213 protein-coding genes and 1 pseudogene (2 of these 214 cut by a window edge) are annotated in these 228,328 nt (G+C 61.0%); 106 read left to right on the forward strand and 108 right to left on the reverse strand.

The features are described from left to right. Both HX818_RS14440 and HX818_RS14445 read left to right on the forward strand, forming a co-directional pair. Positions 1 to 1,578 carry the 3' end of an RHS repeat-associated core domain-containing protein gene (locus HX818_RS14440; RefSeq protein ID WP_177020306.1) on the forward strand. It extends 2,730 nt beyond the left edge of the window, so only the last 1,578 of its 4,308 coding nucleotides appear in the window; its start codon lies off the left edge, out of view; it ends in the stop codon at positions 1,576 to 1,578. A 15-nt stretch (positions 1,579 to 1,593) separates the two neighbouring features. After that, positions 1,594 to 2,001 carry a hypothetical protein gene (locus HX818_RS14445; protein ID WP_003213360.1) on the forward strand — a complete coding sequence of 136 codons (408 nt, stop codon included), beginning with the start codon at positions 1,594 to 1,596 and terminating at the stop codon, positions 1,999 to 2,001. A gap of 117 nt (positions 2,002 to 2,118) precedes the next feature. Here HX818_RS14445 and HX818_RS14450 read toward each other — a convergent pair whose 3' ends face one another. The 3 genes from HX818_RS14450 to HX818_RS14460 form a co-directional block, all read right to left on the reverse strand. Further along, positions 2,119 to 2,394 (reverse strand): HU family DNA-binding protein, encoded by a 276-nt coding sequence (locus tag HX818_RS14450; protein ID WP_003213368.1) that lies wholly within the window; start codon positions 2,392 to 2,394, stop codon positions 2,119 to 2,121. Positions 2,395 to 2,585: 191 nt separating this feature from the next. Beyond that, positions 2,586 to 3,734, reverse strand: a complete 1,149-nt coding sequence (locus HX818_RS14455; protein ID WP_177020307.1) for an NAD(P)/FAD-dependent oxidoreductase — start codon at positions 3,732 to 3,734, stop codon at positions 2,586 to 2,588. Positions 3,735 to 3,786: 52 nt separating this feature from the next. Continuing rightward, complete coding sequence (locus HX818_RS14460) at positions 3,787 to 3,954, reverse strand: rubredoxin (protein ID WP_003213373.1); 168 nt, start codon at positions 3,952 to 3,954, stop codon at positions 3,787 to 3,789. Between the two features lie 195 nt (positions 3,955 to 4,149). On the opposite strand from HX818_RS14460, the gene HX818_RS14465 reads away from it, so the two are divergent. Both HX818_RS14465 and ubiA read left to right on the forward strand, forming a co-directional pair. Then, positions 4,150 to 4,713 (forward strand): chorismate lyase, encoded by a 564-nt coding sequence (locus tag HX818_RS14465; protein WP_177009046.1) that lies wholly within the window; start codon positions 4,150 to 4,152, stop codon positions 4,711 to 4,713. Beyond that, positions 4,713 to 5,603, forward strand: a complete 891-nt coding sequence (ubiA, locus tag HX818_RS14470) for a 4-hydroxybenzoate octaprenyltransferase (RefSeq protein ID WP_177009045.1) — start codon at positions 4,713 to 4,715, stop codon at positions 5,601 to 5,603. The genes HX818_RS14465 and ubiA overlap by 1 nt, the downstream gene beginning before the upstream one ends. A gap of 33 nt (positions 5,604 to 5,636) precedes the next feature. On the opposite strand, the gene HX818_RS14475 is transcribed toward ubiA, so the two are convergent. Continuing rightward, positions 5,637 to 6,017, reverse strand: coding sequence for a hypothetical protein (locus tag HX818_RS14475; RefSeq protein WP_003213380.1), 381 nt, complete (start codon positions 6,015 to 6,017; stop codon positions 5,637 to 5,639). A gap of 152 nt (positions 6,018 to 6,169) precedes the next feature. Between HX818_RS14475 and phoB the strand changes: the two genes are divergently transcribed. From phoB to HX818_RS31250, 4 genes and pseudogenes are all read left to right on the forward strand, one after another. Next, positions 6,170 to 6,859: a phosphate regulon transcriptional regulator PhoB gene (gene phoB / locus HX818_RS14480; protein ID WP_003195617.1), complete on the forward strand. Its 690-nt coding sequence runs from the start codon at positions 6,170 to 6,172 to the stop codon at positions 6,857 to 6,859. A 43-nt stretch (positions 6,860 to 6,902) separates the two neighbouring features. Next, on the forward strand, positions 6,903 to 8,225 hold the full coding sequence (phoR, locus tag HX818_RS14485) for a phosphate regulon sensor histidine kinase PhoR (protein ID WP_008439473.1): 1,323 nt from the start codon (positions 6,903 to 6,905) through the stop codon (positions 8,223 to 8,225). Positions 8,226 to 8,349: 124 nt separating this feature from the next. Next, entirely contained in the window at positions 8,350 to 9,690 is a 1,341-nt protein-coding gene (locus HX818_RS14490; RefSeq protein WP_003213385.1) for a hemolysin family protein, read from the forward strand. 24 nt (positions 9,691 to 9,714) lie between these two features. Beyond that, a pseudogene (locus tag HX818_RS31250) lies at positions 9,715 to 9,801 on the forward strand (outer membrane lipoprotein carrier protein LolA); the annotation flags it as partial. A gap of 6 nt (positions 9,802 to 9,807) precedes the next feature. Here HX818_RS31250 and HX818_RS14495 read toward each other — a convergent pair. From HX818_RS14495 to HX818_RS14530, 8 genes are all read right to left on the reverse strand, one after another. Then, complete coding sequence (locus HX818_RS14495; protein WP_008439474.1) at positions 9,808 to 10,458, reverse strand: M23 family metallopeptidase; 651 nt, start codon at positions 10,456 to 10,458, stop codon at positions 9,808 to 9,810. A gap of 236 nt (positions 10,459 to 10,694) precedes the next feature. Continuing rightward, positions 10,695 to 11,594 carry a response regulator gene (locus tag HX818_RS14500; RefSeq protein ID WP_003213389.1) on the reverse strand — a complete coding sequence of 300 codons (900 nt, stop codon included), beginning with the start codon at positions 11,592 to 11,594 and terminating at the stop codon, positions 10,695 to 10,697. A gap of 124 nt (positions 11,595 to 11,718) precedes the next feature. Continuing rightward, positions 11,719 to 12,480, reverse strand: coding sequence for a phosphate signaling complex protein PhoU (phoU, locus tag HX818_RS14505; protein WP_003213392.1), 762 nt, complete (start codon positions 12,478 to 12,480; stop codon positions 11,719 to 11,721). A 72-nt stretch (positions 12,481 to 12,552) separates the two neighbouring features. Further along, positions 12,553 to 13,386 carry a phosphate ABC transporter ATP-binding protein PstB gene (gene pstB, locus HX818_RS14510; protein WP_003213395.1) on the reverse strand — a complete coding sequence of 278 codons (834 nt, stop codon included), beginning with the start codon at positions 13,384 to 13,386 and terminating at the stop codon, positions 12,553 to 12,555. 139 nt (positions 13,387 to 13,525) lie between these two features. After that, complete coding sequence (gene pstA / locus HX818_RS14515; RefSeq protein WP_008439475.1) at positions 13,526 to 15,196, reverse strand: phosphate ABC transporter permease PstA; 1,671 nt, start codon at positions 15,194 to 15,196, stop codon at positions 13,526 to 13,528. Positions 15,197 to 15,211: 15 nt separating this feature from the next. Beyond that, positions 15,212 to 17,245 (reverse strand): ABC transporter permease subunit, encoded by a 2,034-nt coding sequence (locus HX818_RS14520; protein WP_174717804.1) that lies wholly within the window; start codon positions 17,243 to 17,245, stop codon positions 15,212 to 15,214. Between the two features lie 430 nt (positions 17,246 to 17,675). After that, positions 17,676 to 18,665, reverse strand: coding sequence for a phosphate ABC transporter substrate-binding protein PstS (locus HX818_RS14525; RefSeq protein WP_003213401.1), 990 nt, complete (start codon positions 18,663 to 18,665; stop codon positions 17,676 to 17,678). Positions 18,666 to 18,994: 329 nt separating this feature from the next. Next, positions 18,995 to 20,284 (reverse strand): MFS transporter, encoded by a 1,290-nt coding sequence (locus HX818_RS14530; protein WP_003213403.1) that lies wholly within the window; start codon positions 20,282 to 20,284, stop codon positions 18,995 to 18,997. A gap of 457 nt (positions 20,285 to 20,741) precedes the next feature. Here HX818_RS14530 and HX818_RS14535 point away from each other — a divergent pair, with 457 nt between their 5' ends. Together HX818_RS14535 and HX818_RS14540 are read left to right on the forward strand one after the other, a co-directional pair. Further along, positions 20,742 to 21,146 carry an acyl-CoA thioesterase gene (locus HX818_RS14535; RefSeq protein WP_003176975.1) on the forward strand — a complete coding sequence of 135 codons (405 nt, stop codon included), beginning with the start codon at positions 20,742 to 20,744 and terminating at the stop codon, positions 21,144 to 21,146. 58 nt (positions 21,147 to 21,204) lie between these two features. Next, positions 21,205 to 22,104 carry a D-hexose-6-phosphate mutarotase gene (locus tag HX818_RS14540; RefSeq protein WP_177009044.1) on the forward strand — a complete coding sequence of 300 codons (900 nt, stop codon included), beginning with the start codon at positions 21,205 to 21,207 and terminating at the stop codon, positions 22,102 to 22,104. 120 nt (positions 22,105 to 22,224) lie between these two features. On the opposite strand, the gene HX818_RS14545 is transcribed toward HX818_RS14540, so the two are convergent. From HX818_RS14545 to HX818_RS14565, 5 genes are all read right to left on the reverse strand, one after another. Beyond that, a complete protein-coding gene (locus tag HX818_RS14545) occupies positions 22,225 to 22,758 on the reverse strand; it encodes a DUF3299 domain-containing protein (protein ID WP_023659290.1) in 534 nt (177 codons plus the stop codon). A 78-nt stretch (positions 22,759 to 22,836) separates the two neighbouring features. Then, on the reverse strand, positions 22,837 to 23,082 hold the full coding sequence (locus HX818_RS14550) for a GlsB/YeaQ/YmgE family stress response membrane protein (RefSeq protein WP_003213408.1): 246 nt from the start codon (positions 23,080 to 23,082) through the stop codon (positions 22,837 to 22,839). Positions 23,083 to 23,185: 103 nt separating this feature from the next. Continuing rightward, entirely contained in the window at positions 23,186 to 24,271 is a 1,086-nt protein-coding gene (locus tag HX818_RS14555) for a 5-(carboxyamino)imidazole ribonucleotide synthase (RefSeq protein ID WP_017476761.1), read from the reverse strand. Between the two features lie 12 nt (positions 24,272 to 24,283). After that, positions 24,284 to 24,775, reverse strand: a complete 492-nt coding sequence (purE, locus tag HX818_RS14560; RefSeq protein ID WP_003213411.1) for a 5-(carboxyamino)imidazole ribonucleotide mutase — start codon at positions 24,773 to 24,775, stop codon at positions 24,284 to 24,286. Between the two features lie 332 nt (positions 24,776 to 25,107). After that, positions 25,108 to 26,016, reverse strand: a complete 909-nt coding sequence (locus HX818_RS14565; protein WP_003213413.1) for a LysR substrate-binding domain-containing protein — start codon at positions 26,014 to 26,016, stop codon at positions 25,108 to 25,110. Positions 26,017 to 26,197: 181 nt separating this feature from the next. Here HX818_RS14565 and aspA point away from each other — a divergent pair, with 181 nt between their 5' ends. The 6 genes from aspA to HX818_RS14595 all read left to right on the forward strand — a co-directional run bounded on the left by aspA (position 26,198) and on the right by HX818_RS14595 (position 33,841). After that, positions 26,198 to 27,622 (forward strand): aspartate ammonia-lyase, encoded by a 1,425-nt coding sequence (gene aspA / locus HX818_RS14570; protein ID WP_003213415.1) that lies wholly within the window; start codon positions 26,198 to 26,200, stop codon positions 27,620 to 27,622. 392 nt (positions 27,623 to 28,014) lie between these two features. Then, positions 28,015 to 29,466 (forward strand): sodium:alanine symporter family protein, encoded by a 1,452-nt coding sequence (locus HX818_RS14575; RefSeq protein ID WP_003213417.1) that lies wholly within the window; start codon positions 28,015 to 28,017, stop codon positions 29,464 to 29,466. Between the two features lie 77 nt (positions 29,467 to 29,543). Further along, the gene (locus HX818_RS14580; RefSeq protein WP_177020308.1) at positions 29,544 to 30,521 is read left to right on the forward strand and encodes an asparaginase; all 978 of its coding nucleotides are present in this window, start codon (positions 29,544 to 29,546) and stop codon (positions 30,519 to 30,521) included. A 50-nt stretch (positions 30,522 to 30,571) separates the two neighbouring features. After that, complete coding sequence (locus HX818_RS14585) at positions 30,572 to 31,564, forward strand: AraC family transcriptional regulator (RefSeq protein WP_102604046.1); 993 nt, start codon at positions 30,572 to 30,574, stop codon at positions 31,562 to 31,564. A gap of 154 nt (positions 31,565 to 31,718) precedes the next feature. Next, a complete protein-coding gene (locus HX818_RS14590) occupies positions 31,719 to 32,753 on the forward strand; it encodes a histone deacetylase family protein (protein WP_008439485.1) in 1,035 nt (344 codons plus the stop codon). Next, positions 32,750 to 33,841 (forward strand): polyamine ABC transporter substrate-binding protein, encoded by a 1,092-nt coding sequence (locus HX818_RS14595; protein WP_093203570.1) that lies wholly within the window; start codon positions 32,750 to 32,752, stop codon positions 33,839 to 33,841. The genes HX818_RS14590 and HX818_RS14595 overlap by 4 nt, the downstream gene beginning before the upstream one ends. Before the next feature lie 21 nt (positions 33,842 to 33,862). Here HX818_RS14595 and HX818_RS14600 read toward each other — a convergent pair whose 3' ends face one another. Further along, positions 33,863 to 35,425, reverse strand: coding sequence for a PLP-dependent aminotransferase family protein (locus tag HX818_RS14600; protein WP_177020309.1), 1,563 nt, complete (start codon positions 35,423 to 35,425; stop codon positions 33,863 to 33,865). A gap of 90 nt (positions 35,426 to 35,515) precedes the next feature. On the opposite strand from HX818_RS14600, the gene HX818_RS14605 reads away from it, so the two are divergent. Genes HX818_RS14605 through HX818_RS14615 form a run of 3 tightly spaced genes read left to right on the forward strand, consistent with a single transcriptional unit; the run spans position 35,516 to position 37,279 of the window. Further along, entirely contained in the window at positions 35,516 to 36,151 is a 636-nt protein-coding gene (locus HX818_RS14605) for an FMN-binding negative transcriptional regulator (RefSeq protein ID WP_177020310.1), read from the forward strand. After that, positions 36,148 to 36,594: a GNAT family N-acetyltransferase gene (locus HX818_RS14610; RefSeq protein WP_003213433.1), complete on the forward strand. Its 447-nt coding sequence runs from the start codon at positions 36,148 to 36,150 to the stop codon at positions 36,592 to 36,594. The genes HX818_RS14605 and HX818_RS14610 overlap by 4 nt, the downstream gene beginning before the upstream one ends. Before the next feature lie 13 nt (positions 36,595 to 36,607). Continuing rightward, positions 36,608 to 37,279: a GNAT family N-acetyltransferase gene (locus tag HX818_RS14615; protein WP_177020311.1), complete on the forward strand. Its 672-nt coding sequence runs from the start codon at positions 36,608 to 36,610 to the stop codon at positions 37,277 to 37,279. Positions 37,280 to 37,478: 199 nt separating this feature from the next. On the opposite strand, the gene HX818_RS14620 is transcribed toward HX818_RS14615, so the two are convergent. Next, positions 37,479 to 37,754 (reverse strand): transcriptional regulator, encoded by a 276-nt coding sequence (locus tag HX818_RS14620; RefSeq protein WP_177020312.1) that lies wholly within the window; start codon positions 37,752 to 37,754, stop codon positions 37,479 to 37,481. An 87-nt stretch (positions 37,755 to 37,841) separates the two neighbouring features. Here HX818_RS14620 and HX818_RS14625 point away from each other — a divergent pair, with 87 nt between their 5' ends. Both HX818_RS14625 and HX818_RS14630 read left to right on the forward strand, forming a co-directional pair. Further along, the gene (locus HX818_RS14625; protein WP_177020313.1) at positions 37,842 to 40,814 is read left to right on the forward strand and encodes an autotransporter domain-containing protein; all 2,973 of its coding nucleotides are present in this window, start codon (positions 37,842 to 37,844) and stop codon (positions 40,812 to 40,814) included. Positions 40,815 to 40,925: 111 nt separating this feature from the next. Next, complete coding sequence (locus HX818_RS14630; protein WP_177020314.1) at positions 40,926 to 42,254, forward strand: autotransporter domain-containing protein; 1,329 nt, start codon at positions 40,926 to 40,928, stop codon at positions 42,252 to 42,254. A 69-nt stretch (positions 42,255 to 42,323) separates the two neighbouring features. On the opposite strand, the gene oadA is transcribed toward HX818_RS14630, so the two are convergent. Both oadA and HX818_RS14640 read right to left on the reverse strand, forming a co-directional pair. Continuing rightward, a complete protein-coding gene (gene oadA / locus HX818_RS14635) occupies positions 42,324 to 44,132 on the reverse strand; it encodes a sodium-extruding oxaloacetate decarboxylase subunit alpha (protein WP_102370189.1) in 1,809 nt (602 codons plus the stop codon). Positions 44,133 to 44,143: 11 nt separating this feature from the next. Beyond that, positions 44,144 to 45,559: an acetyl-CoA carboxylase biotin carboxylase subunit gene (locus tag HX818_RS14640; RefSeq protein WP_003213442.1), complete on the reverse strand. Its 1,416-nt coding sequence runs from the start codon at positions 45,557 to 45,559 to the stop codon at positions 44,144 to 44,146. 194 nt (positions 45,560 to 45,753) lie between these two features. On the opposite strand from HX818_RS14640, the gene HX818_RS14645 reads away from it, so the two are divergent. Further along, on the forward strand, positions 45,754 to 46,728 hold the full coding sequence (locus tag HX818_RS14645; protein WP_003213443.1) for a LysR family transcriptional regulator: 975 nt from the start codon (positions 45,754 to 45,756) through the stop codon (positions 46,726 to 46,728). Here the strand turns inward: HX818_RS14645 and HX818_RS31255 are convergent. The 3 genes from HX818_RS31255 to HX818_RS14655 form a co-directional block, all read right to left on the reverse strand. Further along, on the reverse strand, positions 46,658 to 46,855 hold the full coding sequence (locus tag HX818_RS31255) for a PA3496 family putative envelope integrity protein (protein ID WP_003213445.1): 198 nt from the start codon (positions 46,853 to 46,855) through the stop codon (positions 46,658 to 46,660). The two genes, HX818_RS14645 and HX818_RS31255, sit on opposite strands and share 71 nt — an antisense overlap. A gap of 222 nt (positions 46,856 to 47,077) precedes the next feature. Then, positions 47,078 to 47,944, reverse strand: coding sequence for a transcriptional regulator HexR (gene hexR, locus HX818_RS14650; RefSeq protein WP_003213447.1), 867 nt, complete (start codon positions 47,942 to 47,944; stop codon positions 47,078 to 47,080). 162 nt (positions 47,945 to 48,106) lie between these two features. Next, the gene (locus HX818_RS14655) at positions 48,107 to 50,980 is read right to left on the reverse strand and encodes a GGDEF domain-containing phosphodiesterase (RefSeq protein ID WP_177020315.1); all 2,874 of its coding nucleotides are present in this window, start codon (positions 50,978 to 50,980) and stop codon (positions 48,107 to 48,109) included. A gap of 279 nt (positions 50,981 to 51,259) precedes the next feature. On the opposite strand from HX818_RS14655, the gene uvrD reads away from it, so the two are divergent. The 3 genes from uvrD (at position 51,260) to HX818_RS14670 (ending at position 55,054) form a co-directional block, all read left to right on the forward strand. Beyond that, positions 51,260 to 53,443 carry a DNA helicase II gene (gene uvrD / locus HX818_RS14660; protein WP_003213452.1) on the forward strand — a complete coding sequence of 728 codons (2,184 nt, stop codon included), beginning with the start codon at positions 51,260 to 51,262 and terminating at the stop codon, positions 53,441 to 53,443. A 191-nt stretch (positions 53,444 to 53,634) separates the two neighbouring features. Then, complete coding sequence (locus HX818_RS14665) at positions 53,635 to 54,510, forward strand: Tim44 domain-containing protein (RefSeq protein WP_003213454.1); 876 nt, start codon at positions 53,635 to 53,637, stop codon at positions 54,508 to 54,510. Between the two features lie 136 nt (positions 54,511 to 54,646). Further along, on the forward strand, positions 54,647 to 55,054 hold the full coding sequence (locus HX818_RS14670) for an SMI1/KNR4 family protein (protein WP_003213456.1): 408 nt from the start codon (positions 54,647 to 54,649) through the stop codon (positions 55,052 to 55,054). Positions 55,055 to 55,134: 80 nt separating this feature from the next. Here the strand turns inward: HX818_RS14670 and HX818_RS14675 are convergent, their stop codons facing one another. After that, positions 55,135 to 56,898, reverse strand: a complete 1,764-nt coding sequence (locus HX818_RS14675; RefSeq protein ID WP_003213459.1) for a cation:proton antiporter — start codon at positions 56,896 to 56,898, stop codon at positions 55,135 to 55,137. A gap of 295 nt (positions 56,899 to 57,193) precedes the next feature. On the opposite strand from HX818_RS14675, the gene HX818_RS14680 reads away from it, so the two are divergent. Beyond that, positions 57,194 to 57,679: an acyl-CoA thioesterase gene (locus HX818_RS14680; protein WP_003213461.1), complete on the forward strand. Its 486-nt coding sequence runs from the start codon at positions 57,194 to 57,196 to the stop codon at positions 57,677 to 57,679. On the opposite strand, the gene pdxY is transcribed toward HX818_RS14680, so the two are convergent. Beyond that, positions 57,676 to 58,548, reverse strand: coding sequence for a pyridoxal kinase PdxY (gene pdxY, locus HX818_RS14685; RefSeq protein ID WP_003213465.1), 873 nt, complete (start codon positions 58,546 to 58,548; stop codon positions 57,676 to 57,678). The genes HX818_RS14680 and pdxY overlap by 4 nt on opposite strands. Before the next feature lie 117 nt (positions 58,549 to 58,665). Between pdxY and HX818_RS14690 the strand changes: the two genes are divergently transcribed. Then, a complete protein-coding gene (locus HX818_RS14690; RefSeq protein WP_003213466.1) occupies positions 58,666 to 59,064 on the forward strand; it encodes a DUF3301 domain-containing protein in 399 nt (132 codons plus the stop codon). On the opposite strand, the gene HX818_RS14695 is transcribed toward HX818_RS14690, so the two are convergent. Genes HX818_RS14695 through dksA form a run of 4 tightly spaced genes read right to left on the reverse strand, consistent with a single transcriptional unit; the run spans position 59,058 to position 62,347 of the window. Next, the gene (locus HX818_RS14695; RefSeq protein WP_177020316.1) at positions 59,058 to 60,020 is read right to left on the reverse strand and encodes a GTP-binding protein; all 963 of its coding nucleotides are present in this window, start codon (positions 60,018 to 60,020) and stop codon (positions 59,058 to 59,060) included. The two genes, HX818_RS14690 and HX818_RS14695, sit on opposite strands and share 7 nt — an antisense overlap. Positions 60,021 to 60,065: 45 nt before the next feature. Further along, on the reverse strand, positions 60,066 to 60,710 hold the full coding sequence (locus HX818_RS14700; RefSeq protein WP_177020317.1) for a DUF1826 domain-containing protein: 645 nt from the start codon (positions 60,708 to 60,710) through the stop codon (positions 60,066 to 60,068). Beyond that, positions 60,710 to 61,915 (reverse strand): zinc metallochaperone GTPase ZigA, encoded by a 1,206-nt coding sequence (gene zigA, locus HX818_RS14705; protein WP_177020318.1) that lies wholly within the window; start codon positions 61,913 to 61,915, stop codon positions 60,710 to 60,712. The genes HX818_RS14700 and zigA overlap by 1 nt, the downstream gene beginning before the upstream one ends. Positions 61,916 to 61,942: 27 nt before the next feature. After that, positions 61,943 to 62,347, reverse strand: a complete 405-nt coding sequence (gene dksA, locus HX818_RS14710) for an RNA polymerase-binding protein DksA (protein ID WP_003213474.1) — start codon at positions 62,345 to 62,347, stop codon at positions 61,943 to 61,945. Between the two features lie 127 nt (positions 62,348 to 62,474). Here dksA and HX818_RS14715 point away from each other — a divergent pair, with 127 nt between their 5' ends. Then, entirely contained in the window at positions 62,475 to 62,843 is a 369-nt protein-coding gene (locus HX818_RS14715) for a hypothetical protein (RefSeq protein ID WP_003213476.1), read from the forward strand. On the opposite strand, the gene HX818_RS14720 is transcribed toward HX818_RS14715, so the two are convergent. Continuing rightward, complete coding sequence (locus HX818_RS14720) at positions 62,840 to 64,063, reverse strand: N-acetylmuramoyl-L-alanine amidase (protein WP_177020319.1); 1,224 nt, start codon at positions 64,061 to 64,063, stop codon at positions 62,840 to 62,842. The genes HX818_RS14715 and HX818_RS14720 overlap by 4 nt on opposite strands. Positions 64,064 to 64,191: 128 nt before the next feature. Here HX818_RS14720 and folE2 point away from each other — a divergent pair, with 128 nt between their 5' ends. The 7 genes from folE2 to HX818_RS14755 are packed head-to-tail and all read left to right on the forward strand — an operon-like array spanning position 64,192 to position 69,834. Beyond that, the gene (gene folE2 / locus HX818_RS14725) at positions 64,192 to 65,088 is read left to right on the forward strand and encodes a GTP cyclohydrolase FolE2 (protein ID WP_177020320.1); all 897 of its coding nucleotides are present in this window, start codon (positions 64,192 to 64,194) and stop codon (positions 65,086 to 65,088) included. Further along, complete coding sequence (locus tag HX818_RS14730) at positions 65,085 to 65,753, forward strand: metal ABC transporter ATP-binding protein (protein ID WP_008439505.1); 669 nt, start codon at positions 65,085 to 65,087, stop codon at positions 65,751 to 65,753. Before folE2 ends, HX818_RS14730 begins: the two co-directional genes overlap by 4 nt. Continuing rightward, on the forward strand, positions 65,753 to 66,619 hold the full coding sequence (locus HX818_RS14735; RefSeq protein WP_003213483.1) for a metal ABC transporter permease: 867 nt from the start codon (positions 65,753 to 65,755) through the stop codon (positions 66,617 to 66,619). Before HX818_RS14730 ends, HX818_RS14735 begins: the two co-directional genes overlap by 1 nt. An 11-nt stretch (positions 66,620 to 66,630) precedes the next feature. After that, positions 66,631 to 67,515, forward strand: a complete 885-nt coding sequence (locus HX818_RS14740; protein ID WP_003213485.1) for a metal ABC transporter substrate-binding protein — start codon at positions 66,631 to 66,633, stop codon at positions 67,513 to 67,515. Further along, positions 67,512 to 67,937, forward strand: coding sequence for a phosphoribosyl-AMP cyclohydrolase (gene hisI / locus HX818_RS14745; RefSeq protein WP_177020321.1), 426 nt, complete (start codon positions 67,512 to 67,514; stop codon positions 67,935 to 67,937). The genes HX818_RS14740 and hisI overlap by 4 nt, the downstream gene beginning before the upstream one ends. Beyond that, positions 67,934 to 68,494 (forward strand): DapH/DapD/GlmU-related protein, encoded by a 561-nt coding sequence (locus HX818_RS14750; RefSeq protein ID WP_003213490.1) that lies wholly within the window; start codon positions 67,934 to 67,936, stop codon positions 68,492 to 68,494. Before hisI ends, HX818_RS14750 begins: the two co-directional genes overlap by 4 nt. 2 nt (positions 68,495 to 68,496) lie before the next feature. Further along, positions 68,497 to 69,834, forward strand: a complete 1,338-nt coding sequence (locus tag HX818_RS14755) for a dihydroorotase (RefSeq protein ID WP_177020322.1) — start codon at positions 68,497 to 68,499, stop codon at positions 69,832 to 69,834. A 142-nt stretch (positions 69,835 to 69,976) separates the two neighbouring features. On the opposite strand, the gene HX818_RS14760 is transcribed toward HX818_RS14755, so the two are convergent. Next, on the reverse strand, positions 69,977 to 70,498 hold the full coding sequence (locus tag HX818_RS14760) for a DUF3617 domain-containing protein (protein WP_003213494.1): 522 nt from the start codon (positions 70,496 to 70,498) through the stop codon (positions 69,977 to 69,979). 130 nt (positions 70,499 to 70,628) lie between these two features. On the opposite strand from HX818_RS14760, the gene cls reads away from it, so the two are divergent. Beyond that, positions 70,629 to 72,068 carry a cardiolipin synthase gene (gene cls, locus HX818_RS14765; RefSeq protein WP_003213496.1) on the forward strand — a complete coding sequence of 480 codons (1,440 nt, stop codon included), beginning with the start codon at positions 70,629 to 70,631 and terminating at the stop codon, positions 72,066 to 72,068. A gap of 145 nt (positions 72,069 to 72,213) precedes the next feature. On the opposite strand, the gene cfaB is transcribed toward cls, so the two are convergent. The 8 genes from cfaB to hflK (HX818_RS14805) form a co-directional block, all read right to left on the reverse strand. Then, the gene (gene cfaB / locus HX818_RS14770) at positions 72,214 to 73,398 is read right to left on the reverse strand and encodes a C17 cyclopropane fatty acid synthase CfaB (RefSeq protein WP_177020323.1); all 1,185 of its coding nucleotides are present in this window, start codon (positions 73,396 to 73,398) and stop codon (positions 72,214 to 72,216) included. Between the two features lie 87 nt (positions 73,399 to 73,485). Then, on the reverse strand, positions 73,486 to 74,271 hold the full coding sequence (locus tag HX818_RS14775) for a DNA-binding domain-containing protein (protein WP_177020324.1): 786 nt from the start codon (positions 74,269 to 74,271) through the stop codon (positions 73,486 to 73,488). Then, positions 74,262 to 75,107 (reverse strand): DUF692 domain-containing protein, encoded by an 846-nt coding sequence (locus tag HX818_RS14780; protein WP_003213501.1) that lies wholly within the window; start codon positions 75,105 to 75,107, stop codon positions 74,262 to 74,264. The genes HX818_RS14775 and HX818_RS14780 overlap by 10 nt, the downstream gene beginning before the upstream one ends. Positions 75,108 to 75,173: 66 nt before the next feature. Then, entirely contained in the window at positions 75,174 to 75,425 is a 252-nt protein-coding gene (locus tag HX818_RS14785) for a hypothetical protein (RefSeq protein ID WP_003213503.1), read from the reverse strand. A 106-nt stretch (positions 75,426 to 75,531) separates the two neighbouring features. Further along, positions 75,532 to 77,427: a heavy metal translocating P-type ATPase gene (locus HX818_RS14790; RefSeq protein WP_177020325.1), complete on the reverse strand. Its 1,896-nt coding sequence runs from the start codon at positions 77,425 to 77,427 to the stop codon at positions 75,532 to 75,534. After that, positions 77,424 to 78,458 carry a protease modulator HflK gene (hflK, locus tag HX818_RS14795; RefSeq protein WP_177020326.1) on the reverse strand — a complete coding sequence of 345 codons (1,035 nt, stop codon included), beginning with the start codon at positions 78,456 to 78,458 and terminating at the stop codon, positions 77,424 to 77,426. Before hflK (HX818_RS14795) ends, HX818_RS14790 begins: the two co-directional genes overlap by 4 nt. After that, positions 78,455 to 79,453 carry a protease modulator HflC gene (gene hflC, locus HX818_RS14800; protein WP_161635746.1) on the reverse strand — a complete coding sequence of 333 codons (999 nt, stop codon included), beginning with the start codon at positions 79,451 to 79,453 and terminating at the stop codon, positions 78,455 to 78,457. Before hflC ends, hflK (HX818_RS14795) begins: the two co-directional genes overlap by 4 nt. Before the next feature lie 9 nt (positions 79,454 to 79,462). Further along, positions 79,463 to 81,394 (reverse strand): protease modulator HflK, encoded by a 1,932-nt coding sequence (gene hflK / locus HX818_RS14805; RefSeq protein WP_134327564.1) that lies wholly within the window; start codon positions 81,392 to 81,394, stop codon positions 79,463 to 79,465. 184 nt (positions 81,395 to 81,578) lie between these two features. Between hflK (HX818_RS14805) and HX818_RS14810 the strand changes: the two genes are divergently transcribed. Genes HX818_RS14810 through HX818_RS14835 form a run of 6 tightly spaced genes read left to right on the forward strand, consistent with a single transcriptional unit; the run spans position 81,579 to position 87,266 of the window. Further along, positions 81,579 to 82,202 (forward strand): CDP-alcohol phosphatidyltransferase family protein, encoded by a 624-nt coding sequence (locus tag HX818_RS14810; protein ID WP_003213515.1) that lies wholly within the window; start codon positions 81,579 to 81,581, stop codon positions 82,200 to 82,202. A gap of 10 nt (positions 82,203 to 82,212) precedes the next feature. Further along, positions 82,213 to 83,967 (forward strand): bifunctional alpha/beta hydrolase/class I SAM-dependent methyltransferase, encoded by a 1,755-nt coding sequence (locus HX818_RS14815; protein WP_177020327.1) that lies wholly within the window; start codon positions 82,213 to 82,215, stop codon positions 83,965 to 83,967. Positions 83,968 to 83,970: 3 nt separating this feature from the next. Continuing rightward, positions 83,971 to 85,269, forward strand: coding sequence for a phosphatase PAP2/dual specificity phosphatase family protein (locus HX818_RS14820; RefSeq protein WP_102604023.1), 1,299 nt, complete (start codon positions 83,971 to 83,973; stop codon positions 85,267 to 85,269). Further along, complete coding sequence (locus HX818_RS14825) at positions 85,259 to 85,702, forward strand: hypothetical protein (RefSeq protein WP_177020328.1); 444 nt, start codon at positions 85,259 to 85,261, stop codon at positions 85,700 to 85,702. Before HX818_RS14820 ends, HX818_RS14825 begins: the two co-directional genes overlap by 11 nt. A gap of 9 nt (positions 85,703 to 85,711) precedes the next feature. Then, positions 85,712 to 86,332 (forward strand): 1-acyl-sn-glycerol-3-phosphate acyltransferase, encoded by a 621-nt coding sequence (locus HX818_RS14830; RefSeq protein WP_177020329.1) that lies wholly within the window; start codon positions 85,712 to 85,714, stop codon positions 86,330 to 86,332. 1 nt (position 86,333) lies between these two features. Then, the gene (locus tag HX818_RS14835; protein ID WP_177020330.1) at positions 86,334 to 87,266 is read left to right on the forward strand and encodes a phosphatidate cytidylyltransferase; all 933 of its coding nucleotides are present in this window, start codon (positions 86,334 to 86,336) and stop codon (positions 87,264 to 87,266) included. 301 nt (positions 87,267 to 87,567) lie between these two features. Here the strand turns inward: HX818_RS14835 and HX818_RS14840 are convergent, their stop codons facing one another. After that, positions 87,568 to 88,041 (reverse strand): Lrp/AsnC family transcriptional regulator, encoded by a 474-nt coding sequence (locus HX818_RS14840; protein ID WP_032899927.1) that lies wholly within the window; start codon positions 88,039 to 88,041, stop codon positions 87,568 to 87,570. Positions 88,042 to 88,186: 145 nt separating this feature from the next. Between HX818_RS14840 and HX818_RS14845 the strand changes: the two genes are divergently transcribed. The 3 genes from HX818_RS14845 (at position 88,187) to pbpC (ending at position 97,017) form a co-directional block, all read left to right on the forward strand. Continuing rightward, positions 88,187 to 88,816 (forward strand): LysE family translocator, encoded by a 630-nt coding sequence (locus tag HX818_RS14845; protein WP_102370199.1) that lies wholly within the window; start codon positions 88,187 to 88,189, stop codon positions 88,814 to 88,816. Positions 88,817 to 88,895: 79 nt separating this feature from the next. Further along, the gene (locus tag HX818_RS14850) at positions 88,896 to 94,739 is read left to right on the forward strand and encodes an alpha-2-macroglobulin (RefSeq protein WP_177020331.1); all 5,844 of its coding nucleotides are present in this window, start codon (positions 88,896 to 88,898) and stop codon (positions 94,737 to 94,739) included. Next, entirely contained in the window at positions 94,720 to 97,017 is a 2,298-nt protein-coding gene (pbpC, locus tag HX818_RS14855; RefSeq protein ID WP_177020332.1) for a penicillin-binding protein 1C, read from the forward strand. The genes HX818_RS14850 and pbpC overlap by 20 nt, the downstream gene beginning before the upstream one ends. Here pbpC and HX818_RS14860 read toward each other — a convergent pair whose 3' ends face one another. The 18 genes from HX818_RS14860 to mnmG all read right to left on the reverse strand — a co-directional run bounded on the left by HX818_RS14860 (position 97,018) and on the right by mnmG (position 114,740). After that, positions 97,018 to 98,184, reverse strand: coding sequence for a hypothetical protein (locus HX818_RS14860; protein WP_177020333.1), 1,167 nt, complete (start codon positions 98,182 to 98,184; stop codon positions 97,018 to 97,020). After that, the gene (locus tag HX818_RS14865) at positions 98,181 to 98,762 is read right to left on the reverse strand and encodes a LemA family protein (RefSeq protein WP_003213535.1); all 582 of its coding nucleotides are present in this window, start codon (positions 98,760 to 98,762) and stop codon (positions 98,181 to 98,183) included. The genes HX818_RS14860 and HX818_RS14865 overlap by 4 nt, the downstream gene beginning before the upstream one ends. Positions 98,763 to 98,923: 161 nt before the next feature. Then, positions 98,924 to 100,756 (reverse strand): glutamine--fructose-6-phosphate transaminase (isomerizing), encoded by a 1,833-nt coding sequence (gene glmS, locus HX818_RS14870; RefSeq protein WP_008439539.1) that lies wholly within the window; start codon positions 100,754 to 100,756, stop codon positions 98,924 to 98,926. A gap of 10 nt (positions 100,757 to 100,766) precedes the next feature. Beyond that, entirely contained in the window at positions 100,767 to 101,534 is a 768-nt protein-coding gene (locus tag HX818_RS14875; protein ID WP_003213539.1) for a DeoR/GlpR family DNA-binding transcription regulator, read from the reverse strand. 228 nt (positions 101,535 to 101,762) lie between these two features. Further along, entirely contained in the window at positions 101,763 to 103,130 is a 1,368-nt protein-coding gene (glmU, locus tag HX818_RS14880) for a bifunctional UDP-N-acetylglucosamine diphosphorylase/glucosamine-1-phosphate N-acetyltransferase GlmU (protein WP_003213541.1), read from the reverse strand. 115 nt (positions 103,131 to 103,245) lie between these two features. Continuing rightward, positions 103,246 to 103,671: a F0F1 ATP synthase subunit epsilon gene (locus HX818_RS14885; protein ID WP_008439541.1), complete on the reverse strand. Its 426-nt coding sequence runs from the start codon at positions 103,669 to 103,671 to the stop codon at positions 103,246 to 103,248. 44 nt (positions 103,672 to 103,715) lie between these two features. Next, entirely contained in the window at positions 103,716 to 105,095 is a 1,380-nt protein-coding gene (gene atpD, locus HX818_RS14890; protein ID WP_003213545.1) for a F0F1 ATP synthase subunit beta, read from the reverse strand. A gap of 27 nt (positions 105,096 to 105,122) precedes the next feature. Continuing rightward, the gene (gene atpG / locus HX818_RS14895; protein WP_003213547.1) at positions 105,123 to 105,983 is read right to left on the reverse strand and encodes a F0F1 ATP synthase subunit gamma; all 861 of its coding nucleotides are present in this window, start codon (positions 105,981 to 105,983) and stop codon (positions 105,123 to 105,125) included. 50 nt (positions 105,984 to 106,033) lie between these two features. After that, positions 106,034 to 107,578, reverse strand: a complete 1,545-nt coding sequence (gene atpA / locus HX818_RS14900; protein WP_003213549.1) for a F0F1 ATP synthase subunit alpha — start codon at positions 107,576 to 107,578, stop codon at positions 106,034 to 106,036. Positions 107,579 to 107,599: 21 nt separating this feature from the next. Continuing rightward, the gene (locus HX818_RS14905) at positions 107,600 to 108,136 is read right to left on the reverse strand and encodes a F0F1 ATP synthase subunit delta (RefSeq protein ID WP_003213551.1); all 537 of its coding nucleotides are present in this window, start codon (positions 108,134 to 108,136) and stop codon (positions 107,600 to 107,602) included. A gap of 12 nt (positions 108,137 to 108,148) precedes the next feature. Further along, complete coding sequence (locus HX818_RS14910; RefSeq protein WP_008439543.1) at positions 108,149 to 108,619, reverse strand: F0F1 ATP synthase subunit B; 471 nt, start codon at positions 108,617 to 108,619, stop codon at positions 108,149 to 108,151. Positions 108,620 to 108,675: 56 nt separating this feature from the next. Continuing rightward, the gene (gene atpE / locus HX818_RS14915; protein ID WP_002555987.1) at positions 108,676 to 108,933 is read right to left on the reverse strand and encodes a F0F1 ATP synthase subunit C; all 258 of its coding nucleotides are present in this window, start codon (positions 108,931 to 108,933) and stop codon (positions 108,676 to 108,678) included. A 133-nt stretch (positions 108,934 to 109,066) separates the two neighbouring features. Continuing rightward, on the reverse strand, positions 109,067 to 109,936 hold the full coding sequence (gene atpB, locus HX818_RS14920; RefSeq protein WP_003213554.1) for a F0F1 ATP synthase subunit A: 870 nt from the start codon (positions 109,934 to 109,936) through the stop codon (positions 109,067 to 109,069). A 16-nt stretch (positions 109,937 to 109,952) separates the two neighbouring features. Beyond that, positions 109,953 to 110,360: a F0F1 ATP synthase subunit I gene (locus HX818_RS14925; RefSeq protein WP_003213556.1), complete on the reverse strand. Its 408-nt coding sequence runs from the start codon at positions 110,358 to 110,360 to the stop codon at positions 109,953 to 109,955. Positions 110,361 to 110,508: 148 nt separating this feature from the next. Beyond that, positions 110,509 to 111,381, reverse strand: coding sequence for a ParB/RepB/Spo0J family partition protein (locus HX818_RS14930; RefSeq protein WP_177020334.1), 873 nt, complete (start codon positions 111,379 to 111,381; stop codon positions 110,509 to 110,511). A 9-nt stretch (positions 111,382 to 111,390) separates the two neighbouring features. Beyond that, positions 111,391 to 112,188 (reverse strand): ParA family protein, encoded by a 798-nt coding sequence (locus HX818_RS14935; RefSeq protein WP_003213559.1) that lies wholly within the window; start codon positions 112,186 to 112,188, stop codon positions 111,391 to 111,393. A gap of 18 nt (positions 112,189 to 112,206) precedes the next feature. After that, on the reverse strand, positions 112,207 to 112,851 hold the full coding sequence (rsmG, locus tag HX818_RS14940) for a 16S rRNA (guanine(527)-N(7))-methyltransferase RsmG (protein WP_003213561.1): 645 nt from the start codon (positions 112,849 to 112,851) through the stop codon (positions 112,207 to 112,209). Further along, the gene (mnmG, locus tag HX818_RS14945) at positions 112,848 to 114,740 is read right to left on the reverse strand and encodes a tRNA uridine-5-carboxymethylaminomethyl(34) synthesis enzyme MnmG (protein ID WP_003213563.1); all 1,893 of its coding nucleotides are present in this window, start codon (positions 114,738 to 114,740) and stop codon (positions 112,848 to 112,850) included. The genes rsmG and mnmG overlap by 4 nt, the downstream gene beginning before the upstream one ends. A gap of 586 nt (positions 114,741 to 115,326) precedes the next feature. Between mnmG and HX818_RS14950 the strand changes: the two genes are divergently transcribed. The 3 genes from HX818_RS14950 (at position 115,327) to HX818_RS14960 (ending at position 119,312) form a co-directional block, all read left to right on the forward strand. Continuing rightward, positions 115,327 to 115,833: a sigma-70 family RNA polymerase sigma factor gene (locus tag HX818_RS14950; RefSeq protein ID WP_008439546.1), complete on the forward strand. Its 507-nt coding sequence runs from the start codon at positions 115,327 to 115,329 to the stop codon at positions 115,831 to 115,833. Continuing rightward, the gene (locus HX818_RS14955; protein WP_177020335.1) at positions 115,833 to 116,777 is read left to right on the forward strand and encodes a FecR domain-containing protein; all 945 of its coding nucleotides are present in this window, start codon (positions 115,833 to 115,835) and stop codon (positions 116,775 to 116,777) included. Before HX818_RS14950 ends, HX818_RS14955 begins: the two co-directional genes overlap by 1 nt. Positions 116,778 to 116,870: 93 nt before the next feature. After that, positions 116,871 to 119,312 carry a TonB-dependent siderophore receptor gene (locus tag HX818_RS14960; protein WP_177020336.1) on the forward strand — a complete coding sequence of 814 codons (2,442 nt, stop codon included), beginning with the start codon at positions 116,871 to 116,873 and terminating at the stop codon, positions 119,310 to 119,312. A gap of 22 nt (positions 119,313 to 119,334) precedes the next feature. Here the strand turns inward: HX818_RS14960 and mnmE are convergent, their stop codons facing one another. From mnmE to rpmH, 5 genes are all read right to left on the reverse strand, one after another. Further along, positions 119,335 to 120,705, reverse strand: a complete 1,371-nt coding sequence (gene mnmE / locus HX818_RS14965; protein ID WP_008439550.1) for a tRNA uridine-5-carboxymethylaminomethyl(34) synthesis GTPase MnmE — start codon at positions 120,703 to 120,705, stop codon at positions 119,335 to 119,337. 80 nt (positions 120,706 to 120,785) lie between these two features. Next, positions 120,786 to 122,468 carry a membrane protein insertase YidC gene (gene yidC, locus HX818_RS14970; protein ID WP_003213572.1) on the reverse strand — a complete coding sequence of 561 codons (1,683 nt, stop codon included), beginning with the start codon at positions 122,466 to 122,468 and terminating at the stop codon, positions 120,786 to 120,788. A gap of 2 nt (positions 122,469 to 122,470) precedes the next feature. Further along, positions 122,471 to 122,716: a membrane protein insertion efficiency factor YidD gene (gene yidD / locus HX818_RS14975; protein WP_003213574.1), complete on the reverse strand. Its 246-nt coding sequence runs from the start codon at positions 122,714 to 122,716 to the stop codon at positions 122,471 to 122,473. Next, the gene (gene rnpA / locus HX818_RS14980) at positions 122,709 to 123,113 is read right to left on the reverse strand and encodes a ribonuclease P protein component (protein ID WP_010168490.1); all 405 of its coding nucleotides are present in this window, start codon (positions 123,111 to 123,113) and stop codon (positions 122,709 to 122,711) included. Before rnpA ends, yidD begins: the two co-directional genes overlap by 8 nt. 16 nt (positions 123,114 to 123,129) lie before the next feature. After that, complete coding sequence (gene rpmH / locus HX818_RS14985) at positions 123,130 to 123,264, reverse strand: 50S ribosomal protein L34 (RefSeq protein WP_003213577.1); 135 nt, start codon at positions 123,262 to 123,264, stop codon at positions 123,130 to 123,132. 585 nt (positions 123,265 to 123,849) lie between these two features. Between rpmH and dnaA the strand changes: the two genes are divergently transcribed. Genes dnaA through gyrB form a run of 4 tightly spaced genes read left to right on the forward strand, consistent with a single transcriptional unit; the run spans position 123,850 to position 130,065 of the window. Then, entirely contained in the window at positions 123,850 to 125,370 is a 1,521-nt protein-coding gene (gene dnaA, locus HX818_RS14990; protein ID WP_032868695.1) for a chromosomal replication initiator protein DnaA, read from the forward strand. 39 nt (positions 125,371 to 125,409) lie between these two features. Continuing rightward, positions 125,410 to 126,513, forward strand: a complete 1,104-nt coding sequence (gene dnaN, locus HX818_RS14995) for a DNA polymerase III subunit beta (protein ID WP_003213582.1) — start codon at positions 125,410 to 125,412, stop codon at positions 126,511 to 126,513. A gap of 20 nt (positions 126,514 to 126,533) precedes the next feature. After that, positions 126,534 to 127,637, forward strand: coding sequence for a DNA replication/repair protein RecF (gene recF / locus HX818_RS15000; protein ID WP_003213585.1), 1,104 nt, complete (start codon positions 126,534 to 126,536; stop codon positions 127,635 to 127,637). Positions 127,638 to 127,641: 4 nt separating this feature from the next. Next, on the forward strand, positions 127,642 to 130,065 hold the full coding sequence (gyrB, locus tag HX818_RS15005; protein WP_003213587.1) for a DNA topoisomerase (ATP-hydrolyzing) subunit B: 2,424 nt from the start codon (positions 127,642 to 127,644) through the stop codon (positions 130,063 to 130,065). Positions 130,066 to 130,163: 98 nt separating this feature from the next. On the opposite strand, the gene HX818_RS15010 is transcribed toward gyrB, so the two are convergent. Beyond that, complete coding sequence (locus HX818_RS15010; RefSeq protein ID WP_003213588.1) at positions 130,164 to 130,886, reverse strand: response regulator transcription factor; 723 nt, start codon at positions 130,884 to 130,886, stop codon at positions 130,164 to 130,166. Between the two features lie 173 nt (positions 130,887 to 131,059). Here HX818_RS15010 and HX818_RS15015 point away from each other — a divergent pair, with 173 nt between their 5' ends. The 3 genes from HX818_RS15015 to HX818_RS15025 all read left to right on the forward strand — a co-directional run bounded on the left by HX818_RS15015 (position 131,060) and on the right by HX818_RS15025 (position 134,886). Continuing rightward, positions 131,060 to 131,311, forward strand: a complete 252-nt coding sequence (locus HX818_RS15015) for a hypothetical protein (protein WP_003213590.1) — start codon at positions 131,060 to 131,062, stop codon at positions 131,309 to 131,311. Positions 131,312 to 131,580: 269 nt separating this feature from the next. After that, complete coding sequence (locus HX818_RS15020; RefSeq protein WP_250884777.1) at positions 131,581 to 132,576, forward strand: FecR domain-containing protein; 996 nt, start codon at positions 131,581 to 131,583, stop codon at positions 132,574 to 132,576. 18 nt (positions 132,577 to 132,594) lie between these two features. Then, positions 132,595 to 134,886, forward strand: coding sequence for a CHASE2 domain-containing protein (locus HX818_RS15025; protein ID WP_177020337.1), 2,292 nt, complete (start codon positions 132,595 to 132,597; stop codon positions 134,884 to 134,886). A 180-nt stretch (positions 134,887 to 135,066) separates the two neighbouring features. Here HX818_RS15025 and HX818_RS15030 read toward each other — a convergent pair whose 3' ends face one another. From HX818_RS15030 to glyQ, 4 genes are all read right to left on the reverse strand, one after another. Then, positions 135,067 to 135,837, reverse strand: coding sequence for a 1-acyl-sn-glycerol-3-phosphate acyltransferase (locus HX818_RS15030; RefSeq protein ID WP_177020338.1), 771 nt, complete (start codon positions 135,835 to 135,837; stop codon positions 135,067 to 135,069). A gap of 84 nt (positions 135,838 to 135,921) precedes the next feature. Continuing rightward, the gene (gene gmhB / locus HX818_RS15035; RefSeq protein WP_166742131.1) at positions 135,922 to 136,458 is read right to left on the reverse strand and encodes a D-glycero-beta-D-manno-heptose 1,7-bisphosphate 7-phosphatase; all 537 of its coding nucleotides are present in this window, start codon (positions 136,456 to 136,458) and stop codon (positions 135,922 to 135,924) included. Positions 136,459 to 136,460: 2 nt separating this feature from the next. Then, positions 136,461 to 138,515, reverse strand: a complete 2,055-nt coding sequence (glyS, locus tag HX818_RS15040) for a glycine--tRNA ligase subunit beta (RefSeq protein ID WP_003213599.1) — start codon at positions 138,513 to 138,515, stop codon at positions 136,461 to 136,463. Then, positions 138,512 to 139,465 carry a glycine--tRNA ligase subunit alpha gene (glyQ, locus tag HX818_RS15045; protein WP_003213601.1) on the reverse strand — a complete coding sequence of 318 codons (954 nt, stop codon included), beginning with the start codon at positions 139,463 to 139,465 and terminating at the stop codon, positions 138,512 to 138,514. The genes glyS and glyQ overlap by 4 nt, the downstream gene beginning before the upstream one ends. Positions 139,466 to 139,546: 81 nt before the next feature. Between glyQ and HX818_RS15050 the strand changes: the two genes are divergently transcribed. Continuing rightward, positions 139,547 to 140,104: a DNA-3-methyladenine glycosylase I gene (locus HX818_RS15050; RefSeq protein WP_003213603.1), complete on the forward strand. Its 558-nt coding sequence runs from the start codon at positions 139,547 to 139,549 to the stop codon at positions 140,102 to 140,104. A 40-nt stretch (positions 140,105 to 140,144) separates the two neighbouring features. Next, a complete protein-coding gene (locus HX818_RS15055; RefSeq protein ID WP_177020339.1) occupies positions 140,145 to 141,032 on the forward strand; it encodes a lysophospholipid acyltransferase in 888 nt (295 codons plus the stop codon). Between the two features lie 134 nt (positions 141,033 to 141,166). On the opposite strand, the gene HX818_RS15060 is transcribed toward HX818_RS15055, so the two are convergent. From HX818_RS15060 to def, 5 genes are read right to left on the reverse strand one after another with little or no spacing between them, the layout of a single operon-like run. Further along, complete coding sequence (locus HX818_RS15060; RefSeq protein ID WP_003213608.1) at positions 141,167 to 141,478, reverse strand: lipopolysaccharide assembly protein LapB; 312 nt, start codon at positions 141,476 to 141,478, stop codon at positions 141,167 to 141,169. A gap of 18 nt (positions 141,479 to 141,496) precedes the next feature. Then, positions 141,497 to 142,870, reverse strand: a complete 1,374-nt coding sequence (trkA, locus tag HX818_RS15065; RefSeq protein ID WP_003213611.1) for a Trk system potassium transporter TrkA — start codon at positions 142,868 to 142,870, stop codon at positions 141,497 to 141,499. 22 nt (positions 142,871 to 142,892) lie between these two features. Further along, positions 142,893 to 144,203, reverse strand: coding sequence for a 16S rRNA (cytosine(967)-C(5))-methyltransferase RsmB (rsmB, locus tag HX818_RS15070; protein ID WP_177020340.1), 1,311 nt, complete (start codon positions 144,201 to 144,203; stop codon positions 142,893 to 142,895). Beyond that, complete coding sequence (fmt, locus tag HX818_RS15075) at positions 144,200 to 145,159, reverse strand: methionyl-tRNA formyltransferase (protein WP_003213615.1); 960 nt, start codon at positions 145,157 to 145,159, stop codon at positions 144,200 to 144,202. Before fmt ends, rsmB begins: the two co-directional genes overlap by 4 nt. A 57-nt stretch (positions 145,160 to 145,216) precedes the next feature. After that, positions 145,217 to 145,723: a peptide deformylase gene (gene def / locus HX818_RS15080; protein ID WP_003213617.1), complete on the reverse strand. Its 507-nt coding sequence runs from the start codon at positions 145,721 to 145,723 to the stop codon at positions 145,217 to 145,219. A gap of 150 nt (positions 145,724 to 145,873) precedes the next feature. Here def and HX818_RS15085 point away from each other — a divergent pair, with 150 nt between their 5' ends. From HX818_RS15085 to HX818_RS15095, 3 genes are all read left to right on the forward strand, one after another. Next, a complete protein-coding gene (locus HX818_RS15085) occupies positions 145,874 to 146,662 on the forward strand; it encodes a peptidoglycan-binding protein (protein ID WP_177020341.1) in 789 nt (262 codons plus the stop codon). 63 nt (positions 146,663 to 146,725) lie between these two features. Further along, complete coding sequence (gene dprA / locus HX818_RS15090) at positions 146,726 to 147,820, forward strand: DNA-processing protein DprA (RefSeq protein ID WP_177020342.1); 1,095 nt, start codon at positions 146,726 to 146,728, stop codon at positions 147,818 to 147,820. Positions 147,821 to 147,874: 54 nt separating this feature from the next. Continuing rightward, on the forward strand, positions 147,875 to 148,432 hold the full coding sequence (locus tag HX818_RS15095) for an L-threonylcarbamoyladenylate synthase (RefSeq protein WP_003213622.1): 558 nt from the start codon (positions 147,875 to 147,877) through the stop codon (positions 148,430 to 148,432). 139 nt (positions 148,433 to 148,571) lie between these two features. Here the strand turns inward: HX818_RS15095 and HX818_RS15100 are convergent, their stop codons facing one another. Next, positions 148,572 to 149,549 (reverse strand): NADPH:quinone reductase, encoded by a 978-nt coding sequence (locus tag HX818_RS15100; RefSeq protein ID WP_076013283.1) that lies wholly within the window; start codon positions 149,547 to 149,549, stop codon positions 148,572 to 148,574. A 158-nt stretch (positions 149,550 to 149,707) separates the two neighbouring features. On the opposite strand from HX818_RS15100, the gene hemF reads away from it, so the two are divergent. Then, complete coding sequence (gene hemF / locus HX818_RS15105) at positions 149,708 to 150,637, forward strand: oxygen-dependent coproporphyrinogen oxidase (RefSeq protein WP_003213625.1); 930 nt, start codon at positions 149,708 to 149,710, stop codon at positions 150,635 to 150,637. After that, on the forward strand, positions 150,637 to 151,455 hold the full coding sequence (aroE, locus tag HX818_RS15110; protein ID WP_102367811.1) for a shikimate dehydrogenase: 819 nt from the start codon (positions 150,637 to 150,639) through the stop codon (positions 151,453 to 151,455). Before hemF ends, aroE begins: the two co-directional genes overlap by 1 nt. A 114-nt stretch (positions 151,456 to 151,569) precedes the next feature. On the opposite strand, the gene HX818_RS15115 is transcribed toward aroE, so the two are convergent. The 3 genes from HX818_RS15115 to betC form a co-directional block, all read right to left on the reverse strand. After that, complete coding sequence (locus tag HX818_RS15115) at positions 151,570 to 153,138, reverse strand: SulP family inorganic anion transporter (RefSeq protein WP_177009011.1); 1,569 nt, start codon at positions 153,136 to 153,138, stop codon at positions 151,570 to 151,572. 165 nt (positions 153,139 to 153,303) lie between these two features. Beyond that, positions 153,304 to 154,224, reverse strand: coding sequence for a choline ABC transporter substrate-binding protein (gene choX / locus HX818_RS15120; protein WP_102604433.1), 921 nt, complete (start codon positions 154,222 to 154,224; stop codon positions 153,304 to 153,306). A gap of 16 nt (positions 154,225 to 154,240) precedes the next feature. Then, a complete protein-coding gene (gene betC, locus HX818_RS15125) occupies positions 154,241 to 155,755 on the reverse strand; it encodes a choline-sulfatase (RefSeq protein ID WP_177020343.1) in 1,515 nt (504 codons plus the stop codon). Positions 155,756 to 155,858: 103 nt separating this feature from the next. Here betC and HX818_RS15130 point away from each other — a divergent pair, with 103 nt between their 5' ends. The 6 genes from HX818_RS15130 (at position 155,859) to HX818_RS15155 (ending at position 161,539) form a co-directional block, all read left to right on the forward strand. After that, entirely contained in the window at positions 155,859 to 156,809 is a 951-nt protein-coding gene (locus HX818_RS15130; protein WP_177020344.1) for a LysR family transcriptional regulator, read from the forward strand. 31 nt (positions 156,810 to 156,840) lie between these two features. Continuing rightward, on the forward strand, positions 156,841 to 157,167 hold the full coding sequence (locus tag HX818_RS15135; protein WP_003213639.1) for a DOPA 4,5-dioxygenase family protein: 327 nt from the start codon (positions 156,841 to 156,843) through the stop codon (positions 157,165 to 157,167). 102 nt (positions 157,168 to 157,269) lie between these two features. Beyond that, a complete protein-coding gene (locus tag HX818_RS15140; RefSeq protein ID WP_177020345.1) occupies positions 157,270 to 158,238 on the forward strand; it encodes a 2-dehydro-3-deoxygalactonokinase in 969 nt (322 codons plus the stop codon). A gap of 13 nt (positions 158,239 to 158,251) precedes the next feature. After that, positions 158,252 to 158,872, forward strand: a complete 621-nt coding sequence (locus tag HX818_RS15145) for a 2-dehydro-3-deoxy-6-phosphogalactonate aldolase (protein WP_003213643.1) — start codon at positions 158,252 to 158,254, stop codon at positions 158,870 to 158,872. A 33-nt stretch (positions 158,873 to 158,905) separates the two neighbouring features. Then, entirely contained in the window at positions 158,906 to 160,054 is a 1,149-nt protein-coding gene (gene dgoD / locus HX818_RS15150; RefSeq protein ID WP_003213645.1) for a galactonate dehydratase, read from the forward strand. A gap of 180 nt (positions 160,055 to 160,234) precedes the next feature. After that, positions 160,235 to 161,539: an MFS transporter gene (locus HX818_RS15155; protein WP_177020346.1), complete on the forward strand. Its 1,305-nt coding sequence runs from the start codon at positions 160,235 to 160,237 to the stop codon at positions 161,537 to 161,539. A gap of 203 nt (positions 161,540 to 161,742) precedes the next feature. On the opposite strand, the gene HX818_RS15160 is transcribed toward HX818_RS15155, so the two are convergent. The 3 genes from HX818_RS15160 to trpB all read right to left on the reverse strand — a co-directional run bounded on the left by HX818_RS15160 (position 161,743) and on the right by trpB (position 164,363). Beyond that, positions 161,743 to 162,186 carry an anti-virulence regulator CigR family protein gene (locus tag HX818_RS15160; RefSeq protein WP_003214903.1) on the reverse strand — a complete coding sequence of 148 codons (444 nt, stop codon included), beginning with the start codon at positions 162,184 to 162,186 and terminating at the stop codon, positions 161,743 to 161,745. Between the two features lie 140 nt (positions 162,187 to 162,326). Continuing rightward, positions 162,327 to 163,136 carry a tryptophan synthase subunit alpha gene (gene trpA / locus HX818_RS15165; protein WP_008439583.1) on the reverse strand — a complete coding sequence of 270 codons (810 nt, stop codon included), beginning with the start codon at positions 163,134 to 163,136 and terminating at the stop codon, positions 162,327 to 162,329. Next, positions 163,137 to 164,363, reverse strand: coding sequence for a tryptophan synthase subunit beta (trpB, locus tag HX818_RS15170; protein ID WP_003214899.1), 1,227 nt, complete (start codon positions 164,361 to 164,363; stop codon positions 163,137 to 163,139). Positions 164,364 to 164,472: 109 nt separating this feature from the next. Between trpB and HX818_RS15175 the strand changes: the two genes are divergently transcribed. Further along, positions 164,473 to 165,369 (forward strand): LysR family transcriptional regulator, encoded by an 897-nt coding sequence (locus HX818_RS15175; RefSeq protein WP_177020347.1) that lies wholly within the window; start codon positions 164,473 to 164,475, stop codon positions 165,367 to 165,369. Here the strand turns inward: HX818_RS15175 and HX818_RS15180 are convergent. Then, positions 165,366 to 165,692 (reverse strand): YqjD family protein, encoded by a 327-nt coding sequence (locus HX818_RS15180; RefSeq protein WP_003170746.1) that lies wholly within the window; start codon positions 165,690 to 165,692, stop codon positions 165,366 to 165,368. The genes HX818_RS15175 and HX818_RS15180 overlap by 4 nt on opposite strands. A gap of 155 nt (positions 165,693 to 165,847) precedes the next feature. Between HX818_RS15180 and HX818_RS15185 the strand changes: the two genes are divergently transcribed. Together HX818_RS15185 and HX818_RS15190 are read left to right on the forward strand one after the other, a co-directional pair. Beyond that, the gene (locus HX818_RS15185; protein WP_008439585.1) at positions 165,848 to 166,063 is read left to right on the forward strand and encodes a dodecin; all 216 of its coding nucleotides are present in this window, start codon (positions 165,848 to 165,850) and stop codon (positions 166,061 to 166,063) included. A 117-nt stretch (positions 166,064 to 166,180) separates the two neighbouring features. Further along, positions 166,181 to 166,408 (forward strand): DUF1161 domain-containing protein, encoded by a 228-nt coding sequence (locus HX818_RS15190; protein WP_003214893.1) that lies wholly within the window; start codon positions 166,181 to 166,183, stop codon positions 166,406 to 166,408. 118 nt (positions 166,409 to 166,526) lie between these two features. Here HX818_RS15190 and HX818_RS15195 read toward each other — a convergent pair whose 3' ends face one another. Beyond that, positions 166,527 to 167,528 (reverse strand): LLM class flavin-dependent oxidoreductase, encoded by a 1,002-nt coding sequence (locus HX818_RS15195; protein ID WP_087694564.1) that lies wholly within the window; start codon positions 167,526 to 167,528, stop codon positions 166,527 to 166,529. 217 nt (positions 167,529 to 167,745) lie between these two features. On the opposite strand from HX818_RS15195, the gene HX818_RS15200 reads away from it, so the two are divergent. Continuing rightward, positions 167,746 to 168,177 carry an OsmC family protein gene (locus HX818_RS15200; RefSeq protein ID WP_008439587.1) on the forward strand — a complete coding sequence of 144 codons (432 nt, stop codon included), beginning with the start codon at positions 167,746 to 167,748 and terminating at the stop codon, positions 168,175 to 168,177. Positions 168,178 to 168,290: 113 nt separating this feature from the next. Further along, positions 168,291 to 168,530: a DUF1161 domain-containing protein gene (locus HX818_RS15205; RefSeq protein ID WP_003214887.1), complete on the forward strand. Its 240-nt coding sequence runs from the start codon at positions 168,291 to 168,293 to the stop codon at positions 168,528 to 168,530. Here the strand turns inward: HX818_RS15205 and HX818_RS15210 are convergent, their stop codons facing one another. Further along, positions 168,531 to 168,953, reverse strand: coding sequence for a hypothetical protein (locus tag HX818_RS15210; RefSeq protein ID WP_177020348.1), 423 nt, complete (start codon positions 168,951 to 168,953; stop codon positions 168,531 to 168,533). Between the two features lie 142 nt (positions 168,954 to 169,095). On the opposite strand from HX818_RS15210, the gene HX818_RS15215 reads away from it, so the two are divergent. After that, a complete protein-coding gene (locus HX818_RS15215) occupies positions 169,096 to 170,151 on the forward strand; it encodes an aminopeptidase (protein WP_177020349.1) in 1,056 nt (351 codons plus the stop codon). A gap of 96 nt (positions 170,152 to 170,247) precedes the next feature. Here the strand turns inward: HX818_RS15215 and HX818_RS15220 are convergent, their stop codons facing one another. Together HX818_RS15220 and HX818_RS15225 are read right to left on the reverse strand one after the other, a co-directional pair. Continuing rightward, a complete protein-coding gene (locus HX818_RS15220; protein WP_177020350.1) occupies positions 170,248 to 170,901 on the reverse strand; it encodes an HAD family hydrolase in 654 nt (217 codons plus the stop codon). An 11-nt stretch (positions 170,902 to 170,912) separates the two neighbouring features. Further along, positions 170,913 to 171,455, reverse strand: coding sequence for a gamma carbonic anhydrase family protein (locus HX818_RS15225; protein WP_087694561.1), 543 nt, complete (start codon positions 171,453 to 171,455; stop codon positions 170,913 to 170,915). Between the two features lie 54 nt (positions 171,456 to 171,509). Here HX818_RS15225 and prlC point away from each other — a divergent pair, with 54 nt between their 5' ends. Together prlC and HX818_RS15235 are read left to right on the forward strand one after the other, a co-directional pair. Continuing rightward, the gene (prlC, locus tag HX818_RS15230) at positions 171,510 to 173,609 is read left to right on the forward strand and encodes an oligopeptidase A (RefSeq protein ID WP_173406107.1); all 2,100 of its coding nucleotides are present in this window, start codon (positions 171,510 to 171,512) and stop codon (positions 173,607 to 173,609) included. After that, entirely contained in the window at positions 173,606 to 173,878 is a 273-nt protein-coding gene (locus HX818_RS15235) for a YheV family putative zinc ribbon protein (protein ID WP_003214872.1), read from the forward strand. The genes prlC and HX818_RS15235 overlap by 4 nt, the downstream gene beginning before the upstream one ends. 27 nt (positions 173,879 to 173,905) lie before the next feature. Here the strand turns inward: HX818_RS15235 and HX818_RS15240 are convergent, their stop codons facing one another. Continuing rightward, complete coding sequence (locus HX818_RS15240; protein ID WP_177020351.1) at positions 173,906 to 174,592, reverse strand: dual specificity protein phosphatase family protein; 687 nt, start codon at positions 174,590 to 174,592, stop codon at positions 173,906 to 173,908. Positions 174,593 to 174,875: 283 nt separating this feature from the next. Here HX818_RS15240 and HX818_RS15245 point away from each other — a divergent pair, with 283 nt between their 5' ends. The 6 genes from HX818_RS15245 to HX818_RS15270 all read left to right on the forward strand — a co-directional run bounded on the left by HX818_RS15245 (position 174,876) and on the right by HX818_RS15270 (position 182,414). Further along, positions 174,876 to 175,616 carry a gluconate 2-dehydrogenase subunit 3 family protein gene (locus HX818_RS15245; protein WP_102367824.1) on the forward strand — a complete coding sequence of 247 codons (741 nt, stop codon included), beginning with the start codon at positions 174,876 to 174,878 and terminating at the stop codon, positions 175,614 to 175,616. A 2-nt stretch (positions 175,617 to 175,618) separates the two neighbouring features. After that, complete coding sequence (locus tag HX818_RS15250; RefSeq protein ID WP_087694558.1) at positions 175,619 to 177,403, forward strand: GMC family oxidoreductase; 1,785 nt, start codon at positions 175,619 to 175,621, stop codon at positions 177,401 to 177,403. 12 nt (positions 177,404 to 177,415) lie between these two features. Then, complete coding sequence (locus HX818_RS15255; protein WP_177020352.1) at positions 177,416 to 178,714, forward strand: cytochrome c; 1,299 nt, start codon at positions 177,416 to 177,418, stop codon at positions 178,712 to 178,714. A gap of 81 nt (positions 178,715 to 178,795) precedes the next feature. Continuing rightward, the gene (locus HX818_RS15260; RefSeq protein WP_177020353.1) at positions 178,796 to 179,854 is read left to right on the forward strand and encodes a PA0069 family radical SAM protein; all 1,059 of its coding nucleotides are present in this window, start codon (positions 178,796 to 178,798) and stop codon (positions 179,852 to 179,854) included. 196 nt (positions 179,855 to 180,050) lie between these two features. Continuing rightward, positions 180,051 to 180,782, forward strand: coding sequence for a carbonic anhydrase (locus HX818_RS15265; protein WP_177020354.1), 732 nt, complete (start codon positions 180,051 to 180,053; stop codon positions 180,780 to 180,782). An 84-nt stretch (positions 180,783 to 180,866) separates the two neighbouring features. Continuing rightward, positions 180,867 to 182,414: a SulP family inorganic anion transporter gene (locus tag HX818_RS15270; RefSeq protein ID WP_008439613.1), complete on the forward strand. Its 1,548-nt coding sequence runs from the start codon at positions 180,867 to 180,869 to the stop codon at positions 182,412 to 182,414. 129 nt (positions 182,415 to 182,543) lie between these two features. Here HX818_RS15270 and HX818_RS15275 read toward each other — a convergent pair whose 3' ends face one another. Next, positions 182,544 to 183,191 (reverse strand): hypothetical protein, encoded by a 648-nt coding sequence (locus HX818_RS15275; RefSeq protein WP_003214855.1) that lies wholly within the window; start codon positions 183,189 to 183,191, stop codon positions 182,544 to 182,546. A gap of 368 nt (positions 183,192 to 183,559) precedes the next feature. Here HX818_RS15275 and coxB point away from each other — a divergent pair, with 368 nt between their 5' ends. From coxB to HX818_RS15295, 4 genes are all read left to right on the forward strand, one after another. Next, complete coding sequence (gene coxB / locus HX818_RS15280; RefSeq protein WP_003214854.1) at positions 183,560 to 184,687, forward strand: cytochrome c oxidase subunit II; 1,128 nt, start codon at positions 183,560 to 183,562, stop codon at positions 184,685 to 184,687. Positions 184,688 to 184,745: 58 nt separating this feature from the next. Further along, positions 184,746 to 186,335, forward strand: coding sequence for a cytochrome c oxidase subunit I (ctaD, locus tag HX818_RS15285; protein WP_008439614.1), 1,590 nt, complete (start codon positions 184,746 to 184,748; stop codon positions 186,333 to 186,335). 141 nt (positions 186,336 to 186,476) lie between these two features. Further along, positions 186,477 to 187,028 (forward strand): cytochrome c oxidase assembly protein, encoded by a 552-nt coding sequence (locus HX818_RS15290; protein ID WP_008439615.1) that lies wholly within the window; start codon positions 186,477 to 186,479, stop codon positions 187,026 to 187,028. A gap of 35 nt (positions 187,029 to 187,063) precedes the next feature. After that, on the forward strand, positions 187,064 to 187,951 hold the full coding sequence (locus tag HX818_RS15295; protein ID WP_102367830.1) for a cytochrome c oxidase subunit 3: 888 nt from the start codon (positions 187,064 to 187,066) through the stop codon (positions 187,949 to 187,951). A 6-nt stretch (positions 187,952 to 187,957) separates the two neighbouring features. Here the strand turns inward: HX818_RS15295 and HX818_RS15300 are convergent, their stop codons facing one another. Next, on the reverse strand, positions 187,958 to 188,161 hold the full coding sequence (locus HX818_RS15300; protein ID WP_010168612.1) for a twin transmembrane helix small protein: 204 nt from the start codon (positions 188,159 to 188,161) through the stop codon (positions 187,958 to 187,960). Between the two features lie 84 nt (positions 188,162 to 188,245). On the opposite strand from HX818_RS15300, the gene HX818_RS15305 reads away from it, so the two are divergent. The 6 genes from HX818_RS15305 to HX818_RS15330 all read left to right on the forward strand — a co-directional run bounded on the left by HX818_RS15305 (position 188,246) and on the right by HX818_RS15330 (position 193,086). Continuing rightward, positions 188,246 to 188,989 (forward strand): SURF1 family protein, encoded by a 744-nt coding sequence (locus HX818_RS15305; protein WP_177020355.1) that lies wholly within the window; start codon positions 188,246 to 188,248, stop codon positions 188,987 to 188,989. Continuing rightward, positions 188,955 to 189,554, forward strand: a complete 600-nt coding sequence (locus HX818_RS15310) for a hypothetical protein (protein ID WP_023659276.1) — start codon at positions 188,955 to 188,957, stop codon at positions 189,552 to 189,554. The genes HX818_RS15305 and HX818_RS15310 overlap by 35 nt, the downstream gene beginning before the upstream one ends. Positions 189,555 to 189,564: 10 nt before the next feature. After that, positions 189,565 to 190,644, forward strand: coding sequence for a heme A synthase (locus HX818_RS15315; RefSeq protein ID WP_087694554.1), 1,080 nt, complete (start codon positions 189,565 to 189,567; stop codon positions 190,642 to 190,644). Further along, on the forward strand, positions 190,632 to 191,531 hold the full coding sequence (gene cyoE / locus HX818_RS15320) for a heme o synthase (protein WP_003214839.1): 900 nt from the start codon (positions 190,632 to 190,634) through the stop codon (positions 191,529 to 191,531). Before HX818_RS15315 ends, cyoE begins: the two co-directional genes overlap by 13 nt. Next, a complete protein-coding gene (locus tag HX818_RS15325) occupies positions 191,528 to 192,163 on the forward strand; it encodes an SCO family protein (protein WP_008439627.1) in 636 nt (211 codons plus the stop codon). The genes cyoE and HX818_RS15325 overlap by 4 nt, the downstream gene beginning before the upstream one ends. A 461-nt stretch (positions 192,164 to 192,624) precedes the next feature. After that, positions 192,625 to 193,086 (forward strand): Bro-N domain-containing protein, encoded by a 462-nt coding sequence (locus HX818_RS15330; RefSeq protein ID WP_177020356.1) that lies wholly within the window; start codon positions 192,625 to 192,627, stop codon positions 193,084 to 193,086. Positions 193,087 to 193,224: 138 nt separating this feature from the next. Here the strand turns inward: HX818_RS15330 and HX818_RS15335 are convergent, their stop codons facing one another. The 3 genes from HX818_RS15335 to HX818_RS15345 are packed head-to-tail and all read right to left on the reverse strand — an operon-like array spanning position 193,225 to position 195,731. Continuing rightward, entirely contained in the window at positions 193,225 to 193,998 is a 774-nt protein-coding gene (locus HX818_RS15335) for a MetQ/NlpA family ABC transporter substrate-binding protein (protein ID WP_177020357.1), read from the reverse strand. A gap of 51 nt (positions 193,999 to 194,049) precedes the next feature. Next, positions 194,050 to 194,724: a methionine ABC transporter permease gene (locus HX818_RS15340; protein WP_003214831.1), complete on the reverse strand. Its 675-nt coding sequence runs from the start codon at positions 194,722 to 194,724 to the stop codon at positions 194,050 to 194,052. Beyond that, positions 194,724 to 195,731, reverse strand: a complete 1,008-nt coding sequence (locus HX818_RS15345) for a methionine ABC transporter ATP-binding protein (RefSeq protein WP_003214829.1) — start codon at positions 195,729 to 195,731, stop codon at positions 194,724 to 194,726. The genes HX818_RS15340 and HX818_RS15345 overlap by 1 nt, the downstream gene beginning before the upstream one ends. Positions 195,732 to 195,999: 268 nt before the next feature. Between HX818_RS15345 and katE the strand changes: the two genes are divergently transcribed. Further along, positions 196,000 to 198,141 (forward strand): catalase HPII, encoded by a 2,142-nt coding sequence (gene katE, locus HX818_RS15350; protein ID WP_003214827.1) that lies wholly within the window; start codon positions 196,000 to 196,002, stop codon positions 198,139 to 198,141. 112 nt (positions 198,142 to 198,253) lie between these two features. Here katE and HX818_RS15355 read toward each other — a convergent pair whose 3' ends face one another. The 4 genes from HX818_RS15355 to HX818_RS15370 are packed head-to-tail and all read right to left on the reverse strand — an operon-like array spanning position 198,254 to position 201,059. Continuing rightward, on the reverse strand, positions 198,254 to 198,973 hold the full coding sequence (locus tag HX818_RS15355; protein ID WP_003214825.1) for a PA5502 family lipoprotein: 720 nt from the start codon (positions 198,971 to 198,973) through the stop codon (positions 198,254 to 198,256). 37 nt (positions 198,974 to 199,010) lie between these two features. Then, complete coding sequence (gene znuB / locus HX818_RS15360) at positions 199,011 to 199,799, reverse strand: zinc ABC transporter permease subunit ZnuB (RefSeq protein WP_003214823.1); 789 nt, start codon at positions 199,797 to 199,799, stop codon at positions 199,011 to 199,013. Then, on the reverse strand, positions 199,792 to 200,577 hold the full coding sequence (gene znuC / locus HX818_RS15365; RefSeq protein WP_008439630.1) for a zinc ABC transporter ATP-binding protein ZnuC: 786 nt from the start codon (positions 200,575 to 200,577) through the stop codon (positions 199,792 to 199,794). Before znuC ends, znuB begins: the two co-directional genes overlap by 8 nt. After that, a complete protein-coding gene (locus HX818_RS15370; protein WP_003214819.1) occupies positions 200,577 to 201,059 on the reverse strand; it encodes a Fur family transcriptional regulator in 483 nt (160 codons plus the stop codon). The genes znuC and HX818_RS15370 overlap by 1 nt, the downstream gene beginning before the upstream one ends. 58 nt (positions 201,060 to 201,117) lie before the next feature. On the opposite strand from HX818_RS15370, the gene HX818_RS15375 reads away from it, so the two are divergent. Continuing rightward, positions 201,118 to 202,047, forward strand: a complete 930-nt coding sequence (locus tag HX818_RS15375; RefSeq protein WP_008439631.1) for a zinc ABC transporter substrate-binding protein — start codon at positions 201,118 to 201,120, stop codon at positions 202,045 to 202,047. Between the two features lie 127 nt (positions 202,048 to 202,174). Here the strand turns inward: HX818_RS15375 and HX818_RS15380 are convergent, their stop codons facing one another. Continuing rightward, complete coding sequence (locus HX818_RS15380; protein ID WP_102367835.1) at positions 202,175 to 203,128, reverse strand: homoserine kinase; 954 nt, start codon at positions 203,126 to 203,128, stop codon at positions 202,175 to 202,177. 56 nt (positions 203,129 to 203,184) lie between these two features. Next, on the reverse strand, positions 203,185 to 203,475 hold the full coding sequence (locus HX818_RS15385; RefSeq protein WP_003214814.1) for a DUF2782 domain-containing protein: 291 nt from the start codon (positions 203,473 to 203,475) through the stop codon (positions 203,185 to 203,187). Between the two features lie 74 nt (positions 203,476 to 203,549). Here HX818_RS15385 and polA point away from each other — a divergent pair, with 74 nt between their 5' ends. Continuing rightward, positions 203,550 to 206,342 carry a DNA polymerase I gene (gene polA / locus HX818_RS15390; protein ID WP_177020358.1) on the forward strand — a complete coding sequence of 931 codons (2,793 nt, stop codon included), beginning with the start codon at positions 203,550 to 203,552 and terminating at the stop codon, positions 206,340 to 206,342. Between the two features lie 266 nt (positions 206,343 to 206,608). Here polA and yihA read toward each other — a convergent pair whose 3' ends face one another. Continuing rightward, positions 206,609 to 207,250 (reverse strand): ribosome biogenesis GTP-binding protein YihA/YsxC, encoded by a 642-nt coding sequence (gene yihA / locus HX818_RS15395; RefSeq protein ID WP_003214811.1) that lies wholly within the window; start codon positions 207,248 to 207,250, stop codon positions 206,609 to 206,611. 192 nt (positions 207,251 to 207,442) lie between these two features. On the opposite strand from yihA, the gene HX818_RS15400 reads away from it, so the two are divergent. The 6 genes from HX818_RS15400 (at position 207,443) to HX818_RS15425 (ending at position 213,062) form a co-directional block, all read left to right on the forward strand. Further along, a complete protein-coding gene (locus HX818_RS15400) occupies positions 207,443 to 207,745 on the forward strand; it encodes a cytochrome c5 family protein (protein ID WP_003214809.1) in 303 nt (100 codons plus the stop codon). Positions 207,746 to 207,778: 33 nt separating this feature from the next. Then, complete coding sequence (locus HX818_RS15405) at positions 207,779 to 208,384, forward strand: cytochrome c4 (RefSeq protein ID WP_102604423.1); 606 nt, start codon at positions 207,779 to 207,781, stop codon at positions 208,382 to 208,384. Between the two features lie 169 nt (positions 208,385 to 208,553). Continuing rightward, positions 208,554 to 209,192, forward strand: coding sequence for a thiol:disulfide interchange protein DsbA/DsbL (locus tag HX818_RS15410; RefSeq protein WP_177020359.1), 639 nt, complete (start codon positions 208,554 to 208,556; stop codon positions 209,190 to 209,192). Between the two features lie 10 nt (positions 209,193 to 209,202). Further along, positions 209,203 to 210,081, forward strand: a complete 879-nt coding sequence (locus HX818_RS15415) for an endonuclease/exonuclease/phosphatase family protein (protein ID WP_177020360.1) — start codon at positions 209,203 to 209,205, stop codon at positions 210,079 to 210,081. Then, positions 210,078 to 212,183, forward strand: a complete 2,106-nt coding sequence (locus HX818_RS15420) for a GGDEF domain-containing protein (RefSeq protein WP_177020361.1) — start codon at positions 210,078 to 210,080, stop codon at positions 212,181 to 212,183. The genes HX818_RS15415 and HX818_RS15420 overlap by 4 nt, the downstream gene beginning before the upstream one ends. Positions 212,184 to 212,285: 102 nt before the next feature. Further along, complete coding sequence (locus HX818_RS15425; RefSeq protein ID WP_177020362.1) at positions 212,286 to 213,062, forward strand: N-acetylmuramoyl-L-alanine amidase; 777 nt, start codon at positions 212,286 to 212,288, stop codon at positions 213,060 to 213,062. 17 nt (positions 213,063 to 213,079) lie between these two features. On the opposite strand, the gene HX818_RS15430 is transcribed toward HX818_RS15425, so the two are convergent. Both HX818_RS15430 and algB read right to left on the reverse strand, forming a co-directional pair. Beyond that, positions 213,080 to 214,867, reverse strand: a complete 1,788-nt coding sequence (locus HX818_RS15430; protein WP_008439641.1) for a KinB sensor domain-containing domain — start codon at positions 214,865 to 214,867, stop codon at positions 213,080 to 213,082. A 10-nt stretch (positions 214,868 to 214,877) separates the two neighbouring features. Then, positions 214,878 to 216,224 carry a sigma-54-dependent response regulator transcription factor AlgB gene (algB, locus tag HX818_RS15435; protein WP_003214793.1) on the reverse strand — a complete coding sequence of 449 codons (1,347 nt, stop codon included), beginning with the start codon at positions 216,222 to 216,224 and terminating at the stop codon, positions 214,878 to 214,880. A 392-nt stretch (positions 216,225 to 216,616) separates the two neighbouring features. Here algB and HX818_RS15440 point away from each other — a divergent pair, with 392 nt between their 5' ends. The 5 genes from HX818_RS15440 to HX818_RS15460 all read left to right on the forward strand — a co-directional run bounded on the left by HX818_RS15440 (position 216,617) and on the right by HX818_RS15460 (position 221,003). Beyond that, on the forward strand, positions 216,617 to 216,901 hold the full coding sequence (locus HX818_RS15440) for a hypothetical protein (protein WP_177020363.1): 285 nt from the start codon (positions 216,617 to 216,619) through the stop codon (positions 216,899 to 216,901). 77 nt (positions 216,902 to 216,978) lie between these two features. After that, a complete protein-coding gene (locus HX818_RS15445; protein WP_003170804.1) occupies positions 216,979 to 217,143 on the forward strand; it encodes a DUF1328 domain-containing protein in 165 nt (54 codons plus the stop codon). A gap of 2 nt (positions 217,144 to 217,145) precedes the next feature. Beyond that, positions 217,146 to 217,613, forward strand: a complete 468-nt coding sequence (locus tag HX818_RS15450; RefSeq protein WP_008439644.1) for an inhibitor of vertebrate lysozyme family protein — start codon at positions 217,146 to 217,148, stop codon at positions 217,611 to 217,613. A 729-nt stretch (positions 217,614 to 218,342) separates the two neighbouring features. Next, on the forward strand, positions 218,343 to 219,674 hold the full coding sequence (gene gltP / locus HX818_RS15455; protein WP_017477988.1) for a glutamate/aspartate:proton symporter GltP: 1,332 nt from the start codon (positions 218,343 to 218,345) through the stop codon (positions 219,672 to 219,674). Positions 219,675 to 219,773: 99 nt separating this feature from the next. After that, complete coding sequence (locus HX818_RS15460; RefSeq protein ID WP_003214785.1) at positions 219,774 to 221,003, forward strand: nucleoside recognition domain-containing protein; 1,230 nt, start codon at positions 219,774 to 219,776, stop codon at positions 221,001 to 221,003. Positions 221,004 to 221,089: 86 nt separating this feature from the next. Here the strand turns inward: HX818_RS15460 and HX818_RS15465 are convergent, their stop codons facing one another. From HX818_RS15465 to HX818_RS15495, 7 genes are all read right to left on the reverse strand, one after another. Next, the gene (locus HX818_RS15465) at positions 221,090 to 221,749 is read right to left on the reverse strand and encodes an ABC-type transport auxiliary lipoprotein family protein (protein ID WP_177020364.1); all 660 of its coding nucleotides are present in this window, start codon (positions 221,747 to 221,749) and stop codon (positions 221,090 to 221,092) included. Beyond that, positions 221,746 to 222,684, reverse strand: coding sequence for an MlaD family protein (locus HX818_RS15470; RefSeq protein WP_003214780.1), 939 nt, complete (start codon positions 222,682 to 222,684; stop codon positions 221,746 to 221,748). Before HX818_RS15470 ends, HX818_RS15465 begins: the two co-directional genes overlap by 4 nt. Position 222,685: 1 nt before the next feature. Beyond that, positions 222,686 to 223,489, reverse strand: coding sequence for an ABC transporter ATP-binding protein (locus tag HX818_RS15475; RefSeq protein WP_003214778.1), 804 nt, complete (start codon positions 223,487 to 223,489; stop codon positions 222,686 to 222,688). After that, complete coding sequence (locus HX818_RS15480) at positions 223,486 to 224,634, reverse strand: ABC transporter permease (protein WP_032899919.1); 1,149 nt, start codon at positions 224,632 to 224,634, stop codon at positions 223,486 to 223,488. The genes HX818_RS15475 and HX818_RS15480 overlap by 4 nt, the downstream gene beginning before the upstream one ends. 55 nt (positions 224,635 to 224,689) lie before the next feature. Beyond that, positions 224,690 to 225,733: a DUF5924 family protein gene (locus HX818_RS15485; RefSeq protein WP_003214774.1), complete on the reverse strand. Its 1,044-nt coding sequence runs from the start codon at positions 225,731 to 225,733 to the stop codon at positions 224,690 to 224,692. 71 nt (positions 225,734 to 225,804) lie between these two features. Then, on the reverse strand, positions 225,805 to 227,187 hold the full coding sequence (locus tag HX818_RS15490) for a pitrilysin family protein (protein WP_003214772.1): 1,383 nt from the start codon (positions 227,185 to 227,187) through the stop codon (positions 225,805 to 225,807). 58 nt (positions 227,188 to 227,245) lie between these two features. Further along, positions 227,246 to 228,328: the 3' portion of a Na/Pi cotransporter family protein gene (locus tag HX818_RS15495; RefSeq protein WP_087694542.1), read on the reverse strand. 576 nt of this gene lie beyond the right edge of the window; 1,083 of the gene's 1,659 nt are visible here — the last part of the coding sequence; the start codon falls outside the window, past its right edge — the gene reads right to left on this strand; the stop codon is at positions 227,246 to 227,248.

A 228,328-nucleotide genomic window follows, 5' to 3' on the forward strand; every position in this document is an offset into this window, starting at 1 on the left:
CTGGACCAGCTCACCGCCGTCACCTTCACCGACCTGCTGGGCAATACCCAAGCCCTTGGTTTCGCTTACGACGCCCTCGGCCAAATGCTTGCCGAACAGAGTTCTATGGGCACCCTGCAGCACCACTACGACGAACTCGGTAATCTTATCCAGACCCAGATACCCGACGGACGCTGGCTCAATCGCCTGTACTACGGCAGCGGTCACTTGCATCAGGTCAATCTCGACGGCCAGGTCATCAGCGACTTTGAACGCGACCGCCTGCACCGCGAAGTACTGCGCACCCAAGGCCGACTCAGCACCCGCAGTGAGTATGACCGCAGCGGCCGTCTACGCTCACGCCAACACCGCCTTACAGGCCTGCCATCGTTGATGCCAGCGACAGCGCAAAAGCAGTTCGAGTATGACCCTGCCGACAACTTGGTCGGCAAGTTCGACCAGCAATCTGCCATACAACATCGCCAACTGCTGCACTACGATGCCACTGGCCGCATCATCGCCAGCCAGGACAGCCTGCACGGCCAGCGCGAAACGTTTGCCTACGATGCCGCCGCCAACCTGCTGGATGGCCCGCAGTCAGGCGCTGGGCTGGTCGTGCATAACAAACTGCTGACCTATCAGGACAAGCGTTATCGCTATGACGCGTTCGGTCGGATGATCGAAAAACGCAGCGCAGCGCGTGGCTTGCAACGCTTCGCCTACGATGCAGAAAGCCGGCTGATTGAAGTGCGCAATGAAAACGGCAGCGTAGTCAGGATGATCTACGACCCGTTGGGCCGACGCATTGAGAAAACCGAACATGGCAACGACGGCTATCCCCTGGGGGAAACCCGGTTTACCTGGGATGGGCTGCGGTTATTGCAGGAGCATAAACACAGCCAGACCAGTCTTTACATCTATGAAGATGAAGGCAGCGAACCCTTGGCTCGCGTTGACGGCACCGGGCCGCTGCAGAAAATCCGCTACTACCACAACGACCTCAACGGACTGCCGGAGCAACTGACTGAAGCTGACGGGCATAATGTCTGGCGCGCGACATATCGTGTGTGGGGCAATACGGTTGAGGAAGTGCGCGAGCCGTACTACATCGAAGAACAGAACCTGCGCTTTCAGGGGCAGTATCTGGACCGGGAGACGGGGCTGCATTTCAATACTTTCAGGTTTTATGATCCGGACGTGGGACGGTTTACGACACCGGATCCGATTGAGTTTGACGGCGGGCTCAATTTTTATCAGTACGCCCCCAATCCAATATCCTGGATTGATCCATGGGGACTGGCCCCCGAGCTTTATTACCTGATTGCGAAAAAGGACGGCTTTTATGACGAGATGGCATGGGGCCATAAAAAGCCAATAGGCCAAGTCTATTTGAAAAAAGGTGAAGTTTGGAAAGTCGGTGAAACCGTCAATCCGAATCGGCGATATACCCAAAAGTGGCTGAAATCCAAAAATCTTGCCTACAAAAGGGTTATGGCAGCACCGACGAAGGGCAATATGCAGGTATGGGAAAGATTAAAAATCGGAAAATATTTTAAACGCCGAGGAAAACTACCCCCGGGCAACAAATGCAGGCACTGACATAAGGAATACTTTATGCGAGTCGATACGACATCGGACTCACCGAGTTGGACAAAGGTCTTTGAAATCACCGACGAGCTAAATGGCCTGAGTGAGATTCTTGAAAAAAAGTATCCCACCCTCGACTGGGAACTGGCGGTCTGCATGCGATGCCTGCCGAAGAACCTGGAACGAAAAACATTTTGCCGTTATTACGCAAAAGACAAAATGTTCGGTCTGGATATCGCCATGGACGAGGAAGATTTTGTTCCACTGAAAAAAGACATAGCTGCTCAGCGCAAATTAATAGGTGCGGCATTCATTACATTTTTTGTTGAAAGTATTAAGAAATACGAGAAAAAACTCCCCAATCTGCAACCGGTATCGGCGCAACTAATTGCGGATGTACAGCAATGGTGTATTGAGAACGAGTGGACAGCTTGAAGCTCAACGATTGAGCAAGGATTGCCCACCCACAAAAAATGGGCACCCGACCCAGTCGGCGTGCCCATTTTTTATCCCGCGCTCACACTCGCATGTGCGTAGCGCAGGCTTCTTTACTTACGGATTGACGCTGTCTTTAAGCGACTTGCCTGGCTTGAACGCAACGGTGTTGCTCGCCTTGATTTTCACCGGCTCGCCGGTTTGCGGGTTTTTGCCGGTGCGGGCGCCGCGGTGGCGCTGCAGGAAGGTGCCGAAGCCCACCAGGGTGACGCTGTCCTTGCGATGCAGCGCGCCGGTGATTTCTTCGAGTACGGCGTTGAGTACGCGGTTGGCCTGTTCTTTGGTCAGGTCTGCTTTTTCTGCAATAGCGGCTGCGAGTTCTGGTTTACGCATAAGTGAAGCCTCTTTGACGGTTTTTTGTTGTTATGTCCGTGCTGCTCTCTATCGGAGCAGCGCCCAAGGCGCCGCAGGCTCTACTCTGCGGCAGACGGGAGTGAGGATGGCATGCCATCGGGGCCTGCGCCAGTCTCACGGCGACCTTTCTACGGTCAAAATGATGCTTATTCCGACAGAACGACCAGCATTTACGCCAGCAGCGGCGGAAGTTCTTTGTTGAGGGCCAGTTTTTCCATCACGGCCGTGCCGGTCAGGGCGTAGCCCAGCAGTCGGCCGCTGGCGTCGCGGCACAGGGCCTTGATGTCGCCGCCCTGCCCTTCGACGCTCCACACACCTTCGCTGCCCCGTGGCGGTGGCGAGACGACCAGCGGGCAGATCGGGGTTTTTACCGTGACGGGCATCGGACCGTAGCTGACGGCCGTCGCGTTACCCGCCAGGGTCTGGGCCAGGGCGCGGGCGCAGCTCATCAGGGGCATTACGTACAGCAGGTTCAGGCCATCGACCTCGGCGCAGTCGCCCAGGGCGTAGATGTTGGCGTGGGAGGTCTTGAGGTGGCGATCGACCATGATCCCGCGGTTGATCTGCAACCCGGCGGCGGCGGCCAGGTCGACACGCGGGCGCAGGCCGATGGCAGATACCACCAGGTCGCACTGGATCACTTCGCCATCAGACAAGTGGGCTTCCAGGCCGTCAGCGGTGCGCTGCAGGCGATTGAGCACCGGGCCCAGGTGAAAACGCGCCCCCAGGCCTTCCAGACCGGCCTGCACCGCTGCGGCGGCGGCCGGGTGCAGCAGGGTCGGCATGACTTGCTCGCACGGCGCCACCAGGTCGATCTCGTAGCCGCCGAGGATCAGGTCGTTGGCGAACTCGCAGCCGATCAGCCCGGCACCCAGCAACAGCACCCGGCGTTTTCCGGCCGCAGCGGCACGAAAGCGTGCGTAGTCTTCGAGGTCGTTGATCGGGAAAATCAGCTCGGCGGCGTCGCCCTGTACCGGCACCCGCACGGTTTCTGCGCCCCAGGCCAGGATCAGGTCGCGATAGGCCACCGCTTCCTCACCGATCCACAAGCGCTTGTGGCCCGGGTCGATGCCACTGATGCGGGTGTGGGTACGCACTTCGGCCTTCAGTTGCTCGGCCATGGCGCCCGGTTCCGCCATGCTCAGGCCGTCGGCTTCCTTGTTCTTGCCAAAGCCGGTGGAAAGCATGGGCTTGGAGTAGGAGCGCCCGTCATCTGCGGTGATCAGCAACAGCGGGGTTTCGCTATCGAGCTTGCGAAACTCCCGAGCCAGGTTGTAACCGGCCAAACCCGTGCCGACGATCACGACAGGTGCGTTCATTCCTTTCTCCTTGTAGTTAGTACGGTTCTTGAATTGCGATTTAAATCAGCAATCAGCCGATTTCGATCATTTCGAAATCCATTTTGCCCACGCCGCAGTCCGGGCACAGCCAGTCTTCGGGGACGTCCTGCCACAGGGTGCCCGGCGCGATACCGTCATCCGGCCATCCGTCTTTCTCGTCGTAGATCAGGCCACAGACGACACATTGCCACTTCTTCATTACTTGTTTCCTCAGGTCCAGGCGCGTTGGCCGACGGTCGATAGATGCAACCTTGCCGTGCGGCTCAGGGCGTTTTGTACTGATCAGCAGGCGCAGATGCAAGCATGATCGACGCATGGGCCTGGCGCACTCCGGCAAAAGTCCAGGGCACCATGGTAAGCTCGCCGCCTCATTAACTGCCAATAATGACCCTCCGTGCCGCATTCAAACGCCCTTCCCGATGCTTGCCGATGGCTGACCCAGAGCCTTCTGAGCCCACTGCCCACGCCGCTGACACTCAACTGGCTGTTCGATGAAGGCTCGCTGACCCGGCGCCTGACGCGCCTGTCCGACGATGGCTTCAGCGTGACGCCGTTGTTCGAAGGCTGGCAGCCACTGCGAGACGACGAATGCGCCACCCTGGACTTGCCCGCCGCCAGCATCGGCTGGGTGCGCGAGGTGTATTTGCGTGGCCATGGCCAGCCGTGGGTGTTTGCCCGCAGCGTGGCGGCCCGCAGCGCCTTGCAGGGCGACGGCTTGCACATGGATGAGTTGGGCAGCCGGTCTCTCGGGGAATTGCTGTTTTGTGACCACGCCTTCACGCGCCAGGCCATCGAGGTGTGCCGCTACCCACGGGAATGGCTGCCCCCGGCGGACCAGGCCGATCACCTGTGGGCACGCCGCTCGCGCTTCGACCGCGGGCCGCTGAGCGTGCTGGTGGCCGAGATCTTCCTGCCCACCCTGTGGCAAGCCGTGCACGACCATCCGGAGCGTTTCTGATGTACCAGCGCCTGCTCAAATCCCTGAATCACCTGAACCCAAGGGCCTGGGACTTCATCCAGTTGACCCGCATGGACAAGCCCATCGGCATTTACCTGCTGCTGTGGCCCACGCTGTGGGCGCTGTGGATTGCCGGCAAGGGTTCGCCATCGCTGCTCAATATCCTGATCTTCGTGCTCGGCGTGATACTCACTCGGGCCGGCGGTTGCGTCATCAATGACTGGGCCGATCGCAAGGTCGACGGCCATGTGAAACGCACCGAACAGCGCCCGCTGGTCAGCGGCAGGATCAGCTCGAAAGAGGCCCTGGTGTTCTTCGCGGTGCTGATGGTCATCAGTTTCCTGCTGGTGTTGCTGACCAACTCCATGACGATCTGGCTGTCCCTGGGCGGCCTCGCGCTGGCGGCCAGCTACCCGTTCATGAAGCGCTACACCTATTACCCGCAGGTGGTATTGGGCGCGGCGTTCTCGTGGGGCATGCCGATGGCGTTCACCGCCGAGACGGGCAGCCTGCCCGCCGCGGCATGGCTGTTGTACATCGCCAACCTGTTGTGGACGGTGGGATACGACACGTACTACGCCATGACCGATCGCGACGATGACCTGAAAATCGGGGTCAAATCCACCGCGATTCTGTTCGGCGATGCCGACCGGGTGATCATCCTGACCCTGCAGGGCCTGGCACTGGTGTGCCTGTGGCTGGCGGGGATGCGTTTTGAGCTGGGCGGCTGGTTCCACCTGGGCTTGCTGGCGGCGGCCGGGTGTTTTGCCTGGGAGTTCTGGTACACCCGGGACAAGGACCGGCTCAAATGCTTCAAGGCGTTTTTGCACAACCACTGGGCCGGGTTGGCGATTTTTGTCGGGATTGTCGCGGACTACGGATTTCGGTGAGAGGCCAGGCCCCTCACCCTTATCCGGCTCACATCAAGGCTTGGCGACCTTCCACGCCCCGTCCATTTTGCCTTCGCCGGTCATGTCACCGGCCTTCTTGTCCATGATGAAGGTGTAGAGCGGCTTGCCGCTGTAGGCCCACTGGCTTTTCTGGTCGTCACGGGTGATCACGGTCCACTTGCCCATGGGCTTGTCGGTGGATTCGGCCATCAACGGCGGCCAGTTGGTGGCGCACTTGTCGTTGCACATGGATTTGCCATCAGCGTCCTTGGCAAAGGTGTAGAGGGTCATGCCGTTGTGGTCCACCAGCATCCCGTCCTTGGTCATCGCCGGGTCTGCCGCAAACGCCAGTGTCGGCAGCGTTAACGCGGCCGTTACCAGCAGGGCTTTCCAGGAAAAAGTACTGTGAGTCATGGGAACCTTCCTTTTGTGGTTGTCAGGATTCGGACCCAAAGCGTAGTCCAGAGAGGCAAGGATTGCCCAAGCGACTAAATTACTGTCACACGACTGCAATAATTCCGTTATCTAATGCGGCGCAAGACAGTTAAATGACAAGAGGATTTAGCATGGTTGGCAGGAGCATTCTGATCGTTGACGACGAAGCGCCCATTCGCGAGATGATCGCCGTTGCGTTGGAAATGGCCGGCTATGACTGCCTGGAGGCGGAGAACTCCCAGCAGGCCCATGCCATTATCGTCGACCGCAAGCCGGACCTGATCCTGCTGGACTGGATGCTGCCCGGCACCTCCGGCATCGAACTGGCCCGCCGCCTCAAGCGTGACGAGCTGACCGGGGATATCCCGATCATCATGCTCACCGCCAAGGGCGAAGAGGACAACAAGATCCAGGGCCTGGAAGTCGGCGCCGATGACTACATCACCAAGCCCTTTTCCCCACGGGAACTGGTCGCCCGTCTGAAAGCCGTTCTGCGCCGTGCCGGCCCCACCGATGGTGAAGCGCCTATCGAAGTCGACGGCCTGATCCTTGACCCGATCAGCCACCGCGTGACCATCGACGGCAAACCCGCCGAGATGGGCCCTACCGAATACCGCCTGCTGCAATTCTTCATGACCCACCAGGAGCGCGCCTACACCCGCGGCCAACTGCTGGACCAGGTCTGGGGCGGCAATGTGTATGTGGAAGAGCGCACCGTCGACGTGCATATCCGCCGCTTGCGCAAAGCCTTGGGCGACGCTTACGAGAATCTGGTACAAACCGTGCGCGGCACCGGCTACCGGTTTTCCACCAAAGGCTGAGCCAGCCCGAACTGCCCAGACAGCTGAAAGGACGCGTGTTTAAGTGAACCAAAACTGGCATGGCACCCTGATCCGCCACATGCTCCTGTTGATCACCGGCTGCCTGCTGGTGGGCCTGGTCAGCGGCTATTACGGCTGGAGCCTGGCCGTCGGCCTGGGCCTTTACCTGGGCTGGACCCTCAAGCAACTGCTGCGCCTGCACGAATGGCTGCGCCAGCACAAACCCGACGAAGCACCACCCGACGGCTACGGCCTGTGGGGCGAGGTGTTCGACAGCATCTACCACCTGCAACGCCGCGACCAGCGTGTACGCGGGCGGCTTCAGGCGGTAATCGATCGGGTCCAGGAGTCCACCGCTGCGCTGAAAGACGCCGTCATCATGCTCGACAGCGACGGCAACCTGGAATGGTGGAACCGCGCCGCAGAGACCTTGCTGGGCCTCAAGACGCCCCAGGACAGCGGCCAGCCGGTGACCAACCTGGTGCGCCACCCGCGTTTCAAGGAGTATTTCGAGCAGGACAACTACGAAGAAGCCCTGGAAATCCCGTCACCGACCAACGACCGCGTGCGTATCCAGCTGTACCTGACGCGCTACGGCAATAACGAACACTTGATGCTGGTGCGTGATGTCACACGCATCCATCAGCTGGAACAGATGCGCAAGGACTTCGTCGCCAACGTCTCCCACGAACTGCGCACACCGCTGACAGTGATCTGCGGTTATCTGGAGACGCTGCTCGATAACGTCGAAGACGTGAACCCGCGCTGGACCCGTGCCCTGCAACAGATGCAGCAGCAAGGCTCGCGCATGCAAACCCTGCTCAACGACCTGCTGTTGCTGGCCAAGCTGGAAGCCACCGATTACCCCTCGGACAACCATCCGGTGCCGGTGCAAAGCCTGTTGCAGACGATCAAGAGCGACGCCCAGGCATTGTCCGGGCAGCGTGAACAGCAGATCACCCTTGAAGCCGACCCGTCGATCCTGCTCAAGGGCAGCGAGGGCGAGCTGCGCAGCGCGTTTTCCAACCTGGTGTTCAACGCCGTCAAATACACCCAGGACAAAGGCAACATCCGCATCCGCTGGTGGGCCGACGACCAGGGCGCACACCTCAGCGTGCAGGACTCCGGGATGGGCATCGACGCCAAGCATTTGCCGCGCCTCACCGAGCGTTTCTACCGCGTCGACTCCAGCCGCAACTCCAACACCGGCGGCACCGGGCTCGGCCTGGCCATCGTCAAACATGTGCTGCTGCGCCATCGCGCGCGGCTGGAAATCAGTAGCGTGCTCGGCCACGGCAGTACCTTTACCTGCCATTTCCCGCCGGCCCAGGTGACACGTTCCCGGGTCCTTCATCAGGACGAGTGACCCTCCGCCCGGCAGCCGCCACTAGGCAAGCGCCCCGTCAGCCGCTACATTGGCGGACTTGCGCCTGCCTTTCAGGCCCACCTGCTCACCCTTTTCGATTAGACGGAACCCGCAAAACCCCATCATGGACCCTTCCCCTGGCATCACCCTCGCGACACTCTTCGCCGACTTCGGCATGATTCTTTTTGCACTGATCCTGGTACTGCTCAACGGCTTTTTCGTTGCGGCGGAATTTGCCATGGTCAAACTGCGCTCGACCCGGGTCGAGGCCATCGCCCACAAGAACGGCTGGCGCGGGCAGATCCTGCGCACCGTACACAGCCAGCTCGACGCCTATCTGTCGGCCTGCCAGTTGGGTATCACCCTCGCCTCCCTGGGCCTGGGCTGGGTCGGTGAGCCGGCCTTCGCGCACATCCTCGAGCCGTTGCTGGGGGCGATCGGTGTGCAGTCGCCGGAAGTGATCAAGGGCGTGTCGTTCTTTGCCGCCTTCTTCGTGATCTCGTACCTGCACATCGTGGTCGGTGAACTGGCGCCCAAGTCCTGGGCCATTCGCAAGCCCGAGTTGCTGTCGCTGTGGACCGCCGTGCCGCTGTACCTGTTCTACTGGGCCATGTACCCGGCGATCTACCTGCTCAACGCCAGTGCCAACGCCATCCTGCGCATCGCCGGCCAAGGCGAGCCTGGCCCGCATCACGAGCACCATTACAGCCGTGAAGAACTGAAACTGATCCTGCACTCCAGCCGTGGCCAGGACCCGAGCGACCAAGGCATGCGCGTGCTGGCCTCCGCCGTGGAAATGGGCGAGCTGGAAGTGGTGGACTGGGCCAACTCCCGGGAAGACCTGGTGACCCTGGACTTCAACGCACCGCTCAAGGAAATCCTGGCGCTGTTCCGTCGCCACAAGTTCAGCCGTTACCCGGTGTACGACGCCGTGCGCAACGAGTTCGTCGGCCTGCTGCACATCAAGGACCTGCTGCTGGAACTGGCGGCCCTGGACCACATTCCCGAGTCGTTCAACCTGGCCGAGCTGACCCGCCCGCTGGAACGCGTATCGCGCCATATGCCGCTGTCGCAACTGCTCGAGCAGTTCCGTAAAGGCGGCGCGCACTTCGCCCTGGTGGAAGAGGCCGACGGCAAGGTCATCGGCTACCTGACCATGGAAGACGTTCTGGAAGTACTGGTAGGCGACATCCAGGACGAACACCGCAAGGCCGAGCGCGGCATCCTCGCTTACCAGCCGGGCAAATTGCTGGTGCGTGGCGACACGCCGCTGTTCAAGGTGGAGCGCCTGCTGGGCGTCGACCTGGACCACATCGAAGCCGAAACCCTGGCCGGGCTGATCTACGACACCCTGAAACGGGTGCCGGAAGAGGAAGAAGTGCTGGAAGTCGAAGGCCTGCGCATCATCATCAAGAAGATGAAAGGGCCGAAGATCGTGTTGGCCAAGGTGCTGTTGCTCGACTAGGGCACACCCCCTGTAGGAGCGAGCTTGCTCGCGAAGGACGTTAACGATAACGCTGGGATCCTGACACCCGGCAGCGCCCTCAGGTTTTTCGCGAGCAAGCTCGCTCCTACAAAAGCCTTACCGCGTGCCCAACGCAAAGTTGGGCAACGCCTGCACCGGCTGGTTGAACTCATAGGGAATCGACACCAGCCCCGACGCCGTCGTGCGCTGCACCACAAAATGCAGATGCGGCCCGCTGCTGTTGCCGGTATTGCCCGACAGCGCCAGCGGGCTGCCCACCGCCACGCGCTGCCCTTCCCTGACGCTGACCGACCCTTGCTTGAGGTGCAGGTACACGCCTTGCGTGCCGTCATCGTGCTGCACCCGCACGAAATTGCCCGATGGATCGCTGCCGCGCCCGCTCTGCTCGTTCTCGGTTTTCAGTACGACACCGCCACGTGCCGCGATGATTGGCGTGCCTTCAGGCATGGCAATGTCCATCGCATAACGGCTTTTGAGCTCGGAGTGGCTGAAGGTACCGTTGGGGCCTTGGGTGAGACGGAACGGCCCGCCACGCCAGGGCAAGGGATAACGATAGGAAGCGGGTTGCGACGGATATACAGGCTTGGGAATCACCCGCTCCTGATACACAAACGCCTGTGCCCCGGGCGTGTACCGGTCGCTGAAGACCACAGCGCCGTCGGCGTCGATGGATTTGTAGAGGGTCATGGACATCGCCGGCATGACAACGGCGAACAGTCCACACAACAGCAGTGAGCGCACGAGCATCGGGTTGGCCTGCCAGGGACGACTGGATGGCAGGCTAACAAGGGATCATGACAGTGCTATGTGAACCAAGCACTAACCCTGTGGCGAGGGGGCTTGTCCCCCGTTGGGCTGCGCAGCGGCCCCAGTAGAGTTATCGCGCAGGGTCAGGCAGAACTCAATTACAGGGTTTGGGGCCGCTACGCAGCCCAACGGGGGACAAGCCCCCTCGCCACAGGTTTTTTGGAGACCCCATCAAGTCACGCACCCGGCACAAAATGCTTCTGTGCGGTCCCGCGGGCGATCAGCCGCGAAATGTAGTCAAGCTTCTGCGCATCCTGGTCGATAAACCGGAAGGTCAGTTGCAGCCAGTCACTGTCGGGCTTGGGCTCGTAGGCCACCACGGCATGCAGGTAGCCATTCAGACGCGCCACTTCAGCGTTCTCACCCTGCTCCAGGTCGAGCACGGCGCTTTCCAGTACCTGAGGCAGGATTTCACCACGACGTACCACCAGCAGCGCCTCCTTGATACTCAGGGCCTTGATCACACACTGCTGGGTGCCACTGGACAGGCGCAACTGGCCCTGGCCACGACCGCTGGCAGGCGACGCTGCCGCAGCCACCTGCACCGGCGGGCTGTTGAGCAGGCCTTTGCTGGGCGCGGCCACCGGGGCCGGCTTGACTGCGTCAGGCTTGCCACCAGTGAGGGCGCTGAGGGAATCGTTACCGAACGCCGAGTTCATCTTGGTCGGTGCGCTGGCGATCAGCGCGTCGAGGCGGCCAATCTTGTTCAGTGCCTGCTTGACCTTGTTCAGCAACTGCTCGTTGGTGAATGGCTTGCTGACGTAGCCGGAAACCCCGGCCTGGATCGCCTGCACCACGTTTTCCTTGTCGCCACGGCTGGTCACCATGACGAAAGGCATGGCTTTGAGATGAGGCTGTTCACGGCACCAGGTCAACAGTTCCAGGCCGGACATTTCCGGCATTTCCCAGTCGCACAGCACCATGTCGAAGGTTTCGCGCATCAGGATGGCCTGGGCCTTTTTGCCGTTCACCGCATCTTCGATCTTGATCCCCGGGAAGTAGTTACGCAGGCACTTCTTCACCAGGTCGCGAATAAACGAGGCGTCATCCACCACCAATACACTGACTTTGCTCATCGACCCTTCATCCTATAAAAACCCCGGCAAGCATAACGCTTCGCTGATGGCGTTTTGCCAAAAATTCCAACACCACAAACGAAAACGCCCGACCAAAGGCCGGGCGTTTATTTCTCGGGCAATCTTACTTATCGTCAGGAACGCCCGGAACATTAGGGATTTGATCGGTCGTACCTTCAACTTCTGCTTTCATCCGCTTGAGGCCCATGTGCCGCACGTCGGTACCCCGCACCAGGTAAATCACCAGTTCCGAGATGTTGCGTGCGTGGTCGCCGATGCGTTCCAGCGAACGCAGTACCCAGATGATGCTCAGTACCCGTGAGATAGAGCGCGGGTCTTCCATCATGTAGGTCGCCAGTTCGCGCAGCGCCGTCTTGTATTCGCGGTCGATGGTCTTGTCGTATTGGGCCACCGACAACGCCAGCTCGGCGTCGAAACGGGCAAACGCGTCGAGGGCGTCGCGAACCATGTTGCGCACCTGGTCACCGATGTGGCGCACTTCGACATAACCACGCGGCGCTTCGCCTTCCTCACACAACTGGATGGCGCGGCGGGCGATCTTGGTGGCTTCGTCACCGATGCGCTCCAGGTCGATCACCGACTTGGAGATGCTGATGATCAAACGCAGGTCGGACGCCGCCGGCTGACGACGGGCCAGGATGCGCAGGCATTCTTCGTCGATGTTGCGTTCCATCTGGTTGATCTGGTCATCGATCTCGCGCACTTGCTGGGCCAGGCCCGAGTCGGCCTCGATCAGCGCGGTGACGGCGTCGTTGACTTGCTTCTCCACCAGCCCGCCCATGGCCAGGAGGTGGCTGCGCACCTCCTCAAGCTCGGCGTTGAACTGCGCGGAGATGTGATGGGTAAGGCCTTCTTTGCTAATCATGTTGGCGTCCTTGGAACGTCCAGTAAGGTGCGGTCGACCGCAGCATCAGTTCAGTGAGCAACCAGCCACCTGCTAGCCGTAGCGACCGGTGATGTAGTCTTCGGTCTGCTTCTTCGCCGGGTTGGTGAACAGGGTATCGGTGTCGCCAAATTCCACCAGCTTGCCCATGTACATGAACGCGGTGTAGTCGGAAACACGCGCCGCCTGTTGCATGTTGTGGGTCACGATGACGATGGTGAACTTGGATTTGAGTTCGTAGATCAGCTCTTCGACTTTCAACGTGGAGATGGGGTCGAGTGCCGAGCACGGTTCGTCGAGCAGCAGCACTTCCGGCTCCACGGCGATGGTGCGGGCGATCACCAGACGTTGCTGCTGGCCGCCGGACAAACCGAGGGCCGACTCGTGCAGGCGATCCTTGACCTCGTCCCACAGCGCCGCGCCTTTCAGTGCCCACTCAACGGCTTCGTCGAGGACGCGCTTTTTGTTGATGCCCTGGATACGCAGGCCGTAGACCACGTTTTCGTAGATGGTCTTGGGAAACGGGTTGGGCTTCTGGAACACCATGCCCACCCGGCGCCGCAGCTCGGCCACGTCTTCGCCCTTGCGGTAGATGTTGGTGCCGTACAGGTTGATCGCGCCCTCGACGCGGCAGCCGTCCACCAGATCGTTCATCCGGTTGAAGGTGCGCAGCAGGGTCGACTTGCCGCAACCGGACGGGCCGATGAAGGCGGTCACGCGCTGCTTCGGGATGTTCATGCTGACGTCGTACAGCGCCTGCTTGTCGCCGTAGTACAGGCTCAGGCCCGGGACTTCGATGGCCACGGTTTCCTGGGCCAGGCTCAGGCTCTGCTTGTCGCGACCCAGGGCTGACATGTTGATGCCGTGGGAATGGGTTTCATGTTGCATGGGATGCTCCCTGTGCTACCAATTCGTTTTGTGGGAGCGGGCTTGCTCGCGAAGGCGTCAGGTCAGTTGACCCATGTATGACTGATACACCGCATTCGCGAGCAAGCCCGCTCCCACATTTAGTCCGCGTTCACTTCAATTAACTGTCCAGCGCTTTGTATTTTTCGCGCAGGTGGTTACGAATCCACACCGCCGACAAGTTGAGCGTGGCGATCACCAGCACCAGCAGCAAGGCGGTGGCGTACACCAGCGGCCGCGCGGCTTCGACGTTGGGGCTCTGGAAGCCGACGTCATAAATATGGAAGCCCAGGTGCATGATCTTCTGGTCCAGATGCAGGTACGGGTAGTTGCCGTCCACCGGCAGCGACGGCGCCAGTTTCACCACACCCACCAGCATCAGCGGCGCCACTTCACCCGCGGCGCGGGCCACGGCGAGGATCATGCCGGTCATCATCGCCGGGCTGGCCATCGGCAGCACGATCTTCCACAGCGTTTCCGCCTTGGTCGCGCCCAGTGCCAAAGAACCTTCACGTACGGTGCGAGGAATCCGCGCCAGGCCTTCTTCAGTGGCCACGATCACCACCGGCACTGCCAGCAGCGCCAGGGTCAGGGATGCCCAGAGCAGGCCAGGCGTACCGAAGGTCGGTGCCGGCAAGGCCTCGGCGAAGAACAGCCGGTCAACCGAGCCGCCCAGTACGTACACAAAGAAGCCAAGGCCGAACACGCCGTAAACGATGGCGGGTACACCGGCCAGGTTGTTCACCGCGATGCGGATGATCCGCGTCAGGGTGTTCTGCTTGGCGTATTCACGCAGGTACACCGCCGCCAGCACGCCGAACGGGGTCACGATCATCGCCATGATCAGGGTCATCATCACGGTGCCGAAGATCGCCGGGAAAATCCCGCCTTCGGTGTTGGCTTCCCGTGGATCGTCGCTGAGGAATTCCCAGACCTTGCTGAAGTAGAAACCAACCTTGGTCATGTAGCCCATGGCGTTCGGCTGGTAAGCGTGCACCACCTTGCCAATGCCGATTTCGATTTCTTTGCCGTTGGCATCGCGGGCGGTCAGGCTGTCGCGGTTGAACTGGGTATGCAGGTCGGCCAGGCGGGCTTCGATATCCTTGTAGCGGTTGTTCAGTTCGGCGCGGCCGCTGTCCATGTCGGCCTGGGCGGTGGCGTCCAGCTTGCCTTCCAGCTCCAGTTTGCGACCGTGCAGACGGATGCGTTCGAGGCCGGCGTTGATGGCGCCGATGTCAGACTTCTCGAGGGTCTTGAGCTGGGCCGCGAGCTTGTTGACGCGGTCCACGCGGGCTTGCAGTTCCGGCCAGGCCGCCTCGCCTTCGGCGATCACCTTGCCGTCCTGCTTGACGTTGACCAGGGTGCCGTAGAAGTTGCCCCACTCACGACGCTCGATGGCCATCAACTCGACCGGCTTGGTCTGGTTGGTCAGCCACTCGCCGACGATCCAGGTGAAGTCATTGCCGTTCAAGTCACGGTTGCCGACCTTGATCAGCTCGCGGGTCATGAACTCCGGGCCTTGGTCCGGCACCGGCAAGCCAGCGCTTTTCAGGCGCTCGCGGGGCACTTCTTCTTTCTGCACCACTTCGCCGACGACGATGTGATTTTCCTGGCCCGGCACGTTGTAGTTGGCCTGGATCAGGTCGGCCGGCCAGAAGTGGCCCAGGCCACGCACGGCAATCACGGCCAGCAAACCAATGGTCATGATGACCGCGATGGACACCGCGCCACCGCTGATCCAGACGCCCGGGGCGCCGCTCTTGAACCATCCATTCAGGGAGTTCTGTTTCACAGACTTCTACCTTTCTTAAAGCGACGAGTATTTCTTGCGCAGACGCTGACGAATCAGCTCGGCGAGGGTGTTCATGATGAAGGTGAACAGCAGCAGCACCAGCGCCGAGAGGAACAGCACGCGGTAGTGGCTGCCGCCGACTTCCGATTCGGGCATTTCTACCGCGACGTTGGCTGCCAGGGTGCGCAGGCCTTCAAACAGGTTCATCTCCATCACCGGCGTGTTGCCGGTGGCCATCAGCACGATCATGGTTTCACCGACCGCGCGGCCCATGCCGATCATCAGCGCCGAGAAGATGCCCGGGCTGGCGGTCAGGATCACGACGCGGGTCATGGTCTGCCATGGCGTGGCGCCCAGGGCCAGGGAGCCCAGGGTCAGGCCGCGCGGCACGCTGAACACGGCGTCTTCGGCGATGGAGTAGATGTTCGGGATCACCGCGAAACCCATGGCCAGGCCGACTACCAGGGCGTTGCGCTGGTCGTAGGTGATGCCCAGGTCGTGGGAGATCCACATGCGCATGTCGCCGCCGAAGAACCAGGTTTCCAGGTACGGGCTCATGTACAACGAGAGCCAGCCCACAAACAGGATGACCGGGATCAGGATCGCGCTTTCCCAGCCATCCGGGACCCGCAGGCGGATCGACTCAGGCAGGCGGCTGAAGACGAAGCCGGCCACCAGGATGCCGATCGGCAGCAGCATCAGCAGGCTGAAAATCCCCGGCAAATGCCCTTCGACATACGGCGCCAGGAACAGGCCGGCGAAGAAGCCGAGGATCACCGTCGGCATCGCTTCCATCAATTCGATCACCGGCTTGACCTTGCGGCGCAGGCTCGGGGCCATGAAGTAAGCGGTGTAGATCGCAGCGGCAACGGCCAGTGGTGCGGCCAGCAGCATGGCGTAGAACGCGGCCTTCAGGGTACCGAAGGTCAGGGGCGCCAGGCTCATCTTGGGTTCGAAATCGGTGTTGGCGGCGGTCGATTGCCAGACGTATTTAGGTTCGTCGTAGTTTTCGTACCAGACCTTGCTCCACAGCGCGCTCCAGGAAACTTCAGGGTGCGGGTTGTCCAGCAGCAGCGGTTGCAGCTTGCCGCCGGCCTCGACGATCACCCGGTTGGCCCGTGGCGACATGCCGAAGATACCGTTGCCGTCGACCACCTGGTCCACCAGCAACGTACGGTGGGCAGTGCTGTGGAACACACCGAACTTGCCGGAAGCGTCGAGGGCGGTGAAGCCTTTGCGACGTTCTTCAGCAGTGATTTCAACGATAGGCGCGGTGCCCATCTGGAAGGTACGGATCTGCTTCAGGCGTTGTTCGCCGTCCGGGTCGCGGGCCATGAACCACTGCGCCAGGCCACCGCTGGAGTTACCGATGATCAGCGAGATGCCGCCCACCAGCTGGGTGCTGGCCGTGACTTGCGCCACGCCGTCTTCCAATAATTTATAGCGACCGTTGAGGCTGTTGTCCCGCAGGCTGAAAACGTCGGCCTGGGCGCGACCGTTGATCACGTACAGCCACTGCTGGCGCGGATCAACGAAGATGGCTTTGACCGGCTCGGTCATTTGCGGCAGTTCGATGCGCTTCTGCTCGGTGGTGACTTCCTCGGTCATCATGTTTTCTTCACGGCTGATGGACAGCACGTTCAGATGGGCACCACTGGAACCGGCCACCACCAGCGTCGAGTCGGTCGCGTTCAAGGCGACATGCTCAAGGGAGCGGCCCTGTTCGTCGAGGACGATCGGTGTTTCGCCGTAAGGGTATTCGACGGCGGGCGAGATGGTCTTCTTGCCGTCCGGGTACGACACTTTATAGGTGTGACGGAAAACCAGGGACTGGCCGTTGGACAGGCCGAGGATCACCAGCGGGCTGCCGGGCTGGTCTTCACCAATGGAGGCGACTGTCACGCCCGCAGGCAACGGCAGGTCAACGCGCTTGAGTTCGGCACCCGTGTCAACGTTGAAGAACAGCGCCTGGCCCTTGTCGGAAACCCGCATGGCGACCTGGTTCTGTTCTTCCATGGAGATCATCAGCGGCTTGCCGGCGTCCTGCAGCCAGGCAGGCGCGAGGGCCTCTTCCTTGGTCAGGTTGGCGCCGTGGAACAGCGGCGCGACCACGTAGGCGAGGAAGAAGAAGATCAAGGTGATCGCGCCCAGGACGGCGAGGCCGCCAATCAGCACGTACCAGCGGGTCAGGCGATCCTTGAGCGCGCGGATGCGGCGCTTGCGTTGCAGCTCAGGCGTATTGAAATCAATGCGCTTGGGGGGAGAAGTCGTCGTCATGGTGGAATTGGCCAGATCATTCATGCGCACACCCTAGCGATCCTGTATGACAGAAAGATGACAATGCAGTGACGCAAGAAATCCGCCGCGTAGCAGGGCTGGCAGCGGATTAAAAAATGGGAGGCGAGGTCCAGGTCTTACAAACCCCGCCCGGGCCTTGAACCGTGGGTAAACCGCGGTTCAAGGCAGGTTTACCGGCGGCTTATTTGCCACCTTCTTTCAGGCCCAGGTCAGCCAGTGCCTTGGCGGCAACTTTGGCTGGCAGCGGGATGTAGCCGTCTTTCACTACCACTTCCTGGCCCTGTTTGGACAGAACCAGCTTCACGAACTCGGCTTCCAGCGGGGCCAGAGGCTTGTTCGGGGCTTTGTTGACGTAGACGTAGAGGAAGCGCGACAGCGGGTATTTGCCGTTCAGGGCATTTTCTTCGCTGTCTTCGATGAAGTCAGTGCTGCCTTTCTTGGCCAGGGCCACGGTTTTCACGCTGGCGGTTTTGTAACCGATGCCCGAGTAACCGATGCCGTTCAGCGAGGAGCTGATGGACTGCACAACCGACGCCGAACCAGGTTGTTCGTTCACGTTAGGCTTGTAGTCGCCTTTGCACAGGGCTTCTTCCTTGAAGTAGCCGTAGGTGCCGGATACCGAGTTGCGACCGAACAGTTGCACTGGCTTGTTGGCCAGGTCGCCGGTCACGCCCAGGTCGCCCCAGGTCTTGACGTCAGCCTTGGCGCCGCACAGACGAGTCGAGGAGAAGATCGCGTCGACTTGCTCCATGGTCAGGTGCTGGATCGGGTTGTCCTTGTGCACGAACACGGCCAGGGCATCCACGGCAACCGGGATCGCGGTTGGCTTGTAGCCGTACTTCTGCTCGAAGGCAGCCAGTTCGGTGTCCTTCATCTTGCGGCTCATCGGGCCCAGGTTGGAGGTGCCTTCAGTCAGTGCAGGAGGTGCAGTGGCGGAGCCGGCGGCCTGAATCTGGATGTTGACGTTCGGGTATTCCTTTTTGTAACCCTCAGCCCACAGGGTCATCAGGTTTGCCAGGGTATCGGAACCAACGCTGGACAGGTTGCCCGACACACCAGTGGTCTTCACGTAAGCCGGAATCGCCGGGTCAACACCAGCGGCTACCGCGTTAGCGGTCGCAACGCCAGCAGCGACAAAAGTCATTGCCGCCATCAAACGTTTCAGTTTCATGCCTTGCTCCTAGCAGATAGGGATAGTTGGATCGGGGCCAAGTATCGGTAGGCCGTGTGAACACTCTATGTCTGGAATATGACAATTAGATGAAAGGCCAGCATTTATGAAAAAACTGACAGGAAGGAGAAACGCCAATAAATCCGGGGCTTGCGAGGAGGTTGGAGCGATTTCGTGGAAACAATCTGTAATCGTTGTAAGGCAAAATCTGTGGCGAGGGAGCTTGCTCCCGTTGGGTCGCGTAGCGGCCCCCAGAATGGAACTGCTGCGCAGTTCAACGGGAGCAAGCTCCCTCGCCACAAGGTTGTCCGGCAGTTTTCAAAAACGTGTCAGCGCCCGCGCTTCCACAGGTACCCACCCACCGCCATCCCCATCACGCACAGGGCAGCCACGTAGTAAGCAGGGCCCATCGGGCTCTCCTTCATCAGCAGCGACACCGCTAACGGCGTCAGGCCACCGAATACGGCGTAGGCGACGTTGTAGGAGAACGACAAACCGCTGAAACGCACCACCGGCGGGAACGCTTTCACCATGACATAGGGCACCACGCCAATGGTGCCTACAAACAGGCCGGTCAAGGCGTACAGCGGGAACAGCCAGTCCGGGTGAGCCATCAGGCTGTGATAGAGCGTCCAGGACGTTGCCAGCAACAAGGCACAACCGATGATCAGCACGCGCCCGGCACCAAAACGGTCGGCCAGGGCGCCGGAAGCGATACACCCCAGGCTCAGGGTGACGATGGCCAGGCTATTGGCCTGCAGCGCCACCGTTGGGCTGAAGTGGTAGATCGTTTGCAGCACGGTCGGCGTCATCAGGATAACCACGACCACACCGGCCGACAGCAGCCAGGTCAACAGCATCGACAGTACGATGGCGCCACGATGGTCACGCAACACCGCGCGCAACGGCAGCTCGGCCGCCAGGGTCTTGCGCTGCTGCATCTCGGCGAAGATCGGGGTTTCGTGCAGCCAGCGACGCAGGTACACCGACAACAGGCCGAATACACCCCCCAGCAGGAACGGAATGCGCCAGGCGTAATCCGACACCTGTTCCGGGCTGTAGAGCGTGTTGATGGCGGTGGCCACCAGCGAACCCAACAGAATGCCGGCCGTCAGGCCGCTGGTCAGGGTGCCGCAGGCATAACCGATGTGACGGGGCGGCACGTGCTCGGACACGAACACCCACGCGCCCGGCACTTCACCGCCAATCGCCGCGCCCTGGATCACGCGCATCAGCAGCAACAGGATCGGCGCCCACAGGCCGATCTGCGCGTAGGTCGGCAGCAGGCCCATGATCAGGGTCGGCACGGCCATCATGAAGATGCTCAGGGTGAACATCTTCTTGCGCCCCAGCAGGTCGCCGAAGTGCGCCATGATGATCCCGCCCAGCGGCCGCGCCAGGTAGCCGGCGGCGAAGATGCCGAAGGTCTGCATCATGCGCAGCCATTCGGGCATGTCCGCCGGGAAGAACAGCTTCCCGACTACCGTCGCAAAAAATACGAAGATGATGAAGTCGTAGAACTCCAGCGCCCCGCCCAAGGCAGACAGCGACAGGGTTTTGTAGTCGTTGCGGGTCAGCGGGCGCGAAGGTTGCGCACTGCTTGCGGGCACGGAGGACATGGCAAGGCTTCTCTTATAGTAGTCAGGACGGCAAGCCCGGGACTTGCGGCAGGCTTGGCAAGATAGCAAATCGCTTGAAAAAGCACAGCGTTGAGCCGTTAACAGTTCAGATCCGCGAAATATTTCCGTAGCAGACGTGCAATTAATATGAGCAGGAGCACAGTTGCCGGAAAAAGCCGCGATACAGCGCCTATTTACCGACCAAATGAGCGTCGGGAGGTCGTCGTGGCGCCGACGGCTCGATATACTCGGCCCTTGCAAGCGCCAGACCCGCATCCTTGAGGGGCTGCTGTGCCAAAACGCCGTTGGTTATACACCAGCCGATTTGGCAGAGTTTCCCTTTAGTACGCCTTACGAGAAACGCATCGAGCGGTGTATGTTGGTGCTGAAACGTTTTTCCAGAAGACGGCTATCCACTTGAAATACCCATAAAGCGTCACGGGTCAGAGGCACCGGCATGATCGAACTCGAACAAGAAGATCCTATCCCGCAAGGCGATCTCGCCCTGCAAATCACCGCACTCCCGCGTGAAACCAACGGTTTCGGCGACATCTTCGGCGGCTGGCTGGTCGCGCAGATGGACCTGGCCGGCACCGCCATGGCGAGCAAGGTTGCCGGTGGCCGCGTAGCCACCGTGGCGATTGATCGCATGGCATTCCTGGTGCCCGTGGCCGTCGGCGCACAGTTGTCCTTCTACACCCAAGCCCTGGAAATCGGCCGCAGCTCGATCCAGATGATGGTCGAAGTGTGGAGCGACGACCCGCTGTCCAGCGAATGGCGCAAAGTCACCGAGGCGGTGTTTGTGTTCGTTGCCATCGATGGCAGCGGCCGCACCCGCTCGGTTCCGTCGCGGGCGCGTTAAACATCGCGACGTTTTGACGGTCCATTGCCCCATTGTCTGCCATTGAGAGCGCGCGCCTATGTCTACGCCCAACGTTGAAACCGTAAAACTGGATGAGCTGAACGCTTGGCGCATCCGCCACAACGGCGCCGAATTGGTGGTGGCCCAGCAAGGCGCGCACATCGTGAGTTACCAGCGCACCGGCGAGAAGCCGCTGATCTGGCCCAACGATCAGGTGCTGTTCAAGAAAGGCAAAGGCATTCGTACCGGCGTGCCGGTGTGCTGGCCGTGGTTTGGCGTATTCGACCGCAACCCGCAGAGCGTCAAGGCCATGTACCAGGGCGCCGAGCCGGCCGGTGCCCATGGTTTCGTGCGGACCGCTGACTGGACGTTGGCTGGCGTTGAGGCAGAAGGCACAGCGCTGAGGGTTGAGCTGGAACTGCCAGTGCCTGAAGGTGGCTTCCCGGGTTGGCCGCATCAGGTTGACCTGAAGATGAGCATCCTGCTGGATGATCAACTGCACATCCGCCTGACCAGCCACAACCACGGCGCCGAGACCGTCAGCCTCAGCCAGGCGCTGCACAGCTATTTTGCGGTCAGCGATGTACGCAACGTGCAGGTCGACGGCCTGGACGGGCGGGACTATATCGATACCGCCGACGGCTGGACCCCAAAGCAGCAATCCGGGCTGCTGCACTTCACCGCCGAGACCGACCGCATCTACCTCGACACCCCGGCTCAGCTGAACATTGTCGATAAAGACTGGCAGCGCCGCGTTCAGCTCACCAGCACAGGCTCGCGCTCGACGGTGATCTGGAACCCGTGGACTGAACGTGCCAAGGCTTTCAGCGACATGGCCGACGACGGCTGGCAGGGCATGTTGTGCATCGAGACCGCGAATGTGCTGGACGATGTGGTGACGCTGGCGCCAGGTGAAAGCCATACCCTGGGCGTGAGCATCAGCGGTATCGCCCTGTAACCCCAATCAAAAATGTGGGAGCGGGCTTGCTCGCGAATGCGGTGTTCCAGTTAGTGCATGTGCTGACTGACACACCGCATTCGCGAGCAAGCCCGCTCCCACATTAGGTTCTGCATCAGATCAGAGATCCGATTCCTTGACCGCCCGCACCTTCCCCGCATCCAACGCATACGCCGCATCGGCCAGATCATTGTTGACCTTCTCCACCTTCAGCGTGCCCGTCACCCACAGCGGCGTGTAGATGTCATCCAGCTTCAAGCCCTTGGGATAACGCACCAGCACCAACTGGTTGGGCGGCGGTGGCGGCACGTGGATGCAGGCGCCCGGATAAGGCACCAGGAAGAACAGCGTGCTGCGGCCCTTGGCGTCGGTTTCCAGCGGCACGGGATAGCCGCCAATGCGAATATTCTTGCCGTTCATGGCAGCCACCGTCTTGGTGGAATACATAACCGCCGGCAAACCCTTGCTCTGCTTCAGGCCACCCTTTGCGGTGAACGTGCCTTGGGCTTCCGGGGAGTTGTGGTCGATTTCCGGCATTTCTTCGAGGGCTTTCTGGTCCGACTTGGGCATCAGTTCCAGCCAGTCGGTTTCCGGCAGTTCGCCAGCGTGGGCCAACCCGGTGCATAGAAGAAGGGATAACAGGAGACGGCGCATGGAGAGGCTCGGCAAGGATTACAGTGCCGGCATTCTAGCCCTCTGCGCCTGCGCAGCGCAGAGGGCCTGGTCGCTAAATTACTTCTTTTTCAGCAGACCGTAGATCACCAGCAGCACCACGGCACCCACCAGCGCACCAATGAAGCCTGCGCCCTGGCCCGCCTGATAGATGCCCAGTGCCTGACCACCATAAGTCGCAACCAGCGAACCGGCGATACCCAGCAGGATGGTCATGATCCAGCCCATGCTGTCGTCGCCTGGCTTCAGGAAACGCGCCAGCAGGCCGACGATCAAACCGATAAAGATGGTCCCAATGATACCCATGGCATTTCCCTCTGATTGAAGTGAATTCAGTCAAAGCCTAGTCAGACTTTGGCTTCCTGCAATCAGAGGGTGGCGGGTACCAATGGTTCCGCCCGGCCTTGGGTTATTGCTCGGCGATCAGCGCTTCGACCTTGAGGATCTGCGCTTGCAGCGTCGCGCGATCCTTGCAGCGCAGGTTGGCGTGGCCGACCTTGCGCCCGGCCTTGAACGCCTTGCCGTAGTGATGCAGATGGCAGTCATCAATCGCGATCACGCGATCAACCGGCGGCACCACGCCGATGAAGTTGAGCATGGCGCTCTCGCCGACTTTTGCCGTGGAGCCCAATGGCAAGCCCGCTACCGCCCGCAGGTGGTTTTCGAACTGGCTGCACTCGGCACCTTCGGTGGTCCAGTGCCCGGAGTTGTGCACGCGCGGGGCGATTTCGTTGGCCTTGAGGCCACCGTCGACTTCAAAGAACTCGAACGCCATCACGCCGACGTAATCCAGTTGCTTCAGCACACGGCTCGAATAATCTTCGGCCAGGGCTTGCAGCGGGTGATCGGTGCTGGCCACGGACAGCTTAAGGATGCCGCTGTCGTGGGTGTTGTGCACCAGCGGGTAGAAACGCGTTTCGCCATCGCGGGCACGCACGGCAATCAGCGAGACTTCACCGGTGAACGGCACGAAGCCTTCCAGCAGGCAGGCGACGCTGCCCAGTTCAGCGAAGGTACCGACCACGTCGGCGGCGGTGCGCAGGACTTTCTGGCCCTTGCCGTCGTAACCCAGGGTGCGGGTCTTCAACACGGCCGGCAGGCCGATGGAGGCGACTGCGGCGTCCAGGTCAGCCTGGGACTGGATGTCGGCGAAAGCCGGTGTCGGGATGCCCAGGTCCTTGAACATGCTCTTCTCGAACCAGCGGTCACGCGCGATGCGCAAGGCTTCGGCGCTCGGGTATACCGGCACGAACTGCGACAGGAAGGCCACGGTTTCAGCCGGGACGCTTTCAAACTCGAAGGTCACCAGGTCGACTTCATCGGCCAGTTGGCGCAGGTGATCCGGGTCGCTGTAGTCCGCACGCAGGTGTTCACCCAGGGCAGCTGCACAGGCATCTGGTGCCGGATCCAGGAAAGCGAAGTTCATCCCCAGCGGCGTACCCGCCAGGGCCAGCATGCGGCCCAGTTGGCCGCCACCGATTACACCGATTTTCATCAATCAACCACCTCAGGCAATGCGTGGGTCTGGATTGTCCAGGACGCTGTCTGTCTGCTCAGCACGGAATTTTTTCAGCGCCGCGTGGAACTGCGGGTGCTTGGCGCCGAGGATGCTGGCGGACAACAAGGCAGCGTTGATCGCGCCGGCCTTGCCGATCGCCAGGGTGGCCACCGGAATACCGGCGGGCATCTGCACGATGGACAACAGCGAATCCACGCCCGAGAGCATCGACGACTGCACCGGTACGCCCAGCACTGGCAGGTGAGTCTTGGCTGCACACATGCCTGGCAGGTGAGCTGCGCCGCCGGCACCGGCGATGATTACCTCGATGCCACGGGATTCTGCTTCATCGGCATACTGGAACAGCAAATCCGGAGTGCGGTGGGCGGAAACCACCTTCACTTCGTAGGGAATGCCGAGTTTTTCCAGCATATCGGCGGTGTGGCTAAGGGTGGACCAATCGGACTTGGAGCCCATGATCACGCCAACCAATGCACTCATCGTCGTGCCTCTTCTCTCTGGGCGCCCGCAGGCGCGTCAAAAAACAACAAGCCACGCGGGAAATCCAGCGTGGCTTGTTGTACGAATTAAGGCCGGTTGGACCGGCCGAAGGCCGCGCAGTATACCGTAATAACGCAGATAAACAGCCCCTGGAATGACCATCTGTCTTACACCTCAAACAGGCGGTTTTATTGACTTCCAGGTCAGCGAACACACCAGAAAACTAATGTGGGAGCGGGCTTGCTCGCGAATGCGGTGGATCAGCCACAGATGGGTTGACTGACACTACGCTTTCGCGAGCAAGCCCGCTCCCACATTTGATCTGTGTGGGCTCAGGTATTCTGCGCCGCGCCGCCTTCCAGCTTGCGCCACAACAACCGCACGTTCGCCTTGCGCACCAACGCACAGCGATACAACCGGATCTCCAGCGGCACATGCCATTGCGGGCCGCCGCATACCACCAGCTCACCCCGGGCCAGCTCGGCGCGCACGCTCAACTGCGGCACCCAGGCAATGCCCAAGCCCTCAAGGGCCATGCTTTTCAGGCTGTCGGCCATGGCGGTTTCGTAAATCGTGGTAAAGCGCAGCGCCCGCTGGCGCAGCAGCAGGTTTACCGAGCGCCCCAAGAAAGCTCCGGCGCTGTAGGCCAGCAGCGGCACGCTGCCCTCGCCTTCCAGGTCGAACAGCGGCTTGCCGTCGGCATCGGCGGCGCACACCGGCAGCATCTCGGTGTTGCCCAGGTGCAGCGACGGGAAGATCTCCGGGTCCATCTGCATCGCCGCATCCGGGTCGTAGAACGCCAGCATCAAATCGCAGCCGCCTTCGCGCAGCGCATGCACGGCGTCGCCCACGTTGGTGGCGACCAACCGCGTGGCAATGTTCAGCCCTTCGTTGCGCAACTGCGCGATCCAGCGCGGGAAGAAACCCAGGGCCAGGGAGTGCGCCGCCGCCACTTGCATGACTTCGCCCTGCCCACCTTCCAGGTGATGCAGGTGGCGCAGCACCTCGCCGAGTTGCTCGACCACGGTCCGCGCGGTGACCAGGAACAACTGCCCCGCCGCCGTCAGTTCGACCGGCGTGCGCGAGCGATTGACCAGGGTCAGCCCCAGCGCCGCCTCCAGGCTGCGGATGCGCCGACTGAACGCCGGCTGGGTGACGAAGCGCCGCTCAGCCGCCTGGGAGAAGCTGCGGGTGGCAGCCAGGGCGCTAAAGTCTTCCAGCCATTTGCTTTCAAGGTTCATCACATCCTCCCGGGGCGCGCACCATTTTGGCACACACGTCCGTCATGGTAACGGGGTCACACCGACATTATGCCGTTTATGCATAGGCCAGTGTTTAACAGCATTGGCCCAAAATCTCCTGCAAGCCTAGCATTCACAGCGTTCCGGCCTAGCCCGGGTCCATATCGAGATGATTTCCGTCATGTCCTCCGCTGCATCTTTCCGCACAGAAAAAGACCTGCTTGGCGTACTCGAAGTACCCGCTCAAGCGTATTACGGCATCCAGACCCTGCGAGCGGTGAACAACTTCCGTCTCTCGGGCGTTCCGATTTCGCATTACCCGAAATTGGTGGTCGGCCTGGCAATGGTCAAGCAGGCAGCTGCTGACGCCAACCGCGAGCTGGGCCAACTCAGCGAAGCCAAGCACGCTGCCATCAGCGAAGCCTGTGCCCGTCTGATCCGCGGCGATTTCCACGAAGAGTTCGTGGTGGACATGATTCAAGGCGGCGCTGGCACTTCAACCAACATGAATGCCAACGAAGTCATCGCCAACATCGCGCTGGAGGCCATGGGCCACAGCAAGGGCGAATACCAATACCTGCACCCCAACAACGACGTGAACATGGCGCAGTCGACCAACGACGCGTACCCGACCGCGATCCGCCTGGGTCTGCTGCTGGGCCACGACGCGCTGTTGGCCAGCCTCGACAGCCTGATCCAGGCGTTCGCTGCCAAGGGTGAAGAATTCAGCCACGTCCTGAAAATGGGCCGTACCCAGCTGCAAGACGCCGTGCCGATGACCCTCGGCCAGGAATTCCGTGCCTTCGCCACCACCCTCGGTGAAGACCTGGCCCGCCTGAAGACCCTGGCGCCTGAGCTGCTGACCGAAGTGAACCTGGGCGGCACCGCCATCGGTACCGGCATCAACGCCGACCCGCGTTACCAGGCCCTGGCCGTCCAGCGCCTGGCGACCATCAGCGGCCAGCCGCTGGTACCGGCTGCCGACCTGATCGAAGCCACCTCCGACATGGGCGCTTTCGTGCTGTTCTCCGGCATGCTCAAGCGTACCGCGGTGAAGCTGTCGAAGATCTGCAACGACCTGCGCCTGCTGTCCAGCGGCCCGCGCACCGGCATCAACGAAATCAACCTGCCGGCGCGTCAGCCAGGCAGCTCGATCATGCCCGGCAAGGTCAACCCGGTGATCCCGGAAGCCGTGAACCAGGTGGCGTTCCAAATCATCGGTAACGATTTGGCGCTGACCATCGCGGCCGAAGGCGGCCAGCTGCAACTGAACGTGATGGAGCCGCTGATCGCCTACAAGATCTTCGACTCGATCCGCCTGCTGCAACGCGCCATGGACATGCTGCGCGAGCACTGCATCGTCGGCATCACTGCCAACGAAGCCCGCTGCCGCGAGCTGGTGGAACACTCCATCGGCCTGGTCACCGCGCTGAACCCGTACATCGGCTATGAAAACGCCACCCGCATCGCCCGTATCGCCCTTGAAAGCGGCCGCGGCGTGCTGGAACTGGTGCGCGAAGAAGGCTTGCTCGACGACGCCATGCTCGACGACATCCTGCGCCCCGAAAACATGATTGCCCCACGCTTGGTACCTCTGAAGGCCTAAGCGTTTGTTGCACCGCTCACCAGGTTGAGGGACTAGACACCTCTCACCTTTTGAGGGCCTGAAGGCTCGTTCTTCAGGCCCTTTTTTTTGCCTCAAGGTTGTGAAATGACGCCAATAAAAACTCCAAGATCGCCCAACAAACCCGCCTTGCCCGTAACGCCTTGGCTGAAACCTTTAATCGCCTCGTGCAGACGGATCACCCACTCCTAGGTATAGTGCCGCCCCTCTTCGCGTCAGCGGTCGTCGGTAACGAGACCCTGGGAAGCGCGAAACCGCATGAATAACAACACCCGCAAAAGGATTGGGGTCGAAGCGTCGTGCACTGCCTGGTGCCGAGCGATGCGTCGGACCGTCCTGCGTTTGCCATTAGAAAAATCAGCGAGGAACACTCCATGCTAGAAGTCATCAACGACTTCCTCTCAGGGAAAGTATTGATCGTGCTCATTGTCGGGCTCGGTGGTTACTTCACGATCCGCTCGCGTTTCGTTCAGTTGCGTCACTTTTTCCACATGTTTTCGGTGTTTCGCGACAGCCTGAAAAGCAGCGCCGGCCAGCTCAGTTCGTTCCAGGCGCTGATGCTCAGCCTCGCCGGGCGCGTGGGTGCCGGCAACATCGCAGGCGTCGGCATTGCCGTGACCCTGGGTGGTCCGGGCGCCGTATTCTGGATGTGGGTCACCGCACTGGTGGGCATGTCTTCGAGCTTTATCGAGTGCTCCCTCGGCCAACTGTACAAACGCACCGACGCTGAAGGCACCTACCGTGGTGGCCCGGCGTATTACATCCAGCACGGCCTGCACAAACGCTGGCTGGGCATGGTGATGGCGTTCCTGCTGCTGGTGACTTTCGGCTTCGCCTTCAATGGCCTGCAAGCCCACGCCGTCACCCACTCGCTGAACAACGCATTTGGCCTCGACACCACCTACACCGGCCTGGCCCTGGCGGTGCTGCTGGGCCTGGTGTTCATCGGCGGGATCAAGCGTATCGCCTCGATCGCCGACCTGCTGGTGCCGGTCAAGACCCTGGTCTACATCGCGGTGACCCTGTACGTGATCGTGCTGCAATTCGACCACGTGCCGGCCATGCTCGCGACCATCGTCAAGAGCGCTTTCGGCCTCGACCAGGCCTTCGGTGGCCTGGTGGGCAGCGCGATCATCATGGGTGTGAAACGCGGCGTGTTCGCCAACGAAGCCGGCCTGGGCAGTGCGCCTAACGTGGCGGCAGTCGCCTCGGTTGAACACCCGATCGCCCAAGGCGTGGTTCAGGCGTTCAGCGTGTTCCTCGACACCTTCGTCATCTGCACCTGCACCGCGCTGCTGATCCTGCTCTCGGGCTTCTACACCCCGGGCTTTGAAGGCGACGGCATTGCCCTGACCCAGAACTCCCTGGCGGCGGTGGTGGGTGACTGGGGCCGGATGTTCATCTCGGTGGCCCTGGCGTTGTTCGTGTTCACCTCGATCATGTACAACTACTACCTCGGCGAGAGCAACCTGCGCTTCATCGTGGGCGACAACCGCAAGGTGCTGATGGGCTACCGTGCGCTGGTGCTGGTGCTGATTTTCTGGGGTTCCATCGAGAACCTGAGCACCGTGTTTGCCTTCGCCGACATCACCATGACCATGCTGGCGTTCGTCAACCTGTTCGCCCTGGCGTTCCTGTTCAAGATCGCCATGCGCATCCTGAATGACTACGACGGCCAGCGTGCTGCGGGCATCAAGACCCCGGTGTTTGATTCCAGCAAGTTCCCGGACCTGGACCTGGACCGCAAGGCCTGGCCGGCGAATCCGGTGAAGCCTGAGCCAGCCGCTCAAGCGACCGCAGAACTGAACGCTCAAGCGCAACGCTAAACCTAGATAGATGACACGCCGCCCGGCCTTGGGCATGCTCTGGGCCCGGCGGCGTTTTTCGTTCAGGAGATTCTTCAATGCAACCAGCCAACAACGTCATGGTGCTCTACACCGGCGGCACCATCGGCATGCAGGCCAGCGCCAACGGCCTGGCCCCCGCTTCGGGGTTTGAAGCGCGCATGAGCGAAGCCCTCGCCCAACTGAATATGCCAGCCTGGCGCTTTCGGGAAATGTCCCCGCTGATCGACAGTGCGAACATGACCCCCGCCTATTGGCAGCGCCTGCGCGCCGCCGTGATTGAGGCGGTGGACGAGGGTTGCGACGCCGTACTGGTGCTGCACGGCACCGACACCCTGGCCTACAGCGCCGCGGCCATGAGTTTCCAACTGCTGGGCCTGCCCGCGCCGGTGCTGTTTACCGGCTCGATGCTGCCGGCCGGTGTGCCCGACAGCGATGCCTGGGAAAACGTCAGCGGCGCGCTGGCAGCCCTGGGCGCTGGCCTGGCGCCGGGCGTGCAACTGTACTTCCACGGCGCACTGATGGCCCCGACCCGTTGCGCGAAGATCCGCAGTTTTGGTCGCCATCCGTTTGCCGCATTGCAGCGTAACGGCGGCGTCGCCAAGGCGGACATGATTCCGGCGGCGCTGCATTACCGCCAGCCCAAGGCGCTGGCCAATGTGGGTGTGCTGCCACTGGTGCCGGGCATCGCCGCCGCGCAATTGGACGCGTTGATCGACAGCGGCATCCAGGCGCTGGTGCTGGAATGCTTCGGCAGCGGCACCGGGCCGAGCGACAACCCACAGTTCCTCGCCAGCCTGCAGCGCGCGCAGGATAACGGCGTGGTCGTGGTGGCAATCACCCAATGCCATGAAGGCGGTGTGGAGCTGGACGTGTACGAGGCCGGCAGCCGCTTGCGGGGCGTCGGGGTGTTGTCAGGTGGCGGGATGACCCGTGAAGCCGCGTTCGGCAAGCTCAATGCGTTGATCGGCGCCGGGCTGGACACCGCCGAAGTCCGCCGCCTGGTCGAACTCGACCTGTGCGGCGAACTGAGCTGACCGGCATATAACTTGCTCCTCTTCCAGCCATCCCCTGGCTGGAAGCACCCATGTTGCACTCCCACCTCACCACCCTCAATGCCGTCTCGTTGGTGCTCAATACCTTCAAGGCCGAAGGCCAACCCGCCGAGGCCTTGCTGGCCGGCAGCGGTATTTGCGCGGCGGACTTGAGCCGCGCCGACACCCGCATCACCACCAACCAGGAGATGCGCGTGTGCGCCAACGCCGTGGCCCTGCGCCGGGATATCGGCCTGGAGCTGGGCCGGCAAATGCACGTTTCTTCCTATGGCATGCTCGGTTACGCACTGCTCACCAGTGCCACCTTCGGTGACGCTTTGCGCCTGGCGCTGCGGTATCCGGCGCTGCTGGGAACACTTTTCGAGCTGGACCTTGAGGAAGACGGCACGCGCATCTGGTTCAGCGCCGCGGATTACCGGGAAAATCCGGCGCTGGAAATGTTCAACGTCGAACTCTGCCTGGCCTCGTTGAAGGTGATCTGCGACGACCTGCTGGGGCATGCCCTGCCGCTGCTGGGGGCGCGCTTTGAACACGACGCCCCGGATTACCGCGCACGGTACGCCGAAATCTTTGCCTGCCCGCTGCAATTCGGCGCCATCGCCAACGCGTTTGCCTTCGACCGAAGCTGGCTGGACCAGCCCCTGCCATTAGCCGACGCCGTCACCCACCAGGCCATGGCTGAGCGCTGCCGCAAGCAAAACACCGAGTTCACCGGGCGCCAGGCCTGGCTGGGCAAGATTCGCCACCTGCTCGCCAGCCAACTCAGCGCCGCGCCGGGCCTCGACGGCCTGGCCGAGCAGATGAACTGCTCCCCGCGCACGCTACGCCGGCACCTGCATGACTTGGGCTGCAGCTATCAGGAGTTGCTGGACGAGCTACGCTTCGAGCGGGCCAAGCGATTGCTGGGCGAGGATGAGCTGCCCATTTACCGAATTGCCGAGGCGCTGGGCTTCAGCGAAACCGCGAGTTTCCGTCACGCCTTTGTCCGCTGGAGCGGCGTCGCACCCAGCCAGTTCCGCCCCTGAAGCCACTTGCTGGGGCACGGCCGCGCCATTTTGGGGCGAATTGCGGTCACACACTTTGGCCATATTTATCCCCTTTTGGCCGCTCCTGCCATTCTCATTAATCCCACCCGCCGCAAGACTGGACTCACCGATTCAGCCTGCGGAGAACAACAATATGCTGACGATCTACTCGGACGATCACCACCTGCACCATGGCCGGTGCGAGTTGATGGACGGGCAACTGATGCCCTGTTTTGAAATGCCCTCGCGCGCCGACCATGTGTTGCAACGGGTCAAGGACCGCGAACTGGGCCCGGTGCAAGCGCCTGAGGATTTTGGCCTGGCGCCGCTGCAACGTATTCACAGCCCCGCGTACCTGGACTTCTTCAAAGGCGCCTGGCAACGCTGGACGGCATTTGGCCAGGACGGAGACTTGCTGCCCTACACCTGGCCCGCACGCACCTTGCGCCGGGTCATCCCCACCAGCCTGCACGGCCAGCTCGGCTATTACAGTTTCGATGGCGGCGCGCCGATCACCGCCGGTACCTGGCAAGCGGCCTACAGCGCGGCGCAAGTTGCACTCACCGCGCAACAGGCGATCCAGCAAGGCGCCCGCAGTGCCTTCGCCCTGTGCCGTCCGCCCGGGCACCACGCCGCCAGCGACTTGATGGGCGGATATTGCTACCTCAACAACGCGGCGATCGCAGCCCAGGCGTTTCTCGACCAAGGCCACACAAAGGTGGCCATCCTCGACGTGGACTACCACCACGGCAACGGTACCCAGTCGATTTTCTACGAGCGCGACGATGTGCTGTTCACCTCGATCCACGGCCATCCGGAGGCGGAATTTCCGTTCTTCCTGGGCTACGCCGACGAGTTGGGCGAAGGCGCCGGTGAGGGTTTCAACTTCAACTATCCGTTGCCCGCAGGTTCTGGCTGGGACCGCTGGAGCGCCGCGCTGGAGCAGGCCTGCGGGGATATCGAGCGCTACGGCGCCGACATCATCGTGGTCTCGCTGGGCGTCGACACCTTCAAGGACGACCCGATCTCCCAGTTCAAGCTCGACAGCCCCGACTACCTGGCGATGGGTGCGCGAATCGCCCGCCTCGGCAAACCGACGCTGTTTGTGATGGAAGGCGGCTACGCCGTGGAAGAAATCGGCATCAATGCCGTCAACGTTCTCGAAGGTTTTGAGGGATTCGCCCAATGAACATGCTCAAGCATCTCGTCCTCTGCGCCGCCGTGCTGAGCGGGGCCGCGCACGCCGAAGAAAGAACCCTGCGGGTCTACAACTGGTTCGACTACATCACGCCCAAGGCCCTGGAAGATTTCAAGGCGCAGAACCCCAGCGTCAAGCTGGTCTACGACATCTTCGACACCAACGAAGCCCTGGAGGCCAAGCTGCTGACCGGCAACTCCGGCTATGACGTGGTGGTGCCGTCCAACGTGTTCCTGGCCAAGCAGATCGAAGCCTCGGTGTTCCAGCCGCTGGACCGCAGCAAACTGCCCAACTGGAACCACCTCGATCCCAAGTTGATGAAGCTGATCGAGGCCAACGACCCCGGCAATAAATTCGCCGTGCCCTACATGTACGGCACCATCCTGATCGGCTTCAACCCGGACAAGGTCAAGGCCGCGCTGGGGGCCAACGCCCCCGTGGACAGCTGGGACCTGATCTTCAACGTCGAGAACATCAGCAAGCTCAAGCAATGCGGCGTGGCGCTGCTGGATTCGCCGTCGGAAATCCTGCCCCTGGCCTTGCAACACCTGGGCCTGGACCCCAACAGCAGCAACCCGGCGGACTATGTCAAAGCCGAAGCATTGCTGATGAAGATCCGCCCGTACATCACCTATTTCCACTCGTCCAAGTACATGGCTGACATTGCCAACGGCGACATCTGCGTGGCGGTCGGCTATTCCGGCAGCTTCTCCCAGGCCGCCAACCGCGCCAAGGAAGCCAAGAACGGTGTGACCGTGGACATGCGGCTACCCAAAGAAGGCGCGCCGATCTGGTTCGACATGCTCGCGATCCCCAAAGGCGCCAAGGACCCGGAAGACGCCTACGCCTTTATCAACTACCTGCTGCAACCGGGCGTGATCGCGCCGATCAGCGATTTTGTCGGTTACCCCAACCCCAACAAGGACGCCACCGGGTTGGTGGATCCGGCGATTCGCAACAATCCCAACCTGTACCCGACCGAGGCGGCCATGGCCACGCTGTATACCCTCAAGCCCCTGGGACGTGACGCCGAACGTGCCAGGACCCGCGCCTGGACCAAGATCAAGTCCGGCACCTGATCGGTTGCCGCCGGTTGCGCCTCAGTGCGCAACCGGCGCGCGCCAAACCTGGCCCAAGCGCTTCAACGCCTGGCTGATCTGCGCCTCGGGCACGGCAGCAAACCCCAATACCAATCCGGCACGCTGATCCTGCGGCGTGAGTGACTCCGGCAGCCAATAGCTGCTCAAGCCATTGACCTCCACACCCACTGCCGCCGCCTGTTGGATCAGCGCCTGTTCCCGCGCCAGGCTGTCGACCCGCACGGTCAGGTGCAGCCCGGCCGCCACCGACGGCAGGCGGCCAACACCTTCAACGCCGGCGGGCCATTCGGCCAATAGCGCATTGAGCCGGCTCTGCGCGGCGCGGCGCATGCGGCGTACATGACGCTGGAAATGCCCGGTCGCCATGAACTCCGCCATCACCGCCTGGTTGCTGACTTCCGAGTGGCGCACATCCACCGCGCGGCGCCGGGCAAAGGCCTGGACCAGGCCGGCCGGCAACACCAGGTAGCCCAGGCGCAGCGCCGGAAAGGCCACCTTGCCGAAAGTCCCGACATACAGCACCCGCCCCGTGCGATCGAGGGCCGCCAGTGGCGCCAGGGGCGCGCCGCTGTAGCGGTACTCACCGTCGTAGTCATCCTCGACGATCCAGCCGCCCGTACGCTCGGCCCAGGCCAGCAGTTCCAGGCGCCGGGCCAGGCTCATCACCACGCCGGTGGGGTATTGATGGGACGGGGTGACGTAGGCCAGGCGGCAACCGCCGAGGCGGTTCAAGGCAGCGCAGTCGATGCCCTCGCTGTCCACCGTCACGCCATGCAATTGGCCACCCGCCACCGCGAACGCATGGCCTGCTGCCCGATACCCCGGATTCTCGATGGCAACCTCATCGCCGGGCTCCACCAGCAGCTGTGCACAAAGGCTGATTGCCTGCTGCGCGCCACTGGTGATCACTATTTGCTCAGCCGTGCACTGCATGCCGCGAGAACTGCGTAGATAGGCCGCAATCAATCCACGCAGGCGCGCGTCGCCCGCCGGGTCGCCGTAACACAACTGCTGCAAGTCCGGCTTGCGCCAGAAAGCCGCATTCAGCTTGGCCCACACGTCAAACGGGAACAGATCGAAAGCCGGTACGCCCACCCTGAAAGCCCTCGGCGGACCACTGGGCGGAAGCGCCAAATGGTTGTTTTCCACCCGCGCCAGCGCACCGCTGTGGATAACTTGACTGGACGAAAACACAGGTAAATCCGGGCGCTTTGTGGATAAACCTGGGGATAAGCCTGTTGATAACCCTGTGGACACTTTTGTGGATAGTTTTTTTGCGGGCGTCGACGTCTGCGGCAATTGCGCCACATAGGTGCCATCACCCACGCGGCCTTCGATAAATCCTTCGGCATACAGTTGGTCGTAAGCGCGAACCACACTGTTGCGCGAGATCGATAGTGCCGCCGCCAGGTCACGGCTGGCGGGGAGCCGGGTGCCACTGACTAACCGGCCATCCAATACTCGCTGGCGCAGCGCCTGATAGAGCTGGCGGGTGAGTCCCTGGCGTCGGTCCAACTCGATACCCGCCGGGTTGAACGAGAGCGGTGGTTCTAACGCAGGCATGGAATTGGACCTATAAAATTGACTATAGATGGCTCTTACAACGAACCAATAGCCTGCCTAGGATGCAGGCATTCGCCAAGGAAAATCTTCATGTACACACCACGCGCCTTTGCCCTCGATGACTTGCCCGAAATCCAGCAACTGATCCAGCACACGCGCCTGGCGCAACTGGTGACCTTGGGCGAACAAGGCCTGCAAGCCAGCCATTTGCCGCTGCTGCTCAACCCGGATGAAGGGCCCAACGGCACCCTTTACGGGCACATGGCCAAAGCCAATCGCCAATGGCAGGACCTGCAAAATGGCGGCGAGGCCCTGGTGATTTTTGCCGGCGCCGAGGCCTACGTCAGTCCGTCGTTCTACCCGGCCAAGGCCGAACACGGCAAAGTGGTGCCGACCTGGAATTACATCGCGGTACACGCCTACGGCACCGGCGAAGTGTTCACCGACGCCGAGCGCCTGCTCGAACTGGTCAGCGCCCTCACCGACCGCCATGAAGGCAATCGCGCCCAACCCTGGAAAGTCAGCGACGCCCCGGCCGACTACATCGACGGCATGCTCAAGGCCATTGTCGGCTTTGCCCTGCCGATCCAGCGCCTGGAAGGCAAACGCAAACTCAGCCAGAACCGCAGCCCGGCGGACATCGCCGGTGTTCGCGACGGCCTGGCCGCCAGCACCGACGTACGCGACCAGACCCTCGCCCGCTTTATTCCCAAGGAGCCATCATGAGCCAGATCGAAATCCGCCAGGTCAGCGCCGCCGACCACGCCGCTTGGTTGCCCCTGTGGCAAGCCTACCTGCGCTTCTACAACACCGAGCTGCCCGACGCCGTCAGCCAGAACACCTGGCAACGCTTGATCGACGCCAATGAGCCGACCCACTCGGCCCTGGCCTGGCAGGACGGCAAGGCCGTAGGCATGGTCAATTTCATCTACCACCGTTCCAACTGGAGCATCGAGAACTCTTGCTACCTGCAGGATTTGCTGGTAGATCCGGCCCAGCGCGGCACCGGCGTCGGCCGCAAGCTGATCGAATTCGTCTACGCCACCGCCAAGGCCGACGGTTGCTGCAAGGTCCACTGGCTGACCCACGAGACCAACGCCACCGCCATCCAGCTGTACGAACGCATCGCCGAACGCCCCGGCTTTATCCAGTTTCGCAAAGGTCTTTAAGGAGAAGCACAGCATGACGACATCATTGGCCGACTGGAAAGGTGTCCCGGCGCCCACCGTCACCCTTATCGAAGGGCGCTTCGTGCGCCTGGAAAAACTCGACCCCGCCCGCCACGGCGATGACCTGTTCAACGCCCTGCAAGGCCCCGGCGCGGATCCGAAGCTGTGGGACTATTTGCCTTACGGCCCATTCCCCGAGCGCGCCGCCTTCGATGCCTGGCTGAACAACCACGCGTCCCACAGCGACCCGTACTTCTTCAGTGTGATCGACAAGGCCAGCGGCGAGGTGCAAGGCATCCTCAGCCTGATGTCCATCGTGCCCGAGCAAGGCCGTATTGAAATCGGCCACGTGACCTTCGGCGCCCCGATGCAACGTTCACCGAAAAGCACCGAGGCGGTGTACCTGCTGGCCAGGCACTCGTTTGAGCTGGGCAATCGTCGCCTGGAGTGGAAGTGCAACAACGCCAACGCCCGCTCCAAAAACGCCGCCGAGCGTTTGGGTTTCAGTTTTGAAGGGGTGTTTCGCCAGCACACGGTAGTGAAGGGAAAGAACCGGGATACGGCGTGGTATTCGATCCTGGATGGGGAATGGCCGGCGATTGGGGCCGGGTTTGAAGCGTGGCTGTCGGATGCAAACCAGACCGGTTCGGGACAGTTGAAAACACTGGTGGAGTGCCGTACCTAAGCCACCCTGCCACCCCCTGACAAATGTGGGAGCGGGCTTGCTCGCGAAAGCGGCGTATCAGTCACAAATGTATCAACTGACCCACCGTCATCGCGGGCAAGCCCGGCTCCCACATTGTATCTTCAGCGTATCCGGGCCTTGTGCTCAGCCGAGGCGAATAGGCGAGCATCTATATCAAACACCACGCCATCGCCTTTTCCTACAAGCTTCTGCGAACCTTCACCACTCCCATCTTCAACCCAAACGGCCTGAACACTGCGTTCAACGACTTCAGCGTCTGATTGCCCTCGCCATGTTCGATATGCACCAGCGTGCGTACGGAGATTTTGCACATCTTGGCAAACTGGCTCTGATGCAGCCTAGTGACTTCCGTTCGCAGCCGGCGTACCGCCTCGGCTATTTCCAGCGTTCCCTCGGCCAATGCATCCTGAATGCTTTCGATCAACCGGGTTCGTTCTTCAACCGTCAGGCTCATTTCAATCCCCGTCACCTCCTCGCCATCATTCTGTAAAAAACCTCCGCTATACAGGTCGACTCTTTTCCAAAAACAAGGTCGCCCGCCATGCCCCCTTCGCCCCAGCGCCTTGCGCTCACTCTCGGCCTGCTGGTCAGCAGCGGTTTTGTCGATGCGGCGCCCACGCCAACCAAGACGCTGCAGATCGACACGCCCACCACCACCGGGCAAACCCTGGGTGGCAGTGACTCGTTGACGATTTCGGCACCGGGCAGCATTACGACTTCCAAAGTCGCGGTGACCTTGAAAGACGGCACCAGCGGCAACGGCGTGCGGATCGATAACTCGGGCACTATCGCCTCCACTGGCGGCCGCGGGATCGACAGCAGCGGCGACCTCACCGCCGCTCGCAACTACAGCATCTACAACCGCGCAGGCGGTGTGATCCAGGGCGCCAACGACGCGCTGCGCATCGACAGCAACTTCGCCAGCGGCAGCCTGTTGATCGACAACAACGGCACCATTCGCTCCGCCACCGGCCAAGGGCTGGACCTGGATGCGATCCGCAGCTCCAACGTCACCACCACTATCATCAACCGCCAAGGCGGGCTGATTCGCGGCGACGCCAGCGACGGCATGAAGACCGGCGGCAACGCTACGATCACCAACTACGGCGAGATTTCCACCGGCGACACCCACTCGCGCGATGACAAATTCGACGGCGTCGACATCGACTCCGCTACTGGCGTGACCGTCACCAACTACGGCCTCATCTCCGGCGGCCGCCACGGCATCACCACCGACCTGGGCGCCACGCTGACCAACTACGGCACGGTAATCGGCCGCAACGGCTCGGGCTTTGGTTCCGACGGCGATGGCACGGTGATCAACCACGGCACTATTACCGGCGCATTTTCCGGACTGCAGCCGGACGGCGATGGTGACGGCGTGGACATCGACAAGATCGCCCACATTGAAAACTACGGCATCATCCAGGGCGTGGGCGCCGGCGGTGTCGACAAGAACGGCTTTGCCAACGGCAGCGAAGGCATCGCCCTCGGCGGTGGCTACGTGTTCAACGGCGTGGGTGCATTGGTAAGCGGTGCCAACAACGCGGTGCTGGTGGACGACGGCAGCGACGGCCCGGGACTTGCTGCAACCACCCTGATCAACCATGGCACCATTCAGGGCCTGAACGGCTTCGGCGTGAAGTTCGTCGGCGAGTTTGCCGACACGGTGGTCAACGCCGGCTTGATCAGCGGCAGCAACGGCCTGGCCCTGGATTTGGGCGGCGGCGATGACACGCTGACCCTGCTCGGCGGCAGCCGCTTTGTCGGCGTGGTGGATGGCGGCACCGGATATGACCGCGTGATCATGGACGACGCCGCCGGCGGCAGTTTTGGCGACAGCCGCAACTTCGAATGGCTGGACGTGAAGCAAGGCACCTGGACCCTCACCGGCAGCGGCGACTTCAGCGACGGCGGCGAGATTTTCAGCGGCGCCAAGCTGATCAACCAGGGCGGGATCGCTGGCAACCTGACCGTCGATGAAGGCGGTATTTATGCCGGTGGCGGCAGTGTCGGCAGCCTGTTGGTCAAAGGCACCTTGCAGACCAACACCGCCCTCGGCACCGCCAGCATCACCCGCGACCTGACGATGACCAGCGGCTCGACCCTGGCCTATGGCGTGAATGCCGACGGCAGCAGCGCACCGGTCCAGGTCGGCGGCACCGCGTACCTGAATGGCGCGACCCTGGCGGTCAATCCCGGCACCGGCACCTACCCGTGGCAGAGCCACTACACGGTACTGCAGGCCGGCAGCATCAACGGCACGTTCGGCAAGGTCACCAGCGACTATGCCTTCCTCACCCCCACCCTGGATTACAGCCCTACCCAGGTCGGCCTGACCTATTCCCGCAATGACGTGGCGTTCAATCAGTTCGCCAACACCGGCAACGGCACCCGCGCCGCCAACGCCCTGGCGAGCCTGGGCAAGAACAACGCGTTGTACAACGCCTTGCTCAACACCACCAACAGCAGCGCCGGTGCCGCCATCGAGCAATTGGCCGGCAGCAGCACCGCCAACCTGACCAGTGCCACCCTCGGCGCCAGCGCCCAGGTCGGCAACAGCATGTTGAACGCCATGCACCAACTGGGCGGCGGTGCCGGACTGCTGGTGGGCCTTGATCAAAAAGACACACCCGTACTGGCCGCCACCGGCGTACCCGCCGAAGCCCGTAACCTCAACGACCCCAATGCCCGGGGCCGCCTGTGGCTGCAAGGTATCGGCAGCTACGGCAAGCTCGACGGCGACCGCGGCAGCAATGGCCTGACCCAGCGCACCAAAGGCAGCGTGATGGGGGCCGACTGGGCGCTCGATTCGGACTGGCGCGTGGGCGTGCTGGGCGGATATTCGAAGACCGACCTGGACACCACCGGCGTCGACGGCAGCGTCGACAGCTGGCACGCCGGCGTCTACGCCATGCGCCAGAGCGGACCGCTGGCCTTGCGCCTGGGTGCTGCGTACAGCGGGCACCAGGGAGACAGTAAACGTACGGTGGCCTTTGACGGTTTCAACGATCGGCCCAAAGGTGACTACGACGCCAACAGCCAACAAGCCTTCGCCGAACTGGGTTATGCCATGGGCAGCGGGCGCCTGAGCGCCGAGCCGTTCGCCAACCTCGGCTACCAGCGCTACCACCGCGACAGCTACAACGAAAAAGGCGGCGCCGCCGCCCTGCATGTCGAAGGGCAAACCCAGGACAATTTCAGCAGCACCTTCGGCCTGCGTCTGGCGCACTTGAGCCAGCTGGACAACGGCATCAGTCTCACACCGCGGGTCAGCGCCGGCTGGAAGCACACCTACGGCGACGTGGACAGCAGCACCCGCCAGGCCTTCCTGATGGGCGGCACCGCGTTCAACGTCGAAGGCAGCGCCCTGGACCGCGACAGCCTGTTGCTGGAAGCCGGGCTGGATATAGGCCTGTCGGCACGCCATACCCTCGGCGTGGGCTACAGCGGCGAAATAGGCAGTAACAGCCGCAATCACGGGCTGATCGGGCAATGGCAGATGAGTTTTTAATCGCGGCCCACTAGAGACATCTCTGGCAGGCAAAGGGTGGATGGCCTGACATTTATCCGCCCTTTACCCCGCTAGATTTCCCGACCTCATACATCAAGAGGTCGGACCTGCATGCCACTCCTTCAGAAACAACTCGCACTCGCCATCACCTTCGCGCTGGGTGCCACCAACGCTCAATTCGTCCAGGCGCGAGGGGACATCGATCCAGACAGCGAGTGGTTCATCCCGGCGCCAGAGGCCGGCCAGCAAGGCCTCCAGCGCCCCAAGCCACCCAAGCCCACTCCCGACTTTAACTTTACCGACCACGCCACCACCCGTAACGGCCAGCAGGTTGCCCGCGTACTGGACTCTGCCGTGGACACCCTCATCAAGTCGGGCGAACTCAATGAGTGGGAGGAGTACGAACTGGACAATATCGCCCGGGAACTTGGCAGGCTGGCACCGGGCCGTGTGGGTGCAGTTCTGGAGCAACTGGCAGGCAGCCAGAACGCCAACCTTGGCGCCGCCACTCAAGACAGCATGAAACAGCTCAACAGCAGCCTGCTTTCAGTCATGCGCCGGACAGGCGACGAACGCAACCTTACGGATGCCGAAGGCAATGGCCACGTATGGTTCCAGGCCCTGGGCAACGCTGGCAAGCTTGAAGGACAGCACGGTAGCGTGGGCCTGCAGCAACACACCCGAGGCCTGATGCTGGGCGGCGACTGGGCAGTGGACGATGCCTGGCGGGTGGGTGTGATGGGCGCCAAGTCCGCCAGCGACCTGAACGCCAAACGCTTCAAGGGCGAACTGGACAGCTGGCACCTCGGCGGTTACGCCGTGCGTCAGGACGGCCCCCTTGCACTGCGCCTGGGGGCGATCTACAGCAGCCATGCCGGCCAAACCCAACGCAGCGTAGACTTTGATTTCGTCGAGCGCCGCGAGCAGTCGAAAGGCAAATACAACGCCCAAAGCCAGAACGCTTTCGCCGAGCTGGGCTATCAACTGGACAAGGGCAGTTTCAGCGTCGAACCCTATGCGGGGATCGGCTACCAGCGCTATCACCGCGACCGCTACAAGGAAAAAGGCGGCTTTACAGCGCTGAATGTCGGCGCCCAGACCCAGGAAAACCTCAGCAGCACCTTCGGCTTGCGCCTGGCCAGTGCCTTTACGCTGGACAACCAGATGGCCCTCAAGCCGCACCTGAGCACAGGCTGGAAGCACCTCTACGGTGACGTGAGCAGCACCGTGCGCCAGTCCTCCGCGTGGGTAAAACGGCCGGGCTTCAACAGTGACTTCACCATCGAAGGCACCTCCCTGGACCGCGACAGCCTGGCGCTGCACACCGGGGTGGACCTGGCGCTGTCGACCCGGCACACCGTGGGCCTGGCCTATACCGCCGAGGTCGGCACCCACAGCCGTAACCAGGGTTTGCTGGGCCAGTGGACCCTGGCGTTCTGATTATTGCGGGCAAAAAAAAGGGGGCACATGCCCCCCCGAGGTTTAAGCGGTAGTTTCGAAGGCTGTTGATCAGCCTTCGATTTCAATCAGGATTTCACCCGGGTTGACCCGGTCGCCCTTGGCCACGTGTACGGCGGTGACCTTGCCGGCGATCGACGCCTGTACTTCGGTCTCCATCTTCATCGCTTCAGTGATCAACACAGCCTGGCCGGCCTTCACCACGTCGCCTTCCTTGACCAGTACGTCGACGATGTTGCCCGGCATCGCCGTGCTGACATGGCCTGGCGCGGTGGCGTGCTTGCGCTTGCTGCCGCCACTGCTGACAAACTCGTTGAGCGGCTCGAACACCACTTCTTCCGGCATGCCGTCGATGGACAGGTAGAAGTGGCGCTTGCCTTCGGCCTTGACGCCCACCCCGGTGATGTCCACGCGATAGCTTTCGCCGTGCACGTCGATCACGAACTCGGTCGGCACACCTTCACCACCGGCACGGGCCACGCCGCCGGCTTCAGGAATCGGCAACAGCACTTCAGGGCTCAAGGTGCCAGCGTCGCGCTCTTCAAGGAATTTGCGCCCGATGTCCGGGAACATCGCGTAGGTCAGTACGTCTTCTTCGGACTTGGCCAACGCGCCGATTTCGCCGCGCAACTTGGTCATTTCCGGCTTCAGCAGGTCTGCCGGGCGATGGTCGATCACCTCTTCGCTGCCGATGGCCTGGCGCCGCAGTTTTTCATTCACGGTGCCCGGCGCCTTGCCGTAGCCGCCTTGCAGGTACAGCTTCACTTCGTTGGTGATGGTCTTGTAGCGCTCGCCGGCCAGCACGTTGAAGAACGCCTGGGTACCGACGATCTGCGAAGTCGGGGTGACCAGCGGCGGGAAGCCAAGGTCTTCACGAACTCGCGGGATTTCGGCCAGCACTTCGCTCATGCGGTTCAGCGCGCCCTGCTCTTTCAGCTGGTTGGCCAGGTTGGAAATCATCCCGCCCGGTACCTGGTTGACTTGCACGCGGGTGTCGACAGCGGTGAATTCGCTTTCGAACTGGTGGTACTTCTTGCGCACAGCGTAGAAGTACAAACCGATTTCCTGCAGCAGTTCCAGGCTGAGGCCGGTGTCGAATTCGCTGCCTTTGAGGGCCGCGACCATCGACTCGGTACCCGGGTGGCTGGTGCCCCAGGCGAAGCTGGAGATAGCGGTGTCGATATGGTCGGCACCGTTTTCGATGGCCTTGAGCTGGCACATCGAAGCCAGGCCCGCAGTGTCGTGGGAGTGGATGAAGATCGGCAGGCTCTGCTCGGCCTTCAGCGCCTTGACCAGCTCGCCGGTGGCGTATGGCGTCAGCAGGCCGGCCATGTCCTTGATCGCCACCGAGTCGCAACCCATGGCTTCCATTTGCTTGGCCTGGGCCACGAACGCCTCGATGGTGTGCACCGGGCTGGTGGTGTAGGCGATGGTGCCCTGGGCATGTTTGCCGGCGGCTTTTACCGCTTCGATGGCCACTCGCAGGTTACGCACGTCGTTCATCGCGTCGAAGATGCGGAACACGTCGATGCCGTTGACAGCGGCCTTGGCGACGAAGGCTTTGACCACATCGTCGCTGTAGTGGCGGTAGCCCAACAGGTTCTGGCCACGCAGCAGCATTTGCAGGCGCGTGTTGGGCAACGCCGCGCGCAGTTTGCGCAGGCGCTCCCACGGGTCTTCTTTCAGGAAGCGTACGCAGGCGTCGAAGGTCGCGCCGCCCCAGACTTCCAGGGACCAGTAGCCGACTTTGTCGAGCTTGTCGCAGATCGGCAGCATGTCGTCGGTGCGCATGCGGGTTGCCAGCAACGATTGGTGGGCGTCGCGCAGGATGGTGTCGGTTACGAAGATCTTCTTGCTCATTCTTATATTCCTCACAGGCCTGCGTGGGCGGCGATGGCGGCGGCGATGGCCAGGGCCAGCTCTTCGGGTTTGCGCTTGATCGAGTAGTTGGTCAGCTCAGGGTGGCTTTCCACAAAACTGGTGTTGAACTGGCCGCTGCGGAATTCCGGGTTGCGCAGGATTTCCTGGTAATAGGCGGCGGTGGTCTTCACGCCTTGCAGGCGCATGTCGTCCAGGGCGCGCAGGCCGCGGTCCATGGCTTCTTCCCAGGTCAACGCCCACACCACCAGCTTCAGGCACATCGAGTCGTAGAACGGCGGGATGGTGTAGCCGGTGTAGATCGCCGTGTCGGTACGCACGCCGGGACCACCGGGTGCGTAGTAACGGGTGATCTTGCCGAAGCTGGGCAGGAAGTTGTTCTTCGGGTCTTCGGCGTTGATGCGGAACTGCAACGCAAAACCCCGGTGCTGAATGTCTTCCTGCTTGACCGACAGCGGCAGGCCCGACGCAATGCGGATCTGCTCACGCACAATGTCGATGCCGGTGATTTCTTCGGTAATGGTGTGTTCCACCTGCACCCGGGTGTTCATCTCCATGAAGTACACCTCGCCCTCGGCGAGCAGGAACTCCACGGTGCCGGCGTTCTCGTAGCCCACGGCCTTGGCCGCGCGCACCGACAGGTCGCCGATGTAGGCACGCTGTTCAGGGGTCAGCTGGGGGCTAGGGGCGATCTCGATCAGCTTCTGGTTACGGCGCTGGATCGAGCAATCGCGCTCGAACAGATGCACCACATTGCCGAAGCTGTCACCGAGGATCTGCGCCTCGATGTGCTTGGGATTGACGATGCATTTTTCCAGGAACACTTCTGCCGAACCGAAGGCCTTGGTGGCTTCGGAAATTACCCGGGGGAAGGCTTGTTCGAGTTCTTCACGGCTGTTGCAGCGACGGATACCGCGACCGCCACCACCGGAGGTGGCCTTGAGCATCACCGGGTAACCAATGCGGTCGCCTTCGGTGAGGGCTTCAGCGATGTCGGCAACGTTGCCTTCGGTGCCCGGGGTCACCGGTACGCCGGCCTTGATCATGCTGCGGCGGGCTTCAGTCTTGTCGCCCATGCGGCGAATCACTTCTGCGGACGGGCCGATGAACTTGATCCCACGTTCGGCGCAAATGTCTGCCAGCTCGGCGTTTTCCGAGAGGAAGCCGTAGCCGGGGTGCAGCGCGTCGCAACCGGTTTCCACCGCGAGGTTCACCAGCTTGCGCGGGTTCAGGTAACCGGCCAATGGCTCGGCACCGATGCTGTGGGCTTCATCTGCACGCTTTACATGCAGGGCATGGCGATCGGCATCGGAATAGACCGCGACCGAACGAATGCCCATCTCGGCGCAGGCACGCACGATACGTACGGCAATCTCACCACGGTTGGCGATCAGGATCTTTTTTATCACTTGGAAATTCCCTTGAGCCGATTGCTACCTACTTCGACCCTGGAAGCGGGTCGGCGCGTGACCAAATGTTTCATGGCAGTCGCGTGACACACACTATGCCCCTGCAGGGATTAACAAAAATCAATAATTATTGGGTTGTGTATAAGCAAAGACTTATAGTCGTCGCATCAAGGGTCGGCGGGAGTGGTTGAACTATGCGTAAGTCATTGATGCGTATGACATTGCGTCAATTGCAGATTTTCAATGAAGTCTGTGATTTGCGTTCCTACAGCCGCGCAGCCGAGGAAATGTCCCTCACGCAACCGGCAGTTAGCCTACAAATCAAGCAGCTGGAGGAGCTGCTGGGCCAGCCATTGTTCGATTACGTCGGCAAAAAGCTCTATATGACTGAAGCTGCTGAAGCCTTGCAACGGGCCAGCCGGGACATTTTCGGACGCCTGGAAAACCTCGATATGCAGCTCTCCGACATGCAGGGCTCGTTGCAGGGCCAGCTGAAACTGGCGGTGGAATCCAGCGCCAAGTACTTCGTGCCGCACCTGTTTGCCGCCTTCAAGCGCCAGCATCCGGAGGTCAACCTGCACCTGACGGTGGTCAACCGCGCCCAGGTGATTCGCCGGCTTTCAGACAACCGCGACGACCTGGTGATCATGTCGATGGTGCCCCAGGACATGGGCCTGGAATTCCTGCCGTTCCTGAACAACCCGATTGTCGCGGTGGCGCCCCACGATCATCCGCTGAGCCATCAAGGGCCGTTGCGCCTGCAGGACCTTGAGCCTTACACGCTGCTGTTGCGCGAGCCGGGGTCCGGGACGCGGATGGCGTGCGAAGAGTATTTCAAGGAGAAGCGCGTGCACTTCACCCAGACGGTGGAAGTGTCTTCGGCCGAGGCGCAGCGCGAGTGCGTGACCGCTGGGTTGGGCGTGGCGCTGCTGACGCGCCACGCGGTCAACCTGGAACTGGCCACCGGCGGGCTCAGGGAGCTGCCGGTGGAAGAACTGCCGCTTTACCGCAGCTGGTGCCTGGTGCAGGCCAAGGCCAAGCGCCTGTCACCGGTGGCCCATGCATTCCTGGGCTTTATCCGCAGCGAGCGACTGCAGATCAGCGCGCTGGCTGAACGCTTCGCTGGGCAGCCGCGGGTGCCTGCCAGTGGAGTTCCGGATAGTCACTGATGCTCTGTTGCAATTGACGCTGATCGCAGCGGTCTTCAATTGCGCGACGGAAGGCCATGCGGCGCTGGTCTTCCTGCTGGCGGCGGGTCTTGACGGTGCTGTTGCTTTCTTCGTATTGCCGAGCCATTTCGAGTCTCCCAATGCGAGTAAGGGGAGTTCAGGATGGGCTCGGGCAATGACGGTTTAGCGGCATGGGGATGACAGGACGATGAATCTTGCGGGGCAGGACCCAATCAAAATGTGGGAGCGGGCTTGCTCGCGAATGCGGTGGGCCAGCCAGCATATTCAGTGACTGACACTCCGCATTCGCGAGCAAGCCCGCTCCCACAATTGATCCGCGTACAAACTATCAGTCGTCGAGGGCTTTTACGGACTTGGGTGACAACCGAAGGCTGCGCAAGCTGCGCTTCACGCTCTTGAGGTGGTTGACCAGGCTCGGGCCGCGCGCCATGGCCACGCCCATCGCCAGCACGTCGATCACCACCAGGTGGGCGATACGCGAGGTCAGCGGCGTGTAGATCTCGGTGTCCTCGTGTACATCGATCGCCAGGTTGACGGTCGACAGCTCTGCCAATGGCGTCTGGCTCGGGCACAGGGTAATCAGGGTCGCGCCGCTTTCACGCACCAGGTTGGCGGTGATCAGCAAATCCTTGGAGCGGCCGGACTGGGAAATGCAGATCGCCACGTCGCTGGGCTTCAACGTCACCGCCGACATCGCCTGCATGTGCGGGTCGCTGTAGGCCGCCGCCGTCAGCAGCAAACGGAAGAACTTGTGCTGGGCATCCGCCGCCACCGCGCCGGACGCGCCGAAACCGTAGAACTCCACGCGCTGGGCCTGGGACATGGCGGTCACGGCTTTTTGCAGCTCCACCGGGTCGAGCTTTTCGCGCACTTCCATCAGGGTGTGCAGGGTGGTGTCGAAGATTTTCAGGCTGTAGTCGGCGACGGAATCGTCTTCGTGGATCGCAAACTGGCCAAAGCTCGCACCGGCCGCCAGGCTCTGGGCCAGCTTGAGCTTCAAGTCCTGGAAACCGGAGCAACCGATGGCGCGGCAGAAGCGCACGATGGTCGGCTCGCTGATGCCCACGCTGTGGGCCAGGTCGGCCATGGAACTGTGCATCACGGCCGCAGGGTCAAGCAGCACGTGATCGGCAACCTTGAGTTCCGATTTGCGTAACAGGTGGCGCGACTGGGCGATATGTTGCAACAGGTTCAAAGGGCTGGACTCTTGTTATTGGCAGACGCCAGGGATGTAGCAAGCTTGTAGTTATACTACAAGAATTACCGATTTGCCCGTTCGATGCATCACTTAATCACGCTGCTGCCCGCTGATTCAGCGGGCAGGCTCGATGTAGCCCCGCGTGCGGCTTGGGCTCAACTATGGAAAATCGGCATTTTTTCGTAACAAATCCGCCAAGCCATCCGCTTCCACCGGCCGACTGATCAAATAGCCCTGCACCTCGTCGCACTGCTCATCCCGCAAAAAGTCCAGCTGCTGCTGATCTTCCACACCCTCGGCCACCACCTTGAGCGACAGCCCGTGGGCCATGGCAATGATGGCGCGGGTGATCGAGGCATCTTCGCGTCCCTGGCCCAGGCCGCGAATGAACGTCTGGTCGATCTTCACGTAGTCCACGGGGATGCGCTTGAGGTAACTGAGGGATGAGTAACCGGTGCCAAAATCATCAATCGCCAGCTTCACCCCCAGGTCGCGCAGTTGCTGGAAGGTCGAGATGATGTGCTCGACGCTGTCGAGCAGCTGGCTTTCGGTCAGTTCCAGCTCCAGGTATTGCGGATCAAGCCCGGTTTCTTCCAGCACCTGGCGCACCAGGCTGATCAGCTTGCCCTGGCGCAGTTGGTGCACCGACAGGTTGACCGACACCCGAATCGGCGCCAGCCCCTGGCGTTGCCATTCACAAGCCTGCCAGCACGCCTGGCGCAACACGAACTCCCCCAGCGGCACGATCAGGCCGGTTTCTTCGGCCAGCCCGATAAAGTCGCCGGGCGGCACCATGCCCCACTGCGGATGTTCCCAGCGAATCAATGCTTCGGCCGCATTCAGCTTGCCACTGGCCAGGCACAGTTTGGGTTGGTAGAACACCGTGAGCTGGCGCTCATCAATCGCCTTGCGCAGCTGGTTTTCCAGCTGCAACCGTTCCAGGGTGCTGGCCTGCAGGCTGTCGGTGTAGAACTGGAAGTTATTACCGCCCAGGTGCTTGGCGTGCTGCATGGCCATGTTCGACTGGCTGACCAGCGCGGATATTTCCCGCGCATTGTCGGGCAACAGGCTGACGCCCATTGAGGCACTGACCACCAGCTCGTGCCCTTCCACCGTCACCGGCACCCGCAACTTGGCCAGCAACCGCGTGGCCACCCGCGCCAGGCTCGACAGGTTGCCGTAGGCGTCGAACAGCACGGCGAATTCATCGCCAGAGAGCCGCGCTATGGTGTCGGCTTCGGGCAAGGCGTTGATCAAGCGGCGGGCCATTTTCTGCAACAACTGGTCGGCCACTTCATGCCCGAGGCTGTCGTTGAGCAGCTTGAAACGGTCCAGGTTGATATGCAGCAAGGCCAGGCTGCGGCCACCCTGGCGCACCCGCTGATGGGCTTCGCGCAACCGCTCGCGGAACAGCGAGCGGTTGGCCAGCCCGGTCAATTCGTCGTAGTGCGTGAGGTAGCGCATGCGCTCCTCGGATTCGCGCCGCGCAGACAGATCGGCGAAGAAGCCCACGATATGGCTGACGTTTCCCCGAATATCCCGGACTACATTCAGTTGTAGCCATTGCGGGTAGAGTTCGCCGTTCTTGCGGGTCTCCACGAGCTCGCCCTGCCAGGTGCCGTAGCTGAGCAACGCCTGGCGGATCACCGGGAAGTGGCGCCGTGCGTCGCGGCTGCTGGGCAGCTCCACGACATTGCGCCCGATCATGTCGTCAATGTCGAAGCCGGTGACGCGGCTGAATGCCTGGTTGACGGCTATCAGCACGTAGTCCGGGTCGAGGATCACAATGCCTTCGCTGGCCGCCTCAAACACCGTCGATGCCAGGCGCTGCTGTTCTTCCAGGACCTTGCCGGCGCTGATGTCGCGGCGGGTACCGAGCATCCGCGTGACGCGCCCGCCTGCCGAGCGCTCCACGGCGCGGCCACGGTCCTGGATCCATACCCAATGGCCATCGCCATGGCGTACCCGGTATTCCACCAGGTAGTCCTCGCTGCGGCCTTTAAGGTGCTCCACCAGCGCGCGCTTGAGCAGCGGCAAGTCGTCCGGGTGCAGGCGTGGCTTGAGGTGGCTGAGCATCGCCGTGACGTATTCCGGCTCCAGGCCGAACAACTCCTTGAGCTGGGTGTGGTGGACCTCATCGGTTTGCAGGTTCCAGTCCCACAGCCCCAGTTCGCTGGCCTGCAGCGCCATGGCCAGACGCGCCTCGCTTTTGCTCAGGGCCAGGCTGGCCGCGTCCAGTTCCTGGCTGCGCTGATCGACGCGTTGCTGCAGGCCAATCTGTGCTTCGCGCAACTCTTGTTCGACCTGGCGCCGCTGCTCCACCTCACGCACCAGTTCCTGGTTCAGTTGCTCGCTGCGTTGCTGCGCTTGCTGCAGGTGCTCGATCAACGCCTGGTTCTGGAAGCGCCTGAGCAGCCCGCGCTGGATCAGGCGATTGACCTGCCATGCCACCAGGCTCAGGGATGCCAGCAGAATCAGGCCCAGGCAACCCCAGCCTTGCTGTTGCGGGTCGCCGCTCCAGAATAAATAGAGGATGGCCGGTACCAGGCAGGGCACGGCAAACGACAGGAAAGCCGGCAGGCTGACGGCATAGGCCACACTGGCGGACAAGGTCGCCGCGCCGAGCAGGCCGAACACCCAGGCCTGTTGCGCAAAACTGTCCACAGGGACCAGGGCGATGGCAGCACTGGCCAGCGTCAAGCCGCTGACGGCCGAGCCCAGCATGAACATGCGTCGCCAGATCGGCTGCGCCTGGCGGCTGGGCATGGCGGAATCGAACGCCGCCACCTGAATTACCCGCAAGGCCACCAGCGCCAGCAGCCATACCAGCCAAATGCTGTCCAGCAGATAGCGCTGCGGGCTCCAGAGCAACCAGGCGCAGACCAGTCCATTCACCAGCATTAATAAAGTAGGCAGCAGGGAGCCTTGGTAAAGCAGGCGCGTGCGCTCCACCGCCATCTCCATGGCGTAGTGCTTGCGGATAACCTGCGCCGGCGCCACGGAGGGTCCCGCCAGGTCAATGCTAAGGGTCATAGGCAGTGTTCTTATAATGGTGAGCCCGAAACGTCGACGGAGCATACACAAGCAAACGCTCGGGCCAAACTGCCCCAAGTCATAAAAACAGCGCGACAATCAGGCGCAAACCTTGGAGCCAGACAGCTTGAGTGAGACAGGGCGCGGGCTGTGGGCGATGACCGACCGGTCATCACCGTGAATAGATTGTTGCCTTATCCTGTGTCGACGCAGAAGTTTTCCCGTGACCACCCGGCATTGGGATTTGCCCGACTCCCCCGGGCACCCTAGAATGCGCCGATGCGCGATGATCTCTCTCTTTTGCTGAACTCCCTCAACGATGCCCAACGCCAGGCCGTAGCGGCCCCCGTTGGCCGTCAGTTGGTCCTGGCCGGTGCTGGCTCCGGTAAAACCCGAGTGCTGGTGCACCGTATCGCCTGGTTGATCCAGGTCGAGAACGCCTCACCGCATTCCATCCTGTCGGTGACCTTCACCAACAAGGCCGCTGCCGAGATGCGTCATCGCATCGAGCAGTTGATGGGCATCAGCCCGGCCGGCATGTGGGTGGGCACCTTCCACGGCCTGGCGCACCGCCTGTTGCGGGCGCATTGGCAGGAAGCCGGCCTGAGCCAGACCTTCCAGATTCTCGACAGCGACGACCAGCAACGCCTGGTCAAGCGGGTAATCCGCGAGCTGGGCCTGGATGAACAACGCTGGCCGGTCCGTCAGGCCCAGTGGTTCATCAATGGCCAGAAAGATGAAGGCCTGCGCCCGCAACATATCCAGGCCAGCGGCGACCTGTTCCTGGCCACCATGCGCAGCATTTATGAAGCCTATGAAGTGGCCTGCCAGCGCGCCGGCGTCATCGACTTCTCCGAGCTGCTGCTGCGCGCCCTCGACTTGTGGCGCGACAACCCGGGCCTGCTGGCGCACTACCAGAAACGCTTCCGCCACATCCTGGTGGACGAGTTCCAGGATACCAACGCCGTGCAGTACGCCTGGTTGCGCCTGCTGGCCAAGGGCGGCGACAGCCTGATGGTGGTGGGCGACGACGACCAGTCGATCTACGGCTGGCGCGGCGCGAAAATCGAGAACATCTACCAGTACAGCGACGACTTCCCGGACGCCGAAACCATCCGCCTGGAACAGAACTACCGCTCCACCGCCGGGATCCTCAAGGCCGCCAACGCCTTGATCGCCAACAACACCGGGCGCCTGGGCAAAGAACTGTGGACCGACGGCGGCGAAGGCGAAGCGATCAACCTGTACGCCGCCTTCAACGAACACGATGAAGCGCGCTACGTGGTGGAAACCATCGAAAGCGCCCTGAAAACCGGCCTGGCCCGCAGCGATATCGCGATTCTCTACCGCTCCAACGCCCAATCACGGGTATTGGAAGAGGCCCTGCTGCGCGAGCGCATTCCGTATCGCATCTATGGTGGCCAGCGCTTCTTCGAACGTGCCGAAATCAAGAACGCCATGGCCTACCTGCGCTTGCTGGAAGGTCGCGGCAACGATGCGGCGCTGGAACGGGTGATCAACATTCCGGCCCGTGGCATCGGCGAGAAGACCGTCGAGGCGATTCGCGACCACGCACGCCACAGCGATGTGTCGATGTGGGAAGCGATGCGCCTGCTGATCGCCAACAAGGGCCTGACCGGCCGTGCGGCCGGTGCCTTGAGCGTGTTTGTCGAGCTGATCGAGAACCTGGCCGCCAAGTGCATGGAAATGCCCCTGCACCTGATGACCCAGACCGTGATCGAGCAGTCCGGCCTGATCGCCTACCACGAAGCGGAAAAAGGCGAGAAAGGCCAGGCCCGGGTAGAAAACCTTGAGGAACTGGTCAGCGCCGCCCGCGCGTTCGAAAACACCGAAGAAGACGAAGACCTGACGCCACTGGCGGCATTCCTCGGCCACGCTTCCCTGGAAGCCGGCGACACCCAGGCTGATGAGCATGAAGACAGCATTCAGCTGATGACCTTGCACAGTGCCAAGGGCCTGGAATTCCCCTACGTGTTCCTGGTGGGCATGGAAGAAGGCCTGTTCCCCCACAAGATGAGCCTGGAAGAACCCGGCCGCCTTGAGGAGGAACGCCGCCTGGCCTACGTGGGCATCACCCGGGCGATGCAGAACCTGGTGATGACCTACGCCGAAACCCGGCGCCTGTACGGCAGCGAGACCTACAACAAGGTGTCGCGCTTCGTACGTGAAGTGCCGAAAGGGCTGATTCAGGAAGTGCGCCTGTCCAACAGCGTCAGCCGACCGTTCGGCGGCGGCCAGCAGCAGAACTCCAGCAGCATGTTCGCTGGTTCGGAAATCCCCGAGACGCCGTTCAGCCTTGGCCAGCAGGTCAAGCACGCGATCTTCGGCGAAGGCGTGATCCTCAACTTCGAAGGTGCCGGTGCCCAGGCCAGGGTGCAGGTGAACTTCGCCGAAGGCAGCAAGTGGCTGATGATGGGCTACGCCAAGCTCGAAGCAATCTGAAACAACTGTAGAACATGAAGGATGTTGCCCCACCCTTGTATTTGGCAGCGGTGGGGCCAATATCTGTAATAAGTCCTACAGACGATTCGGTATTGGCCCTACGCAAAAGCCCGAAACACTATGCCGCTAGCCACTGACATCACACCTGTGCAACATGGCGCGCGTGCAATCCACAAATGGGAATTCCCTTTATGAAACGTTTTCTTAGCATCGCCATGGCGTTGTGCATCGGCCTGACGATGAGCCTCGACGCCAACGCCAAGCGCTTCGGTGGCGGCAAATCCATGGGCTCGGCGCCGAGCCACCAGACCAGCCAAATGGCCCCATCCGGCGGCGGCATGGGCGGCGCAGCTGCGACCGCTGGCGCTGCCGGTGCCGCAGGCGCTGCTGCCAAGGCTGGCGGTGCTTCGCGCTGGTTGGGCCCTCTGGCCGGTATCGCGGCCGGCGGCCTGCTCGCCTCCATGTTCATGGGCGGCGGCTTCCAGGGCATGCAGATCTTCGACATCCTGATCATGGCGGTCATCGCCTTCCTGATCTTCCGCTTTATCGCCGCCCGTCGCCGCAAGCAACAGGAGCACATGGCTCCAGCCGGCGCGCCGATGCAGCGTGAAGTGTTCGAGCAAAAGCCTGCTGCCATGGGTTCGATCTTCGGCGGTTCGGCTGCTCCTGCTGCCGCTCGTCCGGTGATCAACGCACCCGCCTGGTTCAACGAAGAGCGCTTCGTCGAAGCGGCCCGCAGCCACTTCCAGTCCCTGCAGCAACACTGGGACGCCAACGAAATGGACAAGATCGCCGAGTTCGTGACCCCGCAACTGCTGGAGTTCCTCAAGCGCGAACGTGCCGACCTGGGCGACGGCTTCCAGTCGACCTACATCGACGACCTGAAAGTGCAGCTTGAAGGTGTGGATGACCGCGCCGACAAGACCATCGCCACCCTGACCTTCAGCGGTGTGTCGAAGACCTCGCGTTTCGACCAGGGCGAAGTGTTCAGCGAAAGCTGGAACATGGAGCGCCCACAAGGCGAAAACCAGCCTTGGCTGGTCGCCGGTATCCGCCAGAACGGCTGATCCCTGCCCGCTTTGAGTACGCAGTAACAAAAACCCCGGACTTGTCCGGGGTTTTCTATTTCACGGTTGCACTTATAGCGAGCTACTGTATAAAACGCCCCTATAAACCGCGCCATCTAGCAAGAGGATCCCGGCCGTGGAAGAAGTTATCGAACAATTGCGTGAAGCCAACGAACCGGTACCGGTTCCTCTGGAGCTGCCTGACGAAGATCAACTGGTGGAAATCGAGGAACAACTGTTCATCGATATTCCGTTCGTCTTCCGTGAATTTCTGCTGACCGTCAGCGATGTGGTCTACGGCAGCCTGGAGCCGGTGACCGTCACCGACCCACAGTCCCACACCTACCTGCCGGACGTTGCCGCCAACGCCTGGGATGCCGGTGTTGACCGCAGCATGATCCCGATCTGCCAGGACGGCGACGACTACTACTGCGTCGAAGAAGACGGCACCGTGGTGCTGTGGTCCGGCGAAGAAGAACTCGTCACCGAAGAAACCTGGGAATCGGTGTGGCACTGGGCGCGGGACGTCTGGCTGGAAAGCTGAGACCCCTGTGTGCCGAGGGCGCTTGTTGTGGCGAGCGAGCTTGCTCGCGCTGGGCTGCGAAGCAGCCCTCTGCGACCCACTCAGTGCTCCGGCGTATCCTTATGGTTATCCAGGGTCTCCAGCAAGGCGACCTGCATCCGCGTATGCACGCGGATGAACCAGCGCCACAGCACGGCGGCCACCGCGGCCGTCACCACGGCGATCAGCACCAGCAACTTGTTGGTCGGCAGGATACTGGCCGACAAGGCTGCCAATAGCAGGAAAATCACCAGCAGCGAAAGAATCGGGATCACTTCGGCGATCACCCGGCGCACGCGCTGAGTGTGGCGCCCGGCCATTTCCGGCTTCACGCTCATCTCCGCCAGCAGCATCGACAGCGCCTTGAGCTTGCGGTACGCCGCAATCAAAAACGGCAGCGACAGCAGCAACGCCCCACCCCAGATCAATGCCTTCTGCCAGCTCGGATCGCTGACCCAGCCTTCCAGGTAGCTGCCAATACGCGCCGCGAAAAAGCTGCCGGCAAAGAAGATCGCCACCACCAGCGCCAGGTTCACCCCCACCTGCAGAATGATCTTGCGGATCATCGACGCCAGCATCGCACCCTCGCCCTGGGGCTGAATGCTGCGCAGCCACTCGCCATACATCCCGAACACCCGGCTCATGCGCTTGGGCATCACTGCGGCAATCTTCAGCGACAGCGGGTCTGCGCCACGGATCAGATAGGGTGTGAGCAGTGTGGTAATCGCAGAAACAGCCACCGCCACCGGATACAGAAAGTCGCTGGTGACCTGCAATGTCATGCCCAGCGCGGCGATGATGAATGAAAATTCGCCGATCTGTGACAGCCCCATCCCCACTCGCAATGAAGTGCGGCCATCGTTACCCGCAATAAACGCCCCCAACCCACAGGACAACATCTTGCCCAGCACCACGGCCACGGTAATCACCGCAATCGGCCAGGCGTATTGCAGGAGGATCTGCGGGTCGATCATCAAGCCAATGGCGACAAAGAAGATCGCGCTGAACATGTCGCGAACCGGTTCGATCAGGCGTTCAATCTTCAGCAATTGCCGGGATTCAGCCATGATCGCGCCGATCAGGAATGCCCCCAGCACCATGCTGTATTCCAGCTTGACCACCAGCAGACAGAAACCGAAACACAGACCCAACACGGTGATCAGCAGCATCTCGTTGCTTTCGAATTTGGCCACGTACTCCAGCAGGCGTGGCACCAGCAAAATCCCGATCACCAGTGCGACAATCATGAACAGCGAGAGCTTGCCGACGGTGGAGAACACCTCGCCGGAGCTGACCGTGCCGCTGACGGCAATGCTCGACAGCAAGGCGATGATGCCGATGCCGAGGATGTCTTCGACGATCAGCACCCCGAAAATCAGCTGGGCAAAGCGCTGGTTTTTCATCTTCAGGTCATTGAGCGCCTTGACGATGATGGTGGTCGAGGAAATCGCCAGGATCGCGCCCAGGAACAGCGAGTCCATGGTGTTCCAGTCGAACCAGCGGCCGATTTCGTAGCCGATCCAGATCATCAGGATGATTTCGAGGAACGCCGCGATAAATGCGGTGGCGCCAACCTTGAACAGCTTGCGCAGGCTGAACTCAAGGCCCAGGCAGAACATCAGGAAGATCACCCCAAGCTCGGCCAGGGTCTTGATCGTGTCTTCGTCGTGGATCAGGCCAAACGGTGGGGTGTGCGGGCCGATGATGAAGCCGGCGACGATATACCCCAACACCACCGGCTGCTTGAGCCGATGGAACAGGATCGTCACCACCCCGGCCACCAGCATGATCACGGCCAGGTCCTGGATAAAGCTGATGGCGTGCATGGCGAGGGGCTCCTTGAGGGGTACTGGCGCTTTTCCCATTTCCACGCATGCACCCCGAAAGGTCGCAATGAACGGAAAGAAAAGTCTGCCTTGATCGTAAGAATTGCCTTTGAGACGGGCTTTTGAAGGGTAACACCGCGACTTGCGGCAGAAAGCCGGTGCAATATATGGAAACAGATCGCCCCGGGCGTGACGGCAAGCCGGGGCCCAGCGTCCCGTTATGAATGGCTCTGCAAAGATTCCAGCACCCGCAGAGGTGCCTCCCCACCCAATGCCTACAACCCGTGAGTGTGCTATGGAACCCGGAAACGCCCAGCTGTCGATGACAGTATTGATGACCCCTGACATGGCCAACTTCTCTGGCAATGTGCACGGCGGCACGCTGCTCAAGTACCTCGACGAAGTGGCCTACGCCTGCGCCAGCCGTTATGCCGGGCGCTATGTGGTGACGTTGTCGGTGGACCAGGTGATTTTTCGCGAGCCGATCCATGTCGGCGAGCTGGTGACCTTCCTGGCCTCGGTCAACTACACCGGCAACACGTCGATGGAAGTGGGGATCAAGGTGGTCACCGAGAACATCCGTGAGCGTTCGGTACGCCACACCAATAGCTGCTTCTTCACCATGGTCGCGGTGGATGACCAGCGCAAACCGGCCGCCGTGCCGCCGCTGCAACCGCAGAACAGCGAAGACAAGCGCCGGTTTGTGCAGGCTCAACAGCGCCGGCAGATTCGCCAGGAGCTGGAAAAGCGCTATCAGGAAATCAAGGCAGACGGGCCTTAAAGCCCTATCGGGGTTGCCTCGAAGCGAACTCGCGGATGGGCAATCCGGTCCTGGGCGCGCACCAGTTCCAGCTCATAGCTGGCGCACGCCTGGGTTTCCAGCAGTACTTCATGCACCGCTGCAGCAGTGAACTCAAAGGCCGCCACCAGGCTATCGCCCAACAACACCCGCGCCAGGAACAGGCCCGACGTCAGGTCGCCCACGCCCACCGGCTGACGCGGGAATGCCAGCAGTGGCCGACGCAGGTGCCAGCTGCCTTCAGCCGTCACCAACAGCATTTCGAAGCCGTCCGGCAGCTTGCCGGGATAATCCAGGTGCTTGACCAACACCGCTTTCGGCCCGCGGGCCAGTAACGCACGGGCCATCCCCAGGCAATCGAACAGCGACTGCGGCTTGCGCCCGGCAAAGCTGTCCAGCTCCAGTTGGTTGGGGCACAGGAAGTCGGCCATCGCCGCCGCTTCCTCCAGCAGGAAGTCGCTGACCTCCTGGGGCACGATGCAGCCTTTTTCCGGATGCCCCATCACCGGGTCACACAGGTAAAGAGCCTTGGGGTTGATCGCCTTGATCCGCGCCACGCCGGTGAGGATCGCCCGGCCCTGGGCCGCACTGCCCAGGTAGCCCGACAGCACTGCATCACAGTTGCCCAGCTCGCCAATCGCCGCGATGCCTTCCACCAGCGCAGGAATTTGCTGCGGCGCCAACACTTCTCCCGCCCACTGACCATACTGAGTGTGGTTGGAGAACTGCACCGTATTGAGCGGCCACACGTTCACCCCGACCCGTTGCATGGGGAACACGGCGGCGCTGTTTCCGGCGTGGCCGAAGACCACATGAGACTGGATCGCAAGCAGATGGGGCGTACGTTTCATGCAGGGGATTTCCGTAAAGCCGTTGATATTCTGGCTGCGCAGTATGCGACTAAACGCGGCCTGTACGACAGACCGGAGACGCAGTTAAGCTGGCCCTACTTTGTTGGAGTTCATCGAATGCTGACCCTCGGAAATATCTTCGTGCTGATGCTGCTGGCGACCGGTGCCGCCTGGCTGTGGCACAACCACGGCCTGCGCGAGCGGGCGCTGGAACGGGTCAAGCAGCACTGCGCCAAGCTCGACATCGAGCTACTCGATGGCGCCGTGGCGTTGAAGCGCATCGGTTTTGTGAAAGATGCCAGCGGGCGGCGGCGCCTGGCACGGATCTACAACTTCGAATTCACCGTGACCGGCGAAACGCGGCACCCGGGGACCATCACCCAATTCGGCGCCCACAGTGCACAAATCGAGCTGGCGCCCTACCCGTTCGAGATCAAGACGCCATTGCCCAGCGCCGAGATCATTGAGCTAAGCCAGTGGCGCCAGGAGCATGGCAACAGCAAGACCCGTCACTGACGGCAAGCGGTTAACCCACCCTGTAACTGCGCAACGTCCTGCACTTCGCTGAAGATCAATTCGATACGCGAATCCCGCCGCCATTCGCTGGGCTGCCAGGCCAATGCTGCGTTATCCACAGCGTTGGCCGATGCCCAGCCATCCAGGCTGTGGATAACCAGTTTTGCCCGTCGCCAGTCCAACGATTGCAGCCATTGCTGAATGCGCCGCGCGTCGAATCGCTGGCTCGGATGCCAGCGCCAGCCAATGCTCCAGCCATCCTCCTGGCCCTGGCTGAGGCAGATCGGCGATGCCGGATCCGTCCAGATGGCCGGCATTTGCCCCAGGCCTTTGGGCAACTCGAAATTATCCACAGCCGCTGCCGCTTGAGCATTCACACCCGGTAACCGGGCCAAGGGCAGTTGCGCCTGCTGCGTCCAATAGATCGGCCGGTCGGGCAGTTGTCCTTGAATCAACAGGCGCTGCGCATCACTTAAGGCTTCATTCTTGTTCAATACCAACAGCCCGGCGCTGGCTAATGCCTCCCGTTGGGCATTGGGTAAAGGTTTACCCGCCGCCAACGCCTGGGCGTCCAGTACGAGTACGCACGGCTGCACCGCCAGTACCTGCTGCCAGGGTGCTTCCCGCAGCTGCTTGAGCAATTGAGCCGGATGCCCAAGCCCGGACGGCTCGATAAACAGCCGATCGGGCTTTGCCTTACGCAACAAACGCCCCAGCCCTACCTGGAACGGCGCACCATTGACGCAACACAGGCAGCCACCCGCCACTTCACCGAGGGCAATCCCGTCGTCGTCACGGGTGAGCAACGCGGCATCCAGGCCAATCTGCCCGAACTCATTGATCAACACCGCCCAACGCTCGTTGGCCGGGCGCTGGGCCAGCAGGTGCTTGATCAGGCTGGTCTTGCCGGCGCCCAGGGGCCCGGCAATCACATGGGTGGGAATGTTCTGCAGCATGGTGGGCATCATTCAGACCGTGTAGAGAGGTTCGATCCTACCCGGTTACGCCAACCAATCCAGCGTCAGAATCAACCGTCGTTGATCCGCTTGCAGCGGCGGCGAGCGGTGGATCAGGCCAAAGCCCTCGTTGCCGTGCCATTTTTCGCCCTTGAGCAACGCCACTTCACCGCAGTGGATTTGCTCAATGCGTTCTTCCGGCTCAGCACTCGCCTGGCTCAGGTGTCGCCGCTCCATAACCCCCTCGCGCAACCACTGGCTGCCGATGCCGGCGTAGGTGGTGATCAGCCGCACCGGCACATGATCCACATGAAAACGCGGGCACATGGCCTTGTCCAATAGCCGCAAACGCACGCCGATACGCTTGGCTCCGAGCAAACAGGCAAAGGCGCTGACCAACCACGACACATCGGCGATAAAGCCTTCGTAGCCTTCAAGGTCACGGCAACCTGATGCCAAGTCCTGCAGGTTTGGCTCGGCGTCTTCGCTGTTCAGTTCAACCACCAGCGACTCGGCCAATGGCTCATTGAGTGCCACCAGTAACGCGCCGAACTCGGCGATGTGCAGAGGCAACTGACGCTGCCACACCGCCAGGTTCACGCCGTCCTCAAGGATATCAGTGAGCACGGCCGGGGTTTCGCCGTGGGTCTGGCGTACCACCGAGCGCAGTTTCAGGGTCGGTGCCAGCATCAGGCAGCCTCTTCGAACCAAGGGCCAAAGGGATCGGCCAACAAGCGCCAGCCTTCGACACCCGTGGCCATTTCATCGTCGGTCAGCAAACAAGCGTCCAGCTCGGCGGTCATCTGGGCGAAGTCGATGTTCTGGCCGATAAACACCAGCTCCTGCCGGCAATCGCCGGTGCTCAGTTGCCAGTTTTTCATGATTGCGGCGATGCCTTCCTCGTCCTGGGGCCACTGGGTTTTCGGCACGAAACGCCACCAGCGCCCGGCAAACCCATGGCGCATCAGGCCGCCAGCCTGGGACCAGCTACCGGCGTCCTGGTGTTTGCTGGCCAGCCAGAAAAAGCCCTTGGAACGCAGCAGTTTTCCATTCACCCAAGGCCGGTCGATAAAGTCGAAAAACCGCTGCGGGTGGAACGGGCGGCGGGCGCGATAGGCGGTGGAGGCGATGCCGTACTCTTCGGTTTCCGGCAGGTGTTCGCCACGCAGTTCCTGCAACCAGCCCGGCGCCTGGGAAGCACGCTCGAAGTCGAAACGGCCGGTGTTGAGGATCTTCGCCAACGGCACTTCGCCCATGACCATCGGGATGATTTCAGCCTGGGAGTTCAAGCGCTCCAGGATCGCCATCAACTCCTCGCGCTCACTGCTGCTGATCAGGTCGATCTTGCTGATGAGGATCACATCCGCAAATTCAATCTGCTCGATCAGCAGGTCGGTGATCGAGCGTTCGTCCTCTTCACCGAGGGTTTCGCCCCGGGACGCCAGGCTTTCGGCAGCCTGGTAGTCGAGCAGGAAGTTCATGCCGTCGACCACGGTGACCATGGTGTCGAGCCGGGCAATGTCCGCCAGGCTCTGGCCGTCTTCGTCGCGAAAGGTGAAGGTTTCCGCCACCGGCAGCGGCTCGGAGATCCCAGTGGACTCGATCAACAGGTAATCGAACCGACCTTCCTTGGCGAGCTTTCCGACTTCTTCCAGCAAGTCTTCGCGCAAGGTGCAGCAGATGCAGCCGTTGCTCATCTCCACCAGTTTTTCTTCGGAGCGATTGAGGGTGACGTCGCGCTGGACCTCACTGCCATCGATGTTGATTTCGCTCATGTCGTTGACGATCACCGCCACCCGCAGGTTTTCGCGGTTGCGCAGGACGTAGTTGAGCAGCGTGCTTTTGCCGGCGCCGAGGAATCCGGACAGCACAGTAACGGGGAGACGATTGGGCATCAGGTATTCCTCATCAGGGTTGGCCGGTCAAATCGCCCGTTGATGGCGTTCGCGCAGCTCTTCACGTTCTTTGGCTTCGATACACAGGGTGGCCGTGGGGCGCAGCAGCAGGCGCTTGAGGCCGATGGGTTCGCAGGTTTCACGGCACCAGCCGTATTCACCGCGGGCCAGGCGTTCCAGGGCTTCGTCGATCTTGTCCAACAGCTTTTTTTCGCGTTCCAGCAGGCGCAGTTGCCATTGGCGCTGTTCTTCGGCGCTGCCGACATCGGCGGGATCGCTGTTGGGCTCCTGTTCGCGCAGCACCATGAATTCAGCGTCGATACGCGCTTGCAGCTCGTTGCGCTGGGCCAGCAGCAGCTCGCGGAAGAAACCTTGCTGGGCTTCATTCATGTAGTCGGCGCAGGGTTGGGCGAGAAGGTCTTGTTCGGTCATCGGAGGTGGTTCACGGGTCAGGCTGTTTTTTAATGTTATAGTATAACAATGCAAATAAGCCAATCCCCCTTGCTCGTGACGACGAAGGGCGCAATGCTGGCAGCCGAATAACGCCCCGAGAGCCTCTATGAAATACCTGCTGTGTGCTGTGTTGCTGATGCTGGCGAGCCTGGCCAACGCCCAGGTGCCCAGCCTGCTGGCCAACTGCACCCGCAGCGCCAACCTGCTGGCGTGCGTCGACGCCCAGGGCAATGCCTACAGCGTCGCGACGGCAGGCAGCACTACGTATTTGCGGGGCTTTGAAGTGATCGGAAAACGCTATTGGGCACAGACCAGCAGCCGCTACGGGCAACTGACGTTCTTTACCGGGTTGGCTTCCGATGGTGAGGCGTGGGTGGGCTACACGCGGCGAGTGGGCTGGACCACCCTCAACCGGTTTTCCAGTTCCGGTGGTGCCAGCGCCAAGTTCACCTGTAGTCGAATCACCGGCTGTTAGACCTGGCCGGTTTTCTGTTCCTGAACCCAGGCCATGTAGCTGTTCATCGGCGGGTTCTTCTGGAAGTAGTTCTTCAACCCTTCAAATAAACCGTCTGCCACCGCCTGTTGATGGCGTGCGGTGACCAGTCGCTGGGCGTCCTGGGTGTTGGAGATAAACCCGGTTTCCACCAGGATCGACGGCACGTCCGGCGACTTGAGCACCGCAAAGCCGGCCTGTTCCACGCGTTTTTGATGCAGCGTGGTGATGCTTTGCAGGCTGCCCAGTACCGAGCTGCCCAGTTGCAGGCTGGAGGCGATGGTGGCGTTCATCGACATGTCGAGAATCACCCCGGCCAGCATCGGGTCCTTGTCCTTGAGATTGAGCAAGGTGGTGGCGCCCAACAGGTCGGCGCCGTTTTCCCGCTGCGCCATGAACCGTGCAGTGGCGGAGGTGGCGCCGCCTTCAGACAGCGCATAGACAGAGGCGCCGGACGCCGTAAGCCGTGGCGCGGCATCGGCGTGTACCGAGATAAACATGTCGGCTTTGTGCTGACGGGCGATGTCCACACGTTTACGCAGCGGCACGAAGAAGTCGTCGTTGCGCACCAGCTTCACATCGAAGCCCTTCTCGCGCTTCAGACGCTTGGCCAGCAACTGGGCGATGGACAGCACCACGTCTTTTTCGCGCTGGCCCTTTGAGCCAATCGCGCCGGGATCCTTGCCGCCGTGCCCAGGGTCGACCACCACGATGATGTCGCGTTTCGGATGAGCCCTGTCCACCGGCGCCGGCACGGGTGCAGCCAACGCGGCCGGTGCCGCAGCGATTTGCATAGGCGCATGAGTGGCGCTTGTCAGGTCCAGCACGAGGCGGTGGCCCTGGCCATCCTGCGGCGGCAGGAGAAAGCTGTTGAGCTGCATCGGCGCCTTCAAATCCAGCACGATCCGCGTATCGCCCTGCCCGAAATGCCCCGAGCGAATCGAGGTAATGCCGCTGTTGGTCAGGGCCAGTTGGCTGAAATCACCGGTCAGCTTCGCGCCGCTCAAATCGATGATCAACCGCTCCGGCGCGGTCAGGGTGAAGGTCTTGTATTGCACCGGGCCGCTGAGGTCCAGCACCAGCCGCAGCGTGTTATCCGACCGCCACAGCCGTGCATTGCGGATCTGCGCGGCAGACACGCCCAAGGGCAAGGTGAACACCGCACTGGCCAGCAGCAGGTTGAGGAGTTGACGTCTGTGCATGACTTACACCGCAAATAAAGGAGCTTCCGTACTCGACATGACTGAATAAAAGACAGAACAGAAAAACTTTCGTCGTTTCAATTGTAATAATATAACATGTCTTTTTATTTCCAACGATGGACCTGCTCATGAACGCGCTGACTCTGCCCGATATCGCCGCGCAGGCTTCACGCCAAGCCTTGCCGCTCGATTGGGTGGGCATGTGCGGCATTGCCCTGCCCATTCTGATCGACGGCCAAAGCCTTAGCGCCACGGCTGATGCCGGCGTCAGCCTGGACGACGGCGAGGCCCGTGGCATTCATATGTCACGGCTTTACCTGGCGCTGGAAATGCTTGAACAGCAGCCGCTTACGCCAGCACTGCTGCGCAGTGTATTGCAACGTTTTCTCGACAGTCATGAAGGTTTATCCACAAATGCCTACCTGCGAATTCATGCAGGTCTGCTGCTGAAACGTCCGGCGCTGGTCAGCCCGTTGGCCGGCTGGAAAAGCTACCCGGTAAGCATCGAGGCGCGCCTGGAAAACCAGATGTTCCACGTGGAACTAAAAATTGACGTTACTTACTCTTCAACCTGCCCTTGCTCCGCTGCCCTCGCCAGGCAATTGATTCAGCAGCAATTTATCGAGGACTTTGCCGGCACACCGCTGCAGCACGAAGACGTACTGACCTGGCTCGGCAGCGCAAACGGCATCGTCGCCACGCCCCACAGCCAGCGCAGCAGCGCGCTGTTGCAGGTCCGGCTTCAGGGCGATCAGCCAACACTGCCGCTGACCCAGTTGATCGACGAAACCGAAGCCGCCCTCGGCACTGCAGTGCAAACCGCCGTAAAGCGTGCAGACGAACAAGCCTTCGCCCTGGCCAACGGGCAGAACCTGATGTTCTGCGAAGACGCCGCCCGCCGCCTGAACCTCGCCTTGAAACGCTCGGATGCGGTCAATGCCTTCCACTTGAAAGTGATCCACGCCGAAAGCCTTCACGCGCACGATGCCGTGGCCGAAAGCCGCTGGACGAGACCTTCCGAATGATCACCTGCACCGCTTTGCGCTGGGGCGCCCCCGGCCAACCACTGACCCCCGCCGTGGATTTCACCCTGGAAAAAGGCAGCCTTACCGGCATCATCGGCGCCAACGGCACCGGCAAAAGCAGCCTGCTGAAAGTTATCGCCGGATTGCAGAAGCCACTGGCGGGGAAAGTGACGATCGATGTTCCACGCCGAGGTGGCCTGTCGTTTTTGCCCCAGCAACAGAACCTCGATCGCCAGTTTCCTATCAGCCTTGAAGAATTGGTGGCCGCCGGTTTTTGGGGCAGCAGGCAAACCCCGCAACAACGTACCGAACGCCTGAGCGCCGTGCTCGAAGACTGGTGCCTCAGCGGCCTGGAGCATCGGCCGTTGATGGCCTTGTCGGGCGGCGAACTGCAACGCGCCCTGCTCGCCCGCATGAGCCTGGCCGAGTCGCCGATACTGCTCCTGGACGAACCCCACGCCGCCCTCGACGAAGACGGCCAGGCGCTGTGCTGGAAACACATCCACGCCTGGCACGACGCAGGCCGCACGGTGGTCGTGGTGTGCCATGACCTCGGCTCCGTACGCCAACACACCCAGCAAGTGGTGCAGATCAAAAGCAGTGGCTGCGTGTTCGGCTCCAGCAAAGAACTGATCCGCCCGCAGCCGCAAATGCAGGTGGCCTGATGCACTTCGCCGCCCACCTGTGGATGCCGTTTCTCGATTTCGTTTTCATGCGCCGCGCGCTCGTCGGCGGTCTGGTATTGGCATGCAGCACGGCGCCGCTCGGGGTGTTCCTGATCCTGCGCCGCATGAGCCTGATCGGTGACGCGGTGTCCCACGGCATCCTGCCCGGCGCCGCACTGGGCTTCTGGTTTGCCGGACTGAGTTTGCCCGCGCTGACCATCGGCGGCCTGGGCGCCGGCCTGAGCATGGCCGGCCTCGCCGCCTGGATTACCCGTCGCACCGGGCTGAAGGAAGACGCCAGCCTCGCCGCCATCTACCCGATCTCCCTGGCCAGCGGCGTGCTGATCCTCGGCCTCGCCGGAAAACGCCTGGACCTGCTGCACCTGCTGTTCGGCTCGGCCCTGGCGGTAGACGGCCCGACCCTCACCGGCATGCTCTGGGTCTCGGGCTTCAGCCTGATCGCCATGGTGGTGATCTACAAACCGCTGCTGCTGGACACCCTCGACCCGCTGTTCCTGCAAACCGTCAGCCGCCTCGGCCCGCTGGCCCACGGCCTGTTCCTGACCCTGGTGGTGCTGAACCTGGTGATCGGTTTCCAGGCCATCGGCGCGTTGATGGTGGTCGGCCTGATGATGTTGCCGGCGATTGCTTCACGTTTCTGGAGCCGGCGCCTGCCGGTGTTGATCGCCATATCAGCGGTGCTGGGATGCCTGTCGGTCTGGCTTGGCTTGTTGCTGTCGTTCTACTACTCGCTGCCCAGCGGCCCGGCAATTGTGCTGGTGGCTGGCGGCTGGTACCTGCTGTCCGTGGTCTTCGGTCCGGTGCACGGCTTGCTGCGCCGCCCGCCTTTGCTTACATCCCAATGAGGTGTTTCCCGATGCGCGCTCTACTCGTGCTGTTCAGTGTGTTGCTGCCGCTGTCGTTCGCGACGGCCCAGGCTGCCGACAAGCTTCAGGTGGTTACCAGCTTCAGTATTCTTGACGACATGACCCACCAGGTCGGTGGCGATCATATCCAGATCAGCAACATGGTCGGCCCCGACGCCGACGCCCACACCTACGAACCAACACCGGACGATGCCAAGGCCCTGCTCAAGGCCAAGGTGATCATCAAGAACGGCCTGGGCTTCGAGCCGTGGCTGGATCGCCTGGTCACCAGCACCGAGACCAAGGCCACTGTGGTCACTGCGAGTAAAGGCGTGCTCTCCCACACCATGGAAGAGGACGGCGAAACCATCCCCGACCCGCACGCCTGGCACAACCTGGCCAACACCGTTATCTACGTGAACAACATCACCAAGGCGCTGATCGCTGCCGACCCGGCCAACAAGGCCGACTACGAGCACAACAGCCAGGTGTACCTGAAAGAAATCTACCGCCTGCTGGCTGAAGCCAAGGCCAAGTTTGGCGCGCTGCCACCGGGTAACCGTCGCATCGTCACCTCTCATGACGCCTTCGGCTACCTGGGCCAGGCCTACGGTATCGAGTTCCTGTCGCCTCAAGGCCTGTCCACCGAACGTGAACCGTCGGCCGCCGAAGTCGCCACGCTGATCACCCAGATCCGCAAGGACAAGGTCAAGGCCGTGTTCATGGAAAACATCAAGGACTCGCGTCTGCTCCAGCAGATCGCTGACGAAAGCGGCGCGCAGATCGGCGGCACGCTGTATTCGGACGCCCTGGCTGCAGAAGGTCCGGCCAGCACCTTTACCGGCCTGTTCGAATACAACCTCAACACCCTGTGCGCGGCCCTGAGCAAGCCATGAGCCTGAGCATGCTTGACCTGGAAGAGGCTGCCATCGGCAGCCGCTTTCCACTCGATAGCGTGCTCGACGCCCTGCCGTGGAACAGCGATGGACTGATCGCCGCCATCGCCCAGCAACACGGCAGCGGCGAAGTGTTGATGCTGGCCTGGATGAACCGCCAGGCCCTCGACGAAACCCTGGCCACCGGGCACGTCTGCTACTGGTCCCGCTCGCGCCAGCAACTGTGGCGCAAGGGCGAAACCTCCGGCCACCGGCAACTGCTGGTGGAGGCCCGCCTGGATTGCGACGGCGACGCGGTATTGCTGATCGTCGACCAGCAAGGCCCGGCCTGCCACACCGGCCGGCCCACCTGCTTCTACAACGCCATCGACGGCCATCACGTAAACATCATCACCGCGCCTCTCAAGGAACCTGACCCATGATCCGCAAGAACCCTTCCGGCGATCTGCCCGTGATTGCCGAATCGGCCTACGTCGACAAAACCGCAATCATCTGCGGCAAGGTGGTCATCGGCGAAAACGTATTTGTCGGCCCTTACGCGGTGATCCGCGCCGACGAAGTCGACGCCAACGGTGACATGGACCCGATCACCATTGGGGCCAATTCGAATATCCAGGACGGCGTGGTGATCCACTCCAAATCCGGCGCCGCCGTAACCATCGGCGAGTTCACCTCCATCGCCCACCGCTCCATCGTCCACGGGCCCTGCACCGTTGGTGACCGGGTGTTCATCGGCTTCAACAGCGTGCTGTTCAACTGCGTCGTCGGCGATGGCTGCGTGGTGCGGCACAACTCTGTAGTCGACGGCCGCGATTTGCCCGACGCGTTCTACGTGCCCTCCACCACCCGCATCGGCCCCAACACCGACCTGTCCCAGTTCCCGCCGGTGAGTGTCAGCGCTTCGGAGTTTTCCGAAGACGTGGCACGCACCAACGTCGACCTGGTGCTGGGTTACAAAGCCCTGCAAAACGAGTTCTGACCATGAGCCGCCTGCTGATCCGCAACGCCCGCCTGGTGAACGAAGGCGAGGAATTCGAGGCTGACCTGCTGGTCGCCAATGGCCGTATCGAGAAGATCGCCGGCAGCATCGACAACGCCAACGCCACCGTGGAAATCGACGCCCAAGGCCAGTGGCTGCTGCCGGGAATGATCGACGACCAGGTGCACTTCCGAGAGCCCGGCGCACCGGACAAAGGCAGCTTCTACAGCGAGTCCCGTGCGGCGGTGGCCGGTGGCATCACCAGTTTCATGGACATGCCCAACACCAACCCGGCGACCCTGAACCTGGAAGCCCTGGCCGACAAGAAGCGCCGCGCGGCGCTGCATTCGGTGGCCAACTATGGCTTTCACTTCGGAGTGAGCAACGACAACCTCGACACCGTCGCCGCGCTGGACCCGCGGGAAGTCGCCGGGGTCAAAGTGTTCATGGGTGCGTCTACCGGCAATATGCTGGTGGATGATCCGAAGATCCTCGAGCGTCTGTTCGCCGAGGTGCCAACCATTCTCCTGGCCCACTGCGAGCACACTCCCAGCATCCACACCAGCGAGCAAAGGATGCGCGAGCGTTTCGGTGAGCACATTCCTGCCGTAGCACACCCGCTGATCCGCGATGCCGAGGCCTGCTATCGCTCCTCGTCCCTGGCGGTGGAACTGGCCAAGCGGCACGGCACGCGCCTGCATGTGCTGCACATCACCAGCGCCCGGGAATTGGTGCTGTTCGAAGATAAACCCCTGGCGCAAAAACGCATCACGGCGGAGGTCTGCCTGCATCACCTCTTGTTCGATGACCGCGACTACGCCCGCCTCGGCCACCAGATCAAATGCAACCCGGCGATCAAGACACGCGCCGACCGCAACGCCTTGCGCCTGGCATTGTTGAGTGATCGTCTGGATGTAATTGGCAGTGACCATGCGCCGCACACCTGGGCGCAAAAACAACTACCGTATCGCGAGGCGCCGTCAGGCTTGCCGCTGGTGCAACACGCCCTGCCGGCGCTGCTGGAGTTGGTCGCCGACGGCCTGCTGCCGCTGACCACGCTGGTGGCGAAAACCAGCCATCGGGTCGCGGACCTGTTTGCGATCCCCGACCGTGGCTACCTGCGCGAAGGCTATTGGGCCGACCTGGTGCTGATCCAACCCGAGCCTCACGGCAAGCCCGTCAGCAGCCAGCCGGTCCTGGCCCGCTGCGGCTGGACGCCCTTTGCGGGGCGCAGCTTCCGGCACAGCGTCAGCACCACGCTTGTGTCCGGCCACCTGGCCTGGCACGACGGGCGCGTGCACGACAGTTGCCAGGGGTTGCCGCTGCATTTTCAGCGCTGAAGAGACTCTGTACCTGGCAATCCAATCAAATGTGGGAGCGGGCTTGCTCGCGAATGCGGTGGGTCAGCCAATACACCTGTAACTGATTCACCGCATTCGCGAGCAAGCCCGCTCCCACATTTTGATCGGGGTATGTCTTAGGTTAAGCGCGGGGTTTGACCGTACCGCAGTTGCTGCCCAACCACTGCGCGTGGGTGTCCAGGCTGCCCTTCTGCTGTACGCCGGTGGCGTTGAAGGTACCGTTAACCGTAGTGGTGAATTCCTGCTGGCTCTGGAACGTCGCCACGCCAGTGCCCTGGGCTTTCGGGCAGCTGAAACGGAATTTCCATTGGTTGCCGGTCTTGTCCGTCACTTCCTGCTTGCAACCCGATTGCGGGTCGGTCAGCGGGATGGAATCGGACGCCACCTGGGCCGGGGTCAGGCACACCTGTACGCCTTTGCCGGCCATGGTGATGCCTTGCTTCTCAAGCATCGCGCGTTGTTCCGGGGTCATCTGTTGCTTGAGCTGACCGAGGATCAGCGACAAGTCCGGCAGGTCCTGGTTATCGACCTTCATGTTGCTGGTGGTCAACTCCCACAAGCCCGGCGCCAACATCTGCGCTTGCGCCGCCACAGGCAGCGTCAAACCAACAACCATGGCCAAACCAAGCAGACGAGCATTCATCGGGTAACTCCTGGGCAATTGTCGGCGTTAGACGCCGCAAAAGCGCCAGTGTTGCACAGCAAATAAAATAGCGACATTCGTGGCCGAACATGGTCTGTTAGGCACTTGTTCGTCAGGAGTACCGTTGTCCATGGATTTCTTTGGCCCGCACCTGCTCGCCTATTTCATTGCCACCCTGCATTTTCTGGGCACCCTCGCCGCCATCCATGCGGTGCTGACCGTCAGGACCGCCCAAGGCTCGATTGCCTGGGCATTGTCGCTGATGTTCATCCCCTACCTGACGCTGATTCCCTACCTGATCTTTGGCCGGAGCACTTTCGACGCCTACATTCAGGCGCGGCGCCAGGCCAACCAGGAAATGCACAAGGCGATCACCGAGCTGAACTGGCGCCCATGGGTTGAAGAGGCGCTGGCCGCGCGCAACTCCCAGGCCTACGCTTCGCTGCGGGCCATGCCCAAGCTGGGACGCATGCCGTGCCTGGCGAATAATCAGGTGCGTTTGCTGATCAATGGCGAGGCTACGTTCAGCGCGATTTTCGAGGCGATTCGCTCGGCAAAGACCGCTGTGCTGTTCCAGTTCTTCATCATTCATGACGACGAACTCGGCCGCCAACTGCACACCTTGCTCAAGGAAAAAGCCGCCGAAGGCGTAGCCATTTTCGTGCTGTACGACCGTATCGGCAGCCATGCCCTGCCCCATCGTTATGTGCAGTCACTGCGGGACGCCGGAGTGCAGGTCAAGGCATTCGCCACCCGCAGTGGCTGGCTCAACCGCTTCCAGGTCAACTTCCGCAACCACCGCAAAATCGTGGTGGTGGATGGCATTACCGGGTTCGTCGGTGGGCATAACGTCGGCGATGAGTACCTGGGCAAGAAACCGCCGCTGGCGCCATGGCGTGACACCCATGTGCAAGTCAGCGGCCCGGTGGTGGCGTGCTTGCAGGAGTCGTTTGCCGAAGACTGGTTCTGGGCCTCGCGTGAGCTGCCGCCGTTGCTGCTGCCGGATACCTACCCGGACGACGGCGTACTCTGCCAGTTGCTGGCCAGCGGCCCGGCGGATCCCTACGAAACCTGCTCGCTGTTTTTCGTCGAGGCCATTCATGCGGCGACCGAGCGGGTGTGGATCACCAGCCCGTATTTCATTCCCGATGAGGCGGTGTTTGCGGCTTTGAGGTTGGCGGTATTGCGCGGTGTCGACGTGCGCCTGCTGCTGCCGTCACGGCCGGATCACCGCATCGTCTACGCCGCTTCCAGCCTGTATGCGATCGAAGCCGTGCGCGCCGGGGTGCGGGTATTTCGCTATACGCCAGGATTCCTGCATCAGAAAGTGGTGTTGGTCGACCGTGAAATCAGCGCCATCGGCAGTGCGAACTTGGATAACCGCTCGTTCCGGCTGAATTTCGAAGTGATGTTGCTGACGGTAGATGACACCTTCGCCAGCCAGGTGGAGCACATGCTGCTGGAAGACTTCGCCCTGGCCCATGAAATCAGCCAGGAAGAAAACCGCCAGACCCACCGCCTGCAACAATTGGGCATGCGGATCGCGCGGCTGATTTCTCCAATTTTGTAAGGCTTGCACCGAACCCAATGTGGGAGCGGGCTTGCTCGCGAAAGCGGAGTGTCAGTCACTGAATGTGTTTCTGATACAACGCCTTCGCGAGCAAGCCCGCTCCCACACAAGCCCGCTCCCACATTCAGATCACCGGTAACATTGCTTACTGGTACAGGTCATCCCGCGTCCACGGCAGCTCATGGCTACCATCGGCATGGGGTTTCACCGCCAGAATCTGATGCAGGTTGATCCAGCCCCGGGCAAACGCATACGCACAGCCGGCCAGGTACAGGCGCCAAATGCGCAAGGCTTGTTCCGGCACCATCTTGCCTGCCGCTTCCAGGTTGTCTTCGAGGCGCTCGCTCCAGTGATCCAGCGTGCGCGCGTAATGCAGGCGCAGGCTTTCGACGTCGACGACTTCCAGGCCCACGTCGCTGATCTCGGCGGTCATCATCGACAGATGCGGCAACTCGCCGTTGGGGAACACATAACGCTCGATAAAATCCCCGGCGCCACGGCCTACGGGCCGGCCATCAATGTGCTTGGCGGTAATCCCGTGGTTCATCACCAGGCCGCCCTCACGCACCGCGCCGTAGAGAATCTTGCAGTACTCAGCCAGGTTGGCGTGGCCAACGTGTTCAAACATCCCCACGCTCACCACCTTGTCGAACCGGTCATCCTGGGGCAAGTCGCGGTAGTCGAGCAGCGTCAGCTCTACCTGGTCTTCCAGGCCTTCGGCCTTCACCCGCTCCCGGGCCAGCGCCAGCTGTTCCTTGCTCAGGGTGATACCAAACACCTTGACCCCGAATTCCCGCGCGGCATACCGCGCCAGCCCACCCCAACCGCAGCCCACGTCGAGCAAATACTCCCCCGGCTGCAGCCGCAATTTGCGGCACAGGTGGCGGAATTTGTCTTGTTGGGCTTGATCAAGGGATTCGCTGCCGGTTTCGAAATACCCGCAGGAATAGGCCATGTCGCGGTCCAGCCACAGCTGGTAGAACTCGTTGGACAGGTCGTAATGGTAGGAAATAGCCGCTGCGTCGGTGGCCTTGTCGTGGATCGAGCGCACCGGACGACTCCCCTCGTCGTCATCAACCAGGGCATGACTCAACTCGTCAACGACCCTGATCACTTCGGAAATGGAGCCTTCCAGCTCCAGTTTGCCCTCGACGAAAGCTTCGCCCAGTGAGTCGAGCGTCGGATGGCTGAGCTTGGAAACCATCATGGGGTCCTTGACCACAATGGTGACGCTGGGATCCGGGCCCAGGTTGAATTCATGGCCGTCCCAGAGTCGAAGACGCAGCGGTAGCTTGAGATTCTGTAAGGCCGGTGGAAGTTGCGCGAGCATGAGTAGTCCCCCCTTGTTTCAGACGTCTGAAATGAGGGTAGACCATCCACGGAAAAATTAGCAGGCTATCGAAACAATAGCGCCTTTCTATGGTGCCCGCCGCTGGAGCAAACCCTCCTGGACCCACTGTTTCAGCCAGGTAACCGCTTGCAATGGCGCGCCCTCCTGGTAAGTGACTGCCAACTCGGCACACAGTTCGGAAAAACTCCAACCGTTGGCGACCATGCCTGTCAGCGCGCAGGCTTGCGCCGGTTCCAGGCTGCGGTATTGGCAGACATTCTGATGGCGCCATACCAGACACACCTGCGCCAATGGCAGGGCCTCGCTGCCGGGAAAGTCCCACTCGCCCTTGCTCGCACGCCAGATGCCCAGGCTGTTGAAATCACACAGCACCTGCTGCACCGAGGGCACGAACTGCACCAGCAGCCCGGGCCAGTCCTCGGGCGGCAGCGTTGCCATGTCTTGCAGGGTCAACGGCTCGCCCTGCGGTGCATCAAAGGCCAGGGTGAATGCCCATTCGAGCCGCGCCAGCTCGGCAGGCGCCAAACCTTGCTCGCCATAATGCTCAACGATAAACCCGGGGAACCGCTCGCCAAACCAGCGCAGGCTGTAATGGGCCGAGGGATAACGGCGGGTATAGGCCGAACCCAACGCTGCAAACTCCTCGTCCCCCAGCCAATACCAGACGGCGCTGAAGTCATCGCGCAGCACCTCCTGCAATCGGGCGTGATAAGCGTTGTGGTAAATCGCCAGGCCCGTCTCGACATCCAGGGTCGGACCGCCGATCAAGGTGGCGCTGAAGCTGTTGCTGGCAGTGGAAGACTCGGCCAGCAAATGCCGCTCAAAGGCCAATTGCCAATCGATCAGGCGCATAACGCTCTCCTGTCCAGCGCGCTCGCGCCCAGTTCGCGGGCCTTGTTCAACTCGTCGAGCAGCTCCTGGAAAGGCGGGAAATGGTCATCGCGTTCGAGCAAGGTCGAGACTGGCCCGAGGTGCTCCAGGGTCCGCTGATACAGCGCCCACACCGGATCGCATACCGGATGGTCATGGGTGTCGATCACGTAGTCGCCGTAATCCATATGCCCGGCCAGGTGCAGTTGGCGGATGCTTTCGGGCGGCAGGTTGCGGATAAATTCCCAGGCGTCGAACCCGTGATTGCGCGAGCTGACGTAGACGTTATTCACGTCCAGCAGCAACTGGCAGCCGGTGAGATGGGTCAGGGCGTTGAGAAATTCCCACTCGGTAAACTCATCCGCCTTGGAGCGCACGTAGCTGGAGACGTTTTCCAGCACGAACGGACGCTGCAACACATCCTGCACCTGCCGTACGCGAGCGGCGACGTGGTACAGGCTTTCTTCGGTGTAGGGCAGCGGCAGCAAGTCATGCAACTGGTGCGCGTTGCCACGGCTCCAGCACAGGTGATCGGAAATCCACGCCGGCCGGATGCGCTCGGAGAGCTGCTTGAGTTGTTTCAGGTAATCGGTATCGAGGGCATGGGGCCCGCCGATAGACAGGGACACGCCATGCATCACCAGGGGATAACGCTCGGCTATCGCATCCAGGTAGTACAAGGCCTTGCCGCCCTGCACCAGATAATTCTCGGAGATCACTTCGAACCAATCCACAGCCGGCGATTGTTCAAGGATCTGCTGGTAGTACTCGCTGCGTAAACCCAGGCCGTAACCCAGACTCGGAAGGGAAGCGGACATAAAAACACTCCTGGGGAAAGTGTCCGCAGCGGAGGGAGGCCCGCTGCGGTGGCACTCGGTTGTCGGTTATTCGCCGACTTTGCCGCCTTTCTGATCGCACATCGCCTTGCTCATTGACAGGAAGCCCTGGCCTTTGCAAGAACCCATGCCTTTGCAGGCGTGGTCTTTGGTTTTGCAGTCGTTCTGGCCTTTGCAGGCGTTGACGCCATAGCAATGGACCTGGGCGTCTGCTGCCTGTACCTGAGTGGCAACACCGGCAAACATGCCAGCAGCTGCGATAGCGAGGGCGGCACCAGCAGCAGCGGATTTGATGTTCATTGTGTATTCCTCATGATCGGTAGTGGAGCCGGTCTGAACGGATTGTTCAGTCTCGACATAGCACTAGAGTGAGGTCCCCCCATGGCGTTACAGCGCGACTGAAAAATTATTCCTCGAGTTTCAAGAGCGGCTCCTGGAACCGCAACAGACGCCCCGCATTGCCCAGCACCAGCAGCGTACTGAGGTTGTGCAGCACCGCCGCAATCATCGCGCCCGCCGCGCCCAGCCAGCCAAATGCGGCGAACACCACGATGGCCAGCGTCCAGCCCAGGCCGATGATCACGTTGACCTGCAGCGTGTGCCGGCACTGGCGGCTCAAGCGTACGCACGTGCCCAGGCGCCGCAGGTCGCTGCCGATCAGCACCACGTCCGCCGATGCCAGCGCGATATCCGCCCCGCCCGCGCCCATCGCCACGCCGACCACACCCGCCTTGAGCGCCAACGAATCGTTGATCCCGTCGCCCACCACCATCGGCCGGAAACCGCTGCCGATTTCCCCCAGCACGCGAATGAGTTTGTCCTCCGGCAAAGCCTGGGCTTCGACGTCGCTGATGCCCACTTCCAACGCCAGGCTGTCGGCCACGCTCTGGCGGTCGCCGGTCAGCAGCAGTTGGCGCCCCAGGCCCAATTCACGCAGCTCTTTCATCGCCTGGCGCGCTTCAGGTTTCACGCTGTCCGCCAGCAACAGCCAGGCAAGGAACTGCCCGTTCAACGCAAGCCCGGCAATCGGGCCGTCGTGATTGGGGACCGCCGTGGTCGTGATGCCCAGTTGCTCAAACAATTCCGGCCGGCCGAGGGCGGCTTCGCCCTGCCTGGTCTGCGCGACGACACCGAGGCCCTGGCGCTCGCGAATATCCGACAGCACCAGCATTTGTTCCTGAGTCGCCAGCCCCGCCAATGCCCGGCTGACCGGGTGGCTGCTGGCGGAGCCGAGGCTGGCCGCCAGGTTGAGCAGCACTTGCCGATCCGGCTCGCGGGTGTCGATGGACTGCAAACGCAGGGTGCCAAACGTCAGGGTGCCGGTCTTGTCGACCACCAGGGACGTCAGGTCCGCCAGCTCTTCGAGAAACGCCGAGCTGCGAATCAGAATGCCGTGACGCGCCGCCACCGCAATGCCCGCAATCGCCGTGGCCGGAGCCGACAACACCAAAGCACACGGGCATGCCGCCACCAGCACCGCGAGCATCGCCTGGGCGTCATTGGTGACAAACCAGGTGACCGCCGCCAGCAACAGCACCAGCACCATGTAGCTGCCGGCGTAGCGCTCCAGCAATCGGGTGATCGGCGGCTTCGAACGTTCGGCGCTCTGCATCAGGGCGATGACTTTGCCCAGCGTCGACTCATTGCCGGTGCGGGTCACTTCCAGGCGCAGCAAACCGTCGAGGTTGATCGCGCCACCAAACACCTGCACGCCGACACTCGCTTCCAGCGGCACCGATTCACCGGTAATCGGCGCGGTGTCGAGGCTGGCCTGGCCCGACAGCACCACGCCGTCGGCGGGCACGCGGTCACCGGCGCGCACTTCGACGATATCGCCGGTCTTCAGGACGCCGTTGTCGACTTCCAGGATCGTCCCGTCCGCCTGCACCAACCGTGCGTGGCTACGGGTCAGCTTGCCCAGGGCATGAATCGCTTCCTGGGAGCCGATGACGCTGCGCTCTTCCAGCACATGGCCGAAGATCATGATGATCGGCAGCAGCGCGGCGGTCAGCAGGTCACCGGTAGCCCAGGCGCCAAGCATGGCCAGGGCGATCAGTTGGTCGGTGATGCCATGCAAACTTGGATACCGCAGGCTGTACCAGGCCGAGCGCATCACGGGCACGGCCACCAGCAACGAGGCGACGCCCAGCAGCAATTGGCTCACGCCGGTCTGGTCCGGCGCCAGCCAGCGCCATACCAGGCCCAGGCTGAGCAAGCCCAGGGCGAGCATCGCCAGGGTCAGTTGCCGGGCGGCGCTGCGTTGTTCGGCCGATGAGAGCATCGGGGCGGCGTGGGCGGTCATTGTTCGGCTCCCTGAATGATCAGGCGGGAATCGTCTTTAGGGTCAACCGTGGTCACGGAGCCGGCCTGGCCGAGAATCTTCGGCAGGCGTTCGCGGTACAGGCGCAGCAGCAGGCCGGGGTCTTTGACCTGGGCCAGGCTGGCGACGGTAGCGGTTTGCGCCTGGGCGTTGGACAGCCGTTCGCTGGCCTGGGCGTGAGCCACTTGCACGGCGCGGTCGGCGTCCTGGTTGGCGGTCTGGGTAAGTTTTTCGGCGTCGGTGCGCGCATTGGCCACCGCCTTGTCGGCTTGCTGGCTGGCGGTCAGCACTGCGTTGAAGGCATTGACCGCCGGGCCCGGCAAGCTCGATTGCACGTCGACCCGGGTGACTTCGATGCCCAGGCCAAGGCCGGTGGACGCCAGGTCAGCCAGGCGTTGATTGATGCCGCGCACCAGGTCGCCACGCAGCCGTTCGCGGCGTTCGGCGGCCTGGTTGTCGGCGCCGATCAACTCGGGGCGCGCCACCAGAATCGTGTCCAGATCCCGCGCCGCAGTCAGCACCACGGCGCTGCGGGTGACCAGTCGATCCAGCGCCGGCAGCACGTGATCGCCCTGCAAAACAAACGCATAGGGTTCGGTGACCTTGTAGAAGACCCGCACATCCAGCTGCACCACGCCGGCATCGCCGGTCAGCAGGTAACCGGAGCCGGCCAGGGCATCGCTCAGCGGTGTGGCAAAACTGGCCACGCGATCGGCTTGGGTGGCCGCATCGGAACGCAGCAGGTTTTCCACCCGGCGCTCAATCACCCGGTCCGCGGCGGGCAACAGCACCACTTGCTCGAACGGACGCGGCCAGGCCAGCAGCAGCCCGGCATTCTGGATCCGGTCCAGCGCACCGAAGTGCAACACCACGGCGCGGTTCTGCGGGTCGATCTGGCGCACGTTGGAAAACGCCCACGCCAGCGCGGCCAATACCGTCACCGCATACAGCGCCAGGAACGTCAGCCGTCCAGCCTGGATCCACGGGCTGTCGAGGCTTTCCCGCTCACTCATGGCTGGACATCCTTCGGCCCATCCACCAGCGCGCGGAAAGGCGCGGCATCGGTGCGCAGGATGATCTTGGTGCCCGGCGTGACCACTGTGCCAAGGGTGTCGAGGGAACGCAGCAGGTTATACAGCTGCGGATTGCCGGCGTAGGCACGGCCATAAATCTGCGCCGCTTCGACTCGGGATTGCGCTTCGATGTCGGCGGCTTTCACCGTGGCGTCGGCCTGGACGATCCGCGCATCACGCTCGGCGGCCGAACGAATCTGCGCCGCTTCACGCTTGCCCACGGCGGTTCGTTCCGTGGCGATGGTCTCGCGCTCGGCGCGCATGCGGTCGACGGTGGCGGCGAGGGTCACCGAGGGCAAGGTCAGCCGTTCAACGCCCACCTGCACCACACGCACGCCATAGGTGGTGAGCAATTGTTGATCAATCTGCTGGCGCAACTGCGCTTCAAAATCGGCAATGCGCACCTGGCTGGCATCGGTGTTCACCAGGTTGGCCAGGTCGAAACTGGCGGCAGTGGTTTCCAGCGCCGAACCGACAAAGGTACGAATCTGCCGCGCCGCTTCATCCGGCTGGTTCTGCACCGCACGCATAAAGCGCTGCACGTTGTCGGGATCGCCCTGCACCTGCCAGGCCACGTAGGCCTGCACGATGATCCGCAGGCCATCGCGGGTGCCCACATCCTGCAAACCGCTGGAGGTGGTGCGCAGGCGCAGGTCCACCGGAATCGCCGCCTCGAACGGCGCCGGCCAGCGCCATCCCAGGCCCGGCTCCAGCAATACCCGCGACGGGTTGCCGAAGCGAGTAATCACCGTGGCTTCACCGGAACGCACCTGCACCAGGCTCGCCGCGGCGACCGCGAACAGCACGAGCAATACCGCCCAGCCCATACGCCGCCAGGGGAACGGGCCGGCTTCGTGCTCATCGCCATGATGGTGATGATGGTGGCCGTGGTGGTGACCATGGCCTGCGTGATCGTGAGAATGAGCGCTCAACAGATGAACTCCTTATTGAACGGCTTTACGCGGCACCGCAGGGTCGGCCGGTAAGGTAAAGGAACGCAGATCGATGGTCGGTGCGCCACTGGCGCCCAGGCGATGATCAAGAATGAGTAACTTGGCGTGAGCCAGGCCCTGGCTCAGTTGGCTCAGGTACTGCTCCAGCACGAACGCCTGGCCGGCTTGTTGATAGGCCTTTTGTTCGGCGCTGAAGCGCAGGTCCGCCGCTTGGGCGCCGGCGCTGACTTCATGGGCCGTGGCCTGGGCCTGGTCACGGGCGGTACTGGCTTGCAGCAACGCCTGGTTGGTCTGCTCACTGGCAGCGCCGCGCTCTCGGGAAATCAGCGCCTGGGCGCCGATCTGCGCAGCTTGCACCGCATGGTAGGCATTCGCCGCACCGGAGGGCGGGTGAATGGCTTCCACCACGGTGGCGAGAATTTCCACGCCACTGTCGAGTTTCTTCAGGTCCGCTTGCACCGCCTGGCCAATTTCATCGGCGAGGCTGTTGCGTTCCTCACCCAGCAATTCATCAAGGGTTCGCGAGGCAAACTCGTGGACGAGGATGCGGCTGGCGGTGCTGCGGATCAGCGTGGGCACATCGGCGCTGTTATAGGTAGCGGCGAGTGCGGCCTGGTCGGTCAAGCCGATGCGGTACACGAAGCGCACATCCATATTGACGATCTGGAAGCTCTGCTTGTCGCCGCTGCTGCTGGCGATCACCTGGGATTTGTCATTCACATGGCTGGCGTCCCACAGGCGGTTGGCGATCAGCGGCGCCGGGCCCTCGGCCGGAGCGACGTCGGTGTTTGCCGCTTCGCCAACGCTGGTGGCCAGCTCATGGACCACGCCGTTTTCCACGTTCAGTACGCGACCCAGCGGCCACGGCAAACCGGCATGCAGGCCAGGCCCGAAGACCTCCACCGGCTTGCCAAAGCGTTCATAGATCCCACGGCTTTGCAGGGCGACTTCATGCACGCCGGTCAGCAACCAGCCTACGGCCAGCACCACCACCAGCACTGGCAGGAATGCCCGGCGCATATAGGTGAAGGCCCAGATCTGCCGCAGGTCGATGCCGAAACGGTTGTGCAGTTCGTGCTGCAAGGCGAGCAACGGTTGCGGCGGCCAGCGCAGCATCCCGGCGATAAAACTTTGCGCCATCAGGCGCGGTTCAAGCCGCCCCTGGCGCGGGCTGAACAGCGACAGCAGGCCTCTTAGTAGAAACTCCAGCGCCACCAGGGCCGGCAACAGGCCGATCAACACGGCCAGGCGCAGAGGCCACACGGACTCTTCACCGGCAAACAGCAGACAAATCGCACTGATCACCAGGCAGATAATCGCCACCCGGCTCAGTTGCGCCAGTTGCACCGCTTCCGGCCATTGGGCGGTGCTTTCCTGGGCCATGCGCCGTTCAAACACCAGCAAGCCGAACGCCAGTGCCAAGGCAATGGCGGCGCCCACACTGGCAGCCTGGCCCAGCGCCGCGGCGGGCAAGGTCAAGCTCCAGAATTCCAGAACGCTGAAGAATGCCAGCAACGACCAGCCGCACAGCCAGAACACCGGTGCGCCAATCTGCACCAGCAAGCCGTTACCGACGCGACCGAACTGCCGGTTTAGCCAGCCAGGTTCTTCTTGTGGCAGCGGCGGTTCGATCAGCCGTGCAGCCGGCTCCTCCAGCGCCATGGCCCGCCAATCCGCGACCCACCACGCCGATTGCAAGCCAGCCACCAGCACCAGTAACGCCGAGGCGCAGTTGATCAGCACCACCGGCCAGATCGACAGCGGGGCGAACAGCGCCACAAACAGCGCCAGCATCCAGCCGCCGACCGCCAGCACCGTCAGGCCAATGCCGGCCTGCCTTAACCGGCGGGCATGAAACAACCCCTGCTGAAAACGCGGCAGCCCTTCGATGGCCACGTCATCAGCGTCTAGATCCACTCGCATCCCCAAACGCCCACCCAGAAACAATTAGTTACTCTATAACCCGAAGCGTGAAATTTTTGTTTGGTTTCACACAGATAGTGACGAAAGCCCCAGAAACACGAGCCATCACTGGTTTCAGCGGTGATAAATCGGCACACTCCCCAGAGTTTTTCGCGGGCTTACGGACAAGGAAGCGTCACTCCCCATGATTTCGATCTATCAGCTTAAACCGCGTTTTCAGAACCTGCTGCGCCCGCTGGTGCAGCGCCTCTACGACAACGGCACCACCGCCAACCAGATCACCGTGCTGGCCGGGGTGGTTTCCCTGCTGGTGGGATTGCTGATTGCCGGCTTCGCACAACATGTGTGGCTGTTTGCGCTGATCCCGCTGTGGATGATCCTGCGCATGGCCCTCAATGCCATCGACGGCATGCTCGCCCGGGAATTCGGCCAGCAGTCGCGACTCGGCGCCTACCTCAATGAACTGTGCGACGTGATCGCCGACAGCGCACTGATCCTGCCGTTTGCGCTGATCCCCGAGGTCAGCCTGGCGCCGGTATTGCTGGTGACGCTGCTGGCGGTGTTCAGCGAATACGCCGGCGTGCTCGGGCCGATGGTCGGGGCTTCCCGGCGCTACGACGGCCCGATGGGCAAGAGCGATCGGGCGTTTGTGCTCGGGGTGCTGGCCACCGGCGTGGCGCTGGGTTGGCTGGGTGCCGGTTGGGTCGAAGCGGTGATGTGGCTGGTCGCCGCCTTGCTGGCCTACACCCTGGTCAACCGTGTGCGCCAAGGCTTGAAAGAAGAAACGAACACCTCCCCTTCTGCATAAGGATTTTGCGATGCGTGAACAGCAAGAGCACACCTTCAGCACCCATGACGGGGTGGAGCTTTTCTACCGTCATTGGCCCGCCACCGCACCCGCGGGCTTTGCGCCGCGCAAGGCGATCTTGCTGTTCCATCGCGGCCACGAGCATTCCGGTCGTATCGCCCACCTGGTGGACGAGCTGAACCTGCCGGAGTTCGACTTCTTCGCCTGGGACGCCCGTGGCCACGGCCAATCCCCCGGCGCGCGCGGCGACAGCCCGAGCTTCGCCACCAGTGCGCGGGACGTGCAGACTTTCGTTGACCATATCGGCAGCGCCTACAACATCGAGGAAGAACACCTCGCAGTGATCGCCCAAAGCGTCGGCGCGGTGATCGCGGCCACCTGGGTGCACGACTACGCGCCGAAGATTCGCTCGCTGGTACTCGCCTCCCCCGCATTCAAGGTCAAACTCTACGTGCCCTTCGCCCGGCCGGGCCTGGCGTTGATGCGCAAGTTTCGCGGCAACTTTTTCGTCAACAGCTACGTCAAGGCCAAGTTCCTGAGCCATGACCCGGAGCGCGTGGCGTCCTACGACAGTGATCCGCTGATCACCAAAGCCATCTCGGTGAATGTACTGTTGGGCCTGTACGAAGCGGCCGACAGGGTTGTAGCCGATGCCCAGGCAATTCAGGTACCGACCCAACTGCTGATCTCCGGCTCGGACTTTGTGGTGCACCGCAAACCCCAGCAGCAGTTTTTCGACCGCCTCGGCAGCTTGAAGAAAGAGCTGCACATCCTCCCCGGCTTCTTCCACGACACCCTCGGTGAACGTGACCGCGCCGTGGCCTTGAGCAGCGCCCGGCGCTTTATCCTGCAGAATTTCGAACGCCCGCTGGACCGCGCCAACTTGCTGGACGCCGACAAGATCGGCCTGACCTGCGCCGAATCCGAATCCCTCGCCGCGCCGTTGCCACGCAACTCCCTGCGCGACCTGTACTGGCGCATGACCCGCGCCAGCATGGGCCTGGGCAGCAAACTGTCGGATGGCGTGAAGCTCGGTTTCGACACCGGCTTCGACTCCGGCAGCACCCTGGACTACGTGTACCGCAACAAACCCACCGGCAAAGGCGGGCTGGGGCGGATGATCGACACCAATTACCTGAACTCCATCGGCTGGCGCGGTATTCGTCAGCGCAAGTTGAACGTGGAAGAGCTGCTGCGCCTGGCGATGGCCAAGCTGCGGGACGAGCAGCGGGAAGTGCGCATCGTCGACATCGCCGCCGGGCATGGTCGGTACATTCTGGAAGCCTTGCAGGGCGTTTCGCCGTTGCCGGAATCGATCCTGCTGCGGGACTACAGCGACATCAACGTGCGCGACGGTGGCGCGCTGATTCGTGAAAAAGGGCTGGGGGATATCGCCCAGTTCGTCAAAGGCGATGCGTTTGACCGGGCGGACCTTGCGGCGCTGGAACCCAAGCCGACGCTGGCGGTGGTGTCCGGGCTATATGAACTGTTCGCGGATAACGCGATGGTCGGTGGCTCGCTCGCGGGCTTGGCCGAAGCCGTGGAGCCCGGTGGTTATCTGGTGTACACCGGCCAACCGTGGCATCCGCAACTGGAACTGATCGCCCGCGCCCTCACCAGCCACCGCCAGGGCCAGGCCTGGGTAATGCGCCGGCGCAGCCAGGCGGAAATGGATCAACTGGTGGCAGCCGCCGGTTTCCGCAAGATCACCCAGCGTGTGGATGAGTGGGGGATTTTCAGCGTGTCCCTGGCACAGCGAGCCTGACCCATGCGTGAACCGGGCCTGTTGAAACCGGCGGTGCTGTGGCTGCTGCTGTTGGCGCCGCTGTTTTTCAGCACCTACGGCTTTGCCACGTGGGTCACCAGCCAGCGCAGCGACGTGGGCACGATGGTGTTCGGCTGGGAAACCCATATCCCGTTCTGGGCCTGGACCATCGTGCCCTACTGGTCGATCGACCTGCTCTACGGTTTCTCCCTGCTACTGCCAAGCACCCGCCATGAACTGAAACAACATGCCTTGCGCCTGCTGACGGCCCAAGTGATTGCCGTCACCTGCTTCCTGATCTGGCCCTTGCGTTTCACCTTCGAAAGACCGGAGCTGGACGGCGTGTTTGGCTGGCTGTTTGCGGTACTCGCCGGGTTCGACAAGCCGTTCAACCAGGCGCCGTCGTTGCACATCGCGCTGCTGGTGGTGCTGTGGATAATGTACCAGCGGCATAGCCGGGGCCTGTGGCGTTGGCTGGTGCAGGGCTGGTTCGCGTTGATCGGCCTTTCGGTGCTGACCACTTATCAACATCACTTTATTGACTTACCCACAGGCGCCCTCGCCGGCTGGCTGTGCGTGTGGCTATGGCCGCTGGAACATCCGAGCCCGCTGCTGAATGCCCAGCTGACCAGGGACCGCCAGCGTTGGCGCCTGGGGCTGCGCTATGGCTTCGGGTCGCTGGTGTGTTTGATCCTGGCGCTTTCCCTTGGCGGCGGCTGGTTGTGGCTGCTTTGGCCGGCGGTATCCCTTGGCTTGATGAAGGCGAATTACCTGGTACTGGGCGTTTCGGGATTTCAGAAACGCGCCGACGGACGACTCACTCCGGCGGCGCGCTGGTTGTTGGCGCCTTATCTGGTGGCCGCCTGGATCAATTCCCGCCTGTGGACACGTAGACATCCACAGCCCGATCAGGTTGTGGATAACGTTTGGCTGGGGCGAATTCCCACCAGCGGTGAGCTGGGATCATTCAAGGCGGTGGTCGATCTGTGCGCCGAATTGCCGATTAATCCACAGGGTCGCGCCTACTACAGCCTGCCAGTGCTCGACCTGACGGCGCCCACTGCAGCGCAATGCGTGGAAGCCGCCCAAGCGATAGAGCGGCTACGCTCAGCCGGACCCTTGCTGGTGTGCTGCGCCCTCGGTTACTCACGCAGCGCCACCGCCGTGGCTGCATGGCTGCTGCATACCGGGCGCGCAGGCAATGTCGACGAGGCGGTGGCTATTATTCGTACAGCACGCCCACGTGTGGTCCTGCATTCCGCGCACCGTGAAGCCCTGGAGGGTTTAGCCCATGCCCGCTGATATGGAATTACAGGTCATCGCCAGCCTGCTGCGGCGGGGCCGTTCCCTGGATCAGTTATCCACAGGCCTGACCTTGCTCGGCGTACTGTTCGGCCTCGCTCAACTGCTGATGGCCAGCATCACGCCGGTCTGCCTGATCCTCAGCCTGTGGATGATTGTGCTCGGGCTGCTGGAAAAATATTGGGCGCTGCGGGTGGCCTTCGACGCCGACCTGTTCGCCCTGCTCGCCCGCGACACCGACCGCACGCCCGACTTCGACCAGGCCATGCAAACCCTTGGCCTGCAATCCGCCAAACGCGCAGGCCGCCCCTGGACCGAGCGCCGTCGCGGCGCCCTGAAACTGTTGCGCAAGCAAGCCTACCTGCTGGCGGCGCAAGTGCTGCTGACCGTGGCCGTCATCCTGGCCAGCCCCTGGCTGCCCTTCGCCGGATAAGGAATCCTCATGTTCGAACCCGTGGTCGCCACCCTGATTACCTCCATGGCCCGCACCGTCACCGGCGCCCGCAGCCTGTGGCTTGGCTGCGCGCCGGTGCCGGTGCAACGCATCTACTACGCCAACCACAGCAGCCACGGCGATTTCGTGCTGCTGTGGGCCTCGTTGCCGCAGAACCTGCGTAAATTCACCCGCCCGGTGGCCGGCAGCGACTACTGGAACACCAGCGCCCTGCGCCGCTACATCATCAACCGGGTGTTCAACGGCGTGCTGATCGACCGCGAGCGCAAGGACCCTGTGGATAACCCTCTGGCGCCGATGCTTCAGGCCCTGGAAAACGGCGACTCGCTGATCATCTTTCCCGAGGGCACGCGCAACCTGGAAGACGGCCTGTTGCCGTTCAAAAGCGGGCTGTATCACCTGGCCAAGAGTTATCCACAAGTCGAATTGATCCCGGTGTGGATCGCCAACCTCAACCGGGTCATGCCCAAGGGCCGTGTGCTGCCGCTGCCCTTGCTGTGCACCACCAGCTTCGGCGCACCGCTGCAACTGGAGGACGGCGAAGACAAGGCGCTGTTCCTCGCCCGCACCCGCGACGCCTTGCTCGCCCTTGCCCCGGAGCATTCCTGAGATGGATAGCCAAACCCTGATGTTGTTCGGCGGGATCGGCGCGATCCTCGTGCTCGCCTCGCTGATCGGCCTGATCCTCAAACTGCGCACCCGTGGCACACCCAACGCGGTGATCGACAACCTCAACGCCCGCATCAACGCCTGGTGGGTGATGGTGGTGGTGATCGACATTGCGTTCTGGCTCGGCACCGGCGCGGTGATCCTGCTGTTTTACGCCGTGTCGTTCTATGCCCTGCGGGAATTCCTCACGCTGACACCCACCCGGCGCAGCGATTACCCGGCGCTGGTGGCGGCCTTCTACCTGGCGCTGCCGCTGCAATACCTGCTGATCTACTTCGACTGGTACGGGCTGTTCTCGATCTTCATCCCGGTGTACGTGTTCCTGCTGCTGCCGATCCTCGCGTCACTGGGCGGCGACAGCACGCACTTCCTGGAACGGGCGTCGAAGGTGCAATGGGGGCTGATGATCGCGGTGTTCTGTGTGTCCTTCGTGCCGGCGCTGCTGACCCTGGATATCGTCGGCTACGAAGGCCGCAACCTGCTGCTGATTGCCTACCTGGTGATCGTGGTGCAACTGTCGGACGTGTTGCAGTACGTGTGCGGGAAGCTGTTCGGCAAACACAAGATCGCGCCCAACTTGTCGCCGTCTAAAACCGTGGAAGGGTTTGTCGGCGGGATTCTGCTGTCATCCCTGATCGGCGCGGCGCTGTGGTGGACCACGCCGTTCAATCCCTGGCAGTCGTTCCTGATTGCGCTGCTGATCAACCTGCTGGGGTTTGCGGGCGGGATTGTGATGTCGGCGATCAAGCGCGACCGGGGCGTGAAGGATTGGGGGCACATGATCGAAGGGCACGGCGGGATGCTGGATCGGCTGGATTCGGTGTGTTTTGCCGCGCCGATCTTCTTTCATCTCGTGCGCTACTGGTGGACCTGACGACCACCTCCCTCCCCAAATCCACACAACCCCAGTGGCGAGGGAGCTTGCTCCCGCTGGAGTGCGCAGCGCTCCCAGGATTTTGGGGCAGCTACGCAGCCCAGCGGGAGCAAGCTCCCTCGCCACAACAAGCGTCCTTACCACAATAAGAAATCACCAGCCGGGAAGATGCCCCCGGCGTCATTATCTGATCGTTCCCACGCTCTGCGTGGGAATGCATCCGGTGACGCTCCGCGTCACGACTTTTAAAGCGAACGCGGAGCGTCCAGGGCGGCATTCCCACGCGGAGCGTGGGAACGATCTAGCCGGGAAGGTGACTCAGCGGCAATGCCCCGGGCGTCTTCACCGTCTGAATCGCGAAGTTACTGCGGATATCACTCACCCCCGGCAACTTCAACAAGCTCCCGGTCAGGAACCGTTCATACCCGCGCAAGTCCGGCACCACCACTTGCAGCAGGAAATCCGACTCCCCCGACACCAGAAACGCCGAAATCACCTGGGGCAGCGCCGTCACCGCCAACCGAAACGCCTCCGCCTGCTCGTCGTTATGCCGCTCCACTTTCACCCCGACAAACACCGTCAGCCCCAACCCGACTTCATCCCGGTCCAGGCTTGCCTGGTAACCACGAATCACCCCGGCCTCTTCCAGCAGCCGCACACGCCGCAAGCAGGGCGAGGCCGACAGGCCAATCTCGTCCGCCAGTTGCACGTTGCTCAGCCGGCCATCCCGTTGCAGGGCTTCAAGAATCTTGCGGTCAAATGCGTCCAGCTTCAGATTTGGCATAAGTGAAATGTTTCGCCCGAAAAAAGTGGCAGATTGTGCCAGGACTAGACGCTTTTCCGGCTGACTACGCAAGCACCTGCCCCGGCCTTCACCCCTAAAATTGCCCTACGAATCACCTACCGCAAGGGGCAGGCACATGGCAGAACTCTGGTTGTTTTTAGTCGCGTTGGCAGTGGTGTACCTGCTGCCCGGCCCGGACATGATCCTGCTGCTGCAAACCGGCGCCCGCCAGGGCAAGGCGATGGCACTGGCAACCGCAGGCGGCTTGGGCCTGGCGCGAGCTTGCCACGTGGCGCTGGCGGGGATGGGCCTGGCGACCCTGTTCAAGGTCGCACCCTGGACCTTCGATGTGGTGCGCCTGGGCGGTGCGGCATATCTGCTGTGGATCGGCGTGCAGTGCCTGCGCTCAAACCTGCTGCCCAACCTGAACGCCGAGCACAGCACGACGCCGGCGCATGCCTGGCGCGAAGCCTTCCAGCGGGGTTTGCTGACCAACCTGCTCAACCCCAAGGCGCTGCTGTTCTGCTCCGTGCTGCTGCCGCAATTCATTGATCCACATGGCGCATCGGTGACGGCGCAGTTTGCGCTGTTGGGGGCGATTCTGGTGGCGGTCGGCCTGGGATTCGACAGTTGCTATGGATTGGCCGGCGCAAGAATCGGCCGCTGGCTGGAACGCAGCCCGTCCGCCCAGCGCCTTCAGCAATGGCTGTTTGGCAGTCTTTTGATCGGTTTTGCGATACGCCTCACCTTCGTACAGCAAGCCTGAGCTTTGCGGCGCATTTGCCGTCATCTTTTGTATCAAAGAGACGTGTAAGATACGCGACACATTGCCAGGGATGCTCACCATGTTTGATTCGTTAAAAGCGACCAGCCGCCGTTTTTTCGGGGCCTTGATCTCAGTGGTGAGTGTCCTGTTCAGCGCCGTTCGATGGCTGGCGCGCAGCCTGTTCGGCCAGTGGCAGCCGCCGCGCTGGCTGCAAGCCACAGGCAACGGCCTGGTCAACGTCGGCCACAAGGCCCGGGCTTATCCGCGCCAGGCTGCGGGCGGCGCGCTGGCCCTGGTACTCGTGCTGGCCGCGGGCTTTTACGGCTGGCACTGGTATTCCCACCTGCCTCAGCCCCACACCGTGGGTTATTCGCTGCACAAGCCCAACCTGACGGATTACACCCAGCCGCAGCCGGTTGTGGATAACTTGCAGGTGCGCTTCGCCGAATCAGTGGCCCCGCTGGAAGCCATCGGCAAGCCGGTCACCGAAGGCATCACCCTCAAGCCTGCCATCGCCGGCGCCTGGCGCTGGGCGGATGACCGCAGCCTGGTGTTCACCCCGGAAAAAGACTGGCCCGTCGACGCCCACTACACTATCGACCTGGCCAAGAAAACCCTGTTGGCCGACGGCGTACTGCTCAGCCAATACACCAGCCAATTCTCCACCCAGCCGTTCCGCGCCACCTTGACGCAAAACGAGCTGTACCAGGACCCGAGCAACCCGACGCAGAAACAGCTGGTAGCGACCTTCCACTTTTCCCACCCGGTAGACGAAGACAGCGTACGCAAACGTGCCTCGGTCACCCTCGGCAAAGGCTTGGCCTACCGCGATGCGCAACTGCCCAATCGCCCGGAAATCACCTTCGACGAACACAAGCTCAACGCCTTTGTGCGCTCTGCCGCCCTGGCCACCCCACTGGAAAGCACCCCGGTCAGCGCCAAGCTCGATGAAGGCCTCAAGGCCCGTGATGGCGGCAATCCCAGCTCGGCGCCGCTGGTGGCCGAAGTCACCGTGCCCGGCCGCTATCGCCTGACCTTTACCGGCGCCGAAGTCAGCTTTGTCGACAACGAGCGCGGCGAACCCGAGCCGGTGTTGATGTTCAGCAGTTCCAGCGCCGTGGCCGACGAGACCATCGCCAACAAGGTGCAGGCCTGGATGCTGCCGGAAAAAGCCGAGGACGATACCCGCCCCTGGAACCTGCAAGACATCGACGACAAACTGCTGGCCAGCAGCACCAAGGTCAAGCTGACCCACGTGCCGAGCGTCGAACCGCTGAATACCCTGCACGCCTTCAAGTTCAAGGCCCCGCCGGGCCGCGCCCTGTATGTACGGGTGCCGGCCAACCTGGAAGCCATCGGCGGCTACCTGGCGAAAAATCCGACAGCCTCTCTCGTGAGCATGCCGGCTTATCCACGCACGCTGCAGTTCCTGTCCGACGGCGCCCTGCTCAGCCTCACCGGCGAAAAACGCCTGGGCTTCATGGCCCGTGGCGTACCCGGCGCCCATGTGGAAATCGCGCGCCTGCTGCCCAACCAGTTGCAACACCTGGTGGACCAAAGCAGCGGCAGCTTTGCCCGACCGAATTTTGCCAATGACTACTTCGACCGGATGGTGGAGCGTCAGAGCCTGGACATTCCGCTGTCGGCTGGCGACCCGTCGAAAACCGTCTACGACAACGTCGACCTGAGCAACTACCTCACGGCCAACGGCGGCCGCCGGGGGATTTTTGTGCTCAAGCTGAGCCCGCAGGACGACCCGGCCGATCGCACCTTCGACTACTCGCGCAACACCACCAGCGACCTGCGTTTCATCGTGGTCACCGACTTGGGCATCATCGCCAAGCGCTCCAGCGATGGCAGTCACGATGTGTACGTGCAGTCCATCGGCAACGGCTCGCCGGTGTCCGACGCCCAGGTCGATATCATCGGCCGCAACGGTTTGCCGGTCGCCAGCGGCCATACCGACGCCGAAGGTCACGCGCACTTCGCCAAGCTGGATGAACTGCGCCGTGAGAAAACGCCGTTGATGTATGTGGTCAGTCGCGGCAATGACCAATCCTTCCTGCCGATTGCCCGTCAGTCGCAACAGCTGGATTTGTCACGCTTTGATGTAGGCGGCCTGGAAGAGGACGGTGCGATCAATCGCCTCAGCGCCTACCTGTTTACCGATCGCGGCCTGTACCGGCCCGGCGAGACCGCGCACCTGGGCATGATCGTGCGCAGCGGCGACTGGAAAGGCGCCCTGCAAGGCCTGCCGGTTGAGTTGCAGATCACCGACCCCCGTGGCCTTGAGGTGATTCGCCAGCCGTTGAAACTGTCGGCCAGCGGTTTTGAAACCTTCGATTTCCCAAGCAGCGAAGTAGCGCCATCCGGCGATTACACCGCGACCCTGCAACTGATCGGTGAGAAGCAGCGTCGTACCGACCTGGGCAGCGTCAGCTTCAAGGTCCGCGACTTTGAACCGGACCGGATGAAAGTCAGCCTGAGCCTGCACGATACACCGGTGCTGGGCTGGATCCCGCCGGACCAGGTGGTGGCCAAGGTCACCGCGATGCACTTGTTCGGCGCTCCGGCGGCGGGTCGTCGCGTCACGGCGAAAATGTCTCTGAGCCCGACGCTCGCGGCCTTTGATCGCTACCCGGATTACCGCTTCCGCCTGAATGACTCGCTGGAAGAAGCCAGCTCCGAAGACCTGGCCGAAACCACCGTCGACGACAATGGCCAGGCGGTGCTGGACCTGAACCTGCAACGCTTCGCCAACAGCACCTACCGCCTGCAAGTGATGACCCAGGTGTACGAAGCCGAAGGCGGTCGCAACGTCGCCGCACAAAGCGCATTGCTGGTGTCGGCGGCGCCGTACCTGGTGGGTGTGAAGAGCAAGGATTCGCTGTCTTTCGTCGCCAAGGACGCCCCGCGTGAAGTGCAATGGCTGGCCGTGGCGCCAGACCTTACGCCAGTCGCAGTCGACGGCCTGACCAGTGAAGTGGTCGAGCACCGCTACGTCTCGGTGCTGGTGAAGCAATCCAACGGCACCTACAAATACGAGTCGCGCATCAAGAACATCAGCCAGCCGGCCTCGCCGCTGGTGATGACCAAGGACGGCGCCAAGCAAACCCTGAACACCGGCACCCCGGGCGATTTCACCCTGCAACTCAAGGACGCCAACGGCAACCTGCTGAACCAGATCGACTACAGCGTCGCCGGCCGGGGCAACACCTCGCGCTCCCTGGAGCGCAACGCCGAACTGCAACTGCGCCTGGATAAACGCAGCTACGCCACCGGTGATGAGATCGCCATCAGCATTCGCGCGCCGTACACCGGCGCCGGGTTGATCACCATCGAGCGGGACAAGGTCTACACCCAGCAGTGGTTCAAGGCCGACAGCACCAACAGTGTGCAACACATCCGCGTTCCTGCGGGGCTTGAGGGCAATGCCTACGTCAACGTGCAGTTCGTACGGGACATTGGTTCGTCCGAGGTCTACATGAGCCCGCTGTCCTACGGCGTGGTGCCGTTCAGCATCAACCTCGACGCGCGGCGCATGGCGCTGAAAGTCGAAGGCCCGGCGAAGATCGAGCCGGGGCAGACCCTGGATATCAAGGTCAACGCCGACCGCCCTGGCCGCGCAGTGGTCTACGCGGTGGACGAAGGCATCCTGCAAGTGGCGCGCTACCAGACGCCGGACCCGTTGGGCTTCTTCTTCCAGAAGCGTGCACTGGAGGTCGGCACCAGTCAGATCCTTGACCTGATCCTGCCGGAATTCAGCCGCCTGCTCAGTGGGGCAGCGCCGGGTGGCGATACGGAAGGCGCCCTGGCCAACCACCTCAACCCGTTCAAGCGTAAACATCAGCCACCTGTGGCCTGGTGGTCTGGCCTGGTGGACTTGCCGGCCGGTGAAACCGTGCTGCACTACCAGGTTCCGGACAGCTTCAATGGCAAGCTGCATCTGTTTGCGGTGGCCGTGGACAGCGACAGCGTGGGCGTCAGCGAGGCCAACACCGAAGTGCGCGGGCCGCTGGTGATCACGCCGAACGTGCCGGCCTTTGTCGCACCGGGGGATGTGTTCAGCGTCAGCGCCGGGGTGTTCAGCAACCTGGACGCGGCGGCGGACGTGAAGTTTGAAGTGCAGACCAGCGATGGCCTGCAGGTGCAAGGCGACAAGGCCAGCACCCTGGCCCTGCAACCGCGCAAGGAGGGTGTCGCCGAGTTCAAGATCAAGGTAGGCGAAACCCTCGGCTCGGCAGACTTGCGCTTTGTCGCGGTGCTGCCGGATGGCAAGCGTATCCAGGTGGCGGAAACCACGTCGATCCGACCCTTGAGCGAGCATCGGGTGGCCCTGAGCCTGGGCCGTTTCGACAGCGCCAGCAAAGAGCTGAAACCGACCCGCGAGCTGTTCAGCCAGTTGCGCGATGTGCAGTTGGGCGTCGCCGCTTCGCCGCTGGTATGGGCCAACGGCCTCAAGCATTACCTGGATGACTATGGCTACGCCTGCACCGAGCAATTGGTGTCCAAGGCCATGCCGGCGTTGATCTGGGGTGGTAACGCGCCGGAGGCCGAGCAAGCCTTCAGCGGTGCGGTGCGCATGCTGCGTCAACGGCAGAACCAGGCCGGCGGTTTCGGCTTGTGGGCGGCCAACCCGGATGTGGCGCCGTATGCCAGCCTGTACGCCACCGACTTCCTGATCGAAGCCAGGGAGCGCGGGCTGCCGGTGCCGGAAGACCTGCTGCAACGTTCCAACGCGTACCTCACCGACCTGGCCAACGGCCCGAGCGAAGGCCTGTCGGAATTGCGCAACCGCGCCTACGCCAGTTACCTCCTGAGCCGTCAGGGGATTCTGGTGAGCGGCGCCTTAAGCGATATCCGCGAGCGCTACGAAAGCTACTTCAAGGACACCTGGCAGAACGACATTGGCGCGGCGTACCTGGCCGCCAGCTACAAGCTGCTCAAGCAGGATCGTCAGGCCGATACCTTGTTCCGCAAGGTGCCGTGGCTTTCCCTGTCGGATAAATGGAACAGCGACGGCCTGTATTACGACCCGCTGGTGCACGACGCCGAGCACCTGCATTTGCTCGCGCGGCACTTCCCGGAAATGCTCGACGATGTGCCGACAAGCCTGCTGGATAAACTCGGCAAGCGTCTCAACGAGCAACGCTACAACTCGCTGTCGGCGGCACTGTTGCTGCGGGCCCTGGACAACTATGGCCAGCGCGCGCAAAGCGACATGACCCTCAAGGCCACCGCATGGCTCAGCGACAAGCAGCAACAGTTGTTGCAGATGGCCGGCCAGCCGCCACGTGCGGCGGTGCCTGCCGGTACGCAAAAACTGCAGATGGAAAAATCCGACGGCCCGGCGGCGTTCTACATGCTGAGCGAAGCGGGCTATGACAAGGGCGCCAACCTCAAGCCGATCAACAGCGGCCTGGAAATCATCCACGAATACCTCGACCTCAAGGGCAATCCAGTCAGCAAGGTCGCGGTAGGTGATGAGTTCCTGGTGCGCCTGCGCTTGCGGGCTACTGACCGTGATCAGGTGCAGCAAGTGGCGGTGGTCGACTTGCTGCCGGGTGGTGTCGAGCCTGTGTATAACTTGCCGCCGGAGCCGGAAGCGGCCAGCACCGAGGAAAGCGAAGGCGACGATTCGGAGTACGTTGAAACCGGCGAAGACACCGAAGAAGCCGACGCCTGGCAGGCGCCGATTGGCGAGACCGACTTGAGCAACTGGCAACCGGACTACGTCGACGTGCGTGATGACCGAGTGGTGTTGTACGGCACCGCGCTGCGGGATGTAGGCACCTTCGTGTACCGCGTGCGCGCCACCAACGCCGGTACCTTCAATACGCCACCGGCCTACGCCGAGGGCATGTACGAAACCACCCTGCAAGGACGCGGCAAAGTAGGCCAGCTTGAAATTACCAAGCCTTAAAAGCCTGACGCCGCTGCTGGCAGCGGCGGTGATTCTGGCGGGGCTGCGCTTGTGGCCCCATGCACCGCTGGAACAGGCGGCCAGTTCATCACGGGTGGTTTTGGCCGATGACGGTTCGCTGCTGCGCATGACCCTGGCGGCTGACGGGCAATATCGCCTGTGGCTTCCCCTGGAACGGATTTCTCCGTCACTGGTGGAGGCGTTGCTGCTCAAGGAAGACCGCAATTTCTACTGGCACCCGGGGATCAATCCCCCGGCGTTATTGCGAGCGGCCATGGCCACCTATAGCGGCGGCCAGCGCCAAGGCGGCTCGACCTTGAGCATGCAGTTGGCCAGGCGCCTGTGGGATCTCAACACTCGCCAAGTGCCCGGCAAGCTGCAGCAGATGGCCCTAGCGTTGTGGCTGGAGGCACGTTACAGCAAGCACGACATCCTTGAGGCCTACCTCAACCTGGCGCCCATGGGCGGCAATATCGAAGGTGCCGAAGCGGCCAGCCGGATCTATTTTGGCAAGTCAGCGGCGCAGTTGTCCTTGTCTGAAGCCCTCGCGCTGGCCGTGATTCCCCAGCAACCGGGTCGTCGGGCGCGCTTTGGACCTTCCCTGCAAACCGCCCGGCAACGGCTGATGGCCGACTGGCGGGAAACTTATCCACAGGACCCGCGTAACGACAGTTTGCTGGACCTGCCGCTGGAAGCCCGCAACCGCCAGCAGATCCCGTTTCTCGCGCCGCACCTGAGCGAACAGTTGCTGGCCTCGCAAACCGGCAATGAGTTGAACAGCACCCTCAACCTGGCGCTGCAACAATTGATGGAACGGCTGATCACCGGCTTCATCGCCGAGCGCCGCAGCAGCGGTGTGGAAAACGCCACGGCGATCCTGATCGACAGCCGCGACCAGAGCGTAAAAGCCCTGGTGGGCTCGGCAGACTACTTATCCACAAGCATCCACGGCCAGGTCAACGGCGTGTTGTCGCGGCGCTCGCCGGGCTCCACCCTCAAGCCATTCCTGTATGGGCTGGCGCTGGACCAAGGGGTGATCCACCCCATGAGCATCCTCAAGGACATGCCGAGTAACTTCGGCTACTTCCAGCCGGAAAATTTCGACGGTAGTTTTGTCGGTCCGGTGACAGCCCGCGACGCGCTGATTCGCAGCCGCAATATTCCGGCGGTGTGGCTGGCCAGCCAAACCCGCTCTCCGTCACTCTACGGATTGCTGCAAAGGGCCGGGATCAAGGGCCTGCGCGGCGAAAGCCATTACGGCTTGGCGCTGGCCTTGGGCGGCGGCGAGATGACGCCCGAGGAGCTGGCGCGGCTGTATGTGATGCTGGCTGGTGACGGGCATTTGCGGCCGCTGCGCTATTTGCAGGAACAGCCGCAAACCACTGGCGCCCAGCTACTCACGCCGCAGGCCGCGTTTATGGTGCGCGACATGCTGCGGCGCAACCCGCGCCCGGACGGGCTGCCGGGGCGCCACTGGCGTACGGCCTGGAAGACCGGCACGTCCTGGGGTTTTCATGATGCATGGAGCGCCGGCCTCGTAGGCCCGTACGTGCTGGTGGTGTGGGTGGGCAACTTCGATGGGCGTCCGAATCCTGAGTTTATCGGTGCGAAAACTGCGGCACCGTTGTTCTTCCGTATTGCCGACGCCCTGCCGCTGGCCTTGCCCAATGTGGTGATCAAACCCGACAAGCCGCCCGCCGGGCTGATCCGCATCGACGTCTGCGCGGCCTCTGGTGACTTGCCCAACCGTTGGTGCCCACGTACCCGCAAGACCTGGTACATCCCCGGCGTGTCACCGATTCGGGTGTCCAACCTGCACCGCCCGGTGCTGATCGACACCCGCACCGGCAAGGCCGCGTGCCCGCCGTTCGACCCGCAGTACACCCGTGAAGAAGTCTTCGAGTTCTGGCCCAGCGATGTGCAGCGGCTGTTCCGCGCCGCAGGGCTGCCCCGGCGTACGCCGCCCAATGTGCAGAAAAGCTGCCAACCCAACCGTGTCGGCGATCAAAGCGAAGCGCCACAGATTCGCTCGCCGCTGACCCAGGTCAGCTACCACCTGCGCCTGTCCCAGCCCCAGGAAAGCATCCCGCTGAACGCCAACGCGGCCAGTGATGCACTGACGCTGTATTGGTTCGCCGACCAGACCCTGATCGGCCAGGGCCCGCCGCAAACCACGCTGAACTGGCGGCCGGGTAAGTCGGGGGAGTACCGGTTGCGGGTGACTGACGATCAGGGCCGCAGCGCCAGCCGAGGCTTGAAGGTTGAGTTTGTACCCTGATCAGGCGTCTTCGTCGCCTAAACCGGCAGTGCCTGCATCTTTTGCGAAATGCTTGTACGCCACCCCTAGCTTGCGTTGCTCAAAGATCGAAAACACCAGGGTGCCCAGCAGAATCATCATCCACACCAGGAACACCTTCATGGTGTCCACCTGGGCCACCACCAGCAGCAAGGTCACTACGCCGCCAATCACCATGCCTAGGCCCATCCAGGCGCCCAGCACGCGGCCTACCGCCAGGCGCATGCCCGTGGGCAGCAAGAGCCGCAGCGCGAGCAACACCACAAACATCGTCAGCAAGAAGCCAAACGCGGCCATGAAAGGAATCACGAAGCCATTGTCACGGTACAACCAGGCCAGAAACCGATAGGCGGGATTCAGCTCTGCCATTTGCTGGTAGGTGGCGGGGCCCGGCAAATGCAGTTGGGCAAAATGTTCCGGCGTCATGGCCATGATGCCGACGCCGATCAAACCCAACACCACCGCGTAGAAACCACCGGCGCGCCACAGCGGCGCCAGCACACGGCGGTTTTCCACCTCCTTGGTCTCGGCCAGGCCGAACACCGCGTCAGGTTGCCGGCCCTGGGCAATCACCGTCTTGCCCGCACGCTCGCAGGCGTCGCCAATCAGCATCACCTGCATATCCTGGGTGAGGAGCAGTTCGCCCTGGCGGCGGGAGCTGCTGATCCATTCATGGTCGTCAGGGCGCTTCTTGCCGAACAGGTCGATACCCTCGGCAATCACTGTCACTTCACCGGTGGCGTCCTGCAGACGGAAGTCATTGCAGCGAGCCTCGGCCGAGACCTGGCTCCAGCTCCAATCGCCATCCTTGTCTTTGGTGCCTTCTTCGATGACCCACACGTAACCCGCGCAAGGCTTGCCGTGGACCGGGGAGATCAGCGGCGTGTCGACGATCACCTTGCCGTTCACTTCCACCAGCCCCATGGCCAATGAGCGTATCTGGCTGGTGGCCAGGCGCTGTTCGGTGCGATAGAAATTGGGGCCGAAGCTGGCCAGCAGCCCGATCAGGATGCACACAGGAAAAAACAGCGCCACGAGGATCGTCGGGGCGTAGACCATCAGGCCAATAAAGCCGGCGAGAAAGACCAGTGCCACCAGGGTTTTCCACGCTGGTTTTTTTGTGACAACCCCTGCCTGGGTGGTTTTCATGCCCCCGGCACCTCAAGCTTCACGCCGTCGTAGCGGGTTTCTTCGGCGCTGATGGCCAGCAGCGGAATGCGCTGATAGCCGAGCATCTTGGCGAAGAACAGATCAGGAAAAATCGCGATGGCGATATTGTAGAGGTTGACCGACTCATTGAAGAACTCGCGACGGTCGGCGATGCGTTCCTCCACTGCCGAGATCGCCTGCTGCAACTCGACCATGTTGGGGCCGGAGATCAGCGTCGGATAATTCTCGGCCACTGCAATCACCGACTTGAGCGCCGTATTGAGCTGGTTGGAGGCATCGACTTTATCGGTGAGGCTGCTGGCGTTGAGGTACGCGGTGCGGGCGTCGCTGAGGCGGGTGAACAGCGCGTTCTCATGGTTCATGGCGGTTTGCACCACGCGCATCAGGTCGGGAATCTGGTCTGCCCGCTGCTTGAGCAGCACGTCGATGTTGGCGAAGGCTTTATCCACATCGTTGCGGCGCATCACCAGGCCGTTGTAGACCCCCACCAGCCAGCCGACCAGGCCGACGACAATGATCAGCACGACGATACCGGCGATCAGCAGTTCGATGTTCATGGCGGCGGCATTCCCTGGCTAGTTATCCACAGGGCGCATTCTAGGGGTAAAGCAGGGGAATACTCCCGGAATTAGTCCACAGAAACGGCAAGACCCGATATCCGGTAGCCTGAAAAAGCAAAACCCCCGAAGAACGGGGGTTTTGGTGGTTCGGGTGCGGCTTATTCCACCGTCACCGACTTCGCCAGGTTACGCGGCTGGTCAACGTCGGTGCCCTTCAGCACAGCCACGTAATACGACAGCAGCTGCAGCGGGATGGTGTAGAGGATCGGCGACAGGGTGTCGTGGATGTGCGGCATGTTGATGACGTGAGTGCCTTCGCCATTGGTCATGCCGGCCTTCTCGTCCGCGAACACGATCAATTGGCCGCCACGGGCGCGCACTTCCTGCAGGTTGGACTTGAGCTTCTCCAGCAGTTCGTTGTTCGGCGCGACGGTAACGACTGGCATGTCGTCATCCACCAGGGCCAGCGGACCGTGCTTGAGCTCACCGGCCGGGTAGGCTTCGGCGTGGATGTAGGAGATTTCCTTGAGCTTGAGCGAACCTTCCATTGCCACCGGGTATTGCGCACCACGGCCGAGGAACAGGGTGTGGTGTTTGTCGGCGAACAGCTCAGCGACTTTCTCCACGGTGCTGTCCATGGCCAGGGCTTCACCCAGGCGGGCCGGCAGGCGGCGCAGTTCTTCGACCAGGTGTGCCTCGACGCCTTCGCCCAGCGTGCCGCGAACCTGGCCCAGGGACAGGGTCAGCAACAACAGGCCGACCAACTGGGTGGTGAAGGCCTTGGTGGATGCCACGCCGATTTCACGACCGGCCTGGGTCAGCAGGGTCAGGTCGGACTCGCGCACCAGCGAGCTGATGCCGACGTTGCAGATCGCCAGGCTGCCGAGGAAGCCCAGTTCCTTGGCGTTGCGCAGGGCGGCCAGGGTGTCGGCGGTTTCACCGGACTGGGAGATGGTCACGAACAGAGTGTCGGGCTGCACCACCACCTTGCGGTAGCGGAATTCGCTGGCAACTTCGACCTGGCACGGGATGCCGGCCAGTTCTTCCAGCCAGTAACGGGCGACCATGCCGGCGTGGTAGCTGGTGCCGCAGGCGACGATTTGCACGTTGCGCACTTTGGCGAACAGCTCGGCAGCTTGCGGGCCGAAGGCTTGCACCAATACCTGGTTCTGGCTCAGGCGACCTTCCAGGGTGCGTTGCACCACGGCCGGTTGCTCGTGGATTTCCTTGAGCATGAAGTGGCGGAACTCGCCCTTGTCGGCGGCTTCGGCACCGTCGCGGTACTGCACGGCTTCACGTTCCACGGACTGGCCGTTGACGTCCCAGATGGACACGCTTTCACGGCGGATCTCGGCGATGTCGCCTTCTTCCAGGTACATGAAGCGGTCAGTCACCTGGCGCAGGGCCAGTTGGTCGGAGGCGAGGAAGTTCTCGCCCAGGCCCAAGCCGATCACCAATGGGCTGCCACTGCGGGCGGCGACCAGGCGGTCAGGCTGGCTGGCGCTGATCACGGCCAGGCCATAGGCGCCATGCAGTTCCTTGACGGTGGCCTTGAGAGCGTTGGTCAGGTCGCCGATGTCCTTGAGCTTGTGGTTCAGCAGGTGGGCGATGACTTCGGTGTCGGTGTCCGAGGTGAAGACATAACCCTGGCCTTTGAGCTGTTCACGCAGCACTTCGTGATTTTCGATGATGCCGTTGTGCACAACCGCCAGGTCACCGGAGAAGTGCGGGTGAGCATTGCGTTCGCACGGCGCGCCGTGGGTGGCCCAACGGGTGTGCGCGATACCCAGGCGGCCTACCAGCGGCTCACCGGCCAACGCTTGTTCGAGTTCGCTGACCTTGCCCGGGCGACGCATGCGCTCAAGCTTGCCGGCGTTGGTAAAGAGCGCCACACCGGCGCTGTCGTAGCCACGGTATTCCAGGCGTTTGAGGCCTTCGAGCAAAATGGCAGTGACGTTTCGTTCAGCGACTGCGCCAACAATTCCACACATGGTTTCTCTCCTAGATGACTGCCGCGCAAATCAGCGTGATGCCGCGGGCTTGAATCTGGTCGCGGGCCTCAAGTGGCAGGCGATCATCGGTAATAAGGGTATGGACGCTGCTCCAGGGCAGTTCCAGGTTGGGGATCTTGCGGCCAATCTTGTCGGACTCGACCATCACCACCACTTCGCGGGCGACTTCGGCCATGACGCGGCTCAGCCCCAGTAATTCGTTGAAGGTGGTGGTGCCGCGCTCCAGGTCGATGCCATCGGCACCAATAAAGAGCTGGTCGAAATCGTAGGAACGCAGTACCTGTTCGGCGACCTGGCCCTGGAACGAGTCCGAATGCGGGTCCCAGGTGCCGCCGGTCATCAACAATACCGGCTCGTGTTCCAGGTCGCTCAAGGCGCTGGCCACGTGCAGGGAGTTGGTCATCACCACCAGGCCGGGCTGGTGCCCCAGTTCGGGGATCATGGCGGCGGTGGTGCTGCCGCTGTCGATGATGATGCGCGCGTGTTCCCGCAAACGCCGGACGGCCGCACGGGCGATGGCGCGCTTGTAGGCCGAAATGGGCTGTGCCGGATCACCGACCAGTTCCTGAGGCATGGTGATGGCGCCACCGTAGCGACGCAGCAACAGACCGTTACTTTCGAGGGCCGCCAGGTCCTTGCGGATGGTGACTTCCGAGGTTTCGAAACGCTTGGCCAATTCGTCCACGCTGACTTCACCTTGCTCGGTGAGCATGGCAAGGATGTTGTGGCGACGTTGGGGTGTATTTCGTTTCGACATGGTGATGATAAGTTTCGTTTCGAAAGATAACGAAGGCAATCAAAACCTATTCATTCAAAATGGTCAAGCATGCGACTGAGTTTTTTGAATCAACACAGATAAAAATGTGGGAGCGGGCTTGCTCGCGAAGGCGGTGTGTCAGTCGGCGCATGTATCAACCGAAAGACCGCCTTCGCGAGCAAGCCCGCTCCCACATGCGTACTGCAGTGTTTCAGGGTTGTGGATAACTCAGCTCTTCTTGATTTTGACCGGGCGTTTCCAGCCGTCGATGTTGCGCTGGCGGGCGCGGGCGACGGCCAACTGGGACTTATCCACATCCTGGTTGATGGTGGAACCTGCGGCGGTGTTTGAACCATCACCGATAGTGACGGGGGCGATCAGCGAGTTGTTGGAGCCGATAAACACGTCTTCGCCAATGGTCGTCTGGTACTTGTTGGCGCCGTCGTAATTGCAGGTGATGGCGCCTGCGCCGATATTGCTGCGGGCACCGATCACTGCATCGCCGAGGTAAGCCAGATGGCCGGCCTTGGCGTCGTCACCCATCCGGGCGTTTTTCAGTTCGACAAAGTTACCCACGTGGGCGCGGGCGCCCAGCACGCTGCCCGGACGCAAACGCGCGAACGGGCCCGCATCACTGCCCTCGCCCATCACCGCACCGTCGATATGGCTGTTGGCCTTGATCACCACACCCTTGCGCAGGGTGCTGTCCTTGATCACGCAGTTCGGCCCGATCACCACGTCGTCTTCAATGACCACGCGGCCTTCGAGGATCACGTTGATATCGATCAGCACGTCGCGGCCAACGGTGACGTCACCCCGCACATCGAAACGTGCCGGATCACGCAGCGTCACGCCCAGCGCCATCAGGCGGCGGCCTTCACGCAGTTGGTAGTGACGCTCCAGCTCCGCCAGTTGCTTGCGGTCGTTGGCGCCCTGCACTTCCATCGGGTCGTGAGGCTGTTCGGTGGCGACCACCAGGCCATCGCTGACGGCCATCTCGATGACGTCGGTCAGGTAGTACTCGCCCTGGGCGTTGTTGTTGGACAAGCGGCTCATCCAGTCAGCCAGGCGGTCAGCCGGCACAGCGAGGATGCCGGTGTTGCCTTCAGTGATGGCGCGCTGGGCTTCGCTGGCGTCTTTATGCTCGACGATGGCGGCGACCTTGCCGTCAGCGTTGCGCACGATGCGACCGTAGCCGGTCGGGTCGTCCAACTCGACAGTGAGCAAGCCCATCTGGCCTGGCACCACGTGCTTGAGCAGGCGCTGCAAGGTTTCCACTTCGATCAGCGGCACGTCACCGTAGAGGATCAGCACGGTGTCGGCCTTGATGAACGGCACGGCCTGCGCGGTGGCATGCCCGGTACCCAATTGCTTGTCCTGCAATACGAAATTCAGGTCATCCGCCGCCAGCCGCTCACGCACCACATCGGCACCGTGGCCGATCACCACATGAATGCGCTGTGGATCCAGCTGCCGGGCGCTGTGGATAACATGGCCAAGCATGGAGTTGCCGGCAACCGGGTGCAGCACCTTGGGCAGGGCCGAACGCATGCGGGTGCCCTGGCCTGCGGCAAGAATTACGATTTCGAGAGACATGAATGGCTACCAATCCTGGGCGGTCAGACTTCAGACCAAAGAAGTGTTTTGCAAAAAAAGAAAAAGGGTAGCCGAGGCTACCCTTTTTAATCAATCACGCATGAGGTTTGACGGCTTAGCCGCCAAACTTCTTGCGGATCTGCTGGACGGTGCGCAGCTGAGCTGCGGCCTCGGCCAGACGTGCAGCAGCAGAACCGTAGTCGAAATCTGCGCCTTTTTCGTTCAGGGCCTTCTCGGCAGCCTTGACGGCTTCCTGAGCGGAGGCTTCATCCAGGTCGGCAGCACGTTGCACGGTGTCGGCAAGTACCTTGACCATGTTCGGCTGAACCTCGAGGAAACCACCGGAGATGTAAAACACCTCCCGTTCCCCGCCCAGCTTGGTCAGAGTGATCGGACCAGGCTTCAAGGATGTAATCAATGGCGCGTGGCCAAAGTTAATACCCAGGTCGCCCAGTTCGCCGTGTGCAATCACACTCTCGATCTGACCGGAGAAGATTTCCCCTTCCGCGCTGACGATATCGCAATGGAATGTCATAGCCATCTGCTTGCCTCAACCTGATTAGCGCCCGTTACCGGGCGCCGGAATTACAGTTTCTTGGCTTTCTCGATCGCTTCTTCGATGCCGCCGACCATGTAGAACGCTTGTTCTGGCAGGTGGTCGTAGTCACCGTTGAGGATGCCTTTGAAGCCAGCAATGGTGTCTTTCAGGGAAACGTATTTACCCGAGGCACCGGTGAAGACTTCAGCCACGAAGAACGGCTGCGACAAGAAGCGCTGGATCTTACGAGCGCGGGATACCAACTGCTTGTCGGTTTCCGACAGCTCGTCCATACCCAGGATCGCAATGATGTCCTTCAGTTCTTTGTAACGCTGCAGAACGTACTGGACGCCGCGAGCGGTGTCGTAGTGTTCCTGGCCGATGACGTTCGGGTCCAGCTGGCGCGAAGTCGAGTCCAGTGGATCGACCGCTGGGTAGATACCCAGGGAGGCGATGTCACGGGACAGTACGACGGTGGCGTCCAAGTGGGCGAACGTGGTCGCTGGCGACGGGTCAGTCAAGTCATCCGCAGGTACGTATACCGCTTGGATCGAGGTGATCGAACCGTTTTTGGTCGAAGTGATACGCTCTTGCAGAGTACCCATCTCTTCGGCCAGGGTCGGCTGGTAACCTACTGCGGAAGGCATACGGCCCAGCAGTGCGGATACTTCAGTACCGGCCAGGGTGTAACGATAGATGTTGTCGACGAACAGCAGAACGTCGTTACCTTCATCACGGAACTTCTCGGCCATGGTCAGGCCGGTCAGTGCTACGCGCAGACGGTTACCCGGCGGCTCGTTCATCTGACCGTAAACCAGTGCCACTTTGTCCAGAACGTTGGAATCCTTCATCTCGTGGTAGAAGTCGTTACCCTCACGAGTACGCTCACCCACACCGGCGAACACGGAATAACCGCTGTGCTCGATGGCGATGTTACGGATCAGTTCCATCATGTTTACGGTTTTGCCTACACCGGCACCACCGAACAGACCGACTTTACCGCCCTTGGCGAACGGGCAAACCAGGTCGATAACCTTGATGCCGGTTTCCAGCAGGTCGTTGCCGCCCGCTTGTTCCGCGAAGGAAGGCGCAGGACGGTGAATGCCCCAGCGCTCTTCGGTGTCGATTGGACCGGCTTCGTCGATCGGGTTACCGAGGACGTCCATGATCCGGCCCAGGGTCGCTTTACCGACCGGTACGGAGATGGCTGCGCCAGAGTCAGTGACTTCCAGACCGCGCTTCAAGCCTTCGGTGGAACCCATTGCAATGGTACGAACCACGCCGTCGCCCAGCTGCTGCTGAACTTCCAGGGTGGTGCCTGCATCGCTTTTGACTTTCAAAGCGTTGTAGATGCTCGGTACGCTGTCGCGTGGGAATTCCACGTCGATAACGGCGCCGATGATTTGAACGATACGTCCGCTACTCATAGCTGGATCCTCTGAATATTTGAACCGTTAAACCGCGGCAGCGCCGCCGACGATTTCCGAGATCTCTTGGGTGATCGCAGCCTGACGCGCCTTGTTGTAGATCAGCTGCAAATCGCTGATCAAATCACCGGCGTTGTCGGTAGCGTTCTTCATCGCGATCATCCGCGCAGCTTGTTCAGCCGCGTTGTTCTCGACCACCGCCTGGTACACCTGCGACTCCACGTAGCGCACCATCAAGCCGTCAAGCAGCTCTTTGGCGTCTGGTTCGTAGAGGTAGTCCCAGTGGTGCTTGAGTTCTTGTTCCGGGGCGGCCACCAATGGAATCAACTGCTCCACGGTAGGCTGTTGCGTCATGGTGTTGATGAACTTGTTGGATACCACGGAGAGGCGGTCAATCCGGCCTTCCAGGTATGCATCCAGCATCACCTTGACGCTGCCGATCAAATCATTGATCGACGGTTCTTCACCCAGGTGGCTGATAGCTGCAACGACGTTACCGCCGAAGTTGCGGAAAAAGGCCGCACCCTTGCTACCGACCACACACAGATCGATCTCGACGCCTTTTTCGCGGTTTACCGCCATGTCCTTGACCAGGGCCTTGAACAGGTTGGTATTCAAACCACCGCACAAACCACGGTCACTGCTCACCACGACATAACCGACGCGCTTTACTTCGCGATCGATCATGAACGGGTGGCGATATTCCGGGTTGGCGTTGGCCAGATGACCAATAACCTGGCGGATACGCTCCGCGTAGGGACGGCTAGCAGCCATGCGCATTTGTGCCTTGCGCATTTTGCTGACCGCCACTTTTTCCATGGCGCTGGTGATCTTTTGCGTGCTTTTGATGCTCGCAATCTTACTGCGAATCTCTTTTGCGCCTGCCATGTAACACCTATCAGGTTAGCAAGCGGGAGCCTCGCGGCCCCCGCTGCGGCTTACCAGGTTTGGGTGGCCTTGAACTTCTCGATACCGGCTTTGATGCCAGCGTCGATGTCGTCATTGAAGTCACCCTTCACGTTGATCTTCGCCATCAATTCGGCGTGATCGCGGTTGAAGTAAGCAATCAGCGCTTGTTCGAAGCTGCCGACCTTGGTGATTTCAACGTCGGTCAGGAACCCACGCTCAGCGGCATACAGCGACAGCGCCATGTCAGCGATTGACATTGGTGCGTATTGCTTCTGCTTCATCAGCTCGGTAACGCGCTGACCATGCTCAAGTTGCTTACGGGTCGCTTCGTCCAGGTCAGAAGCGAACTGGGCGAATGCCGCCAGTTCACGGTACTGAGCCAGAGCGGTACGGATACCACCGGAGAGCTTCTTGATGATCTTGGTCTGAGCGGCACCACCCACACGGGATACCGAAACACCGGCGTTCACTGCAGGACGGATCCCGGAGTTGAACATGGCCGATTCCAGGAAGATCTGACCGTCGGTGATGGAAATCACGTTGGTCGGAACGAACGCGGAAACGTCGCCAGCCTGGGTTTCGATGATCGGCAGTGCGGTCAGGGAACCGGTTTTGCCGGTCACTGCGCCGTTGGTGAACTTCTCTACGTATTCTTCCGAAACGCGGGATGCGCGCTCCAGCAGACGGGAGTGGAGATAGAACACGTCGCCTGGGTAAGCTTCACGGCCTGGTGGACGGCGCAGCAGCAGGGAAATCTGGCGGTAAGCCACTGCTTGCTTGGACAGATCGTCATAAACGATCAGCGCGTCTTCACCGCGGTCGCGGAAGTATTCGCCCATGGTGCAACCGGAGTACGGTGCCAGGAACTGAAGTGCAGCGGATTCGGAAGCACTGGCGGCCACGACGATGGTGTTAGCCAGGGCGCCGTTTTCTTCCAGCTTGCGAACCACGTTGGCGATGGTCGATTGTTTCTGACCGATGGCTACGTAGACGCAGAAAATCCCGCTGTCTTTCTGGTTGATGATCGCGTCGATCGCCAGAGCGGTTTTACCGATCTGACGGTCACCGATGATCAGCTCACGCTGGCCACGGCCGACAGGAATCATGGCATCGACAGCCTTGTAGCCAGTCTGTACAGGCTGGTCTACCGACTTACGCCAGATCACGCCTGGAGCAACTTTCTCGACCGCATCGGTCTCGGTGTTGTTCAGCGGACCTTTGCCGTCAACTGGGTTACCCAGTGCGTCGACAACGCGACCCAGCAGTTCCTTACCAACCGGAACTTCCAGGATGCGGCCTGTGCACTTGGCGCTCATGCCTTCGGCCAGAGTCTGGTAGGAGCCCAATACAACGGCACCTACAGAGTCTTGCTCCAGGTTGAGGGCCATACCGTAGACGCCGCCCGGAAACTCGATCATCTCGCCGTACATTACGTCGGCCAGACCGTGAATCCGCACGATGCCGTCAGATACGCTGACGACAGTGCCTTCGTTACGGGCTTGGGAGGTCACATCGAGCTTGTCGATGCGGCCCTTGATAATTTCACTTATTTCGGAAGGATTGAGTTGCTGCATTGCTCTGCTGCCCCTTCAAACTCAAGATTTCAATGCTTCGGCAAGATTCGCGAGTTTGCCGCGAATCGAGCCATCGATAACCAGGTCGCCGGCGCGAATGATGACACCACCAATCAGGGTGGCATCCTCCGCAACTTGCAGGCGCACTTCCCGGTCGAGTCGTGCACTGAGAACCTTGGCGAGTTTGTCTTGCTGTTCTTGGTTCAATGCAAAAGCACTGGTCACTTCAACATCTACCGATTTCTCTTGTTCGGCCTTGTACAGGTCAAACAGAGCGGCGATCTCCGGCAGAAGCGGGAGACGGTCGTTTTCGGCAACGACGTGGATGAAGTTCTGCACTTTCACATCAAACTTGTCGCCGCACACGTCAATAAACGTGGCGGCCTTGTCTGCGCTCGTCAGTCGCGGGGCCTTGAGCACGCGCTGCATGGTGTCGTCTTGCGACACTGCTGCAGCCAGGCCGAGCATGGCTGACCAAGAGGCCAGCTGCTGGTGGGCCTGGGCGTGCTCGAAGGCTGCCTTAGCGTAAGGTCGGGCCAACGTGGTCAATTCTGCCATGATCGCCCTCGCTTAAATTTCAGCAGCCAGTTTGTTTACCAGCTCCGCGTGCGCGTTTTGATCGATTGTGGCACCCAGGATCTTCTCAGCACCGCCGACGGCCAGAGCACCCAGTTGGGCACGCAGCGCATCTTTGACACCGTTCAGTTCCTGCTCGATCTCGGCTTGAGCCTGAACCTTCACACGGTCAGCGTCGATACGGGCTTTTTCAACAGCCTCTTCAACGATCTGGTTACCGCGTTTCTTGGCTTGCTCAATGATTTCAGCTGCCTGAGCTTTCGCTTCGCGCAGTTGTTGACCCGCTTTATCTTGGGCCAACTCCAGGTCGCGAGCTGCTCGTGCGGCAGCGTCCAGTCCGTCTGCGATCTTCTTCTGACGTTCGTGCAAAGCCGCGATGACCGGAGGCCATACGAACTTCATGCAGAAAACTACAAAAATCAAGAACGCTAAGGACTGACCAATAATGGTTGCATTAATGTTCACGCCAATACCTCGCTCGTTCGTTGCACAACACACCAATCACTCGAAAAAACGAGTGATTAACCGGCGAGTTGACCAACGAAGGGGTTCGCGAAGGTGAAGAACAGAGCGATACCAACACCGATCATGGTCACGGCGTCGAGCAGGCCGGCGACGATGAACATTTTAACTTGCAGCATTGGAACCATTTCTGGCTGACGCGCTGCGCCTTCCAGGAACTTGCCGCCCAGCAGGCCGAAACCAATGGCAGTACCCAGGGCGCCCAGGCCGATCAACAGTGCAACAGCGATAGCGGTTAGACCAACTACAGTTTCCATCTTTCCTCCCGACTTTTACGTCGTATGGTTTAGGTTTTTTAGATTTTAAAGCGGTAAAACAAATCGTTTCATAGCCCTTCAGGGCTACCCTCCCGTTTGACCGGGAGGGACATCAGACTAGTCGAGACTGGTCTTAATGGTTCTCTTCGTGCGCCATCGACAGGTAGACGATGGTCAGCATCATGAAGATAAACGCCTGCAGGGTGATGATCAGGATGTGGAACACAGCCCACGCCCACTGCAGAACAATGCCCAGGCCGCTAAGCCAGAGCAGACCACTGCCGAACATCACAGCGATCAGAATGAACACCAGCTCGCCGGCATACATGTTGCCGAACAGTCGCAGGGCCAGGGAAATCGGCTTGGCGACCAGGGTCACGAACTCCAGCAGGAAGTTCACCGGGATCAGCAGCGCTTGAACGAAGATGTTCTTGCTGCCGAACGGGTGCAGGGTCAGTTCGCCGATGAAGCCGCCGATGCCCTTGATCTTGATGCTGTAGAAAATGATCAACGCGAACACCGACAGGGCCATGCCCAGGGTGGCGTTAGGGTCCGTGGTCGAAACCGCACGGAATGGAATGTGGTGATCGCCGGAGATCAGGATGGCCAACTGAGGAATCCAGTCGACCGGGATCAGGTCGACGGCGTTCATCAGGAACACCCAGACGAAGATGGTCAGTGCCAACGGTGCAATCACCGCGCTACGACCATGGAAGCTGTCCCGCACGCTGCCATCGACGAATTCGACCAATACTTCAACGAAGTTCTGCAAAGCACCTGGCTGACCGGAAGTCGCCTTCTTTGCCGCCATGCGGAAAATCAGGACGAAGATCAGGCCCAATGCGACAGACCAGCCCAGAGTATCCAGGTGGAATGCCCAGAAGCCCATTTCTTTGGCTTCTGCTGCGGAGTGGGCAAAGCCCCAGCCGCCGTTGGGAAGCTGACCGAAGGTCAGGTTCTGCAAGTGGTGCTGGATATAGCCCGAAGCGGTTGTTTCTGCCATGGTTGCCTCAAACGCCCTAAGGTTTCGAAAGTCTTGTTTTCATTAGCAGGGGAGCGAACCAGCTGACCAGTTGGGTCAACACGAAGACGCCGAATACAGCCAGCGGCGCCAATGGCTTCACACCTGCAAAGGTCAGTGCAAACAGCACTGCCGTCAAAATCAATTTCCCCGCCTCGCCGGCATAAAAGGACCGGACGATAGCCTGGGCTGCTCGGGCGCCGGAAAACCGAAAGGCCCTGTGAGCAAAATACATATTGGGCAGCAAGGCTATCAGGCCTCCGCAGAGTCCCGAGTATCCGGCTACGACTCCATACCAATACCAGAGCGCCAAAGAGGCGATCAGTAAAATGACAAATTGAGCCACTAAAACCGGGAAAACGGCCAAGCGATGGAACGGCAACGTGTTTGGCGTGCGGGTTTCCATCACTCTTGCTCCTCAATGGTCGGCTGCCGGAAATCAATAACTTGGCATAATTTGTGCCGACAAAATGCGCGCAGAGTATAGGGGCGGTTCTGCCCCTATTCAACTGCCGGGTAGTGATTTCCGACTGCGCGCTACAGAAGCAATTGTTTCAGCGGATGTGGGCAAGGACGCCCTGAAGCTCATCCAATGAGTTATATCCGATGACCAATTGCCCTTTGCCTTTCTTGCCATGACGAATTTGCACCGCAGAGCCTAGGCGTTCGGCCAGGCGCTGCTCCAGGCGTGCAATATCCGGATCAGGTTTGGCGGTTTCGACCGGTGCAGGTTTGCCACTGAGCCACTGGCGAACCAGGGCCTCGGTCTGACGAACGGTGAGGCCTCGTGCGACAACGTGTCGCGCCCCCTCAACCTGTTGATTTTCCGGCAAACCGAGCAAAGCACGGGCATGACCCATTTCCAGGTCGCCATGGGAAAGCATGGTTTTGATGACTTCCGGCAGCGCGATCAGGCGCAACAGGTTGGACACGGTAACCCGGGACTTGCCCACCGCATCCGCGACTTCCTGCTGAGTCAGTTTGAATTCCTGCTGCAAACGCTGCAGGGCGATCGCTTCCTCGATCGGATTGAGGTCTTCACGCTGGATGTTCTCGATCAACGCCATGGCGATGGCGGTTTCATCCGGCACATCGCGCACCATTGCCGGAATGGTTTCCTTGCCGGCCTGCTGGCTGGCGCGCCAGCGGCGCTCGCCGGCGATGATTTCAAAGCGGCCTGCACCAATCGGGCGCACCACGATCGGCTGCATCACGCCCTGGGCCTTGATCGAATTCGCCAATTCCTCCAGCGCCTGCGGGTCCATGTCCCGGCGCGGCTGGTATTTGCCGCGCTGGATCAGGTCCAGCGGCAGGTGCTGCAGCTCACGATCGTCGGCCTGCACCGCTTGCTCTTCAAGGGTCGTGACAGTCGGACCACTCAGCAGTGCATCCAGTCCACGTCCGAGACCTCGTTTCTTGACGGCCATGGGGATTCCTTAAGTTGGCTGGGCTGCAGCGGTGCGTGAATTGCGGCGTTGACGGCGAACCATCTCGCCGGCCAGCGCCAGATAGGCAATGGCGCCGCGGGAAGACTTGTCGTACGCCAGCGCGGGCATGCCATAGCTTGGCGCTTCGGCCAGGCGGATGTTGCGTGGAATCACGGTGTCGTAGAGCTGATCGCCGAAGTGTTCCTTGAGCTGTGCCGACACATCGTTCATCAGGCTCAGGCGCGGGTCATACATGGTCCGCAGCAGGCCTTCGATTTGCAGGTTCGGGTTGAGCAACTCGGCGATACGCTTGATGTTATCCACAAGGTCGCTCAAGCCTTCGAGCGCAAAATACTCGCACTGCATGGGGATAATCACCCCGTCGGCCGCAACCAGTGCGTTCAACGTCAGCATCGACAGCGACGGCGGGCAGTCGATCAAAATGTAGTCGTAATTCTCGCGAATCGGCGCCAGAGCGCTGCGCAGACGGCTTTCTTTCATCTGCATTTCCAGCAGCACCACTTCCGCCGCGGTCAAATCGCGGTTGGCCGGCAGCAGTTGATAACCGCCGTGCTCGGAGAAGTGCATGGCCTGGGCCAGGTCGCACTCGCCAATCAGCAAGTCGTAGACCGAGTTTTCCAGGCCGTGTTTATCCACACCGCTACCCATGGTGGCGTTGCCCTGTGGATCGAGATCGATCAACAGCACCCGACGCTTGGTAGCGACCAGGGATGCTGCGAGGTTGATGCAGGTGGTGGTTTTGCCCACGCCACCTTTCTGGTTCGCTATCGCGAATACCTTAGCCATTCTTGCTTGTGTTCCCAATCATGCCGTGCGGCGCAGTATCAGCAGATGGCGTTGGCCTTGGCAACCGGGTACGGCCAAGGCGTGTTCGCTATCGAGGTGGAAGTCTGCCGGCAATGCTAACAGCTCGTCGCTTGGATGAACGCCCTTCATTGCCAGCCAACGGGTATCGCGGTCGCCGAGGTGGCGGGTCCAGTTGCTGAAGTTCTCCATGCTGCTGAACGCCCGGGAAACAATTCCGTTGAAAGGCTGTTCAGGCGTAAAGGCTTCGACGCGACTGTGGATAACTTGCAGGTTATCCAGCTTGAGTTCGAGTTTGACCTGGGTCAGGAAGCGGGTTTTCTTGCCGTTGCTGTCCAGGCAAGTCACTTGCGACTCCGGAAACAGGATCGCCAGCGGGATGCCGGGCATGCCGCCGCCGCTGCCAACGTCGAGCCAGCGGCCGTTTTCGATAAACGGCATCACACTGAGACTGTCGAGCAGATGGCGGGAGACCATTTCGTCCGGGTCACGCACCGCAGTGAGGTTGTAAGCCTTGTTCCATTTGATCAACAGGGCCAGATAACCCAGCAGCAACTCGTGCTGGGCTTCGGTCAGGTTGACGCCAAGCTGGCGAGCACCTGTGGATAACTCTTCGGCGTGTTGCGAGGTGACCAACGAACTCAAGCGCTTTGCTCCAACTGACGGCCCGCGCCGCGTTTTTTCAAATGAATCATCAACAGCGAAATGGCTGCCGGCGTGACGCCCGGGATACGGGACGCCTGGCCCAGGGTCTCAGGTCGAGTTATCCCCAGCTTGCCTTGGATCTCTTTCGACAGCCCGGAAATGTTTGTGTAATCGATATCCACAGGCAGCTTGGTGTCTTCGCTGGCCCGCAGACGAGCGATCTCATCCTGCTGACGGTCAATGTAACCGGCGTATTTGGTCTTGATTTCGACCTGCTCGGCAACCTGTGGATCTTCTGCGCCACCGCCGGTGACCGAGATCAGACCAGCGTAGTCGATTTCCGGACGGGACAGCAGGTTCAGCAAGTTGTATTCGTGAGTCAGCGGCGTGCCGAATTTTTCGGCAATCGCGTCGCCTTGCTCGGTGCCCGGGCGAACCCAGGTACTTTTCAGACGTTGCTCTTCCAACTCGATACTTTCGCGTTTTTTGCAGAAGGCCGCCCAACGCACGTCGTCGACCAGGCCCAACTCGCGACCTTTTTCGGTCAAGCGCAGGTCGGCGTTGTCTTCCCGCAGGATCAGGCGGTATTCGGCCCGGGACGTAAACATCCGGTACGGTTCCTGGGTTCCGAGGGTGATCAGGTCGTCGACCAACACACCGATGTACGCCTCATCGCGACGCGGGCACCAGCTGTCTTTGCCCTGAGCACGCAGTGCCGCGTTGGTTCCGGCCAGCAACCCCTGGGCGCCGGCTTCTTCGTAACCGGTGGTGCCGTTGATTTGCCCTGCAAAGAACAAACCGCCGATGACCTTGGTTTCCAGGCTGTATTTCAGGTCACGCGGGTCGAAGTAGTCGTACTCGATGGCGTAGCCAGGACGCACGATGTGCGCATTTTCCATACCGCGAATCGACTGCACGATCTGGATTTGCACGTCGAACGGCAGAGACGTGGAAATTCCGTTCGGGTACAGCTCGTGGGTGGTCAGACCTTCCGGTTCGATAAAGACCTGGTGGCTTTCCTTGTCGGCAAAGCGGTGGATCTTGTCTTCGATCGACGGGCAGTAGCGCGGGCCAATACCTTCGATCACCCCGGAATACATCGGCGAACGGTCGAGGTTCGCGGCGATGATTTCGTGGGTGCGGGCGTTGGTGTGGGTAATCCAGCAACTGACCTGCTTCGGATGCTGTTCCTTGGAGCCCATGAACGACATCACCGGAATCGGTGTATCGCCGGCTTGCTCGGTCATCACCGAGAAATCCACAGACCGGCCATCAATTCGCGGCGGCGTGCCGGTTTTCAGGCGACCAACACGCAGTGGCAGTTCGCGAAGGCGCTGAGCCAGGGCGATTGACGGTGGATCACCGGCGCGGCCACCGGAATAGTTCTGCATACCGATGTGGATAAGTCCGCCGAGGAAGGTACCGGTGGTCAACACCACGGATTCTGCGAAGAAACGCAGGCCCATTTGCGTGACAACACCGCGTACCTGGTCTTGTTCGACGATCAGGTCATCGGCTGCCTGTTGAAATATCCACAGGTTCGGCTGGTTTTCCAGGGTTTCGCGGACAGCGGCCTTGTACAGGATGCGGTCGGCTTGAGCACGTGTGGCTCGTACGGCCGGGCCTTTGCGACTGTTCAATACGCGAAATTGAATACCACCCTTATCGGTGGCCATGGCCATCGCGCCGCCCAGGGCATCGATTTCCTTGACCAGGTGGCTTTTGCCAATCCCGCCGATCGCGGGGTTGCAGCTCATGGCGCCGAGGGTTTCCACGTTATGCGTCAGCAACAGGGTTTTTGCCCCCATGCGTGCTGACGCCAGTGCTGCCTCGGTACCGGCATGACCGCCGCCGATGACGATCACTTCAAAACGGGAAGGGAAATCCACCACGCACCTCGTGCCTGCTTCTGTAGGTAATTAGGAATGAGCGTTCGAGATCAGGTTTTCGAACGAGTCGGCAAGTATAGGGACTTCGCCCTTCCTAAAGAACCCTTTGCACAAAATTTAACCAGCTGTGGATGAATCACGAACAATAGAAATTAAAAGAGAGAAATTTATTAAATCTTTGTTTTTATGTTTATTTCTACTGAGGCATGTTTCTGTGGATAGATCTCTACAGGCCTTTATTTACTTTATGTACAGAGATTCAAAAGTCTGTGGTTAGGTGCCAATGAGGCCCTTGGATAAGTGCTTTAAGCCTGTGGATTAAACGGGTGGTTATCCACAGAGGGGTTTTTACTCAGGTTTCAAGCCTGGTTATCAACTGGGCACAAGGGCGGTTATTCACAGGGCTTAATCCACAGAAAATACGGATCCCGATAAGTTTCAGGCAGGCAGATGCCTCCGAAAATCCTCGGTCAGGCAGGAAACAGTTCATTTGCATTTGTGAAACGGGTTGATGGAACGCCTATTGTGAGAAAGCGCCACGGCAGTTAATAATAGTTATTATCATTAACCTGCCTCGTCACCTCTCATGGCCCTTCCCTCGCATACCGTTGCAGTCCAGCACATCTATGAGCAGCACCATTCGTGGTTGCACAGCTGGCTCAAGGGAAAGTTGCATAACGCCTGCGATGCAGCTGACGTGGCACACGATACGTTCGTGCGGATCCTGGGCGGCCGCAATGCGACGCAGATCCTCGAGCCCAGGGACTATCTGGCCACAGTTGCCCGGGGACTGGTGATTGACCGCTATCGCCGCCGCGCCATTGAGCAGGCCTATCTGCAAACCCTGGCAGACCGGCCCGAAGCGATCGCAATCAGTGAAGAAGACAAGGCCATCATCATTGAAACCCTCGTTGCTGTGGATAAAGCCTTGTGTGGGCTGGGGGAACGGGCCAGGCGAATTTTCATGCTGTCCCAGGTCGAAGGCCTGACTTATCAACAGATCGCCGATCAGTTGCGTGTCTCGCTGACCACCGTCAAGAAACATATGGTTCGGGCCCTGACTGAATGCGCCTTGATCATGGCGGGCATGTAATGGCTGCCCCGGATCGCAAGACGTTCGAAGCCGCCGCCAGTTGGTACGTGCAATTTCAATCGCAGCCACCGACACCCGCGCAACAAAGTGCCTGGCAGCAATGGCTCAACGGCGATCCCTCCCATCAGGCGGCCTGGAACCAGATGGAGCAGTTGCAACGTGGCCTCGGTGCGCTACCCAAGGACTTCACCCGTCGTGCGCTCTCGGCCAGTCAACAACGGCGGCAAGTGCTCAAGCTGATGCTGATGCTCGGTGCCGCCGGGTACTTGGGGTGGAACGTTCAACAACACACGTCCCTGGGCAACCTCTGGGCTGACTATCGGACCAAGGTCGGCGAACGACGGCGAATCGGGTTGGCCGACGGCACTCAAATTGACCTCAATACGAACACGGCTATCGACGTACTTTTCGACGGGCAGCAGCGACTGGTCCGTTTGCGTGAGGGGGAAGTACTTATCCACACCGGAAAGTCGGGCCGGCAAACACCGTTTTATGTTGAAACCCATGAGGGTCGTGTTCAAGCCTTGGGTACGCGGTTCACTGTTCGTCAACTGCAAGGGTCGACGCGGGTTGGTGTGCTGGAAGACCGGGTCAGCGTGCAACCCGTCGACCAGCCGGCCAATAGCCGAGTGCTCGGACCTGGTGAGAGTGTCGACTTCGGCACGCAAGACGTAGGCCCCAGCCATATCTATCGCGGGAACCAAGCCGCATGGGTCGACGGCCAACTGATCGTTCTGGATGCGCGACTGGGGGATGTCATCGACGAACTGGCGCGCTATCGGCCGGGCGTTATGCAGTGCGATGCCGCATCAGCGCGGCTGCGGGTGTCCGGCACTTTCCGTCTGGATTCCACCGACGCCGTATTGGCCAACCTGCAGGTCACGCTGCCGATCCACGTGAAGTATTTCACGCGCTATTGGGTCTCCGTAACGCTTACAGCTTGATACTGAAAAAATACTCTCAACAGGGGTTATCTTTTTTTTACCTGGCGCGGCCCTACAGGTAATCACGATGCTACCTTCAGGGCTTACTCACACATGCGCCTTCCTACAAAACTTCGCCAGCGTCTCTCCCATCACGGCATCACGTATGGCTTGCTGCTGGCCACGGCCGCGACTGCCAGCACCTTGCTATGCACTCGGGCCATTGCTGCCAGCCCAGTGCAACATTACGTGATCGCCTCCGGGCCACTCGACAATGCCTTGAGCCAATTCGCATCGAAGGCCAATGTGATTTTGTCATTCTCGCCGCAGCAGACGGCGCGCCTGCAAAGTCCTGGGCTGGAGGGTGACTACTCGGTGGAGCAAGGGTTTGCGTTATTGCTGCAAAACTCGGGATTGCAGGCGGCGGTTCAAGGCCCCGGCAGCTACGCGCTGCAGCCGGCTACGAGCGGGGAACAGCTCATGTTGGCCCCCACTACTGTCAGCACTTATCAACAGACTGGGTTCAATCAGGAAATTGCCGGGGATATAGGTTACAAGGCGCAAAACAGCCGAATCGGTACCAAGACCAGCACACCATTGTCGGAAACCCCGCGCTCGGTGTCGGTGGTGACCGGCCAGCGCATCAAGGATCAAAAATCCCAGACGCTCACCGAAGTGCTGGGCTATGTGCCGGGAATCTTTGCCCCTCCCTTCGCTGCGGGCGACGGGCTGGCCGGTGACTTGTTCTTCATTCGCGGTTTCAACGCCACGGATTATGGCTACGGCCTGCTGCGCGATGGCTTGCGAGTCCAAGGCAACCGGTATGACACCACCAGCGAACCTTATGGCCTGGAACGGGTGGAGATATTCCGTGGCCCTTCTTCCCTGCTCTACGGCGAAAACGCACCCGGTGGCCTGGTCAACCTGGTGAGTAAACACCCGACAGCTACACCACAAGGCGAAGTTCAGCTGACCTACGGTTCTAATAACCGGCGCCAGGTGGGTGTGGATATCTCCGGTCCCTTGGACGACAGCGGCAATATCCTTGGACGGGTGGTGATGCTCGGCAGGAAGTCCGACACCCAGACCGATCACGTTCCCGATGACCGCCTGTATATCGCACCGTCCCTGACCCTCAATTTCGACGACTACAACACCCTGACGCTGCTGGCCAACTACCAGAAAGACCACACTAATCTTGAACTTGGCCTACCTGCAGCAGGCACGTTACTGACCAACCCCAACGGAAAGCTCTCCAAGCACACCATGCTCAGTGACCCGGATTGGAACACCTTCGAACGGGAAACCTGGAGCACCGGCTACGAGTTCAGCCACAGCTTCAACGACGACTGGCAGTTTCGGCAGAACTCGCGCTACATGCAGTCGCGAATCACCCGCCATGAAACCTGGCCAGGCAACCTGAATAATGCGGGGTTCGGCACACAGCTGAACATGAATGCCTACGACCGCTACAACAAATCGATGGTCTACTCGCTGGATAACCAGTTGGAAGGCAAATTCCAGGTAGGCGGGCTGGAAAATACCGTGCTGTTCGGTGCCAGCTATGACCGTACCTCGTTCAGCCAGGATTGGAATGCCGGATTTGCAGGCACGATCAATGTGTATAACCCGGTGTACCTGAGGGACCCATTGACGCCTCTCGCGGTGCAAAACACGTTGCTCGAACAGCAGATGAAAGGTGTTTATGCACAGCTTCAGAGCAAGTATGACCACTGGTTATTCTTGCTCGGCGGGCGGCAGGACTGGGTCGACAGTGATTTTCGCGACAAGGTGGCCAAGGCCGGCAACATCAGCTCTGAAGACCGCAAGTTCACCTATCAGGGCGGGATCATGTACCAGTTCGACAATGGCCTGACGCCATATGTCAGCTACTCGACCGCGTTCGTTCCGGTACAGCAGATCTCCAATGCCGGCACACCGCTGGACCCGATCACCAGCAGTCAATACGAAGTAGGCCTCAAGTACGAGCCGATCGGCTGGGACACGGCGATGACGTTGTCGGTCTATGACTTGCGCAAGCAGGACGACACGTACCTCGACGCCACGACCAATACCTACCGCCAGGTCGGCGAAAGCCGGGCCAAGGGTGTGGAAGTGGAGGTCAACAGCAACCTCACACCTAATTTGAACGTGACTGCGGCCTACACCTACACCGATGCTCGGATTACCAAGGATTCGGCAACGTCGCTCGTGGAAGGTCACCAGATGACCGGTGTTCCGCGTAATCAGGCTTCGGTCTGGGGCAAATACCGCTTTCTTGATGGCCAGCTCAAGGGCTTGTCCGTCGGTGGCGGCGTGCGCTACTTCGACAGCACTTTCGCTTACACCGCGCCTTCTCTTTACGGGAAGCTGGATGCTGGAAGCGTGACGTTGGTGGATGCCGCCATTGGTTACCAGATTGACCAGCACTGGTCGGTAGACGTGAATGCGAAGAACCTGTTCGACAAGGAGTATGTGTCCGGCTGCAACGATGCGGGCCGCTGCTACTGGGGTGAAAGCCGGACGCTACTCGGAACTGTTTCCTACAACTGGTAACCAGCCAGCTGTGGATAACCGCCTATTTCCCGATACAGAAGCTTGAAAAGATCCGCCCCAACAAATCATCGGAGCTGAATGCGCCGGTGATCTCACCCAACAGCTGCTGCGCCTGGCGTAAATCCTCAGCCAGCAGCTCACCGGCTCCTGCCAGCGTCAGTTGCGCACGGCCATGCTCGAGGGCGGCGCTGGCATGCCGCAGTGCCTCCAGGTGCCTGCGACGAGCGCTGAAGCTGCTTTCCGAAGTCTGCTCGTAGCCCATGCACGCTTTCAGATGATCGCGCAGCAGTTCCAGCCCTTCTCCTGCAGCCTTGGCACTCAAGCTGATTGTCACGTGGCCATCTTCACTGACTTCCAGGGCAATTGCCTCGCCCGTCAGGTCAGCCTTGTTGCGAATCAGCGTGACCTTGGCCGGGTCCGGCCGTTGTTCGAGGAATTCCGGCCACAGTGCGAACGGGTCTGCAGCCTCTGGCGCGGTGGCATCCACCACCAGCAACACGCGGTCAGCTTCCGTGATGGCCTTCAACGCGCGTTCCACCCCGATCTTTTCCACCTGGTCATCGGTGTCACGCAGTCCAGCGGTGTCCACCACATGCAGGGGCATGCCATCGATGTGGATATGTTCGCGCAGGATATCCCGCGTGGTGCCGGCGATCTCGGTGACGATCGCGGCCTCTCGCCCGGCCAGGGCATTGAGCAGGCTCGACTTGCCGGCGTTGGGACGGCCGGCAATCACCACGGTCATACCGTCACGCAGCAAGGCACCTTGCCCGGCTTCGCGCAGCACTGTGGATAACTCGTCACGAACCTTATCCAGCATAGCCAGGACATGGCCATCGGCAAGGAAATCGATTTCTTCCTCCGGGAAATCAATCGCGGCCTCCACGTAGATGCGCAAGCTGATCAATTGCTCGGTGAGGTTATGCACACGCAGGGAAAACGCGCCCTGCAACGAGCGCAACGCATTGCGCGCAGCTTGTGCAGAGCTGGCTTCGATCAGGTCGGCAATCGCCTCGGCCTGGGCCAGGTCGAGTTTGTCGTTGAGGAACGCGCGTTCGCTGAATTCACCCGGACGTGCCAGGCGGCAACCCAACTGCAGGCAACGCTGCAGCAGCATGTCCAGAACGATCGGGCCGCCGTGGCCTTGCAGCTCCAGGACGTCTTCGCCGGTAAAGGAGTTCGGCCCCGGGAAATAAAGGGCGATACCTTCATCCAGCACTTCTTCATCAGCGCCTAAAAACGGCCCGTAATGCGCATACCTCGGCTTCAGTTCCCGCCCACTGATGGCCTGGGCCGCCACGCCGGCGAGCGGCCCGGAAATACGAACGATACCGACACCACCACGACCTTGAGCGGTGGCGACAGCGGCGATGGTTTCACGAGGAGCGCTCATGGCGGGTACCCGGATAAAAGTGACAGAAAGCAAAACGCCCCACTAGGGGGCGTCTTGAGTGGTGTTATCCACAGAGTAAATTACGCCTCGGCTTTTTTGGTAGCCGCTTCGATTTTACGTGTGATGTACCACTGTTGGGAGATCGACAGGCAGTTGTTGACCACCCAGTACAGCACCAGACCAGCCGGGAACCACAGGAAGAAGAAGGTGAAGATGATTGGCATCATTTTCATTACCTTGGCCTGCATCGGGTCCGGCGGAGTCGGGTTCAGGCGCTGCTGGATGAACATGGTCGCGCCCATGATGATCGGCAGGATAAAGAACGGGTCCTTGATCGACAGGTCAGTTATCCACAGCATGAAAGGAGCCTGGCGCATTTCCACGCTTTCCAGGAGCACCCAGTACAGCGACAGGAACACCGGCATCTGCACCAGAATCGGCAAGCATCCACCCAACGGGTTGATCTTCTCTTTCTTGTACAGCTCCATCATGGCCTGGGACATTTTCTGCCGGTCATCGCCATGTTGTTCTTTCAGCGCGGCCAGTTTCGGGGCCACGGCACGCATACGCGCCATCGACTTGTAGCTGGCGGCCGACAGTGGGAAGAAGATCCCCTTGATCAGCATGGTCAGCAGGATAATCGAGAAGCCCCAGTTACCCACAATGCTGTGGATATGTTGCAGCAGCCAGAAAATAGGCTGGGCAATGAACCACAGAATGCCGTAATCCACAGTCAGTTCCAGACCTGGGGATAACTCTTTGAGGACTGCCTGGCTCTTCGGACCGGCGTACAACGTGGCGCTGGCTTCAGCCTTGGCACCCGGCGCGACGGTCAACGTCGGGCCAGTAAAGCCAATGATGTAGTTGCCTTGGCTGTCTTTGCGGGTTTGAACCAGGTTGGCATCACCTTTGTTCGGGATCCATGCGGTCACGAAGTAGTGTTGCAACCAGGCAACCCAGCCACCTTGAACGGTTTCTTTCAGCGCGCCCTTGTCGATATCTTTCATCGACACTTTTTTGTACGGCTCGCTACTTGTCCACAGGGCTGCGCCCAGGTAAGTCGCGGTGCCGGTCGCGGTGCTGGAAGAAGGATCGGCGCTGTTGTCACGCTTGAGCTGGGCAAACAGGTTGCCCGTCCACGGCTTCGCGCTTTCGTTGTCGATCAGGTAAGTGACTTTCAGATCGTACAAACCGCGGGTGAAGCTGAAACGCTTGATGTAGTTGACGCCGTCGTGACTGAATTTCAGGTCGACGTTCAACTGGTTCTGGCCATCGGCCAGTTGATAAGTCTTCTGTTCGGTCGAATAAACCGGACGACCGGTAGCACGAGCATCCGGACCGTCAGTACCGGTCAGGCCACTTTGCGCCAGATATACACGTTCGCCACCGTTATCGAACAGCTGGAACGGAACATCCGGATGGTCTTGGCGACGTGGATACAGCGGCAGCTTCAGCTGGGCGATATCACCACCCTGTGGGTCGATTGCCAGGTCCAGTACATCCGTTTTTACATGGATGAGGTCTTTATTGGTGACGACCGGGGTTTCTACCGGGGTACTGGTATCGGCATTCGCGCTGGGTACATCGGCACTGGCGGCAGCATTGTTACCCAGTGGCGTATCCGGAATAGCCGGCGCCGACTGATTGGTAGCAACATTCTGAGTCGGCAGGGCAGCTTGGCCATAATCCTGGTTCCACTTAAGAACCATAGAGTAGGACACGATTGCCAGGGCGACGATCAGGATCGTGCGTTTAATATCCATGATTACTCGGCCATCGAAGAAGAACGGGAGGTAGGGATAGGCGGAACCGGGTCATAACCACCGGGATTCCACGGATGACAGCGACCTAAACGACGAAAGGTCAGCCAGCCACCGCGCAGAAGGCCATGATTTTCTATGGCTTCCAACGCGTAGCAGGAACAACTGGGGTAGAAACGACAGTGGTTTGCCATCAGGGGACTAATGGCATAGCGGTAAAACTGGATCGGAACGAGGGCCAGTTTACGCATCAGTACTGTCTACCCCTACAGTTTCGGTGCTGACAGCTGGTGCTGGCTTGTTGGTACGAGCCAAACGTTTCCAGAGCTTGCCGAAATGCTGAATCAATTCGGGGTTTTCTACGTCCCCCAAGCCTTTGCGCGCGACGATAACAATATCCCAACCAACCAGAGTCTCCTGGTGGAGGCGAAACGATTCGCGCATCAGACGCTTGAGGCGATTGCGCTCAACGGAGAGCTTTACGCTCTTCTTGCCGATCACCAACCCGAGACGGGGGTGATCCAGATCGTTGTTACGCGCAAGGAGCAGGAGATTTTTCCCCGGAACCTTGCCGGTGGGGGAGTCAAAGACTGCCTTGAAATGCCGGGGGGTTAGCAGACGCTTTTCCCGACTGAAGTCCTGACTCACCACCAGTACCGGATTATCAAACTGCCAGACGCGCACGACCTTTGGCGCGGCGACGCGACAGGACAGCACGGCCGTTCTTGGTGGCCATGCGAGCACGGAAGCCGTGAGTACGGGCGCGTTTGATGGTGCTTGGTTGGAAAGTACGTTTCATGGCGTGTTACCTGGTTCGTCCACAACGGGCCGGAATGGCCCCCGTTTTAAGAGACCGGCGATTCTAGAGAAAGCAAGCCTCTAGGTCAATTTCCAACCAGCTTTTCCTTTAATTAGATATCTGGAGGCCTGCGGACCGAATCCGGGCGATTCGCCTTTGACGAGCAATGCCATAGATATAAAAATAAAGAAGGAAGTTATTTAAAGCTTTTCTGTAAAGCTTATAAAAGCTAGGCACCCCATCTTCTGTGGATAACTGCCTTGAGGCCATATTCTACGGGCTGTACAGAGAATGACAACACGGGGGAGAAACGGTGCTCTGCCTGTGCTGCGCTATCGGATAAGCTGTGTGTGGAATGGCTAGTTATCCACAGGCCAGTTACCCACAGACTTTCGCCCCCACTTGTACAACGAGCTTAGGGGCGCTTATCCACAGAGCTTATGCACAGACCATTTGTCGCCTTTTTTACGGTTAAGGCATTGATTCTTGGCGCCCTGTGAGCAACCTACATGTGGATAAGTGGGCGGCTGGCCGCTACAATGGCGGCTGTTTTTGCCTCACCGGCTTTCAACTTAGGGGATATCCGTGTCAGTGGAACTTTGGCAGCAGTGCGTGGAGCTTTTGCGCGATGAGCTGCCTGCCCAGCAATTCAACACCTGGATCCGTCCGCTACAGGTCGAAGCCGAAGGCGACGAGTTGCGTGTCTACGCACCCAATCGTTTTGTTCTCGACTGGGTCAACGAGAAATACCTGAGCCGCGTTCTCGAATTGCTCGATGAACATGGCAACGGGCTTGCTCCGGTGCTCTCCTTATTAATAGGCAGCAAACGTAGCTCGGCACCTCGTGCTGCGCCGAATGCACCGTTGGCAGCCAGTGCCTCTCAGGCTCAGGCCGCTGCGGCACCTGTTAATAACTCGCCAGCCCCGGTCGCCCAGACACCTTCGAAATCCTCGTCGCAGAAAAACGCGCCTATAAATGAAGAGCCGTCCCGCGACAGCTTTGACCCAATGGCCGGCGCCAGCTCACAACAGGCCCCGGTTCGTGCCGAACAGCGCACCGTCCAGGTAGAGGGTGCGCTCAAGCACACCAGCTATCTGAACCGCACGTTCACCTTTGAGAACTTTGTCGAAGGTAAATCCAACCAGCTGGCCCGCGCGGCTGCCTGGCAGGTCGCCGACAACCCCAAGCATGGTTACAACCCGCTCTTCCTTTATGGTGGCGTTGGCTTGGGTAAAACTCACTTGATGCACGCCGTGGGTAACCACCTATTAAAGAAGAACCCGAATGCCAAGGTGGTGTACCTGCACTCGGAGCGCTTCGTGGCCGATATGGTCAAGGCGTTGCAGCTAAACGCCATCAACGAGTTCAAGCGGTTCTACCGTTCCGTTGATGCCTTGCTGATCGATGACATTCAATTCTTCGCCCGCAAGGAACGTTCCCAGGAAGAGTTTTTCCACACGTTCAACGCGTTGCTCGAAGGTGGCCAGCAGGTCATCCTGACCAGTGACCGTTATCCGAAGGAAATCGAAGGCCTGGAAGAGCGCCTGAAGTCGCGCTTCGGCTGGGGCCTGACCGTAGCGGTAGAACCGCCGGAGCTTGAAACCCGCGTCGCGATCCTGATGAAAAAGGCCGATCAGGCCAAAGTCGACCTGCCGCACGACGCCGCGTTCTTTATCGCCCAGCGCATTCGCTCCAACGTGCGTGAACTGGAAGGCGCACTCAAGCGGGTCATCGCTCACTCGCACTTCATGGGTCGTGACATCACCATCGAGCTGATTCGCGAATCCCTGAAAGACCTGCTGGCGTTGCAAGACAAGCTGGTGAGTGTGGATAACATCCAGCGCACCGTGGCCGAGTATTACAAGATCAAGATTTCCGACCTGCTGTCCAAGCGCCGTTCGCGCTCGGTAGCACGTCCCCGCCAGGTAGCGATGGCGCTCTCCAAAGAGCTGACCAACCACAGCCTGCCGGAAATTGGTGATGTGTTTGGCGGTCGCGACCACACCACGGTCTTGCACGCGTGCCGCAAGATCAACGAACTTAAGGAATCCGACGCGGATATTCGCGAGGACTACAAGAACCTGCTGCGTACACTGACTACTTGATGAACACCAGCGCAGCTTATTAAGGCAAGGGACTAGACCATGCATTTCACCATTCAACGCGAAGCCCTGTTGAAACCCCTGCAACTGGTCGCAGGCGTCGTCGAGCGCCGACAGACCTTGCCGGTGCTTTCCAACGTATTGCTGGTTGTCGAAGGCCAGCAATTGTCCTTGACCGGTACCGACCTGGAAGTCGAGCTGGTCGGTCGCGTCCAGCTCGAAGAGCCCGCCGAACCCGGCGAGATCACCGTGCCGGCGCGCAAGCTGATGGACATCTGCAAGAGCCTGCCCAACGACGCGCTGATCGACATCAAGGTTGATGAGCAAAAGCTGGTGGTCAAGGCCGGTCGCAGCCGTTTCACCCTGTCGACCTTGCCGGCCAACGACTTCCCGACCGTGGAAGAAGGCCCAGGCTCGCTGACCTGCAGCCTGGAACAAAGCCGACTGCGCCGCTTGATCGAGCGCACCAGCTTCGCCATGGCCCAGCAGGACGTGCGTTATTACCTTAACGGCATGCTGCTGGAAGTCTCCGAAGGGATCATCCGCGCCGTAGCCACCGATGGTCACCGACTGGCCATGTGCTCGATGAAGGCCGATATCGGTCAGCCGGATCGCCACCAGGTGATCGTGCCGCGTAAAGGTATTCTGGAGCTCGCGCGCCTGCTGACTGAGCCGGATGGCAATGTCAGTATCGTGCTGGGCCAGCACCACATCCGCGCGACCACTGGCGAGTTCACCTTCACTTCCAAGCTGGTTGACGGCAAGTTCCCGGATTACGAGCGCGTTCTGCCTAAAGGCGGCGACAAGCTGGTGATTGGTGATCGTCAGGCCCTGCGTGAAGCGTTCAGCCGTACCGCTATTCTTTCCAACGAGAAATACCGTGGTATCCGCCTGCAATTGGCCAACGGCCAACTGAAAATCCAGGCGAATAACCCTGAGCAGGAAGAAGCGGAAGAAGAAGTGGGCGTCGACTACAACGGCGGCAACCTGGAAATCGGCTTCAACGTCAGCTACCTGCTGGACGTGCTGGGCGTGATGACCACTGAACAGGTTCGCCTGATTCTGTCTGACTCCAACAGCAGCGCCCTGGTACAAGAATCCGACAACGATGACTCGGCTTACGTTGTCATGCCGATGCGCCTGTAATCATGTTCAGCAGAAGCTAGATGTCCCTCAGTCGCGTCTCGGTCACCGCGGTGCGCAATTTGCACCCGGTGACCTTCTCCCCCTCCCCCCGCATCAATATCCTCCACGGCGCCAACGGCAGTGGCAAAACCAGCGTGCTGGAAGCCATTCACCTGCTGGGGCTCGCTCGTTCCTTTCGCAGTGCCCGCTTGTTACCGGTGATTCAGTACGAACAACTGGCGTGCACAGTATTTGGCCAAGTCGAATTGGCCGAAGGCGGTCATAGCAGCCTGGGGATTTCTCGTGATCGTCAGGGGGAGTTTCAAATCCGCATCGATGGGCAGAATGCTCGCAGTGCTGCGCAGCTGGCAGAAATCCTGCCACTGCAACTGATCAACCCGGACAGCTTTCGCTTGCTGGAAGGCGCGCCAAAAATCCGCAGGCAATTCCTCGATTGGGGAGTGTTCCACGTGGAACCGCGTTTCATGGCCACTTGGCAGCGCCTGCAGAAGGCCCTGCGGCAGCGGAACTCATGGCTGCGGCATGGTACACTTGACGCCGCTTCGCAAGCTGCTTGGGACCGGGAACTGTGCCTGGCCAGCGCTGAAATAGATGAATACCGCCGCGCCTATATCAAAGCCTTGAAACCAGTCTTTGAGCAGACCTTGAGCGAGTTACTTGAACTCGAGGGGCTGACGTTGAGCTACTACCGTGGTTGGGACAAAGACCGGGAACTGAGTGCAGTGCTCGCGACGTCCTTGCAACGGGATCAGCAAATTGGTCACACCCAGGCCGGACCACAACGGGCTGATTTGCGCCTTAGATTGGGCGCACACAATGCTGCGGATATCTTGTCCCGCGGTCAGCAGAAGTTGGTGGTCTGCGCTTTGCGTATCGCCCAGGGGCATCTGGTTAGCCAGGCCCGGCGCGGGCAATGTATTTATCTGGTGGATGACTTGCCGTCCGAACTGGACGAGCAGCACCGCCGCGCGTTATGCCGCTTGTTGGAAGACTTACGCTGCCAGGTGTTTATCACCTGTGTAGACCACGAATTATTGAGGGAAGGCTGGCAGACGGAAACGCCAGTCGCTTTGTTCCACGTGGAACAAGGCCGTATCACCCAGACCCACGACCATCGGGAGTGAAGGCATGAGCGAAGAAAATACGAATACGTACGACTCGACCAGCATTAAAGTGCTTAAAGGTTTGGATGCCGTACGCAAACGTCCCGGTATGTACATCGGTGATACCGATGATGGCAGCGGTCTGCACCACATGGTGTTCGAGGTGGTCGATAACTCGATCGACGAAGCTTTGGCCGGTCACTGCGACGACATCAGCATCATCATCCACCCGGACGAATCCATCACCGTACGCGACAACGGTCGCGGCATTCCGGTAGATGTGCATAAAGAAGAAGGCGTTTCGGCGGCAGAGGTCATCATGACCGTGCTCCACGCCGGCGGTAAGTTCGACGATAACTCCTATAAAGTATCCGGCGGTTTGCACGGTGTAGGTGTTTCGGTAGTAAACGCCCTTTCTGAAGAGCTGATCCTGACTGTACGTCGTAGCGGCAAGATCTGGGAACAGACTTACGTTCATGGTGTTCCACAGGAACCGATGAAAATCGTCGGTGACAGCGAAAGCACTGGTACGCAGATTCACTTCAAGCCTTCGGCTGAAACCTTCAAGAACATCCACTTCAGCTGGGACATTCTGGCCAAGCGGATTCGTGAACTGTCCTTCCTGAACTCCGGTGTGGGTATCGTCCTCAAGGACGAACGCAGCGGCAAGGAAGAGCTGTTCAAGTACGAAGGCGGCCTGCGTGCGTTCGTTGAATACCTGAACACCAACAAGACCGCGGTCAATCAGGTGTTCCACTTCAACATCCAGCGTGAAGACGGCATCGGCGTAGAAATCGCCCTGCAGTGGAACGACAGCTTCAACGAGAACCTGTTGTGCTTCACCAACAACATTCCTCAGCGCGATGGCGGTACTCACCTGGTGGGTTTCCGTTCTGCACTGACGCGTAACCTGAACACCTACATCGAAGCGGAAGGCCTGGCGAAGAAACACAAAGTCGCCACCACCGGTGACGATGCCCGCGAAGGCCTGACCGCCATTATCTCGGTCAAGGTTCCGGATCCGAAGTTCAGCTCCCAGACCAAAGACAAGCTGGTGTCCTCCGAAGTGAAGACAGCGGTCGAACAGGAAATGGGCAAGTACTTCTCCGACTTCCTGCTGGAAAACCCGAACGAAGCCAAGCTGGTTGTCGGCAAGATGATCGACGCAGCACGGGCTCGTGAAGCGGCGCGTAAAGCCCGTGAGATGACGCGTCGTAAAGGTGCGCTGGATATCGCCGGCCTGCCGGGCAAACTGGCTGACTGCCAGGAGAAAGACCCTGCCCTCTCCGAACTGTACCTGGTGGAAGGTGATTCTGCTGGCGGTTCCGCCAAGCAGGGTCGCAACCGTCGCACCCAGGCTATCCTGCCGTTGAAGGGTAAGATCCTCAACGTCGAGAAGGCGCGTTTCGACAAGATGATTTCCTCGCAGGAAGTCGGCACCTTGATCACCGCCCTGGGCTGTGGCATCGGCCGCGATGAGTACAACATCGACAAGCTGCGCTATCACAACATCATCATCATGACCGATGCTGACGTTGACGGTTCGCACATCCGCACCCTGCTGCTGACGTTCTTCTTCCGTCAGTTGCCGGAGTTGATCGAGCGTGGCTACATCTACATCGCCCAGCCACCGTTGTACAAAGTGAAAAAAGGCAAGCAAGAGCAATACATCAAAGACGACGACGCCATGGAAGAGTACATGACGCAGTCGGCCCTGGAAGATGCGAGCCTGCACTTGAACGACGAAGCCCCGGGCATCTCCGGTGAAGCGTTGGAGCGCCTGGTAAACGACTTCCGCATGGTGATGAAGACCCTCAAGCGTTTGTCGCGCCTGTACCCCCAGGAGCTGACCGAGCACTTCATCTACCTGCCATCCGTCAGCCTGGAGCAGTTGGGTGATCATGCCCACATGCAGGCTTGGTTGGCCCAGTACGAAGTCCGCCTGCGTACCGTTGAAAAATCCGGCCTGGTCTACAAAGCCAGCCTGCGTGAAGACCGTGAACGTAACGTCTGGCTGCCAGAGGTCGAACTGATCTCCCACGGCCTGTCGAACTACGTCACCTTCAACCGCGACTTCTTCGGCAGCAACGACTACAAGACGGTTGTTACCCTCGGCGCGCAACTGAGCACCCTGCTGGACGACGGTGCTTACATTCAGCGTGGCGAGCGCAAGAAAGCGGTCAAAGAGTTCAAGGAAGCCCTGGACTGGTTGATGGCGGAAAGCACCAAGCGCCATACCATTCAGCGATACAAAGGTCTGGGCGAAATGAACCCGGATCAGCTGTGGGAAACCACCATGGACCCAGCCCAGCGTCGCATGCTGCGCGTGACCATCGAAGACGCCATTGGCGCGGACCAGATCTTCAACACCCTGATGGGTGATGCGGTCGAGCCTCGTCGTGACTTCATCGAGAGCAATGCCCTGGCGGTTTCCAACCTGGACTTCTGATCAGGTTGCAGCGCAAAAACAAAAAAGGCCAACGCTTAGCGTTGGCCTTTTTTATGGGCTGGATATGAGCATTTTATAAATGCTCCACGTGGAACATCTCAGTCCTCGGAAGCCGCCGTCACACTCTCCAACCGATATCCGTACCCATAGATCGTCAGCAACTGCCAACCCCGATCCGCCGTCAGCCCGAGCTTATTCCGCAGCCGATAAATATGCGTATCCAGCGGCCGCGACGACACCATCTCCTCATGGGTCCAGAACCGCTCATACAGGTACTCTCGAGACAGCGGCCGCGCCAGGTTCTCAAACAGGCACCGCGCCAGGCGGTATTCGCGCTCCGTCAGGCTGATGGGTTTTCCCGCCCTGCTCACCGTGAGTTCAGCATCATCAAAGGTCAGGTCATTGAAGGTATGCACCTCACTGGCTGCAGACTTCTGCAACCCGTGGCGACGCAGAACGGCATTCACCCGAGCCTTAAGCTCGTTGGGACGAAACGGCTTGCTGACGTAATCATCGGCACCACTGTTCAGCGCCTGGACGATATCGCTCTCGGCATCGCGGCTGGTAAGCATGATGGCGGCTGGCGGCGCTTCCATGTGCTCGCGGGTCCAGCGCAGCAATGCCAGGCCACTGAGGTCGGGCAGTTGCCAGTCAAGGATCAGCAAGTCGAAGGTCTCGCGGCGCAGTTGTCGCAGCAGGTCTTCTCCACGCTCGAAGCAGTGCAGGGTCCATGGCTGATCCGCAGCGCTGGGGATTTGTCGCAGTGTCTGTTCCACCCGCCGCAGTTCAGCAGGTTCGTCATCCAGTATTGCGACACGCATGGCAGGGTCCTTTCTTATTGAAGAATGCGGGCATCGAATCTGAACAATTATGGCCAGATTCTCAGGCCCTCTGAATCTCTCGGTACGCTGATATCAAATGGCCGCAAGCCATTGGAAATCGTCAACACCCAAGCTGGGAAGATACCGGCTCGAGACCTTCAGGAAAAGGATCAATGGCAATCTGGTTTTATGCTGTTTCGAGACGTATGGCCGTTCTGGGGAAGGTTGATGTATGGGGAAGACTGGTATTGGTGGTGATGGTTGCTACGCTGGGCACGGAAACGGTCGGGGCCAATAAGCCGGCGATACCTATGCCGTTCGAGGAAAGGCAGACTTTGAGTGAGCCCGGCAATGGCATGGGCTTCGCCCGTTCACCGTTTCAGCAACTCAGCGAACAGCAGCAGACCCAACGTTGGGTATTTTAAGTACCCGCAAATCTGAACAAATGTTGCGAATCGGTCCGATGCACCTATGTTGTAGGTAAATTCGCTCTCGCTGGATGACACACGGATTGGAGCGACGGAAGTGCTCCGACACAGGGACGTGTCATCTTCTGCAATGGATCTCACGCCCCCAGATATTTCGGCTATCGACTGGATACCTCATCGAGTATCGTAGACGGTACTCAAGGTCTTCCCGCTGCAAGACGCTGCCTGAAAGTGCTTTCTGATGACCCATTAGAACTAGAATCTTGATGAGCGCCATGACCTTTTTCCCTTGCCGATTCCGCTCTGCCGCTTCTACGCTGTTGAGTTCGGGCCTGATCGTTACGCTTGGCGTAGTGAGTCTTCCGGCCTTGGCACGCCCTGCCCCTCCCCGTGCACCCTATATCGACGACAACCGGATGTGCCGCGCGCAACCGCTTCCGGCAGTGGTGCAGCACCTCACGGGGGAAGCCTGGAAACTGGATGCCAAGGGGGTGTCCACGGCCCTGGAAGAAGGCATGTTCATTGATGAACAAGAAAGCGTGAAAACCTCATCGGGCGCATTTGTCAGCCTGTTGCTGGGGGACGGCTCGCGGATTGTCTTGCCCTCCAGCTCCCAGGTCCGATTGCATCTGGTCGAGGAGCAATCCATTCCCCAGGTGATTCTTGAAGAAGGTCAGGTCGAGGCTTACGTGATCAAGCGTGCCAGCGACTATGACCGTTTCCAGATCATGACCCCGGTGGGCGTTCTGGGGGTACGCGGCACGCATTTCCGTGTGCGTAACGATGGCGAACAATCGCTGGTGGAAGTACTCAACGGGCAAGTGGCGGTCAATCGTGACGACGCTCCACCGAGCCCGCGCCCTATCAAGAAGAAGCCCATTACCGGTCCAGTCTCTGGTGAAGTAAAGGTTGGTGCGCGGCAGGGCCTGGCCTTCAAGAAACAAGGTGAACTCAAACCCGTGGAACTGCTTGATGCGCCACGGTTGGTCGGCCAGGACGGTCAAAAGGGCGATGCGCCTGTCTGGACCCTGTTCCTGCGGCCATTGGCCGGGGCCCAGCGCTACCGGGCCCAGGTCGCGACCGATAAGGAGTTTCTGAACATCAAGCAGGAAAACTTCTCCGACAAGCCGCAAATGCGCTTCACTGGGCTGAAAGCATCGTTCTATCACGTTCGCTTGTCGGCATATGATGAACACGGGCTTGAGGGAGAAACCGGGGTTTATGACATTTTCTATTACCCACCCGCGAACCGCGTGCAGTAGTGCCCTGGACGCGAGCCGGTGAGGCTGTGGCACAGGGCTGAAAAGCGCCAACCGACTCAGGCTCAGCGGCTGTTCAATGGCCTGGTGCGCGAATGGCTGTGGGTCAGCCTGTTGCTATTACCCATCACGGCCTTCCTGTCCCTGAGCCCTGGCCTGGCCCTCAATAACCTGCTGTATGACAGCCTCCGCCGGCTGGCACCTTTATCGGTGGATCCACGCATCCTGCTGGTAACGATCGACGACCGAAGCCTGAAGGAACTTGGCCAATGGCCATGGTCCCGACGTGTGCATGCCGACCTGCTTGATCGGCTGAGCGCCGCCAAGCCTGCCGGCATCCTGTTTGATGTGATCTTCAGCGAGCCCGCCCGGGAGCCAGCCAATGACCTGCGCCTGGCCGAGGCTATGTGCAACGCTGGCAACGTCCTGTTGCCTTTGATTCGTGAAGGCTCGCCGCGCTACGGCCAGCCTGTGGCGCAAATCCTGCCCGTGTTGCCCTTGCGTGATTGCGCCCGTAGCGTCGGCCATATCAACGTGGAAGCGGACAGCGACGGCATCGTTCGAAGCCTGTATTTGCGTGAAGGTCCACCAGGTAATTTGACACCGCAGTTAGCCTGGCTGGCGTTTGAACTGAGCGGCCAGCGATCCGGAATGCCGGGCGCACCTGGTCCGTCGGAAAGCTCCAGCTGGCAGCGGGAAAATGCCATTCGAATTCCTTTTATTGCCAGTCATGCCGGCTTTCCCAGCGTGCCGTATATCAGTGTCTTGCGCGGGGAGGTGCCATCCGAGTTGCTGCGCGACCGCTTGATCCTGATTGGCGCTACGGCACCGGGCATGGGCGACCGTTATGTCACGCCGCTTTCGGCCAGTGTCGGCACCACCCCGGGCGTGGAGATCCAGGCAAATATTCTCAATGGCTTGCTGCAAGGGCGCAGTATTGTCGATCTGCCCGTGTGGATGGCGACGCTACTGGCCACCGCGATGGTCGCGGTGCTGTTGGGCCTTCTGCTGTTTCGCCCGCGTTATGCACTGTGGCTGACCCTCGGTTGCATGGGGGCTGCGCTTCTGGGTTCATGGGGCCTGTTGCGCCTGGGCCATTGGTGGTCGCCGGCAGCAAGTCTGGTTGGCATGTTGCTCAGCTATCTGATCTGGAACTGGCGGCGCCTGAGCGTGATCCTGGCCTACTTCGGCTGGGAACTGGCACGCCTGGACAACGAACCCAAAGTGCTCCCGGAGCGCCGTCGAGCGCCCGCCAGCCAGGGTGATGTATTGCAGGGACGAATCTTCGCCCTCGAACAAGCGGTCAGCCGTACCCGGGACACTCGTCGCTTCATGGCCGATGGGCTGGAATGTTTGCCTGTAGCAACCTTGATTACCGATCCCAAGGGCAACGTCCTGCTGGCCAATCGAATTGCCCGCGATGTGTTCGGCAATGAACTGGTGGCCGAAAACCTCTTGGATCAGCTCGCCACATTAGGTTATCCACCGCTGCAGGACGGTGTTCGCCCTGCCCTGTCGACGCTGGAGATTGTCGAGTTCCGCGACACCCTTGACCGCAGCCTGCGCCTCGACCTGGCTCCGCTGCTGCCCGCAGACGGTGACGTGGCCCTTGGCTGGCTGCTGAGCCTCACAGACCTGAGCATTGAGCGTGATGCCCAGCAGCAACGGGAGACCCTGCTGCGCTTTCTGTCCCATGACTTGCGTGCGCCGCATTCGGCGATCCTGGCCCTGTTGGATGTTCAGGACACCGCCGCGCCGATATTTGCGCAGATCGAACAACAAGTCCGCCGTGCCCTGAACCTGACCGAATCATTCGTGCAGTTGGCGAAAGCCGAATCCGATGGCTACCAATTCCAGCCCAGCCTGTTCGCCATGTTGGTGCTCGACGCATTTGATCAAGTCGCAGTGCACGCCCAGTTGAAAGGCATTCGCCTGGTCCATCACCTGGATGAAGACGGCGAAGAAATGGTCTGGGCGGATCAATCGCTGCTGACCCGCGCCTTATTCAACCTGTTGGAAAATGCGGTGAAATACAGCCCATCGGGCACCACCGTTACGTTAAGCCTGACCCGCCATGAAGACGCGTTGGAGTGCCGCATCAGCGACCAGGGGCGAGGAATCTCCCCGCAGGATTTGCCCGAACTCTTCGCTCAATACCGGCGCTTCGCCTCGGCTCAGGGCAGTGAAGGATTGGGGTTGGGGCTGACCATGGTCAAGGCCGTCGTGGATCGTCACGGTGGGAGAATTCGCTGCGAGAGCGAGGTGGATAAAGGTACGACCTTCATCCTTCAGCTGCCATTGTGGCGAGACTGAATCGCGGCTTTTCACCTGTGCATAAAAAACCGGTCTCAAGGACCGGTTTTTTAATGCGGAAAAAACTTATGCACCTTTTCCGCTGTTTTATGAGCTTGGGAAATATGTAAGTAAATCAGCAGCCTATAAGCTAAAAAGCGCAATTCGCCAACAAACCGTACACAGGTTATCCACAGAAACTCAAATCACCGGCGTATCCACCACGACCGGCTCCGGCGGCAACGAACCCATGGCCCTTTGTTGCGCTTCATTCCATGCCTGGGCACGGTCGTTCAGCGCTGCAATGGCACGTGGGCCTTCGCCCTCGGCATACATGGGCTCGCCAATGATTACAGTGATGGTGCCTTCACGCTTGGCCCAGCCGGTCTTTGGCCAGAACTTGCCGGCATTGTGGGCAATTGGCAGCACCGGCAGCCCGGCGTTCACCGCCAGGGCCGTACCGCCACGTGAGAACTTGCCCACAGTGCCGTAGGGCACGCGTGTGCCTTCAGGGAAGATCAGCACCCAAACCCCATCCTTCAACAGCTCATCGCCCTTCTTGGCCACATGCTTGAGTGCGGCCTTGGGGTTGTCGCGGTCGATGGCGATCGGTCGCAGCATGGCCATGGCCCAGCCGAAGAATGGTACGTACAGCAGCTCACGCTTGAGCACCTGGCTCAGGGGCGAGAAATACGCAGACAGGAAAAAGGTTTCCCAGGTGCTCTGGTGGTTCGACAGAATCACACAAGGCTGGTCCGGGACGTGTTCGGCGCCCTTGATCTCGAAACGAATGTTCAGGAACACCTTGGTCAACCACAGCGCGCAGTTGCACCAAAAGACGTTGATGAAACGATAGCGCGCCTTGAACGGCAGGAAAGGCGCGATAAAAAAGCTCAGGGTGCACCAGAGAAAAGAGCTGGTGCCCAACAGCAGGTAAAAGAAGAAGGTTCTGATGGCCTGCAAAATCGACATGGCGGCATTTACCGTTGCGGGACAACGCCCGCCTGTTAAAAGCGCGCTCCCGAACAGTCCTTGGTCAGGAAGTCAGAAGGGCTGCTAGTTGTTGATAAGTTCTGCGGCAACCGCCGCCAGATCGTCAAAAATCAAAGTACCTACCGGCAGGGTTTTAGCCTGGGTCTTTTCGCCTTTCCCGGTTTTTACCAAAACTGGCTGAGAGTCGACGGCTTTGGCGGCTTCCAGGTCACCGAGGCTGTCCCCGACAAACCATAGCCCAGCCAACGGCACGTTGTAATGTTCAGCAATAGTTTTAAGCATACCCGGTTTGGGCTTGCGGCAATCGCAGCCTTCATCCGGGCCGTGCGGGCAATACACCACCAGCCCTACTTCACCGCCCTGCTCTGCCACCAGCGTGCGCAGGCGCGCGTGCATGGCGTCGAGGGTGGCGATGTCGTAGTAGCCGCGGGCGATGCCGGACTGGTTGGTGGCGATGGCCACTGTCCAGCCCGCTTTGCTCAACTGCGCGATGGCCTCGATCGAGCCGGGCAGTGGAATCCATTCCGCCACCGATTTGATGTAAGCGTCGGAGTCGTAATTGATCACTCCGTCCCGATCGAGAATCAGCAGTTTCAACATGGTCAGCTCAGTACGGAAATGTCAGCGATATTGATGAACAGGCCGCGCAGGCGCGCCAGCATGGCGTAGCGGTTTTTCCGCACGCCCGCGTCTTCGGCATTGATCATCACCGCTTCGAAGAACGCATCCACCGGCTCACGCAAGGTGGCCAGGCGCGCCAGTGCTTCGGCGTAGTTGCGTTCGGCGATCAGCGGCTTCACTGCGTTTTCCGCCTTGGCGATGGCCGAGTTCAGCGAGAACTCCTTGGCATCGGCAAACAGGCCCGGGTCGACTTCGGCATTACCGAGGTTGTCGGCCTTGCTCAGCAGGTTCGACACACGCTTGTTCACGGCGGCCAGGGCACCGGCTTCCGGCAGCTTGCGGAAGGCCTGTACGGCCTGCACACGCTGGTCGAAGTCCAGCGCCGAACCTGGTTGCAGGGCACGTACCGACAGGTACACCGAAACGTCCACACCTTCGTCTTCGTAACGCGCACGCAGACGGTCGAACACGAACTCCAGCACTTGCTCGGCCAGGCCCGCTTGCTTGACCTTGGCACCGAACTGGCCAACCGCAAACACCACGGCCTGGGTCAGGTCGAGGTCGAGCTTCTTGTCGATCAGGATGCGCAGCACGCCCAGGGCCGCACGGCGCAGCGCATACGGGTCTTTGCTGCCGGTAGGCAACATGCCGATACCGAAGATACCGACGAGGGTATCCAGCTTGTCAGCGATGGCCACGGCCGCACCGGTGAGGGTGGTCGGCAGCTCGGCGCCGGCACCGCGCGGCATGTACTGCTCGTTCAGCGCCAGGGCGACGTCTTGCGGCTCGCCATCATTCAGGGCGTAGTAGTAACCGGCAACACCTTGCATTTCCGGGAACTCGCCGACCATCTCGGTGGCCAGGTCGCACTTGGACAGCAGGCCGGCACGCGCAGCCCAGGCAGCATCGCCACCAATGCGTGGCGCGATGTAGGCCGCCAGCTTGGAAACCCGCACGGCCTTGTCGTAGACGCTGCCGAGTTTTTCCTGGAACACCACGTTCTGCAGGCGCAGGTTGAAGTCTTCGAGCTTCTGCTTCTTGTCTTGCTTGAAGAAGAACTCGGCGTCAGTCAGGCGCGGGCGAACGACTTTTTCGTTACCGGCGATGATCTGCTGCGGGTCCTTGCTTTCGATGTTGGCCACGGTGATGAAGCGCGGCAGCAGCTTGCCGTCGACGTCCAGCAGGCAGAAATACTTCTGGTTGTCCTGCATGGTGGTGATCAGCGCTTCCTGCGGCACGTCGAGGAAACGCTCCTCGAACGAGCACACCAGCGGCACTGGCCATTCAACCAAAGCGGTCACTTCGTCCAGCAGGCTTGGCGGCACGATGGCGGTGCCTTCCTGCAGGCGGGCCAGCTCTTCGGTACGCTTGCTGATCAGCTCGCGGCGCTCATTGGCATCCGCCAGCACATAGGCTGCACGCAGGTCATTGAGGTAGTTGGCGGGCGCGGTGATGCGCACGGCTTCCGGATGGTGGAAGCGGTGGCCACGTGAATCACGGCCGGCCTTCTGGGCGAGGATGGTGCAGTCGATGACCTGGTCACCGAGCAGCATCACCAGCCATTGGGTCGGGCGCACGAACTCTTCCTTGCGGGCACCCCAGCGCATGCGCTTGGGGATCGGCAGGTCGTTCAGCGAGTCTTCAACGATGGTCGGCAACAGGCTGGCGGTCGGCTTGCCGGTGATGACCTGGCTGAAACGCAGCTTCGGGCCGCTCTGGTCGATCTCGCTCAGCTCGACGCCACACTTCTTGGCAAAACCAAGGGCGGCTTGAGTCGGGTTGCCTTCGGCGTCGAAGGCGGCCTGGCGTGGCGGGCCGTCGAGGTTGATGCTGCGGTCCGGCTGCTGGGTTTCCAGTGCGGTGAGCAACACAGCCAGTCGGCGCGGCGCGGCGTAGACTTTTTTTGCGGCGAACTTCAGGCCAGCGGTTTGCAGGCCTTTTTCGATACCGGCCAGGAATGCGTCGGCCAGGGTATTCAGTGCCTTGGGTGGCAGCTCTTCGGTGCCCAGTTCAACCAGGAAATCTTGAGCACTCATTGTGCAGCCTCCAGCTTAGCCAACACTTCATCACGCAGGTCCGGGGTGGCCATCGGGAAGCCCAGCTTGGCGCGAGCCAGCAGGTAGGCTTGGGCGACGGAACGCGCCAGGGTGCGTACACGCAGGATGTATTGCTGGCGCGCAGTTACCGAGATGGCACGACGGGCGTCCAGCAGGTTGAAGGTGTGGGATGCCTTCAGAACCATTTCATAGCTTGGCAACGGCAACGGCTGATCCAGTTCGATCAGGCGCTTGGCTTCGCTTTCATAGAAGTCGAACAGTTCGAACAGCTTCTCGACGTTGGCGTGCTCGAAGTTGTAGGTCGACTGCTCCACTTCGTTCTGGTGGAACACGTCGCCGTAGGTCACCTTGCCGAACGGGCCGTCAGCCCACACCAGGTCGTAGACCGAGTCCACGCCTTGCAGGTACATGGCCAGGCGCTCGAGACCGTAGGTGATCTCGCCGGTCACCGGGTAGCACTCGATGCCGCCGGCTTGCTGGAAGTAAGTGAACTGCGTCACTTCCATACCGTTGAGCCAGACTTCCCAGCCCAGGCCCCAGGCGCCCAGGGTTGGCGATTCCCAGTTGTCTTCGACGAAACGGATGTCGTGGACCAGCGGGTCCAGGCCGACATGTTTCAACGAGCCCAGGTACAGCTCCTGGAAGTTGTCCGGGTTTGGCTTCAGAACCACCTGGAACTGGTAGTAGTGCTGCAGGCGGTTCGGGTTTTCGCCGTAGCGGCCATCAGTCGGGCGACGACTGGGCTGCACATAAGCGGCGTTCCAGGTTTCCGGGCCGATGGCCCGCAGGAAGGTAGCGGTGTGGAAAGTGCCGGCGCCTACTTCCATATCGTAGGGCTGAAGTACCACACAACCTTGCTCGGCCCAGTATTGCTGGAGGGCGAGGATCAAGTCTTGGAAGGTACGCACGGCTGGCGTAGGCTGGCTCACGAAATTCACCTGTTACTTGGGCTGCGATTTAAAGAGCGGGAGTATACCCGATTCGGCCGCGCCACCATCCCCTGGAGCCTTATGCCACGCTGCTTTTGGTGTTCTGAAGATCCGCTGTACATGGCTTATCACGATCAGGAGTGGGGAACGCCGCTGCGCGATGCGCAGGGACTGTTCGAGTTGCTTTTGCTCGAAGGGTTCCAGGCGGGCCTGTCCTGGATCACCGTTTTACGCAAACGCGAGCATTATCGAAAGGTCTTGTTCGGCTTTGATGCGCAGCGTCTGGCCCAACTGAGCGATGCCGAGATCGAAGCGCTGATGCTCGATTCGGGCATCGTGCGTAACCGCCTGAAACTCAATGCCACCCGGCGCAATGCCGCCGCCTGGCTGGCGCTGCAGGACCCCGTGGAGTTTCTGTGGTCGTTTGTGGGCGGCGTGCCCAAGGTCAATCATTTCAAGGACCGCAGCCAGGTCCCGGCCATTACGCCGGAGGCTGAGGCCATGAGCAAAGCCTTGAAAAAAGCCGGCTTCACCTTCGTCGGGCCGACCATCTGCTACGCGTTCATGCAGGCCTCGGGCATGGTCATGGACCACACTCAGGACTGCGACCGTTACGCGGACCTCGCCAACGCCGGTTAGAATGGCGGTTTTGCGCACCACACACGATCAGGAGTGACCTGTGGAAAAGTTTAAAGGCGCCTTGCTGGTAGGCGCTCTTCGGTTGTTTGCCCTGCTGCCCTGGCGCGCGGTGCAAGCGGTCGGTTCGGCAATTGGCTGGATCATGTGGAAAACCCCCAACCGTTCCCGCGAGACGGTGCGGATCAACCTGTCCAAATGCTTCCCGGACATGGATCCGGCCGAGCGCGAGCGTCTCGTTGGATGCAGCCTGATGGACATCGGCAAGTCCCTGACCGAAAGCGCCTGCGCCTGGATCTGGCCGGCCCAGCGTTCCATCGACCTGGTGCGCGAGGTCGAAGGCCTGGAAGTGCTGCACGAAGCCCTGGCCTCGGGCAAAGGCGTGGTCGGCATCACCAGCCACCTGGGCAACTGGGAAGTGTTGAACCACTTCTATTGCAGCCAGTGCAAACCGATCATTTTCTACCGCCCGCCGAAGCTCAAGGCGGTGGATGACTTGCTGCGCAAACAGCGGGTGCAACTGGGTAACCGCGTGGCGGCGTCCACCAAGGAAGGCATCCTCAGTGTCATCAAGGAAGTGCGCAAAGGCGGCCAGGTGGGGATTCCTGCGGATCCGGAGCCGGCGGAATCGGCCGGGATCTTCGTGCCGTTCTTCGCCACCCAGGCGCTGACCAGCAAGTTCGTGCCGAACATGCTGGCGGGGCACAAGGCGGTCGGGGTGTTCCTGCATGCCCTGCGGCTGCCGGATGGCTCGGGCTACAAAGTGATCCTGGAAGCGGCGCCGGAAGACATGTACAGCACCGATACAGCCACTTCGTGTGCGGCGATGAGCAAAGTGGTGGAGCGCTATGTGGGGGCTTACCCGAGCCAGTACATGTGGAGCATGAAGCGCTTCAAGAAACGCCCGCCGGGTGAGGCGCGGTGGTATTGATGTACGGCTGACTCAAGGTTGGCACAAAACAAAATGTGGGAGCGGGCTTGCTCGCGAAGGCGGTGTATCAGACACAAATTCGGTGACTGACACGACGCCTTCGCGAGCAAGCCCGCTCCCACATTGGGTTCTGCTTAAGCTTGGCGGTCGAGTTTCTTCAGGAATACGGTCATTTCCTTTTCGGCCTGCTTGTCGCCATGTGCCAGGGCCGCTTCAATACCCTTCTCCCAAGCTAACCGCGCTGCAGCGTTATCACCCTGCCCCAGCTGCGCCTTGCCCAACAGCTTCCACGCCGCCGAATACTTCGGGTCGAACTCGACGCATTTCTGCAAATGCTCGGCCGCCTTGGCGTTGTCCTTCAGATCAAGATAACCCTTGCCCAAACCAAACCGCAGCAGTGAGTTATCCACACCCTTGGCGAGCATTTTTTCCAGGGATTCGAGCATGTCGGTCACTCCGTTTGATCAGAAAAAGCTCAGGCCCACGTGGAACAGCTTCTCCACATCGCGGATATGTTTTTTATCCACAAGGAACAGAATCACGTGGTCGCCCGTGGCGATCACCGTGTCGTCGTGGGCGATGATCACTTCTTCATCGCGAATGATTGCGCCGATGGTGGTGCCCGGCGGCAGGCCGATATCGCGGATCGCCTTGCCAATCACCTTGCTCGATTTTGAATCACCGTGGGCAATCGCCTCGATGGCTTCCGCCGCACCCCGGCGCAACGAGTGCACACTGACGATATCGCCGCGCCGCACGTGGGCCAGCAAGGTGCCGATGGTCGCCAGTTGTGGGCTGATGGCGATGTCGATATCGCCGCCCTGGATCAGGTCGACGTAGGCCGGGTTGTTGATGATGGTCATCACCTTCTTCGCCCCCAGCCGCTTGGCCAGCAACGACGACATGATGTTGGCTTCGTCATCGTTGGTCAGGGCCAGGAAGATATCGGCGTCGGCGATGTTTTCTTCCAGCAGCAGATCACGATCCGAGGCGCTGCCCTGCAGGACCACGGTGCTGTCGAGGGTGTCGGACAAATACCGGCAGCGTGCCGGATTCATCTCGATGATCTTCACCTGGTAGCGGCTTTCGATGGCCTCGGCCAAGCGCTCACCGATCTGCCCGCCGCCGGCGATGACGATGCGTTTATAGGTCTCATCCAGACGGCGCATTTCGCTCATCACCGCGCGAATGTTCGCTTTGGCGGCGATGAAAAACACCTCGTCGTCAGCCTCGATCACCGTATCGCCCTGGGGCAGGATCGGCCGGTCGCGACGGAAGATCGCCGCCACCCGCGTCTCGACGTTGGGCATGTGCTCGCGCAGCTGGCGCAGTTGCTGGCCCACCAACGGCCCGCCGTAGTAGGCCTTGACCGCCACCAGCTGTGCCTTGCCTTCGGCGAAGTCGATCACCTGCAAGGCGCCCGGGTGTTCGATCAGGCGCTTGATGTAATGGGTGACCACTTGTTCCGGGCTGATCAGCACATCGACCGGGATCGCGTCGTTGTCGAACAGTCCGGCGCGGGTCAGGTAGGCCGCCTCACGCACTCGGGCGATCTTGGTCGGAGTGTGAAACAGGGTGTGGGCGACCTGGCAGGCGACCATGTTGGTTTCGTCACTGTTGGTGACCGCCACCAGCATGTCGGCATCGTCGGCACCGGCCTGGCGCAGCACTGTAGGAAACGAGGCGCGGCCCTGTACGGTACGGATATCCAAACGGTCGCCCAAATCCCGCAGGCGCTCCGCGTCGGTGTCGACCACGGTGATGTCGTTGGCTTCGCTGGCCAAATGCTCGGCCAGCGTACCGCCAACCTGCCCTGCGCCGAGGATGATGATTTTCATCCGGTCACTCCCTTAAAACCATTCAGCCGCGAGCGGCGGCAATCTTGATCAGCTTGGCGTAATAGAACCCGTCGTGGCCGCCTTCCTGGGCCAGCAACTGGCGGCCATGAGGCTGCTTGATCCCGGCCTGGATGTCGAGGTCCAGTTCCCGTGCGCCGCTGGTGCGAGCAAGGAAGGCTTCGATGACTTCAGTGTTTTCGGTAGGCAGCGTCGAGCAGGTGGCGTACAGCAGGATGCCGCCTACTTCGAGGGTCGGCCACAACGCGTCCAGCAACTCGCCTTGCAGCACGGCCAGGGCGGCGATGTCGTCGGGTTGGCGGGTCAGCTTTATGTCCGGGTGGCGGCGGATCACGCCGGTGGCGGAGCACGGTGCGTCCAGCAGGATGCGCTGGAACGGCTTGCCGTCCCACCAGGTGGCGGTGTCGCGGCCGTCGGCGGCGATCAGCTCGGCGCTGAGGCCCAGGCGGGCGAGGTTTTCCCGCACACGCACCAGGCGCTTGGCTTCCAGGTCGACGGCGACGACACCGGCCAGGTCCGCTTGCACTTCCATGATGTGGCAGGTCTTGCCGCCGGGGGCGCAACAGGCGTCCAGTACGCGTTGGCCCGGGGCCAGGTCCAGCAGGTCGGCGGCCAGTTGAGCGGCTTCGTCCTGCACGCTGATCCAGCCTTCGGCGAACCCGGGCAGGTTACGTACATCGCCCGGTTCTGTAAGAACGATGCCGTCCTGGCTGTAGACGCAGGCCGTGGCCGCTACACCGGCTTCGCCAAGCAACGTGAGATAAGCGTCGCGGGTGTGATGACGGCGATTGACCCGCAGGATCATCGGCGGGTGCGCGTTGTTGGCCGTGCAGATGGCTTCCCATTGCTCGGGCCAGAACGCCTTCAGGGATTTTTGCAGCCAGCGCGGGTGGGCGGTGCGCACCACCGGGTCATGTTCCAGCTCGGCCAGCAGCGCTTCGCTTTCGCGCTGGGCGCGGCGCAGCACGGCGTTGAGCAGGGCCTTGGCCCAAGGCTTTTTCAGCTTGTCGGCGCAACCGACGGTTTCGCCGATGGCCGCGTGGGCCGGCACGCGGGTGTAGAGCAGTTGATACAGGCCCACCAGCAGCAGCGCCTCGACATCGGCGTCCGCCGCCTTGAACGGCTTTTGCAGCAGCTTGGCCGCCAGCGCCGATAAACGTGGCTGCCAGCGGGCGGTACCGAAGGCCAGGTCCTGGGTAAAGCCGCGATCGCGGTCTTCGACTTTATCCAGTTGGGTCGGCAACGAACTATTGAGGGAAGCCTTGCCGTTGAGCACGGCGGCCAGGGCCTTGGCGGCGGCCAGACGTGGGTTCATTGCGCGTCCACCGCTTGGCCGAGGACGATGCCAACGGCAAATTTCTCACGGCGGCTGTTGAACAAATCGCTGAAGTTCAGCGCCTTGCCGCCGGGCAATTGCAGACGGGTCAGACACAGCGCCTGTTCACCGCACGCTACCAACAGGCCGTCCTTGCTGGCGCCGATGATCTCGCCGGGGGCGCCCTTGCCTTCGGCCAGGGTGGCGGCCAGTACTTTCAAGGCCTCGCCATTGAGCGTGCTGTGGCAGATCGGCCACGGGTTGAAGGCACGCACCAGACGCTCCAGCTCAACGGCCGGGCGGCTCCAGTCGATGCGGGCTTCATCCTTGTTCAATTTGTGGGCGTAGGTGGCGAGGCTGTCGTCCTGCACTTCACCTTGCAGAGTGCCGGCAGCCAGGCCTGCGATGGCCTGGACGACAGCCGGCGGGCCCATTTCGGCGAGGCGATCATGCAGGCTGCCGCCGGTGTCTTGCCCGGTGATCGGGGTGGTGACTTTCAGCAGCATCGGCCCGGTGTCCAGGCCTGCTTCCATGCGCATCACGGTCACCCCGCTTTGCGCATCACCGGCTTCGACGGCACGCTGGATCGGTGCCGCGCCACGCCAGCGAGGCAGCAGCGAGGCGTGGCTGTTGATGCAGCCCAGGCGCGGGATATCCAGCACAGCCTGGGGCAGGATCAAGCCGTAGGCCACCACCACCAGCAGGTCTGGCTTCAGCGCAGCCAGTTCGGCCTGGGCATCGGCGTTGCGCAGGGTCGGCGGCTGCAGCACCACAATGTTGTTTTCCAGTGCCAGCTGCTTGACCGGGCTGGGCATCAGTTTTTGCCCACGACCGGCCGGGCGATCGGGCTGGGTGTAGACCGCCACGATTTCATAAGGGCTGGCGAGCAGGGCCTTGAGGTGTTCGGCGGCGAATTCGGGGGTGCCGGCAAAAACGATGCGCAGTGGCTCGGTCATGGGAAACGTCTCACAAAAGAAAAAGGCTTGCCGGAGCAAGCCTTTGAAAGAAGGGAATCAAGCTTGCTGGCGATGCTTCTTTTCCAGCTTCTTCTTGATCCGGTCGCGTTTAAGCGTGGACAGGTAATCGACAAACAGCTTGCCGTTGAGGTGGTCGCACTCGTGTTGGATGCACACCGCCAGCAGGCCTTCGGCAATCATCTCGAACGGCTTGCCATCACGGTCCAGGGCCTTGATCTTGACGCGCTGGGGACGGTCGACGTTCTCGTAGAAGTCGGGCACCGACAGGCAGCCTTCCTGGTACTGGCCCATCTCGTCGGTCAGGGTTTCGAACTCAGGGTTGATAAACACCAGGGGCTCGCTGCGGTCTTCGGACAGGTCCATGACCACGACGCGCTGATGCACGTCGACCTGGGTCGCGGCGAGGCCGATACCCGGGGCTTCATACATTGTTTCAAACATGTCATCGACCAACTGACGAACCTTGGCGTCCACTACGGCCACTGGCTTGGCGATGGTGCGCAGGCGTGAGTCCGGAAATTCGAGGATGTTCAAAATAGCCATAAGCGTAATTGCTGCACATGTGAGGTAAAGGCAAGTCGGCGCCGGGGATGGACCCTTGATGTGCCGGAATAAGTGCCGTGGGAAAACGTCCGAAAGCCGCGAAGGCCAAGGCGTTTCACGCGAATGCACATAATAAAGGAGATTCACCCCATGAGGAAATCGCTACTCGTCTTGCTGCTGTGGGCCCAGGCCGTTATTGCCCAGGTTCCCGAGAGCTATCCACAGGCTGGCCAACCGTTGCCGCTTCATACGCAGCAGGCCATCCAGCGCTTTTTACTGCACAACCGCATTCTCGATACCCCCCAGGAACTGGAGCACGCTCCCTATATTGTTGCAGCAGATGCCGGACGAGTATTGGGCGCCGATGGCGAGCGTATTTATGCGCGAGGTGCCCTGGACCCTGCAGTCGAAAGCTACGGGATCTTCCGTCGCGGCAAGGCCTATACCGACCCGCAAAGCCAGGAATTGCTGGGTATCAACGTCGACGACATTGGCACCGCACGTTTTGTGACGGCGGGCGATGTCAGCACGTTGGGTGTGCGGCGCGTCACCCAGGAGGTGCGTCCCGGGGATCGTTTGCTCAGCCAGCAAGCGCCCACCGACCTGGCCAGCCTGGTGATTCAGATGCCTGCTCGCGCCACTGCCGGGCACATCATCGACGTGCCACGGGGCGTGACGCAGATCGGCGTGCTGGACGCGGTGACGCTGAACAAGGGCCGTCGTGACGGCCTGACGGAAGGCCATTTGCTGGCCGTGGTGAAAACCGGGGAAACCGTTCGGGACCGAGTAACCGGTGCTCCGGTGAAGATGCCCGACGAGCCGGCCGGGACGCTATTGGTGTTCCGCACCTACGAAAAGCTCAGCTACGGCCTGGTGCTCAGCGCGTCGCGTTCGCTGGCGGTAATGGACCGTTTTGAGGCGCCTGAACGAAGACAATAATTAGGTTGCTAAATAAGTTACCAACAGAGTTATCCACAGCTTGTTCCGATCAAGGACGATCATATGTTACCGACGAATGACCGTGAAATTTCCCCGGCAGAACTGGAAGCCCGACTACGCTTGCACAGGCTGCCGGAACTGGGTCCCAAGGGCTTTAAAAAACTTATCGAGGCCTTTGGTTCTGCGTCAAAAGCCATCAGCGCACCGGCCAGTGCCTGGCGCTCCCTGGGGCTCAAGGTGGCCAGCGCCGATGCCCGGCGTTGCGAGGAAGTACGTGATGGTGCCAGTGCGGCATTGGTCTGGTTGGAGCGTCCGGCCCAGCATTTGCTGATGTGGGACCAACCCGACTACCCGGCATTGCTTGCAGAATTGGATGACGCACCCCCGCTATTATTCGTCGCCGGCAACCCGGCGATTCTGGAGAAACCGCAGCTGGCGATGGTCGGCAGCCGTCGCGCCTCCAGGCCAGGAATGGATACCGCCGCCGCGTTTTCCCGCAGCCTGGCGAGTGCCGGTTTTGTCATCACCAGTGGCCTTGCCCTGGGTATCGACGGTGCTGCTCACCAGGCGGCTTTGGATGTTGGTGGACATACAATCGGCGTGCTGGGCACCGGGCTCGAAAATTTTTATCCACAGCGCCATCGACGCTTGGCCGAGGCGATGATTGCCCAAGGCAGCGCCGTGGTTTCCGAGTTTCCGTTGGACGCCGCGCCCCAGGCCGGCAACTTCCCGCGCCGCAACCGTATTATCAGTGGCCTGTCGCTTGGGGTACTGGTGGTGGAGGCCAGCATGGCCAGCGGTTCGCTGATCACCGCTCGGCTGGCGGCGGAGCAAGGGCGCGAGGTATACGCCATCCCCGGCTCCATCCATCACCCCGGGGCCAAAGGCTGCCATCAACTGATCCGCGATGGCGCGGTGCTGGTGGAAACCATCGAGCACATTCTCGAAAACCTGCGTGGCTGGCAGGCGCTCTCCCGCCCGGCGCCGATTGCGGTCAATCATCCGCTGGTGGCGCTGTTGCACGCGGCGCCCCACACCAGTGAAGCCCTGGCGATTGCCAGTGGCAGGGCCTTGTCCGAGGTGCTGGCCAGCCTGACGGAGCTGGAACTGGAAGGCCGGGTGATCTGCGAAAGCGGGCGCTGGCTTGCGCGCGGCTAGGTTTTGTAACGAAGATCGGTAAACTGCGCAGAGCTTTAGTCCGGAGAGTGAGTAATGGTCAACAGGTGGCGGGTGCGAGAAGCCGCACGAGAAATTCGCGCAGGCGCAGTGATTGCCTATCCAACCGAGGCGGTCTGGGGCCTGGGCTGTGACCCTTGGAACGAAGAAGCGGTGGATCGGTTGCTGGCGATCAAGGGCCGGTCTGTGGATAAGGGGCTGATCCTGATTGCCGACAATATCCGTCAGTTCGATTTTCTCTTCGAAGACTTTCCCGATGAGTGGATGGACCGCATGGCCAGTACCTGGCCTGGTCCGAATACGTGGCTGGTGCCCCATCAGGACTTGCTGCCCGAGTGGATTACCGGGGTGCATGACACGGTGGCGTTGCGGGTGACTGATCATCCGCAAGTGCGGGATCTGTGCTCGCTGGTCGGGCCACTGATTTCCACCTCGGCCAACCCGCAGGGCCGCCCGGCGGCGCGCACGCGGATTCGTGTGGAGCAGTACTTCCGCGGGCAGGTGGATCTGGTATTGGGGGGGAATCTGGGTGGGCGCAAGAACCCGAGTCTGATTCGGGATCTGGCGACGGGTGAGGTTGTGCGGCCGTCTTAAGACCGAGTCGCGGCCATCGCGGGCAAGCCCGGCTCCCACACTGATCTGCAGCGAACACAAAATTTATGTTCACCGCAGAACCAGTGGGAGCCGGGCTTGCCCGCGATGCGGCCCTTACAGGCCCCAGAGAACTAAAGCCCTAAGGCAACAGAATGGTCGACCCAGTCGTGCGCCGCGCCGACAACTCAATTTGCGCCTTCGCCGCATCCCCCAACGAAAACCGTTGGTTAATATCAATCTGCAGCTTCCCGCTGATGATCATCGAAAACAGATCATCCGCCATCGCCTGCAGGTTTTCCGGGTTGTTGGCATAGGTCGCCAATGTCGGCCGGGTCACATACAGCGAGCCCTTGGCCGCCAGAATCCCCAGGTTGACCCCATCCACCGCCCCCGAAGCATTACCGAAACTCACCACCAGCCCGCGTGGCGCGACGCTGTCCAAGGATGTGAGCCAGGTGTCCTTGCCTACGCCGTCGTACACCACTGGGCACTTCTTGCCGTCAGTCAGTTCCAGCACGCGTTGTGCGACATTTTCCTTGCTGTAGTCGATGGTTTCCCAGGCGCCGAGGGATTTGGCCAGCGCCGCTTTTTCCGGCGAACTCACGGTACCGATCAGCTTCACGCCCAAGGCCTTGGCCCATTGGCAAGCCAGGGAGCCGACGCCACCGGCAGCGGCGTGGAACAGAATGGTTTCGCCGCCCTTCAACTCATAGGTCTGGCGCAACAGGTACTGCACCGTCAGGCCCTTGAGCATCGCGCCGGCGGCCTGTTCGAAGCTGATGTCGTCCGGCAGGTGCACCAGGTTGGCAGCCGGCAACACATGCAATTCGCTGTAGGCGCCCAGCGGGCCGCTGCCGTAGGCCACGCGATCGCCGACCTTGAATTGAGTGACTTCGCTGCCCACCGCATCAACCACGCCGGCACCTTCCGCGCCCAGGCCCGACGGCAAGGCCGGTGGTGCATACAGGCCGCTGCGGAAATAGGTGTCGATGAAGTTCAGGCCAATGGCCTTGTTCTGCACGCGAACCTGCTGCGGGCCGGGTTCTGCCGGGGTGTAGTCCACATACTCAAGCACTTCGGGGCCGCCATGGGCACGGAACTGGATACGTTTGGCCATCTGCACTCTCCTTAAGTCATTTCGCGTAGCCCCCTATCGGACTCCTAAGCTTGATCTTCGTCAACTGTGGCAGCAGTGGGTGCAGTGGTATCCTGTGCGCCCATTTGCCGCCGATGCCCAATGGCCTCGTGTAGCGTTGCCCGATTCAAGGTGATGTCATGACTACCCGCACCGAGGCTGTCAAAGCCTACCTGCTTGACCTGCAAGACCGCATTTGCAGCGCCCTGGAAACCTTCGAGACGGACACTCGCTTCATCGAAGACGCCTGGACCCGGCCTGCCGGCGGCGGCGGTCGCACCCGTGTGATCGAAAACGGTTCGGTAATCGAGAAAGGCGGCGTTAACTTTTCCCACGTGTTTGGCAGCGGCCTCCCACCGTCCGCCAGTGCCCATCGCCCGGAATTGGCCGGTCGCGGTTTTGAAGCCCTCGGCGTGTCGCTGGTGATCCACCCGCACAACCCGCATGTGCCGACTTCCCACGCCAATGTGCGTTTTTTCATCGCTGAAAAAGAAGGCGAAGAGCCGGTGTGGTGGTTTGGCGGCGGCTTCGACCTGACGCCCTACTACGGCAACGAAGAAGACTGCATCCACTGGCACCGCGTCGCCGAACAGGCCTGCGCGCCGTTTGGCCCGGACGTTTATTCACGCTACAAGGCCTGGTGCGACACCTACTTCCACATCAAGCACCGCAACGAACCGCGTGGCATCGGCGGTTTGTTCTTCGATGATTTGAACGAGTGGGACTTCGACACCAGCTTCGCCTTCATGCGCGCCATCGGCGACGCCTACATCGACGCCTACCTGCCGATCGTCCAGCGCCGCAAGGCCATGGCCTATACCGAGCAGCAGCGCGAGTTCCAGGAATTCCGCCGTGGCCGCTACGTCGAGTTCAACCTGGTCTACGACCGTGGCACTTTGTTTGGCCTGCAATCGGGCGGGCGTACCGAGTCGATCCTGATGTCGCTGCCACCACAAGTGCGCTGGAGCTATGACTGGAAAGCCGCCCCCGACAGCGAAGAAGCGCGCCTAACCGACTACTTCCTGCAAGACCGCGACTGGCTGGGTGTGCTGCCCAAGGCGGCGGTCTGATGGATCGTTATGTCGTCTTCGGCAACCCCATCGGCCACAGCAAGTCGCCGCTGATTCACCGTCTGTTCGCCGAACAGACCGGCGAGCAACTGGACTACAGCACCTTGCTCGCGCCGTTGGAGGATTTCACCGGCTGTGCAAAAGCATTTTTCGCACAAGGCCGTGGCGCCAACGTCACCGTACCGTTCAAGGAAGAGGCCTATCGCCTGGCCAATACCCTGACCGAACGCGCCCAACGGGCCGGCGCGGTGAATACCCTGAGCAAGCTCGGCGATGGCAGCCTGTTGGGAGACAACACCGACGGCGCCGGCCTGGTGCGGGATTTGACGGTGAATGCCGGGTTCAGCCTGCAAGGCAAACGCATCCTGCTGCTGGGCGCCGGTGGTGCGGTGCGCGGCGCGTTGGAGCCATTGCTGGCTGAGCAGCCGGCTTCGCTGATCATTGCCAATCGCACCGTGGAAAAAGCCGAATTGCTCGCCGAGCTGTTCGACGACCTCGGCCCGGTGTCCGCCAGCGGTTTCGACTGGCTGCGTGAACCGGTGGACCTGATCATCAATGCCACGTCCGCCAGCCTGTCAGGCGATGTACCGCCGATTGCCGGCAGCCTGATCGAACCCGGAAAGACTTTTTGCTACGACATGATGTACGGCAAAGAGCCTACGGCTTTCTGCCGCTGGGCCAGTGAGCAGGGCGCGGCTGTGGCAATGGATGGCCTGGGGATGCTGGTGGAACAGGCCGCGGAAGCGTTCTTCCTGTGGCGCGGCGTTCGACCGGACTCCGCGCCGGTGCTGGCTGAATTGCGTAGCCAACTGGCCTGACGCAATCCAAATGTGGGAGCGGGCTTGCTCGCGAATGCGGTGGATCAGTCGATACATACGGCGACTGTCACACCGCATTCGCGAGCAAGCCCGCTCCCACAGTTTTAACCGCATTCAGTCTTCGAAATGGATGGGGCATTGGTCGGCCCCTTCCAGTTTCCTCAACTCTTCCACCACCTGTGGCCGGGCCTTGCGCAACGCCAGGCTGCGCCCCACTCCATTCAATCGGCGCGCTTCCTGGTGCAGCATCTCCACCCCGGAATAGTCGATAAAGTTGATCTGCTGCGCCTCGATCACCACCCGCTGGCCGTGCAGGCTTTGCAGCCGCACCTGCAGGTAATGGCTGGCGCCGAAAAAGATCGACCCGCCGACCCGCAGCACATCGTCCTCTCCGTCACGCCATTGCTGGACCCGCGGCTGTGAGGTGCGCTTAAGGTAGAAAAACAGCGACGCCAGCACCCCGGCGTAAATGGCCGTTTGCAACTCCAGCAACAGCGTGGCGATGCAGGTCAGGCTCATCACCACGAACTCTGCGCGGCTGACCCGGAACAGCGCCCGAATACCGCGATGGTCGACCAACCCCCAGCAAATCAGCAGGATGCTGGCGGCCATGCTCGGGATCGGGATATGCGCGATCAATGCCGCACCGAACAGCGCGAACAACGCCACCCACAACGCGGAAAACACTCCCGCCAGCGGCGAACAGGCGCCTGCCTCATAACTCAGGCCCGACCGTGTGAAGGAACCCGCCGACAAGTACCCCGAGAAAAATCCACCGACGATGTTGGATAAACCCTGGGCGCGCACTTCCTGATTTGCATCGAGCAATTGTTGGGAGCGGGCCGACAGTGAGCGCGCAATCGACAGGCTGGTCACCAGCCCCAGCATGCCCACCGCCACGGCACTCGGCAGCAGGCGCAGGACCATGTCCAGGTCCATCGGCAGTGGGCTGAACGGTGGCAGCTTGCCGACAAATGAACTGACCCGCGCCACCTCCCCGAACATCGTCGGCCACAGCCACGGGATGAGGCTGCCCAGGGCCAGCGCGATCAACAGGGTTGGCCAGCGCGGTACCCAGAGTTTCAGCAGCACCCCCACCAGCAAGGTGCCGAGCCCGAGCACCAGTGAAGGACGATTCCACTCCCCGGCATGGTTGATCAGCGCCAGCAGACTGTTGATCGCCGTGGCCTGGCTGGGCAGGTCCAGCCCCAGCAGGTTGGGCAGTTGGCCCAGGGCGATCACCACCGCAGCGCCGAGGGTGAAGCCGAGCACCACTGAATGCGAGACGAAATTCACCAGGGCGCCGAAGCGCAGCATGCCCAACAGCCATTGGAAGACGCCGGCCAGGAATGTCAGCAACAGGATGAGTGTGATGTAGTCCTGGGAGCCGGGCACGGCCAACGGGCTGACGCTGGCGTAGAGCACTATAGAGATGGCTGCCGTGGGGCCGCAGATCAGGTGCCAGGAAGAGCCCCACAAGCAGGCGATCAATACCGGGATGATCGCGGCGTACAGGCCATACTCCGGTGGGAGACCGGCGATCAGCGCGTAGGCAATGGACTGGGGTAATGCCAGGACTGCACCGCTCAGGCCGACGACCGCGTCCCTTCCGACGCTGGCGCGGGTTTGGCGCGGGAGCCAGCTGAGGAAGGGGAAGAGTGTATGGCGGTTGGGCCAGGGCATTGGAAACTCGGTTGAAGAGGTTTGAATCAGAGTATCAGGCTCATGATGATCGTTCCCACGCTCTGCGTGGGAATGCCGTCCTGGACGCTCTGCGTCCGCTCTTGAGTCGTGACGCGCAGCGTCACCGGATGCGTTCCCACGCAGAGCGTGGGAACGATCAGTGCATCAGAGTTTGGCTTTTACAGCGGCCAGTGCATCCTGGCCGTCCACGGTTTTAACCCCGTCCAGCCACTTGTCCAGCACCGCCGGATTCGCCTTGATCCACGCCTTCGCCGCGTCCGCATTACTGACCTTCTTGTTCACCACCTCAGCCATGATGGCGTTCTCCATCTCCTGGGTGAAACTCAGGTTGGTCAGCAATTTCCCCACATTCGGGCACGCCTGTGCATAGCCCTTGCGGGTCAACGTATACACGCTGCCGGTGTCACCAAAGTACTTCTCCCCACCCTTGAGGTAATGCATCTTCAACTGCACGTTCATCGGGTGCGGCGTCCAGCCGAGGAAGGTCACGAACTTCTGCTTCTTCACCGCCCGGGACACTTCGGCCAGCATCGCCTGTTCACTGGACTCGATCAGCTTCCACTGGCCCAGGTCAAAGTCGTTCTTCTTGATGATTTCCTGCAACGAGAGATTCGCCGGCGCACCCGAACCGATGCCGTAGATCTTCTTGTCGAACTTGTCGGCAAACTTGTTCAGGTCGGCAAAGTCATGCACCCCGGCGTCCCAGACATAGTCCGGCACGGCCAGGGTGAACTCGGTGCCGTCGAGGTTCTTCGCCAGTTGCACCACATCGCCATTGGCCACGAACTTGTCGTAGAAGCCCTGCTGCGCCGGCATCCAGTTACCCAGGAACACGTCCACCTGGCCGTCCTTGAGCCCGCCAAAGGTGATCGGCACCGCAAGGGTGTCGACCTTGGCCTTGTAGCCCATGCCGTTCAACAGGAAACCGGTAATGGCATTGGTGGCGGCGATATCGCTCCAGCCCGGATCGGCCATCTTCACGGTGTCGCAGCTGGTGTCCGCGTAGACGCCGGCACTGCTCAATGCCAGCAGCGCAACGCTCAACACGGTGGATAACTTTTGCATGGCCTTCCCCTCAGTTTTATTGGTTTTGGCAGGGTTGTGGAAAACGTGCCTTGCGCTCCAGATCGTCGAGGTCGATGTGGTTGCGCATGTATTGCTGACTGGCGTCTACCAGTGGCTGGTGGTCCCAGCTCTTCAGCTTGCCCTGGGTCAGCGCCTCGAACACCAGGCGGCGACGGCGTTGGCTGGCGAGCACCTGCTGGTGGATCGCCGGGATGTCCCATTTGGCCCGCGCTTCATGCAAAAACGCCTCGAACAGTGGCCGGTGTTCCGGTGACTGGCTGAGGTCCTCCCGCTCGTGCGGGTCGTTGTGCACATCGAACAATAGGCAAGGATCGTCCTCGCTGTAGATGAACTTGTAGGCGCCACGGCGAATCATCATCAGCGGGCTGATGGTGCCTTCGGCCATGTATTCGCCGAACACTTCGTCGTGCCCGCCCTGCCCTTGCAAGTGCGAAACCAGCGAGCGGCCGTCCAGTGGCAGGTTGGCGTCGAGTTGGCCGCCGGCCAGTTCCACCAGGGTCGGCAGCAGGTCGGCGGTGGACACGGCAGCCGTCACGCGGCCCGCCGCAAACTGCCCCGGCGCGCTGATCAGCAGCGGCACCCGGGCGGCCATTTCAAACCAGTGCATTTTGTACCAGAGCCCGCGTTCGCCGAGCATGTCGCCGTGGTCACCGGAGAAGATGATGATGGTGTCATCGGCCAGGCCCGTGTCTTCCAGGGTTTGCAGCAGCTTGCCGACGTTGCTGTCGATGTAGCTGCACGCGCCGAAGTAGGCGCGGCGCGCATCGCGGATCTTGTTCAGCGGCAGCGGCTTGTCCCACAGGTCATAGACCTTGAGCAGGCGCTGGGAGTGAGGGTCGAGGTCAGCCTGTGGCGGTGTTGCAGGCAACGGGATGTCGTTGTCGTCGTACAGGTCCCAGAACGGCTTGGGAATGGTGTACGGGTCGTGTGGGTGCGTCATCGACACGGTCAGGCAGAACGGCTGGTCGCCGTCCTCGCGGATATGGTCGAACAGGTACTGCTGGGCCTTGAACACCACCTCTTCGTCGAAATCCAGCTGGTTGGTGCGCACGCACGGCCCGGCCTGCAGCACCGACGCCATGTTGTGGTACCAGGAGGGGCGCACGTCCGGCTCATCCCAGTTCACGGCCCAGCCATAGTCGGCCGGGTAGATGTCACTGGTCAGGCGTTCTTCATAGCCGTGGAGCTGGTCGGGGCCGCAAAAATGCATCTTGCCCGACAGCGCGGTGCGGTAGCCGAGGCGGCGCAGGTAGTGGGCATAGGTCGGCACGTCGGCGGGGAAATCGGCCGCGTTGTCGTAGGCGCCGATCTTGCTCGGCAACTGGCCACTCACCAGGGTAAAGCGCGACGGAGCACACAGCGGGCTGTTGCAATAGGCGGCATCGAACACCACACCCTCGGCGGCGAGACGGCTCAGGTTCGGCAGTTTGATAGGCGAAGGACCGTAGAACGGAAGCATCGGCGCGGCCATTTGATCGGCCATGATAAAAAGAATGTTCTTGCGCTTCATGGTTTCGCGGCATTCCATATTCGATGTTTATGCGAATGAGCATGCAGGCCATGGAAATCGTGGTAAAGCCCATGAGAAGCAATGTCTAGGATAAGCCCAGCTTATGTATGAATCCCTCGGTCACCTGTCACTCGACTTGCTGCGTGCCTTTGAATCCGCAGCGCGCCAACGCAGCTTTACGGCAGCGGCGATGGAGTTGGGCACCACCCAGCCGGCCATCAGCCAGCAGATCAAGCGCCTGGAAGAACAGCTGAAGGTGCGCCTGTTTGATCGCATCTACCGTGGCATCGAGCTGACCGACGCGGGCGCCTTGTTATTCGAGCAGGTACAGGCCGGTTTGCAGAGCATCAACCAGGGCCTGAGCGCGATTGCCGAGCAGGACCAGCATGAAGTCCTGCAGGTGGCGACCGACTTTGCCTTCGCCGCGTATTGGCTGATGCCACGCCTGCATCGTTTCCATGAAGCCAACCCGCAGGTGGACGTGAGCCTGGTCACCAGCGAGCGTAACCACGCCACGTTGCGCAGCGATATCGACGTAGCGGTGCTGTTCGGTGACGGCCGCTTCAAACAGGGCGACAGCCTGTGGCTGTTCAACGAGGAAGTGTTCCCGGTGTGCAGCCCGCAGCTACTCCAGGACCGAGTCGCGCCACTGTCGGTGCAGAGCCTGCTGGAGTTCCCCTTGCTGCACCTGCGCCAGCAAAACAACAACCAGTGGTTCGACTGGAGCGGGGTGTTTCGCGAACTGGGCCTCACCACCGCGCCCACCCCGGGCCAACTGCGTTTCGACAATTACACCCTGTTGATCCAGGCCGCGATCGCGGGCCAGGGCGTGGCCATCGGCTGGCGCCACCTTGTGGATAACCTGCTGGAGCAAAAATGGCTGTGCCGGCCGATTGGCGACACGGTGATCTCGCGCTTCGGCTATTACGTGGTGCTGCCCCAGCGCAAACGCCGCAGCCAGTTGATCGAGCGTTTCGTCGACTGGCTGATGACCGAACAGGCCAGCAGCGCACAATCGCTGACCGGTCTGGCCCTGCCGTCCATTGCGGTCTAGGATTTGCCGATCAATGAGCCCGGAGCTTGTCATGCAACGTATCAAGGGCTACCACGCCCATATCTATTTCGACGCCAACACCATCGACCAGGCGCGCAAACTGTGCGAAGACGCCGCGCAATTGTTTCCGCTGCGCATGGGCCGCGTGCATGAACGCCCGGTGGGCCCGCACCCGGACTGGAGCTGCCAGCTGGCATTCGAACCTGAATACATCGGCGTCGTGCTGCCTTGGCTGGCCCTCAACCGCAACGGCTTGGTGGTGTTCCTGCACCCGACCACCGGTGATGACCTCAAGGACCACACCGAACACGCGATCTGGATGGGGGCGATGCGCACGCTGGATCTGTCAATATTTTAAGCCTTTAATTTCCCTATATATGGGACTGATATTTATATATTGAGACTTTGCCGGTCTTGGGTTTATATTCGCCTCATCCGCTCAGAACACTCAGGTGAAGCGATGCAGGCGCAATTGATCGCGCTCGATTGGGGAACCAGTTCCCTTCGTGCTTACAAGCTCGGCCCGGCAGGCGTCGTGATCGAACGGCGCACCTTGGCGTCGGGGATCATGCACCTGCCCACTGAAGCCCGGGAAATAGCCGGTGTTCGCTGCAGCAACGGGTTCGAGCTGGCATTCGACGCAGCCTGCGGTGACTGGCTAGACACCCAGCCCGACCTTCCCGTTATCGCTTGCGGCATGGTCGGCAGCGCCCAGGGCTGGAGCGAAGCGGCTTACCGCGACACCCCGGCCGACGTTTCTACCCTCGGCCAGGCGCTGCATGTGGTGCGCAGCCTGCGGGGCGCAGCGGTGCACATCGTGCCCGGCGTGATTCAACGCGGCGCGTTGCCCAATGTGATGCGCGGCGAAGAAACTCAGGTGCTTGGCGTGCTGCAAAGCGTGTCCGCCACTACCGGGAGCGACGTACTGATCGGGCTGCCGGGCAGCCATTCCAAGTGGGTCGACGTGGTGGAAGGCTGCATCACCCACTTCGACACTTTCATGACCGGCGAGCTGTTCGCCGTGCTCAGCCAACACAGTATTTTGGGGCGCACCCAGCGCCCTTCCGAAGCGTTCCAGGCGGCCGCTTTTGATCGCGGCGTGCAGGTGGCGCTGTCGGTGGACGGCCGGGCCGGGCTGCTGTCGAACTTGTTCAGCGCCCGCACCCTGGGATTGACCGGTGAACTGGCGCCCGAGGAGCAGCCCGACTATTTGTCCGGCCTGATGATCGGCCACGAACTCATGGGCCTGCGCACCCGCCAGCCCGCCCAGCAGCGCGACATCGTTCTGGTGGGCGCTACCCAACTCTGCACCCGCTACCAGCGTGCACTCCAACTCTGTGGCTTCCCCCGCGTGACCCTGGCACAGGAGGCTACCGAGCGTGGTCTTTGGCAGCTGGCCATGGCGGCGGGGCTGCTGCCTGCAACCTGACGAGAGGCTCGACATGCTCAAGCAAGCACTGACACACAACGGTTTGATCGCGATCCTGCGCGGCCTGCGACCGGAGGAGGCGCTGGCGATCGGCGAGGTGTTGTACACGGCGGGCTTCAGGGTGATCGAAGTGCCGCTGAACTCGCCGGATCCTTATTCCAGCATCCGCATCCTGCGGGACAGCCTGCCCGCCGATTGCCTGATCGGCGCCGGCACCGTGCTGACCCCGGAACAGGTCGATCAAGTCAAAGCCGCCGGCGGCCAGGTGATCGTCATGCCCCATAGCGATGCCAAGGTGCTGCGAGCCGCCAAGGCCGCGGGCCTGTATCTGTCGCCGGGTGTAGCCACGCCCACCGAAGCGTTTGCCGCGCTGGCCGAAGGCGCCGACGTGCTGAAGCTGTTCCCGGCCGAGCAAATGGGCCCGGCGGTGGTCAAGGCCTGGCTCGCGGTACTGCCCGCCGGCACGGTGCTGCTGCCGGTGGGCGGCATCACTCCGGACAACATGCAGGTATTTTTCGACGCGGGCGTCAAAGGCTTCGGCCTGGGCTCCGGGTTATTCAAGCCGGGCATGAGCGTCGCCCAAGTGGCGAGCAACGCCCAGGCCTACGTCGCGGCCTGGCATGCCTTGGGCTGATCAGCGTTCTCCATCTACAAGAGAGATAAGAAGATGAAAATCACCAAACTGACCACCTTCATCGTCCCGCCGCGCTGGTGCTTCCTCAAGGTTGAAACCGACCAGGGCGTGACCGGTTGGGGCGAGCCCGTTGTCGAGGGCCGCGCCCATACCGTGGCTGCCGCCGTCGAGGAATTGTCCGACTACTTGATCGGCAAGGACCCACGCAATATCGAGGACATCTGGACCGTGCTCTATCGCGGCGGTTTCTACCGTGGCGGCGCGATCCATATGAGCGCTCTCGCCGGTATCGACCAGGCGCTGTGGGACATCAAGGGCAAGGCCCTCGGCGTGTCGGTCAGCGACCTGCTGGGTGGCCAGGTGCGCGACAAGATCCGCGTGTATTCATGGATTGGTGGCGACCGCCCGGCCGACACTGCCCGCGCCGCCAAGGAAGCCGTGGCCCGTGGTTTTACTGCGGTGAAAATGAACGGCACCGAAGAGCTGCAATTTCTCGACAGCTTCGAAAAAGTCGACCAGGCCCTGGCCAACGTCGCCGCCGTGCGGGATGCGGTCGGTCCGAACGTCGGCATCGGCGTCGACTTCCATGGCCGGGTGCACAAACCCATGGCCAAGGTGCTGATGAAGGAACTCGACCCCTACAAACTGATGTTTATCGAAGAGCCGGTGCTCAGCGAAAACTACGAAGCGCTGAAAGAGCTGGCGCCGCTCACCAGCACCCCGATTGCCCTCGGCGAGCGCCTGTTCTCGCGCTGGGACTTCAAGCGCGTGCTCAGCGAAGGCTACGTCGACATCATCCAGCCGGATGCTTCCCACGCCGGCGGTATCACCGAAACCCGCAAGATTGCCAACATGGCCGAAGCCTACGACGTGGCCCTTGCCCTGCACTGCCCGCTCGGCCCGATTGCCCTGGCAGCGTGCCTGCAGCTGGATGCGGTTTGCTACAACGCGTTCATCCAGGAACAGAGCCTGGGCATTCACTACAACGAGAGCAATGACCTGCTGGATTACGTGCGCGATCCGGGTGTTTTCGACTACGACCAGGGCTTTGTGAAAATCCCCAACGGGCCAGGCCTGGGCATCGAGATCAACGAGGAATACGTGATCGAACGCGCGGCCATCGGGCATCGCTGGCGCAATCCGATCTGGCGGCATGCCGATGGCAGCTTCGCGGAGTGGTAAACACCGCGAATTTGAGGTGAAAACCCGGTCAATGTGGGAGCGGGCTTGCTCGCGAAGGCGGAGTGTCAGTCAACACCTCCGCTGCTGGTAGACCGCTTTCGCGAGCAAGCCCGCTCCCACATTTGATTCGGTTTCTTCAGTAAGACCTGTCCTCAATAACCATAAGAAGAGGCAACCCCCATGCAATCCGAGTCCTTCACCGGGCAGGCTTCTTTAGTCACGCCCAGCCGAAAGCGTTTCTTCATCATGGTGCTGCTGTTCGTCACCGTGGTGATCAACTACCTGGACCGCAGCAACCTGTCGATTGCCGCTCCGGCCCTGACCAGCGAGCTGGGGATCGACCCGGTGCATGTCGGGTTGATCTTCTCCGCGTTCGGCTGGACCTACGCGGCCATGCAGATTCCCGGCGGCTGGCTGGTGGACCGGGTGCCGCCGCGCATTCTCTACAGCGTCGCCCTGCTGCTGTGGTCGGTGGCCACGGTGATGCTCGGTTTCGCCGCCAGCTTCATCGCGCTGTTCGTATTGCGCATGGCGGTGGGCGCCCTGGAGGCCCCGGCCTACCCGATCAACAGCCGCGTGGTCACCACCTGGTTCCCCGAGCGTGAACGGGCCACGGCGATCGGCGTTTATACCTCCGGGCAATTTGTCGGGCTGGCGTTTCTCACGCCGGTGTTGGCCTGGCTGCAACACACCTTTGGCTGGCACATGGTGTTTGTCGCCACCGGCGGCGTGGGTATTGTGTGGGCGTTGATCTGGTACGCGGTGTACCGCGAGCCACGGGATTTCAAAGGCGCGAATGCGGCGGAAATCGAGCTGATCCGCGAAGGCGGCGGGTTGGTGGACATCCAGGCGCAGGCGGCCAAGGCGCCGTTCAGCTGGGTCGACCTCGGCATCGTGTTGAGCAAGCGCAAACTGTGGGGGATCTACCTGGGGCAGTTCTGCCTGAATTCCACGTTGTGGTTTTTCCTGACGTGGTTTCCGACCTACCTGGTGAAATATCGCGGCATGGACTTCATCAAGTCCGGCCTGCTGGCGTCGCTGCCGTTTCTGGCGGCGTTTGTCGGGGTGCTGTGTTCGGGGCTGTTTTCCGATTGGCTGATTCGCCGGGGAGCGTCCGTGGGGTTTGCGCGCAAGTTGCCGATCATTGGCGGGCTGTTGATTTCCACGGCGATCATCGGCGCCAACTTTGTTGATTCCACGGCGTGGGTGATTGCGTTTCTGGCGGTGGCGTTTTTCGGCAATGGCCTGGCGTCGATCACCTGGTCGCTGGTGTCGACCCTGGCGCCGGCAAGGCTGCTGGGGCTGACCGGAGGGGTGTTCAACTTCATCGGCAATCTGTCGGCGATTACCACGCCGATCGTGATTGGCTTTCTGGCGACCGGGGATTCGTTTGCGCCGGCGATTACGTACATCGCGGTGCTGGCGTTGTTGGGGGCGTTGTCCTACATCTTGCTGGTCGGCAAGGTCGAGCGTATCGAGATTTAGGCGACTGCTGCGGCGAGGGAGCTTGCTGTGGCGAGGGAGCTGGTGTGGCGAGGGAGCTTGCTCCCGCTGGAGTGCGCAGCGCTCCCAGGATTTTGGGGCCGCTGCGCAGCCCAGCGGGAGTAAGCTCCCTCGCCACACCAGCTCCCCAGCCACACCAACTCCCTAGCCACAGCAAGCTCCCTCACCACAAAAGCAGTGCGGCTCTAGTACAGCGCGCCATCCAGAATCTGATAGACGATGCTGGTGCCAACGGCGATCAATACGATGTCCCCACCCGAACGGCGCCATTCATAACCAGGGTATTGCGGCAGATGGCCCAGCGCCCGTGGGTCCAGACGCTCACCATAGTAGTTTGGCGGCAGGCGCTGGCCGCGCACCAGGTGGATGCCGGGAGGCGGCGGCGCGCCACGGCGGAAGTCGCCATGGTTGTCGCGGATGACCTGTCTCACAGGACCAAAGTCCTGAGGAGGCCCGCCACGGTGGTTGTCCTGCGGCCCGCGATGGTCATCGCCACGTTGATCGTGCTGGCCCTGTGGGCCACCACGGTCAGGTCCGCCACCCTGATCATAGGGCGCAGCTTGGACCAGGGCGCTGGCGCCAAGCACCAGCACGCCTACACCTGCAATCAAACGTTTGGGAATTTTCATGGGGCTGTTTCCTCAGTACTGCACGAACAAAAAAGGGATCTCGAACCACGTTCGAAATCCCTTGGTCTTGTTAGCTTAGGTACTGATTTGCCAGCATGATTCCTCTGTATCAGGAACTTTACCTACCGCTTACGAGCCGCTTACTTACGGGCGTTGCGTACACCTTCCGACAGCGCAGAGCACAGGGTCAATACACCGTCGATGGCCTGTTGATCATTGCTGGCGTTGGCGATGTGGTCGATCAGTGCCGACCCCACCACCACACCGTCTGCCAGGCGGGCGATTGCAGCGGCCTGCTCCGGGGTGCGGATGCCGAAACCGATGCTGATCGGCAGGTCGGTATGCCGACGCAGACGGGTCACGGCTTCTTCGACGTGTTCCAGGGTCGCGGCGCCTGCGCCGGTCACACCGGCCACCGAGACGTAGTACACAAACCCTGAGCTGCCGTTGAGCACGGTCGGCAGGCGCACGTCGTCGGTGGTCGGCGTGGTCAGGCGGATAAAGTCGATACCGGCAGCCTGGGCCGGGTCGCACAGCTCGCCGTTATGTTCCGGCGGCATGTCGACCACGATCAGACCGTCGACGCCGGCTTCTTTCGCATCGCTGATGAAGCGTGGCACGCCGTACATGTGGATCGGGTTGAAGTAGCCCATCAGCACCAGCGGCGTGTCGCTGTTGCCCTCGCGGAACTCGCGAACCATTTGCAGGGTTTTCGTGAGGTTCTGCTTGGCGGTCAGCGCGCGGATGTTCGCCAGTTGAATGGCCGGGCCGTCAGCCATCGGGTCAGTGAACGGCATGCCCAGCTCGATCACATCGGCGCCGGCCGCCGGTAACCCTTTGAGGATCGCCAGCGAGGTGTCATAGCCCGGGTCGCCAGCGGTGACGAAGGTCACCAGGGCGGCGCGGTTTTGTTCTTTCAGTTGCGCAAAACGTGTTTGCAGGCGGCTCATTTAGTGTTTCTCCTGCTTGGACTGTTCCATGTGGTGCATCACGGTTTGCATGTCTTTGTCGCCACGGCCGGACAGGTTGACCACCATCAGGTGATCTTTCGGCAGGGTCGGTGCGCGTTTGAACACTTCGGCCAAGGCGTGGGCGCTTTCCAGTGCAGGAATAATCCCTTCCAGGCGGCAGCATTTGTGAAAGGCGTCGAGGGCTTCGTCGTCGGTCACCGAGGTGTACTGGACGCGGCCGATGTCATGCAGCCAGGCGTGTTCAGGGCCGATGCCCGGGTAGTCGAGGCCGGCGGAAATCGAGTGGGCGTCGATGATCTGGCCATCGTCGTCCTGCAACAGGAAGGTACGGTTGCCGTGCAGTACGCCCGGTACGCCGCCGTTGAGGCTGGCCGCGTGTTTGCCGGTCTCGATGCCGTAGCCGGCCGCTTCAACGCCGATGATTTCGACGCTGGTGTCATCCAGGAACGGGTGGAACAGGCCCATGGCATTGGAACCGCCGCCGATGCACGCCACCAGGCTGTCGGGCAGACGGCCTTCCTGGGCTTGCAGCTGGGTACGGGTTTCCTTGCCGATCACGGCCTGGAAGTCGCGAACCATGGCTGGGTACGGGTGCGGACCGGCCACGGTGCCGATCAGGTAGAAGGTGCTGTCGACGTTGGTGACCCAGTCACGCAGGGCTTCGTTCATCGCGTCTTTCAGGGTGCCGGTGCCGGCGACCACCGGGATCACTTCAGCGCCCAGCAGCTTCATGCGAAATACGTTGGCCTGCTGGCGCTCGATGTCGGTGGTGCCCATGTAGATCACGCATTGCAGGCCGAAACGCGCGGCGACGGTGGCAGTGGCCACACCGTGCATGCCGGCGCCGGTCTCGGCGATGATGCGTTTTTTACCCATGCGCCGCGCCAGCAGGATCTGGCCGATGCAGTTGTTGATCTTGTGGGCGCCGGTGTGGTTCAGCTCTTCGCGCTTGAGGTAGATCTTGGCGCCACCGCAGAACTCGGTCAGGCGCTCGGCGAAGTACAGCGGGCTTGGGCGTCCGACGTAGTCGCGCTGGAAGTAGGCCAGTTCTTCGTTGAAGGCCGGATCGATCTTGGCCGCTTCGTATTCGCGGGCCAGGTCAAGGATCAACGGCATCAGGGTTTCCGCCACGTAGCGGCCGCCGAACGAACCAAACAGGCCATTGGCATCCGGGCCGTTGCGTAAATCGGTCTGGGTCTGAGTCATGGGACGCTCCAGGTAGAAAATGTGTAAGAGGCAATGACGGTCACTCTACCCCTGACGCTTCCACGTGAAAACCGATAAGATCGCCACAACCTGTCAGGAAAACTCACAGATGAGCCGAGACCTCCCACCGCTGAATGCCTTGCGCGCTTTTGAGGCGACTGCGCGCCTGAACAGCGTTAGCCAGGCCGCTGAGCAACTGCACGTGACCCATGGTGCGGTCAGCCGGCAGCTCAAGGTGTTGGAAGAACACCTTGGTGTAAGCCTGTTCGCCAAGGACGGGCGCGGCCTCAAACTCACAGATGCCGGCGTTCGTCTGCGGGATGCGAGTTTCGAGGCCTTCGAGCGACTGAGGGACACCTGCGCCGAGCTCACGCAAAGCAGTGCCGATGCGCCGTTTGTGCTCGGCTGCTCCGGCAGCCTGCTGGCGCGCTGGTTTATTCCGCGTCTGGGGCGCCTGAACGCCGAGTTGCCGGATTTGCGCCTGCATCTGTCGGCGGGTGAAGGCGATCTTGACCCACGCCGCCCCGGCCTGGACGCGCTGCTGGTGTTCGCCGAACCTCCATGGCCGGCGGATATGCAGGTGTATGAATTGGCCAGCGAACGCATCGGCCCGGTCATGAGCCCGCGTTTTGCCCATTACGAGCGATTGCGCCAGGCGCCTCCCGAGGCGCTGCTGAGTGAGGCCCTGTTGCACACTACCTCACGCCCGCAAGCCTGGCCCAGCTGGGCGCAGCACCATGGGGTCGACGCTGGCGCGTTGAAGTACGGTCAGGGGTTTGAGCATTTGTATTATTTGCTGGAGGCGGCGGTGGCCGGGCTGGGGGTAGCAATTGCGCCTGAGCCGCTGGTGGCAGAGGACCTGCGAGCGGGTCGCCTGGTTGCGCCGTGGGGTTTCAGTGAAACCCCGGCGCAACTGGCGTTGTGGCTACCCAAGCGCGCCGCAGATGGGCGCGCCGGGCAACTGGCGCAGTGGCTCAAGGCTGAGCTTGCGCGCCAGGACGTTTAGTCGCCGCGTTTGCACAGCAAGTAAGCTGCCAGCAGACCCAGCGCGCCGACGGCGACACCGGCGGTAGTCCATGGATGCTCTTGCGCGTAGTCCCGTGTTGCAACACCGGTTTCGCGGATTTTGACTTTGCTTTCTTCGTAGGCATCGCTGATCAGGTGGCGGGAATGCTTGAGAGCGTTCTCGGCATTGCTTTTCAGGGCCTTCAGGGTTTTGCGCGACTCGTCAGACGCATCGTCCTTGAGGCTTTCCAAAGATTTGAGCAGGCTCGAAATCTCGGCTTCCATGCTTTCCAATGACGCTTTGCGTAAAGAGGTGTTGGCCATGTGGGCTCTCCTGGAGTGATTGAGTGGCGTGTGTTGTTTCCGACTGCGGCGGTTTCAGAAAGTGCAGTAAATCTGAACTTTCACATCGCAATAGCCGCCAGAAGCAGTACGAGAATTCACTGCTAGTCTTGATTAACGACCCCAGGAGAAAACTTATGAGTGATCATCACACCTACAAGAAAGTCGAACTGGTGGGCTCTTCCGCGACCAGCATCGAGGAGGCCATCAACAATGCCCTGGCTGAAGCCAGCAAGAGCATCAAGCACTTGGAGTGGTTTGAAGTGACCGAAACCCGCGGTCATATCAAGGACGGCAAGGCCGCGCATTTCCAGGTGACCCTCAAGGTGGGGTTCCGAATTGCCAGTAGTTGATTGAGCCGGTTGAACTTGCGCGCTGGCCGATTGCCATAAACTCCGCTACAACCTTTAGGCACGTCGACGTGACGAGCGTCGGCGTGCTTCCTTTCGATCAACCCAAGGAAGTGACGGATGAAGAACTTTTTGTTGGCGGTAGGTTTGTTGAGCATTGCGGGCACGGCCCTGGCGGCGGGCAAGCCTTGTGAAGAGCTGAAAAGCGAGATTGCGGCGAAAATCGACGCTAAAGGCGCTTCGGGCTACTCCCTGGAAATCGTGGACAAAGGTGCTGCACCTAGTGACCACACGGTTGTCGGCAGCTGTGAAGCCGGTACCAAGGAAATCGCCTACAAGCGCGGGTGATCCCGTGTTGCAGACGTAAAAAACCGACGCAAGTGCGTCGGTTTTTTTATGCCTGCGATCCCTCGCTCCGCGTGGGAATGAAGTCTGGGACGCTCTGCGTCCCCCCTCACTCCTGGATTCAGCCCTTCATGACCTGCGCCAGCAGCTCGTAGGAATGAATCCGGTCGGCGTGCTCGTACAGGTCACAGGTAAAGATCAGCTCATCAGCGCCGGTCTGCTCCACCAGCACCTCCAGCTTGGCGCGGATCTTCTGCGGGCTGCCCACCATGGCCAGGCCGAGGAAACTGCCGACCGCGTCTTTTTCATGGGGCAGCCACAGGCCGTCCATGGTCTTGACCGGCGGGCGCTGCACCAGGCTTTGCCCACGCATCAGCGCGAGAATTCGCTGGTACACCGAGGTGGCCAGGTAGTCGGCTTGCTCATCGGTGTCGGCGGCCACCAGCGGGATGCCGAGCATCACATAGGGCTTGTCCAGCACGGCCGAAGGCTTGAAGTGGTTGCGATAGACGCGAATCGCTTCATGCATCAGGCGCGGTGCGAAATGTGAGGCAAAGGCGTAAGGCAAACCGCGCTCGCCTGCCAGTTGCGCACTGAACAGGCTTGAACCCAGCAGCCATACCGGGACGTTGGTGCCGGTGCCGGGTACGGCGATCACTCGCTGGTCCGGGGTGCGCGGGCCGAGGTAGGCCATCAGTTCTGCCACGTCTTCCGGGAAATCATCGGCGCTGCCGGAGCGTTCACGGCGCAGCGCGCGGGCGGTCATCTGGTCGGAGCCTGGTGCGCGGCCAAGGCCCAGGTCGATGCGGCCCGGGTACAGGCTTTCCAGGGTGCCGAACTGCTCGGCGATCACCAACGGCGCGTGGTTGGGCAGCATCACGCCACCGGAACCGACACGGATCGTCGAGGTGCCGCCGGCCAGGTAACCCAGCAATACCGAGGTCGCCGAGCTGGCGATGCCGTCCATATTGTGGTGTTCGGCGACCCAGAAACGGTTGTAGCCGAATTTTTCCACGTGCTGGGCCAGGTCCAGGGAATTGCGCAGCGACTGCGCCGGGCTGCCGTTGGCGCGCACGGGCACGAGGTCGAGGGTCGAGAACTTTACGTCGGACAGCGATTTCATAAGCCTGCTTCTCCAATGGGGGCGCAGGCTTCTTAGACGAACCAAAACCTGCCGCTTCATGTGCATGTCCTATGCAATGAGGGCATATACCCGAGATTCAATAGCGATGGTGAAATTTCCTACTTAATCGCTAGGTTTCTCCGACAAGATGAACTTTGCCGTGGCGTCTATCCTCAGAACCCTTACTGACGCAAAACCACCGTTCGAGGAGACCGCTATGAGTATTGTTAAAAAAGCATCCGCGCATTGGGAAGGCGACCTGAAGACTGGCCTGGGTTCCATTTCCACCGAAACCGGCGTTCTGCGTGAAGCGCCTTACGGCTTCAAGGCCCGTTTCGAAGGTGGCAAGGGCACCAACCCTGAAGAACTGATCGGCGCAGCCCATGCCGGTTGTTTCTCCATGGCGTTTTCCATGATTCTCGGCGATGCCGGGCTCAAGGCCGACAGCATCGACACCCAGGCCGAAGTGACCCTGGACCAAGTGGACGGTGGCTTTGCGATTACTGCCGTGCACCTGACCCTCAAGGCGAAGATCCCGGGCGCCAGCCAGGCGCAGTTCGATGAGCTGAGCAAAAAGGCCAAGGAAGGATGCCCCGTGTCCAAGGTACTGAATGCAACCATTACCCTGGATGGCACCCTGGTTAGTTGATGCAACCCCCTTGCAGGGGTGAGCTTGCTCGCCCCTGCAGGTGCAAATGTGGTCGAATAGCCGATTGCAGACTCAGCGCACACCCGTGCGCGTGCATTCAGGGAGCTTCACACATGAAACGTATTGCCTTGGCGGTTATCTGCTGTGCACTGGCCACGTCGGCGCTGGCGGCGCCAAAAGATTGTGAAGAGCTCAGGAAGGAGATCGAGGTCAAAATCCAGGCGAATGCCGTTCCGTCCTACACCCTCGAAATCGTCACCAAGGAAGAAGCTGACAAGCACGACAGCGCCATGGTTGTCGGCAGCTGTGAGAATGGCACCAAAGCCATCGTCTACCAGAAGAACAACGACTGATCAGATGCAGTTGACGCTACGTTCTTCGGCCAGCAATTGACCCGCTTTGTTGTACAGCCGGATATTCGGGTTGTAGCCCAGTGAGCGCCCTTCCAGGCGATAGCGCTGGCCCGCCTCGAAACGGTCGTATTGCAGGGTCATGAAGCAGGTACGGTCAGTGGTTTGGCCAAACCCGCCGAAACTGCCGCCGGTAGGCACCTCGAAATCAAAACGTACCATCAGCTCATGGCTGCCAGGCGGCACCTGGAAGAAGCGCCCGTCGTTCAGGTTTTTCCCGTCCAGGCGTTGCGCCATTACCAGCTTGGCGCCGGGTGTCGGGGTAGCGAAGTCGACCCAGGCTTGGAGTGGATCAACCGGCGGTAGTGGCGTCGACGCACAGGCACTGAGAAAAATCGCGGCGACGGGAAGCAGTAGCTGACGCATGTTAAGCACTCAACTGTAGGAATGGTTTTTTGAACGGCTGCGTTCGGCAGCACGCTCCCTATGAGTATAAACACGCCACGCCATGGAAAAATTCCCCACAGGCGAGATAGTCTGGCGGGATGGTTACCGGCGAGAGGTTTTAATGGTCAGGCGTTTGCTTCCCGGCTTGATGCTGCTGTTGCTCAGTGGCTGTTCCAGCGTCAGTTATTACAGCCAACTGGCAGACGGCCAATGGCAATTGCTGCGTGCCCGGGAGCCGGTCTCCGCGGTCGTCGCCGACCCGTCCCGGCCACAGGTGCTGCGCGAGCACTTGGCGCAATCGCAGAAAGCCCGCACCTTCGCCAGCGAACACCTGCACCTGCCGGATAACCAGAGTTACCGGCTGTATGCCGATATCGGCCGTCCTTACGTGGTCTGGAACGTGTTCGCCACGCCTGAATTTTCCCTGTCCCCGCAAACCCACTGCTTCCCGATTGCCGGTTGCGTGGCCTATCGCGGCTACTACAACCAGGGCGCCGCACGCGGCCAGGCGGCTTTGTTGAAGCAGCAAGGGATGGATGTGTCGATTGGCGGCGTGGAGGCCTATTCCACCCTCGGCTGGTTCAACGACCCGATCATGAGTTCGATGATGAGCTGGGGGGACGAGCGCCTGGCCACGCTGATTTTTCATGAGCTGGCGCACCAGCGGTTTTATGTGAAGGACGACACCGAGTTCAACGAGTCGTACGCCACCTTCGTCGAGCAGGAAGGTACCCGGCAATGGCGCGCAGCCCAAGGCTTGCCGCCTGCCAGCGAGTCAGCGCTGAAACAGCGCGACCAGTTCACCCGGCTGGTGCTCGATACCCGCAAACGCCTGGAGCAGTTGTATGCGCAGCCGCTGACGGCAGATGCCATGCGCCAGGCCAAGGCCGCTGAATTCGAGCGCCTGCGCAGTGACTACCGGCACATGCGCGATAGCCAGTGGGGTGGCGACAAGCGTTATGACGCCTGGGTCAACCTGCCGATGAACAACGCAAGGTTGCTGCCGTTTGGGCTGTATGACCAGTGGGTGCCGGCGTTCGTCGCGTTGTTCCGGCAGGAAGGCGGGGATTGGCCGAAGTTCTTTGTGGCGGTGGAGAAGCTGGGCGGGTTGCCGGTGGATCAGCGCAAGGCGGCCCTGAGGGCGTTGGAGGGATCCGGGCAAGTGGTTGGCCGGTAGGGCCTCATCGCGGGCAAGCCCGGCTCCCACATTTGACTGAGTTGTCTTGGCCGACCGTGATCAAATGTGGGAGCTGGCTTGCCTGCGATAGCGCATTCAAGGCCGTTGCAAAAACGCCTGATGCAGCTCGGCCAACGTTTCGAAATGCCAGGTCGGCGCCTCGGCACTCAGCTCTTCACGGCTGCCAAACCCATAACCCACCGCCGCCGAATCCAGCCCATTGCTGCGGGCCCCGATCAGGTCGTGCTTGCGGTCGCCAATCATCAAGGTGCTGGCCGGGTCCAGGCTTTCTTGCGCCATCAGGTGGGCGATCAACTCGACCTTGTTGGTGCGCGTGCCGTCCAGCTCGCTGCCGTAGATCACCTTGAAGTGCTTGGCGAAATCAAAATGCCGGGCGATTTCCCGGGCAAATACCCAAGGCTTGGACGTAGCTACATACAGCTGACGGCCCTGGCCATTCAATTCCTCAAGCAGCGGCATCACGCCGTCGAACACGCGGTTTTCGTACAGGCCGGTGACCTTGAAGCGCTCGCGGTAGAAATTCACCGCCTCCCAGGCCTTGGCTTCGTCGAAGCCATAAAACTGCATGAACGCTTGCAGCAGCGGCGGGCCGATAAAGTGCTCAAGTTTGGTCAGGTCCGGCTCATCGATCCCCAGTTTGGCGAGGGCGTACTGGATCGAGCGGGTGATGCCTTCGCGCGGGTCGGTGAGGGTGCCATCGAGGTCGAACAAAACGGTCTGGTAATGCATGGGTGTCCTTGTCATTGGTCGAAGCCTTCGGCCAGGTGCAGGTCTTTGAGCTTTACGTAGTTCGCGGCGCTGTAGGTGAAAAATGCCCGTTCCTTGTCAGTCAGCGGGCGGATTTGTTTAACCGGGCTGCCAACATACAAAAAACCGCTCTCAAGTTTCTTGCCCGGCGGCACCAGGCTGCCGGCGCCGATGATCACCTCGTCTTCCACCACGGCGCCGTCCATCACAATGCTGCCCATGCCGATCAGGACCCGGCTGCCTACCGTGCAGCCATGCAGCATGACCTTGTGGGCAATGGTCACATCGTCGCCGATCAGCAGCGGGAAACCATCAGGATTGAAGGGGCCTGCGTGGGTAATGTGCAGCACGCAGCCGTCCTGCACGCTGGTGCGCGCACCGATGCGGATGCGGTGCATGTCGCCGCGAATCACCGTCAGCGGCCATACCGAGCTGTCGGTGCCGATTTCGACGTCGCCGATCACCACCGCCGATGCATCGACGAAAGCCCCGGCGGCCAGGGCCGGCGTGTGATTCTGGTAGGTGCGAAGGGTCACGATAGGCTCTCTCTCTTCTGCTGATAGCTGCGGTGGGCGTTGATTGTAATTAAGATGGCCCCATCTTTGTTCTTACATGTTTCTTCAGCCAAGGTGCCAACCGTGAGCGCGAACAACCCTCTTCTGCAGTCCTACGACCTGCCGCCGTTCTCGGCGATCCGTGCCGAGCACGTACAGCCGGCCATTGAACAGATCCTCGCCGACAACCGCGTCGCCATCGAAGGGATCCTGCAAAGCCAGGGTAAAAATCCGACCTGGGCCGGGCTGGTGCTGGCCATGGACGAACTCAATGACCGCCTGGGTGCCGCCTGGAGCCCGGTCAGCCACCTGAATGCCGTGTGCAACAGCGCCGAACTGCGGGAAGCCTACGAGGCGTGCCTGCCGGCACTGAGCGCCTACTCCACCGAGATGGGCCAGAACCGCGAGTTGTTCCAGGCCTTCGACGCCCTGGCCAACAGCCCGGAAGCCGCCGGCTTCGACGTGGCGCAAAAAACCATCCTGGAACACTCCCTGCGGGACTTCCGTCTGTCGGGTATCGATTTGCCGCCTGAACAGCAAAAGCGTTATGCCGAAGTGCAGAGCAAGCTCTCCGAACTGGGCAGCAAGTTCTCCAACCAATTGCTCGATGCCACCCAGGCCTGGACCAAGCACGTCACTGACGAAGCAACCCTCGCCGGCCTGACCGATTCCTCCAAGGCGCAAATGGCTGCGGCTGCCCAGGCCAAGGGCCTCGACGGCTGGCTGATCACCCTGGAATTCCCAAGCTACTACGCGGTGATGACCTACGCCCACGACCGCGCCCTGCGTGAAGAAATCTACGCAGCCTACTGCACCCGCGCGTCGGACCAAGGCCCGAATGCCGGTCAGAATGATAATGGCCCGGTCATGGAACAGATCCTCGACCTGCGTCAGGAGCTGGCGCAACTGCTGGGCTTCGCCTCGTTCTCCGAGCTGAGCCTGGCCACCAAAATGGCCGAGTCCAGCGACCAGGTGCTGAGCTTCCTGCGTGACCTGGCCAAGCGCAGCAAGCCGTTTGCCACCCAGGACCTGCAACAGCTCAAGGCCTATGCCGCCGAACAAGGCTGCGCGGACCTGCAAAGCTGGGACAGCGGTTTCTACGGCGAAAAACTGCGTGAGCAGCGTTACAGCGTTTCCCAGGAAGCCCTGCGCGCCTACTTCCCGATCGACAAGGTACTCAGCGGTCTGTTCGCCATCGTGCAACGCCTGTATGGCATCGAGATCGCCGAGCAGAAAGGCTTCGACACCTGGCACCCGGATGTTCGCCTGTTCGAAATCAAGGAAAACGGCCAGCACGTCGGCCGCTTCTTTTTCGACCTGTACGCCCGCGCCAACAAGCGTGGGGGGGCCTGGATGGACGGCGCCCGTGACCGTCGCCGCACGGTTGATGGCGTGCTGCAAAGCCCGGTGGCCAACCTGGTGTGCAACTTCACCCCGGCCGACAGCGGCAAGCCTGCCCTGCTGACCCACAATGAAGTGACCACGCTGTTCCACGAATTTGGCCACGGCCTGCACCACCTGTTGACCCGTGTCGAGCACGCCGGCGTGTCCGGCATCAACGGCGTGGCCTGGGATGCGGTGGAGTTGCCGAGCCAGTTCATGGAAAACTGGTGCTGGGAGCCGGAAGGCCTGGCGCTGATTTCCGGTCACTATGAAACCGGTGAGCCGCTGCCTCAGGACCTGCTGGAAAAAATGCTCGCGGCGAAGAACTTCCAGTCCGGCCTGATGATGGTTCGCCAGTTGGAGTTCTCGCTGTTCGACTTCGAGCTGCACGCCACCCACGGCGATGGCCGCAGCGTGCTGCAGGTGCTGGAAGGTGTGCGTGATGAGGTGTCGGTGATGCGTCCGCCCGCCTACAACCGCTTCCCCAACAGCTTCGCGCATATCTTCGCTGGCGGTTACGCCGCGGGTTACTACAGCTACAAGTGGGCGGAAGTGCTGTCGGCCGATGCCTTCTCCAAGTTCGAAGAAGATGGCGTGCTCAATGCCGAGACTGGCCGGGCGTTCCGCGAGGCGATCCTGGCCCGTGGCGGTTCCCAGGCACCGATGGTGCTGTTCGTCGATTTCCGCGGACGTGCGCCGTCGATTGACGCACTCTTGCGCCACAGCGGCCTGAGTGAGGACGCGGCAGCATGAGTGAAGCACCTGTGAAAACCAAAAAACGCTTTATCGCCGGGGCAGTCTGCCCGGCGTGCAGCGAGCCGGACAAGTTGATGATGTGGAGCGAGGACGATGTTCCGCACCGCGAATGCGTGGCTTGCGGCTATTCCGACACGCTGAATGAACAAGGTCTGTCAGTGCCCAAGGAATTGGGTACGCGGGTCAATACGTCGGCGTTGAAAGCACCGGACCCCAAGGTGCAAGCGGTGCAGTTCTTCCCTAATCCGAAGCTGAAGAAAGACTGATCGTGAAGCGCTCCCTGGGTTGATGGCTCAGGGAGCGACCACCCAGGCGGTTTTTTCCTCGGCCGGGTCTTTGGCGTTGTCCGCGGTATTCAGCCAGCTTTTCATCGAGCACAGTGCAAAGGCGCTGGTGCTGCATTCGCCGTTGACCAGTGCGGTGCGTAACTTGTCGACATCGGCCCTCATCATGTAGCGAACGCCGTCCTTGAAGCCGCTACTGGCGCCAAAGCCGCCCAAGGTCATTTCGTTCAGCGCATCTTCCTTGCTCCATCCCTGAATCACCACCCGATACATCGCCGCCACCAGGCCAGTGCGGTCGGAGCCGTGTTTGCAGTGCATCAGCACCGGGCCGTTGGTTTCGGCATCCTGAATCGCGCGCAATGCTGCGAGCACATCGGCGTCATCGACATGGTTGGTGCGATAAGACAATTGCACCTGGTTGATGCCGGGTGATTTCAGCCAGTTGGCATCGGACTCGGGCAGAAAGTTGATCACCGTACCGATCTTGAGCTTTTCCAATACAGGGACAGCGCCGCTATCCGGCAGCGCGCTGCGATAGAGCGTGGGCGTCATTTGATACAGGTTGTATTGATTGCCCACCGGCTGGGCCCATTCCGATGAACGGATGGGCGTGAGCTCTTCGGCCTGGGACGGTGCGGTGGTGAACAACGCCATGAACACGAGGCTGAGGGCAGGCAGCAATTGATTCTTGAACATGCGCGATGTAACCGAATAGGGAAGGGGTTAATGGGGCCCAGATTCGCCTACAGGGGGTCAATGCCGTGTGAGGTACTCGTCAAAGAATCGTGAATAAGCCGGCTCCGGGCAGATTTTTTCGCGCTGAAACGATTTTCCCCAATCCTTAGCCTGCTATCCTTTGTAACTATTGATTGCTGCTGTGTTCTATCCCCTTGGGTCTTTTGGATCCCTTTACTGCCAAAACTATAAGTCGTTCCTCGAAGCGGCTGATAAATCCGTGACCACATGATGAGGTGCCACCATGTCTGATCAAGATCAAGACAACCCCCGGCGTGAGTTTTTACGCAAATCCTTGACCTTGATCCCCGTGGTCACTGTCGCCAGCACGGGCCTGGGCGGTTCGATGCTGATGGCGGTTCCCGAACCGGCTCAAGCCAGCCCGGAGAAGGCGCCCGTCAGCAGCAAGGCCTATGAGCCGAGCTATTTCACTGGCGAGGAATGGGCCTTTATCAACGCGGCCGTTGCGCGCCTGATCCCGGCGGACGACCAGGGCCCAGGCGCCCTGGAAGCCGGTGCGCCGGAATACATCGACCGTCAGATGAACACGCCGTACGCGGCTGGCGCCCTGTGGTTCATGCAAGGCCCGTTCAATGCCGACGCGCCGCCTGAAATGGGCTGGCAGAGCAAATTGGTGCCCAAGGAGATCTATCGCCTGGGCATTGCTGACACGGACGCCTGGTCGAAAGCGATGAACGGTAAGTTATTTGCCGAGCAAGACAGCGCTACCCAGGACAAATTGTTGCAGCGCCTGGAGGCTGGCGACGCGCAATTCGACAGCGTCCCGCCGAAGATTTTCTTCAATCTGTTGCTGCAAAACACCAAGGAAGGGTTCTTTTGCGACCCGGTCCACGGTGGCAACAAAGGCATGGTCGGCTGGACCATGATCGGCTTCCCCGGCGCCCGCGCCGATTTCATGGATTGGGTTGAACGCAACGAGCAATACCCCTTCCCGGCTGTTTCGATCCGTGGCGAGAGGGCGTAAACGTGGCGACCATCATGAAGAAAGTGGATGCAGTGATTGTCGGCTTTGGCTGGACCGGCGCGATCATGGCCAAGGAGCTGACGGAAGCAGGCCTCAACGTGGTAGCGCTGGAGCGCGGCCCGATGCAGGACACCTACCCGGACGGCAACTATCCCCAGGTCATCGACGAACTGACCTACAGCGTGCGTAAAAAGCTCTTCCAGGACATCTCCAAGGAAACCGTGACCATTCGCCATAGCGTGAATGACGTGGCGATGCCCAACCGCCAACTGGGCGCTTTCCTGCCTGGCAACGGTGTCGGCGGTGCAGGCCTGCACTGGTCCGGCGTGCACTTTCGGGTGGACCCAATCGAGTTGCGCATGCGCAGCCATTACGAAGAGCGCTACGGGAAAAACTTCATTCCCAAGGACATGACCATCCAGGATTTCGGCGTCAGCTATGAAGAGCTGGAACCATTCTTCGACTATGCCGAGAAAGTCTTCGGCACCTCCGGGCAAGCCTGGACGGTGAAAGGCCAGTTGGTGGGCGAAGGCAAGGGCGGCAACCCTTACGCACCGGATCGCTCGAACCATTTCCCGCTGGAATCGCAGAAGAACACCGTCTCTGCACAGCTGTTCCAGAAGGCCGCCACGGCCGTGGGGTACAAACCCTACAACCTGCCTTCCGCGAATACATCGGGGCCGTACACCAACCCTTACGGTGCCCAGATGGGCCCGTGCAACTTCTGCGGCTTCTGCAGCGGTTATGTCTGCTACATGTATTCCAAGGCTTCGCCGAACGTGAACATCCTGCCGGCCTTGCGCCAGGAACCCAAGTTCGAACTGCGGCCCAATTCCCACGTGCTGAAGGTCAATCTCGACAGCACCAGGAGCAAGGCGACCGGCGTGACGTATGTCGACGCCCAGGGGCGGGAATGCGAGCAGCCGGCGGACCTGGTGATCCTCGGCTCCTTCCAGTTCAACAACGTGCGCCTGATGCTGCTGTCGGGCATCGGCAAACCCTACGACCCGATCTCCGGTGAGGGCGTGGTGGGCCGCAACTTCGCCTACCAGAACATGGCCACCATCAAGGCGTTCTTCGACAAGGACGTGCACACCAACAACTTCATCGGTGCCGGCGGCAATGGCGTGGCGGTCGATGACTTCAACGCCGACAACTTCGACCATGGGCCTCACGGCTTTGTGGGCGGCTCGCCGATGTGGGTCAACCAGGCGGGCAGCCGGCCGATTGCGGGTACCTCCAACCCGCCGGGCACGCCGGCCTGGGGCAGCGCGTGGAAGCGCGCCACGGCTGATTACTACACCCACCAGGTGTCGATGGATGCCCATGGCGCCCACCAATCCTACCGTGGCAACTACCTCGACCTGGACCCGGTTTACCGCGACGCCTACGGCCTGCCGCTGCTGCGCATGACCTTCGACTGGCAGGAAAACGACATCAAGATGAACCGCTTCATGGTCGAAAAAATGAGCAAGATCGCCGAAGCGATGAACCCCAAGGCGATTGCCTTGCTGGGCAAAAAGGTGGGGGAGCACTTCAACACCGCGGCCTACCAGACCACCCACCTCAACGGTGGCGCGATCATGGGCACCGACCCGAAAACCAGTGCCTTGAACCGCTACCTGCAGTGCTGGGACGTACACAACGTGTTTGTCCCGGGCGCTTCCGCGTTCCCACAAGGCTTGGGCTACAACCCTACGGGCCTGGTGGCGGCGCTGACCTACTGGTCGGCGCGGGCAATTCGCGAGCAGTACCTGAAAAACCCCGGCCCACTGGTTCAGGCATAAGGAGCGATGACTATGAAAGCATTTGTTATCGCGTCCCTGGCTTTGTTCAGCAGCTGCTCGGTGAGTGCGGCTGAAACCGATCTGGTCAAACAGGGTGAATACCTGGCTCGCGCCGGTGACTGCGTGGCCTGCCACACCGCCAAGGGCGGCAAACCGTTCGCCGGTGGCCTGCCGATGGAAACCCCGATCGGCACCCTCTACTCCACCAACATCACCCCGGACAAAACCGGCCTGGGCGACTACAGCTTCGAAGACTTCGACCAGGCCGTGCGCCATGGCGTCGCCAAAAACGGTAGTACGCTTTACCCGGCGATGCCCTACCCGTCCTACGCGCGGGTCAGCGAAAGCGACATGCAGGCGCTGTACGCGTACTTCATGAAGGGCGTGGAGCCGGTGGCGCAGGTGAACAAGGACAGCGACATTCCCTGGCCGTTGAGCATGCGTTGGCCGTTGGCCGGGTGGCGCTGGATGTTCGCCCCCAAGGTTGCGGACTACCAGGCCCAGGCGGGCGCCGACCCGGTGATCAGCCGTGGCGCTTATCTGGTAGAGGGCCTTGGCCACTGCGGTGCCTGCCATACGCCACGGGCCCTGACCATGCAGGAAAAATCCCTGAGTGCATCCGACGGTACCGCTTTCCTTTCCGGCAGCGCACCGCTGGAAGGCTGGATTGCCAAGAGCCTGCGGGGCGACCACAAGGACGGCCTGGGTAGCTGGAGCGAGGACCAACTGGTGCAATTCCTCAAGACCGGGCGCAGTGATCGCAGCGCGGTGTTTGGCGGCATGAGCGACGTTGTGGTCCACAGCATGCAGTACATGTCGGAAGAGGATCTGACGGCTATCGCCCGTTACCTCAAGAGCTTGCCGGCGGTGGATCCCAAGGATCAGCCGCACCAGTACGACAAGCAGGTCGCCGATGCGCTGTGGAAGGGTGATGACAGCAAGCCGGGTGCCTCGGTGTACATCGACAACTGCGCGGCGTGCCACCGTACCGACGGCCACGGCTACACCCGCGTGTTCCCGGCGCTGGCGGGCAACCCGGTATTGCAGACGGCGGATGCGACGTCGCTGATCAACATCGTGTTGAATGGCGGCACGTTGCCGGCGACGCATACGGCACCTTCGACCTTCACCATGCCGGCGTTTGCCTGGCGGCTGTCGGATCAGGAGGTGGCGGATGTGGTCAGTTTCGTTCGGGGCAGCTGGGGTAACAAAGGCGCGCCGGTGAAAGCCAGTGACGTGGCGAACGTGCGCAAGAATGATATGCAGACCACCTCCGGTGATGACCTTGGCCAGGTGACCTCCAAGCATTGATTGAAGGTTGGCCGCCCAACGGCACTGGTCAGAAACCTTGTGCCTCTATACTGTATAAAAAAACAGTATAGAGGCGCTTTCATGTCCACTCCTCTGCCGCCTCGCGGGCGCGGCACGGCCACCAACCTGCACAACCGTTTTGCGCCCACCGTTAGCGTGGCGGAAGACGACGGTTGGTATCAGGAAGTGCCACAGACCCAGGGTACCGAAGTCCGTATCGAAACCGCGAAAACCATCATTACCCGCAACAGCTCGCCGGATATCCCGTTTGACCGGGCGATCAACCCGTATCGCGGCTGCGAGCATGGTTGTATCTACTGCTATGCACGGCCCAGCCACGCGTATTGGGACCTGTCGCCGGGGCTGGACTTCGAAACCAAGCTGATCGCCAAGACCAACGCCGCCGAGGTGCTTGAGCAGCAACTGTCGAAACCGGGCTACACCTGCGCGCCGATCAACCTGGGCTCCAACACCGACCCGTACCAGCCCATCGAGCGCGACTACAAGATCACCCGGCAAACCCTCGAAGTGCTGCTGCGCTACCGTCATCCGGTGACGATCATTACCAAGGGCTCGCTGATCCTGCGGGACCTCGACCTGCTGACCGAGTTGGCGCAGCAGCGGCTGGTGGCGGTGATGATCAGCCTCACCAGCCTGGACGATGAACTCAAGCGCATCCTCGAACCGCGCACGGCTGCGCCCAAGGCCCGGCTGCGGGCGATCCGGGTGATGCGTGAGGCGGGGATCCCGGTGGGCGTGCTGTGTTCGCCGATGATCCCGATGATCAACGACAGCGAGCTGGAAAGCCTGCTGGCCGAAGCTCATGCCGCGGGGGCACAGAGTGCGGCGTACATGATGCTGCGTTTGCCTCTGGAGGTGGCGCCGCTGTTTGAGGAATGGCTGTCGGCCCATTACCCGCAGCGCGCGGCCCATGTGATGAGCCTGGTGCGGCAGGTGCGCGGCGGTGAGGTCTACGACAGCCGCTTCGGTGTACGCATGCGTGGCGAAGGGCCGTTTGCCGATTTGCTGGCGCAACGTTTCGCCAAGGCGATCAAACGATTGGGGCTCAACCGACGGGAAGGGTTTAATCTGGACTGCACGGCGTTTTGTCCGCCGGGCAGACAGATGGCTTTATTGTAAACTGCTGGATAAGCGTACTTTTCTGTAGCAATAGTCGCGTTTTGATATCACTGAAAGCCCTGATCTAGAGCGGTTCATTCAGTTTGAGTTAAGTTTCGGCGGGTACCTTGTTCATCGAGTGACTAATGAGTCGGCGCTTCAGTTCGGGCGCCGGCCGCACTGGAAAACTCCCCTGCTCCAACCAAGAGGATGAATTATGAGTGACAAGGATAAACAGCCGTTGGCTGCGTCGGCTTCAGCCCCTAACGAGGCGGAATCCGCCGATGCAGCGCTGCAGCACATCGTTGAAGGCTTTTTGCATTTCCATAACGAGATCTTCCCCCAGCAGGAAGAGCTCTTCAAAAAACTCGCCACGGCCCAGAGCCCGCGGGCGATGTTCATTACCTGCGCCGACTCGCGCATCGTTCCCGAGCTGATCACCCAAAGCTCCCCTGGGGATTTGTTCGTGACCCGTAACGTCGGTAATGTCGTGCCGCCTTATGGGCAGATGAACGGCGGTGTTTCAACGGCTATCGAGTACGCGGTACTGGCCCTTGGTGTGCAGCACATCATCATTTGCGGCCACTCCGACTGCGGCGCCATGCGCGCGGTGCTCAACCCCCAAAGCCTGGAAAAAATGCCCACGGTAAAGGCCTGGCTGCGCCACGCCGAGGTCGCCAAGACCATGGTCCAGGACAACTGCGATTGCGCCAACGAACACGAAAGCATGCACGTGCTGACCGAAGAAAACGTGATCGCCCAACTGCAGCACCTGCGCACTCATCCCTCCGTGGCCTCGCGCATGGCCAACGGGCATTTGTTTATCCATGGCTGGGTCTACGACATCGAGACCAGCGAAATCAGGGCCTACGATGCGGATCAGGCAGCGTTCCTGCCCTTGAACGGTACCCAGCCGATTCCATCCGCGACGCCTAAAGCGCGCTTCTAAACAATCCCCTGTCGGGTAACGCGATGGCTGCCGTTCGAGCAGCCAGGCCTTGCCACGCCCGGCGAATGCCTCGGGAGAGTCATTATGCGTGCTGCTCAATTGAAAGCTGTGCTGCCACGGGAGCTGCTGGCTTCCGTGGTTGTGTTTCTGGTCGCCCTGCCGCTGTGCATGGGGATCGCCATCGCGTCCGGAATGCCTCCGGCCAAAGGCTTGATCACCGGCATCATCGGTGGCCTGGTGGTCGGTTGGCTGGCGGGGTCGCCGTTGCAAGTCAGCGGTCCGGCGGCAGGTTTGGCGGTGTTGGTGTTCGAGCTGGTTCGCCAGCATGGCATGGCCATGCTCGGGCCGATCCTGTTGCTGGCGGGCTTCCTGCAATTGGTGGCCGGGCGTTTGCGCCTGGGCTGCTGGTTTCGCGTGACTGCGCCTGCAGTGGTGTACGGAATGCTGGCGGGGATCGGGGTGCTGATTGTCCTGTCGCAGGTACACGTGATGCTCGACGGTGTGCCAAAGCCCTCGGGGCTGGATAACCTTGCCGGCTTCCCTGCGGCACTGATCCAGGCGATCCCCACATTGGGCGGCGGGCTCGGCTGGCAGGCCGGTTTGCTCGGGCTGTCGACGATTATGGTGATGTGGTTGTGGGACAAATTTCGCCCGCAAAAGCTGCGCTTCGTCCCCGGCGCCCTGCTCGGCGTGGGTTTGGCGACAGTCACCAGCCTGGTGCTGGCGTTGCAGGTCAAGCGGGTGGAGGTGCCGGAAAACCTCGCGGATGCCATCGATTGGCTGCGCCCCAGCGACCTGCTGAACCTGGCGGATCCCAATCTGTTGATCGCGGCCTTCGCCGTGGCATTTATCGCCAGCGCTGAAACGCTGCTTTCGGCGGCGGCAGTCGACCGTATGCACAGTGGCCAGCGTTCCGACTTCGACAAGGAATTGTCGGCACAAGGCGTGGGCAACATGCTGTGTGGCCTGGTCGGCGCCCTGCCGATGACCGGTGTGATCGTGCGCAGTTCGGCCAACGTCCAGGCCGGCGCTACCACGCGTTTGTCGGCAATGTTCCACGGCTTGTGGCTGCTGGCGTTCGTACTGTTGCTGTCCAGTGTGCTGCAAAGCATTCCGGTGGCAAGCCTGGCGGGTGTGCTGGTGTACACCGGGATCAAGCTGGTGGACATGAAGGCGTTTCGTGGCCTGGCGCGCTACGGGCGAATGCCGATGTTTACCTACGCGGCGACGGCGCTGGCGATCATCTTTACCGACCTGCTGACGGGTGTGTTGGTGGGCTTCGGGTTGACGCTGGTGAAGCTGGCGTTCAAGGCCTCACGCTTGAAGATAAGCCTGATCGACCTGCCGCAGGAGGGCGAGATGGAGCTGCGATTGACGGGGGCCGGGACCTTTCTCAAGGTGCCTGCATTGACCCAGGTGCTGTCGACGGTACCCGCCGGGACCACCTTGCATGTGCCGCTCAGTAACCTGAGTTATATCGACCACTCCTGCCTTGAGCTATTGGAGGAATGGGGTCGGGCCAATGCGGCCAAGGGCTCGAAGCTGATGATCGAGGCGCGGGGGTTGAAACGCAGGTTGGAGGGACGGGTAAGAACGACGACCGGAATAGGCTCGGCGCCGTCTGTTGGCTGACGAAACCGGATCAAAATGTGGGAGCGGGCTTGCTCGCGAAGGCGGAGTGTCAGTCGCTGAATGTGTTTCTGATACACCGCTTTCGCGAGCAAGCCCGCTCCCACATTGGATCTTTGCAAGCCGGCAAATCTAAGCTGGCTGGTCCAGCTCAAGACCCACGCCCAACTGCCGCGACAGGCACGGCCAGCGCTTCCACGCCGCTTCTGTGTCCGGGCTCTTGAGCTTGTCGCGGTAGGCTTCGACCGACTCCAGCGCAAAACTCTCCTCGTTAAGCATCTCATCCACCGCGTGGTGCACCGCCTCATCCAGCTGATTGGCAAACGCCTCGCCGATCAATTGGTGGGCAATCACGTTCGCCACAGTGGTATCCAGCGGAATCAACGGCTGGCCGAAGTGCTTGATATACAGATCGTTGACCTCTTCCACCAGGCGATGCGCCAGGTAAGCCTCATCCAGCAAACCGTCCAGGCCTTCATGCCCGGCCAGGATCGCCGGCGGCTGCAGGAAGAAATGCTCGGCGATTTTCAGCACCGGTTTGATCTGGCTTTCAATACCGGCTTCGCGGGCGACATCGTTGGCCGCGTCCAGCAGATCGGGGACCTGGTCGATGTAGGCGCTTACAAAACGCGTCATCACGCCCTTGGCGTCGACGTCAGGCACGGAAATCGCCGGGTGCAGGTGCGGTAACTGGACTTCCAGCTGCTGAGCAAGCTGGCCAGTGCTGGATTCGTGTTGATGGGCACGGGAAATCTGCTCGCGCAATGCGGCGGTGTTCATGAAAGCTCCAGTGATGCAGGCGTAGGAAATAGGGAGAGCATAAGGTAGCTCGTTTATACGAGAGCCTAAGACGCATTTGTCATAATTATTTCATGGTTATGCGCTGGCGTTATATCAAATTGCCATCGTTCGTCGGATAACGCGCGCCACCGGTCCTGTTGTGTGGTCCGTTTCCTCATTTTCGTTCATTTGCCCGATCACATTGCGGGGTGGCGGTCGCTGTCTATACTCGATTTTGTACGCAATTAGCTGATGACGCCCGACTGCATGAGCAGGCAAGGCCTGGCGGTTGTAAGCAGTATGGAAGCCGCTCCCTTGGCCGCAGGTGCAAACCGGCGGGATAACAAGAATGATAAGGGGAACCCGCAATGACGCGACATCCACATGTTTGGATGGGCCTCCTGTTGTGGTCAGTATTCGGCCAGGCGCAAGCCGCCTGGACAACGAATATGGCGCCAGGGGCCACTGAAGTCAGTCACGCCGTGTTTGACCTGCACATGACCATTTTCTGGATTTGTGTGGCGATTGGCATCGTCGTGTTTGGCGCGATGTTCTGGTCGATGATCGTTCACCGGCGCTCGACGGGACAGGTGGCAGCCAAGTTCCACGAGAGTACGACGGTGGAGATTCTCTGGACTGTGGTGCCCTTGCTGATCCTGGTGGCGATGGCCATTCCGGCCACCAAGACGCTGATCAACATCTACGACAGCACTGAGTCGGATATCGATATCCAGGTCACCGGCTACCAGTGGAAGTGGCATTACAAATACCTGGGCCAGGATGTCGAGTTCTTCAGCAACCTGGCCACGCCCGCCGAGCAGATCCATAACCAGGCCGTCAAAGGCGAGCATTACCTGTTGGAAGTCGACCAGCCGCTGGTGCTGCCGGTGGGTGCCAAGGTGCGTTTCCTGGTGACCGCTGCGGACGTGATTCACTCCTGGTGGGTGCCGGCGTTTGCGGTGAAGCGTGATGCGATTCCCGGCTTCGTCAACGAGGCCTGGACCCGCATCGAAAAGCCCGGCATCTATCGCGGCCAGTGCGCCGAGCTGTGCGGCAAGGACCACGGATTCATGCCCATCGTGGTGGAGGTCAAATCAAAGGCCGACTACGACACCTGGCTCGGCGAGCGTAAGGAAGAGGCCGCCAAGCTCAAGGAGCTGACCTCCAAGGAATGGACCCTGGATGAGCTGGTGGCCCGTGGCGACAAGATCTACCACACCACCTGCGTCGCCTGTCACCAGGCCGAAGGCCAGGGCCTGCCGCCGATGTTCCCGGCGCTCAAGGGCTCACCTATTGCCACCGGGCCCAAGGAAGACCACCTGCACCGCGTGTACTTCGGCAAGCCCGGCACCGCCATGGCGGCGTTCGGCAAGCAACTGTCGGAAGTCGATATCGCGGCGGTCGTGACCTATGAACGTAACGCCTGGGGCAACAACAAAGGCGACATGGTCACACCTAAAGACGTGCTGGCTCTGAAACAGGCGGAAAGCAAATGACTTCCTTCATTGCATATTCCCTGAACCGTCCCGCCCACTCGTTCGCAGGAGAAAGGCCATGAGCGCTGTGATCGATGACCACGGTCATGCTGGTGACCACGCTCACGGCCCCGCCAAGGGCCTGATGCGTTGGGTACTGACCACCAACCACAAAGACATCGGCACGATGTACCTGTGGTTCAGCTTCTGCATGTTCCTGCTTGGTGGCTCGTTCGCCATGGTGATTCGTGCCGAGCTGTTCCAGCCGGGTTTGCAGATCGTCGAGCCGGCGTTCTTCAACCAGATGACCACCATGCACGGCCTGGTGATGGTGTTCGGTGCAGTGATGCCGGCGTTTGTCGGGCTCGCCAACTGGATGATCCCGTTGATGATCGGCGCGCCCGACATGGCCCTGCCGCGCATGAACAACTTCAGTTTCTGGCTGTTGCCGGCGGCGTTCCTGATGCTGGTTTCCACCCTGTTCATGCCCGGCGGCGGGCCGAACTTCGGCTGGACCTTCTACGCCCCGCTCTCCACCACCTACGCGCCGGAAAGCGTGACGTTCTTCATCTTCGCGATCCACTTGATGGGCATCAGTTCGATCATGGGCGCGATCAACGTGGTCGCCACCATCCTCAACCTGCGCGCCCCCGGCATGACGTTGATGAAAATGCCGCTGTTCGTCTGGACCTGGCTGATCACAGCCTTCCTGCTGATCGCGGTGATGCCGGTACTGGCGGGCTGCGTGACCATGATGCTGATGGACATCCACTTCGGCACCAGCTTCTTCAGTGCCGCCGGTGGTGGTGACCCGGTGCTGTTCCAGCATGTGTTCTGGTTCTTCGGCCACCCCGAGGTGTACATCATGATCCTGCCGGCGTTCGGTGCCGTCAGCTCGATCATCCCGACCTTCTCGCGCAAGCCGCTGTTCGGCTACACCTCGATGGTGTACGCCACGGCGAGCATCGCGTTCCTGTCGTTCATCGTGTGGGCGCACCACATGTTCGTGGTGGGCATCCCGCTGGTGGGCGAGCTGTTCTTCATGTACGCCACGCTGCTGATCGCGGTGCCCACGGGCGTGAAAGTGTTTAACTGGGTCAGCACCATGTGGCAAGGCTCGCTGACCTTCGAGACGCCGATGCTGTTCGCGGTGGCCTTCGTGATTCTGTTCACCATCGGCGGTTTCTCCGGGCTGATGCTGGCCATCGCCCCGGCGGATTTCCAGTACCACGACACCTACTTCGTGGTGGCGCACTTCCATTACGTACTGGTGCCTGGGGCGATCTTCGGGATCTTCGCCTCGGCCTACTACTGGCTGCCGAAATGGACCGGCCACATGTACGACGAAACCCTGGGCAAGCTGCACTTCTGGCTGTCGTTCGTGGGGATGAACATGGCGTTCTTCCCGATGCACTTCGTAGGGCTTGCCGGCATGCCGCGTCGGGTGCCGGACTACAACCTGCAGTTCGCCGACTTCAACATGGTCTCCTCCATCGGTGCCTTCACCTTTGGCGCGACGCAGATCTTCTTCCTGTTCATCGTCATCAAGTGCATCCGTGGCGGCCCGCCTGCGCCGGCCAAGCCGTGGGATGGCGCCGAAGGGCTGGAGTGGAGCATTCCTTCGCCCGCGCCGTACCACACCTTCACCACGCCACCGGAGGTCAAATGAACACCTCCCTATCCTGTGGGAGCTGGCTTGCCTGCGATGGCATCACTTCGGTGTACCTGAAAGACCGAGTTGCCAGCATCGCAGGCAAGCCAGCTCCCACAGAAAGGCCATTCGCAGAACATTCATTCGCAGGTGGCCGCCATGCTTGAGTCCGTGCCTATCAAGCGCCTGGTCACGCGCCTGCTGATCCTGGTGGTGGCGATGTTCGCCTTCGGGTTTGCCCTGGTGCCGATCTACGACGTGATGTGCAAGGCGTTCGGCATCAATGGCAAGACCGCCGGGCAGTACGAAGGCGAGCAGGTGGTGGACCCGACGCGGCAGGTGCGGGTGCAGTTCCTGTCCACCAATGCCATCGATATGGTCTGGGAATTCCACTCCAAGGCCGACGAGGTGGTGGTCAATCCCGGCGCAGTCACCGAGATGCTGTTCGTGGCCTACAACCCCACCGACAAGCCGATGACCGCCCAGGCGGTGCCGAGCATTTCGCCGGCCGAGGCGGCGATGTACTTCCACAAGACCGAGTGTTTTTGCTTCACCCAGCAAGTGCTACAGCCAGGTCAGCGCATAGAGATGCCGGTGCGCTTCATTGTCGACCGCGACATGCCCAAGGATGTGAAGCATTTGACCCTGGCGTACACGCTGTTCGATATCACCGCGCGCCAACCGCCCGTGGCTGTCCATACCGGCGGCTAGGCGTTGCTTGCGGGCTCGATTAGGAGAACGAATACATGTCGACTCATGATACGTACTACGTACCAGCACAGAGCAAATGGCCAATAATTGCCACGCTGGGCATGCTGATTACGGTGGTCGGGCTGGCTACCTGGTTTAACGATTTGAAGGCCGCACGCCCGGAATCCCACGGCCCGCTGATCTTTTTCGTCGGGGGCCTGCTGCTGGCCTACATGATGTTTGGCTGGTTCGGCGCGGTGATCAAGGAAAGCCGCGCCGGTTTGTACAGTTCACAGATGGACCGCTCCTTTCGCTGGGGCATGACCTGGTTCATCTTTTCCGAGGTGATGTTCTTCATCGCTTTTTTCGGTGCGCTGTTTTATGTGCGGCACATGTCGGCGCCGTGGTTGGCGGGCGAAGGCCACAAGGGCATCGCGCACATGCTGTGGCCGAACTTCGAATTTGCCTGGCCGCTGCTGAACAATCCTGACCCGAAAATGTTTCCGGCGCCCAAGGGCACCATCAGCCCGTGGGGCTTGCCGCTGATCAACACGATCTTGCTGGTCAGCTCCAGCGTGACCATCACTATCGCCCACCATGCCTTACGCAAAGGCCATCGCGGCGCACTGAAGATCTGGCTGGCGATCACCGTGTTGCTGGGTTGGGCGTTTCTCGGGTTCCAGGCCGAGGAATACATCCATGCCTATAAGGAGTTGGGCCTGACCCTGGGTTCCGGCGTGTACGGCGCGACCTTCTTCATGCTCACCGGCTTCCACGGTGCCCACGTGACCATCGGCACGATCATTTTGTTTGTGATGCTGATGCGCATCCTGAAGGGGCATTTCAACAACGAACACCAGTTCGGGTTCGAGGCGGCCAGTTGGTATTGGCACTTTGTGGACGTGGTGTGGATCGGGCTGTTTTTCTTCGTTTACGTGCTTTGAGGTGTTTCACCAGGGCGCATGAGATACCAGCTGGCCGCTGAAGAAACCCCAGGTGATCAACCCCAGGGTGATCACGGCCAGCACCACACGCACGGTCAAGGCAGTGACGAGGCGGTTGGAGTTGCCCTCGTCCTTGACCAGGAAGAACAAGCCACTGAACAGGCTCACGACGGTAGCAATCAGCATCAGGGCAATGGCTGCTTTGAGCATGGTGGGCTCCGGGGCTCTTTTTTGGAGGGGGCGAGCAATGAGATTCAGTATAGCCAGCGCAGCACCGACCTCTGCGGCAATGCCATGAAACCCTTTCGCCCCGGTATTGCGCCGACGCTGGTGGTACTCGTGCTGCTGCCGTTACTGGTATTTCTCGGCTTTTGGCAGCTGTCTCGCGGTCACGAAAAACAGGCGCTGCTGGACACTTACGCCGAGCGCCGCGCTGCCGAGCCCATGAGCAGTACGCAACTGCAGGCCACCGAAGATCCGGCGTTCCGTCGTGTGCATTTGCGCGGGCAGTTCGATGCCGAGCACAGCGTGTTGCTGGATAACCGCTTTCGCGACGGCAAGGTCGGTGTGGAGCTACTGCAACCTTTCCATGATCAGGCCAGCGGCGAGTGGCTGTTGCTCAATCGTGGCTGGCTGCCCTGGCCGGACCGGCGCGCACCACCGGTTTTCACCACTCCCGAACAACTGCTGAATCTCGATGCCTGGGTCTATGTGGCGCCTGGCGAGACCTTCCAGTTGCATGCCGATCCGGCGGGCGCACAGTGGCCACGATTGTTGACCGCGCTGCATCCCGAGGCGTTGTGGGCTGAGTTGGGTCGCGGCGGATTCGCCTATGAAGTGCGGGCTGAAGCGGGCCCGGCCACCTACGAAACCAGCTGGCCCGTGGTCGCCATGGGCCCGGAAAAACACCTGGGCTATGCCGTGCAGTGGTTCGCCATGGCGGTGGCGCTGTTCGGCCTTTACCTCTACCTCGGATGGCACGACACAAAAAAGGAGAAGCGCCATGGGAGCGGCCATGAATCCACTCAACATGTCTGACACGCCGGCAGCGCCCAATCGGCGCAAGGGCCGCTGGCAACTGATCCTGATCCTGCTGATGGTGGTCGGCCCGATGGTGCTCGCCACCTTTATGTACAAATTGCAGTTCTGGGTGCCGGACAGCCGCAGCTACCACGGCGAGATGATCGGCAATGGCCAGACCCGTGCCGACATTGGCGTGCAGGCTGACGAAGACCGCTGGCAACTGCTGGTCACCGCGCCCACCGCCTGCGCCGCCGACTGCCAGCAACTGGTGTACCTCGCACGCCAACTCCAGATCGGCCTGGGCCGTGATGCCTCCCGCGCCAGCCACGCCCTGGCCAGTGCGCAGCCGGTCAGCACCGCGTATGACGCCAAACTCAAGGCCGAATACCCGCAACTGCAACGCTATTCCCTGGACCTGTCGACCTTCAACAAAGACGCCGCCGCCCAAGGCAGCGGCGATGCCCAGCTGTGGATCGTCGACCCCCACGGCAACCTGGTGCTGCGCTACGACGCCCGGGTCAAGGGCAAGGACCTGCTCAACGACCTGCGCCTGCTGCTGAAACTGTCGAACATCGGATAAGGACACCGTCATGGCCAAACCTGGATTTCGCCTCGCGCTGTTTGCCACCCTGCTGGCCCTGATCGTGGTGCTGCTGGGCGCCTATACCCGCCTCACCCACGCGGGTCTCGGTTGCCCGGATTGGCCGGGTTGTTATGGCTTTATCAGCGTGCCAAAAAGCGAAGCCCAGCTGGCCCATGCCGAACTGCATTACCCGGACACGCCGGTCGAGGCGGACAAGGGCTGGAACGAGATGACCCACCGTTACTTCGCCGGCACCCTCGGGCTGTTGATCGTGCTGCTGGCGGCGCGCGCGTGGACCCATCGGCATCATCCGGGCCAGCCGTTGAAGCTGCCGTTGTTCCTGTTGGCAGTGGTGTTCGCCCAGGCAGCGTTTGGCATGTGGACGGTGACGCTGAAGCTCTGGCCGCAAGTGGTCACCGGGCATTTATTGGGCGGGTTTGCGACGTTGAGCCTGCTGTTCTTGCTGACGCTGCGATTGTCCGGCGTATTGCCGGCGCTGATCGTGCCCAGGCGTTTGCAGTATTGGGCCACGGCCGGGCTGGTGCTGGTGATCGGCCAGATCGCGCTGGGTGGATGGGTCAGCTCCAACTACGCAGCCGTGGCGTGTATCGACCTGCCGACCTGTCACGGGCAATGGTGGCCGGCGGCGGATTTCGCCAATGGCTTTCACCTGACCCAGCATATCGGCCCCAATTACCTCGGCGGGCAACTGGACAGTGATGCGCGCACGGCGATTCACCTCACCCACCGGATTGGCGCGCTGCTGGTCACTGTCGTGTTGCTGGGCCTGGCCTGGCAGCTCAAGGTGGTCGGCATGACCCGCCTAGCGGGCCTGTTGCTGATCGCCCTGGCGGCGCAACTCTGCCTGGGCCTGAGCAACGTGTACTTCCACCTGCCGCTGCCGGTTGCGGTCGCGCATAACGCCGGCGGCGCGGCGTTGCTGCTGACGCTGGTGCTGGTCAATTACCACGCCCGCACCAGCCTGGTTCGGGTGCGACATCAGTTGCCATTCGGCTGGCGCTTCAGCCCGCGTAAACACGTGTCGGGCCTCATAACCATCAAAGGAGAGATGCCATGGCGACCTTGATCAGCGAGCGTCACAGCCAGGCGATCTGGCGTGACTATCTGGAGCTGACCAAGCCAAAAGTGGTGGTGCTGATGCTCATCACCTCGCTGGTGGGCATGTTCCTCGCCACCCGCGCCGGGGTACCGTGGCCGGTGCTGATTTTCGGCAACCTGGGGATCGCGCTGTGTGCCGGCGGCGCGGCGGCGGTCAACCATGTGGTGGACCGGCGCATCGATGCTTTGATGGCGCGCACCCATAAACGCCCGCTGGCGGAAGGGCGCGTATCGCCTGTGGCGGCGCTTGTTTTTGCGATGGTGCTGGCGGTTGCCGGGCTGGCGCTGCTGCTGGCGTTTACCAATCCGCTGGCCGCCTGGCTGACCCTGGCCTCGCTGTTGGGTTATGCGGTGATCTACACCGGTTTTCTCAAGCGTGCGACGCCGCAGAACATCGTCATCGGTGGGCTGGCTGGCGCCGCGCCGCCGTTGCTAGGTTGGGTTGCCGTCACTGGCCACGTCAGCGCCGAGCCGTTGCTGCTGGTGCTGATCATCTTCGCCTGGACCCCGCCGCACTTCTGGGCCCTGGCGATTCACCGCAAGGAGGAATACGCCAAGGCCGACATCCCGATGCTGCCCGTGACCCACGGCGAGCACTACACCAAGGTGCATATCCTGCTCTACACCTTCGCCTTGCTGGCGGTCAGCCTGATGCCCTATGTCATCCACATGAGCGGCATGCTGTACCTGGTGTGCGCACTGGTTCTGGGCGGGCGCTTTCTGCAATGGGCCTGGGTGCTGTACCGTGGCAGTCGGCCGCACGCGGCGATCAACACCTTCAAGTACTCTATCGGGTACCTGTTCATGCTGTTTATCGCCCTGCTCGTAGACCATTACCTATTGTTGAACCTATGACTCGAACTCAAAAAACTGTCTTCATTCTGGTGGCCATTGTCGCGTTGATCATGGGCCTGACCGTCAACAAAGTACTGAGTGGCAAAGGCCAGGGCGACCCGACGGCCTTGATCGATGCCGGCATCATCCTGCTGCCGCAAAGCCGCCAGTTGCCGCCGGTGACCATGACCAACCAGGACGGCCAGCCGGTGGTGGTCAACGAGCTGAAAGGCAAGTGGAGCGTGCTGTTCTTCGGCTACACCTTCTGCCCGGACATCTGTCCGACCACCCTCGCCCAGCTGCGGCAGATCAAGAGCGAGCTGCCCAAAGACGTTGTGGATAAGTTGCAGGTGATTTTGGTCAGCGTTGACCCGAACCGCGATACACCGGCGCAGCTCAAGCAGTACCTGGGCTACTTCGATCCACAGTTCGAGGGCCTGACCGGTGCGAGTGTGGACGATGTGCAGAAGGTTTCGAATGCGGTGAGCATTCCGTTTATTCCGGCAGACACCAGCAAGCCCAACTACACCGTCGACCACAGCGGCAACCTTGCGCTGATCGGTCCGGATGGAACGCAACGCGGGTTTATCCGGGCGCCGTTGAACAACCAGAAGCTGGTGGCGCAGTTCCCGGGGTTGTTGCAGCGTAAATAAGCCTGCCGACCATTTTCTGAGCGACACAAATCAAATGTGGGAGCGGGCTTGCTCGCGAAGGCGGTGTGTCAGTCAACAGATGTATCGACTGAACCACCGCCTTCGCGAGCAAGCCCGCTCCCACAGGGTTATGTGCACGGTGCCTGAACGGTGTGTCGTCGGACTTTTCCCGCAACGTGTAGCGGTCGGCGCGAACTTGTTTGGCATGCGTCGACTGACTAGTCTTTGCCCTGTCGCTGCAAATTCAGTGACAGGGTGTGGAAGCCCTTATATCGTTAGGCGCACAAAGCGCCACCTAGAGTCAGGCGCTTTTTATCGTCTGTGTTTTATGGTGGTTGTGCGCGGGGCGCTTTCGAGCGCGCCGGGTGCCTAACGTCCCGGTCTTCCACACCTGCGTACAGCCGCCACCCATTACGTGGAAGTAGTGCTTGGCGGTCCCTTAATACGTTAGGAGCCAGACCATGACAACACTTACCCCTGACCCGCCCTTCACCCCCGAAGTCTTCACCCGCCATCACCAGCAACTGCACGCCATCCTCATCGACGCCCAAGCCTGGTTCAGCGCCCGCGACATTGGCCATCTGATGGGTCTGCATCTCAACGAAGCTCTGCTGCGCAAGCTCGATCCTGACCAACAACAAACATTAACCGCGATTACCCACGGTCACGCTGCACCGACGTTGATGCTCAGCGAGTCCGGGGTGTACGCGATGTTGATCTATCACTACTGCCCTGAAAACCGCGCCCTGCGCCAATGGCTGACCCATGAAGTGGTGCCCGCCCTGCATGGTAAACAGCAGGCAAGCGAAAGCCCGGCCCTGAGTTGGTTGGCCTGGTCGACGGCAAGTTTGAGTGTGTTGCAGTGGCGCAATGAGCCGTGGATCCGGCTGCGAGATATGCCCAAGGTGTTGCCGGGCGTGTAGCGCTTAAAAGTGTGGGAGCTGGCTTGCCTGCGATACAGGCGGCGCGGTGTTACTGATACACCGCAGCGATGCCATCGCAGGCAAGCCAGCTCCCACATTTAATCTCCAGTGTTTGGGAGATCGGGTTTCAGCTTTGGATCAGAACGCCGGCAGGATCGCGCCTTTGTACTTCTCAAGAATGAACGCTTTCACTTCCGGGGTGTGCAGGGCTGCAACCAGCTTCTTCACCGCATCCGAATCCTTGTTGTCTTCGCGGGTCACCAGGATGTTCACGTAAGGCGAGTCGTTGCCTTCAATCACCAGTGCGTCCTTGGACGGGTCCAGCTTGGCTTCCAGGGCGTAGTTGGTGTTGATCAGCGCCAGGTCGACCTGGGTCAGCACGCGCGGCAGGGTGGCGGCTTCCAGTTCGCGGAATTTCAGGTCTTTCGGGTTGCCGGTGATGTCCTTGATGGTCGACAGGATGTTGGTCGGGTCCTTCAGGGTGATCAGGTTGTGCTTGGCCAGCAGCAACAGCGCGCGGCCGCCGTTGGTGGCGTCGTTCGGGATCACGACGTTGGCGCCGCTTGGCAGGTCTTCCAGCTTCTTGTACTTGCTGGAGTAGGCGCCCAGGGGCTCCAGGTGCACAGCGCCAACGCTCACCAGGTGAGTGCCCTTGGCTTTGTTGAATTCATCCAGGTACGGCTGGTGCTGGAAGAAGTTGGCGTCCAGGCGCTTTTCGGCCACCTGTACGTTTGGCTGAACGTAGTCGGTGAAGACTTTGACCTGCAGGTCTACGCCTTCCTTGGCCAGAGCCGGCTTCACGAATTCGAGGATTTCAGCGTGCGGCACCGGGGACGCGGCCACGGTGAGGGTTTCGGCGGCGTGGGCGGAGAACGCGGCAACGGCGGCGAAAGCAACCAGTAGTTTTTTCATTCAACAAGCTCCTTGTTCGGAAATTGGCCGGCTTAACGCCGGCAATAGCCGTTATTTTCGAGAAAAGTGCACCACCAGCTTGTCGCCGACGGTTTGCAGAATTTGTACCAGGATCAGCAGCAGCACCACGGTGACCACCATCACGTCGGTCTGGAAGCGCTGATAACCGAAGCGGATCGCCAAGTCACCCAGGCCACCGGCACCCACTACACCGGCCATGGCCGTGTAGGAAACCAGTGTAATCGCCGTCACCGTAATCGCCGCGAAGATGCCGGGGCGGGCTTCGGGCAGCAACGCGTTGGTAATGATCTGGCGAGTGGTCGCGCCCATGGCCTGGGTCGCTTCGATAATCCCGCGGTCCACTTCACGCAGCGCGGTTTCCACCAGGCGCGCAAAGAACGGCGTGGCACCTACCACCAGTGGCGGAATTGCACCGGCAACACCCAGCGAGGTGCCGGTGATCAGCACCGTGAACGGGATCATTACGATCAACAGGATAATGAACGGCAGCGAACGCAGGATGTTCACCACCAGCGACAACAGCGCATAAACATTCTTTTGTTCGAACAGCTGACGCGGGCTGCACAGGAACAGCAGCACGCCCAACGGCAAGCCCAGCAATACGGTGAACAGCAGCGAGCCGAACAGCATGGTCATGGTGTCGCCGGTGGCGAGCAGGATTTCCGACCAGTCGATGTTCGAGAAAAAGCTCAAGAGGATTTCCATTAGCGCAGCACCTCCATATGGACGTCTGCCGCGGTGAAGGCGGCGAAGGCGGCCTCCATGTCACCGCCGGTGACGGCGAGGGTCAGTTGCCCGTAGGGAATGTCTTTGATGCGGTCGATACGACCGGCGAGGATGCTGTAGTCCACACCCGTGTCGCGGGCGACGGTACCCAGCAGCGGCGCGTAGGTCGCTTCGCCCTGGAACGTTAGGCGCACGATGCGCCCCGGTACATGGGCGAAGTCATCACGCTGTTCGCCTTCGTCGACTTGCTCGGATTCCTGCACGAAGCGCTTGGTGGTCGGGTGCTTGGGGTGCAGGAATACATCGGCGACGGTGCCTTGCTCGACGATCACGCCGGCATCCATCACGGCCACGTGGTCGCACACGCGGCGGATCACGTCCATTTCATGGGTGATCAGCACGATGGTCAGCTTCAGCTCGCGGTTGATCTCGGCCAGCAGTTGCAGGACCGAGGCCGTGGTCTGCGGGTCGAGGGCGCTGGTGGCTTCGTCGCACAGCAGGATTTTCGGCTTGGTGGCCAGGGCGCGGGCGATGCCGACGCGCTGCTTCTGGCCGCCCGACAACTGCGCCGGGTACTTCTTGGCATGGTCGGACAGGCCGACCCGCGCCAGCAATTCGGCCACGCGCAGGTCGATTTCCTTGCGGGAAAGTTCGCCCGCGAGGGTCAGCGGCAGCGCCACGTTGTCGGCAACGGTCTTGGATGCCAGCAGGTTGAAGTGCTGGAAGATCATCCCGACCTGTTGCCGGAAACGGCGCAGGCCGTTGGCGTCGAGGGCGGTGACTTCTTCGTCATCGACCTTGATCTGGCCGCCGCTGGGTTGCTCCAGGCGGTTGATCAGACGCAGCAAAGTACTTTTTCCCGCACCGGAATGGCCGATCAGACCAAACACCTGGCCATTTTCGACGCGCAGGTTGGTGGGATGCAGTGCGGGGATATCCTTACCGGCGACCCGGTAGGTTTTATGGACGTTATGAAACTCGATCACGTAGCGAACCTTGTGGGGCGCATTAAAAAGGGATCAGCGGTTAGCCGGGCGCGCATTTTAGCCTGTCCGTATAGCGTTTCTTAGCATTTATTTCTCATCCGACCAGCGATTTGGCAATAACGCGATCAAAGGTCATAAAAAAGGAACGGTACAAAACCGTGTCAGTCACTACATAAGCAACTCGAAACTCCCAGGTGCCGTGCCTGGGGTTTTGCTCAAGAAGAGCCGGGGATCGCTCTGGCCTACGCAAACGAGGAGTTTTTGTCTGATGAGTACTAAAAAGCCAGTTACCCCGCCCAAGAGCGAACTTGCGGGTACCGACACTCTGGACCGTGGCAACACCAACGCCAAGCTGCAAAGCCTGGAAACATTCCGCTCCGACGCGACGGGCCAGGCGCTGCGCACCAACCAGGGCGTGAAGGTTTCCGATAACCAGAACAGCTTGAAGGTCGGCTCCCGTGGCCCATCGCTGCTGGAAGACTTCATCATGCGTGAAAAAATCACGCACTTTGACCATGAGCGGATCCCGGAACGCATCGTCCATGCCCGGGGCACCGGTGCCCACGGCTATTTCCAGACCTATGAAAATCATTCGGCGCTGACCAAGGCCGGGTTCCTGCGTAACCCGGAACATAAAACCCCGGTATTTGCGCGCTTCTCCACGGTTCAGGGCCCACGCGGCTCCGGCGATACCGTGCGTGACGTGCGTGGCTTTGCCGTGAAGTTCTTCACCGACGAAGGTAACTTCGACCTGGTGGGCAACAACATGCCGGTGTTTTTCATTCAGGACGCGATCAAGTTTCCTGACTTCGTGCATGCGGTAAAACCTGAGCCCCACAACGAGATTCCTACCGGCGGCTCAGCCCACGATACGTTCTGGGATTTTGTCTCGCTGCAGCCGGAGTCGGCGCACATGGTGATCTGGGCCATGTCTGACCGGGCCATTCCAAAAAGCCTACGGACCATGCAGGGGTTTGGCGTGCACACCTTCCGCCTGGTGAACGCCGAGGGCAAATCCAACTTCGTCAAATTCCACTGGCGGCCTACCGTCGGCACCTGCTCCCTGGTGTGGGACGAGGCGCAGAAGCTGGCGGGCAAAGACACGGACTTCCACCGTCGTGACCTGTGGGAATCCATTGAAAGTGGCGATTACCCGGAATGGGAATTGGGCGTGCAGATCATCGCCGAAGAAGACGAGCATAAGTTCGACTTCGATATTCTCGACCCGACCAAGCTGATCCCCGAAGAGCTGGTGCCGATCACGCCGCTGGGCAAGATGGTGCTCAACCGCAACCCGGACAACTACTTTGCCGAGACCGAGCAAGTGGCGTTCTGCCCGGGGCATATCGTGCCGGGCATCGACTTCTCCAATGACCCGCTGCTGCAAGGCCGTCTGTTTTCCTACACCGATACGCAGATCAGCCGACTCGGCGGGCCGAACTTTCACGAGTTGCCGATCAACCGTCCGGTAGCGCCGTTCCATAACGGCCAGCGCGATGCCATGCACCGCACCACCATCGACAAGGGCCGCGCGTCCTACGAGCCGAACTCGATTGATGGCGGCTGGCCGAAAGAAACTCCGCCCGCGGCGCAGGACGGTGGTTTTGAGACGTATCCGGAGCGCATTGATGCCCACAAGATCCGTGAGCGCAGCGAGTCGTTCGGTGATCACTTCTCCCAGGCGCGCTTGTTTTTCCGCAGCATGAGCAAGCACGAGCAGGAGCACATCATCGCCGCCTACAGCTTTGAGCTGGGCAAGGTGGAGCGTGAATTTATTCGCGCTCGCCAGGTGAATGAGATCCTCGCCAACATCGACCTCGAACTGGCCAAGCGTGTGGCGCAGAACCTGGGCTTGCCAGCACCGACTAAAGGTACGGTGCCAGAGCGCAAGACGTCTCCGGAACGCTCGCCAGCGTTGAGCCAGGCCAATTTGCTGTCGGGTGATATCAAGACCCGCAAGGTGGCGATTCTGGCGGCGAACGGTGTTGATGGTGCGGCGATTGATGCCTTGAAGAAGGCGCTTGAGGCCGCAGGTGCGCATGCGAAGTTGCTGGGGCCTACCTCGGCGCCGGTAACGACGGCGGATGGCAAGAGCCTGCCGGTGGATGCTTCCATGGAAGGCTTGCCTTCGGTGGCGTTCGATGCGGTGTTTGTGCCGGGTGGCGCCAAGTCGGTTCAGGCGTTGAGCGCTGATGGTGTGGCGTTGCATTACCTGCTGGAGGCCTACAAGCACTTGAAAGCAATTGCCCTGGCCGGTGAGGCGAAGCAGTTGCTGGATGTGCTGAAGCTTGAGGCGGATGCGGGCTTGATTGTGGGCGGCGACGCGAAGGCGTTTAAGGCGTTCTTTGCGGCGATTGCCCAGCATCGGGTCTGGGATCGGGAGCCGAAGGCTAAAGCTGTTCCGGCTTAAGCTATTGGTTGTTTGTTAGACCGCTTTCGCGAGCAAGCCCGCTCCCACATTTGACCGCATTCCAAAGTTGGAACTCGGTTAAATGTGGGAGCGGGCTTGCTCGCGAATGGCGTTATTCAGTCTTACGCGGAATCAGCACGACCTGCGCCGGAACCTTCTTCAGGATCTGCCGGTGAATCTTCAGGTCATACCCCGAATCGATGCGCTTCACCCGTTTGGTCAGCAACGTGGCCAGCCATGGGTAATCTTCGGTGCGCGGTGCCTGGATGCTCACATCGCACTGGTAATTCACCACATCGGTGGCGATCTCATCCAGTTGATGGCGCAGCGCCTCGATATCGGTGAGGTTCAGCGCAACCGTAGTGCTTGGCGCTGCCGGGTCGATGACCTTGGCCGGCGGCTTGGCTTCGGCGGCTTTCAGGGCGGCCTCGGCTTTGTCCAGCTCGACTTTACGGGCATGGGCGATCGCACTGTTGACGCCACCGGTCAGCGCCGGAGCCTTGGGCATCAATGCCCGTGCGCGGCTCAGGGCCGTCGCGGCAGCGTTGACATCACCCTTTTGCAGGACGATCTGGCTGCGCTGCAAATAGGCTTCGGCCAGTTGGCGCTGATAAGGCTCCAGCGCCGGATCGTTGGGCGACTGGGCCTGCAAGGCGGCCAGCTCGTCTTCGGCGGTGGCCAGTTCACTGCTGGCGAGGTTTTGCTCCAGCTGTGCGATGGCCGCAGCACGTGCGTCCGGCGCCTGGGGGGCGGCGGGCGGGGTGCTTTGGCAGGCGCCCAGCAGCAAGGAAAATGCGGCAAGGAGCAGATAACGGGCGTTGAACAGCTTCATTCCTGCGACTCTCTAATTGCGCAAAAAGCGAGCAAGTCTACACCCCACGACGGGGCAGGACAAAACTCAGCAGAAACAGGGCGGCCGCCGTGACCACAATCGACGGCCCGGCCGGGGTGTCCTTGAACCAGGACAGCGCCAAGCCACCACACACCGCGAGCATCCCCAGAAGGCTGGCGCCGAGCGCCATTTGCTCCGGCGAGCGGGCGTGACGCTGGGCCGCAGCAGCCGGGATGATCAGCAGCGATGTGATCAACAATACGCCGACAATCTTCATCGCGACAGCGATCACCACGGCGATCAGCAGCATCAGGGTCATGCGCAGCGCCGCCACGGGCAAGCCTTCGACGGTGGCCAGTTCTTCGTGAACGGTGATCGCCAGCAGCGGGCGCCACAGCGTCACCAGCAGCACCAGCACTGCCGCGCTGCCACCTAGAATCCACGCCAGGTCGGTGGGGCTGATTGCCAGCAGGTCGCCGAACAGGTAGGCCATCAGGTCGATGCGCACTTCATGCATGAAGCTCAGCACCACCAGGCCCAGGGACAAGGTGCTTGGGGCCAGGATGCCCAGCAGGGTATCGGAGGCCAGCGGCTGACGCTGTTGCAGGGTCACCAGCAGCACAGCCAGCAGCAGGCAGCCGACGGTGACGGCAATGGTCGGGCTCACATCCAGCAGAAATCCCATGGCCACGCCCAGCAGCGCAGCGTGGGACAGGGTGTCGCCAAAATAGGCCATGCGCCGCCAGACCACGAACGAGCCCAGTGGGCCCGCCACCAGCGCCAGAGCCAAGCCTGCCAGCAGGGCGTAGAGCAGAAAATCAGCCATGCTTGCAGCTATCTCCATGAACGTGGGTGTGGGATGCGGTGGAGTCATCGACTACAGCGCCATGCAGGTCATGGGCGTGGTCGTGATGGTGGTGGTAGATCGCCAGGCTCTGGGCGTTCTTGCCGAACAGCTCGACGAAAGCCGGGTCACCGCTGACCTGTTCCGGGTGGCCGGAGCAGCACACGTGGCGATTGAGGCACACCACCTGGTCGGTGGTGCTCATCACCAGGTGCAGGTCGTGGGAGACCATCAGCACGCCGCAGCCATGGCGGTCCCGCAGGCGGGTGATCAGGCTGTACAGCTCGGCCTGGCCGGCGACGTCGACGCCCTGTACGGGTTCATCCAGTACCAGCAATTCCGGCTCGCGCAGCAGGGCGCGGGCCAGCAGCACGCGCTGCATTTCGCCGCCGGAGATGCTTTGCACCGGGCTGTCGATCACCTGTTCGGCGCCCACTTCCTTGAGGGCGGACTGTGCGCGGGCACGGTCGACACCGGGCACCAGGCGCAGGAAGCGCAGCACCGAGAGGGGCAAGGTCGGGTCCACATGCAGCTTCTGCGGCATGTAGCCGACCCGCAGCCTCGGCTTGCGCCACACGCTGCCGCTGTCGGGCTTGAGCAGGCCGAGTACGGCGCGCACCAGGGTGGTCTTGCCGGCACCGTTGGGGCCGATCAGCGTGACGATCTGACCTGGCTCGACGCTCAGGGCGATGTTGTCCAGCACGTTTTGCCCGGCGAACGTGACCCCGACCTGCTCCAGGCGGATTAACGCAGTGCTCATCAAGCCCCCTGGCAGCCCGAGCACACACCGACGACTTCGACGGTTTGCCCTTCGACCTTGAAGCCGACGTCGCCGGCGCTCTTGATGATGCTGTCGCTGATGCTTTTTTGCTCAAGTTCGATGGCGGCGTGGCACTCGCGGCAAATCAGGAACTGGCCCTGGTGCGCGTGTTCCGGGTGGTTACAGCCGACAAAGGCGTTGAGCGATGAGATGCGGTGCACCAGGCCGTTGTCCAGCAGGAAGTCCAGCGCGCGGTACACCGTGGGCGGCGCGGCGCGGCGGCCGTCCTGCTCGCTGAGCACGCCGAGGATGTCGTAGGCACCCAGCGGCTTGTGGCTTTGCCACACCAGCTCCAGCACCCGGCGACGCAGGGCGGTCAGGCGCAGCCCTTGGCGCGCGCACAGTGCGTCGGCCTCTGACAGTGCGCTGTGCACGCAGTGAGAGTGGTCATGGGGACGGCTGGCAAGCGGTGTTTTAGGCATGAGCGGCGACAGATATTTGTGAGAGACGTTATTATGTTACCTGTTCCTGCCTCCTTGAGTGGTCATCGTGTCCAGACTTTTTCCCGTTTTTGTCGTATTTGTCACCAGTTTGCTGCTTGCCGGTGCCGCTCAGGCGGAGGTTCGGGTGCTGACCAGTATCAAACCGTTACAACTGATTGCTGCTGCTGTGCAGGATGGCGTGGCGATTCCCGAGGTATTGCTGCCGCCGGGCGCTTCGCCGCATAACTATGCGTTGCGCCCTTCCGACGTACGGCGCGTGCAGTCGGTGGACCTGCTGTATTGGATCGGCCCGGACATGGAAAGCTTTCTGCCGCGCGTCTTGAAAGGCCGCAGCTTGCCGACGGTGGCGGTGCAGGACCTTCCGGGAATGAAACTGCGTCGGTTCGCCGAAGATAGCCACTCCCATGCTGAAGATGCCGACGAACATGATCATGACCATCGCCCGGGCAGCCTGGATGCGCATTTGTGGCTGTCGACGGTCAACGCCCGGGTGATTGCAAACCGCATGGCGGCGGACCTCAGCGCTGCCGACCCGGCGAACGCCGAGCGTTACCAGAGCAACGTGAAGGCCTTTGATGGCCGTATGGATGCACTGGACGCGCGCTTGAAGGCACGTATGGCGGACGTCGCCGGCAAGCCGTACTTCGTGTTCCATGAAGCCTTCGATTACTTCGAAGATGCCTACGGCCTCAAGCACACCGGAGTGTTCAGCGTGGCCGCAGAAGTGCAGCCGGGTGCCCAGCATGTGGCAGCGATGCGTACGCGTTTGCAGGAAGTGGGCAAGACTTGTGTGTTCAGCGAGCCGCCGTTGCGCCCGCGCCTTGCGGAAACGCTGGTGGCGGGTTTGCCGGTGAAGCTGGCGGAGCTGGATGCGTTGGGCGGCTACACGCCGGCCTCCGCCCAGGGGTATGAGCAGGTGCTGGAGAAGCTGGGGAATGACCTGGCTGGGTGCCTGGAGTCGCTCTGACAGACGCCGCATAACCACTGTGGGAGCGGGCTTGCTCGCGAATGCGGTGGATCAGCCAGCGCATCTGGTGACTGAAACTCCGCATTCGCGAGCAAGCCCGCTCCCACATTTTGATCGCGTACGATCTTTACAGCGCGAACGGCAGCGGGGTCTTGACCTGCTGGCGTTGCGCCAGGCGCACTTGAAACTCGCGCGGGTCGTGAATCAGCACGTCCTGCCCGGCGAACGATTCCGCCGCAATCAGGCGTGACAGCCAGAACCGCACACAGGCCACACGCAGCATGGTCGGCCACAGCTCTGCTTCCTTGGCCGTGAACGGCCGCAAGCCCGCATAAGCCCCCAGCAACGCCCGCGCCCGTTGGCCGTCGATCACGCCGTCGGCGTCCGAGCACCAGTCGTTCAGGGCGATCGCCACGTCGTATAGCATCGGCCCCGAGCAGGCGTTGTAGAAGTCGATCAGCCCGGTCAGGTGCGTGCCTTCGAACATCGCGTTGTCGCGAAACAGGTCGGCGTGGATGTTTGCCCGGGGCAGCGCGAGGATCTGCGCCTTGTGCGCCTCGATCTCATCCAGCGCCGCTTGCAACAGGCCGCGTTGTTCCGCGTCGAGGTGCGAGATCAGCTGCGCGCCTTCGCTGAGCATCCAGTCCAGCCCGCGATCGGTCTTGCGTTCCAGCACCTTCTCGCCTTGGGTGGCGAGGTGCAGGTGCCCGAGCAATTCGCCCACTTGCACGCAATGCTGGGCGTTGGCGTCCTTGATGTGCTTGCCCGCTAGCCGCGGTTGCAACAGCGCCGGTTTGCCCGCCAACTCGCGCAAGGCCACGCCGTCGGTGGTACGCAGGGCGTAAGGCACTGGCAGGTCGGCGTCATGGAGCACGTCCAGCAGTTCGATGAAGAACGGCATTTCCTGCACGGGGCCGCGTTCGACCAGGGTCAGGACAAATTCGCCCTGTTCCAGGCTGATGAAGAAATTGGTGTTTTCACTACCAGCGGCAATCCCCTGGAAATCAAGCAGGCGGCCGAGCCCGTAAGGGGCAAGAAAGGTTTCCAGCTCGGGCCGAGCCAGGGGGGTGAACACAGACATGGTTAAAACTGCCGTTACGGGCGCTGCGGGGAGCAGCGCCGATTAAAGTTAAGAAATCATTTCCATTCGAAGATCTTCCATGACGGGATCAGCATATCCGGCTGGTCAGAGCGGATGAAGTTCGCATCGGTTCCGTCCGCGCGCACCAGGAAGTAAGGCGGAAAGCCTTTCTGGGTCACCTTGATCGCGTACAGGAAACCATTCTGGCGGTATTCCTGAATGGTCTTGTCGCCTTCCGTGCGAATGGTGACTTCCGGGTCGCCCGAAGGGGCAGTATCTGCCGCCATGGCCACCATCGGAGTGAGTGCAATCAAGCCGGTCAACAACAGGCGATTTACTGTACGCATGATAACCTTGTCCCTTTGTCGTCATTGGTCCGGCTATTCTAGCGCCTGACCCGCCGAAAAGGTTGATCCTGCTCATGAGCCAAGCCCCCCTCGTCCTGGTGGACGGTTCTTCTTACCTGTACCGCGCCTTTCACGCGCTGCCGCCGCTCACCACTTCCAAAGGCCTGCCTACCGGCGCGGTCAAGGGCGTGTTGAACATGCTCAAAAGCCTGCGCAAGCAATACCCGAACAGTCCGTTCGCGGTGGTGTTCGACGCCAAGGGCGGGACATTTCGCGATGAGCTGTACGCCGAATACAAGGCCAACCGCGCGAGCATGCCCGATGACATGCGCGTGCAGATCGAGCCGCTGCACCAGAGCGTGATCGCCCTGGGCTTCCCGCTGCTGTGCGTCGAAGGCGTCGAAGCGGACGACGTGATCGGCACCCTGGCCCGCAGCAGCGCGGCCGCCGACCGTCCGGTGGTGATTTCCACCGGCGACAAGGACATGGCGCAGCTGGTCGACGGGCACATTACCTTGGTCAACACCATGACCGGTAGCGCCATGGACGTTGAGGGCGTGAAGGAGAAATTCGGTGTCGCTCCCGAGCAGATCATCGATTACCTGGCGTTGATGGGCGATTCGTCCGACAACATCCCGGGCGTTCCGGGCATTGGTCCGAAGACGGCTTCCGGCCTGTTGGTAGGCGTCAACGGCGGCTTGAAGGAGCTCTACGAGCAGCTCGATATCGTGCCGACCTTGCCGATTCGTGGTGCCAAGACCCTGGTCGCCAAACTGGAAGAGCATAAGGCGAGTGCGTTCCTGTCCTACGAGCTGGCAACGATCAAGATCGACGTGCCGCTGGACGTGGGCCTGGATGATTTGCACCTGATCGAGCCGGATCGCGAGAAGCTGCTGGAGCTGTATACGCTGCTGGAGTTCAAGAGCTGGATTGACGAGATTCAACGCGATGCCAAGCGCGTCGAGTTGAGCGCTGCTCCTTCGGCCGCGGTCGCCGAGGAAGCGGTTGAGGTGGTCGCGCCGGTTTCTGTGGAGCCGGTGTACGAAACCATCCTCACCCAGGCCCAGTTCGATGTCTGGCTGAAGAAGCTCAACGACGCCAAGCTGTTCGCCTTTGATACCGAGACCACCGGGATCGACGCCCAGAAAGCGCAACTGGTGGGTGTGTCGTTTGCCGTACAGGCCCATGAAGCGGCCTACATTCCGCTGACCCACTCCTACATCGGCGCGCCGGAACAGCTGGATCGGGACACTGTGCTGCTGGCCCTGAAGCCGTTGCTCGAAGACCCGGAAAAACTCAAGGTCGGCCAGCACGCCAAGTTCGACATGAACATCCTGGCCAACTGCGCCATCGGTGGTGACCCGGCACACGGCATCACCGTGCGCGGCATTGCCTTCGACACCATGCTTGAATCCTATGTGCTGAACTCCGTGGCGACGCGCCACGACATGGACAGCCTGGCGAAGAAGTACCTGGACCACGACACCGTCAGCTTCCAGGATATCGCCGGCAAAGGCGCCAAGCAGCTGACATTCGACCAGATTGCCCTGGAGCAAGCTGGCCCTTACGCGGCGGAAGACGCGGATGTGACCCTGCGTTTGCACCAGGAACTGCACAAGCAGCTTGCCGCTATTCCTTCCCTGGCCAGCGTATTGTCCGACATCGAGATGCCGCTGGTGCCCGTGCTGGCGCGCATTGAGCGTCAGGGCGCCCTGGTGGATGCCGCCTTGCTGGGCATCCAGAGCATCGAGCTGGGCAACAAGATGGTCGACCTCGAGCGCCAGGCGTATGAAATCGCCGGCGAGGAATTCAACCTGGGCTCGCCCAAGCAGTTGGGTGCGATTCTCTACGAGAAACTCGGGCTGCCGGTGTTGAAGAAGACCGGCAAGGGCCAGGCCTCGACGGCCGAGGAAGTCTTGGCCAAATTGGCTGAAGATGACTACCCACTGCCGAAAGTGCTGATGCAGTACCGCAGCATGAGCAAGTTGAAAAGCACCTACACCGACCGTTTGCCGGAGCAGATCAATCCGCGCACCGGTCGCGTGCACACTTCCTATCACCAGGCCGTAGCAGCAACCGGGCGCCTGTCCTCCAGCGATCCAAACCTGCAGAACATTCCGGTGCGTACCGCTGAAGGCCGGCGTATCCGCCAGGCATTTGTCGCGCCCAAGGGCTACAAGCTGCTGGCGGCGGACTACTCGCAGATCGAGCTGCGCATCATGGCGCATTTATCGAAGGACGAAGGCTTGCTGAATGCGTTCCGCGACGACCTGGACGTGCACACCGCCACGGCGGCCGAAGTGTTCAAGGTTGAGTTGACCGAGGTCACGTCCAATCAGCGTCGCAGTGCCAAGGCGATCAACTTTGGCCTGATCTACGGCATGGGCGCCCAGAAGCTGGGCAAGGACATCGGCGTCGACACCAAGACCGCCAAGGCTTACATCGATGTGTACTTCGCCCGCTATCCGGGGGTGCGCGAGTACATGGAGCGCACCCGTGCCCAGGCGGCTGATCAGGGTTATGTGGAAACCCTGTTCGGGCGCCGCCTGTACCTGCCGGAGATCAATTCCAACAAGCCTCAGGAGCGTGCTGGCGCCGAGCGTACGGCAATCAACGCGCCGATGCAGGGCACTGCGGCCGATATCATCAAGAAGGCCATGGTCAAGGTCGACAACTGGCTGACGGACTCGGGCCTGGACGCCAAGGTCATCCTTCAAGTGCACGATGAATTGGTGCTGGAGGTACGTGAGGACCTGGTGGCTGAAGTCAGCGCGAGGATTCGTGAACACATGAGCGAGGCGGCAAAGCTGGATGTGCCGCTGGTGGTAGACGTCGGCGTGGGCGACAACTGGGACGAAGCGCACTAAACCTGGGGCCTGGGCCGCGGCATCATGCCGCGGCAGCGCTTTAGATCGGAAAACGCGGCGGGTTATTTCCAATAGTTTTTTGAACGTGCCGGAACTTAACCCGTGAATTGCTACTCAGAGTTACTGAATGGGTGGTGAAGCCCTTCAATGCTCCTATGTTGTGTTAAGTGTTGGCAGATATCTGGACCCCGCCCTAGCGGTCCGGAACTTGGACCCCGAACTTCCCCTCCCCATACGAAGTCCGGGGTTTTTTTTGCCCCGAGTTTTTACTCGGCGGCTTCCGAACCCTTGTCAGCCAGTTCCATCCAACCTGCCAATACAGTGTAGGCATCTTCCAGCCCCATGCGTTTTGGCGCCGAGAACAACTGGATAGTCACCGCATCACCCCAACCCTTACGGATTTCCGCCTGCACTTTGAGCAGGGTGTTCTTGGCTGCGCCGTAGGTCAGCTTGTCGGCCTTGGTCAGCAGGACGTGCATCGGCATGCCGCTGGCGACGGCCCAATCGAGCATCAACAGGTCGAAGTCGGTCATTGGATGACGGATGTCCATCATCAGAATCAAACCCTTCAAACTCTCCCGGCCACCCAGATACGCTTCGAGGTGACGCTGCCAGTGCAGCTTCAGCGGGATAGGTACTTTTGCATAACCGTAGCCCGGCAGGTCGACCAGACGCCGATCATCGTCTAGCTTGAAGAAGTTGAGGAGCTGTGTGCGCCCCGGGGTTTTCGAGGTGCGGGCCAGGCTGGCGTGGGTCAGGGTGTTCAGCGCGCTGGATTTGCCGGCGTTGGAACGGCCGGCGAATGCGACTTCGAAGCCTTCGTCATCGGGGCATTGGTCGACTTTGGCGGCGCTGAGCATGAAGGTGGACTGTTGGCACAGGCCGAGGATGGGATTCTTGAGTTGCATGAGTTTTCCGATGTGGGCGGTGCCGGGAATAGGTGCGGCAAGCGGTGTCGTTTCCGTTTCAGTAGCGCCAGTATATAATGCCGCAGATTTTGTGTGTGCTTTGTCCCAGCGAAGGATGAAGTTCACGGGAGCGATAGACCTTTATTGCGCATTAGAACGCAAAACGCTCTCAAACCCTGAAAGGGTCGATGTATGACCAAGTGGCTGCTGGCCTTCGGTTTCTTGATGCCACTTTACAGTGCGCAGGCTACACAGGAACCGGAGGCTGTGTACAACCGCTTTTGCGGGGCCTGCCATGCCGGACAGCTGCCCAACGCCCCTGGACGGGGTGACCAGGCAGCCTGGAAGCCAAGATTGGCTCAAGGTATGGACACGCTGGTGCAACACGTGACCCAGGGTTTCAAGGCGATGCCGCCGCGTGGTTTGTGCATGGACTGCAGTACCGAGGATTACCATGCCGTCATTCAGTTGATGGTGAGTGAACCCGGTCCATAACTCTTTAACCCTTAGCCGTAGTTGGATTAGCTGATGAACAAACTGATCGTGAGTCTGCTGTTGACCCTGGGCATCACCGGTGTTGCCCATGCCGCAGGCGACGCCACTGCTGGCCAGGCGAAAGCCGCCGTATGTGGTGCTTGCCATGGACCGGACGGTAATAGCCCGGCGCCTAACTTTCCAAAACTGGCCGGCCAGGGTGAGCGTTACCTGACCAAGCAGATGCACGACATCAAGGACGGCAAGCGTACGGTCCTGGAAATGACCGGCTTGTTGACCAACCTCAGCGATCAGGACCTGGCGGATATCGCGGCGTATTTTGCCAGCCAGAAAGGCAGTGTGGGAGCTGCTGATGCGAAACTGGTGACCCGCGGTGAAGAATTGTTCCGCGGCGGCAACCTGGAAAAAGGCATGCCTTCCTGCATCGGTTGCCACTCGCCTAACGGCGCAGGCCTTGCTGCTGCGGGCTTCCCGCACTTGAGCGGGCAGCATGCCCAGTACATCGGCAAACAGCTGACAGACTTCCGCGAAGGCAATCGCACCAACGACGGCGATACCAAGATCATGCAGAGCATCGCCGCGAAACTCAGCAACAAGGACATCGAAGCCGTGTCCCAATACATCCAGGGCCTGCACTAAGTGCCCCGGCTACGTTAACGCTCGATTAATCCGTCGATGCAAGCATAAAAAGGGTGGCCCAGGCCGCCCTTTTTTGTGGCCGGTGCCGTTACACTAACGAACTCATGCCCGCGTAGACCTGTCACAACAAAGGTCGCGTGAGGCGACTTTATTTGTCCAGGAGTAAAGCATGCGTAATCTGATCCTCAGCGCCGCTCTCGTCACTGCCAGCCTTTTCGGCATGACCGCACAAGCTGCCGATAATGTGCCGCTTGAAGCCGGTAAAACCTACGTTGAGCTGGCCAATCCTGTGCCGGTTTCCGTACCGGGCAAGATCGAAGTGGTGGAGCTGTTCTGGTATGGCTGCCCGCATTGCTACGCCTTTGAGCCAGTCATCAATCCGTGGGTCGAGAAGCTGCCTCAGGACGTGAACTTCAAACGTATTCCTGCCCTGTTCGGCGGCCCATGGGACGCCCACGGCCAGCTGTTCATTACCCTGGACACCATGGGTGTAGAACACAAGGTTCACGCGGCTGTCTTCAATGCCATCCAGAAAGAAGGCAAGCGCCTTGTGAAGCCTGAAGACATGGCCGATTTCGTCGCCACCCAAGGCGTCGACAAAACCAAGTTCCTGGAGACATTCAACTCGTTCGCTGTGAAGGGCAAGATGGCCCAATACAAGGAACTGGCCCAGAAATACGGCGTGCAAGGCGTACCGACGCTGATCGTCAACGGCAAATACCGCTTTGACATCGGCAGTGCCGGCGGCGAAGAGAAAGCACTGAACGTGGCTGACCAGTTGATCGCCAAAGAGCGCGCAGCCAAGTAAGGGGCCCGTCATGCGTCGCTGGGGTACTGAACGTGTCGTTGGCCTGCATGACCCGAAGGTCAACGAACACCACCTTGAATCCACGGGCCTGCCGGCAGACAGTCGGCTGCGTCTGCTCAGTTTCAATATCCAGGTGGGCATCAGCACCGAGAAATACCGGCACTACCTGACCCGTGGCTGGCAGCACCTGCTGCCCCACAATGGGCGTGCCGGTAATCTGCAGAAGATCGGCGACCTGCTGGGCGACTTCGACCTGGTAGCCCTGCAGGAGGCCGATGGTGGCAGCCTGCGTTCCGGCTACATCAACCAGGTCGAACACCTTGCGCAACTCGGTGCCTTTCCCTACTGGTATCAACAACTCAATCGCAACCTCGGCAAACTCGGCCAGCACAGCAATGGTGTGCTCAGCCGTCTGAAACCGTGGGCGATCGAGGACCACCCGTTGCCTGGCCCGAAAGGCCGCGGTGCAATTCTCGTACGATTCGGCGAAGGGCCGGAAGCATTGGTCGTGGTGATGATGCACCTCGCACTGGGGGCTCGAACCCGAACCATGCAGTTGGCCTACATCCGTGAGTTGATTGGCGGCTACAAACACCAGGTGCTGATGGGTGACATGAACACCCATGCCACAGACCTGCTACAGAATTCCCCGTTGCGCGACCTTGGGTTGCTGGCGCCGCAAGTCGAAGCCACCTTTCCCAGCTGGCGACCGCAACGTTGTCTTGATCACATCCTGCTCAGCCCGACCCTGACACTCGAAAGTGTGCAGGTACTGGCGCAGCCCATCTCCGATCACCTGCCCGTCGCGGTAGAGATTCGTCTGCCGGGTTCGCTCACGGCTGATGCATTGCCCGTGTTGAGCCCCGGCCCTCGCGGACCCCTTGCATGAGCGACGACGCCCAGCGTTGGAAAGAGAAATACCTTAAAAGCGTCGAGCAACAAGAAAAGCTCGAGCGTCGCTGGGCCGCCCGCCTCGACCTGCTGCGCCGAGGGCTGGTGCGCAGCACCCTGGCGGCAGAAGGGACCGACCGAGCGGTTGACCAATGCATGAAGGAAATGCGCGATGTGGTGCGCACCGACGACATGGACGCCGCCCTCGCTGCATTGCTGCCGCGCCTGGAAAAGGCCGTGCTGGATTCGGAGCAGCGCCGCGAAACCCGGGTTGACCAGATCGGCAGCGCGTTGACGGCCCTGGTCACTCAGTTGCAGAAACTGCCCTTGCCACGGGACGTGAGTCGCCCGCTGAAGGCTTTCGCCAAGCAGCTGGACGGTCGGGTCGGCCAGGCGCGGGAGATCCCGCTGTTGCTGAGCGAGCTGAGCGGCCTGCAGGGGCAGGCGCTGAGTAACCTGGAGCCGGAGGGCGAAACCAGCCGTTCGAGCCCGGGGCTGTTGCAGCGTCTGTTTGGCACCAAGGACGCAATCGACACGCCGGAGGTTGAAGCGCCCACGCCATCCCGCCCGGCTTCTCCGGCGCCTGCTGCGCCAAAGCCCAGCCCGGTGGGTGAAGTTGAAGCGCCGGCGCAATCGGCGGAACTGGCCCAGGCGCTGCGGGCTTTTGCACCGCAGCCGAAGGTCCCGGCCCCCATCGAATCGCCCCCTGAACCGGTATCGCCAGTAGAGGCTACCGACGCTGTCAGCGAAGCAGTGCCTGTTGTTCCGGCCGTCGCGGTCACAGCGCCTGTCGTCGAGGCACCCGCTACGATTATCGAAACGCCAGAACCCGAGCAACCGATCGAAGCGGAGGTTGAGCTCGAGAGTGCTCTTGCCGCCATGGTCGAGGTGCCAGAGGTGCAGGCCCGTGAGCCGGAGCGGACAGAGATCGGCAGTCTTTCCCTGCCCCCGGTCCTGGCCGATGAACCGCAAGAATCGCCCGAGCAGGCAGAGCTGAACCCAGACGAGCTGCAAGCGGATCAAGCCTACGCCCTGCCCGACACCCCCGAGCCGTCTTACAGTTCGGTGGCCAAGCACATCGAAGATACCCTGCTCGGCTTACTGGAAGACCTCTCGCTGCCCGAGCGCCATCGGCCCCAGGCCGAAGCCATGCGTGAACGCCTGGCCCACGGATTGAACTGGTACGAATTGCTGCCGATCCTCGATGACCTGGCGGTGTTGATGCTGGCGATCACCGACAGCGGCCAGCACGAGTTTGAAGCCTACCTCAAGCAGCTCAACGATCGTCTCGAGGCGTTCCAGGGGCACCTGCAGGTCGCCAGTGACGGCCACGCCGACAGCCGCTCGGCGGCCAGGGAACTGGATACCCAGATCCGCGAACAAGTGGATGGTTTGCAAACCAGCATGCAGGACGCCGCGGACCTCGACAGCCTCAAGCACGTGCTGGAGAGCCATCTCGAAGGGTTGCTGGGCACCATGGATGAACACCGCCACCAGCGTGACCAGCGCGAACAGGAAGTGGCTGCACGGCTCAAGGGCCTGGCCGAACGGGTCGCCAATATGGAGCAAGAGGCTCAGGGCTACCGTGAACACCTTGAGGTTCAGCGCCAGAAAGCCCTGATCGATCCGCTCACAGGACTACCCAACCGCGCTGCCTGGAGCGAGCGCCTGGAGCAGGAGGTCAACGCCTGGCACCAGCGTGGAAATAACTTGTCACTGGCGATGCTGGACCTCGATCACTTCAAGCGCATCAACGACGGCTATGGTCATCTGGCGGGCGACAAGGTGCTGAAGATCATCGCCACGGTGCTTCGCAAACGCCTGCGGCCGAACGACTTCATCGCGCGTTTTGGCGGTGAAGAGTTTGTGCTGTTGATGCCCAACTCGTCGCTGTCCGATGCGTTGGCGGTGGGCGAAACCCTGCGTGCAGCCATCCAAGCCTGCCCGTTTCACTTCAAGGGCGAGCCGGTGACGATTACGGTGTCCATGGGCATGGCGCAGTTTCAGCCGGGAGAACGCAGCGACCTGGCGCTCAAGCGCGCTGACGAGGCGTTATATCGTGCCAAGGCGGCGGGGCGTAACCAGGTGCAGGCGGCCTGACCGGAAATGTTCCATTTTGTTTAAAACATCGCATTTGGCCGCCTGGCAGCAAACGGTACGTTACACTGTTGCATTATCGTCTTAAGCGTACTATTTGCTGCCATGAAACTTCTGTGTTCTGCCTTTCTGTTTCTCCTGCTCGCCGGTTGCGCGAGCGGCCCTCGCCTGGACACCAGTCATCCGTCGGTGAACCACGACAATCGTGTGCAGTTTGTCGTCGTGCACTACACCTCGGCGTCCCTTGAGCGCTCCCTGGCGCTGTTGACCCATGGCCAGGTCAGCAGTCATTACCTGATCGGTGATGACGCCTCGGCCACCATCTATAAGCTCGTGGATGAAAGCCAGCGCGCCTGGCATGCCGGAGAAAGTGAATGGATGGGCCGCACCTGGCTCAACTCCAGCTCCATCGGGATCGAGATCGTGAACCCGGGTTATCGGGATTTGCCGACGGGCCGCGTCTGGTATCCCTATTCCGAAGCGCAGGTGCAGTCGCTGGTGGTGCTGCTCAAGGACATCACCAAACGCAACGGCATCGACCCGCGAAACATCATCGGCCATAGCGACATTGCCCCGCTGCGCAAGCTGGACCCGGGGCCGTTGTTCCCCTGGAAGCGCCTGGCGGATGAAGGGCTGGGCATGTGGCCGGACGCCAAGGCGGTGGCCCGTTACCAGGTGCAGTACGCAGCCGATCTGCCGAGCATTACCTGGTTCCAGGAAGAGTTGGCGAAGCTGGGCTATCCGACGCCGCAGACGGGCGAGCTGGATGTGGCGACGCGGCATGTGGTGGCCGCGTTCCAGATGCATTTCCGGGCGTCGCTGTTTGATGGGACGCCGGATGCCGAAAGTGCTGCGATCCTGCGGGCGTTGAATCACCAATAACGGTTGGCGCGTTGGTCCTACAGGGGCAACGCCATGTAGAACTGCGTCCCCTGCCCCGGCCGCGAATACACCCCCATGCGGCCACCGTGCAATTGCACGATCTCCTTGCACAGCGCCAGGCCCAGCCCGGCGCCGCCTTTCTTGCGGCCTACCTGCACAAACGGTTCGAAGATTCGTCCCTGCTGGCCGTAGGCAATGCCTTCACCGTTGTCTTCAACGCTGACAATCACCCGTTCGCCATGACGACGCGCCTGCAAGCGGATCTGCCCACCGTCGGCTGTGTGCCGCAGGGCATTGCCCAGCAAATTGTCGAGCACCCTTTCCAGCTGCGCTCGATCGGCATGCAACCTCGGTAGCGGGGATTGTTCCTCAACCAGCAGCTCGATGTTCTGTGCATTCGCCTGCTCCGCGAAGCGGGCGCGGGCATGTTCGAGCAGGTCGCTGATGTCACACGGGCCCAGGGTGAGTTTCTGCAAGCCATTCTGGTAGCGCGAGAAGTTGAGCAAGTCGTTGATCAACTGCATCAGGCGCTGCATTTCCTCGTTGACCGTATCCAGCAGGTCCGCTTCGCGCGACTCCGCAGGAAACTTCGCCCGTTCCCGGAACAAGCCGAAGGCCATGTGCATGCCCGTCACCGGCGTGCGTAATTCATGGGACGCGCGCAATACAAACTCACTGCGCACTCGTTCAAAGGCACGCTGTTCGGTAACGTCATGCAGCACCATCACCGCGCCCAGAATGTGCCCCTGGGTATGGCTGACCGGCGTCAGGCTGTACGTCAGCAGGCGCAGCTCACCCTCAACCTCTACTTCCAGGTCTTCAGGTGCGCGCTCCAGGTTGCCGCCGCGCAGTACCAGCTGCAGCTGTTCATCCAGTTCCGGGCGGCCCAGGGCGTCGCCAAGGCCTTGGCCCAGGCGATTCTCGTCCCAGCCGAGTTGACGTTGTGCCACCGGGTTAAGGTGTTCCAGGCGACCCTGGCGGTCGATCATCAGCAGGCCGTCGTCGATGCTGTCGAGCACCGCTTGCAGGCGTTGCTGCCCGGCGAGTAGCTCGTCGACATTGGTTGCCTGATGCTGGCGCAACGCCTCGGCCATGATGCCGAAGCGTCGGGTCAACAGGTTCATTTCCGCTGCGGATGAAATGGGCAGCGTGACTTCGAAGTTGCCCTGGCCGATCTTGTCGGCGGCCTTGGCCAGCGCTTCGATCGGCCCGCCAAAGCGTCGGGCGATACCGTGGGCGGTAACGAAACCGATGATCAGCACGGCCAGCCCGACCAGGCCCAGCAGGCCGGCAATCAGCAGCGCACGTTCACGGGACTTGTGTTCGGTATCGTTGATGTTATCCAGGGCTTTCTTGTGCTCGGCGATCAGGCCGTTGCGCAGGATGTTGAAGCGTTTGGTCAGCTCGTCGTTGTTGCGCAGTTGCGGCGGAGCATTCTCCTTTTCATCGAACGCCTCGAGAAAGCTCAGGTAATTGGTCTTGGCCTGGGTAAAACCGCTGGTTACCGCGTCCTTTTGTTCGTGGTCGATACCTTGCTGCAACAGGGCGAAATAGCGTTGCTTGGAGTCCTCCAGCGCAGCGGTATTCGGCTGTTCATTGAGCATGATCATCAACTGGTCGCCGAGGGTCTGCCGAAGCTTGAGCCCCAGGTCCAATGTGATGAAGTTGCTGCGAATCAACGATTCCTGGGTCTTGGCCATTTGCATGACGCTCACCAGCCCCAGCAGCAACCCCAACAGGGCGACGGTGATCAGCGCGGAAATACTCAGGAACAACCGAGTGCGCAGGGTCATCGCAAGCTTCATAGGCTACAGCTCACAGGTTGTATTGTTTGCGTTTGCGATACAGCGTCGACGCATCAATGCCAAGGGTTCGGGCCGCCTGGTCCAGGGTGTCGCTGGTGGCCAGCACGGCGCCGATATGCGCCTTTTCCAGTTCATCCAGGCTCAACGCCGCACCGATACGCGGGGCATTGTTGGTCGGCTGCTCGGCCATGCCGAGGTGGCTGATCTCAACTTTTTCCTGCGGGCAAATGATGCTGGCCCGCTCAACCACGTTGCGCAGCTCACGGATGTTCCCCGGCCAGCGGTAGTTGAGCAGTGCCTCACGGGCTTCATCGCTGAAGCCGCGCGCCGGCCGCGCATATTCCTTCACGAAGCGCGCCAGGAAGCGGTCGGCCAGGGTCAGGATGTCTTCGCTGCGTTCGCGCAGGGGCGGCAGGTGCAAGGTGATGACATTCAGGCGATACAGCAGGTCTTCGCGGAAACGGCCGTCGCGAACCATGTCTTCCAGGTTCAGGTTGGTTGCGGCGAGGATTCGCACATCGGCACGGCGAGTCACCGGGTCGCCGACGCGCTCGTATTCCTTGTCCTGGATAAAGCGCAGCAACTTGGGTTGTAAAGTAAGCGGAAAGTCGCCGATCTCGTCGAGAAACAAGGTGCCGCCATCGGCCTGGTTGACGCGGCCCAGGGTGCTTTCGCTGGCGCCGGTAAACGCACCACGGCTATGACCGAACAACTCGCTTTCCATCAGTTCCGCCGTCAGCGATGGGCAGTTGATGGTGACGCAGGATTTTTTCGCGCGTTTGCTCCAACCGTGGATCGCCCGGGCCAGTTCACCTTTACCGGTGCCGGACTCGCCGAGAATCAGGATGTTGGCATCAGTGCCCGCCACCTGGCGTGCGGTTTCCAGCACCACCATCATCGCCGGGCTATGGGAGTCGAGGCCGTCCTTGGGCTGGCGCACTGCGCCTTCCAGGGCTTCCAGGCGTGCCGAGAGCTGGCGCACTTCCAGCTGCTTGGCCGTGGCCAGGCGCAATTGGTCGGGGCTGCAAGGCTTTACCAGGTAGTCGGCCGCGCCGGCCTGGATCGCATCCACGGCGGTGTCGACGGCCGAGTGGGCCGTGACGATCACCACGCGCATCCACGGCGCCTGGATACGCATTTGCGCCAGTACATCCAGGCCGTTGTCTTCGCCCAGGCGCAGGTCCAGGAAGCACAGGTCAAACACCTGGCGTTGCAACAAGGCATCGGCCTGGGCGGCGCTGTTGGCGGTGGCTACGGTGTAGCCTTCATCTTCCAGGCAGTAACGGAAGGTGCGAAGGATCGCGGATTCGTCATCCACTAAAAGAATGCGGCCTTGAAGTTCCTTGGCTGATTCCATCTGTCCCGCGCTCCCTTAAGAATGAATGATGTTGTTTAGTCCCGGAATAATCGGGCAAGTTGCATGGTTTATTCTGATTGATTAAAGCCGTCACCGCGCAGCTATCTGCGCTTCTTCTTACAAAGACGCCCACAAGAGGCGTTTTTGTCTCCCTCTTGCCACTTCGGCAGTCGAACGTTGCCTTCCTATCCCTTGATCCGACCAGTGACCATCGTGCATTTCGCACGGCAAGGATAGGGGCATCGTGCAGGATGCTCGTGGTGTCAAAGCGCTTTTGTTTTTAACTTATTGATTTTATTGGGTTTTATTTTGTTAAAAAACTGGCACGCAGGCTGCAATACACCTCATACGAGTTTCATCTACGAATAATCAGAATGCGGGAGAGATACAGCATGACTCGCCAAAGCCTGACCCAACTGCGTGTATCGCCACTGCGCCTGCAACAGGGGCTGTTTGCCAGCCTGGCCCTGATGGTGACCTTGATTGGCGGTCAGCAATTGGCGCATTGGCAGCAGAGTCAGCAGCAAGTCGTGCAGTTTGAACGTCCGATGATGATCCAGACCCATTTCCGCTCCGTCGGCAGCACTGCCGCCGATGTGACAACCCCGCAATTGGCGGCGGTTGAACAGGACTCCACCCTCGGCGACCTGCCATCGCAGGAACGCTGGGTGTTCTAGGCAATACACGGTCCTCGAATCGAGCGACCGCAGGCACTACCGCTGTTACCCCTAAAAGAAGCGTAAGGAGAATCACCATGTTGAGTTGGGCAATCACATTTCTGATCATCGCCATTGTGGCTGCAGTCCTGGGCTTCGGTGGTATCGCGGGCACCGCCACGGGTATCGCCAAGATTCTGTTTGTGGTCTTCCTGGTGATGTTCATCGCTTCCTTCTTCTTTGGCCGTCGTGGTCGAGGCTAAGCATGTTCAACTCGTCCCTTAAAGCCCTGGCTGCCGCCCTGTTGTTGGGCGGCAGCGGCTTGGTGCTGGCTGCCAATGATGGCCAGTCCCGAGCCAACGAACTGCTGAGTGCGGACCCGCAGTACCGCGAGACCTGGCAGAGCGTGGTCAAGAAGGAAGAGCGCCTGCCTGAATGGGTGATGAACCTGTCGGGTAGCGCTGAACAGATGAATGCCGTTGAAGAGGATGGTGACAAGTACTTGGTCGGGCCGCTCTGTGAAACCGCAGACACATGCCTGAACAAGCGCCTGATCGTCGCTTTCAGCTTCGACAAGGAAGATGCTTACGCGATGTTGGTAGAAGTCCCGGCGGGCTTGCCCGCGGACAAATCGCCAACGCGGCACGCCGACTACCGTTTTCTTGGCAAGCCGGACGAAGGCATGCAAAAGCTGCTGATGGAACAGCTCAAGAAAGATCCGAATTGGTACTAGGTTCGGTCTGACGACGCTGTCGTCTACCGGCTTAACGTCCATAGAAAGAAGCGCCGTGCTTCTTTCTGTTTGCATCGCCCGACAAGGGTGGTGCATGACCAAGGGGCCGGGTTGCTCTGATCGTTTGGATCGGCGTGACCTACGGGGACAGGGAGTGCCTGCGCAAGGGCCGGGTCAGGTGAAAAGCTGCGACGCAAGTTCCCAAGCCGATGGTTTGTGGAACTTGCGACGGGCTTGCGGCTCCTATGCCCGCTTCTGTCATGCCGCCCATAGCGGCAATTCTCCTTTTTGCGTCCGCCCAACCATTTCTTGGTGTTTCCGCGTGACCATCTATCGAGAAAGTTTGTCTCCTGCCAGACGAGTTTTTCGATGGTATGCGTAGGAATTTTCAGGGGTTTTCAACCGCGACCGTAGATTTTCAAAAAACCCTGCGCGAGCCTGAAATGGCCGGTTCGCGGCATTTATGCCTGCCGAAATGTCGTATTCGAACTGACCGTTCAGACAGAAAAACTCAAAAAAACTCATGCCGATTCGGCATAGGGTAGGCGTTTACGGCATTAGACGTCGCCTCCTTGCATCGGAATAGTTGCGCCTTTTTTCGCCTGCCAGTGAGCCATATCGGCCAACTGCGGTGACCTTCTACGGGGGCAGATGCACACACTTTTTCGCTCTCGAGCGTTCCAGCTGCTGGCGCATCTGCCTGAGTCCACTTGAAGTAAGGGTAATGACATGAAGAAGGCAAAGCTAAGCCTCGCCTGGCAGATCCTCATCGGTCTGGTGCTGGGGATTGCAATCGGTGCGGTGCTTAACCATTTCAGTGCTGAAAAGGCCTGGTGGATCAGCAACGTGTTGCAGCCCGCTGGCGATATCTTTATCCGCCTGATCAAGATGATCGTTATCCCGATCGTGATTTCGTCGCTGATTGTCGGAATCGCCGGTGTTGGCGATGCGAAAAAGCTCGGCCGGATCGGCGTTAAAACCATCCTTTACTTCGAAGTGGTCACCACCATTGCCATTGTGGTCGGCCTGTTGCTGGCCAACCTGTTCCATCCGGGTACCGGCATCGACATGAGTACCCTGGGTACCGTCGACATTTCCAAATACACGGCCACCGCCGCCGAGGTCCAGCACGAGCACGCGTTCATCGAGACGATCCTCAACCTGATCCCGTCGAATATCTTCGCCGCCGTGGCCCGTGGCGACATGCTGCCTATCATCTTCTTCTCGGTGTTGTTCGGCCTCGGCTTGTCGAGCCTCAAGCCTGAATTGCGCGAGCCCCTGGTGACCATGTTCCAGGGCGTGTCCGAGAGCATGTTCAAAGTCACCCACATGATCATGAAATACGCCCCGATCGGTGTATTTGCCCTGATCGCGGTGACCGTCGCCAACTTCGGCTTCGCCTCGCTGCTGCCGCTGGCCAAGCTGGTGATCCTGGTTTACGTCGCCATCCTGTTCTTTGCTTTTGTGGTGCTGGGCCTGATCGCCCGCCTGTTCGGTTTCTCGGTGATCAAGCTGATGCGCATCTTCAAGGATGAGCTGGTGCTGGCCTACTCCACTGCCAGTTCTGAAACCGTGCTGCCGCGTGTGATCGAGAAGATGGAAGCCTACGGCGCGCCAAAGGCGATCTGCAGCTTCGTGGTACCGACCGGCTACTCGTTCAACCTCGACGGTTCGACCCTGTACCAGAGCATCGCGGCGATCTTTATCGCCCAGCTGTATGGCATCGACCTGTCGATTGGCCAGCAACTGATGCTGGTGCTGACCCTGATGGTCACCTCCAAAGGCATCGCCGGCGTGCCGGGCGTGTCCTTCGTGGTACTGCTGGCGACCCTGGGCAGCGTGGGCATTCCGCTGGAAGGCCTGGCGTTCATCGCCGGTGTCGACCGCATCATGGACATGGCCCGTACCGCACTGAACGTGATCGGTAACGCCCTGGCCGTACTGGTCATCTCCCGTTGGGAAGGCATGTACGACGATGCCAAGGGCGAGCGCTACTGGAACTCCCTGCCGCACTGGCGCACCAAGCAAGTGCTGCCGGCCGGCGAGACCACTCGCGGCTGACCGCCAGGACTGGCTCCTACACAAACCCCGGAAAATCCGGGGTTTGTCGTTTCTGCCAGCCCCGCTATCATTCGCCCCATCTTTCGGGGGATTCAACTGATGCTCAATGGCCTGTGGCTTGGCTTCTTTATCGTGGCGATGGTGTCTGCGCTGGCGCAATGGCTGATCGGCGGGAATGCCGGGATCTTTGCGGCCATGGTGGAAAGCATTTTCGCCATGGCCAAGCTGTCGGTCGAGGTGATGGTGTTGCTGTTCGGCACCCTGACCTTGTGGCTGGGCTTCCTGCGTATCGCCGAGAAAGCCGGGATCGTCGACTGGCTGGCCAAGGCCCTGGGGCCGCTGTTCCGGCGCCTGATGCCGGAAGTGCCTGCCGGTCATCCGGCCATCGGCTTGATCACGCTCAACTTCGCCGCCAACGGCCTGGGCCTCGATAACGCCGCTACGCCCATCGGCCTCAAGGCCATGAAGGCGCTGCAAGAGCTCAACCCTATCCCCAATACCGCCAGCAACGCGCAGATCCTGTTCCTGGTACTCAACGCGTCTTCCCTGACCCTGCTGCCGGTCACCATCTTCATGTACCGCGCCCAGCAAGGTGCGGCGGACCCGACGCTGGTGTTCCTGCCGATCCTGCTGGCCACCAGCGCCTCGACCCTGGTGGGCCTGTTGTCGGTGGCGGTGATGCAACGCCTGCGGCTGTGGGACCCGGTGGTGCTGGCGTATCTGATTCCGGGTGCGCTGGTACTGGGTGGCTTCATGGCCTTGCTGGCGACGCTCTCAGCCACGGCGCTGGCGGGCCTGTCGTCGATCCTCGGCAACCTCACGCTGTTCGGGCTGATCATGTTGTTCCTGGTGATCGGCGCGCTGCGCAAGGTGAAGGTCTACGAGGCGTTTGTCGAAGGCGCCAAAGAGGGCTTCGACGTTGCCAAGAACCTGCTGCCGTACCTGGTGGCGATGCTGTGTGCAGTGGGCGTGTTGCGGGCGTCCGGCGCGCTGGATTTCGGCCTGGAAGGCATTCGCCACGTGGTGGCCTGGACCGGCATGGACACGCGCTTTGTCGATGCGCTGCCGACCGCGATGGTCAAGCCGTTCTCCGGCAGTGCGGCGCGGGCGATGTTGATTGAGACCATGCAGACCCAGGGCGTGGACAGCTTCCCGGCGCTGGTGGCGGCGACGATTCAGGGCAGCACCGAGACCACGTTCTATGTGTTGGCGGTGTACTTTGGCTCGGTGGGAATCCAGCGGGCACGGCATGCGGTGGGGTGTGCGTTGTTGGCGGAGTTTGCTGGTGTGGTGGCGGCGATTGCGGTGTGCTACTGGTTCTTCGGCTAAGACCTGAATCCCTGTGGCGAGGGAGCTTGCTCCCGTTGGGCCGCGAAGCGGCCCCAGTCAGTTATCGCAGGTGTGTCAGTCAAAGCTCATTGACTGGTTTTGGGGCTGCTGCGCAGCCCAACGGGAGCAAGCTCCCTCGCCACAAAAGCGCGGTTTCCCAGGCCGACGGCCCAATCCACCACCTGCCTGTTCAGTACATCGCCAGCCTGACCAAACCCGGCCACCACCGCCGGCACCTTGGTATCCCCCACCGGCTGCCTCACCTCGAACCGCTTGCTGGCAATAATCCGTTGATCACTCCCGCGCACCAACCGTGCGTCCAGCCGTATCACCACTTCAACTGCGCTGCCGCGATACTCACTCTGAAACGCCTGCAACTGCCCGCCCAACTCAAAGTCCGCCTGCAGATTGGTCTCATCGGTACTGAGCAACGTCACCCGCCCATCCCGCTGGAACCCGTCCAGCAACCGATTACGCAACAGCACGGGGGCTGGATCGCTCCAGCGGGAATTCGCGTAACTACTGATCAAGTCACCGTTAGGCACCACGGCAATCCGCGGGCTGTCGAGGAATTCGCTGGTCTGCGGCTTCGCCACCCGCAGCGACCAGGCCACCGGGCTGGCCTGCGTGGCGGCCTGCGCCGATGGCAACCGGTACACGTCCGAGGGATCCGCCTTCGGCAGGATGGAACACGCACTGACCAATACCAGCGCAACGGGGGCGATCATTTGGTACGCACGCTTCATGGCGTGAACTCCTTGTTCTTGTCGCTGCCCAGCAGGTAACCGCTGGGGTTGGCTTCCAGGCGGCGGGAAATGGCGCGCAACGAACCCAGGGTTTCCCGCAGCTCGCGCACCGCTGGCGCCAGTTCGTTGAGACCCTGCATGCCGCTGTTCAGGGAATCCTTGTTGTTGGTCAGCAAGGTGTCGATCGTGGCCGTGCTCTGTTGAAGGGACTGCATGGCCTTCTCGGCGCTGCCAAACACCTGCTTGCCCTGGTCGTTGAGCAAACCGTTGGCGTTGCGCATCAACGCGGTGGTTTGCTCCAGGGTGGCGCTGGCCTGTTTGCTCACCTGCATCAATTGCTGCATCACCACCTTGATGTCGCCGCGCTGATCGGCAATCGCGCCGGTGGTCTGTTGCAGGTTGTCCAGGGTATTGCTGAGGCGCTCGACGTTCTCCCGGGAGAACATGTGATTGGCGTTGTGCAGCAGCAAGTTGATGCTGGTCATCAGGTCATTGCTGTTGTTCAGCAGTCGCGCGATCGGCGATGGCGACGCAATGATCTCCGGCAGGTTGCCGTCCTTGCCCTTGAGCTCAGGGCTTTGGGGCGTACCGCCGCTGAGCTGGATGATCGAGGTGCCGGTGATGCCGGTCAGGGCCAGCTTGGCCTGGGTGTCTTCCTTGATCGGCGTCTGCCCGGCCAGGCGGATGCGCGCCAGCACCCGGCGCGGGTCTTTCGGGTCGAGGCGCAGGCTGGTGACGTCGCCCACCTTGATCCCGCTGTACTGCACGGCACTGCCTTGGGACAGCCCACTGACCGCCTCGTTGAACACCACTTCGTAATCCTGGAATGCGCTGTCGACGCTGGACTTGGCCAGCCACAGGCCAAACAGCATGGCGCCGACCACGACGATCACGCTGAACAGACCGATCATCACATGATGGGCTCGGGTTTCCATGTCATACCTCGTTGAGCAGTTGAGCGGCATCCAATGCCGCGCGGCCCCGTGGGCCATGGAAGTATTCGTGAATCCAGGCGTCGTCGGTTTCCGAGACGACATCAATGGCATCCGCCACCAGTACCTTTTTCTGCGCCAGCACCGCTACGCGGTCGGTGATGGTGTACAGCGTGTCGAGGTCGTGGGTGACCAGGAACACGCTCAGGCCCAGCGCATCGCGCAGGGTCAGGATCAGTTGATCGAAGGCGGCGGCGCCGATCGGGTCGAGGCCGGCGGTGGGTTCGTCGAGAAACAGGATGTCCGGGTCCAGCGCCAGGGCACGGGCCAGGGCCGCGCGCTTGATCATGCCGCCGGAGAGTGACGAGGGGTATTTGTCGGCGGCCGACAGCGGCAGCCCGGCCAACGCCAGTTTCACTGCCGCCAGGTGCTCGGCATCGGGACGGCTGAGGCCGGCATGCTCTATCAGTGGCAACGCAACGTTCTCGGTGACCGTCAGCGAGGAAAACAGCGCGCCCTTCTGGAACAGCACGCCGAAGCGCCGCTCCACCAGCGACCGCTCGTGTTCCGACAGGCTCGGCAAGTTCTGCCCGAACACCCGCACCTGGCCTTCGCTGGGCTGGCGCAACCCAATGATGCTGCGCAGCAGTACCGACTTGCCGCTGCCGGAGCCACCGACGACGGCGAGGATTTCACCCTTGTACAAGTCCAGGTCGAGGTTCTCGTGCACGCTTTGCGAACCAAAGCGGTTGCACAGCCCGCGGACTTCGATCACCGCCTCAGTGGGCGCACGGCGTAAACGACTCACCAGCCCATCTCCATGAAGAACAGTGCGGCGACCGCATCCAGCACGATCACCACGAAAATCGATTGCACCACACTGGAGGTGGTGTGGGCGCCGACGGACTCGGCGCTGCCGCTGACCTTGAAACCTTCGAGGCAGCCGATGGCCGCGATCAGGAACGCGAAGATCGGCGCCTTGACCATGCCGACGAGGAAGTGCTGCACGCCAATGTCCGATTGCAGCAGCGACAGGAACATCGCCGGTGAAATATCCAGGGCCACGGCACACACCACACCGCCGCCGATAATGCCCGAGAGCATTGCCAGGAACGTCAGCATCGGCAGCGCCACCAGCAACGCCAGTACGCGGGGCAGCACCAGCAACTCCATCGGGTCGAGGCCCAGGGTGCGGATCGCATCGATCTCTTCGTTGGCCTTCATCGAGCCGATTTGTGCGGTGAAGGCACTGGCAGTGCGGCCCGCCATCAGGATCGCGGTGAGCAACACGCCGAACTCCCGCAGGAAGGAGAACGCCACCAGGTCCACGGTGAAGATACTCGCGCCAAAACTGGCCAGCACCGTGGCACCGAGAAACGCCACCACTGCGCCCACCAGGAAGGTCAGCAAGGCCACGATGGGGGCCGCGTCGAGGCCGGTTTGTTCGATATGCGCAACCATTGGCGTCACGCGCCAGCGCTTGGGCCGGAATACGCCACGGGCGAAGGTTTCGAGGATCAGGCCGATAAAGCCCAGCAGTTTCATGCCGTCTTGCCAGACGGTGTAGACCGCGCCGCCGATGCGCGCCAGCAACATGATGCCGGCGGCTTCTTCGGGTTCCTTGACCGGCACACAGAAGTCGTTCAGAGAGCGGTAGACGGTTTTCAGTAACGCGCGGTCGGCGGTCGAGAGGCTGCAGTCGGTCTGTTCGGCGGACTGTTCGATGCGCTCGGGGCCGAGCAATTCCACCAGCAGCGAGGCGCCGGCCGTGTCCAGGGCGCCGAGGCCGTTAAGGTCGATACGTGCGCCAGCGTCGTACTGGCCGTCGAGCTTTTCCGACAGCTTCTTCAGGTTGGCATAGTGGGCAAGCGTCCAATCCCCTGTAATCCTCAGCAATGGAGGCTGGGTGGACGTGTCCAGATGGGCTGCACCGGCCGTTGTGCTACTGGTCATAAGCTCCGAGCTTGTTTGGCTATTCCAGAATTCCTACGTAATAGCACGATCCTGCCTACTTTGGCGCGTCTGGCGTTGTAGCGCCCTGACCGGGGTCAGTCACCTTGAAGCGCAACACGCCGATCACTTGGCCATCTTCGGTCAGCACCCGTACCTGCCAGCGTCCTACCGAGTCGGGGGGGAAGTTCTGCTTGTGGGTCCAGGCCCGATAGCCTTCCTTGCGCCCACCATGGATGTCCAGGGCGATGCGGTCGACCTCCTTGCCGTTGAATTTCCACACATGGTAGATCCGCTCATCCAGGCCGCGCGGCGCGTTGATCGCGGTGTAGGCATACAGCCCGCTGCTGCGCAGTTGGGCGGCGCTGACTTCTTTCAGGTCATCGCCGGGCGTGCGGTCCTGCAATTGGGTGCTGATGGCCACTTCGGTCATCCACAGCGTCGCGGGCGGCACCCAAGTGCGCAGGAACCAGCCGGCGCAACCAATCGCTGCGGTAACCCCCAACAGCATCGCCCAGCCCTTGATGCTACGCAGCGGCAGGCTCACGGCCAGGCTCGGGATAGAGAGCGCCATTGCCACGCCGAGGGCCAGTTTGTAACTCTCGGCGGTGGTCAGGTGCAGGATGATCGGCAGCGCGGTCAGCAGGGCTGCGAACAGGGTCAGGGTGTGCAGTGCGAGAAACAGCGAGCGCTTGGGTGCCAGCCACTTGTAGTACAGCGGGTCGGTGATCGATACCAGTGCCGCCGCGCCCAGCAGGCCGGTAAAGATCGACTGGCCGCTGTTCCAGGTGGTGGTGACAAAAAAGAACGGCAGCACAAAAAACAGGCTTTCCTGATGGATCATCTGCGTGGCGTAGCGCAGCAGCGGTTCGGGGATTTCCCGTTTGAAGACTTTGCTGAACAGCTGGGTGAGGCTGTTTTCGAGCATCAGCCATAACCAGCTCACCAGCATGATGATCGCGATCCAGCTGGCCATGCCTTGCTGGCGATCCACCAGGATGAAGCTGCCCACACCCGAGATGAAACCGCCGAGTGCAATCACCCCTGGGTAGCGCTTCATCAGCTCGAGGATGCGCTGGATGGTGTGGGTCAGGATAGGCATTCGGCAGTTCACAGTCTTTGTAGGAAAAATCCCAGACAGAATAACGTTTTAGCCGTTTTCTCGGGGCCCGATTACGCAATCCCTTTGCGATAACGCCACACGCCTAGTAACACAATCGCAATCAGCCCCAGTGCGCCTGCGGCGATCCAGTTGAGGCTATCGTAGCTGAACAACGGTTTCTCGATGCGCCAGTAGCCGTTCTGCTTGAACAACTCGCGCATGGCCTGGTTGGCTTGCTCCAGGCTGACGGCCTTGATGCGCTTGGCCGGGTCGCTGAAATGCCCTTTGGCGTAGTCGCCCGAGGCACTCCAGTAATAGTCGGCCAACGCGCTGTTGCCTTGAACGGCCCACGCCTGGCGGGCAATGGCGGCTTGTTGCAGGCGGGCGAAGGTGGCCGGGTCGAGGCCGTCCTTGAGCAGTTGGGCCCTGAGGGTTTCCAGCACGTGCTCGGCTTCGGGCAGGTTGTCGCGTTCAAGGTCGGCGTTGAGGCTCATGAAGCCGACACCGCCCAGCACTTCGCGCTCGCTCCATGGGCCATAGGACAAGCCGTGCTGCAAGCGCAATTGACGATACAGCGCCCAATCCAGGTAGTCCTTGAGCAGGTCGAAGGTTTCATCGTACTGGTCGTCCAGCACCGGCTCGGGGAATAACCAGTGCAGCTTGGCGTTGTCACCGACCCAGCCGTGGATCAGGTCGCGGCGGACGGCGGCGGCGTGTTGAATCTCCGGCAACGGGCGATGTTCGCTGGGGTCAACCGGATCCAGTGCGCCGTAGGTGCGTTCGAGATAGGCCGGCAGCAGCTTGTCGAGGTCGCCGACGATGATCAGGGTCATGTTGTTGGGGGCGTACCAGGCCTTGCGCAGCTTTTCCAACTGGTCGCGGGTCAGGTGCTCGACTTCGGCCCGCTCGGCGCATTTGAGCCCCAGTTCGACGGCAAGCTGACTGCTGGCCTTGTGGCCGAGGTCCTGGCGGTCCAGCAGCCGTTGCAGGTGTGAGTAATGGCCGCCGTCTTCGCGCTCCACCACCTGTTTGGCGGCATTGATGTTGGCGTCGGTCAGTTGGGTGCGGGTGATGATGGCCAGCAGCAGGTCGAGCACCTTGCGCTGGTTCTGCGCCGGAGCCTCGATGACGAAAGTGGTGTCGGCATTGCTGGTGTAGGCGTTCCAGTCGCCGCCGAGGGCTTGCATGCGTTCTTCCAGCTCACCTTCGCCGCCACCGTCGATCCCGCTGAACAGCAAATGCTCCAGCAGGTGCGGCAGTTCCTTGTCTTCGCAACTGAAGTCATCCAGGCCCACACCCACCACCAGGCGAATTGCCACATGGCCGCGTTCGGTGCCCGGCTTGAGCAGCAATTGCAGGCCGTTGGGCAGGGTGTAGCCCTCGACTTGCAGGCGGTCAAAGGCAAAGGTGTGTGCCGAACCCATGAGCAGGCAGGCGAATAGCAGGCGACGCATAACAGGCTTCCTGGCGAGTGAGGTCCGTTGTTAACTGACTTCACTCGCCGTCGTACGTTCAGGGCGAATGGGTGATGTCGGCAATATCGTCCGCCGAGAGGGCGCCGGTGTCGGTGGTTTCCAGCACCACATAAGCGCTGCTGCAGAACAGCGAGTTGAGACGCTTCATGTCGGCAATCAGCTCCAGGTGCAGGGAACTGGTCTCCAGGCTCTGTACGATTTTACGTTGCAAGCGGCTGACGTGGGCGTGGGCCAGGCGACGCTCCTGGGCGCGAAAGCGACGCTTTTCCCGCAGCAGTTGCCGGGCGCTTTCCGGGTCGGCACTAAGGAACACCGAGAGCCCCAGGCGCAGGTTGGCGATCAGTTGGGTTTGCAGGCCCGCGAGTTCCTCCAGGCCGACTTCGGAGAATGAGCGGCGCTGGGAGGTCTTTTGCTGCTGGACCTTGCGCAGCATGCGTTCGATCAGGTCGCCGGCCAGTTTCAGGTTGATCGACAGTTCGATGATCTCGGCCCAGCGTCGGCTGTCCTGCTCGCTGAGGTCTTCCCGGGGCATTTGCGCGAGGTAGAGCTTGATCGCGCTGTAGAGCGCCTCGACATCGTCGCTCAGGCTGCGCATTTCCTGGGTGATGGCGGTTTGCTTGCCGCGCAGCACTTCCAGCATCGAGGTCAGCATGTTGTCGATCAGGTCGCCCAGGCGCAGGGTTTCGCGGGCGGCGTTGGCCAGTGCCAGGCTTGGGGTGGCGAGTGCTGCCAGGTCCAGGTGGCGCGGCTTGGCCAAGCCGTTGACCTCTTCGCGTTCCGGGAGCAACCAGGCGCACAAGCGGGACATCGGGCCGATGGTGGGCAGCAGGATCAGGCAGCGAGTAACGTTATAGAGCAGGTGGAAGGTGATCACCATGCCTTGGGCGCTGTAGTCCAGGTTATCCATCCAGCCGACCAGCGGGTCGAGTACCGGGATGATCAGCAGCAAGCCGATCAGCTTGTACAGCAGGCTGCCCAGGGCCACCTGGCGCCCGGCGGCGTTCTGCATGCTGGTGCTGAGGAAGGCCAGCACGCCGCTGCCGATGTTGGCGCCGATCACCAGGCCGATGGCCACGTGCAGGCCGATCACGCCGGCACCGGCGAGGGTCGCGGTCAGCAG

The sequence above is a fragment of the Pseudomonas sp. F9001 genome (assembly GCF_013385435.1).
Taxonomy (GTDB): domain Bacteria; phylum Pseudomonadota; class Gammaproteobacteria; order Pseudomonadales; family Pseudomonadaceae; genus Aquipseudomonas.

Coding starts and splice junctions, on each gene's coding strand:
- HX818_RS14445 (WP_003213360.1), top strand. CDS start 1,594: ATGCGAGTCGATACGACATCGGACTCACCGAGTTGGACAAAGGTCTTT.
- HX818_RS14450 (WP_003213368.1), bottom strand. CDS start 2,394: ATGCGTAAACCAGAACTCGCAGCCGCTATTGCAGAAAAAGCAGACCTG.
- HX818_RS14455 (WP_177020307.1), bottom strand. CDS start 3,734: ATGAACGCACCTGTCGTGATCGTCGGCACGGGTTTGGCCGGTTACAAC.
- HX818_RS14460 (WP_003213373.1), bottom strand. CDS start 3,954: ATGAAGAAGTGGCAATGTGTCGTCTGTGGCCTGATCTACGACGAGAAA.
- ubiA (WP_177009045.1), top strand. CDS start 4,713: ATGTACCAGCGCCTGCTCAAATCCCTGAATCACCTGAACCCAAGGGCC.
- HX818_RS14475 (WP_003213380.1), bottom strand. CDS start 6,017: ATGACTCACAGTACTTTTTCCTGGAAAGCCCTGCTGGTAACGGCCGCG.
- phoB (WP_003195617.1), top strand. CDS start 6,170: ATGGTTGGCAGGAGCATTCTGATCGTTGACGACGAAGCGCCCATTCGC.
- HX818_RS14490 (WP_003213385.1), top strand. CDS start 8,350: ATGGACCCTTCCCCTGGCATCACCCTCGCGACACTCTTCGCCGACTTC.
- HX818_RS14495 (WP_008439474.1), bottom strand. CDS start 10,458: ATGCTCGTGCGCTCACTGCTGTTGTGTGGACTGTTCGCCGTTGTCATG.
- HX818_RS14500 (WP_003213389.1), bottom strand. CDS start 11,594: ATGAGCAAAGTCAGTGTATTGGTGGTGGATGACGCCTCGTTTATTCGC.
- phoU (WP_003213392.1), bottom strand. CDS start 12,480: ATGATTAGCAAAGAAGGCCTTACCCATCACATCTCCGCGCAGTTCAAC.
- pstB (WP_003213395.1), bottom strand. CDS start 13,386: ATGCAACATGAAACCCATTCCCACGGCATCAACATGTCAGCCCTGGGT.
- HX818_RS14525 (WP_003213401.1), bottom strand. CDS start 18,665: ATGAAACTGAAACGTTTGATGGCGGCAATGACTTTTGTCGCTGCTGGC.
- HX818_RS14530 (WP_003213403.1), bottom strand. CDS start 20,284: ATGTCCTCCGTGCCCGCAAGCAGTGCGCAACCTTCGCGCCCGCTGACC.
- HX818_RS14535 (WP_003176975.1), top strand. CDS start 20,742: ATGATCGAACTCGAACAAGAAGATCCTATCCCGCAAGGCGATCTCGCC.
- HX818_RS14540 (WP_177009044.1), top strand. CDS start 21,205: ATGTCTACGCCCAACGTTGAAACCGTAAAACTGGATGAGCTGAACGCT.
- HX818_RS14545 (WP_023659290.1), bottom strand. CDS start 22,758: ATGCGCCGTCTCCTGTTATCCCTTCTTCTATGCACCGGGTTGGCCCAC.
- HX818_RS14550 (WP_003213408.1), bottom strand. CDS start 23,082: ATGGGTATCATTGGGACCATCTTTATCGGTTTGATCGTCGGCCTGCTG.
- HX818_RS14555 (WP_017476761.1), bottom strand. CDS start 24,271: ATGAAAATCGGTGTAATCGGTGGCGGCCAACTGGGCCGCATGCTGGCC.
- purE (WP_003213411.1), bottom strand. CDS start 24,775: ATGAGTGCATTGGTTGGCGTGATCATGGGCTCCAAGTCCGATTGGTCC.
- HX818_RS14565 (WP_003213413.1), bottom strand. CDS start 26,016: ATGAACCTTGAAAGCAAATGGCTGGAAGACTTTAGCGCCCTGGCTGCC.
- aspA (WP_003213415.1), top strand. CDS start 26,198: ATGTCCTCCGCTGCATCTTTCCGCACAGAAAAAGACCTGCTTGGCGTA.
- HX818_RS14575 (WP_003213417.1), top strand. CDS start 28,015: ATGCTAGAAGTCATCAACGACTTCCTCTCAGGGAAAGTATTGATCGTG.
- HX818_RS14580 (WP_177020308.1), top strand. CDS start 29,544: ATGCAACCAGCCAACAACGTCATGGTGCTCTACACCGGCGGCACCATC.
- HX818_RS14585 (WP_102604046.1), top strand. CDS start 30,572: ATGTTGCACTCCCACCTCACCACCCTCAATGCCGTCTCGTTGGTGCTC.
- HX818_RS14590 (WP_008439485.1), top strand. CDS start 31,719: ATGCTGACGATCTACTCGGACGATCACCACCTGCACCATGGCCGGTGC.
- HX818_RS14595 (WP_093203570.1), top strand. CDS start 32,750: ATGAACATGCTCAAGCATCTCGTCCTCTGCGCCGCCGTGCTGAGCGGG.
- HX818_RS14600 (WP_177020309.1), bottom strand. CDS start 35,425: ATGCCTGCGTTAGAACCACCGCTCTCGTTCAACCCGGCGGGTATCGAG.
- HX818_RS14605 (WP_177020310.1), top strand. CDS start 35,516: ATGTACACACCACGCGCCTTTGCCCTCGATGACTTGCCCGAAATCCAG.
- HX818_RS14610 (WP_003213433.1), top strand. CDS start 36,148: ATGAGCCAGATCGAAATCCGCCAGGTCAGCGCCGCCGACCACGCCGCT.
- HX818_RS14615 (WP_177020311.1), top strand. CDS start 36,608: ATGACGACATCATTGGCCGACTGGAAAGGTGTCCCGGCGCCCACCGTC.
- HX818_RS14620 (WP_177020312.1), bottom strand. CDS start 37,754: ATGAGCCTGACGGTTGAAGAACGAACCCGGTTGATCGAAAGCATTCAG.
- HX818_RS14625 (WP_177020313.1), top strand. CDS start 37,842: ATGCCCCCTTCGCCCCAGCGCCTTGCGCTCACTCTCGGCCTGCTGGTC.
- HX818_RS14630 (WP_177020314.1), top strand. CDS start 40,926: ATGCCACTCCTTCAGAAACAACTCGCACTCGCCATCACCTTCGCGCTG.
- oadA (WP_102370189.1), bottom strand. CDS start 44,132: ATGAGCAAGAAGATCTTCGTAACCGACACCATCCTGCGCGACGCCCAC.
- HX818_RS14645 (WP_003213443.1), top strand. CDS start 45,754: ATGCGTAAGTCATTGATGCGTATGACATTGCGTCAATTGCAGATTTTC.
- HX818_RS31255 (WP_003213445.1), bottom strand. CDS start 46,855: ATGGCTCGGCAATACGAAGAAAGCAACAGCACCGTCAAGACCCGCCGC.
- HX818_RS14655 (WP_177020315.1), bottom strand. CDS start 50,980: ATGACCCTTAGCATTGACCTGGCGGGACCCTCCGTGGCGCCGGCGCAG.
- uvrD (WP_003213452.1), top strand. CDS start 51,260: ATGCGCGATGATCTCTCTCTTTTGCTGAACTCCCTCAACGATGCCCAA.
- HX818_RS14665 (WP_003213454.1), top strand. CDS start 53,635: ATGAAACGTTTTCTTAGCATCGCCATGGCGTTGTGCATCGGCCTGACG.
- HX818_RS14675 (WP_003213459.1), bottom strand. CDS start 56,898: ATGCACGCCATCAGCTTTATCCAGGACCTGGCCGTGATCATGCTGGTG.
- HX818_RS14680 (WP_003213461.1), top strand. CDS start 57,194: ATGGAACCCGGAAACGCCCAGCTGTCGATGACAGTATTGATGACCCCT.
- pdxY (WP_003213465.1), bottom strand. CDS start 58,548: ATGAAACGTACGCCCCATCTGCTTGCGATCCAGTCTCATGTGGTCTTC.
- HX818_RS14690 (WP_003213466.1), top strand. CDS start 58,666: ATGCTGACCCTCGGAAATATCTTCGTGCTGATGCTGCTGGCGACCGGT.
- HX818_RS14695 (WP_177020316.1), bottom strand. CDS start 60,020: ATGCTGCAGAACATTCCCACCCATGTGATTGCCGGGCCCCTGGGCGCC.
- HX818_RS14700 (WP_177020317.1), bottom strand. CDS start 60,710: ATGCTGGCACCGACCCTGAAACTGCGCTCGGTGGTACGCCAGACCCAC.
- zigA (WP_177020318.1), bottom strand. CDS start 61,915: ATGCCCAATCGTCTCCCCGTTACTGTGCTGTCCGGATTCCTCGGCGCC.
- dksA (WP_003213474.1), bottom strand. CDS start 62,347: ATGACCGAACAAGACCTTCTCGCCCAACCCTGCGCCGACTACATGAAT.
- HX818_RS14715 (WP_003213476.1), top strand. CDS start 62,475: ATGAAATACCTGCTGTGTGCTGTGTTGCTGATGCTGGCGAGCCTGGCC.
- HX818_RS14720 (WP_177020319.1), bottom strand. CDS start 64,063: ATGCACAGACGTCAACTCCTCAACCTGCTGCTGGCCAGTGCGGTGTTC.
- folE2 (WP_177020320.1), top strand. CDS start 64,192: ATGAACGCGCTGACTCTGCCCGATATCGCCGCGCAGGCTTCACGCCAA.
- HX818_RS14730 (WP_008439505.1), top strand. CDS start 65,085: ATGATCACCTGCACCGCTTTGCGCTGGGGCGCCCCCGGCCAACCACTG.
- HX818_RS14735 (WP_003213483.1), top strand. CDS start 65,753: ATGCACTTCGCCGCCCACCTGTGGATGCCGTTTCTCGATTTCGTTTTC.
- HX818_RS14740 (WP_003213485.1), top strand. CDS start 66,631: ATGCGCGCTCTACTCGTGCTGTTCAGTGTGTTGCTGCCGCTGTCGTTC.
- hisI (WP_177020321.1), top strand. CDS start 67,512: ATGAGCCTGAGCATGCTTGACCTGGAAGAGGCTGCCATCGGCAGCCGC.
- HX818_RS14750 (WP_003213490.1), top strand. CDS start 67,934: ATGATCCGCAAGAACCCTTCCGGCGATCTGCCCGTGATTGCCGAATCG.
- HX818_RS14755 (WP_177020322.1), top strand. CDS start 68,497: ATGAGCCGCCTGCTGATCCGCAACGCCCGCCTGGTGAACGAAGGCGAG.
- HX818_RS14760 (WP_003213494.1), bottom strand. CDS start 70,498: ATGAATGCTCGTCTGCTTGGTTTGGCCATGGTTGTTGGTTTGACGCTG.
- cls (WP_003213496.1), top strand. CDS start 70,629: ATGGATTTCTTTGGCCCGCACCTGCTCGCCTATTTCATTGCCACCCTG.
- cfaB (WP_177020323.1), bottom strand. CDS start 73,398: ATGCTCGCGCAACTTCCACCGGCCTTACAGAATCTCAAGCTACCGCTG.
- HX818_RS14775 (WP_177020324.1), bottom strand. CDS start 74,271: ATGCGCCTGATCGATTGGCAATTGGCCTTTGAGCGGCATTTGCTGGCC.
- HX818_RS14780 (WP_003213501.1), bottom strand. CDS start 75,107: ATGTCCGCTTCCCTTCCGAGTCTGGGTTACGGCCTGGGTTTACGCAGC.
- HX818_RS14785 (WP_003213503.1), bottom strand. CDS start 75,425: ATGAACATCAAATCCGCTGCTGCTGGTGCCGCCCTCGCTATCGCAGCT.
- HX818_RS14790 (WP_177020325.1), bottom strand. CDS start 77,427: ATGACCGCCCACGCCGCCCCGATGCTCTCATCGGCCGAACAACGCAGC.
- hflK (WP_177020326.1), bottom strand. CDS start 78,458: ATGAGTGAGCGGGAAAGCCTCGACAGCCCGTGGATCCAGGCTGGACGG.
- hflK (WP_134327564.1), bottom strand. CDS start 81,394: ATGCGAGTGGATCTAGACGCTGATGACGTGGCCATCGAAGGGCTGCCG.
- HX818_RS14810 (WP_003213515.1), top strand. CDS start 81,579: ATGATTTCGATCTATCAGCTTAAACCGCGTTTTCAGAACCTGCTGCGC.
- HX818_RS14815 (WP_177020327.1), top strand. CDS start 82,213: ATGCGTGAACAGCAAGAGCACACCTTCAGCACCCATGACGGGGTGGAG.
- HX818_RS14820 (WP_102604023.1), top strand. CDS start 83,971: ATGCGTGAACCGGGCCTGTTGAAACCGGCGGTGCTGTGGCTGCTGCTG.
- HX818_RS14825 (WP_177020328.1), top strand. CDS start 85,259: ATGCCCGCTGATATGGAATTACAGGTCATCGCCAGCCTGCTGCGGCGG.
- HX818_RS14830 (WP_177020329.1), top strand. CDS start 85,712: ATGTTCGAACCCGTGGTCGCCACCCTGATTACCTCCATGGCCCGCACC.
- HX818_RS14835 (WP_177020330.1), top strand. CDS start 86,334: ATGGATAGCCAAACCCTGATGTTGTTCGGCGGGATCGGCGCGATCCTC.
- HX818_RS14845 (WP_102370199.1), top strand. CDS start 88,187: ATGGCAGAACTCTGGTTGTTTTTAGTCGCGTTGGCAGTGGTGTACCTG.
- HX818_RS14850 (WP_177020331.1), top strand. CDS start 88,896: ATGTTTGATTCGTTAAAAGCGACCAGCCGCCGTTTTTTCGGGGCCTTG.
- HX818_RS14860 (WP_177020333.1), bottom strand. CDS start 98,184: ATGAAAACCACCCAGGCAGGGGTTGTCACAAAAAAACCAGCGTGGAAA.
- HX818_RS14865 (WP_003213535.1), bottom strand. CDS start 98,762: ATGAACATCGAACTGCTGATCGCCGGTATCGTCGTGCTGATCATTGTC.
- glmS (WP_008439539.1), bottom strand. CDS start 100,756: ATGTGTGGAATTGTTGGCGCAGTCGCTGAACGAAACGTCACTGCCATT.
- HX818_RS14875 (WP_003213539.1), bottom strand. CDS start 101,534: ATGTCGAAACGAAATACACCCCAACGTCGCCACAACATCCTTGCCATG.
- glmU (WP_003213541.1), bottom strand. CDS start 103,130: ATGTCTCTCGAAATCGTAATTCTTGCCGCAGGCCAGGGCACCCGCATG.
- HX818_RS14885 (WP_008439541.1), bottom strand. CDS start 103,671: ATGGCTATGACATTCCATTGCGATATCGTCAGCGCGGAAGGGGAAATC.
- atpD (WP_003213545.1), bottom strand. CDS start 105,095: ATGAGTAGCGGACGTATCGTTCAAATCATCGGCGCCGTTATCGACGTG.
- atpG (WP_003213547.1), bottom strand. CDS start 105,983: ATGGCAGGCGCAAAAGAGATTCGCAGTAAGATTGCGAGCATCAAAAGC.
- atpA (WP_003213549.1), bottom strand. CDS start 107,578: ATGCAGCAACTCAATCCTTCCGAAATAAGTGAAATTATCAAGGGCCGC.
- HX818_RS14905 (WP_003213551.1), bottom strand. CDS start 108,136: ATGGCAGAATTGACCACGTTGGCCCGACCTTACGCTAAGGCAGCCTTC.
- atpE (WP_002555987.1), bottom strand. CDS start 108,933: ATGGAAACTGTAGTTGGTCTAACCGCTATCGCTGTTGCACTGTTGATC.
- atpB (WP_003213554.1), bottom strand. CDS start 109,936: ATGGCAGAAACAACCGCTTCGGGCTATATCCAGCACCACTTGCAGAAC.
- HX818_RS14925 (WP_003213556.1), bottom strand. CDS start 110,360: ATGGAAACCCGCACGCCAAACACGTTGCCGTTCCATCGCTTGGCCGTT.
- HX818_RS14930 (WP_177020334.1), bottom strand. CDS start 111,381: ATGGCCGTCAAGAAACGAGGTCTCGGACGTGGACTGGATGCACTGCTG.
- HX818_RS14935 (WP_003213559.1), bottom strand. CDS start 112,188: ATGGCTAAGGTATTCGCGATAGCGAACCAGAAAGGTGGCGTGGGCAAA.
- HX818_RS14950 (WP_008439546.1), top strand. CDS start 115,327: ATGGCCCTTCCCTCGCATACCGTTGCAGTCCAGCACATCTATGAGCAG.
- HX818_RS14955 (WP_177020335.1), top strand. CDS start 115,833: ATGGCTGCCCCGGATCGCAAGACGTTCGAAGCCGCCGCCAGTTGGTAC.
- HX818_RS14960 (WP_177020336.1), top strand. CDS start 116,871: ATGCGCCTTCCTACAAAACTTCGCCAGCGTCTCTCCCATCACGGCATC.
- mnmE (WP_008439550.1), bottom strand. CDS start 120,705: ATGAGCGCTCCTCGTGAAACCATCGCCGCTGTCGCCACCGCTCAAGGT.
- yidC (WP_003213572.1), bottom strand. CDS start 122,468: ATGGATATTAAACGCACGATCCTGATCGTCGCCCTGGCAATCGTGTCC.
- yidD (WP_003213574.1), bottom strand. CDS start 122,716: ATGCGTAAACTGGCCCTCGTTCCGATCCAGTTTTACCGCTATGCCATT.
- rpmH (WP_003213577.1), bottom strand. CDS start 123,264: ATGAAACGTACTTTCCAACCAAGCACCATCAAACGCGCCCGTACTCAC.
- dnaN (WP_003213582.1), top strand. CDS start 125,410: ATGCATTTCACCATTCAACGCGAAGCCCTGTTGAAACCCCTGCAACTG.
- recF (WP_003213585.1), top strand. CDS start 126,534: ATGTCCCTCAGTCGCGTCTCGGTCACCGCGGTGCGCAATTTGCACCCG.
- gyrB (WP_003213587.1), top strand. CDS start 127,642: ATGAGCGAAGAAAATACGAATACGTACGACTCGACCAGCATTAAAGTG.
- HX818_RS15010 (WP_003213588.1), bottom strand. CDS start 130,886: ATGCGTGTCGCAATACTGGATGACGAACCTGCTGAACTGCGGCGGGTG.
- HX818_RS15015 (WP_003213590.1), top strand. CDS start 131,060: ATGGCAATCTGGTTTTATGCTGTTTCGAGACGTATGGCCGTTCTGGGG.
- HX818_RS15020 (WP_250884777.1), top strand. CDS start 131,581: ATGAGCGCCATGACCTTTTTCCCTTGCCGATTCCGCTCTGCCGCTTCT.
- HX818_RS15030 (WP_177020338.1), bottom strand. CDS start 135,837: ATGTCGATTTTGCAGGCCATCAGAACCTTCTTCTTTTACCTGCTGTTG.
- gmhB (WP_166742131.1), bottom strand. CDS start 136,458: ATGTTGAAACTGCTGATTCTCGATCGGGACGGAGTGATCAATTACGAC.
- glyS (WP_003213599.1), bottom strand. CDS start 138,515: ATGAGTGCTCAAGATTTCCTGGTTGAACTGGGCACCGAAGAGCTGCCA.
- HX818_RS15050 (WP_003213603.1), top strand. CDS start 139,547: ATGCCACGCTGCTTTTGGTGTTCTGAAGATCCGCTGTACATGGCTTAT.
- HX818_RS15060 (WP_003213608.1), bottom strand. CDS start 141,478: ATGCTCGAATCCCTGGAAAAAATGCTCGCCAAGGGTGTGGATAACTCA.
- trkA (WP_003213611.1), bottom strand. CDS start 142,870: ATGAAAATCATCATCCTCGGCGCAGGGCAGGTTGGCGGTACGCTGGCC.
- rsmB (WP_177020340.1), bottom strand. CDS start 144,203: ATGAACCCACGTCTGGCCGCCGCCAAGGCCCTGGCCGCCGTGCTCAAC.
- fmt (WP_003213615.1), bottom strand. CDS start 145,159: ATGACCGAGCCACTGCGCATCGTTTTTGCCGGCACCCCCGAATTCGCC.
- def (WP_003213617.1), bottom strand. CDS start 145,723: ATGGCTATTTTGAACATCCTCGAATTTCCGGACTCACGCCTGCGCACC.
- HX818_RS15085 (WP_177020341.1), top strand. CDS start 145,874: ATGAGGAAATCGCTACTCGTCTTGCTGCTGTGGGCCCAGGCCGTTATT.
- dprA (WP_177020342.1), top strand. CDS start 146,726: ATGTTACCGACGAATGACCGTGAAATTTCCCCGGCAGAACTGGAAGCC.
- HX818_RS15095 (WP_003213622.1), top strand. CDS start 147,875: ATGGTCAACAGGTGGCGGGTGCGAGAAGCCGCACGAGAAATTCGCGCA.
- HX818_RS15100 (WP_076013283.1), bottom strand. CDS start 149,549: ATGGCCAAACGTATCCAGTTCCGTGCCCATGGCGGCCCCGAAGTGCTT.
- hemF (WP_003213625.1), top strand. CDS start 149,708: ATGACTACCCGCACCGAGGCTGTCAAAGCCTACCTGCTTGACCTGCAA.
- aroE (WP_102367811.1), top strand. CDS start 150,637: ATGGATCGTTATGTCGTCTTCGGCAACCCCATCGGCCACAGCAAGTCG.
- HX818_RS15115 (WP_177009011.1), bottom strand. CDS start 153,138: ATGCCCTGGCCCAACCGCCATACACTCTTCCCCTTCCTCAGCTGGCTC.
- choX (WP_102604433.1), bottom strand. CDS start 154,224: ATGCAAAAGTTATCCACCGTGTTGAGCGTTGCGCTGCTGGCATTGAGC.
- betC (WP_177020343.1), bottom strand. CDS start 155,755: ATGAAGCGCAAGAACATTCTTTTTATCATGGCCGATCAAATGGCCGCG.
- HX818_RS15130 (WP_177020344.1), top strand. CDS start 155,859: ATGTATGAATCCCTCGGTCACCTGTCACTCGACTTGCTGCGTGCCTTT.
- HX818_RS15135 (WP_003213639.1), top strand. CDS start 156,841: ATGCAACGTATCAAGGGCTACCACGCCCATATCTATTTCGACGCCAAC.
- HX818_RS15140 (WP_177020345.1), top strand. CDS start 157,270: ATGCAGGCGCAATTGATCGCGCTCGATTGGGGAACCAGTTCCCTTCGT.
- HX818_RS15145 (WP_003213643.1), top strand. CDS start 158,252: ATGCTCAAGCAAGCACTGACACACAACGGTTTGATCGCGATCCTGCGC.
- dgoD (WP_003213645.1), top strand. CDS start 158,906: ATGAAAATCACCAAACTGACCACCTTCATCGTCCCGCCGCGCTGGTGC.
- HX818_RS15155 (WP_177020346.1), top strand. CDS start 160,235: ATGCAATCCGAGTCCTTCACCGGGCAGGCTTCTTTAGTCACGCCCAGC.
- HX818_RS15160 (WP_003214903.1), bottom strand. CDS start 162,186: ATGAAAATTCCCAAACGTTTGATTGCAGGTGTAGGCGTGCTGGTGCTT.
- trpA (WP_008439583.1), bottom strand. CDS start 163,136: ATGAGCCGCCTGCAAACACGTTTTGCGCAACTGAAAGAACAAAACCGC.
- trpB (WP_003214899.1), bottom strand. CDS start 164,363: ATGACTCAGACCCAGACCGATTTACGCAACGGCCCGGATGCCAATGGC.
- HX818_RS15175 (WP_177020347.1), top strand. CDS start 164,473: ATGAGCCGAGACCTCCCACCGCTGAATGCCTTGCGCGCTTTTGAGGCG.
- HX818_RS15180 (WP_003170746.1), bottom strand. CDS start 165,692: ATGGCCAACACCTCTTTACGCAAAGCGTCATTGGAAAGCATGGAAGCC.
- HX818_RS15185 (WP_008439585.1), top strand. CDS start 165,848: ATGAGTGATCATCACACCTACAAGAAAGTCGAACTGGTGGGCTCTTCC.
- HX818_RS15190 (WP_003214893.1), top strand. CDS start 166,181: ATGAAGAACTTTTTGTTGGCGGTAGGTTTGTTGAGCATTGCGGGCACG.
- HX818_RS15195 (WP_087694564.1), bottom strand. CDS start 167,528: ATGAAATCGCTGTCCGACGTAAAGTTCTCGACCCTCGACCTCGTGCCC.
- HX818_RS15200 (WP_008439587.1), top strand. CDS start 167,746: ATGAGTATTGTTAAAAAAGCATCCGCGCATTGGGAAGGCGACCTGAAG.
- HX818_RS15205 (WP_003214887.1), top strand. CDS start 168,291: ATGAAACGTATTGCCTTGGCGGTTATCTGCTGTGCACTGGCCACGTCG.
- HX818_RS15210 (WP_177020348.1), bottom strand. CDS start 168,953: ATGCGTCAGCTACTGCTTCCCGTCGCCGCGATTTTTCTCAGTGCCTGT.
- HX818_RS15215 (WP_177020349.1), top strand. CDS start 169,096: ATGGTCAGGCGTTTGCTTCCCGGCTTGATGCTGCTGTTGCTCAGTGGC.
- HX818_RS15220 (WP_177020350.1), bottom strand. CDS start 170,901: ATGCATTACCAGACCGTTTTGTTCGACCTCGATGGCACCCTCACCGAC.
- prlC (WP_173406107.1), top strand. CDS start 171,510: ATGGCCCCATCTTTGTTCTTACATGTTTCTTCAGCCAAGGTGCCAACC.
- HX818_RS15235 (WP_003214872.1), top strand. CDS start 173,606: ATGAGTGAAGCACCTGTGAAAACCAAAAAACGCTTTATCGCCGGGGCA.
- HX818_RS15240 (WP_177020351.1), bottom strand. CDS start 174,592: ATGTTCAAGAATCAATTGCTGCCTGCCCTCAGCCTCGTGTTCATGGCG.
- HX818_RS15245 (WP_102367824.1), top strand. CDS start 174,876: ATGTCTGATCAAGATCAAGACAACCCCCGGCGTGAGTTTTTACGCAAA.
- HX818_RS15255 (WP_177020352.1), top strand. CDS start 177,416: ATGAAAGCATTTGTTATCGCGTCCCTGGCTTTGTTCAGCAGCTGCTCG.
- HX818_RS15260 (WP_177020353.1), top strand. CDS start 178,796: ATGTCCACTCCTCTGCCGCCTCGCGGGCGCGGCACGGCCACCAACCTG.
- HX818_RS15265 (WP_177020354.1), top strand. CDS start 180,051: ATGAGTGACAAGGATAAACAGCCGTTGGCTGCGTCGGCTTCAGCCCCT.
- HX818_RS15270 (WP_008439613.1), top strand. CDS start 180,867: ATGCGTGCTGCTCAATTGAAAGCTGTGCTGCCACGGGAGCTGCTGGCT.
- HX818_RS15275 (WP_003214855.1), bottom strand. CDS start 183,191: ATGAACACCGCCGCATTGCGCGAGCAGATTTCCCGTGCCCATCAACAC.
- coxB (WP_003214854.1), top strand. CDS start 183,560: ATGACGCGACATCCACATGTTTGGATGGGCCTCCTGTTGTGGTCAGTA.
- ctaD (WP_008439614.1), top strand. CDS start 184,746: ATGAGCGCTGTGATCGATGACCACGGTCATGCTGGTGACCACGCTCAC.
- HX818_RS15290 (WP_008439615.1), top strand. CDS start 186,477: ATGCTTGAGTCCGTGCCTATCAAGCGCCTGGTCACGCGCCTGCTGATC.
- HX818_RS15295 (WP_102367830.1), top strand. CDS start 187,064: ATGTCGACTCATGATACGTACTACGTACCAGCACAGAGCAAATGGCCA.
- HX818_RS15300 (WP_010168612.1), bottom strand. CDS start 188,161: ATGCTCAAAGCAGCCATTGCCCTGATGCTGATTGCTACCGTCGTGAGC.
- HX818_RS15305 (WP_177020355.1), top strand. CDS start 188,246: ATGAAACCCTTTCGCCCCGGTATTGCGCCGACGCTGGTGGTACTCGTG.
- HX818_RS15310 (WP_023659276.1), top strand. CDS start 188,955: ATGGGAGCGGCCATGAATCCACTCAACATGTCTGACACGCCGGCAGCG.
- HX818_RS15315 (WP_087694554.1), top strand. CDS start 189,565: ATGGCCAAACCTGGATTTCGCCTCGCGCTGTTTGCCACCCTGCTGGCC.
- cyoE (WP_003214839.1), top strand. CDS start 190,632: ATGGCGACCTTGATCAGCGAGCGTCACAGCCAGGCGATCTGGCGTGAC.
- HX818_RS15325 (WP_008439627.1), top strand. CDS start 191,528: ATGACTCGAACTCAAAAAACTGTCTTCATTCTGGTGGCCATTGTCGCG.
- HX818_RS15330 (WP_177020356.1), top strand. CDS start 192,625: ATGACAACACTTACCCCTGACCCGCCCTTCACCCCCGAAGTCTTCACC.
- HX818_RS15335 (WP_177020357.1), bottom strand. CDS start 193,998: ATGAAAAAACTACTGGTTGCTTTCGCCGCCGTTGCCGCGTTCTCCGCC.
- HX818_RS15340 (WP_003214831.1), bottom strand. CDS start 194,724: ATGGAAATCCTCTTGAGCTTTTTCTCGAACATCGACTGGTCGGAAATC.
- katE (WP_003214827.1), top strand. CDS start 196,000: ATGAGTACTAAAAAGCCAGTTACCCCGCCCAAGAGCGAACTTGCGGGT.
- HX818_RS15355 (WP_003214825.1), bottom strand. CDS start 198,973: ATGAAGCTGTTCAACGCCCGTTATCTGCTCCTTGCCGCATTTTCCTTG.
- znuB (WP_003214823.1), bottom strand. CDS start 199,799: ATGGCTGATTTTCTGCTCTACGCCCTGCTGGCAGGCTTGGCTCTGGCG.
- znuC (WP_008439630.1), bottom strand. CDS start 200,577: ATGAGCACTGCGTTAATCCGCCTGGAGCAGGTCGGGGTCACGTTCGCC.
- HX818_RS15370 (WP_003214819.1), bottom strand. CDS start 201,059: ATGCCTAAAACACCGCTTGCCAGCCGTCCCCATGACCACTCTCACTGC.
- HX818_RS15380 (WP_102367835.1), bottom strand. CDS start 203,128: ATGTCTGTGTTCACCCCCCTGGCTCGGCCCGAGCTGGAAACCTTTCTT.
- HX818_RS15385 (WP_003214814.1), bottom strand. CDS start 203,475: ATGCGTACAGTAAATCGCCTGTTGTTGACCGGCTTGATTGCACTCACT.
- polA (WP_177020358.1), top strand. CDS start 203,550: ATGAGCCAAGCCCCCCTCGTCCTGGTGGACGGTTCTTCTTACCTGTAC.
- yihA (WP_003214811.1), bottom strand. CDS start 207,250: ATGCAACTCAAGAATCCCATCCTCGGCCTGTGCCAACAGTCCACCTTC.
- HX818_RS15400 (WP_003214809.1), top strand. CDS start 207,443: ATGACCAAGTGGCTGCTGGCCTTCGGTTTCTTGATGCCACTTTACAGT.
- HX818_RS15405 (WP_102604423.1), top strand. CDS start 207,779: ATGAACAAACTGATCGTGAGTCTGCTGTTGACCCTGGGCATCACCGGT.
- HX818_RS15410 (WP_177020359.1), top strand. CDS start 208,554: ATGCGTAATCTGATCCTCAGCGCCGCTCTCGTCACTGCCAGCCTTTTC.
- HX818_RS15415 (WP_177020360.1), top strand. CDS start 209,203: ATGCGTCGCTGGGGTACTGAACGTGTCGTTGGCCTGCATGACCCGAAG.
- HX818_RS15420 (WP_177020361.1), top strand. CDS start 210,078: ATGAGCGACGACGCCCAGCGTTGGAAAGAGAAATACCTTAAAAGCGTC.
- HX818_RS15425 (WP_177020362.1), top strand. CDS start 212,286: ATGAAACTTCTGTGTTCTGCCTTTCTGTTTCTCCTGCTCGCCGGTTGC.
- HX818_RS15430 (WP_008439641.1), bottom strand. CDS start 214,867: ATGAAGCTTGCGATGACCCTGCGCACTCGGTTGTTCCTGAGTATTTCC.
- algB (WP_003214793.1), bottom strand. CDS start 216,224: ATGGAATCAGCCAAGGAACTTCAAGGCCGCATTCTTTTAGTGGATGAC.
- HX818_RS15440 (WP_177020363.1), top strand. CDS start 216,617: ATGACTCGCCAAAGCCTGACCCAACTGCGTGTATCGCCACTGCGCCTG.
- HX818_RS15445 (WP_003170804.1), top strand. CDS start 216,979: ATGTTGAGTTGGGCAATCACATTTCTGATCATCGCCATTGTGGCTGCA.
- HX818_RS15450 (WP_008439644.1), top strand. CDS start 217,146: ATGTTCAACTCGTCCCTTAAAGCCCTGGCTGCCGCCCTGTTGTTGGGC.
- gltP (WP_017477988.1), top strand. CDS start 218,343: ATGAAGAAGGCAAAGCTAAGCCTCGCCTGGCAGATCCTCATCGGTCTG.
- HX818_RS15460 (WP_003214785.1), top strand. CDS start 219,774: ATGCTCAATGGCCTGTGGCTTGGCTTCTTTATCGTGGCGATGGTGTCT.
- HX818_RS15465 (WP_177020364.1), bottom strand. CDS start 221,749: ATGAAGCGTGCGTACCAAATGATCGCCCCCGTTGCGCTGGTATTGGTC.
- HX818_RS15470 (WP_003214780.1), bottom strand. CDS start 222,684: ATGGAAACCCGAGCCCATCATGTGATGATCGGTCTGTTCAGCGTGATC.
- HX818_RS15480 (WP_032899919.1), bottom strand. CDS start 224,634: ATGACCAGTAGCACAACGGCCGGTGCAGCCCATCTGGACACGTCCACC.
- HX818_RS15485 (WP_003214774.1), bottom strand. CDS start 225,733: ATGCCTATCCTGACCCACACCATCCAGCGCATCCTCGAGCTGATGAAG.
- HX818_RS15490 (WP_003214772.1), bottom strand. CDS start 227,187: ATGCGTCGCCTGCTATTCGCCTGCCTGCTCATGGGTTCGGCACACACC.